The sequence below is a fragment of the Bacillus sp. CD3-5 genome, assembly GCF_006349665.1.
GTDB classification, from domain to species: Bacteria; Bacillota; Bacilli; order Bacillales; family Bacillaceae_G; genus Bacillus_A; species Bacillus_A paranthracis.
Genome location: NZ_VEPX01000011.1, coordinates 1 through 204,983 on the forward strand (window position 1 = coordinate 1; position 204,983 = coordinate 204,983).

At 35.2% G+C, this 204,983-nt stretch carries 174 protein-coding genes, 9 tRNA genes and 3 pseudogenes; 54 read left to right on the top strand and 132 right to left on the bottom strand.

Annotated elements, in window-relative coordinates:
* Window positions 1–717: 717 nt before the first annotated feature.
* Window positions 718–3,762: an efflux RND transporter permease subunit gene (locus tag FH036_RS19375; RefSeq protein ID WP_138322466.1), complete on the top strand. Its 3,045-nt coding sequence runs from the start codon at window positions 718–720 to the stop codon at window positions 3,760–3,762.
* A 43-nt stretch (window positions 3,763–3,805) separates the two neighbouring features.
* Here FH036_RS19375 and FH036_RS19380 read toward each other — a convergent pair whose 3' ends face one another.
* The 4 genes from FH036_RS19380 to FH036_RS19395 form a co-directional block, all read right to left on the bottom strand.
* Window positions 3,806–4,330, bottom strand: a complete 525-nt coding sequence (locus tag FH036_RS19380; RefSeq protein ID WP_044791303.1) for a P-loop nucleotide/nucleoside kinase family protein — start codon at window positions 4,328–4,330, stop codon at window positions 3,806–3,808.
* A gap of 123 nt (window positions 4,331–4,453) precedes the next feature.
* Window positions 4,454–5,374: a phosphate ABC transporter permease PstA gene (gene pstA / locus FH036_RS19385; protein WP_000994142.1), complete on the bottom strand. Its 921-nt coding sequence runs from the start codon at window positions 5,372–5,374 to the stop codon at window positions 4,454–4,456.
* Between the two features lie 2 nt (window positions 5,375–5,376).
* Complete coding sequence (pstC, locus tag FH036_RS19390) at window positions 5,377–6,267, bottom strand: phosphate ABC transporter permease subunit PstC (protein ID WP_000676680.1); 891 nt, start codon at window positions 6,265–6,267, stop codon at window positions 5,377–5,379.
* Window positions 6,268–6,337: 70 nt separating this feature from the next.
* The gene (locus FH036_RS19395) at window positions 6,338–7,237 is read right to left on the bottom strand and encodes a phosphate ABC transporter substrate-binding protein PstS (RefSeq protein ID WP_000245119.1); all 900 of its coding nucleotides are present in this window, start codon (window positions 7,235–7,237) and stop codon (window positions 6,338–6,340) included.
* Between the two features lie 512 nt (window positions 7,238–7,749).
* Here FH036_RS19395 and FH036_RS19400 point away from each other — a divergent pair.
* Genes FH036_RS19400 through FH036_RS19410 form a run of 3 tightly spaced genes read left to right on the top strand, consistent with a single transcriptional unit; the run spans window position 7,750 to window position 10,104 of the window.
* Entirely contained in the window at window positions 7,750–8,007 is a 258-nt protein-coding gene (locus FH036_RS19400; protein WP_000252984.1) for a FeoA family protein, read from the top strand.
* Window positions 8,004–8,726, top strand: a complete 723-nt coding sequence (locus FH036_RS19405) for a FeoB small GTPase domain-containing protein (RefSeq protein WP_000033860.1) — start codon at window positions 8,004–8,006, stop codon at window positions 8,724–8,726. Before FH036_RS19400 ends, FH036_RS19405 begins: the two co-directional genes overlap by 4 nt.
* Window positions 8,704–10,104, top strand: coding sequence for a nucleoside recognition domain-containing protein (locus FH036_RS19410; RefSeq protein WP_000443586.1), 1,401 nt, complete (start codon window positions 8,704–8,706; stop codon window positions 10,102–10,104). Before FH036_RS19405 ends, FH036_RS19410 begins: the two co-directional genes overlap by 23 nt.
* Window positions 10,105–10,166: 62 nt before the next feature.
* On the opposite strand, the gene FH036_RS27190 is transcribed toward FH036_RS19410, so the two are convergent.
* From FH036_RS27190 to FH036_RS19445, 8 genes are all read right to left on the bottom strand, one after another.
* Window positions 10,167–10,304, bottom strand: coding sequence for a hypothetical protein (locus FH036_RS27190; protein WP_000493993.1), 138 nt, complete (start codon window positions 10,302–10,304; stop codon window positions 10,167–10,169).
* Window positions 10,305–10,315: 11 nt separating this feature from the next.
* Window positions 10,316–11,482, bottom strand: coding sequence for a spore germination protein GerLC (gene gerLC / locus FH036_RS19415; protein WP_000681625.1), 1,167 nt, complete (start codon window positions 11,480–11,482; stop codon window positions 10,316–10,318).
* Window positions 11,466–12,590 (bottom strand): spore germination protein GerLB, encoded by a 1,125-nt coding sequence (gerLB, locus tag FH036_RS19420; RefSeq protein WP_000802002.1) that lies wholly within the window; start codon window positions 12,588–12,590, stop codon window positions 11,466–11,468. Before gerLB ends, gerLC begins: the two co-directional genes overlap by 17 nt.
* Complete coding sequence (gene gerLA / locus FH036_RS19425; RefSeq protein ID WP_130983617.1) at window positions 12,591–14,069, bottom strand: spore germination protein GerLA; 1,479 nt, start codon at window positions 14,067–14,069, stop codon at window positions 12,591–12,593.
* A gap of 102 nt (window positions 14,070–14,171) precedes the next feature.
* Window positions 14,172–15,644, bottom strand: coding sequence for a sodium:solute symporter family protein (locus FH036_RS19430; RefSeq protein ID WP_000125916.1), 1,473 nt, complete (start codon window positions 15,642–15,644; stop codon window positions 14,172–14,174).
* Window positions 15,641–15,838, bottom strand: a complete 198-nt coding sequence (locus FH036_RS19435) for a DUF3311 domain-containing protein (RefSeq protein ID WP_000719856.1) — start codon at window positions 15,836–15,838, stop codon at window positions 15,641–15,643. The genes FH036_RS19430 and FH036_RS19435 overlap by 4 nt, the downstream gene beginning before the upstream one ends.
* A gap of 1 nt (window position 15,839) precedes the next feature.
* Entirely contained in the window at window positions 15,840–17,015 is a 1,176-nt protein-coding gene (locus FH036_RS19440; RefSeq protein WP_000382098.1) for an amidohydrolase, read from the bottom strand.
* Window positions 17,016–17,148: 133 nt separating this feature from the next.
* Window positions 17,149–17,859, bottom strand: a complete 711-nt coding sequence (locus tag FH036_RS19445; RefSeq protein WP_000734469.1) for a C39 family peptidase — start codon at window positions 17,857–17,859, stop codon at window positions 17,149–17,151.
* A gap of 379 nt (window positions 17,860–18,238) precedes the next feature.
* On the opposite strand from FH036_RS19445, the gene FH036_RS19450 reads away from it, so the two are divergent.
* From FH036_RS19450 to FH036_RS19485, 8 genes are all read left to right on the top strand, one after another.
* The gene (locus FH036_RS19450; RefSeq protein WP_001076071.1) at window positions 18,239–19,654 is read left to right on the top strand and encodes an amino acid permease; all 1,416 of its coding nucleotides are present in this window, start codon (window positions 18,239–18,241) and stop codon (window positions 19,652–19,654) included.
* A 282-nt stretch (window positions 19,655–19,936) separates the two neighbouring features.
* A complete protein-coding gene (locus FH036_RS19455; protein WP_001176167.1) occupies window positions 19,937–20,812 on the top strand; it encodes a cytochrome aa3 quinol oxidase subunit II in 876 nt (291 codons plus the stop codon).
* Between the two features lie 33 nt (window positions 20,813–20,845).
* Window positions 20,846–22,780 (top strand): cytochrome aa3 quinol oxidase subunit I, encoded by a 1,935-nt coding sequence (gene qoxB / locus FH036_RS19460; RefSeq protein ID WP_000762372.1) that lies wholly within the window; start codon window positions 20,846–20,848, stop codon window positions 22,778–22,780.
* Window positions 22,781–22,793: 13 nt separating this feature from the next.
* Entirely contained in the window at window positions 22,794–23,396 is a 603-nt protein-coding gene (gene qoxC / locus FH036_RS19465) for a cytochrome aa3 quinol oxidase subunit III (RefSeq protein WP_000729317.1), read from the top strand.
* On the top strand, window positions 23,397–23,708 hold the full coding sequence (gene qoxD, locus FH036_RS19470) for a cytochrome aa3 quinol oxidase subunit IV (RefSeq protein ID WP_000531380.1): 312 nt from the start codon (window positions 23,397–23,399) through the stop codon (window positions 23,706–23,708).
* Between the two features lie 220 nt (window positions 23,709–23,928).
* The gene (locus tag FH036_RS19475; RefSeq protein WP_029437498.1) at window positions 23,929–25,758 is read left to right on the top strand and encodes a monovalent cation:proton antiporter family protein; all 1,830 of its coding nucleotides are present in this window, start codon (window positions 23,929–23,931) and stop codon (window positions 25,756–25,758) included.
* A 53-nt stretch (window positions 25,759–25,811) separates the two neighbouring features.
* Entirely contained in the window at window positions 25,812–26,069 is a 258-nt protein-coding gene (locus tag FH036_RS19480) for a DUF4022 family protein (RefSeq protein ID WP_011040011.1), read from the top strand.
* Window positions 26,070–26,083: 14 nt separating this feature from the next.
* The gene (locus FH036_RS19485) at window positions 26,084–26,521 is read left to right on the top strand and encodes a GNAT family N-acetyltransferase (protein WP_000958641.1); all 438 of its coding nucleotides are present in this window, start codon (window positions 26,084–26,086) and stop codon (window positions 26,519–26,521) included.
* Window positions 26,522–26,560: 39 nt separating this feature from the next.
* Here the strand turns inward: FH036_RS19485 and FH036_RS19490 are convergent, their stop codons facing one another.
* From FH036_RS19490 to FH036_RS19500, 3 genes are all read right to left on the bottom strand, one after another.
* Complete coding sequence (locus tag FH036_RS19490; RefSeq protein WP_070805245.1) at window positions 26,561–26,989, bottom strand: hypothetical protein; 429 nt, start codon at window positions 26,987–26,989, stop codon at window positions 26,561–26,563.
* A gap of 4 nt (window positions 26,990–26,993) precedes the next feature.
* Window positions 26,994–27,194 (bottom strand): helix-turn-helix transcriptional regulator, encoded by a 201-nt coding sequence (locus FH036_RS19495; RefSeq protein ID WP_000301181.1) that lies wholly within the window; start codon window positions 27,192–27,194, stop codon window positions 26,994–26,996.
* Between the two features lie 281 nt (window positions 27,195–27,475).
* Window positions 27,476–28,768: an NCS2 family permease gene (locus tag FH036_RS19500; protein WP_000487209.1), complete on the bottom strand. Its 1,293-nt coding sequence runs from the start codon at window positions 28,766–28,768 to the stop codon at window positions 27,476–27,478.
* Window positions 28,769–29,048: 280 nt separating this feature from the next.
* Here FH036_RS19500 and FH036_RS19505 point away from each other — a divergent pair, with 280 nt between their 5' ends.
* Window positions 29,049–30,440, top strand: a complete 1,392-nt coding sequence (locus tag FH036_RS19505; protein WP_139896136.1) for an amino acid permease — start codon at window positions 29,049–29,051, stop codon at window positions 30,438–30,440.
* Window positions 30,441–30,621: 181 nt separating this feature from the next.
* Window positions 30,622–32,169 carry a DNA-binding protein gene (locus FH036_RS19510; RefSeq protein ID WP_000791496.1) on the top strand — a complete coding sequence of 516 codons (1,548 nt, stop codon included), beginning with the start codon at window positions 30,622–30,624 and terminating at the stop codon, window positions 32,167–32,169.
* 35 nt (window positions 32,170–32,204) lie between these two features.
* Here the strand turns inward: FH036_RS19510 and FH036_RS19515 are convergent, their stop codons facing one another.
* Together FH036_RS19515 and brnQ1 are read right to left on the bottom strand one after the other, a co-directional pair.
* Complete coding sequence (locus FH036_RS19515; RefSeq protein WP_139896137.1) at window positions 32,205–33,926, bottom strand: DUF2339 domain-containing protein; 1,722 nt, start codon at window positions 33,924–33,926, stop codon at window positions 32,205–32,207.
* Between the two features lie 133 nt (window positions 33,927–34,059).
* Entirely contained in the window at window positions 34,060–35,361 is a 1,302-nt protein-coding gene (gene brnQ1 / locus FH036_RS19520) for a branched-chain amino acid transport system II carrier protein BrnQ1 (RefSeq protein WP_139896138.1), read from the bottom strand.
* Between the two features lie 252 nt (window positions 35,362–35,613).
* On the opposite strand from brnQ1, the gene FH036_RS19525 reads away from it, so the two are divergent.
* On the top strand, window positions 35,614–36,999 hold the full coding sequence (locus tag FH036_RS19525; protein ID WP_000443149.1) for a peptide MFS transporter: 1,386 nt from the start codon (window positions 35,614–35,616) through the stop codon (window positions 36,997–36,999).
* A 29-nt stretch (window positions 37,000–37,028) separates the two neighbouring features.
* Here FH036_RS19525 and FH036_RS19530 read toward each other — a convergent pair whose 3' ends face one another.
* The 4 genes from FH036_RS19530 to FH036_RS19545 form a co-directional block, all read right to left on the bottom strand.
* Window positions 37,029–37,661 (bottom strand): class A sortase, encoded by a 633-nt coding sequence (locus FH036_RS19530; RefSeq protein WP_044791446.1) that lies wholly within the window; start codon window positions 37,659–37,661, stop codon window positions 37,029–37,031.
* A gap of 116 nt (window positions 37,662–37,777) precedes the next feature.
* On the bottom strand, window positions 37,778–38,251 hold the full coding sequence (locus FH036_RS19535; RefSeq protein WP_138322472.1) for a DUF2178 domain-containing protein: 474 nt from the start codon (window positions 38,249–38,251) through the stop codon (window positions 37,778–37,780).
* Window positions 38,244–38,462 (bottom strand): helix-turn-helix transcriptional regulator, encoded by a 219-nt coding sequence (locus tag FH036_RS19540; protein ID WP_000154009.1) that lies wholly within the window; start codon window positions 38,460–38,462, stop codon window positions 38,244–38,246. Before FH036_RS19540 ends, FH036_RS19535 begins: the two co-directional genes overlap by 8 nt.
* A 112-nt stretch (window positions 38,463–38,574) precedes the next feature.
* On the bottom strand, window positions 38,575–39,858 hold the full coding sequence (locus tag FH036_RS19545; protein ID WP_044791328.1) for a 3D domain-containing protein: 1,284 nt from the start codon (window positions 39,856–39,858) through the stop codon (window positions 38,575–38,577).
* A 484-nt stretch (window positions 39,859–40,342) separates the two neighbouring features.
* Between FH036_RS19545 and FH036_RS19550 the strand changes: the two genes are divergently transcribed.
* Together FH036_RS19550 and FH036_RS19555 are read left to right on the top strand one after the other, a co-directional pair.
* On the top strand, window positions 40,343–41,023 hold the full coding sequence (locus tag FH036_RS19550) for a methyl-accepting chemotaxis protein (RefSeq protein WP_372465543.1): 681 nt from the start codon (window positions 40,343–40,345) through the stop codon (window positions 41,021–41,023).
* Between the two features lie 132 nt (window positions 41,024–41,155).
* The gene (locus FH036_RS19555; RefSeq protein WP_044791332.1) at window positions 41,156–41,968 is read left to right on the top strand and encodes an undecaprenyl-diphosphate phosphatase; all 813 of its coding nucleotides are present in this window, start codon (window positions 41,156–41,158) and stop codon (window positions 41,966–41,968) included.
* 58 nt (window positions 41,969–42,026) lie between these two features.
* Here the strand turns inward: FH036_RS19555 and FH036_RS19560 are convergent, their stop codons facing one another.
* Window positions 42,027–42,230: a hypothetical protein gene (locus tag FH036_RS19560; RefSeq protein ID WP_001268330.1), complete on the bottom strand. Its 204-nt coding sequence runs from the start codon at window positions 42,228–42,230 to the stop codon at window positions 42,027–42,029.
* A gap of 172 nt (window positions 42,231–42,402) precedes the next feature.
* On the opposite strand from FH036_RS19560, the gene FH036_RS19565 reads away from it, so the two are divergent.
* Window positions 42,403–43,554, top strand: coding sequence for a VanZ family protein (locus FH036_RS19565; protein ID WP_000127969.1), 1,152 nt, complete (start codon window positions 42,403–42,405; stop codon window positions 43,552–43,554).
* A gap of 7 nt (window positions 43,555–43,561) precedes the next feature.
* Here FH036_RS19565 and FH036_RS19570 read toward each other — a convergent pair.
* The 6 genes and pseudogenes from FH036_RS19570 to bdhA form a co-directional block, all read right to left on the bottom strand.
* Window positions 43,562–44,874 (bottom strand): annotated as a pseudogene (locus FH036_RS19570) (D-arabinono-1,4-lactone oxidase).
* Window positions 44,862–46,034, bottom strand: a complete 1,173-nt coding sequence (locus FH036_RS19575; protein ID WP_139896139.1) for an amino acid deaminase/aldolase — start codon at window positions 46,032–46,034, stop codon at window positions 44,862–44,864. Before FH036_RS19575 ends, FH036_RS19570 begins: the two are co-directional and overlap by 13 nt.
* A 108-nt stretch (window positions 46,035–46,142) precedes the next feature.
* Window positions 46,143–47,159, bottom strand: a complete 1,017-nt coding sequence (gene sph, locus FH036_RS19580; RefSeq protein WP_154982574.1) for a sphingomyelinase C — start codon at window positions 47,157–47,159, stop codon at window positions 46,143–46,145.
* Between the two features lie 58 nt (window positions 47,160–47,217).
* Window positions 47,218–48,069 carry a phospholipase CerA gene (gene cerA, locus FH036_RS19585; RefSeq protein ID WP_000731007.1) on the bottom strand — a complete coding sequence of 284 codons (852 nt, stop codon included), beginning with the start codon at window positions 48,067–48,069 and terminating at the stop codon, window positions 47,218–47,220.
* 253 nt (window positions 48,070–48,322) lie between these two features.
* The gene (locus tag FH036_RS19590; RefSeq protein WP_000948232.1) at window positions 48,323–48,667 is read right to left on the bottom strand and encodes a potassium channel family protein; all 345 of its coding nucleotides are present in this window, start codon (window positions 48,665–48,667) and stop codon (window positions 48,323–48,325) included.
* A gap of 117 nt (window positions 48,668–48,784) precedes the next feature.
* The gene (gene bdhA / locus FH036_RS19595) at window positions 48,785–49,837 is read right to left on the bottom strand and encodes a (R,R)-butanediol dehydrogenase (RefSeq protein WP_000645822.1); all 1,053 of its coding nucleotides are present in this window, start codon (window positions 49,835–49,837) and stop codon (window positions 48,785–48,787) included.
* A gap of 225 nt (window positions 49,838–50,062) precedes the next feature.
* On the opposite strand from bdhA, the gene FH036_RS19600 reads away from it, so the two are divergent.
* Window positions 50,063–51,235, top strand: coding sequence for an MFS transporter (locus tag FH036_RS19600; RefSeq protein WP_000873232.1), 1,173 nt, complete (start codon window positions 50,063–50,065; stop codon window positions 51,233–51,235).
* A gap of 289 nt (window positions 51,236–51,524) precedes the next feature.
* Here FH036_RS19600 and inhA2 read toward each other — a convergent pair whose 3' ends face one another.
* From inhA2 to FH036_RS19650, 10 genes are all read right to left on the bottom strand, one after another.
* Entirely contained in the window at window positions 51,525–53,924 is a 2,400-nt protein-coding gene (inhA2, locus tag FH036_RS19605) for a M6 family metalloprotease immune inhibitor InhA2 (protein ID WP_138322478.1), read from the bottom strand.
* Between the two features lie 469 nt (window positions 53,925–54,393).
* Window positions 54,394–55,041: a fructose-6-phosphate aldolase gene (gene fsa / locus FH036_RS19610; protein ID WP_000667661.1), complete on the bottom strand. Its 648-nt coding sequence runs from the start codon at window positions 55,039–55,041 to the stop codon at window positions 54,394–54,396.
* A gap of 34 nt (window positions 55,042–55,075) precedes the next feature.
* A complete protein-coding gene (rbsB, locus tag FH036_RS19615) occupies window positions 55,076–56,002 on the bottom strand; it encodes a ribose ABC transporter substrate-binding protein RbsB (RefSeq protein ID WP_000758975.1) in 927 nt (308 codons plus the stop codon).
* Between the two features lie 14 nt (window positions 56,003–56,016).
* A complete protein-coding gene (locus FH036_RS19620) occupies window positions 56,017–56,952 on the bottom strand; it encodes an ABC transporter permease subunit (protein ID WP_001074633.1) in 936 nt (311 codons plus the stop codon).
* 2 nt (window positions 56,953–56,954) lie between these two features.
* Window positions 56,955–58,439 (bottom strand): ribose ABC transporter ATP-binding protein RbsA, encoded by a 1,485-nt coding sequence (rbsA, locus tag FH036_RS19625; protein WP_139896140.1) that lies wholly within the window; start codon window positions 58,437–58,439, stop codon window positions 56,955–56,957.
* 18 nt (window positions 58,440–58,457) lie between these two features.
* Window positions 58,458–58,853 (bottom strand): D-ribose pyranase, encoded by a 396-nt coding sequence (rbsD, locus tag FH036_RS19630; protein WP_139896141.1) that lies wholly within the window; start codon window positions 58,851–58,853, stop codon window positions 58,458–58,460.
* Window positions 58,850–59,746 (bottom strand): ribokinase, encoded by an 897-nt coding sequence (gene rbsK / locus FH036_RS19635; protein ID WP_001132853.1) that lies wholly within the window; start codon window positions 59,744–59,746, stop codon window positions 58,850–58,852. The genes rbsD and rbsK overlap by 4 nt, the downstream gene beginning before the upstream one ends.
* Window positions 59,747–59,759: 13 nt before the next feature.
* Window positions 59,760–60,731 (bottom strand): ribose operon transcriptional repressor RbsR, encoded by a 972-nt coding sequence (gene rbsR / locus FH036_RS19640; protein WP_139896142.1) that lies wholly within the window; start codon window positions 60,729–60,731, stop codon window positions 59,760–59,762.
* A gap of 137 nt (window positions 60,732–60,868) precedes the next feature.
* The gene (locus FH036_RS19645; RefSeq protein WP_000437635.1) at window positions 60,869–62,482 is read right to left on the bottom strand and encodes an MDR family MFS transporter; all 1,614 of its coding nucleotides are present in this window, start codon (window positions 62,480–62,482) and stop codon (window positions 60,869–60,871) included.
* Window positions 62,483–62,501: 19 nt separating this feature from the next.
* Window positions 62,502–62,960, bottom strand: coding sequence for a MarR family winged helix-turn-helix transcriptional regulator (locus tag FH036_RS19650; RefSeq protein WP_001132364.1), 459 nt, complete (start codon window positions 62,958–62,960; stop codon window positions 62,502–62,504).
* Window positions 62,961–63,232: 272 nt separating this feature from the next.
* Here FH036_RS19650 and glpT point away from each other — a divergent pair, with 272 nt between their 5' ends.
* From glpT to opp4A, 6 genes are all read left to right on the top strand, one after another.
* Entirely contained in the window at window positions 63,233–64,582 is a 1,350-nt protein-coding gene (gene glpT, locus FH036_RS19655; protein ID WP_000466369.1) for a glycerol-3-phosphate transporter, read from the top strand.
* A gap of 283 nt (window positions 64,583–64,865) precedes the next feature.
* Window positions 64,866–65,885 carry an ABC transporter ATP-binding protein gene (locus FH036_RS19660; RefSeq protein ID WP_000795370.1) on the top strand — a complete coding sequence of 340 codons (1,020 nt, stop codon included), beginning with the start codon at window positions 64,866–64,868 and terminating at the stop codon, window positions 65,883–65,885.
* On the top strand, window positions 65,872–66,798 hold the full coding sequence (locus FH036_RS19665) for an ABC transporter ATP-binding protein (RefSeq protein WP_139896143.1): 927 nt from the start codon (window positions 65,872–65,874) through the stop codon (window positions 66,796–66,798). Before FH036_RS19660 ends, FH036_RS19665 begins: the two co-directional genes overlap by 14 nt.
* Before the next feature lie 14 nt (window positions 66,799–66,812).
* Window positions 66,813–67,781, top strand: a complete 969-nt coding sequence (gene opp4B, locus FH036_RS19670; RefSeq protein WP_000265441.1) for an oligopeptide ABC transporter permease — start codon at window positions 66,813–66,815, stop codon at window positions 67,779–67,781.
* An 18-nt stretch (window positions 67,782–67,799) separates the two neighbouring features.
* Window positions 67,800–68,705 carry an ABC transporter permease gene (locus FH036_RS19675; protein ID WP_000880731.1) on the top strand — a complete coding sequence of 302 codons (906 nt, stop codon included), beginning with the start codon at window positions 67,800–67,802 and terminating at the stop codon, window positions 68,703–68,705.
* Window positions 68,706–68,719: 14 nt separating this feature from the next.
* The gene (gene opp4A / locus FH036_RS19680; protein ID WP_000743075.1) at window positions 68,720–70,501 is read left to right on the top strand and encodes an oligopeptide ABC transporter substrate-binding protein; all 1,782 of its coding nucleotides are present in this window, start codon (window positions 68,720–68,722) and stop codon (window positions 70,499–70,501) included.
* A gap of 103 nt (window positions 70,502–70,604) precedes the next feature.
* Here opp4A and FH036_RS19685 read toward each other — a convergent pair whose 3' ends face one another.
* The 4 genes from FH036_RS19685 to FH036_RS19700 form a co-directional block, all read right to left on the bottom strand.
* Window positions 70,605–70,730 carry a DUF4027 family protein gene (locus FH036_RS19685; RefSeq protein WP_000738295.1) on the bottom strand — a complete coding sequence of 42 codons (126 nt, stop codon included), beginning with the start codon at window positions 70,728–70,730 and terminating at the stop codon, window positions 70,605–70,607.
* 208 nt (window positions 70,731–70,938) lie between these two features.
* Window positions 70,939–71,361 carry a universal stress protein gene (locus tag FH036_RS19690; RefSeq protein ID WP_000277994.1) on the bottom strand — a complete coding sequence of 141 codons (423 nt, stop codon included), beginning with the start codon at window positions 71,359–71,361 and terminating at the stop codon, window positions 70,939–70,941.
* Window positions 71,362–71,426: 65 nt separating this feature from the next.
* The gene (locus tag FH036_RS19695) at window positions 71,427–72,878 is read right to left on the bottom strand and encodes a SulP family inorganic anion transporter (protein ID WP_044791352.1); all 1,452 of its coding nucleotides are present in this window, start codon (window positions 72,876–72,878) and stop codon (window positions 71,427–71,429) included.
* 153 nt (window positions 72,879–73,031) lie between these two features.
* A complete protein-coding gene (locus FH036_RS19700) occupies window positions 73,032–74,279 on the bottom strand; it encodes a cell wall-binding repeat-containing protein (RefSeq protein WP_044791353.1) in 1,248 nt (415 codons plus the stop codon).
* Window positions 74,280–74,452: 173 nt separating this feature from the next.
* Here FH036_RS19700 and FH036_RS19705 point away from each other — a divergent pair, with 173 nt between their 5' ends.
* Both FH036_RS19705 and FH036_RS19710 read left to right on the top strand, forming a co-directional pair.
* Window positions 74,453–75,130, top strand: a complete 678-nt coding sequence (locus FH036_RS19705) for a response regulator transcription factor (protein ID WP_139896144.1) — start codon at window positions 74,453–74,455, stop codon at window positions 75,128–75,130.
* An 11-nt stretch (window positions 75,131–75,141) separates the two neighbouring features.
* Window positions 75,142–76,533 (top strand): sensor histidine kinase, encoded by a 1,392-nt coding sequence (locus FH036_RS19710; RefSeq protein ID WP_139896145.1) that lies wholly within the window; start codon window positions 75,142–75,144, stop codon window positions 76,531–76,533.
* Between the two features lie 13 nt (window positions 76,534–76,546).
* On the opposite strand, the gene FH036_RS19715 is transcribed toward FH036_RS19710, so the two are convergent.
* The gene (locus tag FH036_RS19715; protein WP_139896146.1) at window positions 76,547–77,068 is read right to left on the bottom strand and encodes a dihydrofolate reductase family protein; all 522 of its coding nucleotides are present in this window, start codon (window positions 77,066–77,068) and stop codon (window positions 76,547–76,549) included.
* A gap of 97 nt (window positions 77,069–77,165) precedes the next feature.
* Here FH036_RS19715 and FH036_RS19720 point away from each other — a divergent pair, with 97 nt between their 5' ends.
* Window positions 77,166–78,128, top strand: a complete 963-nt coding sequence (locus FH036_RS19720; protein ID WP_139896147.1) for a helix-turn-helix transcriptional regulator — start codon at window positions 77,166–77,168, stop codon at window positions 78,126–78,128.
* 29 nt (window positions 78,129–78,157) lie between these two features.
* Here FH036_RS19720 and FH036_RS19725 read toward each other — a convergent pair whose 3' ends face one another.
* The 12 genes from FH036_RS19725 to FH036_RS19780 all read right to left on the bottom strand — a co-directional run bounded on the left by FH036_RS19725 (window position 78,158) and on the right by FH036_RS19780 (window position 89,126).
* Window positions 78,158–79,588 (bottom strand): anti-sigma factor, encoded by a 1,431-nt coding sequence (locus FH036_RS19725; protein ID WP_139896148.1) that lies wholly within the window; start codon window positions 79,586–79,588, stop codon window positions 78,158–78,160.
* Complete coding sequence (locus tag FH036_RS19730; RefSeq protein ID WP_139896149.1) at window positions 79,554–80,111, bottom strand: RNA polymerase sigma factor; 558 nt, start codon at window positions 80,109–80,111, stop codon at window positions 79,554–79,556. The genes FH036_RS19725 and FH036_RS19730 overlap by 35 nt, the downstream gene beginning before the upstream one ends.
* 159 nt (window positions 80,112–80,270) lie before the next feature.
* Window positions 80,271–80,705, bottom strand: coding sequence for an HIT family protein (locus tag FH036_RS19735; protein ID WP_139896150.1), 435 nt, complete (start codon window positions 80,703–80,705; stop codon window positions 80,271–80,273).
* A 62-nt stretch (window positions 80,706–80,767) separates the two neighbouring features.
* Window positions 80,768–81,145, bottom strand: a complete 378-nt coding sequence (locus FH036_RS19740) for an OsmC family protein (RefSeq protein WP_000778859.1) — start codon at window positions 81,143–81,145, stop codon at window positions 80,768–80,770.
* Complete coding sequence (locus FH036_RS19745) at window positions 81,120–82,541, bottom strand: amino acid permease (protein WP_001187116.1); 1,422 nt, start codon at window positions 82,539–82,541, stop codon at window positions 81,120–81,122. Before FH036_RS19745 ends, FH036_RS19740 begins: the two co-directional genes overlap by 26 nt.
* 205 nt (window positions 82,542–82,746) lie before the next feature.
* Window positions 82,747–83,391, bottom strand: a complete 645-nt coding sequence (locus FH036_RS19750; protein ID WP_000345953.1) for an amino acid ABC transporter permease — start codon at window positions 83,389–83,391, stop codon at window positions 82,747–82,749.
* Window positions 83,392–84,048 (bottom strand): amino acid ABC transporter permease, encoded by a 657-nt coding sequence (locus FH036_RS19755; protein ID WP_001112662.1) that lies wholly within the window; start codon window positions 84,046–84,048, stop codon window positions 83,392–83,394. It abuts the gene before it with no gap.
* Window positions 84,049–84,118: 70 nt separating this feature from the next.
* A complete protein-coding gene (glnH, locus tag FH036_RS19760; protein WP_000916475.1) occupies window positions 84,119–84,949 on the bottom strand; it encodes a glutamine ABC transporter substrate-binding protein GlnH in 831 nt (276 codons plus the stop codon).
* A gap of 12 nt (window positions 84,950–84,961) precedes the next feature.
* Window positions 84,962–85,690 carry an amino acid ABC transporter ATP-binding protein gene (locus FH036_RS19765; protein WP_014481570.1) on the bottom strand — a complete coding sequence of 243 codons (729 nt, stop codon included), beginning with the start codon at window positions 85,688–85,690 and terminating at the stop codon, window positions 84,962–84,964.
* 136 nt (window positions 85,691–85,826) lie between these two features.
* On the bottom strand, window positions 85,827–87,287 hold the full coding sequence (locus FH036_RS19770) for an alanine/glycine:cation symporter family protein (RefSeq protein WP_138322486.1): 1,461 nt from the start codon (window positions 87,285–87,287) through the stop codon (window positions 85,827–85,829).
* A 157-nt stretch (window positions 87,288–87,444) separates the two neighbouring features.
* Window positions 87,445–88,416 carry a phosphotransferase enzyme family protein gene (locus tag FH036_RS19775; RefSeq protein WP_139896151.1) on the bottom strand — a complete coding sequence of 324 codons (972 nt, stop codon included), beginning with the start codon at window positions 88,414–88,416 and terminating at the stop codon, window positions 87,445–87,447.
* A 23-nt stretch (window positions 88,417–88,439) separates the two neighbouring features.
* The gene (locus FH036_RS19780) at window positions 88,440–89,126 is read right to left on the bottom strand and encodes a CPBP family intramembrane glutamic endopeptidase (RefSeq protein WP_139896152.1); all 687 of its coding nucleotides are present in this window, start codon (window positions 89,124–89,126) and stop codon (window positions 88,440–88,442) included.
* A gap of 151 nt (window positions 89,127–89,277) precedes the next feature.
* Between FH036_RS19780 and gerKA the strand changes: the two genes are divergently transcribed.
* Genes gerKA through gerKC form a run of 3 tightly spaced genes read left to right on the top strand, consistent with a single transcriptional unit; the run spans window position 89,278 to window position 92,972 of the window.
* On the top strand, window positions 89,278–90,780 hold the full coding sequence (gene gerKA / locus FH036_RS19785; protein WP_139896153.1) for a spore germination protein GerKA: 1,503 nt from the start codon (window positions 89,278–89,280) through the stop codon (window positions 90,778–90,780).
* Window positions 90,761–91,867: a GerAB/ArcD/ProY family transporter gene (locus tag FH036_RS19790; protein ID WP_044791377.1), complete on the top strand. Its 1,107-nt coding sequence runs from the start codon at window positions 90,761–90,763 to the stop codon at window positions 91,865–91,867. The genes gerKA and FH036_RS19790 overlap by 20 nt, the downstream gene beginning before the upstream one ends.
* Entirely contained in the window at window positions 91,848–92,972 is a 1,125-nt protein-coding gene (gene gerKC / locus FH036_RS19795; protein ID WP_139896154.1) for a spore germination protein GerKC, read from the top strand. The genes FH036_RS19790 and gerKC overlap by 20 nt, the downstream gene beginning before the upstream one ends.
* A gap of 33 nt (window positions 92,973–93,005) precedes the next feature.
* Here gerKC and treC read toward each other — a convergent pair whose 3' ends face one another.
* The 3 genes from treC to treR form a co-directional block, all read right to left on the bottom strand.
* The gene (gene treC / locus FH036_RS19800) at window positions 93,006–94,667 is read right to left on the bottom strand and encodes an alpha,alpha-phosphotrehalase (RefSeq protein WP_138322488.1); all 1,662 of its coding nucleotides are present in this window, start codon (window positions 94,665–94,667) and stop codon (window positions 93,006–93,008) included.
* 13 nt (window positions 94,668–94,680) lie between these two features.
* Window positions 94,681–96,108 (bottom strand): PTS system trehalose-specific EIIBC component, encoded by a 1,428-nt coding sequence (gene treP, locus FH036_RS19805; protein WP_139896155.1) that lies wholly within the window; start codon window positions 96,106–96,108, stop codon window positions 94,681–94,683.
* A gap of 140 nt (window positions 96,109–96,248) precedes the next feature.
* Window positions 96,249–96,959 carry a trehalose operon repressor gene (treR, locus tag FH036_RS19810; protein WP_000987250.1) on the bottom strand — a complete coding sequence of 237 codons (711 nt, stop codon included), beginning with the start codon at window positions 96,957–96,959 and terminating at the stop codon, window positions 96,249–96,251.
* A 448-nt stretch (window positions 96,960–97,407) separates the two neighbouring features.
* On the opposite strand from treR, the gene FH036_RS19815 reads away from it, so the two are divergent.
* Window positions 97,408–98,805, top strand: coding sequence for an amino acid permease (locus FH036_RS19815; RefSeq protein ID WP_000448457.1), 1,398 nt, complete (start codon window positions 97,408–97,410; stop codon window positions 98,803–98,805).
* A gap of 25 nt (window positions 98,806–98,830) precedes the next feature.
* Here FH036_RS19815 and FH036_RS19820 read toward each other — a convergent pair whose 3' ends face one another.
* Both FH036_RS19820 and FH036_RS19825 read right to left on the bottom strand, forming a co-directional pair.
* Window positions 98,831–100,537 (bottom strand): putative bifunctional diguanylate cyclase/phosphodiesterase, encoded by a 1,707-nt coding sequence (locus FH036_RS19820; protein WP_000893366.1) that lies wholly within the window; start codon window positions 100,535–100,537, stop codon window positions 98,831–98,833.
* Window positions 100,538–100,893: 356 nt separating this feature from the next.
* On the bottom strand, window positions 100,894–101,262 hold the full coding sequence (locus tag FH036_RS19825) for a cobalt transporter (RefSeq protein WP_139896156.1): 369 nt from the start codon (window positions 101,260–101,262) through the stop codon (window positions 100,894–100,896).
* 337 nt (window positions 101,263–101,599) lie between these two features.
* On the opposite strand from FH036_RS19825, the gene FH036_RS19830 reads away from it, so the two are divergent.
* The 3 genes from FH036_RS19830 to FH036_RS19840 all read left to right on the top strand — a co-directional run bounded on the left by FH036_RS19830 (window position 101,600) and on the right by FH036_RS19840 (window position 106,037).
* Complete coding sequence (locus tag FH036_RS19830) at window positions 101,600–103,129, top strand: cardiolipin synthase (protein WP_044791388.1); 1,530 nt, start codon at window positions 101,600–101,602, stop codon at window positions 103,127–103,129.
* A 127-nt stretch (window positions 103,130–103,256) separates the two neighbouring features.
* Complete coding sequence (locus tag FH036_RS19835; protein WP_000892968.1) at window positions 103,257–104,150, top strand: ATP-binding protein; 894 nt, start codon at window positions 103,257–103,259, stop codon at window positions 104,148–104,150.
* A 3-nt stretch (window positions 104,151–104,153) separates the two neighbouring features.
* On the top strand, window positions 104,154–106,037 hold the full coding sequence (locus tag FH036_RS19840) for a vWA domain-containing protein (protein WP_001248871.1): 1,884 nt from the start codon (window positions 104,154–104,156) through the stop codon (window positions 106,035–106,037).
* 37 nt (window positions 106,038–106,074) lie between these two features.
* Here FH036_RS19840 and FH036_RS19845 read toward each other — a convergent pair whose 3' ends face one another.
* The 4 genes from FH036_RS19845 to FH036_RS19860 all read right to left on the bottom strand — a co-directional run bounded on the left by FH036_RS19845 (window position 106,075) and on the right by FH036_RS19860 (window position 109,338).
* Window positions 106,075–106,497, bottom strand: a complete 423-nt coding sequence (locus FH036_RS19845) for an NUDIX hydrolase (protein ID WP_001255107.1) — start codon at window positions 106,495–106,497, stop codon at window positions 106,075–106,077.
* Window positions 106,484–107,026, bottom strand: coding sequence for an orotate phosphoribosyltransferase (pyrE, locus tag FH036_RS19850; protein WP_000417035.1), 543 nt, complete (start codon window positions 107,024–107,026; stop codon window positions 106,484–106,486). The genes FH036_RS19845 and pyrE overlap by 14 nt, the downstream gene beginning before the upstream one ends.
* Window positions 107,027–107,137: 111 nt before the next feature.
* A complete protein-coding gene (locus FH036_RS19855) occupies window positions 107,138–108,103 on the bottom strand; it encodes an L-threonine 3-dehydrogenase (RefSeq protein WP_000723148.1) in 966 nt (321 codons plus the stop codon).
* Between the two features lie 44 nt (window positions 108,104–108,147).
* A complete protein-coding gene (locus tag FH036_RS19860) occupies window positions 108,148–109,338 on the bottom strand; it encodes a glycine C-acetyltransferase (RefSeq protein ID WP_139896157.1) in 1,191 nt (396 codons plus the stop codon).
* Window positions 109,339–109,550: 212 nt separating this feature from the next.
* Between FH036_RS19860 and FH036_RS19865 the strand changes: the two genes are divergently transcribed.
* On the top strand, window positions 109,551–110,282 hold the full coding sequence (locus FH036_RS19865; protein ID WP_139896158.1) for a class I SAM-dependent methyltransferase: 732 nt from the start codon (window positions 109,551–109,553) through the stop codon (window positions 110,280–110,282).
* A 31-nt stretch (window positions 110,283–110,313) separates the two neighbouring features.
* Here FH036_RS19865 and FH036_RS19870 read toward each other — a convergent pair whose 3' ends face one another.
* The 3 genes from FH036_RS19870 to FH036_RS19880 are packed head-to-tail and all read right to left on the bottom strand — an operon-like array spanning window position 110,314 to window position 113,207.
* Window positions 110,314–111,135 carry an ABC transporter ATP-binding protein gene (locus FH036_RS19870; RefSeq protein WP_001167959.1) on the bottom strand — a complete coding sequence of 274 codons (822 nt, stop codon included), beginning with the start codon at window positions 111,133–111,135 and terminating at the stop codon, window positions 110,314–110,316.
* A 12-nt stretch (window positions 111,136–111,147) separates the two neighbouring features.
* Window positions 111,148–112,206, bottom strand: a complete 1,059-nt coding sequence (locus FH036_RS19875; protein WP_139896159.1) for a FecCD family ABC transporter permease — start codon at window positions 112,204–112,206, stop codon at window positions 111,148–111,150.
* Entirely contained in the window at window positions 112,203–113,207 is a 1,005-nt protein-coding gene (locus FH036_RS19880) for a FecCD family ABC transporter permease (protein ID WP_000925216.1), read from the bottom strand. The genes FH036_RS19875 and FH036_RS19880 overlap by 4 nt, the downstream gene beginning before the upstream one ends.
* 172 nt (window positions 113,208–113,379) lie before the next feature.
* Between FH036_RS19880 and FH036_RS19885 the strand changes: the two genes are divergently transcribed.
* Window positions 113,380–114,345, top strand: coding sequence for an ABC transporter substrate-binding protein (locus FH036_RS19885; RefSeq protein ID WP_138322490.1), 966 nt, complete (start codon window positions 113,380–113,382; stop codon window positions 114,343–114,345).
* Window positions 114,346–114,726: 381 nt separating this feature from the next.
* On the top strand, window positions 114,727–116,076 hold the full coding sequence (locus tag FH036_RS19890; protein WP_000338308.1) for a peptide MFS transporter: 1,350 nt from the start codon (window positions 114,727–114,729) through the stop codon (window positions 116,074–116,076).
* Between the two features lie 43 nt (window positions 116,077–116,119).
* Here FH036_RS19890 and FH036_RS19895 read toward each other — a convergent pair whose 3' ends face one another.
* Together FH036_RS19895 and FH036_RS19900 are read right to left on the bottom strand one after the other, a co-directional pair.
* The gene (locus FH036_RS19895; protein ID WP_000382683.1) at window positions 116,120–116,299 is read right to left on the bottom strand and encodes an acid-soluble spore protein H; all 180 of its coding nucleotides are present in this window, start codon (window positions 116,297–116,299) and stop codon (window positions 116,120–116,122) included.
* Window positions 116,300–116,488: 189 nt separating this feature from the next.
* On the bottom strand, window positions 116,489–116,776 hold the full coding sequence (locus tag FH036_RS19900) for an ArsR/SmtB family transcription factor (RefSeq protein WP_000081429.1): 288 nt from the start codon (window positions 116,774–116,776) through the stop codon (window positions 116,489–116,491).
* 810 nt (window positions 116,777–117,586) lie between these two features.
* Between FH036_RS19900 and FH036_RS19905 the strand changes: the two genes are divergently transcribed.
* A complete protein-coding gene (locus FH036_RS19905; RefSeq protein ID WP_000109115.1) occupies window positions 117,587–119,206 on the top strand; it encodes an L-lactate permease in 1,620 nt (539 codons plus the stop codon).
* Window positions 119,207–119,243: 37 nt separating this feature from the next.
* Here the strand turns inward: FH036_RS19905 and aspA are convergent, their stop codons facing one another.
* From aspA to gloA2, 3 genes are all read right to left on the bottom strand, one after another.
* The gene (aspA, locus tag FH036_RS19910) at window positions 119,244–120,677 is read right to left on the bottom strand and encodes an aspartate ammonia-lyase (RefSeq protein ID WP_000562151.1); all 1,434 of its coding nucleotides are present in this window, start codon (window positions 120,675–120,677) and stop codon (window positions 119,244–119,246) included.
* A gap of 162 nt (window positions 120,678–120,839) precedes the next feature.
* Window positions 120,840–122,138 carry a hemolysin family protein gene (locus FH036_RS19915; protein WP_000353307.1) on the bottom strand — a complete coding sequence of 433 codons (1,299 nt, stop codon included), beginning with the start codon at window positions 122,136–122,138 and terminating at the stop codon, window positions 120,840–120,842.
* A gap of 107 nt (window positions 122,139–122,245) precedes the next feature.
* Window positions 122,246–122,632: an SMU1112c/YaeR family gloxylase I-like metalloprotein gene (gloA2, locus tag FH036_RS19920; RefSeq protein WP_001017665.1), complete on the bottom strand. Its 387-nt coding sequence runs from the start codon at window positions 122,630–122,632 to the stop codon at window positions 122,246–122,248.
* 91 nt (window positions 122,633–122,723) lie between these two features.
* Between gloA2 and FH036_RS19925 the strand changes: the two genes are divergently transcribed.
* The 3 genes from FH036_RS19925 (at window position 122,724) to FH036_RS19935 (ending at window position 126,603) form a co-directional block, all read left to right on the top strand.
* Window positions 122,724–123,902, top strand: a complete 1,179-nt coding sequence (locus FH036_RS19925; protein ID WP_138322492.1) for a NupC/NupG family nucleoside CNT transporter — start codon at window positions 122,724–122,726, stop codon at window positions 123,900–123,902.
* A 187-nt stretch (window positions 123,903–124,089) separates the two neighbouring features.
* Entirely contained in the window at window positions 124,090–125,106 is a 1,017-nt protein-coding gene (locus tag FH036_RS19930; protein ID WP_279633521.1) for an LCP family protein, read from the top strand.
* A gap of 234 nt (window positions 125,107–125,340) precedes the next feature.
* Window positions 125,341–126,603: a VanW family protein gene (locus tag FH036_RS19935; RefSeq protein ID WP_138322494.1), complete on the top strand. Its 1,263-nt coding sequence runs from the start codon at window positions 125,341–125,343 to the stop codon at window positions 126,601–126,603.
* 48 nt (window positions 126,604–126,651) lie between these two features.
* Here FH036_RS19935 and FH036_RS19940 read toward each other — a convergent pair whose 3' ends face one another.
* Both FH036_RS19940 and FH036_RS19945 read right to left on the bottom strand, forming a co-directional pair.
* Window positions 126,652–126,924: a hypothetical protein gene (locus tag FH036_RS19940; protein ID WP_044791406.1), complete on the bottom strand. Its 273-nt coding sequence runs from the start codon at window positions 126,922–126,924 to the stop codon at window positions 126,652–126,654.
* Between the two features lie 15 nt (window positions 126,925–126,939).
* Window positions 126,940–127,458 (bottom strand): RNase A-like domain-containing lipoprotein, encoded by a 519-nt coding sequence (locus FH036_RS19945; RefSeq protein ID WP_000822707.1) that lies wholly within the window; start codon window positions 127,456–127,458, stop codon window positions 126,940–126,942.
* Window positions 127,459–127,835: 377 nt separating this feature from the next.
* Between FH036_RS19945 and FH036_RS19950 the strand changes: the two genes are divergently transcribed.
* Window positions 127,836–128,384, top strand: a complete 549-nt coding sequence (locus FH036_RS19950; RefSeq protein WP_000852210.1) for a TVP38/TMEM64 family protein — start codon at window positions 127,836–127,838, stop codon at window positions 128,382–128,384.
* Window positions 128,385–128,447: 63 nt separating this feature from the next.
* Here the strand turns inward: FH036_RS19950 and FH036_RS19955 are convergent, their stop codons facing one another.
* From FH036_RS19955 to FH036_RS19965, 3 genes are all read right to left on the bottom strand, one after another.
* A complete protein-coding gene (locus tag FH036_RS19955; RefSeq protein WP_139896160.1) occupies window positions 128,448–130,148 on the bottom strand; it encodes a M4 family metallopeptidase in 1,701 nt (566 codons plus the stop codon).
* 167 nt (window positions 130,149–130,315) lie between these two features.
* Window positions 130,316–130,444 carry an NprX family peptide pheromone gene (locus FH036_RS19960; RefSeq protein ID WP_138322496.1) on the bottom strand — a complete coding sequence of 43 codons (129 nt, stop codon included), beginning with the start codon at window positions 130,442–130,444 and terminating at the stop codon, window positions 130,316–130,318.
* A 1-nt stretch (window position 130,445) separates the two neighbouring features.
* Window positions 130,446–131,717, bottom strand: coding sequence for a tetratricopeptide repeat protein (locus FH036_RS19965; protein ID WP_138322497.1), 1,272 nt, complete (start codon window positions 131,715–131,717; stop codon window positions 130,446–130,448).
* A gap of 200 nt (window positions 131,718–131,917) precedes the next feature.
* Here FH036_RS19965 and FH036_RS19970 point away from each other — a divergent pair, with 200 nt between their 5' ends.
* On the top strand, window positions 131,918–133,381 hold the full coding sequence (locus FH036_RS19970) for a nicotinate phosphoribosyltransferase (protein WP_044791408.1): 1,464 nt from the start codon (window positions 131,918–131,920) through the stop codon (window positions 133,379–133,381).
* Window positions 133,382–133,582: 201 nt separating this feature from the next.
* Here FH036_RS19970 and FH036_RS19975 read toward each other — a convergent pair whose 3' ends face one another.
* The 7 genes from FH036_RS19975 to fdhF all read right to left on the bottom strand — a co-directional run bounded on the left by FH036_RS19975 (window position 133,583) and on the right by fdhF (window position 145,097).
* The gene (locus FH036_RS19975; protein WP_139896161.1) at window positions 133,583–135,949 is read right to left on the bottom strand and encodes a heavy metal translocating P-type ATPase; all 2,367 of its coding nucleotides are present in this window, start codon (window positions 135,947–135,949) and stop codon (window positions 133,583–133,585) included.
* Between the two features lie 23 nt (window positions 135,950–135,972).
* Window positions 135,973–136,350, bottom strand: coding sequence for an ArsR/SmtB family transcription factor (locus tag FH036_RS19980; RefSeq protein ID WP_000918377.1), 378 nt, complete (start codon window positions 136,348–136,350; stop codon window positions 135,973–135,975).
* Window positions 136,351–136,616: 266 nt separating this feature from the next.
* A complete protein-coding gene (locus FH036_RS19985; RefSeq protein ID WP_001284877.1) occupies window positions 136,617–138,032 on the bottom strand; it encodes an amino acid permease in 1,416 nt (471 codons plus the stop codon).
* Between the two features lie 103 nt (window positions 138,033–138,135).
* A complete protein-coding gene (gene ald, locus FH036_RS19990) occupies window positions 138,136–139,269 on the bottom strand; it encodes an alanine dehydrogenase (protein ID WP_001219742.1) in 1,134 nt (377 codons plus the stop codon).
* Window positions 139,270–139,638: 369 nt separating this feature from the next.
* Window positions 139,639–141,510 (bottom strand): glycerophosphoryl diester phosphodiesterase membrane domain-containing protein, encoded by a 1,872-nt coding sequence (locus FH036_RS19995; RefSeq protein WP_044791412.1) that lies wholly within the window; start codon window positions 141,508–141,510, stop codon window positions 139,639–139,641.
* Window positions 141,511–141,665: 155 nt separating this feature from the next.
* Window positions 141,666–142,148 carry a helical membrane plugin domain-containing protein gene (locus tag FH036_RS20000; protein WP_044791413.1) on the bottom strand — a complete coding sequence of 161 codons (483 nt, stop codon included), beginning with the start codon at window positions 142,146–142,148 and terminating at the stop codon, window positions 141,666–141,668.
* A gap of 12 nt (window positions 142,149–142,160) precedes the next feature.
* Complete coding sequence (gene fdhF, locus FH036_RS20005; RefSeq protein WP_000840640.1) at window positions 142,161–145,097, bottom strand: formate dehydrogenase subunit alpha; 2,937 nt, start codon at window positions 145,095–145,097, stop codon at window positions 142,161–142,163.
* Window positions 145,098–145,397: 300 nt separating this feature from the next.
* Between fdhF and fdhD the strand changes: the two genes are divergently transcribed.
* Window positions 145,398–146,204 (top strand): formate dehydrogenase accessory sulfurtransferase FdhD, encoded by an 807-nt coding sequence (fdhD, locus tag FH036_RS20010; RefSeq protein WP_016716428.1) that lies wholly within the window; start codon window positions 145,398–145,400, stop codon window positions 146,202–146,204.
* A 231-nt stretch (window positions 146,205–146,435) separates the two neighbouring features.
* Complete coding sequence (locus tag FH036_RS20015) at window positions 146,436–146,942, top strand: GNAT family N-acetyltransferase (protein WP_000405883.1); 507 nt, start codon at window positions 146,436–146,438, stop codon at window positions 146,940–146,942.
* A gap of 357 nt (window positions 146,943–147,299) precedes the next feature.
* Here FH036_RS20015 and FH036_RS27475 read toward each other — a convergent pair whose 3' ends face one another.
* Window positions 147,300–147,422 carry a hypothetical protein gene (locus tag FH036_RS27475; RefSeq protein ID WP_001068392.1) on the bottom strand — a complete coding sequence of 41 codons (123 nt, stop codon included), beginning with the start codon at window positions 147,420–147,422 and terminating at the stop codon, window positions 147,300–147,302.
* 329 nt (window positions 147,423–147,751) lie between these two features.
* Here FH036_RS27475 and FH036_RS20020 point away from each other — a divergent pair, with 329 nt between their 5' ends.
* From FH036_RS20020 to FH036_RS20030, 3 genes are all read left to right on the top strand, one after another.
* Window positions 147,752–148,423 carry a response regulator transcription factor gene (locus FH036_RS20020; RefSeq protein WP_000238954.1) on the top strand — a complete coding sequence of 224 codons (672 nt, stop codon included), beginning with the start codon at window positions 147,752–147,754 and terminating at the stop codon, window positions 148,421–148,423.
* A gap of 74 nt (window positions 148,424–148,497) precedes the next feature.
* On the top strand, window positions 148,498–149,961 hold the full coding sequence (locus tag FH036_RS20025) for a HAMP domain-containing sensor histidine kinase (protein ID WP_044791416.1): 1,464 nt from the start codon (window positions 148,498–148,500) through the stop codon (window positions 149,959–149,961).
* A 291-nt stretch (window positions 149,962–150,252) separates the two neighbouring features.
* Complete coding sequence (locus FH036_RS20030) at window positions 150,253–150,765, top strand: GNAT family N-acetyltransferase (protein ID WP_000351212.1); 513 nt, start codon at window positions 150,253–150,255, stop codon at window positions 150,763–150,765.
* Window positions 150,766–150,799: 34 nt separating this feature from the next.
* Here the strand turns inward: FH036_RS20030 and pdxR are convergent, their stop codons facing one another.
* Window positions 150,800–152,200: a MocR-like pyridoxine biosynthesis transcription factor PdxR gene (gene pdxR, locus FH036_RS20035; RefSeq protein WP_139896163.1), complete on the bottom strand. Its 1,401-nt coding sequence runs from the start codon at window positions 152,198–152,200 to the stop codon at window positions 150,800–150,802.
* A gap of 120 nt (window positions 152,201–152,320) precedes the next feature.
* On the opposite strand from pdxR, the gene FH036_RS20040 reads away from it, so the two are divergent.
* Both FH036_RS20040 and FH036_RS20045 read left to right on the top strand, forming a co-directional pair.
* On the top strand, window positions 152,321–153,247 hold the full coding sequence (locus FH036_RS20040) for a DMT family transporter (protein WP_001066054.1): 927 nt from the start codon (window positions 152,321–152,323) through the stop codon (window positions 153,245–153,247).
* A gap of 115 nt (window positions 153,248–153,362) precedes the next feature.
* Window positions 153,363–153,887, top strand: a complete 525-nt coding sequence (locus tag FH036_RS20045; protein WP_139896164.1) for a DUF4871 domain-containing protein — start codon at window positions 153,363–153,365, stop codon at window positions 153,885–153,887.
* 296 nt (window positions 153,888–154,183) lie between these two features.
* Here FH036_RS20045 and FH036_RS20050 read toward each other — a convergent pair whose 3' ends face one another.
* From FH036_RS20050 to FH036_RS20135, 19 genes and pseudogenes are all read right to left on the bottom strand, one after another.
* Window positions 154,184–155,383, bottom strand: a complete 1,200-nt coding sequence (locus FH036_RS20050) for an NAD(P)-dependent malic enzyme (protein ID WP_139896165.1) — start codon at window positions 155,381–155,383, stop codon at window positions 154,184–154,186.
* A gap of 59 nt (window positions 155,384–155,442) precedes the next feature.
* Window positions 155,443–156,789 carry a 2-hydroxycarboxylate transporter family protein gene (locus FH036_RS20055; protein ID WP_000512725.1) on the bottom strand — a complete coding sequence of 449 codons (1,347 nt, stop codon included), beginning with the start codon at window positions 156,787–156,789 and terminating at the stop codon, window positions 155,443–155,445.
* Window positions 156,790–156,911: 122 nt separating this feature from the next.
* On the bottom strand, window positions 156,912–157,619 hold the full coding sequence (locus FH036_RS20060; RefSeq protein WP_000598678.1) for a response regulator: 708 nt from the start codon (window positions 157,617–157,619) through the stop codon (window positions 156,912–156,914).
* The gene (locus FH036_RS20065; protein WP_139896166.1) at window positions 157,616–159,220 is read right to left on the bottom strand and encodes a sensor histidine kinase; all 1,605 of its coding nucleotides are present in this window, start codon (window positions 159,218–159,220) and stop codon (window positions 157,616–157,618) included. Before FH036_RS20065 ends, FH036_RS20060 begins: the two co-directional genes overlap by 4 nt.
* A 78-nt stretch (window positions 159,221–159,298) precedes the next feature.
* Complete coding sequence (locus FH036_RS27745) at window positions 159,299–160,246, bottom strand: methyl-accepting chemotaxis protein (RefSeq protein WP_438881204.1); 948 nt, start codon at window positions 160,244–160,246, stop codon at window positions 159,299–159,301.
* Window positions 160,238–161,281 (bottom strand): annotated as a pseudogene (locus tag FH036_RS27750) (HAMP domain-containing protein); the annotation flags it as partial. The pseudogene FH036_RS27750 and the gene FH036_RS27745, both read right to left, overlap by 9 nt.
* A gap of 247 nt (window positions 161,282–161,528) precedes the next feature.
* Complete coding sequence (locus tag FH036_RS20075) at window positions 161,529–162,272, bottom strand: C39 family peptidase (protein ID WP_044791425.1); 744 nt, start codon at window positions 162,270–162,272, stop codon at window positions 161,529–161,531.
* A gap of 13 nt (window positions 162,273–162,285) precedes the next feature.
* Window positions 162,286–163,107, bottom strand: coding sequence for a transporter (locus tag FH036_RS20080; protein WP_139896168.1), 822 nt, complete (start codon window positions 163,105–163,107; stop codon window positions 162,286–162,288).
* 206 nt (window positions 163,108–163,313) lie between these two features.
* Complete coding sequence (locus tag FH036_RS20085; RefSeq protein WP_139896169.1) at window positions 163,314–164,564, bottom strand: sensor histidine kinase; 1,251 nt, start codon at window positions 164,562–164,564, stop codon at window positions 163,314–163,316.
* Window positions 164,561–165,232 (bottom strand): response regulator transcription factor, encoded by a 672-nt coding sequence (locus tag FH036_RS20090; RefSeq protein WP_001238608.1) that lies wholly within the window; start codon window positions 165,230–165,232, stop codon window positions 164,561–164,563. The genes FH036_RS20085 and FH036_RS20090 overlap by 4 nt, the downstream gene beginning before the upstream one ends.
* A gap of 150 nt (window positions 165,233–165,382) precedes the next feature.
* Window positions 165,383–166,087 (bottom strand): metallophosphoesterase family protein, encoded by a 705-nt coding sequence (locus FH036_RS20095; protein WP_138322502.1) that lies wholly within the window; start codon window positions 166,085–166,087, stop codon window positions 165,383–165,385.
* A gap of 415 nt (window positions 166,088–166,502) precedes the next feature.
* Complete coding sequence (locus FH036_RS20100; RefSeq protein WP_138322503.1) at window positions 166,503–167,879, bottom strand: ABC transporter substrate-binding protein; 1,377 nt, start codon at window positions 167,877–167,879, stop codon at window positions 166,503–166,505.
* Window positions 167,880–167,900: 21 nt separating this feature from the next.
* Window positions 167,901–168,722: a carbohydrate ABC transporter permease gene (locus FH036_RS20105; protein WP_138322504.1), complete on the bottom strand. Its 822-nt coding sequence runs from the start codon at window positions 168,720–168,722 to the stop codon at window positions 167,901–167,903.
* Window positions 168,719–169,651 carry a carbohydrate ABC transporter permease gene (locus tag FH036_RS20110; protein WP_138322505.1) on the bottom strand — a complete coding sequence of 311 codons (933 nt, stop codon included), beginning with the start codon at window positions 169,649–169,651 and terminating at the stop codon, window positions 168,719–168,721. Before FH036_RS20110 ends, FH036_RS20105 begins: the two co-directional genes overlap by 4 nt.
* Window positions 169,651–170,748 (bottom strand): ABC transporter ATP-binding protein, encoded by a 1,098-nt coding sequence (locus tag FH036_RS20115; protein WP_139896170.1) that lies wholly within the window; start codon window positions 170,746–170,748, stop codon window positions 169,651–169,653. Before FH036_RS20115 ends, FH036_RS20110 begins: the two co-directional genes overlap by 1 nt.
* Entirely contained in the window at window positions 170,745–171,311 is a 567-nt protein-coding gene (locus tag FH036_RS20120) for a glycerol-3-phosphate responsive antiterminator (protein ID WP_000461369.1), read from the bottom strand. Before FH036_RS20120 ends, FH036_RS20115 begins: the two co-directional genes overlap by 4 nt.
* A gap of 559 nt (window positions 171,312–171,870) precedes the next feature.
* Window positions 171,871–172,740: an ankyrin repeat domain-containing protein gene (locus tag FH036_RS20125; RefSeq protein WP_000287350.1), complete on the bottom strand. Its 870-nt coding sequence runs from the start codon at window positions 172,738–172,740 to the stop codon at window positions 171,871–171,873.
* A gap of 404 nt (window positions 172,741–173,144) precedes the next feature.
* Complete coding sequence (locus FH036_RS20130) at window positions 173,145–173,648, bottom strand: nitrous oxide reductase accessory protein NosL (RefSeq protein ID WP_001259403.1); 504 nt, start codon at window positions 173,646–173,648, stop codon at window positions 173,145–173,147.
* A gap of 134 nt (window positions 173,649–173,782) precedes the next feature.
* Window positions 173,783–174,037: a hypothetical protein gene (locus FH036_RS20135; protein ID WP_000857647.1), complete on the bottom strand. Its 255-nt coding sequence runs from the start codon at window positions 174,035–174,037 to the stop codon at window positions 173,783–173,785.
* A gap of 253 nt (window positions 174,038–174,290) precedes the next feature.
* Here FH036_RS20135 and FH036_RS20140 point away from each other — a divergent pair, with 253 nt between their 5' ends.
* The gene (locus tag FH036_RS20140) at window positions 174,291–175,595 is read left to right on the top strand and encodes a CitMHS family transporter (RefSeq protein ID WP_139896171.1); all 1,305 of its coding nucleotides are present in this window, start codon (window positions 174,291–174,293) and stop codon (window positions 175,593–175,595) included.
* 45 nt (window positions 175,596–175,640) lie between these two features.
* Here the strand turns inward: FH036_RS20140 and FH036_RS20145 are convergent, their stop codons facing one another.
* The 7 genes and pseudogenes from FH036_RS20145 to colA all read right to left on the bottom strand — a co-directional run bounded on the left by FH036_RS20145 (window position 175,641) and on the right by colA (window position 185,595).
* On the bottom strand, window positions 175,641–176,333 hold the full coding sequence (locus tag FH036_RS20145) for a response regulator (RefSeq protein ID WP_000503476.1): 693 nt from the start codon (window positions 176,331–176,333) through the stop codon (window positions 175,641–175,643).
* Window positions 176,333–177,943 carry an ATP-binding protein gene (locus tag FH036_RS20150; RefSeq protein ID WP_439099994.1) on the bottom strand — a complete coding sequence of 537 codons (1,611 nt, stop codon included), beginning with the start codon at window positions 177,941–177,943 and terminating at the stop codon, window positions 176,333–176,335. The genes FH036_RS20145 and FH036_RS20150 overlap by 1 nt, the downstream gene beginning before the upstream one ends.
* A 153-nt stretch (window positions 177,944–178,096) precedes the next feature.
* A complete protein-coding gene (locus FH036_RS27660) occupies window positions 178,097–179,044 on the bottom strand; it encodes a methyl-accepting chemotaxis protein (protein WP_373418828.1) in 948 nt (315 codons plus the stop codon).
* Window positions 179,036–180,073 (bottom strand): annotated as a pseudogene (locus FH036_RS27665) (HAMP domain-containing protein); the annotation flags it as partial. The gene FH036_RS27660 and the pseudogene FH036_RS27665, both read right to left, overlap by 9 nt.
* 236 nt (window positions 180,074–180,309) lie before the next feature.
* Window positions 180,310–181,890 (bottom strand): flotillin lipid rafts scaffold protein FloT, encoded by a 1,581-nt coding sequence (locus FH036_RS20160; protein WP_044791433.1) that lies wholly within the window; start codon window positions 181,888–181,890, stop codon window positions 180,310–180,312.
* 12 nt (window positions 181,891–181,902) lie between these two features.
* Window positions 181,903–182,451, bottom strand: coding sequence for an NfeD family protein (locus FH036_RS20165; RefSeq protein WP_044791435.1), 549 nt, complete (start codon window positions 182,449–182,451; stop codon window positions 181,903–181,905).
* A 246-nt stretch (window positions 182,452–182,697) separates the two neighbouring features.
* Complete coding sequence (colA, locus tag FH036_RS20170; protein WP_044791437.1) at window positions 182,698–185,595, bottom strand: collagenase ColA; 2,898 nt, start codon at window positions 185,593–185,595, stop codon at window positions 182,698–182,700.
* A 359-nt stretch (window positions 185,596–185,954) separates the two neighbouring features.
* Here colA and opuD point away from each other — a divergent pair, with 359 nt between their 5' ends.
* Together opuD and FH036_RS27480 are read left to right on the top strand one after the other, a co-directional pair.
* Entirely contained in the window at window positions 185,955–187,505 is a 1,551-nt protein-coding gene (gene opuD, locus FH036_RS20175) for a glycine betaine transporter OpuD (protein ID WP_000591598.1), read from the top strand.
* Between the two features lie 3 nt (window positions 187,506–187,508).
* A complete protein-coding gene (locus FH036_RS27480; protein ID WP_257469630.1) occupies window positions 187,509–187,757 on the top strand; it encodes a hypothetical protein in 249 nt (82 codons plus the stop codon).
* A 110-nt stretch (window positions 187,758–187,867) separates the two neighbouring features.
* Here the strand turns inward: FH036_RS27480 and FH036_RS20185 are convergent, their stop codons facing one another.
* From FH036_RS20185 to FH036_RS20280, 20 genes are all read right to left on the bottom strand, one after another.
* Window positions 187,868–191,164, bottom strand: a complete 3,297-nt coding sequence (locus FH036_RS20185; protein ID WP_139896173.1) for a leucine-rich repeat domain-containing protein — start codon at window positions 191,162–191,164, stop codon at window positions 187,868–187,870.
* Between the two features lie 128 nt (window positions 191,165–191,292).
* Complete coding sequence (gene yhbH, locus FH036_RS20190) at window positions 191,293–192,468, bottom strand: sporulation protein YhbH (RefSeq protein WP_000503505.1); 1,176 nt, start codon at window positions 192,466–192,468, stop codon at window positions 191,293–191,295.
* 447 nt (window positions 192,469–192,915) lie between these two features.
* Complete coding sequence (locus FH036_RS20195) at window positions 192,916–194,811, bottom strand: PrkA family serine protein kinase (RefSeq protein WP_000353279.1); 1,896 nt, start codon at window positions 194,809–194,811, stop codon at window positions 192,916–192,918.
* 393 nt (window positions 194,812–195,204) lie between these two features.
* Complete coding sequence (locus FH036_RS20200; protein ID WP_000664293.1) at window positions 195,205–197,274, bottom strand: sensor domain-containing protein; 2,070 nt, start codon at window positions 197,272–197,274, stop codon at window positions 195,205–195,207.
* A gap of 129 nt (window positions 197,275–197,403) precedes the next feature.
* Complete coding sequence (gene trmL, locus FH036_RS20205) at window positions 197,404–197,892, bottom strand: tRNA (uridine(34)/cytosine(34)/5-carboxymethylaminomethyluridine(34)-2'-O)-methyltransferase TrmL (protein WP_000538147.1); 489 nt, start codon at window positions 197,890–197,892, stop codon at window positions 197,404–197,406.
* Window positions 197,893–197,950: 58 nt separating this feature from the next.
* Complete coding sequence (locus FH036_RS20210) at window positions 197,951–198,838, bottom strand: amidase domain-containing protein (protein ID WP_000260539.1); 888 nt, start codon at window positions 198,836–198,838, stop codon at window positions 197,951–197,953.
* 44 nt (window positions 198,839–198,882) lie between these two features.
* Window positions 198,883–200,025, bottom strand: a complete 1,143-nt coding sequence (gene queG, locus FH036_RS20215) for a tRNA epoxyqueuosine(34) reductase QueG (protein ID WP_000345218.1) — start codon at window positions 200,023–200,025, stop codon at window positions 198,883–198,885.
* Between the two features lie 199 nt (window positions 200,026–200,224).
* Window positions 200,225–200,298: transfer RNA gene (locus tag FH036_RS20220), tRNA-Gly, on the bottom strand.
* A gap of 115 nt (window positions 200,299–200,413) precedes the next feature.
* Complete coding sequence (locus FH036_RS20225) at window positions 200,414–201,064, bottom strand: DsbA family protein (RefSeq protein ID WP_000841311.1); 651 nt, start codon at window positions 201,062–201,064, stop codon at window positions 200,414–200,416.
* Window positions 201,065–201,251: 187 nt separating this feature from the next.
* Window positions 201,252–202,028, bottom strand: coding sequence for a transglycosylase domain-containing protein (locus tag FH036_RS20230; RefSeq protein ID WP_000664704.1), 777 nt, complete (start codon window positions 202,026–202,028; stop codon window positions 201,252–201,254).
* Window positions 202,029–202,515: 487 nt separating this feature from the next.
* Complete coding sequence (locus tag FH036_RS20235; RefSeq protein WP_139896174.1) at window positions 202,516–202,977, bottom strand: NUDIX hydrolase; 462 nt, start codon at window positions 202,975–202,977, stop codon at window positions 202,516–202,518.
* A gap of 121 nt (window positions 202,978–203,098) precedes the next feature.
* Entirely contained in the window at window positions 203,099–203,818 is a 720-nt protein-coding gene (locus tag FH036_RS20240; protein WP_000532946.1) for a YebC/PmpR family DNA-binding transcriptional regulator, read from the bottom strand.
* A 332-nt stretch (window positions 203,819–204,150) separates the two neighbouring features.
* Window positions 204,151–204,232 (bottom strand) — tRNA-Leu (locus FH036_RS20245).
* 10 nt (window positions 204,233–204,242) lie between these two features.
* Window positions 204,243–204,313: transfer RNA gene (locus FH036_RS20250), tRNA-Cys, on the bottom strand.
* 14 nt (window positions 204,314–204,327) lie between these two features.
* Window positions 204,328–204,402: transfer RNA gene (locus FH036_RS20255), tRNA-Gly, on the bottom strand.
* A gap of 5 nt (window positions 204,403–204,407) precedes the next feature.
* Window positions 204,408–204,482 (bottom strand) — tRNA-Gln (locus FH036_RS20260).
* A 63-nt stretch (window positions 204,483–204,545) separates the two neighbouring features.
* Window positions 204,546–204,621: transfer RNA gene (locus FH036_RS20265), tRNA-His, on the bottom strand.
* A gap of 19 nt (window positions 204,622–204,640) precedes the next feature.
* Window positions 204,641–204,714: transfer RNA gene (locus FH036_RS20270), tRNA-Trp, on the bottom strand.
* A gap of 7 nt (window positions 204,715–204,721) precedes the next feature.
* Window positions 204,722–204,805 (bottom strand) — tRNA-Tyr (locus tag FH036_RS20275).
* A 10-nt stretch (window positions 204,806–204,815) separates the two neighbouring features.
* A tRNA-Thr gene (locus tag FH036_RS20280) sits at window positions 204,816–204,891 on the bottom strand.
* Window positions 204,892–204,983: the final 92 nt, after the last annotated feature.

Genomic DNA, 204,983 nt, shown 5'->3' on the forward strand with positions numbered 1-204,983 from the left:
AGGATCAAACTCTCCAATAAAGTTAGTTTGTCTAGCATCTAAAATAAAAATTGACGTTTCACGTTGTTTGTTTCGTTCAGTTTTCAAAGAACTTGTCCATCGCTTCAGAAGCGACTTCATCATATTAACATCTTCATTTTTCGATGTCAACTAAGTTTTAAAATTTCTTTTTTGTCGTTTTCTACGTTTCCGCATCAGCGACGTTTATTAATATACCATCATGGTTTTTAAATAACAAGTGTTTTTTATAAAAAATAAAAAAAATATCTATCCTACTTTCTTCTATAGTAAAACCTTTTATTCTCTCTACTGAAAATAAGTATTTTGATTGTATACCAATACACTCTAATTAACCAAACTGCCTTTCATAATCCCTATCACCTTTTCATTCTCTTCTACATTAAAGTCCACATTTAAAAAGAAAATAGCTTCGCCACTTCCTAATAATGCGCACATGTTGATTTTTTGTCCCTCCACACAAATCATTACTAATTGAAAGAACCGGTTGTTGGCAGATAGCTCTACCCCAACCGAATTCGAGGTGAGAATTTTATCGTCCGACCAACGGCGGGATAGATAACGAAATTCCAACGAAACATCAACTTAAGATTATTGTTAGAATTTTTTTACATTTAATTAATGAAAAATATCCATTTTTTGTTATATAGTAAGAAAGGACGTACTCAACTATAAATAACCCAATGGAGGAATTACTTTATGGATAAGTTAACAAAGTTTTCATTAAAAAACCGCGCCGCTGTTATCATCATGGTTTTTCTCATTTCCATACTCGGTGTTTATTCCGGCTCTAAATTACCTATGGAATTTTTACCTAGCATCGATAATCCCGCAGTCACCGTCACAACCTTATCTCCAGGACTCGACGCCGAAGCAATGACAAAAGAAGTAACCGACCCCCTTGAAAAACAATTTCGCAACTTAGAACACATTGACAACATCACCTCTTCTACTCACGAAGGATTATCACGCATCGATATCGCGTATACATCCAAAGCAAATATGAAAGATGCCACACGTGAAGTTGAAAAGGCCATTAATACAATTAAATTACCTAAAGATGCAACGAAACCGATAGTTAGCCAATTAAATACTTCTATGATTCCACTCGCTCAAATTGCAATCCAAAAACAAAACGGATTTTCAAAAGCAGATGAAAAACAAATCGAAAAGGAAATCGTACCACAACTCGAAAGCATTGATGGCGTTGCCAACGTTATGTTTTTTGGAAAATCAACTTCCGAATTATCTATTATACTAGACCCAAACCAATTAAAAGATAAAAACGTAACAACGGAACAAATATTAAAAGTTTTACAAGGAAAAGAAACTTCCACTCCAGCTGGAGCTGTTACCGTTAATAAAGAAGAATATAACCTTCGTGTCATCGGGGATATAAAAAATGTAGATGACATTAAAAACATCACTGTTGCACCTCAAGTTAAATTACAAGATGTTTCTCGAATTGAACTTAAACAACACTACGATACAATCTCACATATAAACGGCGAAGAAGGCACTGGATTAATCATCATGAAAGAGCCAAGTAAAAATGCAGTTGCAACCGGAAAAGAAATTGATAAAAAAATTAAAGATATAAGTAAACAATATAAAGATCAGTTTTCTATTAAACTTTTAGCATCAACTCATGAGCAAGTTGAAAATGCTGTTACTAGTATGGGAAAAGAAGTAATCCTTGGAGCACTTGCGGCAACTCTAATTATCTTAATCTTTTTACGTAACTTCCGAACGACACTCATTGCTGTTGTCAGTATTCCATTATCTATTTTATTAACACTCTTTTTACTACACCAATCTAACATCACACTTAACACTCTAACACTTGGTGGTTTAGCCGTTGCAGTTGGACGTCTCGTCGATGATAGCATCGTTGTCATTGAGAATATTTTCCGACGTTTACAAAAAGAATCTTTCTCTAAAGATATTATTCTCGATGCAACGAAAGAGGTCGCCGTCGCAATTACTTCTTCTACTTTAACAACGGTCGCTGTTTTTTTACCTATTGGCCTCGTATCAGGAGTAATCGGAAAATTAATGTTACCTATGGTATTAGCAGTCGTATATTCTATACTATCATCCTTAATCGTTGCACTAACAGTTGTTCCACTTATGGCTTTTTTACTACTCAAAAAAACAAAACACAAAAAGCCAAGTTCTTCACCACGATATGTGGCTACATTAAAGTGGGCTCTTTCGCATAAATTCATTATTCTACTTACTTCTTTTTTATTATTCGCAGGATCGATTGCTGCCTATGTATTACTACCGAAAGCGAATATAAAATCTGAAGACGACACAATGTTATCTATTAATATGACTTTTCCGGCTGATTACGCTCCTGAAACCCAAAAACAAAAAGCTTTTGATTTCGAAAAGAAACTACTTTCTAATTCAGATGTAACGGATGTTATTTTACGAATGGGATCTAGCGCAGAAGATGCACAATGGGGGCAAACGACGAAAAATAATCTCGCAAGTATATTGGTAGTCTTTAAAAAAGGTTCTGATATTGATCAGTATATTAAAGAGTTAAAGAAAGAACATAAAACTTTTGAACCCGCGGAACTTGATTATATAAAAATGAGTTATTCAAGCTCTGGCAGCGGCAATAATTTGCAATTCAACGTAACAGCCACTAACGAAACGAATTTAAAAGAGGCTGCTACTATCGTCGAAACAAAACTAAAAGATATGGATGATCTTTCTAAAGTAAAAACGAATTTAGAAGACTCTAAGAAAGAATGGCAAATCCATGTTGATCAAACAAAGGCCGAACAACTAGGATTAACACCAGAATTAGCAGCTCAACAAGTGGCATTCCTTATGAAGAAATCACCTATTGGTGAAGTTTCAATTAATAACGAAAAAACTACTATTATGATAGAACATAAAAAAGAAAGTATTACTAAACAAGAAGACATTTTAAACACAAACATACTATCACCTATTAATGGACCAATTCCTTTAAAAGACATTGCAACTATTTCAGAAAAGCAACTTCAAACAGAAGTTTTCCATAAAGATGGAAAAGAAACGATCCAAATTACCGCAGAAGCTTCAAATGAAGATTTAAGTAAGGTAAGCACAGAAGTGAACAAAGCGATAGCCGACTTAGATTTACCTAACGGAGCCAAAGTAAATATCGCAGGCGCCACTGAATCTATGCAAGAGAACTTCACAGATTTATTCAAGATTATGGGGATTGCAATCGGGATTGTATATTTAATTATGGTTATTACCTTTGGGCAGGCACGTGCTCCTTTTGCAATCTTGTTCTCCTTGCCATTAGCTGCTGTCGGCGGTATTTTAGGATTAATCATTTCAGGAACACCAGTTGATGTAAATTCCTTGATCGGCGCATTAATGTTAATCGGGATTGTCGTTACAAACGCTATCGTATTAATAGAAAGAGTACAACAAAACCGAGAACACGGTATGGAAACGAGAGAGGCCTTACTTGAAGCAGGTTCCACTAGATTACGCCCAATTATTATGACAGCTATTACAACAATCGTCGCTATGCTACCACTCCTATTTGGTCAATCACAAGCAGGAAGTATGGTATCGAAAAGTTTGGCAGTCGTTGTCATCGGCGGTTTAGCAGTCTCAACTGTCCTTACATTAGTAGTCGTTCCTGTAATGTATGAACTATTAGATAAAATCGGAAGAAAAAGACGCTCTCGTAGAAAAATAAATACTTCTACAGAAACACCTGATATTTAAACGAAAAAGCGTTATCTTCACGAATGAAGATAACGCTTTTTCTCTACCTACTCATATAATCCATCATTTTTTCCACATACCGCTCTAGCGGTTCACTAGAATCCACAATAAGATATTCACTATGTAAAGGTCTTTTACTACCATCTAACCACTTTTTAAAAGCTACTTCGGAATCCACTCGTCCAACCTGACTGACCATACGCTTACGTGTTTGTAGTCTCATATTAATCTCTTCCATATCATTCAGATAACACTCAATATATTTATATTTCACACCATGTTTATTAGACAGCTTAATTCCCTTTTCAACCATCCCTTCATATAGACATGGACTATCCAATATCACACTATGTCCTTGTTCTAAATACGAATCAATCAATGCCCATTCAACATCGTATGATACTCCTCCAACAACCGTCGATTCAATCCCTTTCATTTCTAATGATTGTAACAATGCCGATTTCAAAACGTCATGATCTACAATTACAGCACCTGTTAACTTCGCTATATACTTAGAAACTGTCGATTTTCCCGATCCAGGAAATCCTGACATTTGCAGAAAAAACAATTCCTCCACCCCTTCATTTGCACCTGTTCATCTATATAATTCAATTCCCGTTACTTCCATTCCTTCTATACTAAAACGCAAAAGGAACTCCCTACTTATAAATAGAGAGTTCCTCTTTATCATTTATGCTGCTTTTACCTTCTTCGTCGTTTTACTTTTTCTTTTCGCTCCTGTAAAACGTTTGTGCAATATAGATGCTACTAATCGTGAAATAACATTGAATAGTAATACCATAATAATTAATACAGCTGCAGATTTTGTCGCAATTAACTTCGCATCTGGGATAATCCCTTCAGAATTTAACTTCCAAATGTGAACCGCTAACGTTTCAGCTGGTCTAAATGGATTTAAAGGATGAGCAGGACTTGAGAAGTCCGCTGCTGAATTTAAAATTGGAGATGTTAAACCCGCTGTATAAATTAATGCCGCTGCTTCACCAAATATACGACCTGCCGCTAAAATAACACCTGTAATAATTTGCGGTAATGACGACGGGATAATAATACGAGTGATCGTTTGCCACTTTGTTGCACCTAATCCAAGACTCGCCTCTTTCACATTAGAAGGAACCTCTGAAATCGCATTTTCACAAACACGAGTTAAACCTGGCAAGTTTAAAATTGTTAAAGCAAGGGCACCACCCATTACTGTGTATCCCCATCCTGTCATTGTAACGAACACTAACAAACCGAATAAACCAACAACAATAGAAGGTAAAGATGCCATTGTCTCGATACATAAACGAACAAAGTTTAAAAAACGTCCTTGTTTTGCATACTCTGCTAAATATATTCCAGCGCCTAATCCAAGTGGAATAGATATAATAAGCGTTATAACAAGCATATAGAATGAATTGAATAACTGCGGACCAATCCCACCACCAGCTCTTGTATTGCTTGGTTCTCCAAACAAGAAATTAGGATCCCAAAAACCCCATCCCTTTTGTAAAATCTCAAACACTAAGAACACTAGTAAAGCTACAACTAAAGCCGCAACCGCATAAAAGATACCTGTCCAAACTTTATTTACCGTTCTTGCATTCATTATTATCGCTCACCTCTTTGCCCAATTGCTCGAATTACTAAAATAAACAGGAATGAAATAACAAGTAAAATCATTGCTAAAGTCCATAGCGCATTGTTCCAAGCAGTTCCGTTTAATGTATTTGTCATGTCCATTGTCAAAATACCAGTTAACGTTGCTGTCGGGCTATATATTCCTTCTGGTAATTTAACCGTATTCCCAATTACCATTTGAACCGCTAATGCTTCACCAAAAGCACGCGCTAAACCTAAAACAATACCTGTTAAAATCCCCTTTTTCGCAGCAGGAACAATCACTCGGCTAATCGCTTGCCATTTCGTTGATCCTAAACCATAAGAAGCTTCTAAATAATCAAATGGAACAGAGCGTATTGCATCAGAAGCGATACTAGCAATAGTAGGCAAAATCATTATACTTAATACAACAATACCTGCAATTAAACTAAAGCCCACTCCTCCAAACGAATCACGTAATAGCGGTACTAAAATTGTAACCCCTAATAATCCGTATACAACCGAAGGAATACCAACTAATAATTCTAAAACAGGCTTCAATACTTTATTTCCAAACTTCGGCGAAATTAAATTCATGAATATAGCAAGAGCTATAGCAATTGGTGCACTAATAATAACCGCACCTAACGAAACCACCGTTGAACCTACAATAAAAATTACAGCCCCAAAAGTTCCCTCATCAGCATTTGGACTCCATTTTGTCGATGTTAACATCTCAGTAAACGAGATACCACTTTGCGTAAAAGATTGAATTCCTTTACCGCAAATAAACGCAATAATAGCTAATGTAACTAAAACAATAAAAATACCACAAAACGTAACAAGTGATCTTCCTATATATTCACTTTTCACGTAATTAATTTGTTTTTTCCCCTTCATCACAGGACAGACCCCACTTCATAAATTGAAATGAACAGGACTGGCCTTGCAGCCAGCCCCATAAATTTTATTACTTATTTAATTTAGACATTGGAATATAACCCATATCTTCTACTTGCTTTTCAAAATCTTTACCTTTTACATAGTCAATGTAAGCTTTTGTTGCTTCTTTCGCTTCACCTTTCGTTACCATGTACTCGTAAGACCAGAATGGATATTTACCAGACGCAATGTTTTCAACTTTTGGTTCAGCACCATCAATTTTCACTGTTTGTAGCGCACCTTTTTTCTCGCCAACCATGTAAGACATTGCTAAATAACTTACTGAACCTGGAGTAGAATTAATCGCTTGCTCTACTGCACCGTTAGAATCTTGTGTAGTACCAGTTCCGTCATTAATTTTCGCATCTTTCATAATTGTTTTTTCAAATGTAGCACGTGTACCAGAAGAAGCTGGACGGTTAATTACGTTGATTTTCTCATCTTTCCCGCCTACCTCTTTCCAGTTTGTTACTTTTCCAGTGAAGATATCTTGTACTTGTTGTACTGTTAAATTATCAACTTTTACATCTTTATTTACGACAAGTGCGAATGCAATACCCGCTACCTTGTTATCTACTAATTCTTTCGCCTTATCAGCATCTTTTATTTTATCTGCAGATGGAACATCTGAGTTACCAATTTGGACCGCACCAGAAGCTACTTGGTTAATTCCAGTTCCACTACCGCCACCTTGCACTTGAATAGAAACGTTTGAATTTTTCTCCATAAATTTCTTTCCAGCTTCCTCTGCAAGAGGTTGAAGTGCTGTAGAGCCTGCAGCTGCTATCGTACCTGACAATTCTTGTTTTGCATTATCGCTTCCTTTAGCGTCTTTGCCTGATGTCTCTTCTGCTTTTCCACATCCCACTAATGAACCCGCTACCACTAAAGCTGCTAAAGAAAATTTAATACCCTTTTTCATGACCATGTCTTGTACCCCCATTTGGATTATCACTTTTCACATTTATCTACTTCTTTCGAACACAAATTCATTGTAGGACAATAATATTATGTGAGTGTTAAGCAATTTTTAATTTTAAGTAAATGACGATAATACCCCTTAAAAACTAGGAATCCCAACATTTATAGTTGAAGAACCCAACAAAATCCACACTAATTAGGCTGCAATGTAAATTTATTCTTAACAATGTAAATTCAATGTAAATATTTTTCACTCTTTTTTCCTTTTAGTTAAAGTTACATTTACAATTCCGTTGTATTTTGTTACTTTTACGCGCCTAATTTATGTACATTACACAGAATTTCAGTAATATTTTTTAGTACAACTAAATAAATTGGAACAATTCTAAAAATAAATGAATATTTTTAAAGTACCAATTGACAGCATCATCCAATGTAGTCTACTATATTACTAACAAAAAGTTTACCTAAGGAAACTTTTTAAACTTAAACTAACAATATAGAGATGAGGTAACTTTTATGGTATCGGCTAATATAAAACCACTTTCCGAATTTAAGACTGGAGAGTTTGTACAAATTGAGAAGATACAATTAGAAGGAACTATGAAACGACGCTTATTAGATTTAGGATTTATCCCAGGCGCAACAATTAAAGTATTACAACGCAGCCCACTTGGAGATCCGGTCGCTTATCAAGTAAGCAACACAACTATCGCACTACGCAAGGAAGAAAGTTCCCTTATTTTCGGGGTATTAATAGGAGATGATTTCAGATGAGCAAACATCGCATTGCTTTAGCTGGCAACCCAAATACCGGGAAAAGTACATTATTTAATACTTTAACAGGTTTAAAACAACATACTGGAAACTGGACGGGAAAAACTGTTTTAAAAGCTGAAGGAGAATATGAACATAACGGTAGTAAATATACATTAATAGATTTACCTGGGACTTACTCACTATATTCAAATTCTGCGGATGAAGAAGTAGCAAGGGATTATATTATATTTGAAAAACCAGAAGTAACTGTAGTTGTTGTAGATGCAACAGCAATGGAAAGAAATTTAAATTTAGCACTTCAAGTGATGGAAATGACGAGTAACGTAGTCATTTGTATTAACTTAATTGATGAAGCTGAGAAAAAAGGCATCGTTATCGATGAAAAAAAATTAGCAAAATCACTTGGTGTACCTGTAGTTAAGATTTCCGCTCGTAACCGAGTAGGCATCGGTCATTTACTAAATGTCATTGCTAAAGTAGCAAATAAAAAGCTAATTCCAGCACCAATTAAAGTTACTTATAGTGAAAAAATCGAAAATATGATTCGAGAATTAGAACCACAAATTTATAAAGTATTCGGTGATACGTATCCAGCACGTTGGATTGCATTACGTATATTAGATGGAGATAAAAATTTCTTAACTGCACTTGAAAAACATCATAACGAACCACTTGTAAGGGAGGTCGTAATCAATGGAATCTCACTCAGCCAGTAAAGCTCTTCCATTAGACTATATTATTCAACATGCACAAGCACTATCAAAAGAAGATATACGAGATGATATTGTCGGAGATATTTACCGTACATCTGCAAGCATCTGTAAAGAATCTGTTCAATATACAAATACGGATAAATTGTATCGTTCTGAAAAACTAGATAAAATTTTCACATCTCCAATATGGGGATTCCCAATTATGCTCGGTATTTTATCTATCATTTTTTATCTTACAATTGCAGGGGCTAACGTACCATCTGATATGATTGCTGAGTTTTTCGGATGGGCCGAAGGATATTTAACATCTTGGTTCCAAGCAGCACACGCACCTGAATGGTTACATGGCATTTTAATACTTGGTTTATTCCGTGGTATCGGTGCTGTTATTAGCGTTATGTTACCACCTATGGCCATCTTTTTCCCTATGTTTGCACTATTAGAAAACTACGGATACTTACCACGCGTTGCGTTTAATATGGACCGCTTATTCAAACGCTCTGGTGCACACGGTAAACAATCTTTAACAATGGCAATGGGCTTTGGTTGTAATGCAGCAGCCATTATGTCAACACGTATTATTGAATCACCACGTGAACGTATGCTTGCAATCTTAACAAACAACTTCGTTCCTTGTAACGGTCGCTGGCCTATGTTAATTTTAATGGCCTCATTATTTATGGCTGCTGGTTATACAGGTAGTATGCAAACACTTGTTACTGCCGGCGTTGTAGTTGGAATGGTTGTAATTGGTATCGTTATGACATTAACTGTTTCTTGGGTACTATCCAAAACAGCTTTAAAAGGCGTTCCAACCCACTACACACTTGAGTTACCGCCGTACCGTAAGCCAAAGGTTTGGAATACAATTGTGCGTGCAACACTCGATAAATCAGTTTATGTTTTAAAACGAGCTGTAGTTGTAGCTGCCCCTGCGGCTGCATTAACTTGGTTACTTGCTAATATTTTCATCGGTGACACAAGTCTACTTATGTATTTTGTAAACTTCCTAGATCCATTTGCTAAAATGTTAGGACTTGACGGCTTTATTCTAGCTGCTTTCATTCTTGGACTACCAGCGAACGAAATTGTTATCCCGATTTTATTAATGTCTTACTTATCAACCGGAGCTTTAACTGAAATAGATGATTTTAATCAAATTAAAAATCTATTCTTAGAAAATGGTTGGACTTGGTTAACGGCGTTAAACACAATGTTGTTCTCACTTCTTCATTTCCCATGCGGAACGACACTGGTTAACATATATAAAGAAACAAAAAGTGCAAAATGGACATTCTTATCGTTTGCAATCCCTACCGTTATCGCTATTGTTGTGACATTCCTCTCTACACAATTGGTACATTGGTTAGGGCTTGTATAAAAACAAAGCATACATAGAAGGTATCCCCCTTCACATATGCTTTGTGCGAAAGAAACCTGAAATTATTCAGGTTTCTTTTTTTGCACCTCATTATTCCAAGGCTGCGCTCCATACGTTGTAATTTTTTTATGAATGTAGTATATAGCTCCCGGAAGAACTGCCATTAATATTGTGCAACTAATCCCTAATCCAGTAAACACCTTCCATCACCTTACTTCACTTTCTTTGGTAACGCTGAACCTGAATGTTCAATTGTTGGATCAACGTGAACATTAATTTCAGCATTACTAAAATAATTCTGGCCTTGATCCCAATTCTTACTAACTTTCTTCCACTCTTTATAATTATGCCTCTTATATACCTCTCCTAATTCCAATACATCTACCTTATATTTTTTTTGAACAAGCTGTATAGACTTTTCAATACGCTTCTTCATTTCCTTTGAAATTTCTTTCTTTAAAAGCTTTTCATTCATCACTTGTTTCGGTTCATTAAAATGTAACTCAGCTAATATGCCTTCTGTGGACAAATGAATATCAAACTTCGGTTTTGTAGCATTTTCAGTAGACACTTGGATCTTTCGGCGCAACTTATGAATTTCATATGTAATGAGCTGATTCTTTTTACGAACAGTAAAGAAACCTCCAATTTTCTTACCTATTACATAGTTCATTCCTAATGTTTGTTCTCCACTCAAAGTTCCAACGCACTTATTATCCTTTCCACGGATCAATGCCGCTCCTTCCATTTGTACGCCTTGTTTAGTTAACCCTAAGAGAGGTAATGCAAAACTTCGATCTGCAATCATTTTCCCTTGTACTTCACCAATTCTCGCCGCCTCAATCATTTGAGCGTTTTTCGGAGGATGTTCAGCTAACATATCAATGTACTGCGCCGGTAAGTTTTCAGGTTTTGCACTCTGTTTTAAAATAGATTCTGCATTTTTCTTGGAAACGAACAAACGAATATTTCTTCTCATTTCATGGTCACGAAAATATACATCTAACGTATTTTGCAAAACATACGGATTTGCTAGTAATTCATCCGAAAAAATAATGACTTGTATATGCGGAAAAAATAATGTTCGACTAATTTTTTTAGCAATTATTCTTATTTGCTCAAAGACGCTATCTGCTTTCGCACTTACGTTAATATAATTTTCACTATCTCCATCGCCCTGTCCACTTTGTTGTGCTAACTTACTGGGAAGTACCATCTGATACGTCCCTTTCATAATCGGATTTGATTTCTTTTTCTTCACAATATCGTAAGCTGCGCCTACTACAAATCCTCTTTCTTCTATTTCTTCTAGTTCAGAGCACCCACTTATAGATCCAACTAAAACCATAAGCATTATAATTTTAAGAAGGTGTTTCATTTCTACCATTCCTTCTTTTTATTTTATATACAATAAAAACTAGCAAAGGAGCTAATACGACAAATCCCATATCTATCCACGCTAAATACGTTCCGTAACTTGATAACGTATTTAAATTACCAGGGAGCATATTCAGCATAAAAATCAGAGGCGCGCTTCCGAAAATAAAAATATGTTTCTTCACTTTCGGAAACATGGCACAAAATAATAAAGATGCGACGTCATAATACATTGCTGTAGTGTTATAAATAGTAATAATCCAAGTCGTAAAAAAAATTGCATCGAACCTTTCTAAAAATCCTCCACCAATTTCAATTTCTTTCCCTAATTCAATTGTCGGATATGTCAACCCACGTGTTGTCATATACGTAAAAACACTAATACAAGTTACATAAATTAAAATGTATGACAACACGTTTACCATCACAGCTTTTGCAACTGCCATCGGTGCTTTTTTCGCCGTCTTATCGTTTAACAAAACAGCATAAAACAAAGCTACTTCAAACCCAATAAACGTAAAAATAGAATTTTTAACTCCAACAGCATATTGACTCACTTTCGTTTGAAAAGCTGGTAGTAAATTATTTATTTCCATTAAATTTATATTCAATAAAGAAAGAAGTACTATCGCAATTAAAACAATAGGTAAAAATAGAACATTTAACCTTAATAAGGCCGCTCTTGAACCTGCAATTCCGTAAATAACAACTAGTAAGAAGAAAAAAGACAGCAGTTGTATCGGTGTCTCACTAAATAAATACGTTTGAGAAATAATTGAAATCATTCGCGATTCATATGCTGTCAAAGCAGCAAACGTTAATACTAAAATGCTACTAATCGTGTACGCAACAGGCTTTGTCAAATGCGCACTTGTATATTGAACAAAGTTTTGTTTCGGGAATAAAATAGCTACCCTCGTTACAAACCAACCTAAAACTGCACATATTAATCCACCCAAAAGCAAAATAATCCAACCATCTGAAAATAATGTTTGGTTTGCAATATCCCTTGGCATAGATAATGCGCCTATACCAATAATGGTCGATGATACCGCAAACCCAATTTCCCGAGATCCAATTTCTTCATCGCCATACTCAAATGGTTTCAATTATTCTCGCTCCTTTGGACGTACTGTAGAATCTTTTGTTTGTAAATATTCAGGTCTCTCTTTCAGCATTGATTTTGGCATGCGAATAAACTCTTCTTTCCAATCTTTATAAAATGCAGGAGCAATTGGAGTTGTATACGGTACACCAACACTTGTTAAATTTGTAATATGAACAGCAAGCGCAATAAGAGCTAGAATGATTCCATACAACCCAAAAGCCGTTGCTGCTAATACAAAGACGAAAAGTAAAATCCGAAACGTAATTGTAATGCTATACACTGGAAGTGAAAATGTAGCAATAGCTGTAACCGCAATAATGATAACTAAAAATGGATTTACAATTCCTGCATTCACCGCTGCCTCTCCAATTACAAGACCACCTACAATCCCAATTGTTTGTCCCATCGGTTTCGGCAACCTAATTCCTGCTTCTCGTATTAACTCCATCGTTAATGCCATCATTAACGTTTCAATATAGGCAGGAAACGGAACACCTTCTCTTGCTCCAGCAATCGAATAAGCCAATTTAGAAGGAATAAGTCCTTGGTGATATGAGACGAGCGCTACATACATCGCCGGCATTAAAATTGCAACTATACCAGAACCCATCCGCAAAATTCTTAATAAAGTTCCTATTACCCAACGCTCATAATGATCTTCCACAGATTGAAAAATATCGACAAATACTAGCGGAGCTATAAGCGCAAACGGGGATCCATCCACCAAAATAGCTGCCTTTCCTTTCGCTAATGAGGCCACAATATTATCAGGTCTTTCCGTATTCAAAAACTGCGGAAACGGCGACAAATTATTATCTTGAATTAATTGCTCAATTGTACCCGTCTCAAAAACGACATCTGTCACTATGGATTGAAGACGCCGATCTAGCTCTTTTACAATGTAAGGATTAATAATGTCTTCTATATATACTAAAGTCACTTCTTTTTGGGATCTCTTTCCCATAATATAAGATTGAAATCTCAGCTTTGGGTCACGTAAACTACGGCGAATTAACATTTTATTCACGTTAATATCTTCATTTAATCCTATCCTCGGTCCACGTATTAAATCTTCTGTTACTGGCGGTTCTAAACTTCTTTTTTCCCAAGCTCTACTATTAATCACGATAGCAGTTTGAATATTATCAATTAATATAACTGTATCTCCCGCTAAAATCGCATTTATAATATCCGGAAATGTTGTCTTCTTACCAACTTCTGCAATAGAAATAAAGCGATCTAATAATGTTTGAACAACAGCTTCGTCTTTTTGTATCTCTTCATATTGAAGCGTACGAACTACATATTTATAAACGTTATCCTTATCTGTTAACCCACATAAAAAGACAACAGCACAACGTGTAAAACTACCAGCAAGGGCAACTTCCCTAATTGTCAAATCATTAGGCGAACCTAACTCATCTCTAATTTCTTTCATAATTTCAAATAAGTTACCTTTTAGCTCTAACAAATCCCCCACCTAACTTCCTTTTCAACAAGTTTTTAGTTAGATTCCGCTAATAGAAGAAAATATATACAAAAAAAGAGCTATCTCTTTTCAAAGATAGCTCTAGCATACGAATTACTTTTCTACTATTATATTGTCTTTCTTTATAGATACATTTTTCGTGAATCCGCTAACGATAAACATCACAATCATATTCATTAACAGCGCGACTATACCTACATTTAAATCTTTTATATATTGAGGGAAACCCGGAAACATCGTAGCTATAGTTGAACCAGATAAAGTAATATACGCAACCACTAATAACCCAATCCCCATCCCGGCAATTGCTCCTTGCTTCGTAATAGTCTGACGTGGAAACAAACTACATACAAGTGCCGGGAAAAGTTGTGTCACTATACTATATCCCATTAAAAGAAGTGCTCCTATCGTTTCTCCACCTTTAAAAGTAAACAAAACAGCTACAAGTGTTACTACAGGAACAAATAATTTCGCTGTTTTTGCCACTTGTCGATCCGAAGCAGATGGGACCATTGTTCGGTAAATATTTTTCGCTAATAATGTAGAAGCAGCCATGACAAGCATAGAACCTGGAACTAATGCCGTTAAAACTCCTGCACTACCAATAATCCCAATAAACCAAGGATCAAAAGTTTGAAGAGCCAGACGGAATAACGAAAGGTCTACATCCCCTCCCTTTAATCCAGGAACTTGCAAAATAGCTGCAAACCCTGCAAAGAACACGAAAAGTAAAACTAAAGAATACAGTGGCATAATGGCCGCATTTTTACGAAATACTTTTTCATTTTTTGCAGAGAAAGCAGAGGCGAATGTATGGGGCCACATATAGAAACCGAGAGCTGTTAATACAATAGTAGAAACAAACCAAGAAATGCTCATTCCTTCATCAGGTAAAGATAAAAATCCTGGTTTTGCTGCTTCTACAGCTTCAAACATCGGCTGAAATCCTCCGTAATAATGGTACGGTAAATATATACCTAAAAACATAACGATAAACAGGATCATAATATCCTTCAAAGCGGCCGTCCAAGCAGAGCCGTGTATACCTGAAACCATTACATATATCGTTATAACAATTGCGCCAATCCACACTGCGATAACTGGTGATACCCTTCCGTAAGACGCTTCCGAAACGATAATTCCTAATCCTTTTAACTGTAAAACAAGGTATGGGATAATCGAAATAACCCCAATGATAGAAACGATAAGGCCCAGTGCCTGACTCTTATATTTCTTCACAAAAAAATCTGGCTGTGAAACTAGATTGTGCTCTTTTGCATACTTCCAAACTGGTGGTAATAAAAAATAAGATAAAATATAAGCTAATGCACCATAACCTAAAATATAAAAAGTAGGTGCTCCTTTACTATACGCCCAGCCACTTCCGCCTAAAAATGTGAATGTCGTATAAATTTCACCTGCCATAAGAAGAAAAACAAAAATAGTGCCAAATCCTCTTCCTCCAACTGACCATTGCTCTAAATTCATATCTTTTCCATGTTGTGCCCGAATTCCTAAAAATAGTGCGAGAAACAAAAATAAAATAATGATAAGTAATGCGGTCATTTTACATCCTCCTTATTAGCAGGATCAAATACGTATACAATCCCCATACAAAGAGATGTAATAAGCACTGATAATAATATCCAAAATAATAAAAATGGCATCCCTAATATGTAAGGAGTAACTGAATTAGCAAATACGGGGCCAACAACTAAACAAAAAACTGGAATAAGCGCTAATACGTGTATTTTCTTCATCTCATTCTCCTTTACTTATGAAATTCATAATTGATGATACAAAGACTTGCACGCCAATTGGTAATGCATCTTCATCAATCGTAAAACGAGGGTGATGGTGAGGATATATAATTCCTTTCTCTTTATTTCCTGCTCCGATAAAAAAGAATGTCCCTGGTGCTTTTTGTAAAAACGCTGAAAAATCTTCTCCAGCCATCGTCGGCTGTAAACGAGTAACTCGTTCTCTTCCATAAAGCTGTAATGCTGTTTGCTCAATAATCTCTGTAACTTTATAATCATTTACGACGGGACGATATCCATATTCATAAGAAAACGTATATTTCGCTCCGTAAGCTTCCGTCACATGCTTTACAATCTGTTCAATTCTTTTCTCTGTTTCTTCTCGCAACTCATGTCTTAAACTCCGCACTGTCCCTTCAATCTCCGCTTGCTCTGGAATCACATTATGAGTTGTCCCAGCGTGAAATTGCGTAACAGATACTACAAGAGAATCTAACGGATTCGTGAGGCGAGAGACAATTTGCTGAAGTTGCGAAACCACTTGTGTACCAATTGCAATACTATCAACTGTTTCATGAGGGATTCCAGCATGTCCACCTTTTCCTTCTATTATAATTTTAAAAACATCTGGAGCAGCCATTGCGGGACCATAAATTACACCTACTTTTCCAACCTCTAACGATGCCCAAAGGTGAGCACCAATAATATAATCGACCCCTTCCATTACACCCGCTGCAACCATTTCCTCTGCACCACCAGGAAAGTTTTCTTCAGCATGTTGGAATAGAAAACGAATCTCCCCTTTAATCTTCTCTCTTGCTTCTACTAACTTATGTACAACTCCAAGTAATATCGCTATATGTCCATCATGGCCACATGCATGCATTACACCCGGATATGTAGAAATAAAGTCAAACTCATTCTCTTCATGAATAGGTAGGGCATCCATGTCAGCTCGAACCGCAACTATTTTACCAGGCTGCTTTCCAATCAACCTTGCCATTACACTATATTTCGTAGGTCTTGACACCTCTAAACATGGGATTTTCCGAAGTATGTCGAATACAAACTGCGATGTTTTTTCTTCTTGAAAAGATAACTCTGGATACTTATGAAAATGCCTTCTCCACTCAACCAACTGATCCTTTGACAAAACAAGTTCTTTTGCAACATCCATTTCTCTTCTCCCCTTCTTCACCAAGTTAAATGTTATTATAACGTGAATTGTTAACTTTTAAAAGAATCTTCTGAATTTTCCGCTATAATTATTTAAAAATAAAAAGCCATCAAAAAAGATGGCTTTCTCATTATTATAAAATAGTAATTGCTTGTTTCCCCATTTGCTCCCACGCTTGCTCAAACTCTGCTCGCGGAACAGCAAAACGCGGATTATTTTTTAGAGGATCATTTACATATACAAAGTTTTGATCGTATCCAACTACTACTACACTATGCTCAAAATATGTAATTTTCACTTCACCAGAGCTTGTATTCCATGTTTCAAATCTACTTTCAGCTAGCGGCTTAAACGTTGTATTAATAATAACCCATACTGGAGAACCAGAACTAATTACCTTATATAGATCATTCACGTCTCTATCTGTTAGATTAATTACTTTTTCAGAAACATATTTTTCCGCTAAATTAAAGATTGGTTTATTGTACACACCATATCCTGGTTCAGCTTTTGTATAAATATTTCCAACAAATCCCTCATAAGGATTTCCACGCAAACCATCTTGTTCAAATGGAACTCGATGAATTTCACTAGCAAGTTGCATCTTATCTACTTGTACACCTTTATATTGTAGCAACATAGCTAAGCTTGTCACTTCACATCCACGAGGCAATTCTGGTAACTGCTTTATAAACGGAACATTTTCAATCATAGCCGCTTCTTTCATTTCAGATAGAAAATCTAAGCGTAGCACTTGTGCCTTTTGTATAATCTTATCTTTCCCTATAAAAAACGCTGCAGCAAATATAATTCCAAAAACAAAAAGATATTTTAACTTTTTCATTTTAAACAAAACTCCATTAATTATTATTTTACAGATATACCTGCTATCATTGTACCTTGCTTCTTACTAGTTTGCTAGAAAGATTCTGTGAATCATTGTTCACACTTTTTCTATAAAGAAAATTCTAATTATTTTTAATAAAAAGAAAAAACAATATACTTTTCTGAATATTTTTGCTAAAATCAAAATAATTAACATGGTGAAGATATCACCTTATTAACAAAAACATTCTTAGAGTATTTAGTCATAGTTCACATTTTTACATACTCCATTCATTTCATAATAAATAAACCGAGTATGTGTCACATCCCCCACTAATGATTAAAAACTCGGAATGAAAATCAGTTCATACATACAAAAATAACGGGGTGAGGGGCATATGAATCAACAAGTAGAACAAACAGATTTAAAACGAACAATGAAAAGTAGACACCTATTTATGATTGCACTTGGTGGAGTAATTGGAACGGGCCTATTTATGGGATCAGGTCAAATCGTCCATAACGCCGGCCCTGGTGGTGCTATTCTTGCATTTTTAGTCGGTGGATTTGTTATGTATTTAACGATGTTATGTCTTGGTGAATTATCTGTTGCTATGCCAGAAGCAGGTTCATTCCAAAGCTATGCAAGCAAATTTATTTCACCTGGTTTTGGTTTTGTTGTCGGTTGGATGTATTGGTTAAATTGGGCTGTTACAGTTGGAGTAGAGTTAACAACTGTAAGTATTTTAATGAAACGCTGGTTTCCAGATGTTTCTTCGTGGATTTGGTGTGTTACATTTGCGGCAGCACTCTTTCTTGTAAACGCTCTATCAGCAAAAGCATATGCAGAAGCAGAATTTTGGTTCGCTAGTGTAAAAGTCGCAACCATCGTTATTTTCATCGTACTCGGTGGTGCAGTTATGTTCGGTCTACTAGACTTTAACGGAAAACCAGCTCCAATGCTTCACAATTTCACTGAAAATGGCGGATTATTTCCAAACGGTGCACTGGCTGTTCTTCTTACGATGATTACAGTGAATTATTCTTTCCAAGGAACAGAATTAATCGGAATTGCTTCAGGAGAAAGTGAGAATCCTGAAAAAACAATTCCAAAAGCAATCAAAAATACCATTTGGCGAACGCTATTCTTCTTCGTCCTAGCAATATCAGTTGTTGTAGGTTTACTCCCGTGGCAAGAGGCTAATCTAGTCGAAAGTCCATTTGTACTTGTATTTGATGTAGCTGGTATTCCATATGCAGCAGACATTATGAACTTTGTTATTATTACAGCTGTATTATCCGTAGCCAATTCTGGTCTATACGCAAATTCACGTATGCTTTGGGCGATGGCAAAACAAGGAATGGCAAGTCCAGCATTTACGAAGTTAACGAAAAAAGGCGTACCACTAAACGCATTGATTTTCAGTCTAATCTTTGCAAGTCTATCCCTATTAACAAGTATATTTGCAGCAGATACTGTCTTTTTAGTTTTAACATCTATCGCAGCAATGGCTGCTGTTGTCGTTTGGATGTCAATTGCGGCTTCACAGTTTTTCTTCCGTAGAAACTTCGTGAAAAACGGTGGTGACATAAATGATTTAAAATATCGCACACCACTTTATCCGCTCGTTCCAATCGTAGCGTTCTCACTCAATTTCATTACATTTGTTAGTTTAGCTTTCATTCCAGATCAGAGAATTGCTCTTTATTGCGGTATTCCATTTATGGTCATTTGTTACATTTTGTATCAAGTGAAATATAAAAAAATTGTCACATTTGAACAACAACAGACTATTTCACAAGAAATAAACTAAATATACGAAATATTCAGCTATCTTCCTTATGATAAGATAGCTTTTTTCTATTTCTTGGGTATCCTGGTATAACTTTATTTATCTTAAAATTTTCACAATCGCATTTTTCTCTGGAAAATAGTTTACAATGTAATCAAGTTACAAATGATATTCACCTTAAAAAGTGTGCATTTGTGTCTATTTTTTAACAATATCTCAAAAACTATTGCCTTCTATAAATTAATAGGTTTATATTGTTTTATTGGCATAGTTTCAATCCAAGGAGAAAGGAGATTTTCAATCGTGCAACTAAAGAAAGCGTTTTGGAAGTTGGCTTCGCTTCTTCCGTTATCATTACTTCTGTTCCTCGGTGGCTGTGATAAAAAACTCGCAGTATTAAATCCGCAAGGACCTGTTGCAAAAGCACAGTATGATTTAATTGTTTGGTCATTCTTGCTTATGTCATTAATTATCGCAATTGTATTCATCTTGTTTACAGTCATCTTGATTCGTTATCGTGAAAAACCAGAGAATATGGACTATGAGCCACCTGAACAACACGGTAACACATTATTAGAAATCATTTGGACGCTTGTTCCTGTTATTATCGTTATCGCATTATCGATTCCAACAGTAAAAGCAACTTATGCTTCGGAAGAGGTTCCGAAAGAGTCCAAACATATTAAACCAGTGGAGATTTATGTTACATCTGCAAACTGGAAATGGTTATTCAGTTACCCAGAGGAAAAAATTGAAACCGTTAACTATTTAAACATCCCAGCTGGTGTACCAATTCAATTCAAACTGACTTCTGTCGGCCCAATGAATGCTTTCTGGGTACCAGAACTTGGTGGTATGAAGTACACAATGGATGGCATGATTATGGACCTTTATTTACAAGCTGATAAGCCAGGTTCTTACCTAGGTCGTAGCGCGAACTTCTCTGGTGAAGGATTTACTCACATGGAGTTCGAAGTTGAAGCGAAAACTAAAGAGAAATATGACAAGTGGGTTAAAGAAGTACAACAAACTGCTCCTAAACTAACAGAAGATAAGTACAACGAAATTGTTAAACCTGGTGTAGTTGGTCGTATGACATTCTCTAGCCATCACTTAAGTTATGTAGATCCAAAATCACTTGAATATTGTGATTACAACTACTACAAAAACAAAAAATAATAGCTATAATTCCAACAGATTGGAGTGAACACAGTGAAGCTTGATGAATTCTTTGTCACAGGTGACCCGATTATTTACGGTGCAGACGCTTCTATCGTTCTTGTGACATTAGCAATCATTTTCGTACTAACTAAGTATAAAAAATGGAAATGGCTTTGGGACGAATGGTTAACAACTGTTGACCATAAAAAGATTGGGGCCATGTATATTATCTCTGCGGTTATTATGTTATTCCGTGGTGGTATGGACGGTTTAATGATCCGTGCACAGTTAACATTCCCTGAAACAACTTATTTAAACGCTGAACACTATAACGGAATCTTCACAACACATGGTACAGTTATGATTCTTTTCATGGCGATGCCATTTGTTATGGGATTAATGAACCTTGTAGTACCATTACAAATTGGTGCTCGTGACGTTGCATATCCGTTCTTAAATGCTTTAAGTTTCTGGTTATTCTTTGTCGGAGCAATGTTATTCAACATCGCTTTCGTAATCGGTGGTTCTCCAGACGCTGGGTGGACTTCTTACTTCCCAATGGCAGGTACAGAGTTTACTTCTGGTGTAGGAAATAACTACTACGCAATTGCATTACAGATTTCAGGTCTCGGTACGTTAATGACAGGTATTAACTTCCTTGTTACTATCTTAAAAATGCGTACACCTGGTATGACTTTAATGAGAATGCCAATGTTTACTTGGTCAATCTTAATTACAACGATTATCATTATTTTCGCTTTCCCAGTATTAACAGTTGCTCTTGCATTAATGACATTTGACCGTCTATTCGATGCTCACTTCTTTACGATGGCGAGCGGCGGTATGCCAATGTTATGGGCCAACCTATTCTGGGTATGGGGTCACCCTGAAGTATATATCGTTATTTTACCGGCATTCGGTATTTTCTCTGAAATCATTAGTACATTCTCACGTAAACGTCTATTCGGTTACAGTGCGATGGTATACTCAATGGTTGCAATTTCTTTACTAAGTTTCGTCGTATGGCTTCACCACTTCTTCACGATGGGTGCAGGTCCAGCGGTTAACTCATTCTTCTCGATTTCGACAATGGCGATTTCGATTCCAACCGGGGTTAAGATCTTTAACTGGTTGTTTACACTGTATAAAGGACGTATTCGTTTTACAGTTCCAATGCTTTGGTCATTGGCATTTATTCCAAACTTCGTAGTCGGTGGGGTTACAGGGGTTATGCTTGGTATGGCAGCAGCTGATTATCAGTACCATAACAGCTACTTCCTAATCGCTCACTTCCACTACGTATTAATCGCAGGTACAGTATTCGCTATGCTTGCTGGATTCACATTCTGGTATCCAAAAATGACTGGTCATATGTTAAATGAACGCCTAGGTAAATGGACATTCTGGATCTTTATGAGCGGATTCAACATCTGTTTCTTCCCAATGTACTTCTTAGGTTTAGACGGTATGACTCGTCGTATGTACACTTACTCTGAAAGTCTTGGATGGGGATGGCTAAACCAAATCGCATCTGTTGGTGCGGTAATGATGGGTATCGGCTTCCTACTTCTTTGCTACAACGTAATTTGGAGTGCTCGTCACGGTGAACGTGACACAACTGGAGATCCATGGGACGGCCGTACACTTGAATGGGCAACTCAATCTCCTGTACAACATTACAACTTCGCGAAACTTCCTGAAATCAAAGAAGCTGATGCTTTCTGGTACATGAAAAAACGCGGAGAAACAGTTACACCAGCAGCAGAAGACATTAAACCAATTCACATGCCAAGTAACTCTGGTGTGCCTATTATTGCGTCTGGATTCTTCGGTCTTGCAGGTTTCGCATTAGTATTTAGCTGGTTCTGGCTTGCAGCAATCGGCGGCATTGGTATTTTAGCTTGCTTAATCTATCGTTCATTCGATTACGATGAAGGTTACTATATTAGTGTTGATGAAATTAAAAAATCAGAACATGTAGCATGAGAGGTGAAATGATATGGCGGCTTTAGATAAAAGCTTACCTTTGGAATATCAATCCGAACAAAGCAGATTGAATATCCTAGGATTCTGGATTTTTCTTGGGGCTGAAATTATGCTGTTCGCAACACTTTTCGCCTCTTATCTAGTACTTGCTGGTCGTACGGCAGATGGCCCAACACCAGCACAACTGTTTGAACTTAAAACGCTTTTAATTCAAACATTATTACTTTTAACAAGTAGTTTCACATGTGGTATCGTAATTCACGAAATGCGTAAGCACAACCAAAAAGCAATGCTTGGATGGTTCGTCCTTACATTACTTTTAGGTGCAGGCTTCCTATTCTTCGAGATTGAAGAGTTTATTATGTATATTGGTGAAGGCGCAACAATTCAAACAAGTGCTTTCCTATCTGGATTCTTCGTTCTTCTTGGAACACACGGAGCCCACGTAACAGGCGGTATCATTTGGGCAATTTGTGTTATTATCCAAATTTTAAAACGAGGTTTAACACCAGTTACAGCTCGTAAAGTATTCATTATCAGCTTATACTGGCATTTCCTTGATTTAGTTTGGGTCTTTATTTACACACTAGTTTACTTGAACGGGATGGTGGCGTAAATGGGTCAAAATAACAATCAAGCAAACGGGCATGCGCATAGCGGATTCCCTTGGTCACACGTTTTCGGATTTATTTTATCGCTTGCACTAACGTTTCTAGCGTTATACGTGGCACTTTATACAAACCTGCCACTATCAACGATCTTAACTACCATTATCATAATGGCTGTTGCGCAAGCGTTGTTACAATTAATTATGTTCATGCATTTAAAAGAAGGAGAAGGAAGAGTTCAAGTTCTTACTATGATTTACAGTTTCTTCGTTGCAACTGCAACAGTTGGTTTAACTGTATGGATCTTCTTCTCAATGTAATGTACATGAAAAAGACTGCTGAGATTCCTCAGCAGTCTTTTTTTATTCCCTCCCCTATTACATCCACATTACGGAATTAACAACAGAATCATGAAAAATATACTTATTATGACAAATGTTAAGAAAACTCTTTCTTTATGAAATCGAATCCATATGCGTTGCTTTTCTACCTATTATATGGCTAAATAAGTACTATATTTATTTGAAGGGAGAGAACGCAATGGAACATCACACTTCTGTTCTATCACTTATGGTTGTCGTTGCAATCGCGTTTTTCGTTCCCCTTTTGTTACAACGCTTTAAATTAAAAGCACTTCCTGTCGTTGTTGCAGAAATCATCGCAGGAATCTTTGTAGGTAAAAGTGGGTTTAATATTATTGAGCCAGATATGTGGCTTCAAGTCTTATCGACACTAGGATTTATCTTTCTTATGTTTTTAAGCGGTTTAGAAATTGATTTTTCTATCTTTAAACAAAAAGGGAAAAAGAACACGACAAACGAACCCAACACATTCCAAGCAGCAAGTATTATCTTCTTATTTATTTTCATCTTATCTTATGCCCTATCACTACTATTTGTATGGCTAGGATTTGTAGATAATGCAATGTTTATGACTTTAATCATTTCAACAATCTCTTTAGGTGTTGTCGTACCAACATTAAAAGAGAATAACTTAGGAAAAACAGCAATTGGGCAAATCATTTTATTAGTCGCTGTTATTGCGGATTTAGTTACAATGATTTTACTCGCTGTATTCGTCGGATTAAATTCCGAAAGCGGCCAAAGCATGTGGCTTCTTCTTCTTCTATTCGGCGCTGGTATTGTTATTTACTTCGTTGCAAAACGTTTTAAAAACATTCCATACTTGGATAGCTTAAAAGCTGGGAGTGTACAAATTGATACACGAGCTGTTTTTGCACTCATCTTAATATTAGTTGGGTTATCTGAATCCGTTGGAGCTGAAAATATTTTAGGCGCCTTCTTAGCAGGTGTACTCGTATCATTATTATCACCAAATGAAGATATGGTTGAAAAACTGGATTCTATCGGATACGGTTTCTTCATTCCTATTTTCTTCGTAATGGTTGGTGTAAATTTAGAGGTTTGGTCTATTTTTAAAGAGCCTTCTAGTATGCTAATGATTCCAATTCTAATTGTAGGACTCTTTATCTCAAAACTGTTACCATCACTTGTTTTACGAAAATGGTATCCACGTAATATCGTACTGGGGAGTGCCATCTTATTAACATCGACACTTTCTTTAGTTATTGCAGCTGCACAAATTGGTGAAAAACTAGGAATCATTAGTCCAAGTTTATCTGCCTCCCTTATTTTAAGCGCAGTTATTACTTGTATTTTCGCACCTATATTATTTAAAAAGATGTTCCCAAAAGTGGAAACACCAAAACCAAAAGTTTCAATTATTGGTGCGAGCAGAATTACCCTTCCGTTATCACTTGATTTAAAACGAGAAGATTATGACGTAACACTATATATGATGCGTCAAAATAAAATAAATGATGAGGAAGCGAAATCGCACGACTTCCCTATTGTGAAATTAGATGACATCACAATTGCATCATTAACCGAACAAACAGCATTTCATGCAGACCGCGTTGTTGTTGCAACAAGTGATGATGAACAAAACTTACTATTAGCAGAACATGCAAAAGAACTAGGTGTTGAACATGTTATTGCAAGTGTAGAAGATCCGCTTCTACAAGAAAAAGCAACACAAGAACATATCGCCGTATTCTCAACCATTAACTCTACACGTATTCTATTACGTGCGCTAATTGATAAACCGAGTCTCGTTCGCTTAATTACAACAGCAAACGAAACAGTCCGTGAAGTTGAACTACGAAGCAATAAATATAATGGCGTTGCACTTCGTCGCCTTCCGTTTCTAGGTGATGTACTAGTCATTCAAATTTATCGTGGGAACAAAGCATTAATCCCGCATGGTGATACAAGACTACAACACGGTGACACATTACTTGTAACAGGCTCAAAAGAACATATCGATACACTAAAAAACATATTAGAATAAAAAAATGCCCCTCACATAATTGAGGGGCATTTTTTTCCATTTCATATGGTAAAATGTTACTATCACATATTATGAGGATGGATCACATTATGTCTATTGTAACTTTAGCTCTTTTATTATTAGCGGAAATATTAGGTGCCATTATTCTCATCGGTGTTAGTATTGAAATTTGTAGTTACGGATGGAAAAAATCAAATGGAATAAAATACTCTTGCCTCTTACTTTCACTCCTTCTCGGAACCGCTAGTATACTCGGACTTTTCGCCGCACCTGCCTATTTCTTTATACAATTAACAGAAAAAGCGTTATAAGAAAGGATGTTACTATGCTTACCGTGAAAAATATTGATGGATCTGAAACTTACGTATTACGTCAAAAAATTTTGCGCCCGAGTCAAACATTAGCAGATTGTAAATACCCTTCAGACTATGAAACAGATACCTTTCACTTAGGCGCATTTATAAACGATCAACTTATTAGTATCGCTTCTTTCTCAAAGGAAATGCATCCCGACTTACAAGCAGGTATGCATTATCGTCTACGAGGAATGGCCACATTGCCTGAGTTTCGAAACAACTACGCTGGAAGCTCCTTAATTCAGAAAGCAGAACAAATCTTACAAGAGCGTCGAGCAAATATGTTATGGTGTAATGGCCGAATTACTGTAGCTGACTATTACAAGCGCTTAGGCTTCCAAGAACATGGTGAAATCTTTGAAATTGAACCAATTGGCCTTCATAAAGTACTGTATAAAAGAATATAAGAAAAGCTTTCCGCAATACGGGAAAGCTTTTCTTATATTTCAATCTTCACTTTTTATCTTTTTCATATATATGTATATAAACAGACTAGGAACTAAAAAACAAGCAAACATAATAAGTCCTGTCATACTAATTTCCTTTATCGAAATATCTGGTGTGACAACGATACAAATAGCTACAATCCCAATAATAATACTTACCGGAATGAATAATAGTTTCATAAAATAGCTACGTGATACTCCGCCCGTATGCTCATACACTTGCACCGAGTTTTTTAAGTTTAAAAAGTTAATCCCTATTATCCCGCACATAAATATCATTAATAAATCCGAAACACTTTCATATCCTGCATCTTGCAAAACGTAGCGATAAAAAACAATACCTAGTATGACGATATTTTGTAAGATGAAAACGAGCCTAATATGCTTTAGCCCCTCAATCATTAAACGTTCATCTTTCACAATCCTCATCCCCTCACTCCTCTTCCTCCCAAAATAAATCATTTAATGTTTTGTCTACCGCATAACAAATTTTCAAACACAAATCTAACGATGGATTGTATTTCCCCTTCTCAATTAAACTAATCGTTTGCCTTGTAACACCTACTTTTTCTGCTAATTGTTGCTGTGTTAAATCTAACTGAACACGCGCGACTTTTATTTTACTTACAGCCATTCATGTTCCTCCTCCACCTTATTGTAACATATATATTCCATTAAGTAATTTATATTTTGCGTGATTGATTATAGTTTCACTTTACCCCGCATTAACGGGCAGTAAGACTCCCTCCTAATAATTAAGCTAATAACCAGATATCCAGAGAGAGTCAAACTGCCCATAAAAGCCCGATTGGTTCAACTAATAATCAGTGGGGGATGAACAGCCCCCCACTGATTATAGTTTCACTTTATTATACACAAAAAAGGAGCCTCTCATAAGAAGCCCCCTCTCCTATATTATAAGAATAAATGACATCCAAATAAAATTGTAAATAAGTATAGTAATGGATGTACTTCCATCCCTTTCCCTTTCACAATTTTTAAGACTGGATACACTAAAAATCCAATTGCAATTCCATTCGCAATACTAGACGTTAACGGGATACCAACGAAAATTAAAAATGCTGGTAATGCATCTTCAAATTCATTCCAATTAATATCACGAATACTTTGTGCCATTAAACTACCGACAATAATTAATGAAGGAGCTGTAATAGCGGCTACGCTTGATAAAGAAGCAATAACAGGGCTAAAGAATGCTGTTATAATCGTTAGGCCGACTACTACAATACCTGTTAATCCTGTTTTACCACCTGCAGCAATACCAGCTGACGATTCAATCGTCGCTGCTGTTGGGCTTGTCCCAAAGATAGAGCCTGTAGTACCGCCAATTGCATCCGCAATAAATGCTTTACCAAAACGTTTCTCTGTATTATCTGTAATTAAACCTGCTTGTTTAATTAAACCGAGTAATGCTCCTGTTGTATCAAATAACAGTACAAGTAAAAATGAAAATACAACGCCATATAATCCGTATTCAATTACATCTGAAAAGGCGTTGATTGGATTTGAAACGATAATCCCCTCTGGTAAATGAGGCATCGCAACAATTTTATCCGTAAACTTCAGCTGCCCTGTAAAGAAGGCGATAATTCCTGTCACAATCATACTAATAAATAATGCACCGCTCACACGCAATGTCATTAATACCGCCGCTAAAATCAAACCAATTAAAGTTAAAATAACGGCTGGAGAATGGAAATCACCAATCGTAACTAAGTTAGATGGATGATCAACGATAATTCCAGATAGACGTAATCCAATAAAAGCAATAAATAACCCAATTCCACCTGCAATTGCATGTTTTAAACTGTCAGGAATTGCGACAATTAGCTTTTGCCTAAATGAAGTGAAAGATAATAAAAGAAAAATGATACCTGTTACAAATACTGCTGAAAACGCAATGACATATGTAATCCCCTCTGCCTGTTGAACAACAGAATAAGCAAAATACGCATTCATTCCCATAGCTGGAGCAATAACAATTGGATAGTTAGCTAAAAACGCCATACATAACGTCCCTACAACAGTCGCAATAATAGTTGCCGTAAAAGCTTGATCAAATGGTACACCTGCATCAGATAATATTTTCGGATTGATGACAAGAATATACGCAAATGTAAAAAAAGTTGTGATGCCAGCTAAAAGCTCTTGCTTCACAGAAGTGTTATATTTTTGTAATTGAAACATGGTTATGTACCCTTCCTACATCTGAATTATTATCACACATTCTTTTCTTACTAGTATGTGAGAAAATATAATACTTAATCTTAACAATCAATAAAAAGAAGAGTCAATATATTCGCTAATAGTTCGAATTTTAAGTTTAAGTCTGACAAGCACAGATGTAGTACAGTTAATATTGATTATTTTTGTAGCATAACAGATGGAAATGTTTTATAATTTGAAATAGTTAAATATTTAGTAAACGCATTCAAATATCGTTCACTCTACAAGGGGGATTCTTCTTATGCAGCACACAAACAAATCTGGAACTTTAAACCGAGGCTTAAAAGAACGACATATTACTTTAATGTCACTCGGTTCAGCTATTGGCGTTGGACTATTTTTAGGATCTGCTTCTGCTATTAAACTAGCTGGTCCTTCTATTTTACTAGGCTATATGATTGCTGGACTCGTTATTTTTTTCATTATGCGAGCACTCGGAGAAATGGCAATTGAACAACCTGTTGCTGGCTCTTTTAGTAAATATGCATATGATTATCTTGGACCACTAGCTGGCTATATTACCGGTTGGAACTACTGGTTCTTATGGGTTGTTACTTGCATGGCTGAAATTACGGCTGCTGGCATTTACATGCAGTACTGGTTCCCAGATATTCCGCGCTGGACTTGGGCTTTACTCGCTCTATTATTAATGAGTGCTTTCAACTTTTTATCTGTAAAAGTATTTGGAGAACTTGAATTTTGGTTTGCTCTCATTAAAATTGTCACAATTATCTGTATGATAGTAGTTGGGGCTGGTATTATTTTATTTGGCTTCGGAAACGGTGGTATCGCTACTGGCATTTCAAACCTTTGGTCACATGGTGGCTGGTTCCCAAATGGTTTTTCTGGGTTACTCCTCTCCATGCAAATGGTATTATTCGCTTATTTAGGCGTTGAATTAATCGGCGTTACAGCGGGTGAAGCGCAAAACCCGAAAAAAACACTCGCAAAAGCAATCGATAACGTATTTTGGAGAATATTACTGTTCTACGTTGGGGCTCTATTCGTTATGATGGCAATTTATCCATGGAACGAACTTGGTGAGAAAGGAAGTCCATTTGTATTAACATTCCAGCAAATCGGTATCGCAAAAGCAGCAGGAATTATTAACTTTGTCGTATTAACAGCAGCTCTTTCTTCTTGTAATGGTGGTTTATTTAGTACAGGCCGTATGCTGTATACATTAGCTCAGCAGAAAAAAGCTCCGGAAAGATTCGGTCGTTTAAATAAAAATGGCATTCCAAGCCACGGAATTGTAGTAACAGCAATCGTTTTACTCGTTGGTGTTATATTAAACTATCTTGTGCCCGCAAAAGTATTTACATGGCTCACTAGTATTTCAACTTTCGGGGCAATTTGGACTTGGGGTATTATATTAGTCGCTCAAATTAAGTTCCGTAAAAGTTTACCTGCGCAAAACAAACAAAAGTTATCGTATAAAATGCCTTTATACCCAATAAGTTCATACTTCTCACTCGCTTTCCTTGCACTAGTCTTATGTATAATGGCGTATTCAGAAGATACAAGAATTGCATTGATTGTTGGCCCAATTTGGCTTATTGGTTTAGCTATCGTGTATTACATGAAAGGTTTTCATAAAATTGATGAAACACCTAATTCAAAAATTAGTTAAACAAAACATCCCTTCCTTATTACTTGGAAGGGATGTTTTTATATCTATATAAATATTTCTCAACAAAATTCACGGTATTTTTACAAATTTTTAATATTTTTTATGTTTTCCGTCTTTATTTTTACAGAAAAATAAATTACATTATTAAAGCACATATATTTATTATTAGGGGGATTCTTCTATGAAGAATAAAAAATGGATTACATTTTCTTTAGCAACAGCAATTACACTAAGTATAGGGGCTTCGTTCATACCATCTACTTATGCCGAAAGCTCTGTAGACCCAGCTCCTGAAATTGCTGCAAAAGTTGTAAATCAAAACAATGGGAAAAAAGTATTATTCGATAATACACACGGTCAAACTGCCGGGACTGCTGACTGGGTTATCGATGGTGGCTTTTCTGATTTCGGAAACGGCATTGCCCAAAACGGCTATCATGTAAAAGAACTTCGTAAATCAACACCGATTACATACGAAGACTTAAAAGACTACAATGTGTTTATCGTTCCAGAAGCAAATATTCCTTACAAAAAATCTGAACAAGATGCTATGTTACAATACGTGAAAAATGGCGGTAGTATCTTCTTCATTGCCGATCATTATAATGCAGATCGTAATAAAAATCGTTGGGACTCTTCTGAAGTATTTAACGGATATAGACGCGGTGCTTGGGATAATCCAGCAAAAGGAATGTCTAACGAAGAAGCTAATTCACAAGCTATGCAAGGAGTAGAAAGCTCTGATTGGCTATCTGACAACTTCGGTATTCGCTTCCGCTATAACGCAATCGGCGATGTTTCCGCTAAAAATATTGTATCACCTGAACAATCATTCGGAATTACAGAAGGGGTTTCATCTGTAGCAATGCATGCTGGTTCTACTTTAGCAATTACAAATCCAAAACTAGCAAAAGGACTTGTTTATCTTCCAGAAAACCCAGCAAAATGGAATAACGCTGTTGATAGCGGTGTGTATAACGGCGGTGGTGTTGCAGAGGGTCCTTATGCTGCTATCGCAAAAGTAGGACTTGGAAAAGCTGCCTTTATTGGAGACTCTTCTCCTGTTGAAGATGCTACGCCAAAATACGTTCGTGAAGACTCTGGCCAAACAAAGAAAACTTACGATGGATATAAAGAAGAAAACGATGCGATTTTACTAGAAAATATCGTAAATTGGCTATCGAATAAAGAAACATTTACAAGTTTAGACCAAGTAAATGGTTTACAACTTGATTTACCTACCACTTTACAAACATTTGAACAACCAAGCTTATCAACTGAGCCACAACCTGAACCTTGGAGTGCGCCAAATGCAGGTTATCAATGGTTTAATACAAATACTTTTAAACCTGGTTCATATGGCTATAACGGTGCAGTAACAGCAAATGACTACGTAGTTACACACCCTAGCACTCTACCAAACAATGAAGTGTTCCAAATGAAAATTCAAGTAAATAACTTATTACCAAACACAACATACAATAATTACTCTTTAGGTATATTCACTACTGGCGGTACACAAGTAGCAAAAGTTCAAAATACAAACGGCACTTGGCCATCTACTTTCGGATATAGTAGTGCATTTTCTTTCACAACAAACAGCTTAGGTTCTGCTGAAAAAATTGTGAACGTACAAATCGATCCAAATACGACTGGACAAGCAACACTTCGTCTACGTCAAAATACAACAGCGAAATATAGTGAGACTGTAACGATTAATAAGAAATAATGAAAAAGGCAATCCGGATATGGATTGCCTTCTTCTCATTTCTCTTCTTTTGAGAAAAACATTCTTGAAATAACGATGCCTATACTTCCTACGATTAAGAATAACACTGCCCTAATCATCATTGAAACTTCTGGTAAGTCTAGAAGGAATAGCTTTCCTATCGTTACGACTAACACGACTAAGCCGGCATATAATATTTCATTCATATTTTTATTCCGGCCAAGCCAAACTGCAAATAATGCATATACCATCCATAATAAGGATACAGATACGCTTATTATACTTCCATCTGTAGAAAGCACTTCACCGACTCTAGTAATTGCAATAAATATGATAACCATAAACCAATAGAGTGCTATAGAATAAACGTATTTTCCAAAACTCTTTAACACATCTTTCGCTTGTTTCATGCAGTAATAAAATGTACCTATTAAAATAATATGAGCAACAAACCCAGCTGAAAAGAAATGATCAAATGGACTAAAAATAGTCTGTATCATTCCAATCGCATAAATCGTCGCACTAACATACAATTTTATTTGTTGTTTTACTTTAATAGCAGTCACCATACCGAGGAAACCTTGTAATAATAATACAATCGCTGCATTCACTAAACTATACTCATATAAAATAGCTAAACTAAATGCTCCCATTGCGAAACCAAATAAAAGATTGGTAAATGTAGAATATCGATTCTTCCTATATTCAAACACGAACATAATAGCATGCACAAGCGCACTAATCATTAATCCCCATGTTGTAAATTCATGTATTTTTGAAATGGCTAATATAAAGAAAACTGCATTCGCACTAAATATCGCCAAGCGTGGCTCTACTATAAAACTTCTCTCCGTAAACATATGCCAAAATAATAGTAAGTGAATTAAACCATAAACAACCGTTAACTGTACTTGCAAATCCTTTACTAACATTGACATAATAGCAAAGAAGACAAAAAGGACAATAGCAGCAACAGCATAAGAAATCATATATAAATACTGATAACGATTTTTCAGGGCATACCATAATAAGCTAAGTGTTAGTATCGTCTCATATCCAAAGAAAATATACGGATTAGGAGTCGTACTATTTAATAAGAATGGCACGAAGAAAGCTCCTACCGCTACGAAGATAGTAAGATATTCCGATTGATACCTCTTCGCTATATAAATACCTAAAATGACCCATGCGATATTACATAGAAACGCGACACTCGCTGGAATAAATCCATATAAATAATGTGCCGCAAATGTCGTTAAAACTATACCCGTAATACTTCCTCCTGCTAATACTAATCCTAACGCTTGCCGCTCTCGTTTAATTTGAATATCCCCTATATAATAAAAACCGATTGATAGGACAATACCAAACACAATTCGTATTGCTGGTGTTAATAATCCAGCATCTACCCCTGCTTTAAATAACCAGATTACTCCAAGCAACATAATACCGACAAATATGCGTGGTAACCACGTTTGGCAAAACTTAATAATATTAAATGGTTCTGGTTTAAAAGCAGATATATCTACTTGTTTTACCTCACGTTCTTGCACGGGCTCTTTTATTATAACTACTTCTTCTTTAGATTTTTCTTCCGTTACCGTTTCAATATGTTCTTTCTTTTCCTTACTAACATGTTGCTGAGCATTTTCTACTTCTATTTCTTTTTGTTTTGCTTTCAATTCAAAAAGTGCTTCTTGAATTGTTTCAATTGCCATTTCGAGCGCTTCTATTTTCTTATTAAAATCTTCCTTCATACGCTCCCCCCTCACCATTCATTCGAAACCTATATATTACCAATTATCTTTATCATACTCTTAGTCTATTCATTTTCAATACCATTTTTCCAAAAAAGAAAGGTGTTTTCCGAAATAGGAAAACACCTTTTACTTATTGATTCTTATTTATAACAATACTCACGATAACACCAATACAAGCACCCATAATAGCTGGAACAATCCATCCTACACCTTCTGTATAAAACGGAATGTACTTTAATACTGATGTCCATTGATTCAACATTACATTTTTATTGAAAATATCAACTGCACTAAACACCGCTACAATTCCAACAGTTACTGTATATACGTATGCATACTTCTCAATATACTTATGGAATAGCCCTAAAATAATAAGCGTTAATGCAACTGGATAAATAAATCCAAGAATCGGTACTGATACTTTTAAAATTTGTGTTAATCCTAAATTAGCTAAAATCATACTAACCAAACTTAATATAAATGCCCAAACTTTATACGCTACTTTTGGAAATGCACTTGTGAAAAATTGACTACAAGATGTAACAAGTCCGATTGACACACATAAACACGCGATCGTAAAAATAAGACCTAATAAAACGACCCCTCCTTGTCCAAATAATGTAGTCATCACTTGCGCTAACACTTGTGCACCATTATCAAATTTCCCCAATGAGCCACTTATTGAACCGACATATCCAAGTATGACGTAAATAATAGATAATAATAGTCCCGCTCCAATTCCAGCAATACTCATATATTTCGCTAAACCTTTATCATCTTCAATACCTTTTGCACGAAGAGCATTTGCAATCACAATCCCAAAAATTAAAGCTGCTAATGCATCCATCGTTAAATATCCATCTAAAAATCCTTGGAACATAGGTGCTTGTCCATAGTTTCCAGCAGCCTCTTTCACACTACCTACTGATGTAAACATGCTCTTTATAAAGATAAGAGCAATCATACCTAATAATAACGGTGTTAAAACCTTTCCGAACAACCCCATTAATTTAGACGGTGATAAACTTAACCAGTACACGATACTAAAGAAAATAACCGTGTAACATAATAAAATTATGCTTCCCGCTTCTGGGAAAAACTGACCTGGCCCCATTTCAAAAGCTAAACTTCCTGCACGTGGTATACCAAGTCCTGGTCCAATAAATACATACACGATACACGGGAAAATAATAGCGAATGAAGAATGAACCCTACCCGCTAGTGCTTGAAAACTTCCTGCTTTCGCAATCGCAATAACTCCCAATATAGGAAGACCTGTTGCTGATATAATAAACCCTACTAACGAAATCCACACATGTTCCCCTGCTTCATACCCAAGGAAAGGTGGGAATATAAGATTCCCCGCGCCAAAGAACATCGAGAATAACATAAGACTAATAAGTAAAATTTCTTTTTTCTGTAACAATTTCATTTCTTTCTCCTTCTTTAATTTCATCTTTTATGAAATCAATTTCACATATAAAAAATTGCAGTAAACCGCTTCATCACAAAGAAAACATAGTCCATAGTCTAACATAAAAGAAACACCCATTCTATAGCTATATCTCTTTTCCAATTTCTTCTGAAAAATCAACCTTTATTGACTTATAATAGTTAATAAGGTAAAATATTAAATGTACAAAATTATTAACTTTGTTTTTGTTTGTGTCAGGAGGAAAATAACATGGAATCAGCGATACAACTAGAAAGAGAACAACAAAGAAAAAAGAAACATCCTCCAGGTTTATACTTACTCTTCTTTACAGAAATGTGGGAAAGATTTAGTTACTATGGATTACGAGGATTATTAACATTATATTTAACGACAGCTTTAGTAAGCGGTGGTCTTGGGTTTAGTCCTGCATGGGCACTCTCCATTTACGGATTTTACACTGGAGCCTGTTATTTCACACCAATGATTGGTGGATACTTAACAGACCGGTTCCTAGGTAGACGAAAAGCAATCACAATTGGTGGTATAACAATGGCAATCGGTAACCTTACACTATTTGCCATGCAAAACCAAATCGGCCTATACCTCGGATTAGCGCTTATTATTATCGGTAATGGATTCTTCAAACCGAATATCTCTACACTTGTTGGAGAATTATACGAAGAGAACGATCCAAAACGTGACAGTGCATTTACTATTTTCTATATGGGTATTAACGTCGGGTCATTTTTAGCTCCACTCGTTTGTGGATTTTTATCAGAAAATTTATTCAAAACAACGGTTGATGGCGTTGTACATTACGGATTCCGTTACGGATTCTTAGCCGCTTCAATCGGAATGATCATTGGACAAATTTTATTTACAACACTATCAAATCGCTTCCTTGGCGATATCGGTAAAAAACCAACTCGCGATTTACAAACAACAGATGGACAACCATCAGTAGGAGATACACCGTTAACAAAAAAAGAAAAGCAGCGTACTGCAGTTATCGTCATTTTAACATGCTTCGTTGTCTTCTTCTGGGCTGGCTTTGAACAAGCTGGTAGCTCATTAACACTATATACAAACAAATTTGTAGACCGCTCTGTGTTCGGATGGGAAGTTCCAACATCTTGGTTCCAATCGGTCAATCCATTATTTATTATTTTACTTGCTCCAGTCATTTCAGCATTATGGGCAAAACTTGCAACTCGCAAGCGCGGGGATTTAAAAATCCCAACTAAAATGGGACTTGGTATGATTTTGCTCGGTATCGGTTATATCATTCTCGTTATCGCTACATTAAAAACTGGTAGTGATGAACATAACATTACAGAAAAAGCAAACTTACTATTTATCGTCTTTACGTATCTTTTCCATACGTTAGGTGAGCTATTCTTATCACCTGTTGGACTATCAATGGTTAGTGCACTTGCCCCAGTAAAACTTGCTTCTTTATTAATGGGAGTATGGTTAGCAAGCTCAGGTATTGCTAACATTTTAGGTGGACAACTTGCAAGCTTCACAACTTCACTTGGATATGCTGAAGTATTTACAGTAATTGGCGCTGTAGCAATCGTTTTAGGTTGTGTTTTATTATTAATTTCTAAGAAGTTAGTAAAATGGATGGATTAAAAAAGATGAGGGATTTCCCCTCATCTTTTTTATTTCTTCGCCTTCGTTCCTACTAAATCACCAGCAACAACATAACGTTTAGAATTATCTTTCACAGATACACATGTAATTAGTGTTATTTCATCTTTCCCGTGATCCTCAACAACTTCCCATTTATCAGGAGTTACTTCAGATACACCAGTAACCACATATTCATATTCATTTTCATTATCATACAAATAAATTTTATCGCCTTTTTTTAGAGACGCTATATCACTAAATAAAACACCTTTTTTAGACATGTTATGTCCTGCTAATGCATAATTCCCTTTTCCCATTACTTGATTTTCTTTTACTGTTGCTGCACCTGATAATAGGTTTTTCTCAGTAGAAGACTTTAAAACAGGAAGTTCTAATGAAACACTTGGAATCGAAATACGACCAATTACTTGTTTCTTATCTAAAGATGCGTTCGCTACTTCTGCCAAGTCTGGTTGATTAATTTTCGAAGCATCTACAAATTCCGTCTCATGTTTTTCATAATCCATATTTTGGACAGCCTGTACATTTTCAGTCTGTTTCTTTTCAGCTTGATATCCATCATAAAATGGCTTGCCGATTAATACACCACCTACAACAAATAGGAGGATTGCTACTATACTATAAATTCTTTGCTTATTCATATACAATTCCTTTCCCTTACAAAATCTTACTCTATATAAAATGATAAGATAATATTGCTATATGTACAAGTGTAAGCTGAAAAGAAACCTTCTTGCTGATGCAAGAAGGTTTCTTTTTAAGCGATTTTATTTCGATATAAAGATACGTGGAAAATTGTCATTTGAATAAAGAAAATACTAAATGCAATATATATTGGATATGCAGGAACATATAGATTAGCAATGGGAGAAAGCGTTAAAAAACCAACCGCACAAGGCAACACGTACCATAGTGACATAAATGTAGTACGACAAGCCTTTTCTGTAATTGCCTTTTCCCGCTCATCTTCTTGAGGAAATAATAGTGGAAACATCCAATATGATAGCTCTTTATATTTTTTCTTTTGAATTTTATAAAGAATAGTCGATACAATACCAAATATTAGAAGCAATCCTATTGGCATTAAACTCACCGAAACTTCAAATGGTACCCTCTTCGTTTGAATAAAATTCGCAACTTCGATAGTAAAATAATACAACTCAATAAATGCCCAACCTGCTAATACCATTAAGAGTACATTCAACATATAGGAAAATACAAGTCTATTCATCCTCTTCCCCCTCCTTATTTAAAACAAACACATCTTCCATCTTGAGCTCGAACACATCGCAAATCGTAAGCGCTAATAACAATGAAGGAACATAATCCCCTTTTTCAATTGCCGCGATTGTTTGTCTCGTCACTCCAACCTTTTCTGCTAATACACTTTGCGAAAAATTAAATCGAGCTCTTAATTCCTTCACTCTATTTAAAATGGTCAAATTTACCACCTCTCACCATCATTGTATGCTATCCTTAACAAAATGTAAACTCAACTTAACATTGTTTTTATAAAAAAATCCAACTCTACGTATTGTAAAGTTGGATTACGTGTTAGTTTAAAATTGTAACTTTAACGATTTTTCTTCCCCATTGACTAGAAGACCCTTTATCAGGCATTAACACATCAATTCTGTTACCTTTAATCGCTCCACCAGTATCTGCTGCAATTGCGACTCCATAACCTTCAACATTTACAGTTTTACCTAATGGAATAACTTTTGGATCTACAGCAATTAATTTCATTCCTGGATTTGCAGTTAAATTATAGTGTCCCCATGCAGAAAATACTTGTTGACCTGGCGCATAACCATTTTCCGCTGGATCAGCTGTATAAGCTGTAGCTTCTACATAAATTTCTTTCCCACCAGCAGTTGGCTTAGGAGATGGTTCAGGTTGTGGAGGTTCTACCTTCGAATTATTATTAGTAACTGGTTCAGCTGGTTTATCAGCTGGTTTACTAGCTTTTGCTTGCTTTTGCTTTTCAGCAATTTCCGCTTGCGCTTTCGCTAAAGCTTCTTGCTCAGCTTTTGCAGCTGCTTCTGCTTTCGCACGCTCTTCCGCTGCAATTCTTGCTGCTTCTTGCTCACGAGCAATTGTTTCTTGTACTGCTTTCATGTTTGATTCGATTTTAGCCTTTTCTTCTGCAGCTAAATTAAGTTGGCTTGCCACCTGATTATATTTAGCTTGAACTGTTTGTAAGTTAGCTTGACGCTTTTTCAAGTTATCTTGCAGTTCAGCTTGTGCTTTTGCTAATTTTTGTTTGTCTACTACTAAAGATGCTTCTTTCTCGTCAATTGTTTTCTTATCTTCTTCAATTTGACGAAGATCTTGTTCTTGTAGACGTAAAATTTCTTTATCAGCTTCTAAAATAGTAGAAACTGCATTCATACGTTGTAGGAAATCAGCAAAGTTTTTTGACTCTACTACAACTTCTACTACTAAACTTGTATTTGAACTGTTTTGAACAGAAACCATACGTTTTCTCATAATATCCTTACGAGCAAGGACTTTATCCTCTAAAACGACAATCTCTTTCTTTTTTTGTTCAATCTGCTTATGTGTTTCATCGATTTTACGTTGAATAGCAGCTTGATCCTCTTTATTTTTTGCAATTGTATTATTTAAATTATGTAGTTCGTTTTCGATACCTTGAATCTCTTTACTAACAGCTTGCTTCTCTTGCTCTTTCTTTTGCATTTCTGCATCGTTTTGCTGCAATTGCTGTTGCATGTTGTTAAGTTTCTCGTCGTTTGACTCTGCTTTAACAGCGACTGTACTAGAAAGACCTATAATGCCTGCTAATACTAGACTACTGATTCGCTTAAAATAGTTCATAATCCGACTCCCTTCTTATACAGTTATACATGATTTATTTTACAGTTTGTTTACAATACCATTAAATACAGTTTATTTTTCATGACGAAAAAAAGGGAATTATGCATAAAATGTAATAGATTCTTAAATATTTAACAATTCCTATATTTAAAAATTATAAAAGATGCTAAAATCCAAATATAGAGAAAATATAACTTCTAAAGGCGGTTGAAATAAATATATGTTTACTCAAAAGAAATCACTCCAACATAAAATTGATCAATTAGAAAGTCGTATACAAGAACTAGAAGCAGAATTAAAACAAAAGGATATCGAACAACAAGAGACTATTTCTTCTATCCACGATCGTGTACAAAGCGTTGTTCAAGAGCATCAACTTGTAAATAACCAGCACAATACACTTCAAAATTTAGTTCAACAATTAAGCTCATGTTTTGAAAATGTTTCAACACGTACTACACATTCCAATGAATTGAATAACGAAATGCTACAAAAAGAACAAAGTTTAATTCAATCTATTGAAGAAATTATTGATTGTTCTAACGAAGGAAAAGAATCTGTTCATCGTTTACTTATTGTAATTAATAAATTAGGTGAACAATCCCAGCGCACGTCTAATAGTATGAATCATTTAAGTGAACGCTCAAAAGAAATTGAGCAAATTGTAGAAGTCATCCAAAACATTGCAGCACAAACAAATTTACTTGCTTTAAATGCAAGCATTGAAGCTGCTCGTGCTGGAGAACACGGTAAAGGGTTCGCTGTCGTTGCCAATGAAGTAAGAAAACTAGCAGAAAGTACCGCTGAAAGTACAAAAAACATCGGCAACTTAACGAAAAAAATTCAAGAAGAAATTGAAAAAGCATACGATAATACAAAAGATAATTTGCATTTAGTCGATGAAGGTGTAGAAATGAGTGCCGATACAAACGCTAGAATCGAAAATATTTTAATTATGATTCAAACGTTACAAAACGGTGCTACTAATGTTATTAAAGCTATTGAAAACCAAAAAACTTGTAATGATGATATATTACGAGAATTCGCTAATACACAACAAATGTTCCAAAAGTTAAATACTACTATTATGAATCACATTCATGATGCTGAGAAAGTCGATGTTCAATTAACGAAAAGTCTTGAAGAAACAGTAGTTTCTCATTAATAATAAAAATCCCTTATACTGCTATAAGGGATTTTTATTATATTTCGAATATTTATTTCTTCTCAATATTCATCTGTATCTTTGTTATAATGGACAAGTTGTTTCTTTCGACTATTAAACAGGGAGGTTATTATGGAACAATTTCACTACATTTTAAAATATTTAATTCTTGGTCTGTTCCAAGGACTTACAGAACCAATTCCGATTTCTTCAAGCGGTCACCTCGTTTTAGCACAGCATTTGCTAGGACTAAAAATAGAAGGGTTTAGCTTCGAACTACTTGTTAATTCAGCTTCATTATTAGCTGTATTACTTATTTATAGAAATGATTTAATTCGTCTAACGAAGAATGGTCTATCTTATATATTTACAAGAGCAGAAGATGCAAAATCAGATTTCTTCTTTATTATTTACCTTGTTATTGCGACCATTCCAGCAGGTGTTATTGGTGTTTTATTTAAAGATTACATCGATCAGTACTTAAAAGGTGTGAAAATGGTTGGGATTTCCCTTCTTATTACCGCTGTCGGACTTTGGATTATTAGAAACTTGCGTGGACGTAAAAATGATGGCGATCTTTCTATGAAAGACGCAATTATCGTCGGATTAGCACAAGCTTGCGCACTAATTCCTGGAATAAGCCGATCAGGTGCAACAATCGTAGCAGCGATGTTACTTGGTATGAAGCAAGAAACGGCTCTTCGTTTCTCATTCTTACTATATATCCCTGTTAGCTTAGGTGGTTTATTACTAAGTATTACAGACATTGCAAAAGATCCAAATCTAGATACACTATTCGTACCATATATCGTTGCATTTATCGCAACATTTATCATGACGTATATTTCATTAAAATGGTTTATGAACATTATGGCAAAAGGAAATTTAAAATATTTCTCTTTCTATTGCATTATCGTAGGTGTACTTACTCTTATTTTCTTATAAGGTGAAACTTACAAATCAAAAAGCGAGTCATTCTATTACACTAGAACGACTCGTTTTTTTATGCATATACTTTCTTTTCTTGACAATACAAACGAATAACATGTTTATTTTGTTGAAATACATCATGCGTTAGGCGGATAATAATAAAATTTCGTTTTATTTGATCATCATGAACAAAAATCTGTTCTCCCTCTTGAAAACGCCATGCACTTTCAAAAGTTGTAATATGATCCCCACTTACAGAAAAAAGCTCATATCGCATATTTTGTACCCTCTCTCAACTTATAATAATCATAATATCATTATATTAAATTTAGTATAACTTAATTCCGTTGAAATTTGTAATTTTTTCTATTTCGAAATATTTTAATTTTGTTTTACGCTTCTTTTAACGTTATAATGATAAACGAATTTTCATTGAAAGGAGCTTCATTTTGACTGCATATATATTTCCAATAAAAACAGCATTTATTTTATTTCCTATTTTAGCAATGTTCCTCTTAATACCTTTTTTAATATTTAACTACCGAAAGTACGGTTATTTAAATAAATGGCGTTCATTTATTTTGTACTCATTATTACTTTACTTATTAAATGCCTATTTTCTTGTGATTTTGCCGTTACCACAAACATATGATACTTGTAGCCTACAACCGGCTAATACACAACACATGCAACTATCACCATTTTATTTCATACAAGAAATTAGTAATCATACTTCGGCAATTTTAACGAAACCAGCTACTTATTTCTACCTATTAAAAGAATCTGCGTTTTTACAAGTAGCATTTAACGTTCTATTAACCGTTCCATTCGGTATTTACTTACGGTATTATTTCCGACGTAGTTTCTTACAAACAATTTGTATTTCTTTTTGTCTTTCACTCTTTTTCGAGCTAACACAAGTGACTGGACTATACGGTATATACAATTGTGCGTACCGCTTATTTGATATAGATGATCTGTTTTTAAATACATTAGGCGGCGTAATCGGCTTTATCATTGCACCAATTTTTACGTACTTCCTTCCGAAAGCAAGCGAATTAGATAGTCATATTGATTTGGAAACGAAACCAGTCGGATTCGTTCGTCGCTTTATCGCGATGCAAATTGATTGGATTTTCTTATCCATCGTTGTACCTGTCATTAAAAACAAAGGAAATTCTTTCTTTGTTTCTAATATTCAATCTTACACGAACATATACGAACTCATTTTCATAACGTGTTCGATCTTTATTTACTTTATTATCATTCCATACTTTACGAATGGAAAGACAATCGGTAAAGCATTGCTTCGTATTTACGTGAAAGGACAATCAGATCGTATTACGTTGAAGGAACTATTCATCCGTTATGGTATATTCTATTTCATTTTAGGCGGAATCAATTATATTCTTTCGAGTAGCTCTATCTTAAATGTTAAAGAACCTTTAGTATTAATAGTTATAGTATTATTCCAACTCGTAATTAACGGTCTATTTATTATTCATGTTTTATTACATGTATTTAGTCGTGATAAGTTACTATTTTACGAGCGCATTAGTCAAACAAGAAATGCGATCATACTAAAAAAAGCTGACAAGTAATACTTTGTCAGCTTTTTTTCATAATCGTAAACAACTTTTCTGTGTAAGGGTTTGAAAACATTTCTGCTTCATCTAATAATTTCCTCACCTTTAGAAACGAATGCAATTCTGGATATATATTTTGTAATTTTTCGTACGTTAACGTATGCATTTTCCCCAATGCGGGCGTCCTTCATACTTTAGAAAAATTTTCTCCACCTCACCAAAATAAGCAGCATACTTCATACCTTTATACATATGAACAGCAATGTACGCTGAATCCCTTCCGTATGCTGGACTGAGCCATATGTCATCCCTTTTCACATAACGGCATTCAATTGGGAAGTGTACTTTATACTTTTTCTTTTCAATAAGGTTTGAAATTTCTTCTACAACGGCCTGCATATACTTTGAAGGAACACTATACTCCATTTCATAAAATGGAACCGCACGCGATGTAGCAAATACTTCATAACTCGGACCAATTATTTTTGTATTCGGTACAGCTTTAGCCGATAATCGACTTACTCCTTTACTTATAGAAGGAAACCATTTACATCCTTTAGATAACAAAGAAAACATCTTATTTTCTAGTAACTCTACCTTTAGTTTATGCCATTTCAAATCACTTTTTTTACCCGTTGTTTCGTTTGTAATTTTTACTTGCACTTCATCTGAATAAGGAAAAACAAAAAATTCAAAGTGGCGATTCTTCTTATATTCTTCTAGCTTGTTCATTACAGTAGATAATGACTGTTTTTCACTTTTATAAACGAGTGAATAGGCTGGAATAACCTTCAGTTTTATTTTTACAATGATACCTAACATTCCAAGCGACAACTGAAAAGCTCTCCAATATTGTACATTCTCCGTTTCCGAACAAACCATACTCTCACCTGTAGATAAAACTGCGGTAATCTCTATAACTTGTGTTGATAAACTTCCAAAGGTAATACCCGTTCCATGCGTCCCCGTACTAATTGCTCCTGCGATAGATTGCGAATCAATATCCCCTAAATTTTCTTGCGCATAACCTTTTTCCTCAAGTAACTTCCCTAGCTCATGTAACTTTGTTCCTGCCCATACTTCGGCAACCATTTCTTCCGTATCAATATTCACAATTCCCTTCAATTCATCTAAAGAAACTAAAATTTCTTCCGTTTGCACAAGAGGTGTAAACGAGTGTCCTGAACCGACAACACGAATTTTCTTCCCTTTCTTTCGCGCAAGCTCTATAACTTCTACTACATCTTGTATACTTTCTGGATACATCGTATAATGCGGTGTTCCTTCTACATTCCCTGTCCAATTTCTCCATTTTTGTCCCTTTATAGAAAGCATTGACCATCCCCCCGATATGTTGAATACTTCCCAATAATCTCTCCTTCTTTCACACGATATAAAAACGGAAACCGCTCACATAACTCTCCAGCTTTACTATGGCGAAACAAGATACAATCTCCTATTTCTACTCGTTCCTCACCGTTATAAAAAATCGGTGTTTGCACTTCACCAGCGCCTTCTAAAGCTAATAGTTTGGCGCCATTTGGCCTCCAAATCTCAGGTTCTTTATCTTTCCCAATTGCGCCTGAGGCAATATATCCGCCACCTAGACAAGTGTAAATTGTTGGGGCTGGTTTACGCACAACTGGTAAAGCAAATCCGACAGCTGGATGAAATTGCACCTCTTTATAATAATCAAACAGCTTTGGGGCATAAAAAGCCGAACCTATTGTAATCTCTGAAACTGAATGATCTTGCTCAGTTGTTTTTATACTTCCTGTGCCTCCCCCATTTACGAATCTTAGTTCAATACCTAGATTTTGTATTTCTTTTACGATATGTCCTCTTCTTTCTTTAACTTCTAACACTGATTTCTTCTTTAAATATGAAATCACTTTACTTTTCACTCGTTGATTCGGTATGTGATCTCCTACCCCAGCAATTTGGGCTTCATATCCCATTACACCATCTAGTATTAAAAATGATGATTCGTTCAACCTTTTTACTATTTTCAAAGCACCTTGCACATCTTTTACCGGTGATCTTTTGACCCCAAAAGGGAACTTAAAAAAACGACTACTCATATCAATATCTAAGCAAATACGAAAGCATCCTTTAGACTTCTCGGCAATTTTTTCTAAATAAATAATATGATCTTCACAATCCACCATACAAGTTATAATGAGCCCTTGCTTTGTTAGCAAACTTATTTCATGTAACGCTCTTTCATCATAAGCAGGATATCCGAGCAATAAATCATTGAATCCTTGTTCAATTAAAAATAAAGCTTCCCTAGGTGAAAAACACATAATACCTTGAAATCGATCACTTGCAGCCAAAATTCTTTGCATAACCGGAACAGAACGTAACGATTTACTCGCTATACGAATCTTCTTATTTCCACTTAATTCTATAATCGATTGAATATTTCTATCTAAAGCTACTTCATCCAAAAATGCACACGGTAATGGAACTTCTTTAAAAATTCCTCGATCCACATTTTTTCGCTCCTCTTTTCAATATGTCTTATACATATTGGAAAGAAAGTTGAAATTTCCTCTACAAAATAAAAAAGTTTCTTCCTATTAAGAAGAAACTTTTTAAGACTACTTCATAGAAATAGTCGCCTCTACTGGATAATGATCAGAGTAATCATTATATGTATATTTTTTGAGCCATGATGTAACAGTCCACTGTGGAGATTTCGGTTGTAATACTTTATTCTCTATAAATGATGGATTCGCATGATCCTTACTTGCAATAATATAATCTAAATACTCGGCAGGGCTATCAGGGAAATTATATTTTGCAATACTGTTTGTCGTCGCATCCCAAGTTGCTGTATGTCCTGTATAAGATGGAATAGAAGCATGTAATGTTTTGAACATTGATGCGTACTCTGAGTCACTATTGTTCTCAGCATTTATTTTATTCACATTCATATCACCACCAAATAAGACGTACTCGTCATTTGGTATATTTTTATTTTTAATAAAATCTTGAATTTCTTTTAACTGGTTTGTACGTACAGATGCAGGTGAAGTTTTTCCGCACATACTATCTTCAGCCTGCAAATGCGTCCCAATTACATGAACGAAACGATCATTTTTCTTAATTTTCGTGTATACAAATCCTTTATTCGATAAATTATCTGGTCCGCATCCATTTGCAAATACATATTGAACCTTTTCAACGATCGGCCATTTGCTCACGATTGCAACGCCCCCATCTTCAGGAGTTGCAGATGAATAGCTACCTAACGTTTTATCCCATTCATTTCCGTTACTACGACCTAATACAGCTGTTTGATTTGGGTATTCTTTCTTCAAATTTCCTAAAAGGCGATCTGAAGCACTATTATCAAACACTTCATTTAATATAACAACGTCTTGATTCTTCATATAATCTGCCGCCCCAATTAAATCAGCACGCTCACTTTGTCCCCAATTCGGATATAAGTTAGTTGATAGCATGTACACATTATGCGTCATCACTTTCAAAGTGTTGTTTTGATCTGTAGACGTATCTGCTTGAGCTGAAGATCCTCCGTATAAAACTCCTAAACCAATCCCAAAGCTAAGTACACCTTTTAACAATTTACCTTTCACGTTCCATACCTCCATGTGTAGAGTAATAAAAAGGTCAAATGCTCTATTGTGAGATTTGACCTTTTTTAAATACTTAACGATCTCCGTACGTATCAAACCAAAGCTGAATGTATCCAGCGGTAACACGTTGTGCATCCATTAATCGCTTACCTGTCATCGGTGTAACTTCAGCACGCCATTTATCTGCATATTCTTGTGACACAGCTGCTTTTACGAACCAATCTTTCGTATTATCATTTACAATTCCAGAGTAATCTTGTTTCGCCACTACTGCCGCTCCATGGATCCAATCTTCTGGATTTGTACCTTTCCAATTCCAATATCCATTTCCATCCGTTACTTTATAATTATCTTTTATCGTATCTACAAAGTTTTCATATTTAGAATGGAATCCTTGTGGATACGAAAGATTTGTAAAGTTTGCCGCATGCATCGGTTGATTTACATCTCCTAAATAATGAAGAGATAATCCTAAATAGAAGAATGCTTGTTTCATATCTTTATTTTTGTATGATTCACCAGCTAATTTAAAATATTTAGCTCCGGTTTCTTTTGCCTGCTTTGCAAATGGAATATATGTTTTTCCATTGTCTGGATCATAGAAATGTGAAGCAAATGTGCTATTATCATAATAAGGATTTTCATAGTCAGCAGCATAAATACCGTTCTCTAACTCCGTACGCCATTCATTTAATTGTGCAACTCGATCTTGTTTTACAAGTGTTGTATTGCGAGACATAATATCAATCGCACGGTTTACAATCCATAAATGAGAATTTACGCCTTCTTTATGTTTATCTTCAGCAGACCAGCGGTGAACTATTTTTATTTTACTTCCCCCATCGTTTTCATGAGCAAATGCAACGCTTTGTAAAGGAGCTACTAATGTAATAGCTGCTGCTAAAGCAAGTACTTTCTTTTTCATCTGAAATCCTCCATTTTATAATCGAATTATTGTAAACTTTTTGTTAGGATCCTATGATGTCATCCGGTTAACCTATGACTAGAATATCCCACCTTTCACGAAATTTCTATCAATAAATTAAAATATGCAGATTTTCATATCATTATAACTTTATACACAGTGAATATAATGAATGAATACACTTTCATTTTAATAAACTATTATTAAGGCTTGTCTAAACTAATGTAAAAAAAGAGTAAAGCATCCACATGCTTTACTCTTTTTTTCTATTCGATAATATACTAGGCAGTTGTACATTAACTGCCAACTTATGAATAAATCCAAATACTAATCCAATCCCAATAAATATGTATAAGATTGTAAATATCTTCCCAAAATCAGTTTGTGGGCTAAAATTCGCATCACCGACAGTCGTCAGCGTCACAACGCTAAAATACAAAGCGTCAAGAGGACGTAATTCTTCAACTGTACTATAAAAAATCGTACCAGATGTTAATGTTAAAAATGTTAATACGAATAATACTTGAAATTCTTTATCTTTCCACGCTCGTAAACAAGCTTTTAGCATTCGTTTCAATGTCAACATAAATGAAAGCATGAGACTTCCCCTTCCAAACAAAATACTGTAGTTACAGGAAAGTCTATCACCTTTCTGTACAGAAAAAAAGTAGCCCTTTTCTATTTCTAGAAAAGAGCTAATTTTTACTATTCTATATTATTTAGGTGAAACAAGAATTTTCACTTGTGTTTTATCTTTTACAAGTGCTTCAAATCCTTCTTCAACAACTTGATCTACTGTGATTTTTTTCGTAATTAATTTCTCTGCTTGAATTTGACCAGAGCTAATTAATTTAATAACAGCTGGGAAGATATGACGGTATCCTAAAATACCAACCACTTCTTTTTCTTTTAGCACAAGATTATTTGGAGTAATTGTTGCGTCTTTTTCCCATACACTAACAATTACAGTTTGTCCTTCAAAGCTTGTGCTTTCAATTGCTTGACGAAGTACTACTTCAACACCTGTTACTTCAAAGCTTACATTTACACCTAAACCATTTGTTAAGTTGCGAATTTCAGCTAATACATCTTGAGTCGCTGGATTTAATACGTAATCCGCGCCTGCTAATTTTGCTAACTCTTGACGTTCTTTAGAAAGTTCAACTGCAATAACAGGAGTTGCTCCTGCTGCTTTAGCTGCTTGGATAACAAGAAGTCCAATTGGACCACAACCAAATACTGCTACAGCTTCCCCTTCTTTTAATTTACTTTGACGTACTGCATGAACCGCTACTGCTGCTGGTTCTACAAGAGCACCTTGTTCATACGTCATTTCATCTGGAATATGGTGAACCATATCTTCTGGTACTACTGTATATTCAGAGAAACCGCCGCCTTCTCCGCCAAGACCGTGGAAAACAAGTTGTTCACAAACATTGTAATGTCCATGTTTACAAGCTTCACATTTACCACAAGAATAAATTGGTTCTACAACGACGCGATCTCCCACTTTATGAGATGTAACGCCTTCACCGATTTCAACTACCTCACCGCTAAACTCATGACCTAAAATAACCGGTGCTTTTACATGTGTTAATGGATGCTCTTCTGTCGGAATAAAAATAGGTCCTGCTAAATATTCATGCAAGTCTGTCCCGCAGATACCACACCATTTCACTTTAATCTTAACTGCTCCTGGTTTTACAGTTGGTTCTGGTACTTCTTCTACTCTTACATCACGTTGATTATGCCAAAGTAATGCTTTCATTTTATACATCCCTCTCTATGTATATACTTAACCTGGTGAAGTTTACAAATCTATTATAATACTTCTATCCATATATTTCAAAAAAACAATCTCATTTCCACTAAATTTTAACAAATAACGTTCAATATTTTGTCACTTTGTACTTTTTTCCACATCTGTTAATTCAATTTCATTGCGGTTGAAATTAGCATTATGCCATAATAGCATAGGAGAGGTGAATATCGCTTGAAATATTTTATTTACTTTATTGTTATCGTAGCGTTTCTAGATACATTTTCACAATTACCTATTATGAGTACGTTCGCTCAAAGTCTTGGAGGATCCCCTCTTATTATTGGGCTAGTTGTCGGCATGTACTCATTCGCTAATATGATCGGTAATATTATTGCTGGCGCTGCTGTCGATAAATTTGGTGCAAAAAAAATACTTTATATAAGCATGGGACTTACGAGTTTCATAGTCTTGTTATACACTGTTGCTCAAAGTGGTGAACAACTATTAGTTGTGCGCTTTATGCATGGCTTTAGTGACGGATTTTTAATTCCTGCTGCCTTTACGTTTTTATCAAAACAAACAAATGCAGCAAGACAAGGTAAGGCAATGGCTCTATCTGGTGCTGCTGTTGGAACAGCGGCAATTGTAGGACCTGCTTTTAGCGGTATTATGAAAGCAACTGCTGGTATAGAGTGGGTGTTCATTACCATTTCTATTTTAATGGTTCTTGGTACAATCGTATCTCTCTTCTTCTTACCAAATAACGTATCAAGAAAAGATACTTCAAGAACACAAATGATGAACAAAGAAGATATGTTTGAACTATTGAAATCAGAACCGTTATTACAGGCGTATATTGGTGCTTTCACACTCATGTTTTCACAAGGAATTGTCACGTATATGTTACCAGTGAAAGTTGAGGCATTGGCACTTAAAGCATCTACAACAGGCATGATGTTAAGTGTATTCGGCATTACCGCTATCCTCTTCTTCTTACTACCGACAAATCGTATTTATGATCGATTTAATCGTTCAAAACTAATGCTAATCGGTATTGCAGTAATGGCATTAGCATTATCTTTACTTGGATTATTCGCAACAAAAGGCATGCTCTTTATCGTTATGATGATTTATGGCATTGGATTCGCTATCCTTTTCCCATCGATAAATGCATTACTTGTTGAAAATACGACAGATGATAAACGTGGAAAAGCATTCGGATTGTTTTATGCTTTCTTCTCATTAGGAGTTGTTGCTGGATCCTTTACAGTTGGAGCAATCGGGGCATCCCCTAGCGTCAGCTTCGTTATTGGAACTGCATTCTTATTAACATTTGCCGGAATGATTTACGTAAGAAGCAAAGTAAAAGGTAGAGACAAAGTAAAAAAGACAATGATAGGATAATTCCATCATTGTCTTTTTTTAATGATAAACTCCTATTCAACTTTTAACTTTCAACAAGCCGTATTTAATAAACAATATGGCATTATATTTTTCATAGAGATAATACAATGGATAACAAAATAAGAAGAAAATAAGTACAGTTCGACAATTTCCTCGGAAATATTTCCTTTCCCTACATAATTTGATACACTACATATGAACAGACACTTGTATTACATAAGCTAAAATAATAACTTACTGTACAATTTAAAAAGCACACTCTTCATATGAAGAATGTGCTTTTCTGTTATTAACGCTTAATCCAAACAGCGCCTGCTGATTTATCCTCTGCCTGTCCAACAACTTGGAATTTAAGTCCAAGGTTTGGAACTTTTCTTCCTGCGTCTGCAATTTGTTTATTACTATATACTTTTGAATCATCAAAAGTTGTAGCACCTTGTAATCCAGAATAGTTAAACTGTCCACGTGTTAATGAATTTACACTCCATGCTGGTGTTTGATCAAATGAAAATGCTGCGTCTGCAATTTGCATACCTGTATTACCGTAAGTTGGTTTTCCGTTTAAATTGCCAACAAGTGCCTCTGGATGTGAATCTACAACACCAAGGAAGCCTTCACCTGGATGCTCCCCAACCCAGTTATCTTTAAAGCTATCATCTGCGTACCAAACGACAAGACCTGTATTATACACTGGACCTTTTCCTGCTTTTAATCCATTATCTGACCCTGCATAGTTTCTCCACTCTAAGTAGTAATAATGAGCTTTTTTCTCTGTTCCATCAGAAACAACGAATCCATTTAACTGCATGTTAGATGTTCCTTCTGCATCATCAGAAAATACTACTTGTCCATCAACAGTTACATTTACATGATCCATCGCGAAACCTTTATATGTTACAGCTGGATCTGTAATATAATCGAATTGCAGTTTCACTTTTTTTCCTTTAAATTGACTTAAATCATATGATTTATCAATCCATTTTCCATCTGTTGTATCTTTATCTCCTTGGACTACTTTTTCTCCAAGTCTATCAATTAATGTTTTCGTTCCATCTTCTGTTACTGCATGAACTTCAACAAAATCGCACTCTGCTTCTAACTCATAATTTGCTTTATAATCAAACTTTGCATTTGTTCCTTTTGTTAAATCAAAGAATGGTGTCTCTAACGTTGTATGCATATCATCCCCTCTTGTACTATAATATGCATGCTTTCCAAACTCCGGTTTAATCGTTTCAACGCTTTTGCCTGGTAAGTTAACACGTACAACGCCTGGACGATTTGATTTCGTAACACTTTGATCAATATATGTAGGAACTCCTACACCACTCTTAATTTTATCGTAATCTACTTCTAAAATTTTTGCCCAGTTGCCACCCATATTCTTTTGTAAGAAATCTTTATTTTGTGGTGAGAAACTAGTTGGCTCTGTTCCTGCAATTTTCCCTGTCCAACTTCCCCCACTCATTAATGACCAAGCTTCGACAGGTGAACCGGTTCCAGTATATTTCGTATCATATTCATCTGGTAAGCCAAGGTCATGTCCAAATTCATGCGCAAATACACCTACTGCTCCATCTTCTGGTTCAATTGTGTAATCATGTGCTGCTACTTTGCCACCAAAGTAATCTACCTTTGATTTTGTTCCTTCAATTGCTACTGGATCTACTGCTAATTTTGAACGATGTGACCAAATGGCATCATCGCCTAATTTACCTCCACCAGCTTCTTGACCAACACCAGCATGGATTACCATTAAATGATCAATTACACCGTCAGGCTCATTTTGATTCCCGTCACCATTTGTATCATATCTATCAAACTGATCAAATTGAGATAAATCTAATCCTTTCTCAGCAGCTGCATGTAAAGCTTCTTTCACTAAATCACGTGCGCCTTTTGGACCTTTGTTATCATGACCACTGCTACCATCAGCACCGTAGTCAGATGCTTTTCCTGGAACAGTTAACCATTCTGTTACATATCCATCAGTCGTATAACTACCGCCAGACTGCTCTTCATAATATTGTTTAAACGTTTTTACTTTTGAACCATCAAATAACGTGTACGGCTCATTACCAAATAACATCTTTTGATAATGCTCTCTACTAAAGTCATTCGAATACATATACCCTGGTGTTTGATCAATATTATTATGTTTATAATCACTAAATTCAACGAGTAACACTAATACCTTATCCGTTCGAACAGATCCCTTATACGGCGCTTGCTTTGCTTTAGATGTTGGAACTTGCCCATTTAATTGCTTTTTATTTGGTTCTGGCTTTTGCTCAGGGCTAACATTTTTTTCAGGTTTCTTTACTTTCTCCTTTTCCTCCATTTTTTTCTCTTTTACTTTTTTCACGAAATCAGATGCCTCTTTAGCAGTATCAGCTGGAAGAATTTCTTTATTTGCCTGATCTCCTTGTTTTTTTTCAATATATTTCTCTACAGCCTTTTTCGTCTCTTCTTTAGAAGATGCTGGATTAATTTCTCCTCTTTCTTTCAGAGCTTCCGCTAGACGATCTTCTTGAATTAAATTGTAATCAATTGGTGTTGTAGATACATTTTCTTTCTCTTTTGCTGGCGTTTCTGCGTACGCTAATGGAGCACTCATTACAGATGTGCATCCGATAATTGCCGCGATTGCTAATGACGATAACACTTTAAATGGCGCTTTTCTTCTCATTTCATTTCTCTCCTTTTATAAAACTTAAAATTCAGATAAAGTGAAACTTTAATCAGTGGGGGTTTTCTTCATCCCCCACTGATTATTAGTTGAACCAATCGGACTTTTATGGACAGTTGATCCCCAACCTAAATTCTTTGCTTTCGCTGAATTTTGAGGTGGGGGTCTTACTGCCCATTAAAGTGGGATAAATAAGTGCATTTAAATCAAAAGCTCTACTTTCTGCCCTCCCTATATAAAAAGGCATAATTCTATAAACATTAAGCTTTCTGTTATAGAATCATGCCCTCCAGTTTTCTGGTCAGACTCTCTATCTGTCTATATCAAAATATGAAAAATAAAGAGTGATTTGTATATATTAAATAGTTTATATAAAAAATTTAAAAGACAATATGCAAAATTGCATGAAAATTCTTTTAAATACAAAAAAAGAATCCTAGTCACTTAAACTAGGATTCTTGATTTTCTATTATTTCTCTTGTGTTTTTTCCCAATCAGCTAAGAATTTCTCAATTCCTTGATCTGTTAGTGGATGCTTCACTAATGAAGCAATTACGTTTGCTGGGATTGTTGCAATATGTGCACCATTTAATGCTGCGTCAGTTACGTGAACACTGTGACGTACAGATGCTGCGATGATTTCTGTTTCGATGCCGTGAATTGCAAAGATTTCTGCGATTTGGCGAATTAAGTCCATACCGTTATGACCGATATCATCTAAGCGACCTAAGAATGGTGAAACGTATGTTGCACCAGCACGAGCTGCAAGTAATGCTTGAACTGCTGAGAACACTAATGTAACGTTTGTACGAATTCCTAAGTCAGAGAACGCTTTTACTGCTTTTAAACCTTCTGTTGTCATTGGAACTTTTACAACAACGTTTGGAGCAATTTTCGCTAACTCTTTTCCTTCTTCAATCATTTTATCTGCTTCTAAGCTAATTACTTCTGCACTTACAGGTCCTTCTACAACGTTGCAAATTTCACGAATGCGCTCGTGGAAGTCTACGCCTTCTTTTGCTACAAGTGATGGATTTGTCGTTACTCCAGCTAATACGCCTAATGCATTTGCCTCTTTAATTTCGTTAATGTTTGCTGTATCAATAAAGAATTTCATTTGTTATTCTTCCTTCCTAATTTTCATTTTATATTTATTTGTTTTTCTTAATAAGCTCTAATTCAATCGGAATAGATTTGTCCACTTTTTTACCTTGCGTGATCTCTTTTGCTGTTTGCATCGCCTTCTCTCCGATTAATTCCGGTTTTTGAGCAACTGTTGCAGCCATACGCCCATCGTTAACCGCTTTCACAGCATCTTCTGTTGCATCAAATCCAACAACGACTACATCCGTTTTTCCAGCAGACTTCAATGCTTCAAGTGCCCCTAATGCCATTTCGTCGTTATGGGCAAACACGGCTTTAATATCACCATTTGCTTGCAAAATGTTTTCCATAACAGATAATCCTTTTGCTCTATCAAAATCAGCCGCTTGTTTAGCAACTACTTTTAAAGATTTATCCGCTACGTTATGGAATCCTTTCCCACGCTCGCGAGCAGCAGAAGAACCAGGGATTCCTTCTAACTCAGCAACGTTTGCTCCTTCGCCGACTAATTCACGAATGTAATCACTAGCCATTTGACCACCTTCAATGTTATTAGAGGCAATGTGAGAAACAACTTTACCTGAATTTGCAACGCGGTCTACTGTAATAACAGGAACATTCGCTGCATTTGCTGCACTTACTGCTGAAGCAACAGCATCTGAATCAGTTGGATTAATAACAACTACATCGACACCTTTTTGAATTAAATCTTCAACATCATTTGTTTGCTTTGCTGCATCATTTTGTGCATCAACAGCAATCAATTCGATGCCACTATCTTTCGCTTTCTTTTCTGCACCCTTTTTCAAAGTTACAAAGAAGGGATTATTTAAAGTTGAAACAGAGAATCCAACTTTAATAGTTTTATTTCGACCTTTATCGCTAGAATCCTTTGCCCATTCTGGTGGTTCCATTGAACAACCAGCAGTAATGACCATAATACATGCAACGAGTATAAGTAACCATTTCTTCATGAACTGTCCCTCCATTACGCTTCTTTTCTGCGATCAATTAATACAGCTAGTAAGATTACAAGTCCTTTTACAACTTGTTGGAAGAAAGAAGATACACCTAATAAATTTAAACCGTTATTTAGTACACCGATAATAAGTACACCGATGAATGTACCAACAATCCATCCTCTTCCCCCAGAAAGACTAGTTCCACCTAATACAACTGCTGCAATTGCATCTAATTCGTAAGAAGTACCTGCAGTCGGCTGTGCAGAATCTAATCGTGATGTTAAGACAATACCTGCAAGCGCTGCCAAAATTCCGGAAAGACCGTAAATCATTACTTTAATTCTCGTAACATTAATACCTGATAATGCTGCTGCTTCTTCATTTCCACCAATTGCAAATGTACGGCGACCAAATGTCGTTTTCTTCAAAATGAAGTACAGCACTGCGAAAGCGATCATCATTGTAACAGCTGGTACTGGAATACCAAGAAAATAACCGCGGCCAAACATTTGGAACATTAAATGATCACCAAGACCAGTGATCGGACGTCCGTCCATATAAACAAGCGTCAACCCGCGAAAAATAGTCATTGTTGCTAAAGTCGCAATAAATGGAGCTACTTTTCCCTTCGCTATGATGATACCGTTTACAATTCCCATTACAAGACCAGCTAATAATCCAACTGCCATCGCAAGGAACGGGTCCATGCCACTTGCCATCATTCCAGCAACAAGTGCACTTGATAATGCTAAAATAGAACCTACCGATAAGTCAATACCCCCTGTTAAAATTACAAAGGTCATTCCGAATGCAATAAGCGCATTAATCGATACTTGACGCAGTATATTAAATAAATTTGGGATTTCAATAAACGCTGGATTTAAAGCCGTAATTACTACAATAATTAGCGCTAGTCCAATTAAAGACCCAAGTTGTTGTAATACATTCCCCTTCTTAGCCATCCTTACTCTCCCCCTGTAGCTAGTGCCATAATAGACTCTTGTGATGCCTCATCTTTCTCTAAAATGCCGCCGACTTTTCCTTCATGAATAACAAGAACGCGATCACTCATCCCTAAAACTTCTGGAAGCTCAGATGATACCATAATAACGGCATCTCCTTCTTCGGTAAGCTTATTCATAATAGAGTAAATTTCTTTTTTCGCTCCAACATCAACACCCCTTGTTGGCTCATCTAAAATGAGTAACTGCGGGTGGATACCTAACCATTTTGCAATAACAACCTTTTGCTGATTTCCACCAGAAAGAGATTTCACAGCTTGCTCTCCACTAGATGCTTTCACATTAAGAAGTTTCATCATGTCCGCTGTAAACTGTTGTTCTAGTTCGTTACTTAAGACGCTTCCCTTTGAAAGACTTTCTAAATTCGGTAAAGCTAAATTTTCTCGAATTGAGAAATCTAGCACTAATCCTTCAGATTTTCTATCCTCTGTAATGAAAGCTATTCTTTGTCTAATCGCATCTATCGGACTATCAATCTTTACTTCTTGTCCATTTATAAAAATTTGGCCAGAATCTAAAGGTTCGTATCCAAATATCGCTTTCATAATATCTGTACGGCCAGCTCCCATCAAACCAGCAACACCAAGGATTTCACCTTTTCTCACCTGAAACGATACATTTTCAAACTTCCCTTTTTTCGTTCCATTACGCATCTCAAAAATCACATCGCCAATTTGACTATTTCGTTCTGGGTAACGTTCACCAATGCTGCGTCCCACCATCATACTCACTACTTCATCAAACGATGTTTCCGGAATGGATCTCTTTCCGACGTATTCCCCATCACGTAAAATCGTAATGGTATCACATATTGAAAAAATTTCTTCCATTCGATGTGAGATATAAACGAACGAAACGCCTTCTTTACGTAATTTATTAATGACAGTAAACAACGTTTCAATTTCACGATCTGTTAATGCAGCTGTAGGCTCATCCATAATAATAACGCTTGCATTTGTCATTAGTGCTTTCGCAATTTCGATAATTTGCTGTTGTCCAACCGATAACTCTCCTGCCAACATAGCGCCTTTTACATGTAATCCTAACTCTGCTAGTTGCTGCTGCGCAATAGCGTTCATTTGACGCGTACGTAAAATACCTGTCTTCCCATACATTAACTCTTTACCGAGAAACATATTTTCAGCTACTGTTAAATTCGGTAATATGTTCAATTCTTGATGTATAAATGCAATACCGTACTCTTCAGCTTCTTTCGCATTTTTAAAAGTTCGTTCTTGTCCATCAATCGTGATCGCTCCACCATCTCTTTTGTATACACCTGTTAAAATCTTCATGAGCGTTGATTTACCCGCTCCATTTTCCCCCATCAATGCATGGACTTCTCCTGTTTCAATCATAAACTGTGCATTCTTCAAAACAGGATTGCCATTGAACGCCTTTGAAATATTTTTCATTTCAATACGCATTCCCATCACTTCCCTTTATTAAAAAATCACGCCTGCATGTAAAATTACATTGGCATAAGGCGTAGCCTCACCTGTACGAATAATAGCTTTCGCTTTCTTTGTATGCTCTTTAAATCTTTCATGAGATACATACTCAAACGCTGGCTCTACTAATTTCAGCTCAATCTCTTTATTTATTTCCGCATTATTGTTAATAACCTCTTCTGCTAACGTCACTTTTTCAATTGCCATATCATCAGCTACCACTTGCAATACATCTAAAAAGCTAGGTTTTCCTATTTCAACAGCTAAATCAATTCTTTTTACTCCATCAGGAATTGGTAAACCACAATCAGCGATTACAATCGTATCCGTATGCCCAAGTGAAGCAAGGATTGATGCAATCTCACTATTTAATACGCCGTGCTTCTTCATCCGACAATCACCTGCACTTCACGTACTTTATCTCTCGTTGGCATACCGCCTTGCGCCCCAAGTTTCGTTACAGAAAGACCACCAGCAATATTCGCAAAACGAATTGCTTTTTGAAGTGTTTCTCCTTCAGAAAGCGCAACTGCTAATGCACCATTAAATGTATCACCAGCTCCAGTCGTATCTACTACATCAACAGCAATGCTAGGAACATGTACAATCTCCGTACCATTATGGAAACGTACACCGTTAGAACCTTCTGTCATCAATAGTTTGTTTGGATATTTAGCCAGTAACTCTTCAATTGGTGATGTGAAATCATCTAATACGATGCGACACTCATGTTCATTTGGCGTAATATAAGTTGCCTTTTCTAAAATATCTTCTGATAACACTTGTGCTGGCGCTGGGTTTAACATAACCGGGATTTTGTGTTCCTCACAAATAGCTAATACATATTTTACTGTTTCAAGCGGAATCTCTAGTTGAAGCACAACCATATCAGCTTTTATAAGAAGATCTTTTGAACGATTTACAACCGACTCATTGACAAGAGCATTCGCTCCTTGCACGACAACAATACTGTTATCCTCTTCTGCTAAAACGATATGAGCAATTCCTGTCGCCGCATCTGTAACCGGTACCACATAGTCGATAAAAACGCGTTCGTTCTCTAAATTTTTTCTAACTACAGTTCCATAATTATCGTCTCCTACCGCTCCAACCATCGCTACATTTGCGCCTAATCTAGCCGCAGCAACCGCCTGGTTAGCTCCTTTTCCTCCTGGAATTGTATGAAATGCTTCACCAATTACTGTTTCCCCTGCTTTCGGACGTTTTTTGGAAACAGCCACTAAGTCCATTGAAATGCTACCTACTACTGCAATATTTGGCATCTATTTCATCTCCTTATTTCGTTGTATTTCGTTCTATAATTTCAATCGGTAAACGATAATGTTTCTCTTCTAATACGTTTCCTTCCATCTGCTCTAACAACAGTTCTGTTGCAACTTTCCCCATTTCATAAATTGGCTGTGCAACAGTTGTAATAGATGGATACATCATCTCTGTTAAAGAAATTCCATCGAATCCGATAATTTGTAAATCATCCGGAATAGAAATCCCCTTTTGAAGCGCAGCCTTTACGATACCTATTGCAATTAAATCATTCCCAGCAACAATTCCATCAATATGCGGGTATTGTTCTAATAGTTCCACCGCTACACGCTCACTATTAGCTGGATCAAATGTACTCTCTGCAATCATATAAGAAAGATTATTTTGCGTAATAACGTCTACAAAGCCTTCAAAACGTTCATTAGCTGTACTTACGTCACGCGGTCCACGAATATGCGCAATATGTTTACAGCCTTTATCTATTAATAACTTTGTCGCTGCCTGACTTCCCGCATAGTTATCTGCATACACAGCAGGTATACGCTCATTAAACATACGGTCAATTGCAACGACTGGTACTGACAAGTTCATGTAATTCACACTATTTTGTGGATTTGTCGCTACAATAAATCCATCTACATTATTTTGCCTAAGTACATCAATATATTGCTTTTCTTTCTTTAAACTTTCATCAGAGTTACAAAGTACAACTGTATACCCTTGCTTATGCGCTACATCTTCTACGGCACGTGCAACTTCTGGAAAGAATGGATTCACGATATTTGGAACAACTAAGCCAATTAAACGAGATTTTTTATTATACAGTGAACGCGCTACTGTACTAGGCTTATAGTCTAGCATCTCAATCGCTCGTTCTACTTTCTTTAACGTATCTTCATGAACATATCCATTTTTATTTAACACTCTGGAAACGGTCGCAACAGATACTCCCGCTAATTTTGCAACGTCTTTAATCGTACTCATTTTCTTCCCTCTCCATTTCATGTAACCGTTTACAGAAAATAATATAACGTATTTCTAGAAATACGTCAATCATTTCTCACGAAAAAGCTTTTAAGGTTATACTCAAAAAAGCACCGCCATAAGGCGATGCTTTTTCATTACGAATAGGATACAGTTTGTTCTTTTTCCTCTGTAGCTGGCTCTTCAGCATCCTTTTTACGATCTGACAGTTTAATCTTCTGTAAGAAAATCGTAAAGATAGCGCCTACTACGATAAATACTAATCCTGTTAAGAATACAGTATGAAGTGAGTCTACTAAAGAGTTTTTCAAAATTGGTACAATGCTATTAGCGAATGCTTCTGGCATTTGTTTTAATGCCTCTGGACTAAATAACATTGAATATAAGCCTTGCGGATCTGTATGAATCATATCTTTAAATTTCGTTACCATTTGTCCCGCTTCTTTTGGGAATGTATCTAATACAGGTACTAAATTTTTTGTTAACGTTGTACCTGAAGTGTTATTCATGATTGATCCTAAAATTGTAATACCAAATGTTCCGCCGATTTGACGGAAGAACTGACTTGATGATGTTACGACACCAAGATCTTTTTTCGGGAAGCTTTCTTGTAACGCTAATGTTAATGTCGGCATTACAAGACCCATTCCTAAACCGATAACCATCATATAAGAAGTAGCAGTCAATTTAGTTGTGTGCATATCCATCGTTGTTAATAACCAGAATCCTCCAGCCATTATAAGCATTCCTGTAATAATTTGTGGTTTTACACCAACTTTTAATACAAGTTGCCCGCCAATAATACTCATCACAATCATTGTAATCATCATTGGCGTCATAATTGTACCTGATTCAGCAGCACTTACTCCTACAATTCCTTGCATAAAGAATGGGACGAACATAATCGCACCGAACATTCCAATACTCATAAAGAATCCAATCGCATTTAGTAATGTAAATGTACGATTTTTAAAGAAATGCATCGGTAAAATGGGTTCTTCTGCTTTCGTTTCAACGATAACAAAGCTAACTATACCAATTAGAGCTAATGCAAATAACCCGATAATTTGCCAAGAATCCCATGCGTAATCTTTTCCACCAAACGTTAATGCAAGTAATAAACTTACAACACCGAGAATCATCGTAAAGATCCCAGCGATATCAATTTTAATTGGTCCTGTTTGTTTATGTGATTTTAATCCCATTGCAATAAAGATTGTTGCTAAAATACCAACTGGCAAGTTAATGTAGAATACCCATCTCCAGTTCACTGCATCTACAATCCAACCACCCACTTGTGGTCCAATTACAGAAGCAAGACCGTATAACGCACCAAAAATACCTTGCCATTTCGCACGTTCTTTCCCCGTGAACATATCTCCAATAATAATCATAGCCATCGGCATCATAATACCGCCGCCAAGACCTTGAATACCACGGAAAATAATTAATTCTGTCATACCATTTGCCATACCACATAATGCTGAGCCAACCATAAAGATAACTAGCCCTGTTATATATACGTTACGACGGCCAAGTAAATCCGCTAATTTACCTGCGATTGGTACAACTGTCGTTGATGTTAACATATAAGCTGTTGTTAACCACGTCATTAAGCTTAATCCACCTAGTTCACCAACGATACGTGGCATTGCTGTACCAACGATTGTTCCATCTAAGGCAGCAAATAGCATCGCAATGATTAAACCGATTAACAACAACTTTCTATTTATATTTTCTTGTTGCTCCATGTAATCTCCTCAATTCCTCTTAGTTATTCTCTTTTTTCTCTTGTGTCCCGCAAATAATTGTTTCTAACTTCTCAAAGAGGCGTAACAAATCTTCTCTTTCTTGTAATTCTAAATGTGAGAAATATTTTGCAATGTGCTCATTACGAGCGGTCATTGCCTCTTCTACTCTAGCTTTCCCCTTTTTGGTTAACTCAATGACGACAACACGACGGTCCTCTTTGTCGTGATAACGCTCTACAAGCTCTTGGTCAATTAAGCGATCGATCATCACTGTAATTGCACTAGGCTTTACATACATCTTTTTTGCTAATTTTGTCGCTCTTGAAGCTCCATAATGATCTAAAATCTTTAAAATATAAAACTGCGGTGGTGTAAGTCCTGTTGCTTGCATTTGTTCTAATAACTCTGTCTGCATTTTCTTTCCAATCGAAAAGGCAAGAGCTTGAATTTTATCGATATGCGTCATATCATTTGGCATGTTATCCACCTCTTATTTAAACAATAAAATATTTAACGTATTTAAATATTAATCCGACGAACAAAATCCGTCAATACTTTTTATCCGTAAAAACGTTTACATTTTTGTCACAAAGTTGTATAATTTTCGACGAAGTTAATATTGACAGTCACGGAGAATCGGAGTACACGGCTATGAATCATAAAAAAGGAAACTTTTTTATATTTCATGGCCTTTTTATATTCTCTCTGACTTACGACACTTCGAATTAATTTGGGGAGGATTTTCATTTTATGTTTTTCACACAATTCTTTAAACCTGCGCCCCACGCGGAACGCTTACCAGCTGATCGCGTTGATAGTGAATACCGTAAATTACGTTTACAAGTATTTTTAGGTATCTTCATCGGCTATGCAGGTTACTACTTTGTTCGAAAAAACTTTTCACTAGCAATGCCATACTTAATTGAACAAGGCTTTAGTAAAGGGGAGCTTGGGGTTATCCTTTCAGCAGTTTCTATAGCTTACGGATTAAGTAAATTTCTTATGGGTATCGTATCCGATCGTTGTAATCCTCGCTACTTTTTAGCAGCTGGACTATTTTTATCAGGTATCATTAATATTATTTTCGGCTCATTTTCTTTCATTACAACGAGCATTATACTTATGTTTGTACTTCAGTTTTTAAATGGATGGGTACAAGGGATGGGATGGCCTCCTTGTGGTCGTACAATGGTTCACTGGTTCTCTATTAGTGAACGCGGTACAAAAATGTCTATTTGGAACGTCGCTCATAATGTCGGTGGCGCACTTATGCCTTCCCTTGTAACATTAGGGTTATATTTCTTTGCAAATGACTGGAAAAGTATTTTTTACTTCCCAGGTATTCTTTCAATTTTAGTTGGTATTTATGTATTAATTACGATGAGAGATACACCTCAATCTTGCGGATTACCTTCTATTGAAGAACATACTGGAGAATATCCACCAGATGAAAAAGTACAAGATCGCGAACGCGAACTTTCGGTAAAAGAAATTTTATTTAAATACGTATTAAACAATAAATTTTTATGGTACATCGCTATTGCAAACGTTTTTGTTTATTTCGTACGTTACGGTGTTGTAGACTGGGCTCCTACTTATTTAGTAGAAGAAAAAAGCTTTACTCATAGTAGTTCACGTACAGCCTATGCTCTATATGAATGGGCTGGTATTCCAGGTACACTTCTTTGTGGCTGGATGAGTGATAAACTATTTAAAGGACGCCGCGCACCTGCTGGTATTTTATTTATGGTTGGTGTATTTATCGCCGTTCTTGTGTACTGGCTAAACCCTCCTGGTAATCCAATGGTTGATAGTATCGCACTTGTTGCAATTGGATTTTTAATTTACGGACCTGTTATGTTAATTGGTCTACACGCTCTTGACTTAGCACCAAAGAAAGCGGCTGGAACTGCAGCGGGCTTAACTGGCTTCTTCGGTTACTTAGGCGGAGCAGCTTTCGCTAGTGCCGCTATGGGCTTTATCGTCGATGCATTTGGATGGGATGGCGGATTCATCTTATTACTTGCATCTTGTGTACTTGCAATGTTCTTCCTTGCTCTTACTTTAAAGACAGGATCTGTAAAACAAAAACAAGCTTAAGTACTAATATTATTCTTATCAAAAAAAGAGAGACTGTTCTTTCCAGAACACCTCTCTTTTTTCTACATATAATACTCTTTTCTTACAAAAGATTTATTTCCCTCTCACATATATGTTAGCGTTTCCAAAACACTTCAACCACTACTACAACTGTATTCAATTTTTATATAAAAAGATTTTTGAATATTTTCTCAACTTTCTCTTGTCAAACATTGTCAATTTATATTAAAATAACAACAACATACAAAATATTTAGTCTTTTCAGAAAGATGGAGGGATAGCCATGAAGAATCCACTTCTTCGCATTGAAAACTTACAGACTTCCTTTCGCATACAAGATCAATATCATGCCGCAGTTGATGATGTTTCGTTAACTGTCCATGAAAATGAAATTGTCGCGATAGTTGGTGAATCAGGTTGCGGAAAAAGTGCACTTGCCCTTTCCATTATGCGACTGCATAATGAAGCAAATACAAAATTACAAGGGCAGCTTAACTATAGAGATAAGGACTTACTAACGATGTCAGCCGCAGAAATAAATAAAGTACGCGGATCAAACATCGGTATGATTTTCCAAGAACCTCTTACAGCACTCGATCCTCTTATGACAGTTGGAAAACAAATAGAAGAAAACTTAGACTACCACACAAATCTTTCGAAATTAGAAAAGAAAGAACGCACCTTAGAACTACTTCATCAAGTTGGTATTCCAAAACCAGAACTTACATATAAACAATACCCACACGAATTATCTGGCGGAATGAGACAAAGAATTGTTATCGCAATTGCAATTGCTTGTAACCCAGCACTTATTATTGCAGATGAGCCAACAACGGCTCTTGACGTAACCATCCAAGCACAAATTTTAGACTTACTAAAATCTATTCAAGAACAAACGAAAATGGGCATTATTTTAATTACTCACGATTTAAGTGTTGTCGCAGAGACAGCCGATCGTATCGTCGTTATGTACGCTGGACAAGTTGTAGAAACAGGAAAAGTTGAAGAAATTTTTAATAACCCTCTTCACCCATATACTCGTTCTCTATTAAACTCCATTCCATCTGCGTATGCTGAAAAAGAAAAATTGCATGTAATTCAAGGAGTGGTTCCTTCGTTAGCGAAGATGCCTCGCACAGGTTGCCGCTTCCAAGCTCGAATTCCATGGATTAGGCCTGATCAACACGAGGAAAATCCAATTTTGCATGAAGTAAAACCAGACCACTGGGTGCGTTGTACTTGCTACAAACATTTTAACTTCCAAGATAAGAAAGGAGATGACGTAACTCATGGCACTGCTTAAAGTAGAAGATTTAAAAGTACACTTTCCAATTAAAGGTGGTGTTTTCGGTCGTACATTAGATTACGTTCGTGCTGTTGATGGCGTAAGCTTCGAACTACAACCTGGCGAAACGTACGGAATCGTTGGGGAATCTGGGAGCGGCAAATCAACAACTGGAAAAGCAATTATGCACTTAACAAAAGCAACAGGCGGTAGCATTCATTTTAATAATAGAGATTTAACAAAATTAAGTCGCTCAGAACTAAGAGAACAACGAAAAGATATTCAGATGATTTTTCAAGATCCTTATTCATCCTTAAACCCGAAGAAACGTGTTATGGATATTATCGCTGAACCACTTCGGAATTTTGAGAAACTCTCACCTGATGAAGAGCGTAGAGCTGTTCAAGATTATCTTGATAAAGTTGGCTTAAATCCAGAGTCTATTTATAAATACCCACATGAATTTTCCGGTGGACAAAGACAGCGGATTGGTATTGCACGCGCACTTACACTAAAACCGAAGCTTATTATCGCAGATGAACCTGTATCTGCACTTGACGTGTCAGTACAAGCGCAAGTTTTAAACTTCTTACAAGATTTACAATCTGAACTCGGACTAACATACTTATTTATTAGTCATGATTTAGGTGTAATTCGCCATATGTGTGACCGTATTGGTGTTATGTATCGCGGACGCATTGTGGAAGAAGCAACTAGTGATGAAATTTATAACAATCCACAGCACATCTATACGAAGCGCCTAATATCAGCTATTCCTGATATTCGTCCAGAAAACCGTGAACAACAGCGTAAATTGCGTCGTGAAGTAAGCGCTGAGTACGAAAAATCATATGAAAATTATTTCAATGAAAATGGACGTGCTTACGATTTAAAACCAATCTCGCCAACTCACCGGGTGGCATTACCATAAGGGAGTGATAAAACATGTGGAAATTTATATTACGCCGGATTTTAGTTATGATACCACAATTATTCATATTAAGCGTACTCGTCTTTACACTTGCTAAAGCAATGCCAGGTGATGCATTAAGTGGCGCTGAACTAGCAAATCCAAAAGCAGATCCAAAAGTAATTGAAGAACAACGTGAGAAACTTGGGTTAAATGATCCTATTCCCACACAATATGTAAGGTGGATTTCAAATGCCGTACAAGGGGATTTCGGCATTTCTTACGCACATAAAATACAAGTAACAGATATTATTGGGGAACGCCTTGGTAATACAGTGCTGTTAGCTCTTCTAATTCTTATTCTTACTTATTTAATCGCCATTCCACTTGGCGTTATAAGTGGGCGTTGGAATGATACGTGGGCTGATCGACTCATTACACTCTATAACTTTTTAGGATTTGGTACACCCCTATTTATTTTCGGATTAGTAATGTTATTCTTATTCGGCTTTTTATACCCGATCTTCCCTACAAGTGGTAGCGTTGATCCACAAGTGGCAGCCGGATCATTTGATTACTATTTAAGTAAATTAAATCATATGATTTTACCAGCTTTATCTGGGGCATTAATTGGCACTGTAGGAACTGTACAATATTTACGAAGTGAAATTATTGATACGAAACATAAAGATTTTGTACGCACAGTAAAAGCAAAAGGTGTACCAGAATCTAAAGTATATTCCAGACATATTTTACGAAATTCATTTTTACCAATTGCAGCATTTTTAGGATATGAAATTACAGGTTTAGTTGGTGGCTCTATTATTCTAGAAAATATTTTCGGCTACCCAGGAATTGGACAACTATTTTTCCAATCTATCACTCAACGTGATTTCAGTGTCGTAACTGCTCTTGTATTATTTACTGGATTCGCAACGCTACTCGGGACTCTTCTTTCCGATATTATTCTAAGCATCGTTGATCCACGTATTCGTATTGATTAATGGAGGTGAAGAAACGTTATGTTAGCAAATCCTGAAAAACAAACTGAAGTCATTCATTACGAAAAGAGCCCTTCTGGTTTCTCCATTATGTGGCGCGAATTTCGTAAAGATAAACTAGCAATGTTTTCCCTATTCTTTTTAGCTTTAATATTAATAGCCGTTTACGCAACTTCATTTATTATGAAACAAGAAGATATCGTTCGAGTTGATCTGTTCGCCATTTATGATCCTCCTTCCGCTGAACATTGGCTAGGAACTGATTATGGAGGCCGTGATATTTTCGGACAATTAATTATTGGTACACGTAATTCCTTTACAGTTGGTTTAGCCATTACTCTTTTATCAACTCTTATCGGTCTTACGATGGGACTAATTGCTGGCTATTTTGGAGGAGTTGTCGATAACATCATCATGCGTTTTATCGATTTTATGATGATTTTACCATTCTTAATGATTGTTATCGTATTTATCTCACTCGTTCCAACTTTCAATATTACTACATTTATTCTCATAATGACTGCTTTCTTATGGGTCGGAAAAGCAAGGCTTATACGCTCTAAAGTATTAACGGAGAAAGAACTTGATTACGTATCTGCATCAAAAACGTTAGGAACACCAAATTGGAAGATTATCTTCCAGCAAATATTACCTAATTTGAGCTCTATTATTATCGTAAATATTACATTAAATCTTGCTGGTAACATCGGCATTGAATCTAGTTTGACTTACTTAGGCTTCGGTCTACCAGAAAGCACACCGAGTCTTGGTACACTTGTAAGTTACGCAACAAACCCAGATGTATTGCAAGAAAAATGGTGGATTTGGTTACCCGCATCAATCATGATTTTAGTGTTGATGCTGTGTATAAATTTTATTGGTCAAGCGTTAAAACGTGCGGCTGATGCGAGACAAAGAAAAGGATAAGGGGTGGAGAAGTTATGAAAAAACCAAAACTATACAAAGTATTAAGTACACTTGCTGCTTCAACATTATTACTATCTGCATGTGGGGGTGCTGATAGCGGTAGCAAAAAAACAAATACGAAAAAAGTAGAAACAAATAAATTTAGTGCTGCTGTAAAAAATGATGGTAAAGAAATTAAAGACGGATCATTAACTTATGGACTCGTTTCAAATTCACCTTTCGCTGGTGTTTTAAGTAGAGTATTGTATGAGGTTGCTCCAGATTCAGAAATTATGGATTTCTTTGATGAAGGTTTATTAGCTTCAGATAAAAACTGGGAAATCACAAATGACGGTGCTGCAACGTATACAATTTCTGAAGATAAAAAAACAATTACTATTAAGATTAAAGATAATGTAAAATGGCACGATGGTAACCCTGTAACCGCTGAGGATTTAGAATATTCTTACTTAATCATTGGTAATAGTAAATATACAGGTATCCGTTACGATACACAAATGCAAATGATTGAAGGTATGGAAGAATATCACGCTGGAAAAGCTGACAAAATCTCTGGTATTAAAGTAGTCGACCCAAAAACAATTTCGATTACTTATAAAGAAGTAAACCCTTCATTGAAAACAGGTATTTGGACATATCCTACACCTAAAAAATATTTAGGTGATGTACCAATTGAAAAACTGGCTGAATCTGATAAGATCCGTCAAAATCCAATTGGATTCGGACCATTTAAAGTGAAGAAAATTGTTCCTGGTGAATCAGTTGAGTATGAGCGCTTCGATGATTACTGGGCTGGCAAACCTAAACTAAAAAATGTAACATTAAAAGTTGTAAATCCATCTATTGTTAGTGCATCTCTGAAAAAAGGTGATATTGATATTGCATCAATTACTGCTGATCAATATCCAAACGTAAGTAAATTAAAAAATACACAACTAGTAGGAAAAACTGCGCTTGCTTACACTTATATCGGATTTAAATTTGGACATATGGACAAAGCAAAGAATGAAGCTGTAATGGATAACGATAAGTTCAAAGATGTTCGTTTACGTCAAGCAATGGCTTATGCAATTGATAGAGAAAAATTAGGAGAAAAAGTATATCACGGACTTCGTGTTCCAGCTAACTCTCCAATTCCACCATCTATGCCAAAGTACCATAATAACAATGCTGGCGCATATAACTTAGATGTAGATAAAGCGAAAAAACTATTAGATGAAGCTGGCTATAAAGATAAAAATGGTGACGGATTCCGTGAAGATCCAAAAGGTAATGAATTTAAAATTAACTTCTTAGCTAGTAACGGTAGTGAAACAAGTGAACCACTGGCTAAATTCTATATTCAATCTTGGAAAGATATCGGCTTAAAAGTAGAACTTGTTGATGGACGCTTACATGAATTTAATGCTATGCGTGAAATGATTAAAAAAGATGATCCAAAGGTTGATATTTTCTCTGGTGCTTGGAACACTGGTTCTGATCCTGACCTTTCTGGTCTATGGGGTAAAAATGCTGGTTTTAACTATCAGCGCTGGGTAAATGATGAAAATACGAAGTTATTAGATGCTGGATTATCAGAAAAAGCTACTGATGAAAAATATCGTAAAGAAGTATACGATAAATGGCAAAAATTAATTCATGACGAAGCACCGATGATTCCAATTCATTACACATTTGATTTAACAGGTGTTAATAAGCGCGTAAAAGATTTTGATGTCAATGCTGAAGTGAATCAAATAACTTCACATTGGAAAGACGTTACTGTAACAAGTGAGAAGCCAGAAGTAGAAAAATAATCATAATAATAGCTCTTAGCATTTACTTACTGCTAAGAGCTATTTTTTATTTACAATCCTTTTCTGACTATTTATAACAACCAATTCCTTCCCCACTCTAAAATCAAAAGATTTGATGAATCATCTTTATTACAACAGCTAACGTAACAGATGCAGCAAATCCCCCTAAACAAATAAGACCGACACCTTGACTATATGATAAATTTTGAAATGCTTTCATCTTTTTCATCCTCCCTCTCTCCCCTTCGATACTTTTATTTTACCAACGGAATAATTGTCATAACATCGATTTTCCTAACAACAAACTTACAAATTTGTAAGTTAATATTTTCTAAAACTTATGTATCTATTATGTCCACACTCTCCCCTTTTATACGTCAAAAAAGACCTTGAATTATATCAAGGCCCTGCTTACACTACAGAATATCTCACTTAATTTATTTAATAATCATTACCGGACATTTCACACGCTTTGCTATTTTATGACTGACACTACCAAGCACCATCTCTTGCAGTGTATTTAGCCCTCTACTCCCAGCAATAACAAGATCTATATCTCCTGTATTTACGTATTGAACAATTGTATCCCCTGGATCGCCATGTAATATCGTAATTTTATAAGAAATGTTCTCTTTCTTTAATAAACCTTCAATCTCTTTTAATTTATCTTTTCGACTAGCCGTTATTGTTTCTAAATCTGTTTGACCTTGTATAATATCTGATTTTGCTGTTCTATTATCTACTACGTACACAACTTCAACATTTGCTTCTTCGCTACATTTCGCAATATATGTTGCATGTTCCGCTGCTCGAAGTGCATGTTCAGAACCGTCACATGCTAATATAATTTGTTTATACATATGCTGAATCCCCTTTTCGTTATCCTACTCGTATTATATAATAAAGCCCCCTAAAAAGGAGGCTTCTAACTAGCAATTCTTTTATTATAAGTAGCTAAATTAGTAACAAGTTTTGCACTACGTTCATTTAATCCCGTTATACTTACTTTCACGCCACTTTGTTCATACTTCATAATAACTTTATCAATTGATGCCACTGCTGAATCATCCCATATGTGTGCGTGAGAAAAATTCAACTCAATTTCTTTTACATCTTCCTCAAATGAAAAATTATTGATAAGATCTGCCGTAGATGCGAAGAAAAGTTGGCCATGAATTTCGTATATTTTCTTATTTTCAATATATAAATGTTTCACGTGAATCTTTGCCATATTGAAAGCAAATAAAACTGCACTAATTACTGTTCCGATAATTACACCTAATGCTAAATTATGTGTAATTAAGACCACCACAACTGTTACGATCATAACAAATGCATTCCCTTTCGGTACTTTATGAATCGTTGTTACAGAGTTCCAATCAAATGTTCCGATTGAAACCATAATCATAACTGCAACTAATGCTGCCATCGGAATATGAACGACATAGTCACCTAAAACAAATAGTAATACGATTAAAAATCCGCCCGCTACAAATGTTGATAAACGACCGCGTCCACCTGATTTAATATTAATAACAGATTGTCCAATCATTGCACATCCTGCCATTCCTCCGAAGAAACCAGCAACAATGTTTGCAATACCTTGCCCACGTGCTTCTTTATGTTTATTACTTTCCGTATGCGTCATATCATCTAAAACCGAAGCTGTTAATAACGACTCTAGTAAACCGATAATTGCAAGCATAACTGCGTACGGTAAAATAATCCCCAATGTCTCAAGTGTAAAAGGCACATCAGGCATGCTAAAGAACGGTAATTCTTTCGGCAAGCTTCCCATATCCCCTACTGTTTTTAACTGTAATCCGCTCATAATTGCAATACTTGTCACAATAATAATGGAAATAAGTGTCGATGGGACAGCTGTCGTAATACGTGGAAATACATATATAATGACAAGTCCTAATGCGACAAGTGCATACATTTGCCAAGTTGCATTTTTAAAATGCGGCAATTGCGCTGTAAAAACTAAAATCCCAAGTGAATTTAAAAAACCACTCATAACAGATTTCGGAACAAACTTCATGAATGAGCTCAGTTTGAACACGCCAAAAATAATTTGGACAATACCTGTTAATATTGTGGTAGCAAATAAATATTGCAAACCATGATCTTTAACGAGCGTTACCATTAATAATGCCATTGCACCTGTTGCAGCTGAAATCATCCCAGTTCTTCCACCAACAAATGAAATGGTAACTGCAATACAAAAGGCTGCGTATAAGCCTACGGTCGGATCCACGCCTGCAATAACAGAGAAAGCAATTGCTTCAGGGATTAACGCTAAAGCAACAACTATTCCTGATAGCACATCCCCTTTCACATTGGAGAACCAATCATTTTTTATCGTTTGAAACAAAATACCACTCCTCTACTCTTTTCTCATTTGATTTTCCCCATAAGAAAATCTAGCCGACTGCACGAAGGCTATTATATAACGAGTAGAGGATTTTTCGCTATGTAAAAGTTTCCTAAAAAAGACGCTACCTTCATAGCGTCTTCTCTCATTTCATTAATGTCCACCGTGCCCTTGACCATTTTCTTGTACAATCTCTAGCCTCTCATCCAATATACCTTGCGTTTCAAATGAAATATTTTCAGTATTTCCTAATAAGAATCCATGATTGTACGGGCCAAGTGTTGGGTCATCTTTAAACTTCGGTTGAATAGTAGCAAGGAAATTATACACTGGTTGTGAAGCTTTTCCTTCCTCTAATAAGATAACAGGTGCATGTTTACCCATATGTGAAAATGGTGCTCCTGCAACTGCCAAGTCTGGTGTTTTGTTTGAAACAAATGATACACCATGGCCTGGTTTTGTGAACCCCCATCCAAATTTTGTTCTTTCATCTTTAAATTTCGCAAATGCAATAGAATTTTCTACTGGAGTCTCTCCACTAATACGCGTTACTTTCCCGTATTTACTTAACTCTTTTTCTACTGCTTTTGAAATGATTTTTTCTGGTCCTAATACATATATATTCGCTTTATCTTTTCTCATCTTTAATGCCTCTATCGTCGCTTCTGGCACTTTATTCTTTTCTGTATAGAGTAGTGGTTCTGGCATATGAGAAATCCAGTTTACAGCTGGTGTTGTATATAAACGTCCTTCTTCTTCAGACGAACCGATAATAACACTATTTGGGTAGCTTCCTGTTATATCGGCATATTCTTTATCCACATCTTTTGCAAATGTAGCTGGATCTGTTTCTTTTATTTGCTTTACTTTATATTCTTTTAATTGCTCAAGGATAGATGAACCTACATCCCCCATCACCATAATTTGTGTTCCATCTTTCGTTCCGAGCGGATTTAATCGTTTTATTTCTTTTAACGTCATTTCGGGTACCTTTTCTTTTTCTATAAATAAAATTGGCCCGTTATTCGGATGATGAATAAGATCCGCACTCGCAGTACCTAATTGCCACTCGTTTACTGGTACTAAAATAATAGCGCCTGGCTGATTCTCTTTATGCGTTGCTGGCCATATCGTTTGTGAAGTTAATACTGCCATTTGCAAAGGATCGTTTGTGTTTAATCTCGTTACATTTTTTAAACTTGTCGTTAATAAATCATTCGATGCACTTTCGTTCATTTCTTTCGGTGCAGTTACCTCCTGATTCATTTTCATTTCCTTTTGCTCTGTTTTCTTCTCTTCTTTAGATTCATGATTTTTATGATCTGTATTTGTTTGTCCACATGCCGCAAGACCAACTGCTGTAATTATTGTTATCCCAAAAACTCGGGTCATTTTTTTCACTATACCGCCTCCGTATAAATCATTTTCGAGCCAATATCATTACCTAAAATGGAATTTCATTTTTACAATAACAAGCAATTCTGAAGAAATTATGCAGACGCATTACAATCTGCACCATTTCTTCATGATTTTGCATTACAATTTAAGTAAAGATTATATATGGAGGGCTCTCTATGATTGATATACTGCTCGTAGACGATGAACCGAGAATGCTTGAATTATTAACGCTTTATCTTACTCCAATTGGATATAACTGCATATGTGCACGATCCGGAGAAGAAGCGATTTCACATATAGAAAATCAAAACTTTAAATTTATTTTACTGGATATTATGATGCCAAAGATGGACGGATGGGAAACGTGTAAAAAAATCCGCTCATTTAGTAACGTTCCTATCATTATGGTAACAGCTCGTGATCAAACGGTAGATGTCGTCCAAGGATTAAAAATCGGAGCAGATGATTACGTAACGAAACCTTTCCATGAAGAAGAGCTTTTCGCGAGAATTGAAGCTGTTTTAAGGCGAACGAATCAACGGACGCAAATCCAATATCACGGCATTTTATGGGATGAGGCAAAGCATTTCGTTTCTGTCTATAACGAAGAACTTCTTCTTACACCAATTGAATTCTCTTTACTCGGATTATTTTTACGTCATGTGAACTACGTATTAAGCCGTGATCAGCTCATTGAACGAATTTGGGGATTAAATACAAATACAGAAGATCGAACAGTCGATTCACATATTCGTAATTTGCGTGATAAATTACGAAAAGTAAATTTCCCTATTGATCACCACTTAAAAACAGTTTACGGAGTCGGGTATCGATGGGTTGATACTCTAGAGTAAGGAGCAAAACGATGAAGCGAATTTCTATTCAACTCGGATTTTATTTTTTAATTGTTACACTTTTAATTGAAAGTGTTCTATTTGTCTTGCTTTATTATAGCCTTGTCAACAATAGAGTAAATGAAGAAATGACAGCTTTATTAAAGCGCGGAAATAGTCATCGGGATGTCCTTGAAAAGTATTTTGATAAGCAAACAATCTCCCATGTTGCACTAATGGAATCCGAAGCCGAAACGACTGTCGTTATTACAAATGCAAATAAGGATGTACTAGCTAAATCCAACGAAATAAATACTACTATAAAAAAGCATATTAAAAAGATGCAAACACGGACAGATCATGAAGGCGCAATTATAGAGAATCATTGGAAAACATCTAATTATATATGTACAGTTAGCCCCATTGTAGTAGATGGAAAACATGAAGGCTATGTGTACATGTTTCTTGGGACAGAATCTATTGAAAAGATGGTGAATGGGCTAACAAGACAATTCATTATTGCTGGGATCATTACTTTTCTATTAACAGCCATCACCATCTTTCTATTATCACGTTTGTTAACAAAACCATTGTTACACATGAAACATGCTACTGAAAAAATGAGTAAAGGTGATTTATCAGTTTCGTTAACGACTACTCGAAATGATGAAATTGGTGAACTAGCATCGTCTATTCAAACGCTTGCTAATGATTTACATTATATGAAAACAGAGCGAAGTGAATTTCTAGCAAGTGTTGCTCACGAATTACGAACGCCGTTAACATACGTAAGAGGTTATGCTGACATTGCTTTAAAAGAAACCACATCTCCTGAGCAACGTTTGCGATATTTATCGATTATAAAAGACGAATCTGATTACATTACAAACTTAGTTCAAGATTTATTTTCACTTGCACAAATGGAACAACATAACTTTTCTATTCAAGTAAAGGAAGTACATTTACACACCTTCCTTACTCGCATATCTGAAAAAGTAAACGCCATGTATAAAGAAAGATACATTACAGTTTCTTTCTCTTGTCCTCCTACACTGCTAGTAAATTTAGATGAACAACGATTCGAACAAGTTGTGGTGAACATTTTAAATAACGCTTATAGACATTCAAAAGAACATTCTCATATCCGCATTTCTGTTATAGAAGAAAATAAGCGTATCACCATTACAATAGAAGATGAAGGCGAAGGTATTCCTCCTGAAGACCTCCCTCACATTTTCGAACGCTTTTATCGAGTGGATAAAGCAAGATCACGAGCTACCGGTGGAACTGGTTTAGGACTATCTATTGTGAAAGAAATTGTAGAACTACACGGCGGAACTATTACTGTAACGAGCGAAGTCGATCACGGATCTTGCTTTATTATTTCATTGCCATCTATACAAAAACACGACTACCATCAGTAGTCGTGTTTCTTTATCATTTTACTTTATAATATAAATTCACAAATTGCCCAAAACGTTTCGTATCTGTTAAAGTTAAATGAATTTCCGGGTTCTTATTTTGGAATAACGGAACCCCAGAACCTAATATATGCGGTGTAATCGTAACAACATATTCATCAATTAGATTATTCTTAAAGAACTCTCTTAAGAGACTCCCTCCACCGACCATCCATATTTTAGATCCTTCTTGTGCTTTTAACCTTTTTGTAAACTCCACTACATCTTCATTTACAAACTCCACGTGTTCGTTTGAACCTTTTTGTGAGTTAGAAAAAACATAACATTTTTTATCTACATACGGGAATGTTTCCATATGCTCTACTACATAATCGTACGTTCTTTTTCCCATAATTATCGTATCAATTGTTTCATACATTTCTGTATAACCGTTATCTCCCTCTCCTTCCGTTTCCATTAACCACTCTAAATCATCATTTTCTTTCGCAATATATCCATCTAAGCTCGCCGCAATAAATAAAACAATTTCACGTGACATCTCTTTTCCTCCTTGTGTTTCATCTTGATAACATTATGATGTAAACAATATACTAACAATAAAACATGACACTTTATGTCATGTTAAATAGAAAAAGGTGATACATTTGTCAAAAGCTAAACGCTTATTAGATATTCTTATATTTGCTTCTGCCAAAAAGACATTTACAGCTCAAGAAATAGCTGACGAATTTAATATTTCTGTTCGTACTGTCCATAGATATATTGTAGATTTAAGTGATATGGGATTACCTATTTATGCTGAACAAGGTCGTAATGGAGGCTATAAAGTATTAACAAATAGAGTCATTCCCCCTATATTATTTACGGAAGAAGAAGCAGTCTCCATCTTTTTTGCTTTTCAATCTTTAAGTTACTATCGAGACTTGCCTTTTAAAACAGAAATCAATTCCGTTACATATAAACTGTATAGCTCCCTACAACATGATGCGAAAGCGAAAGTTGATAAAATACGCTCTTATATTGCTTTCTGGAATCCGAAGAGAACGATTAATACACCTCTTTTAAACGAAGTACTAACTGCGGCTATTGAAAATAAAAATTTACACTTTCAATACGAATCTAAATCGGGGATAAAAACAAAACATGTTCATCCTATCGGTGTATATGCGCATGACGGGCTATGGTACTTACCATCCTATGACTTCAGTAGAAAAAAAGTATTACTGTATCGCGTTGATCGTATTCTTTCTATATTATCAATGGAAGAAAATGAAGATACATTCATGAATTTAGAAGAGTGGTTTGCCTCTAACTCTAACGTAATACATAGTCCTACTCAGTTACATGTTTTACTAACAACAGAAGGTGTACGCCAATGTAAAAGCGTTCCTTACCTTGAAGAATTCGTAGTAGTAAACGAAGACGGGACAGGATATATACATTCAACAATTGATAAAGGTGAAATAAACTTTATTATCCCCTTATTTTATAGACTTGGGAAAGATGCAAAAGTGTTAGAACCGAAAGAATTAATAGATGGTTTACGTATGCGTGCGAAAGAAATTTTACATATGTATGAAGACGAAAAAAGCTGCTAGATGTAAGCAGCTTTTTAGTCTCTTTGTTACTATTGACGAATATCAATCCACCAACGATATTCCGCATTCATATTTTCAGTGTCGCCAGTCCCTCTGTAATTGAAAGCATCCAAAAAGATTGAATCTAGTTTATCTTCATCTACAAAATAACCTAAGTTAACCTTTATCGTTTCCCCTGGTATGATACTGCCAATATTGTAAAAGCTTTTCCCATCTCCGTGAGGTTCTAAATAATCAACTTCGCCCGTCATAATACTTTTTTCGGCAATCCCATCTTTTCCAGCATAGTTCCATGCATTATTTTTAGATGTAAGCATTTGTATGCGTGGATGCATATAGATTTCTTTTGTCGCCTGTTTATCAATGTTTTTCACTGTTGTTGTCAGGTAGACAAATTTGAGATTAACGGACTTTGACTCTACTAATTCGTCAATTGAATCTTTACCATTTCCAACTTTATATACATCTCGTTTGTACGGTAGCAATTTTTTCGTCTGATCTAAAGCCTTATTCTCGCTTAGTATTTCTAGTCCCAATTCATTAAAGTTCTCTTGTTTAAAATCTTTGATTGAATCAAAGACTTCCACTTTTTCGATAACATATTCAATTTTGCTGTTCCTCCCCATGTTATCTATGGTTACTGGAACCGTTTGACCTACGCTAAATAGTTGTTTGCTATTTTTTTTCAAAGGAATAACGCTCGGTTTTGTTGATTCTTTCGCTTTGCTAAAACGATCTTCATCATAATTTGATATAGATGATGCCTTTTCCTTTGATGTGGGCTCAAGTGAAATGTTCGCTAAGACATCCATCATTTGTTCTTCATTTACATCGGCTCCAATAAAGCTTTCTAACATAATCCCCTCTTTCTCAAAAAGCAGAAAGACCTGTCTGTTAAACGGTAATTCTTTGCCTCCGGTGTCTCTATGGACAATCACTGCTTTCTTGCCATTTATTTCTTTCTCTTCGTAGCTTTTTGAGTACAGCGTTTTAAAATTCGAATCTTTTCCTACTCTCCAAAGAATGAATGAAAATCCACCCTTTGCGTAGTTATCTTTAAAGGAGTATTTCATAGCACTGTCATCAATTGCTTCCATATTTTCTGGCAATTTACCAACCTTCAACTTATACCACTGATCACTCTTTTTCGAACCCTTATTTGTTAAGGAAACATTTACTTCGTAATTTTGTTTTTGAACAATCATATTATAGACTTTCACTGCACCAAAAACAGTTGTCGGCATGCCGATCAATAAGCAAACAGCAGCGATTAACATACGATGTCTTTTACGCTTTTTCTGCGGTTGTCCATCTTTTAGCTTCATTTCCTCCATAAACAATTTCTTTTTGCGCGTATATGTATGTGAAAATTCATGTTGTTCTTCGAGGTTATCAAAATCATCTAAAGCAATTTTTTCAGCAAGTTCATATATTTCTTTGTAGTTCTTTGAATTCGTCATGTTGTATACCTCCTATCATAGTTTGGACTCGTTTTCGAGCGCGTTCAAACTGCTTGCGGACATTGACTTCCGTTATCCCCATAACACTTGAAATTTCTTGATACGTTAAGTTATAAAAGACTTTGTACTTAAACACCTGTCTGTTAGATTCATTTAACTCTTTTAGCAATGCATCAATTTGAACCTCAGACATTTTACGTTTTTCCCACTCTTCAATATTTTCATCTACTGCTTCTATCGATTCTCTTTCATATTCTTCTAAAAATGTTTCATGTCGTTTATTTTTCCGGTAACTATCAATCGCCTTGTTTTTCGCAATCCTCAAAATGTAACGTTTAAGCTCTTGAGTAGCCAAACTATGAAGCTTTTCCAAGTTCTTATAAAGAGTAATAAACGTCTCTTGAACTGCATCTTCTGCCTGCTGAATATTATTTAAAATAGAATAAGCTACATAATAAATTTTTTGTTCGTACAACTCGTATAGCTCTTCCATCTTTTCATAATCGTTGTTTGTAACTTTCATATAATTCCTCCTCTCACTCTATATAACGAATGAACCATATACTTTGTGACACTACAAAATCTATTTATAAATAAAATTTAATAATAAAATAAACAAAAGCCCAATTTCTCTATTTTAACTGAGAAACTGGGCTTTTTAATATTAGAATTTTCCTGACTGCTACGCCTTTTCAGTAAGCAGCATATGCTCTATCGCTTCTGTTAACAAATTCTGTGTCTCTTCCAATTTATGATTCTGCTTTTCTCCCGGTTGTACCATATAAAATTCAGCAAACGAGCGCTCTTTATATCTTGGTACGACATGCATATGGTAATGTGTTAACTCGTTAAATACTCCACCATTTTGACAAACTGTAACTCCATCTGGTTTATATAATGTCTTAATCGCTTTTGCAATAAGCTTAGAAGCATCCATAATGGATTTTGCTACAACATCATCTAATTCATCTACTTCTACAACATGCTGTTTTGGCACAATTAAAGTATGTCCTGGATAGAAAGGTGCATGATCTAAAAAGCATGTTACATAGTCATCTTCATATACTTTATATATTTTTTCCTCTCCGCCTGCTAATTTACACCCTAAACATTCCATCATATTTCCCCCTTTATTAAAAACATAAAAACGTGAGAGCTATATTCTCACGCTTTTATATTTCACTTTATTAGTTCAATTGTTTCCGTAACTTGTATACTATCTTTTACCGATTGAACTATCGTGCAATTTTTCACTGCAAGCTGTAGCGCCTTGTCCAACTGCTCTTCTGTAATGTTTTGTGCTTTAATTTTATAGTGCAAATGAACACTTTCAACTGGTTTTGATAATGCTTCACTTCTACCAATTTCCGTTTCAATTGTAAACGTATCGTATGGAATACGTTTCTTTTCTAAAATTGTTCGAAAGACAATTGCACTACATCCTGCGATTGAAGAAATGAGTAATTGTAATGGTGAATACCCGTTTTCTTTTCCAATCGCTAATTGACCATACGATAAATCTGCCTCAATATCATCTTGTTTGATGGTTAGTTTCATTTGTTGTCTCCACCTTCATCGGTTTCTGCCGTTTCTTATTTATATAATAATATATGTAGCAGAAAATGATAAATGGAATACCACAATATAACGCCATTCTTTGTTCTGGAATAAACGCTAAACTAATAACGACGATACTATTTGTAATTAAAGCTAAAATAGGAACAATTGGATATAACGGTGTTCTATATTTTAAGTCCTCTAACTTTCCTCCGCCTTTTATATACTGACTTCTAAAGCGAAGTTGTGACAGGGCAATAATGATCCAACTTGAAACAGCTGATAAACCAGCTATAGATAATAAGTACATGTATACTGTATCTTCTGCAAGGAAGCTTGTTAATAAAGATAATGCAGCTACAGCAATTGTTACAACTAACGCTGTAATTGGAATACCACGTTTATTTACTTTCTGGAAAGACTTTGGTGCCATTCCTTCATTTGCAAGTGACCATAGTATACGAGTTGCCGCATATAACCCTGAATTCGCTACAGATAGTAACGCTGTAATAATAACGAAGTTCATAATATCAGCTGCATATGGAATACCGATTTTATCAAATACAACTACGAACGGACTTTCAATTACGCCAGCTTCTTTCCAAGAAATTAATCCTACTAAAATCGTCATTGTTAAAATGAAGAATAACATAATGCGCCATACTGTATTACGAATTGCGCGTGGAATTGTTTTTTCTGGATTTTCACTTTCTCCCGCTGCAATCCCGATTAACTCTGTTCCTTGGAACGAGAAGTTAACTGTAATCATCGTAAGTAATACGGCAGCTAGTCCATTCGGGAATAATCCACCTTCACTTACAAAGTTAGAGAAAAGAGGTGCTGCTTCTTTTCCGTCATATGATATAAACCCTAGTAACGCACTACCACCAAGAACAACAAAGGCAAGAATGGTAACTACTTTAATACTAGAGAACCAAAATTCTAATTCAGCATAACTTTTCGCCGAAATTGCGTTTGAAGCATATAAAATAACGCCGAATACAAGACACCATACCCAAACATCAACATTCGGAAACCATCTTTTCATCATTAAACCGATTGACGTTAATTCTAATCCTACTGTTACTGCCCAGCCAAGCCAATATAGCCAGCCGATCATAAAGCCCGTTCCTGGTCCAATAAACTTCGTCGCATACTTTTGGAAAGAACCTGAAACTGGCATCGCTACCGTTAACTCTCCAAGACAAAGCATTGTTAAATACATAATAAATCCGCCTACTAAATATGAAAGGATGGCTCCCCCTGGTCCAGCCTGATTAATGGTGTAACCTGAACCTAAGAAAAAACCAGTTCCGATTACACCACCTAGTGCGATCATAAATAAATGTCTACTCTTCATCGTACGATGTAATTTCTCATTCGTTGGTTGCTGCATCTAAATCCTCCCCCTACCAATACCCCTATATCTTGTTAAAATTTTCTGATAATAAAAATATACACGAAAGCGATTACATTTTCTATATAAAATTAAAACTTTTCTGATAAAATAATATAAAAAATTGAATTATTGCAAGATTTAGATTCTATTTAGAGGAAAATAAGGAGAAACAAGGAAAAAACCCTTACATATATTGTAAGAGTCAACGAAGTTCTAATCTTCTCGATAAAATTGATAAACTATAATTTACGATAAAGTACATACAAGCTACTACCATAAACGTTGGAATCATATAATTTACATTTTGTCCGCTAATAATTTGAGCATTATGCATAAGCTCTGGCAGTGATATAACAACTGCTAATGATGTATCTTTTAACAATGAAATAAACTGACTAACAAGCGGCGGAACCATTCTTCTTAACGCTTGCGGTAAAATAATGTGCCAAAGCGCTTGCACATACGTTAACCCTGAAGACCTTGCAGCCTCAATCTGTCCTTTCTCAATAGATAATAGGCCACTTCGAACAATTTCAGATATCATTGCTGCTTCAAATATTGTTAATGCAACAATTGCAGCTGTTATAATTTCTAATTTCAAGCCTGCTTCTGGAAGTGCAAAATACGTGAAAAATATAATTAATAGTAGTGGTAAGTTTCGAATTACTTCAACGATAATTCCTAATATTTGTGAGACAATAGGGATTTTCATGTAGCGCAATATCCCTATTACACTACCAATAATAAAACTAAGTACAATTGCTATGAGTGCTACCTCTAGCGTTATAAGTAATCCTTTTAATAAAAATAGAATATGATCACCTGTTATTGCTCCCTTAAAATCCATTTACACCGCCTCCTTTGCTAAGCGTTTTTCTAAATAACGCACTAGCATACTGAGCGGAATTGTTAATATTAAATAAAACATCCCGACAAATATATACACATCGAACGTAACAAATGTCTTCGTTGAAATTAAGTCTCCTTGATACATTAAATCAGCTCCAGCAATAATTCCGAGTATGGAAGAGTTTTTTACTAAATTGAGAAATTGGTTTCCTAGAGGAGGGATTACAATTTTCATCGCTTGGGGTAAAACGACATGGTACATTGCTTGCGTATAAGTCAATCCTGAAGAACGTGCTGCTTCCATCTGACCTTTCGCGACTGATAAAATACCAGCGCGAATAACTTCCGCAATAAACGCTGCAGTATATACGGTAAGCGTAACCGTTCCTGCTACAAAACCATTTAAAGTAATTCCTACTACAGGTAAAGCGAAATAGAATATAAATGCAATTAATACGAGTGGAATATTTCTTACAAATTCTACAAAAGTTGCTCCCAACCAATTTAAAATGCGAATCGGTGCAATACGCATTACCGCTAATATTATGCCTAAAATAAAACTGCCTATTAATGCGATGACACTAGACATCACTGTATATTTAAATCCTTCTAAATACATATCAATGTTATTCGTTAATATAGAAAAATCAGGCACATATTCTCCCCTCTTTCTTTAGAAGAAGAGGATGAGTACTCTCATCCTCTCACTTTTACTATTTATCACTTTACTTCTCTGGTTTTTGCCCAATCCATTTCTCATATAATTTGTCATACTCTCCGCTTGCTTTCATGTCTTTAATTAAGCTATTAATCTCTTTCGTTAAATCATCTGCACCTTTTTGAACTGCAATTCCGTACGGCTCATCCGTGAAAATTTTCCCTACAACTTCATAATTCGAATCTTGTTTTGCCATGCCGTAAAGAATTGCATTATCTGTCGTTAACACATCACCTTTCCCTGCTTTTAACGCCGTAAATGCCTCACTGTAATTTTCAAATTCTAATACAGTCGCTTCCGGTGATTTTTGGCGAATGTTATTTGTAGACGTTGAACCTTTGACAGCTAACACTTTCACGCCCTTTTTCACATCATCAATACTCTTAATATCGCTCCCTTTTTTCACAAGTAACGATTGTCCTGCTTTAAAATATACATCTGAAAAATCCACTTCTTTTTTACGTTCTTCTGTAATTGTCATCGTTGCGATAATTGCATCAATATCGCCGTTTTTCAATAGTGGAATACGTGTTTTTGACGTTACTTCCTTCAGCTCCAATTTCTTTTCATCACCAAGAATTTTTTTCGCAAGCGCCTTTGCAACATCAACATCGAATCCTTCTACTTGCCCTGTTGAAGGGTTTTTCAATCCAAATAAGTTCGTATCATTCTTCACCCCAACTATTAATTTCCCGCGCTTCTTAATTTGCTCAACAGCCCCGCCTTGCTTCGTATTCGTTTCTTTTGCCTCATCTTTTTTACTACCGCACCCGGCAACGACAAGTACGAATAAACATGAAAATACAATTAAGGTAAACAACTTTTTCATTTTAAGCATAAAATTCCTCCTTTAATGATTTAACACTCGACTTAAAAATAGACGCGCTCTTTCTTGTTCAGGACTCGCAAAAAATTGCGCCGGTGTTGTATCCTCAATGATTTTGCCATCATCCATAAATAAAATCCGATCAGCTACCTCTCGCGCGAATCCCATTTCATGCGTGACAACGACCATCGTCATCCCTTCTTTAGCTAGCGTTTTCATAACGTCAAGTACTTCTCCAATCATCTCTGGATCAAGAGCAGACGTAGGCTCATCAAATAGCATAATTTCCGGCTGCATTGCGAGCCCTCTAGCAATTGCTACCCTTTGTTGTTGTCCTCCGGATAATTGATGTGGGTATACGTTAGCCTTCTCCGGAATTCCTACTTTCTCTAAATAAAATATCGCTGTTTTCTCAGCTTCCTCTTTTGAAATTTTATTTACTTTAATAGGTGCTAGTGTAATATTTTGAAGAACCGTTTTATGTGGATATAAATAAAAATGTTGAAAGACCATTCCGATATTTCGGCGTAATTCATTCATATCTGTTTTGGCATTGTGTACCTCCGTATTTTGTACAATTAACTCTCCATCTGTAATTGTCTCTAGCTGATTTATGCAACGAAGCAACGTGCTTTTTCCCGATCCTGAAGGCCCAACAACTACTACCACTTCACCTTTCTTCACTTGCACATTAATATCTTTTAAAACTTGAAAATTGCCATAATATTTATTTACGTTACGAAACTCTATCAACATACTCCCCCCTTCCTCTAACAAAGCATGTACATTCTTTTTATATTCAAAAATAAGCAAAAAAATAACTTACAGCCTCATTTTGTCCATAAAAAAAGCAAAGGGATTTTCCCTTTGCTTTTTCATTTCTATTTTATTAAGATACTTCTTCTTTCTTATCTTTTCTGTATTCATGCTCCCAGAAATCAGCATTTTTAATGCCTAATGGCCCTGGATCGAATACTGGATCTTTTCCTTCCTTTTTCTGCTTTTCATAATCCTTTAATGCGACTAATGCAGGTTTTTGTAATAGTAAAATCGCAATGATATTTACCCATGCCATAATTCCTACACCGATATCACCTAAAGCCCAAGCTGTTGCTGCTGTTTTTATACAGCCATAGAATACAGCTCCTAAAAATACAAATTTTAGTACCAGAGACAGCCAAGGACGATCTTTCTCACGATTTAAGTACGCGATATTCGTTTCTGCAATGTAGTAATACGCCATAATTGTTGTAAAGGCAAAGAATAATAACGAGATTGCAACGAAACCATTTCCAAATCCAGGGAAAACAGATTCTACTGCTGCCTGTGTATATCCCGGTCCTGGTTGAGCACCATTTAATTTATTTACGATAAAGTTTTTTCCGCTTGCATCAAATACGTTATACATGCCTGTAATGATCATCATAAATGCTGTTGCTGAACAAACAAATAATGTATCAATGTAAACGGAAAATGCTTGCACTAAGCCTTGCTTAGCTGGATGCGATACTTCAGCTGCTGCTGCTGCATGTGGTCCAGTTCCTTGCCCTGCTTCATTAGAATAAATACCACGTTTTACTCCCCAAGAAATTGCTAAACCGATAATACCACCAAATGCTGCTTCTAATGCAAATGCACTTCTTATAATTAACATAAATGCTTCTGGCAATTTTTCAATATTCATAGCGACAATAACACAAGCTACTAAAATATAACCAACTGCCATAAACGGTACGACAACTTGTGCAACGTTAACAATTCGCTTTACTCCACCGAAGATGATAAGAGCTAATACAACAACTAATAAAGCCCCTGATAATGTAGTGTTAATTCCAAAAGCTGTCTCTAAACTTACGGCAATACTATTTGCTTGCACACCTGGTAGTAAAAGCCCCGTTGCAAGAATTGTCGCTGCAACGAATACTAATGCATACCATTTAACACCTAAACCTTTTTCAATGTAATAAGCAGGTCCACCGCGAAACTGTCCTTGATGCTTTGTCTTATAGATTTGCGCGAGTGTTGATTCTACATAAGCTGATCCTGCTCCTAAAAAGGCTACTGCCCACATCCAAAATACAGCCCCTGGTCCACCGAAGGCAACCGCTGTAGCTACCCCAGCGATATTCCCTGTCCCAACGCGCCCTGATAATGAAAGTGCTAACGCTTGGAATGAAGAAACACCAGCCTCTGATTTTTCTCCTTTAAATGTCAGCTTCACCATTTCTCCTACATGCCTTACTTGTAAAAACCTCGTTCGAATAGAAAAATATAAACCTGCTCCTAAACATAAATAAACAAGTGCTGGACTCCAAACAATATTATTTAACCAATTTACGAAAGCTTCCAATATTCCCCCTCCTTTTTATCAAGAATATTCAGAATATATAAAAATTATAAGTGTATACCTAATCTATGACAATATTATTTTAATAAAACAAACATATTTTTGTATAAAAAAACAAAGTATATATTTGTTTTATATACTTTGTTTTGAACTAAATGTATTATATATTCACAATTGCTTCTCTTTTTATAATTCTTTCGTATAGCTCTTCTGATAACTTTCGGAAATTATCTGGCATATCTTTCCCTTTAAACTTCTTTTGGATCGTGCCATATAAACCTATATCGCGTAAACGTAAAAATAACGGTAACGATTCATACCAACTATCCGCTAGCTTATGTTCATATTCGTATCCTTTTCTTAACACTTGTAATTGTTTACGAGCAAAATCGGTCTTCTCTTCCGCTGTCCACGGTGTAAATAGAACAGAGTAATAAAGAACCATCGCTAAATCGTGTATAAAGTAATTATAAGCCGCATCATCAAAATCAAAGATTGTTAGCTCTTTACCATCATAATGAAAATTTCCTGGATGAATATCCCCATGCATAAGGCCGAACGTTTCTTTTTCAATGGGAAGAGCCTTTATCTCATCCATTAATACAATAGCAATCTTTTTCACTTGATCATCTTCTAATTCATTAACAATCCCACTCTCATCTTCTTCCCATGTATCACGATGATTTGTTTTAGGATAGTTCATTGTTAAACGATGCAGTTGACCAATCGCTTTTCCCCATGCTTCAAAATAAATATCGCCCCAATAGGGTGATTCTTCACCTTTTACTTGCTCACCTTTTGCATATGTAAATAAAGAAGCAAAAAAGAAAGTCCCATCCTCTGCTGCGATTTCTTCTACGAGATTTTGAGACGTTGAATAAAGAGGTCCTGCTACCTTTGCCCCATTCTCCGCAACATATCGTAAAAAATCTAGTTCAGCTTCGACTTCTTTTTTAGAACGATGAGAAGAGTGGGTTAAACGCAATACGTAATCTTCGCCACGATCACCCTTTGCCTTAAAAATATAATTTTCAAAATCTCCAAGTGGCTTTTCTTCCACTGTTACATGAAATGTCTTTGCTGCTCTTACTAAAATTTCTTTTGTAAAAACTCGTTCTACTGCTATTTCCATATGTATCCCTCCTATATATCTTCTTAATTCGACATAAATGTTAAAAGTACTGCTATGAAATTGAATAATGCGTGGGCAATCATAGCTGATAAAATAGAATTTGTCTTCTCATATAACCAAGCAAATACTACTCCACTAAAAAAATTCACTGGTAATGTGTTATATGTTGGAATATGAACAACGGTAAATATTATAGAACTTATAAGCACTCCACCCCATATACCATATCTATCACAAAAAAATGTATAAAAAACACCTCGATATAAAATCTCTTCATAAATTGGTGATATAACTGCTGCTCCAATTACCGCGATACAGAACGAATATATTGATTTATCATTTTGTATCGTCTCCGTTTTACTATTTTCAAAAGAAATACCCATTTTCTCCATTATTATTAATACAGCAACACTAACTACAATTAAGGTAATCAACACTATAACTGTCCATAAAAAATCTTTCCATGAAAGCTTTCGAATTCCAATATCTTTCCAAGATAGTTCATAGCTTTTTATACAAAAAAGATAAACTACAGTAGTAAATATCAATGCCATCATAAATCCCATTAATACTCCAGCATATAATGAGTTCCCTATTATTTTTAAAGCATATTCATAAAAAAGAGATTCAACTGTTACTGGGACAATAAGAAATACGAAAACTAATAAATATAAAATTTCTTTCCACCCCCACATACTTTTCAAAATCATATACTCCATCCCTCCACTCCGTGTTTCTTTAAGTATAGAAGGTGACGTAACGTAACTTTCAAGTTTATTTTTTTCAAATAACCCAAGCATAAATTTCTCACAAAAAGCAAAAATTAACAGGAGTAACTTTATTCTAATAGAGGTGGAAATTATGACTGAACAGGAAAATTCAAAACAAGATAATAGTAAAAAGTATATGTTTCCATCACTTTCAGAAAACATTAATTATATTGAAAATAAGCTCTGTCATTCAGACGATATAAAAAAATTAGATCTTCCTTTCCAAAACGGCAAAGGAACAATCTTATATATCGAATCTTTAGCAGACCCCAATTTAATTCACCAATTAGCTCTTGAGCCTTTATTAACGCGGTCGGATTTGTCTTTAGATAAAGCTTTTGCCACATTAAGTATGAAGAAAGAAACAAATTTAAATTACGGTGTGCAACTTTTATTACAAGGCAAATCATTATATTTTCATGAACAAGTCGACAGTTTTTGTATTTTCGAAACAGGTTTATCTTTAAAGAGAGATATAGCAGAGCCTGATAATGAAGGCATTGTACGCGGTCCACATACTGGTTTTGTAGAAGATTTAGCAACTAATTTAGCTTCGATTCGTAAGCTCATAAAAAGCCCAAATATCGTCGTTAAATATTTCACACTTGGTGAAGAGATGCACACGAAAGTGGCAATTGCTTATATGCAAAACATAGCGAATGACGATTTAGTTACAGAAGTAAAAAGAAGATTAGAAACGATTAAGACAGATGCACTTATGCCTCCAGGATATATACAAGAATTTATAGAGGATACGTCTTTCTCACCATTTCCACAGCAATTAAATACAGAGCGCCCTGATAGAGTCGCAGCAAATTTAATGGAAGGACGAGTTGCTATTTTTTCTGATGGAGATCCAACAGCTCTTATCGTTCCTGTTACGTTATTTGCTTTCTATCAATCACCAGATGATTACAATAACCGCTGGATTGTCGGTTCTTTCGTCCGAATGATTCGCTTAGTGAGTTTCTTAATTGCTTTTCTCTTACCAGCTATATATATCGCAACCGTAGCCTTTCATCCTGATGTATTGCCACTTGAACTTGTGTATACAATTAAAGCTTCATTAGAGAAAGTACCTCTTCCTCCTATTTTCGAAGCCCTCTTAATGGAACTGATTTTCGAGTTATTACGAGAAGCTGGTATTCGTCTGCCAAGCCGCGTTGGACAAACAATCGGTATTGTAGGTGGTTTAGTAATTGGTGATGCAATTGTAAAAGCTGGACTTGTTTCTTATACGATGATCATCGTTGTAGCTTTAACTGCTATCTCATCTTTTCTCGTTCCATCAAACGATATGAGCTCAGCAGTTCGAATTCTTCGTTTTCCATTAATGATTCTTGCTGCCATATTCGGATATGTAGGAATATCATTCGGTCTCATTATAACTTTTGTTCACTTATGTCAGCTTCATTCTTTTCATACGCCATATCTTTCTCCTGTTGCACCAATGCGGATTAAAGATATGAAAGATTCTTTCGTAAGACTACCAATTTGGTCATTTTGGGAACGACCACATGATCCAAAACCGAAAAAAATGCAGCGCCAACATGTAACGAGAGAGGATGAGGACGGTGACAAACACGCAAAGTAAAATTTCGCTAGTTCAATTTACCTTTTTCGTTATTCAATGCCAAATTGGAGTGGGCATACTTTCTCTCCCAAACCGTCTTCACCCAATAGCAAAAGGTGGTGGATGGATTTCTGCTCTCATCGCTGGGCTTGCAATTCAGCTTATTATTTTACTTATGTGGCTTTTCTTAAAAAGATTTCCTGATGCTGATATGTATGAAAGTGTTTGTATGCTATTTGGTAATAAATTTGGAAAATTATTAGGTTTTCTTTATGTTTTTTATTTCACTCTTATCGGTATGACAGTTATGTTAAGCGCTTGTAATGTCATTAAAGTTTGGATATTACAAGCTACTCCTTGGTCTGCCATTCTCATGCTATTTACAATGGCTTGTTGTTATGTAGCTTATAACACGTTTAAAGTCATCGTACGATTTTATGTCATGGCCTCTATTCTTATTTTACCTATGGCGCTTTTAATTGGACTTGGACTCTCACGGGCTGACTTTTCTTATATTTTTCCAATTACAGAAGCTGGATGGTGGAATATTATTCAAGCATCAAAAGAAACCATTACAGCTATGTATGGTTTTGAAATTTTTCTTATCGCTTTCCCCAAAGTAAATGGGAGTTCTGTAGCAAAACTGAAGGCAATTTCTATCGCGAATGGATTTGTAACTCTTTTTTATACTTTTACTGTTTGGATTTGTTTTATCGTATTTAGTCCAAAACAAATTGAGCTTATTCCAGAACCAGTTGCTTACTTATTACGATCCTTGCATATCGGGATTATAGACCGAACTGATTTACTATTCATACCAATTTGGATGATAACAGTTGTAGCTTCTATCGCTAGTTATTACTGTGCTGCTTCTATAGGGATTGGACATATATTCAATCTTGGTAATCATAAAAAGGCTGTCCCAATCGTTGGTATTATTGCCTTTAGTGTAGCTTTATTTATCGATACACCTGAAGAATTAAAAGTAATTGCAACTTTCACTGATAAGTTCACGTATATTTTCATCGTTGTCCTCCCTCTTTTATTTCTACTTTATTCAGTAATAAGAAATAAGAAAGGAGAACAGTATGTTCAAAAAAAGAGTTAAATTACTTTTTGTATTATGTACTAGTGCATTCCTTTCTGGCTGCTGGGATCAAGAACCATTAAGGGAAGCAAGGTTAGCTTATAGTATTGGATCTGATATTACAGAAGAGAATAAACTCCAGCAAACAATCGAGCTCGTAAAAAGTTCAAGTGGAGAACAATCTTCATTCGAGAATGAAATACATTCAGCAACTGGACATAACATAAGGGATACGAGCGATGCACTGAAAAAAAATGTAACCGGGAACATTCGTTATTTCAAATATGGTGTTCAATTACTAGGAACCAAAATTCTAAAAAAAGGTGTACTACCTTATTTAGATGTCAGCTTTCGGGACCCAACAAACCCAACTGCTTTAGTAAAGCTTATTGCAGTAGATGGTGAAACGTCCGAGGTACTCGAAAAAAAGAAAGTAGGAAATTTATTAATTGGAGATTTTTTAAAGAAAAAAGTGAAAAGCTTAGAAGATATGAGTGTATTTCCAAAAGAAACTTTAGAAACAGCTGCTACAAAAATGTTAGATCCCGGTAAAGACTTTACCCTCCCTTCTATAAAAATAAAAGGAAAAGAAGTAGTTACAAACGGGTTAGCTTTATTTAACAATGATAAATTAACTGGGCATTTACCTTTGAAACAATCTGTTTTATTCGTGTTATTAACCGGAAAAATGGGAACAAGTGCCCGTATAACCCAAAAACTTACTAGCGATGAATCAGAGAAGACATCTGATTATTTAACAATGGAAATTAGCAATCGAAAGTTAAAACGAGACTTAAAAATAACAACAGATAAAAATGGAAATGTTTATGCTCACATTAAGCTTCAATTAAAAGTTATAGCACTTGAAGCTCCGAGAGATAATCTTTACAAAATGGATGAAAGAAAAAAACTAAATAAAGAACTGTCTAAACAGCTTACGAAAGAAGCTAAAAAAATAACGAAAAATTTACAAAAGGCAAATTGTGATGCTTTCGGAATCGGAAGACATCTTATCGCTTATCATCCTGACTTATGGAAGAAAAAAAATTGGAATAAAGATTATGCAAAAGTAAAGTTTAAACCAGAAGTAGACGTAAATATTTTGTATAGTGGTGTCTTAAAGTAAAAAGGTTGTATGCCACGCAGGCATACAACCTTTTTATTTCGTATATCGATATACAATTGATTCATATGGTCTTAAGTTAAGTTTTGCAATATCCTTGCTGGAATCCTTATAATTCGAAAGTAGTACTTCTTGTTTCATTCCATTTAATTGAACGTGCGCTGGTACTGAATACGTTATTTCTTCTCCATAGAAGTTATTAATAACAAGCAGCACTTCACTCTCTGTAATGCGAGTATATGCCCAAATGTTAGGATGGTTTTCATCTAAAATAGCATATTCTCCTTCTGTAATTACATCATACGTTTTTCTAAGTTGGATTAGTTTTTTATAATGATAAAATACAGACTCTTTATCTTCTAGTGCCTTCTCTACATTTATTTCTTTAAAGTTTTCAGCCACTGAAATCCAAGGTGTACTTGTTGTAAAGCCACTATTCATCTCTTCATTCCACTGCATTGGAGTTCGGGAGTTGTCACGAGATTTTTGTTTTAAAATCCCAATAATCTCTTCTTTTGATAATCCTTCTTCCAGCTTTATATCGTATATATTTAACGATTCTACATCGCGATATTGCTCAATAGACTCGAATTTAGGATTCGTCATACCGATTTCTTCACCTTGATAAATGTAAGGTGTCCCCTGCAACATATGCATAGCTGTCGCTAACATTTTCGCAGATTCATTTCGGTACTCTTTATCATCACCAAAGCGTGACACAATACGAGGCTGGTCATGATTACACCAGAATAACGCATTCCATCCCCCACCCTTTTGCATTTCAATTTGCCAATTAGACATAATCTCTTTTAATTTAATAAAATCAAAATCAGCCTTCGTCCACTTATCACCATTCGGATAATCAACTTTTAAATGATGGAAACTAAACGTCATACTTAATTCATTACGCTCAGGGTTTGAATATTTAATACAATTATCAATTGTCGTAGATGACATTTCTCCAACTGTAATTACATCTTTCCCTTCAAAAACATTTCGGTTCATTTCTTGTAAATATTCATGAACACGCGGGCCATCTGTATAATATTTACGTCCATCTCTTGTCGCTGTACTTCCGTCATCATTTAAGAATTGTTGATCTTTTGAAATTAAATTAATAACATCTAATCGGAATCCAGTTACCCCTTTATCAAGCCAAAAGCGCATCATATCATATACTTCTTCACGAAGTTTTTCATTTTCCCAGTTTAAATCCGCTTGTGTCTCATCAAATAGATGTAAATAATATTGCTCTGTCTTTTCATCATATTTCCAAGCAGACCCACCAAACTTAGATTCCCAATTATTTTTTTCATCACGCCAAATATAGTAATTACGATATGGACTATTTTTATCTTCCTTCGCTTCTTTAAACCACTTATGCTCCGTCGAACTATGATTTACAACGATATCAAGCATAATTTCAATGTTACGTGCTTTTGCTTCTTCTAAAAGCTCTTCAAACTCTTTCATCGTTCCGTAAGATGGATCAATACGGTAGTAATCACTTACATCGTATCCATTATCATTTTGTGGCGATTGGTATATCGGTGTTAACCAAATATAATCTACTCCGAGTTCTTTTAAATAATCTAGTTTTTCTGTAACCCCTTTTATATCACCGGTTTCTTTATTGTAATAGCTATTAAAGCTCTTCGGATAAATTTGATAAACTACACTTTTATGCCAATCCTTCATGTTTAACTTCCTCCTACTTCTGTTTTACTCGTTTTGCAAATAACCACGTTAACGTAAATGGGATTACAACTGCGATAATCATTCCGACAATAAACATGGGAATCGATTTCGGAATGATAGAAATAAATGCTGGTAATCCGCCAATTCCGATAGCCGGTGCTAATACACCATTTAACGTAATAAATATTGCTGCCACAGCCGATCCTATAATTGCTGCATAGAACGGGAATTTATTTCGTAAGTTTACACCAAACATAGCTGGCTCTGTAATACCGAAATATGCCGAGATTGCTGATGTAGATGCCATACTTTTATCATTTTGATTTTTAGAAATCCAGAACATCGCAAGTGCCGCACTACCTTGCGCAATGTTAGAGAGAGCAATCATTGGCCAAATGAATGTACCACCGTGTTGTGCAATTAATTGTAAATCGATAGCAATAAACATATGATGCATACCTGTAATTACAAGTGGTGCATACAATGCTCCAAATAATACTGCTCCAACTACTGGTACTGTTTCATATACACCTACTAATCCTACTGTTAATAAATCTCCAATATGACGTGTAACTGGACCAATAATTCCTAATGCTAATACACCTGTCACAACGATTGTTGTAATTGGTACAACTAATAATTGAATTGCATTTGGTACATGTTTCTTTAAAAGGATTTCTACTTTACTTAATACAAATGCTGCTACTAAAACCGGCAAGATTTGACCTTGATACCCTACTTTTTCAATTTGAAATAATCCTAAAATATCGAAGTACTCAATCTTTTGTCCATCTAAACCAGTTGCTGCTTTTCCGTAATCCCACGCGTTTAATAATGCTGGATGCACAAGCATTAATCCCATAACAATTCCTAATATCGGACTACCACCAAAACGCTTCGTTGCTGACCACCCGACAAGTGCTGGTAAGAATACGAATGCTGTATTGGCCATCATATTAATTAAATCCCAAAGCCCGCCTAAGTTTGGATACACATCTAATAAATTTTTACCTTCAAAAAATAAGTCCTTCGCCCCTAATAGGTTGTTAATTCCCATTAGTAAACCAGCTGTTACGATTGCTGGTAATATCGGCATAAATACATCTGAAAATACTTTTACAAACTTTTGAGCTGGATTTAACTTTTGGTTTCCAGAATCTTTTACGTCAGCTACTGTCGCTTCCTTCATACCTGCAAGCGTTATCAATTCAGCATATACTCGATCAACATCTCCTGGACCGATTACAATTTGAAATACCCCAGCGTTATGAAACGCTCCCTTCACTAATGAAACAGACTGCAAGTTATCGTTATCTATTTTACTTTCATCCTTTAAAGCGATACGGAGTCTCGTTACACAGTGCGCAGCTTGTTCAATATTGTCTTTCCCGCCAATATACTGCAACACTTCCTCTGCTGTTTTACGATAGTCTTTCCCCATATTCCCGTCCCTCTTTTCTTTTTTTGATACCGTTTACAATTACATATTAACTCGTATATATAAGTTAGTCAACACTCGTATATACGAGTTTGTCGTTTTTTTATAAAAAAAGAGATGAAACGTTATTACGTTCCATCTCCTTATTTTCTCCGCGCCACATCCGAAAAATGAAAAATATCTAAGCGGTGGCGGGATTCTGTATATTCGAACTGACTTCCATCATACAAATGCGTAAAGTTTTTCACGACAACAACATAATCTGTTCCATTTAAATCTAAATACTTTCTATCGTCCTCTGTACATGGTTGCACTTCAATTACTCTCTGTGAGTAACTAATATGAAGACCTAGTTCTTTCTCAATATATTTATAAATGGACCCCGCTGCAATTTCACTCGTTAATCCAGGAATATATTCCGATACAAAATGATTAATATCCAAAATTACTTTTTCTCCATCAATATTTCGTACGCGTTTAATATGGTCTATGTCTGTTTTCTCTTTCACATTTAATAGCTTTGCAACCTCTTTTGTCGCTTTTACTTTCTCCATTTCCACGACTTCTGTAATACAATGGCGTCCTAAACGTTCATTTTCTTCTTGGAAACTTACAATACCACCAAAGTTGAATTCAATGTTTTTTCGCTTTAAAACAAAAACACCTTTTCCGTGTATTTTTTGAACATATCCACGTTCTTGTAATAAATCTACAGCTTTTCTTACAGTACCGCGGCTCGCTTCATATTGCTTCATTAATTCAGTTTCTGATGGGATTTTGCATCCCTCTTTTAATTGCCTATTATCAATAGAATTACTGATTTCTGTATAAATTTGTTCATACTTACTCATCATCTACAATAGCCCCTTGTCACCTTCTAGTTCTATATGTATTATACCATGCTACACTCTTCTGCCAATCTCTCACTTATTTTCCAGTATAGAAAAATAAAGGTAAATATTTAATCTCTAAAACGTATTTTTATAAAAATTTTTATATTTTTCTTTTCATTCAAAAAAACATGTAGTATACTAACTTCAAAATCAGAGGAGAAAGGGAGCAAAGAACTATGCTTACTTATACAACAATTGTAGTTACATTTGCACAAAAACATCATCATCATACGTAACCCTTGAAACCTAGCGGAAAAATTACGCGTAGGTACAAGGGTTATTCCCGTTGTACCTACGTTAGGCGAAAGAGCCATGTAGGTATTTTTTATCTACATGGCTCTTTTTTATTGCCAAAAAGCTAGTAAAAAATGATGTTTAAGCAAATCTTACTACAAAGGAGTTAACAAAAATGGAAACGAAAAAATGGGGATTATGGGTTTTAACAGCTTTTGTTATCGGGAATATGGTTGGCGGTGGCGTATTTATGCTCCCAGCGAATTTAGCACAAGTATCAGGTCCAATGGGTTCTACACTTGCATGGAGTATTACAGGACTTGGCGTATTTATGATTGCACTCGTATTTGGAAATTTAGCAATCCGAAAACCAGAATTAAAAGCGGGGCCACAAAGCTATGCTCAAGCGATGTTCCCTTCAAAAAAAGCGGGTAAAGTTGCAGGCTATAGTATGGCATGGGGATATTGGGCTGCGAACTGGGCTGCAACAGCATCTGTTATTATTTCCTTTGCTGGATATTTATCAACATTCTTTCCAGTTTTACAAAGTAAGCAAATTCTCTTTTCAACGAACGGATTTTCACTAGAACTTGGAAAAGGATTAACGTTCCTCGTATGTAGCCTTATGTTATGGGGAATTCAATATATTCTTTCTCAAAATATTGATCGTGCTGGAAATATGAATCTTCTTGCTACTATTGCAAAAATTATTGGATTTACAATGTTTATTGTAATCACATTATTCATTTTCAATGCCTCTAATTTCGGAGACGGGCAAACATTTATGAATGAAGCAGGACAATCCATTTCTTTAGGTGGACAAATCAATTCAGCTGCTATTGCAACACTTTGGGCGTTCATCGGTATTGAATCGGCTGTCATGCTTTCTAATCGTGCAAAATCTCAGCGCGATGTAAAAAAAGCTACCATTTTTGGATTAATTATCGCTCTTCTTATTTACATGTCAATTACTCTACTTACAATGGGCGCTCTCCCGCAAGATGCTTTAAAAGAGTCTCAAAAACCATTAGTAGACGCATTAAATTTAGCAATTGGCAATAAAGGTGCCTATATAATGGCTTTACTTGCACTTGTATCTTTATTTGGATCTACAGTGGGCTGGATTGTTGTTAGTTCAGAAGTACCTTACCAGGCTGCAAAGAACGGACTTTTCCCTAAGCTGTTCGCAAAAACAAATAAAAAAGGGAGTCCTTCAAAATCATTATTGATTACAAATGTAATGACGCAAATTTTCTTATTCTCAACGATTTCTGGCACCGTATCAGAAGCTTATAATTTCGCTATCGTTGTAGCAACATTAGCTTATTTAATTCCATACCTTGTTTCTACGCTGTACCAATTCAAATTAGTTATTACAGGAGAAACGTATGATATAATGCCTGGCTCTCGAATAAAGGACGGCATCATTACTACATTAGCATTCATATATTCTATTTGGGTTATCAAAACGGGAACTGCTGATTTAAAAACGTTCTTCTTAGGAATCGGATTGTTCGTATTAGGTCTTATTCTCTATCCAATACTAATGAAAAACTCACAAAAAATGAATTAAAAAAGAGAAGCTACGCTTCTCTTTTTTATATAAAATCTGTAGTTAACTTTTCTTTTAACTCTCCTACAGATAAAGGTTTCGCATAATAAAATCCTTGCACATAATCACAACCCATAGATTGTAATAAACTTTCTTGCTCTACTGTCTCTACCCCTTCAGCAACTACTGCTAAATGTAAGCTATGGGCAATTTCAATAACAGATTTTACAATCGTTCGCTCTGGCTGTGCATGATCATAATGAAATTCACGAATAAAATTACGATCAATTTTTACTATATCCAGCGGTAATTGTTTTAAATAATATAAGGAAGAATAACCCGTTCCGAAATCATCTAAAGCAATTAAAATACCCATATTTCTTAATTCTTGTAATGTAGCAATAATATAATCAAAATGACGAACAGCAATGCTTTCCGTTATTTCTAAAATTAAACGATTCGGTGGAAATCCAGTTCTCCTTAAAATGCTACGTACAGATAAAATAAAACGCTTTTGCATTAATTGTTGTATGGATAAATTCACAGATAACTTTAGTCCTTCTTCGTACTCTGGCAATGTTTTAAACAAGCGACATGACTTTTCTAATACCCAGTCTCCTAATTTTATAATAAGTCCAGATTCTTCAGCTACTGGGATAAATTCGCCTGGTGAAATAGGTCCTTCTTCTGTCGAACAACGCGCTAAAGCTTCAATACCAGTATATTTCTTCGTTTTCAAATCAATAATAGGCTGCAGTGCCACATCTAACTCTTCATCACGAATTGCCTTTTGCAAAGCAAATTCAATTTTCATTCTACGATTTATTTTCGCACGTAACTCATCTGTAAAGAAACACGCTGCATTTCTTCCCTGTTCTTTCGCACTATACATAGCTAAATCTGAATTCTTCAATAGAGTTTCTACATCTTGTCCATCTTGCGGATATGAGCACAGTCCTAGACTAGCTGAAATGTATACTTCATGACCTTCAAGTATAAATGGCGCCTGAAAGCATGACAACACAGATGTCGCTAGCTGCCTCATCTCATCTTGTGTATGATTTTTTGTTAACAACACAAATTCGTCGCCACCCAGCCTAGCCAGAACATCTTTCTCTCCTAGCACATAATGCAACCGTGAAGCAACTTCGCTTAAAAGTAAATCTCCTATCATATGACCTAGCGTATCGTTTACTAATTTAAAACGATCCAAATCAAAATAAATCATACCAAACTCTCTTTTATCTGCAATTAATTCGTTAACAGTCGTTATTAATTGTAAACGGTTCGGTAAACTCGTTAAAGCATCATGATACGCAAGCTCCCTATAACGACTTTCGCTTAACCGTAACCTCTGTTCTGCTTCTTTCCTACTACTAATATCATTTCGAATCGCAATAAATTGATATGGCTCTCCTTTTTCATTTAAAAATGGAACAATTGTTGTTTTAACCCAATAATATGTACCATCTTTTGCTTGATTTCGAATCTCACCTCTCCATACTTTTCCGCTCAAAATACGCTTCCATAGCATTTGAAAAAATGTTTTCGGATGATGTCCTGAATTTAAAATACGATGATCTTTCCCTATTAACTCTTCTCGTGTATATTTGGAGATTTCACAAAACTTATCATTTACATATGTAATAAGACCCTTTCGGTCTGTAATCGCAACAATTGAAGACTCATCTAATGCTAACTTTAAATCTCGCAATGAAGATTCATATAATGCATGACCTCTTTGTTCTAGCATGCGCATCTCTCCTTGCTTCCTATCTGACTAAAACACAACTTGTTTCTTTTCATAGAAATAGAGATATTTCATTTCCTAATAATCGTCCTTTACATAAATCATATTTTGAAATATGTCGATTAAAATAACATAATATTATTTGTAATAAAAAGCAATATAATACCGTTTCAATTATAAATAGTAGTTTCTTATCGCTATAATTAGCTAACTCTATTCAAAAACATATGTAAATTTTAATTATTATATATGTTTTTGAATTACAATAACAAAATATTAACATATTTTCACCTTAATTTTGGAAGTATTTTATAAATAAATACCGTATTAAACAAAAAAAGAGGATAGCCTCTTTTTTTTTAATACGGATACGGTGTTTGTTGATACCCCGGATATGGTGTTGGATATGGAACTGGATATGGCGCTGGATAAGTTACTGGGTACGGTGCTGGATAAGTTACTGGGTACGGTGCTGGATAGTATCCTCCACCTGCTGCACCCGTTAATGCGCCAGCTGTAAGCCCACCTAACACACCTCCAGCAAAACTTCCTGGGAAAAAGCCACCGCCCCATGAGCCTCCACCCCAGCCCCATCCACCTCCGTGATGATAATGGTGATCATGGTGATTGTGTCCTCCATGGTGGTGATGTCCGCCATTATGGTTGTGTCCCCCATGATGATGATAATGATTGCGATAATACAATCCGTTATTTTCTATATAATTCATGTTTCCCCGCTCCTTTTCCATTTTCTCATCTTAATAGATATTGTATGAATAGTACGGCCCTTGTTGGTAACCTATATAATAGGAAGAATCCATGTAATATGGTTATCCCCTTTCCTATATAAGGGGCAAGGATTTTGTCCCTCCTACACTGTTTATTAACCAGCAAATAGCGAGCTAATAACGTAACAATATACTGTATGTAGGACAAATGCGGAAAGCATGGGGAAAATGTCTATATTTTGTAAAAAAAACAAAACACTTTATAATAAGAATGTCGGATTGTACCTTCTTATATGAGAAGTCTATATTTAAGAAAGATTAGAGGAATTTTATAGCAATGAAGAAGCCTATCGTTCAATTATTATTGATATTTATAATTGTATCTATCGTACTCTTACTTTTAGATACGTCTATCCTCTCACTATATACCTTTTTCGGTGTATTATGGTCTCTTACAATCATAGGAATATCTTTCGTTATTTTTATCGAAAATAGATCTCCTCAAAGTACCTTAGCCTGGTTTTTAGTATTAGCACTTCTTCCCGTTATAGGTGTGCTTTTATACTCTATTTTCGGGCGTAGCCGTTGGAGAAGAAAAAAGCATCTCCATCGTTCAGAAGAGCAAAGAAAGTTATTCCGTGAAATATTAGAAGGAAGACGACTAGAGTTATCACTTAAAGTCCCATTAAGTGAACGCTCTGTCCATTTAACAGAAGTCGTACAAAAATTTGGAGGCGGGCCTGCAGCAGATAGAACGACTACCAAACTTTTAACAAACGGAGATCAAACATTTTCAGAAATTTTGCAAGCTATTGAGCAAGCAAAACATCACATACATATTCAATACTATATTTATAAATCTGATGAGATTGGTACAAAAGTTCGGGATGCTTTAATAAACAAAGCAAAAGCTGGTGTTATTGTACGCTTCCTTTATGATGGATTAGGAAGTAATACGTTAAGAAGACGCTTTTTAAAACCTATGAAAGAAGCTGGGATTGAAATTGTTGAATTTGATCCTATTTTTTCAGCTTGGTTACTTGAAACCGTCAATTATCGTAACCACCGTAAAATCGTCATTGTAGATGGAGAAATCGGTTTTACTGGAGGACTTAACGTCGGTGATGAATATCTTGGCCGTTCAAAAAAGTTTCCCGTTTGGCGTGATAGTCATTTAAAAATCGAAGGAAAAGCGTTATATAAATTACAAGCAATTTTTCTAGAGGACTGGCTCTATGCATCTAGTGGTTTGAAAACCTATTCTTGGGATCAATTTATGAATAGACAATACTTCCCAGGTAAAGAAATTTCAAGTGCAGAAGGTGCGGTGCAAATTGTAGCGAGCGGACCAAGCTCAGATGATAAAAGCATTCGTAATACGTTATTAGCTATTATGGGCTCTGCAAAAAAATCTATTTGGATTGCTACACCATATTTTATTCCAGATCAAGAAACTTTAACATTATTACGTTTAAGTGCAATATCTGGCATAGATGTACGCATTTTATATCCTGGTAAAAGTGATAGTATTATTAGTGATCAAGCATCCCAGTCCTACTTCACTCCACTTTTAAAAGCCGGTGCCTCCATCTATAGTTATAAAGATGGCTTTATGCATGCAAAAATTGTACTTGTTGATGATAAAATTGCAACAATTGGAACAGCAAATATGGATGTACGCAGCTTTGAATTGAATTACGAAATTATTAGCGTACTGTATGAATCAGAAACTGTTCATGATATTAAACGTGATTTTGAAGATGACTTTAAGCATTCTACTGAAATTAAATGGAACGCCTTCCAAAAGAGAAGTATCAAAAAACGAATATTAGAATCTTTTATGAGGCTCATTTCTCCTTTACTATAAGCAATCAATGTATTATTGATTGCTTTTTCTTTTATATTTGTCCCCTCTCCTTTTCTTTGCATACCATATTAAAACAAGTTATCATAAGATGTATTACTTTATGAAAATAATGTTAGGTGGGACATACATGTTAGAACAATTTCATATACATGCTGATTTAAAACAGCAACTTTCTACAATTCACGAAAAGAATAAACAAGAAGCTGGTGAAAATGCACATTTGATCGGTACAAAAATATATAAAGCATCTGATAATAGCATTATCGAAGATGCCATTACAGCACTTCTTCTTGGCAAAAACATTCTATTAAAAGGGCCGACTGGTAGTGGTAAAACAGTACTAGCTGAAACACTTTCTTCTTTATTCCAAAAACCAATGCATAGCATTAACTGTTCTGTCGATTTAGATGTAGAAGGTATTTTAGGATACAACACACTACAAACGAAAGATGGCGCATCTGAAGTTGCATTCGTTAACGGTCCTCTTATGAAAGCAATGAAGAACGGCCATTTCCTATATATTGATGAAATCAATATGGCAAAACCTGAAACGTTACCACTTCTTCACGGTGCATTAGATTACCGTAAAATGATTACAAATCCATTTACACAAGAAGTTGTATACGGTGATGATGAGTATCGTGTAATCGCAGCAATTAATGAAGGCTACGTTGGAACAAGTGAACTAAACGAAGCGTTAAAAAACCGTTTCGTTATTATTGAAGTTCCTTACATCCAAGGTGATACATTAAAAGAACTATTATTAGCAGAATCAAAACTAAAAGATGTTGCAACAATTGAAAAGTTTGTTGCATTTGCAAGCGATCTTATGCCTTTAGCTCGTGATGGCCGCGTAAGTGAAGAAGCAGCAAGTATTCGTGGCATTATCGATGCATGTGATTTAGGTGTATATATTCCCGTTATGCGTGCAATTGAACGTAGTATTATCGCAAAATTAAACGATGAAACAGAACAAATGACTGTCCGTGAATTAGCAGAAAGTTATTTCTTTGAGGGATAATTCATGAGACAAATTTTTAGTGACAAAAAAATTGATGCGTCGCTGTTTCTACAAATGGAAAACTTAATGTATGCCCTTCTCAAAGAAGATGATGCCTACCTTGAGTATGGCTATAAAGCATACTACGACGAAATTGAAAAAAAGGTTGTCATTAGTCACTTTTGGGATGATCGAAAAGAAGAGGATACAGTAATCGGATTAAAAAGCGAAGTGTTTTTAAAAGCACTTGGTAATAAACATTACTCGGACATGACTTTAATTCGTTCTTATGCAATTGAATTGCAAGAATCACCCTTAAAAAAGTTTTTAACACAATTATTTGTTCTATTAGAAGATTTACGTGTTGAGGAAATCGTAAAAAACTTACGCCCTGGCACAAAGCATGTTTTTAAAAGAAGAAAAGAAATGTATCGCAATTACTTTAGCTCACAAAATGAAATCAATCGCGTTCGTAACTATCACGGTGATCGTCTATTTTGTCTCTGCTATCTTTCATTAACGAGCGATAAATATGAAATGTTTAATAATGAATATTTCGAGCAAATTGAAGCTATTTTGCATGAAACATTCCAAGCTCGTAATACGGAAGATATTATGTATATCGTTGAGAAAATTCGCTATCGCTTAGAGGAGCTTCTTGAAAGTGATATGCTGAACAACTATTTCGGGCATGCACCGCTTTATTTATCTGTCATTGCAGATGAAAAAAACTGTCGCGTCGAAGATTTAGCAAACGATGATACGCAGCTCATAGATGACGATGAAAATAAAAACAAAATGGATGAAAGCTTCTCAACATGGCACCGTGAAAATAAAAACAATGAAAACGAGAACTTTTTACGCTTTGAATTAGAAAGCGGAACAAAAACAAATATGATGGGTGACACTGCTCGCGAATCAGAAGATGGCGACCAAGCACTTGGCTCTGTACAAGGTACTTCTCAAAAAAGTACACAATCTAACTTTGATGGTGCTGACACAAAAGAAGCAAGAGCTTCTCACGCTTCTAGTCAAAATGATGGTGCATATGGTAAATATAACACTGGCGCTTCTCATACATTTAAAGAAGCACGTAAACCAAATCCTGATGAGAAAAAGGATTACCAAGCTATCAAATCAGTCGTTAATAAAGATGTAAAAGAATTAAAGAAAATTATCGAAAAAACGATTGAAAATAAAACGAATGCAAATAGTGATAAATATTACGGAAGACTTCGTAAGAAATTCCTTCGTATTTATACTGAAAAGCAGCCTCGCATGTTTTATAAAAAAGGGCAAGAATCGCAAGAGCTCGACGTTGCATTCCAACTATTAGTAGACTGCTCTGGTTCTATGTATAACAAAATGGAAGAAACGAAAAAGAGTGTGGTCCTATTCCATGAAGCGTTGAAATCTTTAAAAATCCCGCACGCTATTAGCGGATTTTGGGAAGATGCTTCTAGTGCTAAACCTGAAGATAAGCCGAACGTTATCCATGAAGTTGTAACGTATAAAAACTCAACGTTACCAAACGTTGGTCCAGAAATTATGCAGCTTCGCGAAGAAGAAGATAACCGCGACGGATATATTATTCGTATCGTTTCTGAAAAGCTTGCAAAAAGACCAGAAAAACATAAATTCTTACTTGTCTTCACAGACGGTGAACCTTCTGCGCTAGACTACCAACAAGACGGTATTTTAGATACGCATGAAGCTGTCAAACTTGCTCGTAAAAGTGGTATGGAAGTAATCGGAATTTTCATCGAAGAAGGCGAAGCGAAAGAAGCAACTTATCAATTAATGAAGAACATTTATAACCATCACTTCTTAGTTGCAAATCACGCTGAAGATTTACGTCTGAAGATTAAACCACTATTGAAAAAGTTATTACTGAAGACGATTGAATAGAAAAACAGGAGCCTTGCGCTCCTGTTTTTTCTTTCAATCATCTTGTTTCTGGCTGAAACTTGTATGGAATGGCTACTTCTAATAATGCCTCGAATCCACCATCGTAGAATGGGAATCGTTCATTTGCAATTGCTCGGTCCACCCACTCTATTGCAGAAATTTCTCCTTCATCTTCTGCAATAAGTTCACCTGCTACTACATTTGCTCGGAATGTAAAAAGTAGCGCATGATTTCCTGACTCTTCAAAGAATTTTTCATTGATCGCAACAAGTCCACTAAGCGCGGCAGTTAAACCTGTCTCTTCTTTTACTTCCCTTACTAGAGCTTCCCCTAACGTTTCACCCTTTTCAACAGCCCCGCCTGGCAATGACCAAACGTTTTGTTCTACATTATGTACCATTAATATTTTATCCGTTTCCTCATCATGTATTAGTGCATATACGACGTCAACTCTTCGCATGTTGCTTGTCGCCTTCAATTAACTCATCCATTGTAAATAAAGAATGTAGCTGTAAGCCATCTTCTAATAAGTTTTCTCTTCCCTCTTTCGTTCGTTCAATGACGCCTAAAACATGGTGTACTTTCGCACCAAGTTCCCTTAAATCTTTCGTACTTAATAATATTTGCCCACCTGTCGTAATAACATCTTCAACAACACAAACATTTTTCCCAACAATATTAACACCTTCTGCTAACTTACATGTACCGTACTTCTTCGCTTCTTTCCTTACAAATACAACTGGTATACCCGTTTGTAAAGATAATGCTGTTGCTACTGGAATTCCTCCCATTTCTAAACCTGCGAGTACTTCTGTATCAGGAGGAATGAGCTCTTTCAACTGTTTAGCAATTTCTAATAACAGTACTGGATTAGATTCAAATAAGTACTTATCAAAGTATTGAGTTGATACTTGTCCTGATCGAAGTTTAAATGTTCCCGTTAAACGTGACGTATTGTAAATTTCCTTTGCTAACTCCCATTTCTCCATTGTATCTCTCCCCTTTATGCACAAATTAACTCATTTTATCACACTTGTAATTATTTGTATATTCCTAAAATACAAATAAAAGGGTCGATTCCTAAGAATCGACCCTTCCTATTAATTCATCACTAACTCAGCTGTGAGCTTTTTTTTTAACTTAGCCAACATGTCCGTTGTCATTTTGTCTAAATCATATTCTGCTTTAAAGCCCCACTCTTTCATTGCCGCTGTTGCATCAATAGAGTTTGGCCAGCTATCAGCAATTGTTTGACGAGCTGGATCTACAGCGTAATCCATTGTAAACGTCGGGATGTGTTTACGAATTGACGCTGCGATTTGCTCTGGCTCAAAGCTCATTGCTGTAATATTAAATGCATTTCTATGCACTAACTTACTTGGATCAGCTTCCATTAATGAAATAATCGCTTGTAAAGCGTCTGGCATGTACATCATATCCATGTATGTTCCTTCTGCAATGTATGAGGTGTATGTGCCTTTTTTAATCGCCTCATAGTAAATTTCAACTGCATAGTCAGTTGTTCCGCCTCCTGGAGGAGCTACGTAAGAAATTAAACCTGGGAAACGTACACCGCGCGTATCAACGCTAAATTTTTGATGATAATAATCACATAGTAATTCCCCTGCTACTTTGTTTACCCCATACATCGTAGTAGGACGTTGAATTGTATCTTGTGGTGTATTATCTTTCGGTGTTGATGGACCGAATGCACCGATAGAACTTGGCGTAAAAAACTTACAGTTTAATTCACGAGCTGCTTCTAATGCATTTACAAGTCCGCCCATATTTAAATTCCATGCAAATAACGGATTTTTTTCTGCTGTTGCTGAAAGTAAAGCTGCTAAATGAATAATTGTATCTACTTCATTGCGCTTTGCGATATCATGTAGTTTTTGTCCATCTGTTACATCTAACGTTTCAAATGGACCAGACGTTACTACTTCACTATCTGTTTCACGAATATCTGTTGCAATAACATTTGATGCGCCGTATACATCACGAAGTTTCATTACTAGTTCAGAACCAATTTGCCCTAAAGAACCGGTTACTAGAATTTTTTTCATTTTCCCCACTCCTCATTTGCAAGCTATTCAAAAGATGTCGTTACTTAAATGATGCCCATTTCTTTCCCTACTTTTTCATACTTACGAATTGCTTCATCTAACATTTCTTTCGTATGAGCTGCTGTTGGCATATTACGAACACGTCCTGTTCCTTTAGCTACAGTTGGGAACACGATAGATTTTGCATATACGCCTTCTTCATTTAGACGTTTACTAAATTCTTGTGTTAATACTTCGTCACCAATAATACAAGGTGTAATTGGCGTTTCACTTTCTCCGATGTTAAAGCCAAGTTCTTTTAACCCTTGTTTTAAATAGCGACCATTTTCCCATAAACGATCGTGCAACTCTGTGCTTTCCATTAAGATTTCAATTGATCTCATGCAAGCTGCAGCATCAGCTGGTGTTAATGCTGTAGAGAATAAGAATGGACGTGAACGAACTTTTAACCAGTCAATTAAGTTTTGTTTCCCTGCTACATATCCACCAATTACCCCAATTGCTTTTGATAATGTACCAATTTGGAAATCAACTTTATCAGACAGACCGAAGTGCTTTACAGTTCCTGCCCCTTTACCAAGTACACCTGAACCGTGTGCATCGTCTACGTATGTCATTAAATCTAATTCTTCCGCAATCTCAACAATTTCTGGTAGTTTTGCAACATCTCCATCCATTGAAAAGACACCGTCTGTAATTACCATTAATTTATTGTAAAGTCCTGATCCTTTCGCTGCGATTGCTTTTTGGCGTAAATCTTCCATATCAGAATGTTTATAAACAATAATTTTTGCTTTTGATAGACGACTACCATCAATAATAGAAGCATGGTTTAACTCGTCTGAAAGAATCGCATCATTTTTATCCATAACAGCTGAAATCGCTGCCATATTACAATTAAATCCTGATTGATAAGCAATCGCTGCTTCTGTATGTTTAAACTTTGCAATTGTTTCTTCTAATTTAATATGCAAATCTAAAGTACCGTTAATTGTACGAACCGCTCCTGCTCCAACGCCGTACTTATGAATTGCACCAATTGCAGCTTCTTGCAAACGGCTATCTGTTGCTAATCCAAGATAGTTGTTTGAAGATAAGTTAATATATTCTTTTCCGCCAATTGTAATGATCGGTCCATTTGAACTTTCGAGCGGATCAATTACGTTATAAAGCCCCTTTGATTTTAAATCCTCTAAATTTTCTTCTAAAAATTTCGCAAGTGTTTTACTAGACATCGTGAAGCCTCCCATCGTTCATGTAAGCGAATTATTGTCTTAATAGTTCTAATAATCCCTCTACTAGCTTAACACGTTTTCAGAATTTATTATAGAAAAATAGTTTAAAGTAACCGCTTACAATTCTAGATTATATACGATTCATTATAAGAAATCTATCATTTACTTTTCATATTTGGTAGAATAAAAAAATATGTAAGGGGGCTTCAATCATGGCATTTACTGAATCTGATGTGTATAATAACGAAGCATTTTTTGAACAATATATGAAACGAAGATACCGAGAAAATAGCCCAAATGAATCACTTGAAAAGCCAACCTTTTTTCAACTCATTGGTGATGTGAAAGGAAAGCGAATTCTCGATTTAGGCTGCGGTGACGCAAAATTTGGCAAGGAATTATTAGAAAAAGACTGCCACTCTTACACTGGTATTGAAGGCTCCGAACTTATGTATAAAAAAGCTAAAAAACAACTAGAAGATAAAAATGGGATCGTCCATTTTTTAAACCTCAAAGACTACACATACCCTCCTGCTACTTTTGATTTAGTAACATCTAGACTCGCCTTACATTATATTGAACATCTTCCTATCATTTTTCAAAATGTGTACGAAACTTTAAAAACAAATGGAACCTTTACTTTTAGCGTTCAACATCCTATTATTACCTCTTCATTTGAAAGCTTACAAACGAGCGAGAAAAGAACGAACTGGCTCGTCGATGATTATTTTAAACTGGGTAAACGCGTTGAACCTTGGATTAATCAAGAAGTTATTAAATATCATCGTACAATGGAAGAATATTTCTCATTATTACAACAAACTGGATTTACGATTACAAACATAAAAGAAGCTACACCAAACCAAACTTATTTTCAAAATACGGAAGAATATGAACGACGTTTACGTATTCCCCTCTTCCTCTTATTCTCTTGCCGAAAATAAAAAGACGATGAACCTCTCATCGTCTTTTTCATTATCTCATTGCATGAGCAACTTCTTTACGTACACGTCTTCCTTTTCCATGCGGGATACAAAGTGGCGTCCCAAATAACGGATCCGTACTAATTTGACATTCCATTCGGAATACATCACGTACTAGTTTCTCATCCACTACTTCTTCTGGCTTACCTTGTGCATATATTTGTTTATCTTGAATGGCTACAATATTATCTGCATAACGGCATGCTAAATTTAAATCGTGTAGTACCATAACAATTGTTCTTTGTTCTGTTTCATTTAATTCGAATAATAAATCTAGCACTTCAATTTGGTGAGTCATATCTAAATAGGTAGTAGGCTCATCCAGTAAAATAATATCTGTATCTTGTGCAAGCGTCATTGCAATCCAAGCACGTTGACGTTGTCCACCTGAAAGAGCATGCACATCACGCTCAGCAAATTCTGTCATACCTGTTGCAGCAAGTGCTTTTTGTACCATTTCCTCATCTTTTTCTGACCATTGTTTCAACCAAGTTTGATATGGATAACGTCCTTGCTTTACAAGTTGCAATACTGTAAGCCCTTCTGGCGCTTGCGGTCCTTGCGGTAAAATTGCCATTTGGCGAGCAATTTGCTTCGTTTGCATACTTTGAATGGCTTGATTATCTAACAAAATGTCACCAGTTGTTGGTTTTAATAATCTAGCTAGCGAACGTAATAAAGTTGATTTCCCGCAGCCGTTAGAACCGATAAAGATTGTAATTTCGCCTTTTGGAATTTCTAAATTCAACTCATCAATAATAATTGTTTCACCATAAGACAACGTCAAACGTTTCGTCTCCAATGCTTTTTGCATATTCATCTCCCTTTATGAATTCCGACTTTTATAAAGTAAATAAATAAAATAAGGTGCACCAATTGCTGATGTAAATACCCCTGCTGGAATTTCAAGTGGCGTGAAAACTGTACGCCCAATTAAATCTGCAGCAAGTACTAAAATTGCACCAACGATCGCCGCAACTGGGAGTAATGCACCGTATAAAGAACCAACTAGTCTTCGTGAAATATGAGGTGCCATTAAACCGACAAATCCAATTCCTCCGGCAAAGGCAACTGCTCCACCAATTAAAGCTGTACTAAGTAATAACATGAATACGCGTGATTTCGTTAAAGGAACACCAAGTCCTACCGCAATATCATCCCCTAGCTCTTGCGCATTTAAATGTCTAGCAGCTATAAATGATATTACCGTTAAAATGAGAACCCACGGCGCAAGTACCATAACGTTTTGCCATGAAGAACCGTAAACAGTACCTGTAATCCATACATTCGCTTGGCTCGCTTGATAAATTGGCGCAAGCAACATAAACAAAGTCGTTGCTGCTTTCGTTAATGCCCAAAAACCAACACCAATTAAAACAAGACTAATCGGTGATAACCCATCATTTCTCCATGCAAATAAATATACAAAAAGCGCTACAATCGTTGCCCCAGCAAAGGCTGCTAACGGCATATAATGAATGCTTACAGTTAGCGCGTTATTTTTATCGCTAAATAGAGCTAAAAATAATACAACTGCAACACTTGCACCACCTGTAATCCCGATGATATCAGGTGAAGCCAGTGGATTTCGAACGAGGCCTTGTAAAATACATCCTGCTACAGCAAGTGCGATTCCTACAAGGATAGCAATTAAAATACGAGGCATACGAAACTTATTTACAACCATATTGGACATCGCATCGCCATTTCCAGTAATCGCTTGCCATACATCATAAGGAGCAATTTTCATGTCTCCCATACCTGCACTCGCAAAAAACACTCCTATTAAAACAACTAGTAAACTGAATAAGACGAGACAAGCTCGTTTGTACATTAAAAACGAGAGCCCGCCTTTTCCTATACGAAACGGAATATACTTCTTCATTTGCTAAGCCCTCTCTTACGTGCAATATAAATAAAGAATGGGGCCCCAATAAATGCTGTCATAACCCCTACTGGTACTTCTTGTGGCATAATGACATATCTTGCTGCTATATCAGCTAAAATCAATAGTATTGCACCTAACAAACCACTATACGGTACTCTCCATCTGTGATCGACCCCAACAAGAAATCTGGCAAAATGTGGAGTAACAATACCAATAAACCCAATCGGACCAGCGACCGCAACTGAACCACCGGATAACAGGACAATAATAAGTAGTACGAATGATTTCATTAAAATCGTTCTTTGACCAAGTCCTTTTGCAACGTCTTCCCCCATCATCAATGTATTTACTTTCCCTGCCATCATAATAGATGCAATCCAGCCTATTAATAAATACGGGAATACTGATTGTAAAATTTCTAACTTTCTTCCTTGCACAGATCCGGCAAGCCAAAATAATACTTCTTCAAGCGCCTTTTCATTTAAAACAAGTAATCCTTGTGTTAATGATGAAAATAACGCACTAATTGCCACTCCTGCTAACGTTAATTTAAGAGGCGTTGTCCCCTCTTTTCCTAAAGAGCTAGAAGCAAATACAAGTACAGCTGCAATTGCTGCACCTAAGAAGGCAATCCACGTGAAAGCTGATAATGATGTCACGGAAAAAATAACAATTGCTACAACTATGAAGAAAGCAGCACCTGAATTTAATCCAATAAAATCTGGAGAAGCAAGTGGATTTTTCGTTAAAGTTTGCATAAGACAACCTGCAATGGCTAAACTAGCACCAACACTCGCTGCAATTAATGCCCTTGGTAGACGCACATTTTGAATAATAATATGTTCATTGGACCCATTAAAATGGAAAAAAGCATCTAACGCTAATTTCCAACTCGTATTTGTATATCCGAAAATAATACTTCCCCAAATACAAGTAATGACTGCAATGATCCCAACAAATAATCCAATCCATTTTGCTCGATTTGTTTTTAATAACATGCAGCGTTTCCCCTTCAATGTATAATGATACGTTGTAAGTGTATTTCAACTTAATTCGCATTGTCAACGGAAATGAGAATTATTTTCAACCATATGTATTGACAATCAGAAGATAAAGGCTTAATATCATGCTTGCTATTGAAAAAACTTCTCAATATGTAGGGGGTACATAATGAAATTCATGCGAAAGAAATCGTTTACAGTATTTGTATTTTTATTAGCATTTTCACTACTTTTAAGTGCTTGTGGAAAATCAAATACGAAAGAAGAAACAAAAGAAGATACGAAAAAAGAAATGATTCCTGTGGAACATGCAATGGGTAAAACAGAAGTTCCTGCTAATCCAAAACGTGTAGTCATTTTAACAAATGAAGGTACTGAAGCTTTACTTGAATTAGGTATTAAACCAGTTGGGGCTGTAAAATCTTGGACTGGTGATCCGTGGTATCCACATATTAAAGATAAAATGAAAGATGTAAAAGTTGTTGGTGATGAAGGACAAGTGAACGTAGAAACTATCGCTTCTTTAAAACCAGACTTAATTATCGGTAACAAAATGCGTCACGAAAAAGTGTACGAGCAACTAAAAGCAATTGCACCTACTGTGTTTTCTGAAACATTACGCGGTGAATGGAAAGATAACTTCAAGTTTTATGCGAAAGCATTAAATAAAGAAAAAGAAGGCCAAAAGGTTTTAGCTGATTACGATAAACGTATGAAAGATTTAAAAGCCAAACTAGGTGATAAAGTAAATCAAGAAATTTCTATGGTTCGCTTCATGCCTGGTGATGTTCGTATTTATCATGGTGATACATTCTCTGGTGTTATTTTAAAAGAACTTGGATTTAAACGTCCTGGCGATCAAAATAAAGATGACTTCGCAGAGCGTAACGTATCTAAAGAACGTATTTCTGCAATGGATGGCGATGTATTGTTCTACTTCACATTCGATAAAGGAAATGAGAAAAAAGGCTCTGAATTAGAAAAAGAATATATCAATGATCCACTATTTAAAAATTTAAATGCAGTGAAAAATAATAAAGCATACAAAGTTGACGATGTGATTTGGAATACTGCTGGCGGTGTAATGGCTGCTAACCTACTATTAGATGATATCGAAAAACGCTTTGTTAAATAGTATTTCCCTAACCAGCTCCCCTTCTATGGAGCTGGTTATTTTTCAATTCACTTAAATGTCACATTATTTCATTTTGTATTTTTATTCCCAATATGTTATATTATAAAAGTAAATAGAATATATTTTCTCTATATCAGAATAAATGTTTTAATCTAAATTTTCTGATTAATCACTATTTTATTTTCTTTTAGAATTCAATTATTACATTTGAAAACGCTTATCATCTTGTTTTCAGGGCAAAATACAGTAACGGTCGAAGTAAAATAGAACTTTTTTAGAAATTTTCTTTCTATTTCCATATAATTCTATTGACTTCTAAATATTTTGTAAATTAAAATGATTACATAAATATCCGTTATACAGGATTAGGGGGAAACAAAAATGGATGCAGCTTTAAAATTAGACAAAGCTGGAGAGCAACAATCACCAAAAAAACATCCACCAGGGTTATACTTGTTGTTCTTTACAGAAGCATGGGAAAGATTTAGTTATTACGGAATGCGTGGCTTATTAGTTCTTTATTTAACAACGAGCTTAGTAAGCGGCGGTTTAGGATTTGATAAAGCAGTTGCAGTTCAAATTTACGGTATTTTCACAATGTTAGTATACTTCACACCGATTATCGGTGGTTGGTTAACTGACCATTTCATTACGAAGCGCCATGCCATTACTATTGGTGGTATTATCATGGCAATTGGTAACTTTGTACTATTCTCAATGAACACAAAAACTGGACTATTTTTAGGATTAGGATTATTAGTTATTGGTAACGGATTCTTCAAACCAAATATTTCGACTTTATTAGGTCAATTATATAGCGAAAACGATTCTCGTCGTGATAGTGCCTTTACTATCTTCTACATGGGAATTAACTTAGGTGCTCTTATCGCTCCTTTCATTTGCGGTTACTTCGCAGATTATAGATACGGTTTCTTAACAGCTTGTATCGGTATGATTATTGGACAACTTGCCTTTAATTTCTTAGCACCTCGTTACTTAGGGTCTATCGGAACAACTGTTGTAGGGAAAAAATCTAAAGAAAAAAACGCAAAAGCAATCGAGAAAAAACCTTTAACAACACAAGAGAAAAAACGTACTGCTGCAATTTTAATTTTAACTTGTTTCGTAGTATTCTTCTGGGCAGGATTTGAGCAAGCTGGTAGTTCTTTAACACTTTACACAGATAAATTTGTGGATCGTACAATTGGTGGATTTACAATTCCAACACCTTGGTTCCAATCTGTAAACCCACTATTCATTATCTTACTAGCATTACCTGTTTCTGCATTATGGATTAAACTTTCGAAAACAAAAAATGGTGATTTAAAAATCCCAACAAAAATGGCATTTGGTATGATTTTACTAGGGATTGGATATTTAGTTCTAACTTTAGCTGTATTAAAAACTGGTAGCGACGAAGGTAACATTACAATGAAAGCAAACTTACTATTCATTGTATTCACTTACATGTTCCATACAATTGGTGAATTATTCTTATCACCAATCGGATTATCTATGGTAAGTGCAATCGCTCCTGTTAAATTAGCATCATTATTAATGGGTGTATGGTTAGCTGGTACTGGCTTTGCAAACTTACTAGCAGGACAATTAGCTGCTTTCACTCAATCTTTAGGATATTTAGAAGTATTCGCAAGTATCGGTATTATCGTAATCGTACTCGGATTAGTACTTCTTATGTTCTCTAAGAAAATTGCACATATGATGGAATAAGAAATAAAAAGACGCTTCTAAACATTTAGAAGCGTCTTTTCTATTACTTCTCCTCTAAAGCCGTCACGTTCACGTGGACGCTTTCTCCAGGATTAGATACATCATACACTTGAGCAACCCCACTCTGCTCGTCACAGCTCTCAATCCATACTGGTACACCTTCATATGTAACGTCGATTCTACTTGAAGAAGATAAAATTTGTTTCACACGTTTTACATCCATTCTACTATCCCTCCTTTTACTTATTACACTCCTTTCTATCTTTTCTTTTCCTTTTAGAATATATTCCATATAGCAACATTTTAATGGTTAGCCTTTTTTCCTTACGTATTAACATTCTTTCTCATATCACCTTCTAACAAATAAAAAAAGACGTAGGTCCCACACGTCTTTTTCCATAATATTCAAATTTTAAGAAAATAATGTTTTTACTACTTCACTTACTTTATCATTATGAATTTGATAATACACTTCTAGTCCTCGTCGTTCAAAGCGTACTACTTTATTTTGTTTTAATTTCGTTAAATGTTGCGAAACTGTTGATTGCGGAATTTCTAACACTTCCTGTAATTGTGTTACATTACATGTTCCACGTTGCATTAGTTCCATTACTAGGCGTAGACGCAACGGATGCGCTAACGCTCTTAACATTTGTACATCTTCTTCTGAAATACGACATTCGAATTGATTTTGGCTCATAAAGTTCCCCTCATTTTCGTTTTATTTTCTTTTTATTTATTTATATATCTGTTCTTATATTTCCTGTTACGACATAACTTTATCAACCTATAAAGCTGAAAATTTTTTCCACCTTAACCAGCAAAGGACTCAGGAAAAATTCCTTGCTGATTTTGAATATTATACTATACGATATAACGAAAAAGCAAAACAACGGGCTGCAAATACTTTGCTTGCAAACGTTGTTTTATCAGGCTTTTTGTTATATTTTTACCTCATTGCAATGTGCAGTAATGATATTGTAAAATACCGTCTATAATTGATAACCTATCGTAACGTATTTGGGTTATATTTAACCTCTTTGTTACGCTAAAAGGAATTTTCAGTAAAAAAAGCTGCCGTAACATTAAATATTAACTTATTACTTTTTAATTCATATTCACTAGCTTGAACTATGATGGAATACTTCCTATTAAATACATTTCCTGTCCCACTCCTAATTTGATCAAATAGGGCAAGCGCTACATTCTGCAACTCTATATTTAATACAAAGACGGTCTCTATTATAGAGCTGTAGGATCAATAATGTATAAACAACTCTAAGAAAAGAATATGCAAATCATTTATCTCACCCACTCAAATAGATTTGAGTGGGCTTTTTGTCTACTTTATGAACAAAGCATTTCTTTTAACACTATTATGGAATAATTATACTTTTTTACGTTGACAATAGTGTTGAAGGAGAATATACTAAGCATGTAAGTTGATTGTGAATAGTTTCACAAATAATGTGAATTTCTTCACATAAAATAGATAGGAGTTGTCATTATTATGAGTACTTGGACACAAATTTATGACCCATTAAACAATATTTGGTTATCTGCTCTAATCGCAGCACTTCCAATTTTTTGCTTCATCATTTGTTTAATGGGACTGAAAATGAAAAGTTATATCGCTGGGCTTTACAGTGTGATTGTCGCTATTATTCTTGCTATATTCGTTTATAAAATGCCAGCAACAGTAGCAGTAGCATCTGCCGGATTCGGTATTTTATCCGGATTTTACCCAATTTGTACTATCGTTATCGCAGCAATTTTCCTTTACAAATTAACTGTTAAAACAGAGCAATTCAACATCATTCGTGATAGTATTTCAAGTATTACAAATGATCAACGTTTACAAGTATTATTAATCGCTTATTCTTTCGGTGCTTTCTTAGAAGGCGCAGCTGGTCTAGGTGTTCCAGTTGCTATTACAGCTGCACTACTTGTAGGTATGGGCTTTAACCCATTAAAAGCAGCAGGTATTTGTTTAGTAGCAAACATCGCTGGTGGTGCTATGGGTGCTATGGGTATCCCAGTTACAGTACCAGCACAATTAACTGAATTAGATGCATTAACTATCGGTCGTCAAACTGTTCTTATTCTACCATTCATTAGTATTGTATTACCTTTCTTACTTGTTTCAATGGTCGATGGAATGAAAGGTATTAAAGAAACTTGGCAAGGTATTCTTGTAAGTGGTATTTCTTTCGCAATTACTCAGTTCGTTGTAACTTACTTCTTAGGTGCAGAACTTACTAATATTTTCGCAGCCGTTGTAAGTATGATCTCTCTTGCATTATTCTTACGTGTTTGGCAGCCAAAATCTTCTGCTAAAGAAGAAAAACAAGAAGAAAAAGTATCACATACATTCAATCAAATTTTATATGCTTGGTCTCCATTCGTATTCTTAACTGCATTCGTAACAATCTTTAATTTAAAACCAATTAAAGCCTTATTTGCTCCGGATGGCGCACTAGCAAACTTAGTATTTAACATTCAATTCCCTGGTCTTCATAACGCTGTTATGAAAACTACACCAATTACAAAAGCTGATACACCTTTCGCAGCTGTTTTCAAATTTGATGTATTCTCATCTACAACTACTGCAATCGTATTAGCGATTATCGTTTCACTTATCGTGTACCGCGTAAAAGGTAAAATGGTTAAAGAATTAACGGTTGAAACAATAAAAGAACTAAAAGCTCCAGTGTATACAATCTGTAGTGTTATCGCTTTAGCTTACGTGGAAAACTACTCTGGTATGTCATCTACACTTGGACTTGCATTCTCTTCTACTGGTAATGCATTCCCAGTTCTTTCTCCAATCTTAGGATGGATTGGCGTATTCATTACAGGTTCAGTAGTATCAAGTGGTTCATTATTCGCACCGCTTCAAGCAGTAACTGCAGATCAATTAAACATCGTTCCTTCTACTCTTGTTGCATTAAACGTAGTAGGTGGTACAATGGCAAAAATGGTTTCACCACAATCTGTAGCAGTTGCTTGTGCAGCAGTTGGACTAGTTGGTAAAGAATCTGCCCTATTTAAAACAGCAATGAAATACAGTCTAATCTTCTTAGCTATCATTAGCTTACTTCAATTAAACGCTGTATTTAATATCTTTTAAAAAAAAAACCGATCCAAATGGATCGGTTTTTTTTACATTACATCTTCTTATTCTTTAGTAAAGAAGCTCCAGCAATTTCAGGATGCGTCATTTCGAATGGATCTAAAATAATATCCAATTCTTCTTCTGTTAGCACACCATGTTCTAAACATAACTCCCTAACAGATTTTCCTGTTTCAATTGCTTCACGTGCAATGCGAGATGCTGCTTCATAACCAATATGAGGGTTAACTGCCGTAATAATTCCAACACTTTTCTCAACATATTGCTTCAGCAATTCTTCATTTGCTGTAATTCCTTTAATACAATATTCACGGAATACACGGAATCCGTTATTCATAATGCTAATAGATTGAATTAAATTAAATACGAGCACCGGCTCCATTACGTTGAGCTCCAGTTGTCCTGCTTCTGACGCTAAGCAAATTGTATGATCATTACCAATTACTTGGAAAGCGACTTGATTAATTACTTCTGCCATAACAGGATTTACTTTACCCGGCATAATAGATGAACCTGGTTGACGAGCTGGTAATTGAATTTCCGCCAATCCAACACGTGGACCAGATGCCATAATACGAAGGTCGTTCGCAATTTTAGACATATTCATCATACATACTTTTAACGCTGCAGATACTTCTGTGTATGCATCTGTATTTTGCGTTGCATCAACTAAATGCTCTGCACCAACAAGTGGGAATCCGCTAAATGTTCGTAAGTGTTTAACCACTTGTTCAATGTAGGTAGGGTTTGCATTTAATCCCGTACCAACAGCTGTCGCCCCCATATTCACTTCATATAAATGTTGGCGAGATTGTTTAATTCTTTTTATATCACGCGCAAGCACTCTGCTATACGCTTCAAATTCTTGTCCAAGACGAATCGGAACAGCATCTTGTAAATGCGTACGTCCCATTTTAATGACATGATCGAACTCGTTTGCTTTTGCACGGAAAGCAGCATGAAGTTCTTCCATTGTAATAAGAAGTTCTTCTAACATCATAAGAGTTGCAATATGAATTCCCGTTGGGAACGCATCATTCGTTGACTGAGCCATGTTTACATGCGTATTTGGGCTAATTTTTGCATACTCGCCTTTTTCATATCCCATACGTTCTAACGCTCGATTAGCAATTACTTCATTCGTATTCATATTAATAGAAGTTCCAGCACCGCCCTGAATTGGATCTACGATAAATTGATCATGAAATTTCCCATCAACAATTTCTTGCGCTGCCTCTGCAATTTCGTGCCCAATGTCTTTCGCTAAGTAACCAGTATCGATATTTGCAAGTGCCGCCGCTTTTTTCACAATTGCCATTGCCGTAATGAGTGACGGATGGATGCGATATCCTGTAATCGGGAAGTTTTCTACCGCACGTAATGTTTGTACACCATAATAAGCTCTACTTGGTACTTCCTTTTCACCTAAAAAATCTTTTTCTATACGTATATCCTTCGTTGCTATCATTTTCATCACCTATACTTTTCATTCTAAATCCCTATTTAAAAAATTCGCCCTCTAAAAATACGAGTATCATTCAGAAGAATTTTTCAGTGTCCACCTTCACTATATAGTACCTTTTTTGAAAGCGCAAACATTTAATTTTCTATATATACCTTTTATAGAAAATCATTCTTCTCCCTTCTTTATTTCCACTCGTTTAATTTGATGCATATCTTTTTCCAGAACTTTAAAAGAAAAGCCGTGTTTTTCAATAATATCTCCTTCAGCAACGATTTGCTTTTGTACCATAATCCATCCACCAATTGTATCTACATCATGAGCGTTTAAGTGTATGCCAAATAAATCATTTACTTCACTAATAAGCACTTTCCCCTCTACGATTTTACACCCTTCACTTATATGCTCTATAGGCGGGTGTTCATCTTCATCGTATTCATCTCGAATTTCCCCAACAATTTCTTCTAAAATATCTTCTAATGTAACAATCCCAGCTGTACCACCATATTCATCATACAACACAGCTAATGGAATGTGTTTTCTTTGCATTTGTAATAGTAAATCATGAATTGGAATATTTTCTAGCACTTCAATGACCGGCCTTGTATATGGCATAATTGAGCACTCCTCGTCCCGATTACCATCCATATAACGAATAAATAAATCCTTTACATTAACCATTCCAATGATTTCATCTTTATCTTCACCAAATACAGGATACCTCGTATATTTTTCTTGTGCGATTATTTTAATATGTGTTTCAAATGGTTCGTCCTCATATAAACCTACAACTTCCGTACGAGGCACCATAATTTCCTTTGCCACTCTATTATCAAATTCAAAAATATTATTTACATATTTAAATTCCCTTTGATTAATCTCTCCGCTCTCATAACTCTCAGATAAGATTAATCGTAATTCTTCTTCCGAATGAGCAACTTCATGTTCAGAAGCCGGATGTAATCCGAATAACCCTGTTACAAGCCTTGCTGAACCATTTAAAGCCCAAATAAACGGATACATTACTCGGTAAAAATAAATAAGTGGTTTCGATAATAATAAGCTAACTTGCTCTGCTCTTTGTATGGCGAACGTCTTAGGAGCAAGTTCACCAATAACAACATGTAAAAACGTAATAACTGCAAAAGCAATAATAAATGAAACGGTACTTGCAATTGCAGAAGATAGGTGTAGTTTTAAAAACAACGGCTCTAGTAAATGTTTTATAGTCGGCTCGCCTAACCACCCAAGCCCTAAAGCGGTAATGGTAATACCTAACTGACATGCTGATAAATATTCATCTAAATTTGAAGTTACTTTTTTTGCTGCCAATGCTCCTCGTCGTTTCTCACTAACGAGTTGGTCAATACGACTGCTACGCACCTTAATAATTGCAAACTCAACAGCTACAAAAAAACCTGTTAATGCAATAAGAATGACTACCATCAGTAATTTTAAAATATCCACATATATCCTTTAGCTTTCTTAGCTAAAGTGACACCTCCTTTAAAAAAGAAGTTTCACTTTAGTTTCTTCATTTACTCAAAAGCAACCCTATATAAAATTCACCAATTTCAAACCTCATACAATTCTAAAGGTAAACCATCCGGATCTTGGAAAAAAACAAATTTTTTTCCGGTTATTTCATCAATACGTATCGACTCAGTTTCAACACCACATTCGTTTAAATGTTTTACAGCCTCTTCTATATTTGTAACAGCAAATGCTAAATGTCTAAGTCCAGACGCTTCTGGAAAACTCGGGCGCTCAGGCGGACTTGGGAATGAAAATAATTCAATTTGATACTCTCCCCCTACACATAAATCTAACTTATAAGAATCTCGTTCCTTTCTATATACCTCATTTACCTCTTCAAAACCTAATATCCTAGTATAAAAATCTTTTGACACATCATAATTTGAACAAATAATTGCAACGTGGTGTACTCTACATATATTCATACTCTCTCTATTCCTTTCTTTACCAAAGATGCATATTCTCCCTTGAAATGAAAAACATATATAGCAGAATATCTCTATTAGGGGGCTTACTATGAAATTTATTACTTTTTTCGTAGGACTTATCGTTGTTTTCTTCCTTGCTTATATTGCTAGTAACAATAAAAAACATATTAAATTGAAACCTATTTTCATCATGCTTATTATACAGTTAATTTTAACCTATTTATTATTAAATACAGAATTTGGCCTCATACTTATTCGGGTCATTTCTAGTCTGTTTACAAAGCTACTCGAGTATGCTGCTGATGGTATAAACTTCGTATTTGGCGGCCTTGCCAATAAAGGTGAAATGCCATTTTTCCTTACTGTCTTATTACCAATTGTCTTCATTTCCGTCTTAATTGGTATATTGCAACATTTCAAAATACTACCATTTCTCATTCGTTGGATTGGTTACTTCCTTAGCAAAATAAATGGTCTTGGGAAATTAGAGTCTTACAATGCTATCGCATCTGCCATTGTCGGCCAATCAGAAGTTTTTATTACGGTCAAAAAACAATTAGCTCAAATTCCAAAACACCGTCTTTATACACTTTGTGCATCTGCCATGTCAACTGTATCTATGTCTATCGTAGGTGCCTATATGACAATGATCGAACCTAAATATGTAGTAACCGCACTCGTTCTCAATTTATTTAGCGGCTTTATTATCGTACTTATCATTAACCCTTACGACGTGAGGGATGACGAAGATATTTTAGAAATAAAAGGCGAAAAGCAAAGCTTTTTTGAAATGCTTGGAGAGTACATTCTAGATGGCTTTCGAGTAGCTATCGTTGTCGGTGCTATGCTTATCGGATTCGTCGCATTAATTAGCTGCATTAATGATCTATTCCTCATTATATTCGGCATTACTTTCCAGCAATTAATCGGCTACGTCTTTGCACCAATTGCGTTTCTTATCGGTGTACCAAGTTCTGAAATTGTCACAGCTGGTAGCATTATGGCAACGAAGCTTGTAACGAATGAATTTGTAGCCATGATGGATCTTAGTAAAATTTCTAATAGCCTTTCTCCTCGTACAGTTGGTATTATTTCTGTCTTCCTCGTCTCTTTTGCCAACTTTTCTTCTATCGGCATTATTTCAGGTGCGGTAAAAGGATTAAACGAAGAACAAGGAAACGTCGTTGCCAGATTTGGCCTTAAATTACTATACGGAGCAACTCTCGTTAGCATTTTATCTGCAATTATCGTAAGCATTATGTTGTAATTAGGTAAAATTTTATCATTTTCTTCTCCCTATCTTTTGTATACAATAACGAATAGATGTCTTTATAAATAATCAAGACATCTATTTTTTATACATGTACAATCGCTTTTATTTAGCGTACAATATTTTTTATGTGTTTAAATGCGCTTCTAGATGTATATACTTTGATAGTTTTAAAGGAGAAAAAATGATGAAATCCGATATGAATAAAGATACTCGAGCCAAAAAAGGACGCTCAAAGAAAAAACGCCTACTTTGGTTCCTGCTTATTCCATTACTGGTTGTAGCACTTGGAGTCGGAGGCTATTCCTTCCATATATACAGTAAAGCAAAGTCTGTGTTAAGTAATGCCTATTCTGAACTGGGCCGTGGGGATAAATCCAGCAAACGTGAAAAAGCCGTTAAACCTATGACTGATAACATTTCTGTACTCATTATGGGAGTTGATGAAAGTGAAATCAGGGACAAAAATTACGGAAAAGCAACTCGTACAGATGCACTATTACTTGCCACAATTAATAAAAACGATAAATCTGTTAAGCTTGTCAGTATTCCACGTGATTCACGTGTATACATTAAATCACGTGATAAATACGATAAAATTACACATGCGCACGTATTCGGTGGTGTAGATAGCACGATTGATACGGTAGAGAACTTTTTAGATGTTCCAGTTGACTACTATGTAAAATTCAACTTTAAATCCTTTATCAAAATTGTCGATTCCCTTGGTGGAATTACTGTAGATGTTCCAGTGGAGTTCACAGAACAAAATAGTAAAGATGAAGCAGATGCTGTTCACCTTAAAAAGGGACGTCAACATTTAAATGGAGAGGAAGCACTGGCACTAGCAAGAACTCGTCATATCGATAGTGATTATATGCGCGGTCAACGACAACAACTTGTTTTAGAAGCTATCGCTCAAAAAGCACTATCACTTAATTCCATTAATAAGATCGGTGGTCTATTAGACGCTGTCGATAAAGACTTAAAAACAAATTTAACTTTTGATGATATGATGACAATTGCAAAAAATTCAATGGGTTCAAACCTAAAAATGGACAAATTGCAAGTAGAAGGTACTGATAAATATATAGGTGGTATTTATTATTACGTTCCAAATGAAAAAAGCGTCAATAATATATCGACAACACTACAAGAACATCTCGGTGTTACGAATAAAAATGAACATAAAAAATTATAATAAAAAGGCTGCTAGAATTTTCTAGACAGCCTTTTTATTATAATTTTCAACATATTTTTCATGCATATTGTGACAAAAAGAGACAATTATTACAACAGTGTAACATTTTTTATAAAAACATTACACACATAGTGAAAATAATAGTATACTAGTACGTACATAATGTTATTTTCATCATTTTTATACAAAAAATGTAATACATATATTTATACAAAAATTTCTGGGGGGAAATAAATGAAGCTAAGTAAAATACTGATCGGTTCTGCAATTGCTGGAGGCATATTACTTTGTGTAGGCGGTGTTAGTGGATATCAATATGTATCCAAACTAAATAATCAATTAGATACTACTGCATTACCAAATACTACATTTGAAGGTATTTCTCTCGACGGAAAAAATAAAAAAGATATTCAAGCCATTATTAATCAAAAAATAACTGAACTAGATCAAAAATCACTTACGTACATATTCCAAAATGATAAACAAACTTACACATGGAAAGATTTAGGGATAAATTATAAAGAAAAAGATATTATCGACAAAATCTTTAAAGAACAAGAAGGCAACGCAATAAATCGTTACAAAATGCGGAAGCAGGCTGAAAACGGTGAATTAAAACGTAACTATAAATTAACACCTCAATTAAATACAACTGCTTATAAAAGCTTTATGAAGGATAAATATAATGAAACGTTAAAAAATCCCGTTAATGCTGAATTAAGTATTGAAGGCACTACAGTAAATATTAGCCAGAGCCAAAATGGAGAAAAAATCGATAAAGAAAAGTTAACTGATTTAACGCGGCAAGCCATTACTTCTGGCACATCTGACGTTACATTACCCGTTACACTATTAAAGCCTGAACGTTCTACAGAAGATATACAGAAAATGGGGATTAAAGAAGTAATTGCTGAATATTCAACTCCAATGGCTGGCCGTAATGGGAATCAATCCTTTAACGTAAATAAGTCAGCTAATACTTTAAGTGGAGTGATTGTCGCACCTGATGAAACGTTTAGTTTTAATGGCCGCGTTGGCGTAACGGATGCTGCTCATGGTTATAAATCCGCAGCTGTATATTCACAAGGGAAAGTTATACAAAGTGCAGGCGGAGGCGTTTGCCAAGTGAGTAGTACTTTATATAGCGCAGCTTTAAGAGCAGATTTAGGAATTGTTTCTCGAAGCAATCATTCTATGCCCGTAAATTATTTACCACTTGGGCAAGATGCAGCAGTAGCAGATTATGGTCCAGATTTAAAATTTAAAAACAATACAGGCAATCATATTTATATTCAAGCATTTTCAAATGGAGGTAGTATTACTACACGTATTTTCGGCACAAATACTGGTAAAAATGTTGAAGTTTCTTCTCAAGTAATTAGTAGGACTAATGATAAAATAACAGCAGTTACGTATAAAAAAGTAACACAAAACGGTGAAGTAATATCTAATGGCCAAATTTCAAGAAGCGTATATAAAAGTGCTCCAAAACAATAAGACCCCATTAAAAGAACACATTTCAAAAACAAAAAAGGCGTGAGTAAATCACGCCTTTTTCTTTTGCAATAATACTAAAAAGGTTGTAAGATGATCTTTCGTTTCTTCTAAAGACCACATACGATTTCCTTGCCTAGCAGCTAATACGCACGCCTCTTCCCAAGCATCCTTTTTCTTCATATATAATAATTCATCACGTAATTTCAAAACAATTTCTTCGTCTTCTTGCTCTATAAACTCTTCCATCACGCCTACTATTTCATCTTCATGGATACTTAACGTACAATACGATTTGAAAAAATATTGTAATGTCGTATACATATTTACTCCCCCTTCTTATTTATCAGATGGATAAGAAGTAATGATCTTATATCCTAAATCTCCTGACTTATCTCTCGCTAAAACAGTAACAGTTTTTACTAACTTGTCTTTTACATTCATATTTTTCTTTATTACCGTTTTTCCAACCGGGAATGAATGTGTTGTATTTAATACGAGACGAGCCTCTTTAGAATTTTTTAACCAATCTTGAATTTCCTTATCATGCTGCTTCAAACTATCTTTTACAGCTTTCGTCGCTGTTTCCTTGTCATAGTATGTACTTGCTGCTGATACTTTATCTGTCTTCAAGCGATTCTTCAAATCCTCTTCTGATTTACCGACATGTCTTTCAATCGTGTGACCATTTTTAGGTGGCCCTTCCATTTCGTCTAAAATATTATCACTAATTTTTTCTACTGATGTCGATTGATTCCCTGTTTGTTTCTCTGTTTTTTGTTCTTTTCCTGCACATCCACTTAAGATCAGTATTAATGCCAATAAACTACTCAAGAAAAGACTACTTATTCGTTTCATCATATCACCTCTTTCATGATTATTATCGTAACTTCACTAAAAGTCAATTTCACACCGAAAAAACATATACATTTTTCAAATTCCTCATCTACTTTTCATAAAACCGCTATTTTTGACCTTTTATAAATATACCCCTATATTTTCATAATTATTTCCCGAGTTTAAACACCTATAAAAACACCAAATAAATCCTTTAAATAAAGGGTTTATTTGGTGTTTTTTAAGTCACTGAAATATACCCCTTATCACATATACCCAATACCTATATAAGGTATATTAATGGTGTTTTATCAACGTTTTCTACATTATGTAAATTTGCACTTGCCTATACAATGGAAATATGGTGTAATGCAAAAAAAGATAAAGGATTTTAAACAATGGCTGAAACAATTCAAAACTTCTTAACAGACTATTATTCAATCGCAATTCCACTTAGTATCTTAATCAACATAGTCATTAGCCTTTTAGGTGTTATCCCTAGTATTTTTTTGACCGCTATTAACATACAGCTCTTTGGTGTAACAAATGGAACCCTTATTTCGATCGCAGGTGAGGCATTAGGGGCTATTATTTCGTTTTATATTTATCGTATAGGCCTTCAGAAATTCACTCACAGCAAAGTAAATAAGTACCCAAAGGTAGAACGCCTACTTTATGTAGAAGGTAGAGAGGCCTTTCTACTCGTTCTATCGTTTCGATTCATACCTTTCATCCCATCAAGTATCGTGACTTTATTTGCCGCTCTAGGCAAAATGTCATTACTATCCTTCAGTATTGCCAGTACGATAGGGAAAATACCGGCTTTGTTAATCGAAGTATATTCGGCCTATCATGTTATGAACGGAACAAATGAAGCGAAGTGGATTGTGACAATCGCAGGTTGTATCGGATTATATTATTTGTGGAAAAAATGGAGAAAAAAATAAAGAAGGAGCATAGGCTCCTTCTTTATTTTTGAGGTATTTTCTTAATAGCTACCCTTTAAATCCTTAGTTAATACCAACTGCACTAAATGATTGCTTAACCGCATTTACTTCAGCAGAATTCGCACCATATAAATCAGCTGCAGCTTGTACTGCGCCAGCACGCGCTTGACTAAATGTAGTAGATTGCGTGAAATATTGTGTGTTTGCACGGTAATAGATTGCACCTAGCTTATCTTTACCAATACCAGTTACAGTTACACCGTAATGCGTACCGCCATTTGCTAATAAATAAGCTTGTTTGTTAATGATACCACTGTTTGTATGAACCCCACCGTTATCACTAGTACCAGTGTAACGCTTAGAATAATGATCTGGATCACCATATTTCGTTGGATCACTCATAGAGCGAAGTGCATCTCCTGCTTTACCAGGCGTATAAATATCTTCACCAATTTCCCAATCTGGGTTACGGTTATCATAGAATTCTACTAAAGTACCAAAAACATCTGAAATAGCTTCATTTAATGCTCCTGATTCATTTTGATAAATTAAATCTGAGCTATACTCTGTAACAGCATGCGTTAATTCATGTCCGATTACATCAATTCCACCAGACAATGAAGTGAATGTTACACCATCACCATCTCCGTATACCATTTGTGATCCGTTCCAGAATGCATTGTTATACTTACTTCCGTAATGAACTGTTGATTTTAATGGTGCTCCTGCATCATTAATAGAATTTCTATTAAAAGTAGCTTTATAGTAATCATATGTTTTACCTGCATAGTAATGAGCATCTACCGCTGCTGCATCATACGCTGCATTGAAAACATTATCTGCATCTACCCATAAAGTTCCTGGCAATGTAGTACGATTTTTCGCATCATATGTGAAAATCGTTGCTCCGCGCGTATTATCTTGTAAGTAGTAAGATGAGCTAGATAACGTTGTATTAAGCGACTTCGTATCTCCTAATACACCTTTACCAGTACCCACTGCATTTGTTCCTGTTACAGGCTTTACAGCTGGTTTCACTTCCTGTTTAGGTGCCTCTTGCTTAACTGGTGACTTATCTTCATTTGCTACATGATCAAGTTTATTATATTTATTTAACACTTTACCGCTGTCTGCTTCAATGAAATAGTAGTAGTTTCCTGGACTTGGGTCTAAGAAGTTTAAATTTACAACGTATGCATATGTTGTTTCCTCACCGTTTTGATATACATATAAGTCCGCTTTTGGTTCTACCTCATATTTAGGTGTAATCCCTAAATCTTTTTGCGCAATTTCAATTGCTTTTGCGCCTTCGATCTTATTTTTATTTTTCAATTTTTCTTTTTTGTCTAAATCAGGCGCAACTGTTCCAGACAATACTTTTAAAGAACCATCTTTACTTACGTGAGCTACTTGCGTAGAACCCCATACAGGTACTCCTTCGTATACTTGTTGCAAACGTAATACTGTTGAATCAGTTACAGCATCTTTCTTCACTTGTTTCACTTTGAAAGAATCTTGTGCACTCTTTTCCCCTAACTTATAATCACCTTTTGCCGCGTTTAAGTAATCAAACACAACAGATTCTGCTTGCTTACCAGTTGCTCCAGTTAGATTCCCAGAAATAAACTCCGGTGACTGTACTGTCTCATTGTACTTCTTCGTAGAGAGCACATTTTTAGAATCTGCAAATGCAGAGCCTGTCCCTCCAAACGTTGTAACTGCCATTCCTGTCGCTAACACTAACGCTAAACTTTTCTTTTTCATGAACCTTCCCCCTAATAAATTATTTTTTGAAAAAGAGTAGTTTCATATTAGCATTATGTTTTCACTATTAATATACTAAAAATTCAAATAATTTATTTCTCAAGTTTTGTAGAATTTTGGGGAACAAATATTGAAAAACCCCTTTCCGGTTGGAAAGGGGTTTTTTATTAAGAATTTACCAATTCAACTACTTTTTCTCCTTGACCATAGATATCCGATGTCCAAGCATATTGTGGTTCCAATACTACCAATACAGCTATCAAAGCCAAAGCACCAATAATTATTTTCTTTTTCATACTATTTTCCTCCCTTTTCTTCTAATAAATTAATTGCTAGTTTATAGTAATTATTACTTTCCCTATACTCTAATAATTCTTCATGGTATCCCGCTAGTTCTAAATACACCATTTTTAATTCTTTTTTATTCTCTTCACTTCTAAAGAACGGGATTGCCTCAACCTCTAAAAACTTTTTATAAACATCTTTAGTTTCAAAATATTTATGCTTAAGTATTAAAAGTATATATAGCATACTTTTATACTTTTCATCCCTCTTCGCGACATCTATCCCTTTATCAATCCAATCTTTTGCTTCTTTAAATTCTTTTAATTCAATGCACTGCAAAGCGATCTCATATACTGCATCAATATAATTTAAATCCTCTTCCTTTTTGTACTTTAGACATTGCAAATAATAGTCTTTAGCTTTCGCATAATCTTTTAAGTTATAGTACAAGAAGCCTAAATTATTTAAAGCAATAGCTATTATACTTTCTTTATCGGCAAAAGAATTTGCTTCTCTCAAAATATTATTATAAATAGCTAGTGCTTCATTATATTGTTTTTTTTGTATATAACTCAATGCAATAAGTAACTGGCAATTTATCACATAACGGAATTTATATTCATTCTTAAATCCTTCCATTGCTACATTAGCAAAATGTAAAGTCATATGTTCAACTTCCAATTCATTATAAACAAGAGCTAAGTTGAAATATATTCCATTTTCATGATAACCTTGTTCCTTTGCCATTACTTCTGTTCGAGTCAAATACTCCAATGCCCTCTTATATCTATGTTGTAAAAAATAATACAAGCCTTTGCTATACGTATATAATAATTTTTGGAATGGTGAATACTTTTTGTACATCTTCTTTAAGCTCTCTAATTCTTCTTTGACAGCAGGAAAATCTCTCTTCATAATTAAATACCGCGTATAAAGTAACTTATAATAATTTATAATTTCAAAATCCAAAACATGCTTCATTTCACCTTGTAATTCTTCATATATGCGCTCTACTTGTGGCTTGTCCAAATGAACTAATGCATTTAACCATTCATCCAGCTTCCCCTTCACATCTTCTTCTACATCCCTCAAATCCGTCACGGCAATTTCTAATCTTGCGCAGAGCAATTGTAGAATCTCTTCTGATGCTTCGATCTTTCCATTTTCGATTTTACTTAAGTATGAGACAGAACAAATGCCCTGACATAATTCTTCTTGTGTCATTTTTTGCTGTAGCCGTTTATAAAAGACTTGTTTGCCTATTTTTTCTAATGTTTGTTGCATTGTCCTCCTCCATTCTCATTTACCCCCATTACTCTAATAATACATAAAATCTTGAGAAATATAAATTGATAAATGTTAATTTTCTAAAAAATATGCATTATTTCATTTTTTTCCCTCTTGACTACACCTTCATATCCATTCTTTGCTACAAGCGGTGAAAAATTGGTATACTATAACCAAATTATGGAGGTGTTTTCGCGATGACTTATTATAAAGACGATAGCTATGCCTTACATACAGATTTATATCAAATTAATATGGCTTATACATATTGGAAAGATGGTATTCACAATCGCCGCTCGGTGTTTGATTTATACTTTCGAAAGCTTCCATTCGAGAACGGTTATGCTGTTTTTGCTGGCCTTGAAAAAATCGTAGAGTACATAGAAAACTTCAGCTTTACCGAAAGTGATATCGCTTATTTAGCAGAATTACAATTCGAAGAAGAATTCCTTCGTTATTTACAAAATATGAAATTCACTGGGACGGTTCGAAGTATGCAAGAAGGTGAAGTTGTCTTTAATAACGAGCCTTTATTACGTGTTGATGCACCGCTTGGCGAAGCACAAATTATTGAAACTGCCCTGTTAAACATTGTGAATTACCAAACATTAATTGCAACAAAAGCAGCTCGTATGAAGCACGCTGCAAATAACGATGAACTTTTAGAGTTCGGCACAAGACGTGCCCACGAGTTCGATGCAGCCCTTTGGGGCACACGAGCTGCCTTTATTGGTGGTTTCTCATCTACAAGCAACGTTCGTGCTGGGAAACGCTTTGGGATTCCTGTAGCTGGCACACACGCTCACTCTTTCGTTCAAGCATATCGCGATGAATACGTCGCGTTTAAAAAATACGCTGAAACTCATAAAAAGTGCGTCTTTCTCGTTGATACATATGACACATTAAAATCTGGTGTTCCAAATGCAATTCGCGTGGCAAAAGAGTTCGGGGATCGCATCGATTTTTACGGAATTCGCCTCGATAGTGGTGATATGGCTTATTTATCTAAAAAGGCAAGAAAACTACTAGATGAAGCCGGGTTTACAAATACAAAAATTATTGCTTCTAGCGATTTAGATGAATACACCATTATGCATTTAAAATCTCAAGGAGCAAAAATTGATGTATGGGGCGTTGGAACAAAATTGATTACCTCCTTTGAGCAACCAGCTTTAGGAGCTGTTTATAAACTCGTTGCGATTGAAGATACTGATGGAAAGTTAAATGATACAATTAAAATTTCATCTAATCCGGAAAAAATTACGACTCCAGGACTGAAACGAATTTATCGCATTATCAATCGAGTTAATGATCATGCAGAAGGCGATTATATTGCATTAGATTATGAAGAACCAGGAAAAGAAGAACGCTTAAAAATGTTTCACCCTGTTCACACTTATATAAGTAAATTTGTAACAAACTTTGAAGCGCGTGAACTGCATAAAGACATTTTCGTTAACGGTGAAAGAACATATGAACTACCAGGCATACTAGATATTCAAAAATATAATGAACAAAGTCTCGCACTATTTTGGGAAGAATATATGCGAACTTTAAATCCTGAAGAATACCCTGTCGATTTAAGTCAAGAATGCTGGGATCATAAAATGAATTACATTCAAACTGTTCGAGAACAAGTTGAAAAAAATATACAAAAATAAAACAGAGAAGCTGCTCCTTCTCTGTTTTCTTCAATGCTATATATCTTTGTAAAAAATATATTAAAATAACAAGACAAATATTTTATATTTGTAAATTTTAATATTTGGTTATTTATTCATAAAATAATATTTGTTATTATTTTATTGAGTCAATTTCAACAGAATAACCTAAAAAAGAGGACGCAGATTGCGTCCTCTTTTTTATAAATCTTTCACTCGTAGTACACGCATTGCATTTAACACTGCAAGTAGTGTCACACCCACATCTGAGAAGACAGCTTCCCACATTGTTGCAATACCGAAAGCACCAAGTAGTAAAACTAATCCTTTTACCCCTAATGCAAAGATAATATTTTGCCACACAATGCGTCGTGTACGTTTTGCAATGTTTACAGCTGTTGCAATTTTTGATGGCTCATCAGTCATAATAACGATATCTGCCGCTTCAATTGCTGCATCTGATCCTAAACCACCCATCGCAATACCAACATCGGCTCTCGCTAATACCGGTGTATCATTAATACCATCACCAACGAAAGCAACTTTTTCTTTTCCATGCTTCGCTGCATCAATTTTTTCAATCTCTTCTACTTTTTGTTGCGGTAATAGTTCTGCGTGAACTTCATCTAAACCTAATTCTTTACCAACAGCTTCACCAACTGGTTTTGCATCACCAGTTAACATGACTGTCTTCTTAATACCTAGTTCTTTTAACTTTTGAATTGCTTGTTTTGAATCTTCTTTTACCTCATCAGAGATAACAATATAACCTGCATATTTTCCATCTACAGCAACGTGAACTAATGTACCTACTGTTTCTGGTTGCTTAAATGTAATGTTCTCTTTTCTCATTAATTTAGCATTACCTGCAAAAATTTCTTTTCCTTGTACTTTTACGACTGTACCGTGACCAGAAATTTCGTTATAATCATCGATCATTTTTTCATCAACTGATTTTCCATATGCATTTCGAATCGATTGTGCAATTGGATGGTTAGAATACACTTCAGCAAATGCTGCATACTCTAATAATTCTTCATTTGTAATACCTTTGCTCGGTTCCATTTTTGTAACTTTGAAGACACCTTTTGTTAATGTGCCTGTTTTATCAAAAACAATATATTTCACATCATTTAAAGCTTCTAAATAGTTACTCCCTTTTACTAACACACCACTTTTAGATGCACCACCGATACCTCCAAAGAATCCAAGAGGAATAGATACAACTAACGCACACGGACAAGAAATTACTAAGAACACTAAAGCTCTATAAATCCAATCCGAGAATGTAGCTCCTTCTAAAATAAGTGGTGGAATAAACGCCATGATCGCTGCTGTAATTACTACAACTGGAGTGTAGTAACGCGCGAACTTCGTAATAAAGTTTTCTGTTGGCGCTTTTTTACTGCTTGCATTTTGAACTAAATCTAAAATTTTTGATACAGTTGATTCACCAAATTCTTTTGTAACTTCAATTGTTAATACACCATTTTGGTTCACAAAACCACTTAATACATCATTTCCAATTTCAACTTCACGTGGTACAGATTCACCAGTCAATGCTGAAGTATCTACCATTGATGTTCCTTCAACTACTTTTCCGTCTAACGGTACTTTCTCACCAGGTTTCACGATAATATAATCGCCGATTTGTACATCTTCTGGTGATACTTGTTTCGTTTCATTTCCAATCTTTACATTTGCGTAATCAGGACGAATATCCATTAATGAAGTAATTGATTTTCGAGAACGGTTTACCGCAATACTTTGGAATAGTTCTCCTACTTGATAGAATAACATTACTGCAACCGCTTCTGGGTATTGTTGAATTGCGAAAGCTCCTAGTGTTGCAATTGCCATTAAGAAGTTCTCATCAAACACTTGGCCACGAGTTATGTTTCTTACTGCTCTCCAAACGATATCTCCACCAATTAATACATACGCAAGGACGAATAACGGAATTGTGATCATTTGTGGTAAGCCAGCTAATGCAGCAATTGCTGTCAAAATTCCGCCAACCACTAATCGTCCTACCATCTTTTTCACATTTGCTTCTCCATGATCGTGACTATGTCCATGGTCATGACCACCCTTTTCTTCACGAACAACTTTCACATCTGGTTCTAACTTTTGAACGACATTTGTTATATTCGCTACAGTCGTTTCTAATTCTCTTTTATTCGCTACTTCAACTCGTAATTTCTTTGATACAAAATCAACAGTTGCTGCTGAAACCGTCGGCATTTCCTTAACTTTATTTTCAATCTTCATCGCACAATTTGCGCAATCTAAACCTTCTAATATAAACACTTCTTTTGCCATTTTTGTGTTTTTTTCTTCTTGCACTTTAATGTGCGGTTCTAATTTTGTAACAAGTTGTTTTGCTTCTGTAACAACTTCGCTTGCTTTATTTTGCGCTGTTTCTAAAACCATTGTTTTTGTCGCGAAATTTACAGAGCAAGAATTTACTCCTTCTATATTCCCAACGCCTTTTTCAATTTTCATTGCACAGTTTGCACAATCTAAACCTTCTAACATCAGTTTCTTTTTCACTAATGCTTCAGCCATCGTTCTCCCTCCTCGCGTTCTATTTATTCTTCCTCGTTTACGTGTTCAAACGCTTGCTCGAAGATATGAATTACGTGTTGGTCAGCTAACGAATAATAAACAACCTTTCCTTCTTTACGATTCTTTACAAGTTTCGCTTGCTTTAACACACGAAGCTGATGTGAAATAGATGATTGTGTCATTCCTAATAAATACGCTAAATCACAAACACACATTTCAGCTTCAAATAACGCATGTAATATTCTTGTACGTGTACGATCGCCTAATACTTTAAATAATTCTGCTACTTTACTTAAACTTTCATCCGTTGGAATTGTTTGTTTTACTTGATCAACAACTTCTTCATGAATTATCGTTTGAGAACATGTCTCTTGTGGTGTTTCTACTTTATTTCCAGCCATTATAGCCCACCTCTTTATTTGAACATATGAACAATCATTCATATATCTTATACCTTTATTATATGAGCGCCCATTCATATGTGTCAATGAAATCTCATACATTTTTTTGAACATTTCGTTCACATTTTAAAAAGATCTACACATATTTTCCGCATCCATTACATTCTCATACAAAAAAGAATATACACTTTACACAAAAGAAAAAGCCTTGCGCGTTCCCTAGACGCACAAGGCTTACTATACTTATATCCCTTTTAACTAAGCTTTTAATTAGCTTGTTCTAAATTATCCTGCGAACTTCCATCGTCTTTTAAATGACTATGTTTTTTCGAATAAACAAAGTATACAACTACTCCAATTGCTAACCAAATACCGAAGTAGATCCATGTTGTTAATGGTAGGTTAAACATTAAGAATAGACAACATGCGATTGAAATAAGCGGTAGCGTTGGTACAAGTGGTACCATAAAGCCACGTTTTAAGTTCGGATGTGTTTTACGAAGAATAATAACTGACACACCTACCATCGCAAATGTTAACAATGCTCCAATATTCGCTAAATTCGACAATTCTTTTAAATCGATAAATCCAGCAATTAAAGCACTGCCAATACCTGTTAACCAAGTTGAGAATACTGGTGCTTCTGTCTTTTTATTAATTTTCGCAAATGATTTTGGTAATAAACCATCACGGCTCATCGCGAAGAATACACGTGTCGTTGCATAAATGTAAGCAAAGATTACAGCCATAATACCAATTACAGCTCCAACTGCGATTACACCCGCTACTTTATCTTGTCCTACAACTTCTAACACATATGCCATAGCTTCTGGTACATCTAATTCTTTATAAGAAACCATACCTGTCATAACGAGACATACTACAACATAAATAATTGTACAAATAACTAACGAAGCAATAATACCAATCGGTAAATCACGTTGTGGATTTTTTACTTCTTCAGCAGAAGTTGCTAATGCATCAAATCCTAAGAAAGCAAAGAATACTGCTGCTCCGCCGGCAAAGATTCCGCTAATACCGTATGGTGCAAATGGTGTCCAGTTTTCTGGTTGTACGTAGAACGCACCAACTGCAATGAATAAAATAACAATACCAATTTTAATTAATACCATTATGTTATTCACACGCTTACTTTCTTTCGTACCTCTTGATAGTAACCAAGTTAAAACTAATGTAATGACTACTGCTGGTAAATTCACGATCCCACCTTGTGATGGAATCTTTAACAACTCTGTTGGAATTTCTAATCCGAATCCACTCACTAAGTTATTAAAATAACCTGTCCATCCACCTGCTACTGCGGCAGTTGTTACGACATATACAGATAGTAATGTCCATCCCATTAGATGGGCAATAAACTCACCAATCGTCGCATATGAATATGTGTACACACTACCTGAAACCGGAAGTGTAGATGCAACTTCTGCATAACACAACGCTGCAAATCCACAAACAATCGCTGCAATCATGAATGAAAAGATAACTGCTGGACCAGCATCTCTTGCTGCTACTAATCCTGTTAATACTAGTACTCCTGTACCAATTATCGCACCAATCCCTAGCATTGTTAGGTCAAATGCCCCTAGCGTTTTCGTTAAAGTTTTACTTTTACTTTCCCCTAACAATTGCGTAACGGATTTCTTTTTAAATAGGTTGGCCACGATGTATGCCCCCTTTTGCCAAGAAGAGCTAAGAGATATTCACTCTTAGCTCTTATCATGTTGGTTTATATATTGTTCGATTTTGTTTTGTATAATGCTTGTATTAGCAAGATACTGTTTCTGCTTCTAATAATTCTTTAGCACCTTTGTACTCTACACCGTGAGCTTCTGCAACTGCTTCGAATGTTACATAGCCATCTAATGTGTTAATACCTTTTAGTAATGCAGAGTTGCCTAGGCAAGCTTCTTTGTAGCCTTTGTTAGCAATTTGTACTGCGTATGGTACTGTTACGTTTGTTAATGCAAGAGTTGATGTACGTGGAACCGCACCTGGCATGTTTGCAACTGCATAATGAACAACGCCGTGTTTTTCGTAAGTTGGGTTATCATGAGTTGTAATACGGTCAGTTGTTTCGAAAATACCACCTTGGTCAATCGCGATATCTACAACAACAGAACCTGGTTCCATTGATTTAATCATTTCTTCTGTTACAAGTTTTGGCGCTTTTGCACCTGGGATTAATACTGCACCGATTACAAGATCAGACTCTTTTACAGCTTCTGCAATATTGTACGGATTAGACATTAAAGTTTTTACTTGGTTTCCGAAAATGTCATCTAATTGACGAAGACGTTCTGCACTTAAGTCGATGATTGTTACATCCGCACCTAGTCCAACTGCAATTTTAGCAGCATTTGTACCAGCTTGTCCACCACCGATGATTGTTACTTTACCACGTTTAACCCCTGGAACACCTGCAAGTAAAATTCCTTTACCGCCTTTGTTCTTCTCAAGGAATTGTGCACCAATTTGTGCAGCCATACGACCAGCTACTTCACTCATAGGTGCAAGTAATGGTAGAGAACGGTTTTCTAATTGTACTGTTTCATATGCAATAGAAACAACTTTCTTTTCGATTAATGCTTTTGTTAATTCTGGTTCTGGAGCTAAGTGTAAGTATGTGAATAAAATTAAACCTTCGCTGAAGTGTTTGTATTCGCTTTCAATTGGTTCCTTAACTTTCATAACCATTTCCATGTTCCAAGCTTCTTCAGCTGTATCAACAATTTTCGCTCCTGCTTCAACATACTGAGCATCTGTGAAACCAGATCCTAAACCTGCACCCTTTTGAATGAATACTTCGTGATTGTTACGAATTAAATGTACAACACCTGCTGGTGTCATTGCCACACGGTTTTCGTTGTTTTTAATTTCTGCTGGTACCCCAATACGCATAATGAAATGCCCCCTTATAATTAACAGAAAAAAGAAAGTCTTTTTTCTTTTTGTAATAATTAATAACTTATGTCCTTATTCTAGCATAACTTAAAAGTTATGAAAACGCTAACATACTACATTTTTAAAGTTTATATATTTAGAATAGTGTAAATATATAAAACATTGATTCTATTAGCCTCTTTGTTCCATCTCATTATCTATCACTCTATTTTTATTATACTCCTTTAAAATAAGCAGCAATCATTTATTATTCGACAATAATGTAACAATGTAAGAAATACCAATGATGCCGTATACATATACAGTTATTAATTTACACAATACTTTAGAGATATATTCTTTTTGTAAAAAAACAGCTGCAGGCATTTAGCCAGCAGCTGGGTAACTTATAAATAACTTGGAAAATAAATCATCTGTTGTTTCCGTAATTTTATCAAACAGATCACTTTCTTCCTCTTCTTGCTCTTTTAACATCTTAATTGTTTCACGTGCCGATTCAGGGTAATCGGTAATGATACCATCTACGTTTAACTTATAATATCCCTTTAAACTTTCCATATCATTTACTGTCCATACGTAAATTGGCTTGTTTAACTTCCTTGCTTCTCTTACTAACTTCTTATTTAACATATATTCTTCCGCTACATAAAAATCAGCTTTCACATTCTTTAAGTTAGCTCTACTTGCATATAGTATATATCCGACTTTTATATCTGAATTTGCACGCTTAAACTCTTTAATAAGCGGGTAATGTAACGTTTGAATAACACATTGCTTCTCAAATTCATTATCTTTAATCGTTTTTAATACTTTGTTTACAAAGTCTTTTTCGCCCCCATGAAGCTTCACTTCAATATTGAGTTTGATTTTTCCCTTTGCCAACTTAATGATTTCATCCAGCGTACTGATTTGTCCTGAAAAACCATCTTGACTAAGGGTAAGCTGCCTTAACTCTTCCATCGTTAAATCCGAAACATGAACATTAGCATTGGCAAGACGTTTCAACTTCAAATCATGTATAACTGCTAGTTCACCGTCTTTCGTTTGTAGTACATCAATTTCAGCGTAGTCTGCTTTCGCATCAATAGCTCCCTGCACAGCTTCTTTCGTATTTTCTACACCTTTTGAAATATAACCGCGATGAGCCATAATAATCGGTTCTTTATATGTGTTTGTAATAAAGGTCACAATGAAAGCAACAACCATTCCAGCCGTAATAATTCCTACAATATATACACCAATAAATTTCCAACGATGTTTTTGGAAGAAACATTTATCTGCCTTCGTCTTTGAATAATCTAATCCTTCTTCTAATAAAACATCTTCGACTGGAACCTTTTGTAAATACAATCTTGTTAACGCCATAATATAGAACGGCGTCATAATAAAGCTAAATAGATACAATGTACTTGTTAGGAAAACTGAAATAGTTGACTCTGCTAGTAGTGCAAATGTCCCTTCTGGGTTTGTAAATTCATATACTCCCCACAGACAAAGTAAATAAACTCCTACACATAAAAGAAAAACAATTCCTACAGATATGAAAAAACCTACTAAAAAGAACAAAACTTTAAAGAAGCTTTCTTTTACTAAGTTTGCGCTTTTGCGTGCTGCCGTACGGAACGGCTTCTCCTCTAAAACAATAATAGGTAAAACAAAAATCCAACGAAGGTTCAAATAGGCAACTACAGCAAAGAAAGTATAATATCCAACTTGCCCCATTGTTGTCTTAAATAGTTCACCTGTAATAAAATTAGGAATTTGAATTTCAGGAATCAATGCAGATTTATATCCCATACTTAATAGTGGTAATAGTACAACTGCATACAAAACAAAGCCAGGTAAGCAATATGTAAACAGAGAAGGTAAATACGTTACTGTTTTATATAAAATTGGACGTAATCTCACCTTTTGCCTTTTATGAGCGAAGTACGAAATGATAATAAGTACTGCAAACTCTGTAAAGATCAGGAACAATGCCAATATAGATAAAATTACAATCGCCAAAATTCCGTATGGTGTTTTCAAAAATGCTAATAACTCGTCATTTGTTGCGTTTGCATACCCACCAAAGTACAACAACTTATTGAAAATAATACCAAAGAGCGGGATAAACACAATCGCTGCTAACAATTTATAAGCAAGTTGGAATGTTAACACATTCCAAAAGGCAAATCTAACAGTTTGAAAGGAATGTCTCATTACTCCTGGTATAGATAGTTTTTTACGGTGTTGCATATATTCCTCCACATTCTAAAACGATATTTGAGATGGATTCCACATTTCCAGTTCTAATCCATCCCTTTAATAATAATATATTCCGCTTAACATGAACACTCTTATACATATAATGAAAAAAGTGATGGCTATTTCCCATCACTTTTTCACTTACTCTATTTTTTCTCTAACCCTTGTCCAAATGCTTTCAAAAAGCTAAAACCGAATGTAATGGCTCTATTGATATCTGGATCTTTTAACACTTTAAAGAAATCCATCACTTTTGTTTTTTTACCACTCTTTAATTCATCTGTTGCAAATTGCAATCCAGTGACTAAACTCGATGTGATTTGCTTTGTTACTTCTGGGTCAACTGAGGACAGTGCTTCCCCCGCCCCCATCATGTTGTTAAGTGCATTTTTAACTGGTTCACGATTTAATTGCTCCACAGCGATTTTTGAAACATCTTCCTTCGCAGCAAGTAAACTAATCGCCGCATCTAATATTCCAGCCTTCTGTAACTGCGCTAACAGCTGCATCGTTTCTTCTACTGCTTCACGATTATTAGATAGCTCATTTAGAAGTTCATTTGCTACTTGCTGTTTCTGTTCTTCCTCTGTTACAACTTTCTTTTTAATTAAAGTAATTTCTTTCGCCACTATCTCCGCCCCCTAGTCCACGAGTGATACGTATTGTTTTCTTTGCCATTTTTGCTCGATTTCAACACCATTTTGCGGATTACGCTTTTTATCTCGCGGGTTTGAAGATGGTAACGGACGATTTCCTTTTTCACGTAATACACGCATTTTCACCATCGTTTGTTTGTACGCCGGTGTACACGTATAAAGGTCTGTTGCCGTCCCAGTTAAAATATTGATCGCTTCTTCATTTATCGTTGCATGCATCGGTAAGTATAGCTCTTTCCCCGTTACACGCTCAGTAATAAGCGCTTGTACTTTAATTTTGCCAAATGGTGATGCTAATTCTACAAGACCACCATCTTTCACATTGCGCTCTATAGCAAGTTCAGGTGAAATTTCAACGAACACTTCAGATACTTTAGATAAAATACCAGCCGACTTATTCGTCATATTCCCTTCATGGAAATGTTCTAGCATACGTCCATTATTTAAAAGTAAATCATATTCATCTGGCGCTACAACTGGTGGTACCCATTCATCTAGTGATAAACGAGCTAGTTTATCTGGGAAGTTAAATCCGTCTACATATAATAGCGGTGTATCACTACCATCATGACTACCCCAACATAAACTATTCCATCCTTCTAGACGATCGTACGTTGCTTGAGAGTATAACGGTGCAAGCGATGCGATTTCGTCCATAATTTCACTTGGACTTTCGTAATTCCAATCCCCGCCGAGTGCACGAGCAACTTTTTGTAAAATCCACCAATCTGGTTTTGAATCACCTAGTGGTTTTAATACTTCATATAATCTTTGAATACGTCGCTCTGTATTCGTAAACGTTCCTTCTTTTTCTAAGCTTGGTGCCGCTGGTAAAATAACATCAGCAAAACGAGCTGTTTTTGATAAGAACATATCTTGAACAACTAGGAAGTCTAAATTCGCTAAAATATGTTGCACATGGTTCGCATTGGAATCGACTAAAGCCATTTCTTCCCCCATGACATACATACCACGTAGTTTTCCTTCTTCTGCCGCAAGTAACATTGCGATATTATTTAATCCTGGTTCTTTCGGAATCGTTGTGCCGTATGCTTTTTCAAACTTAGCACGAAGCGTATCATCCGATACTGCTTGATAACCTGGAAGCCAGTTTGGTAATGTCGCCATATCACAAGCACCTTGTACGTTATTATGACCTCGTAATGGATATGCGCCTGCACCAGGACGACGATAGTTCCCCGTAACAAGCAGTAAATTGGAAATGGCAGCAGATGTTGTACTTCCCCCTGTATTTTGCGTTACACCCATTCCCCAAAGTATACAAGTTCCATCTGCTTCATATACCATACGAGCCATTTCTTTCAGGTTTTCTTTCGAAATTCCCGTAATTTCTTCTGTATAATCAAGCGTATACTTTTCTAACATTGTGCTATATTCATCAAAGTTCTTCACATTTTCAGCTATGAACTTTTTATCATGCCAATCTTGATCAATAATATATTTCGTAATACCAGCAAGCCATACGTAATCTGTACCTTGGCGCGGATGAATAAATAAATCCGCACGCTCTGCCATTTCATGTTTACGAAGATCTGCTACAATCAGTTTTTGCTCGTGTAATTTATGAGCACGTTTTACACGCGTCGCGAGTACAGGATGTCCTTCTGTTGGATTCGCACCAACGATAATGACAAGGCCTGCTTCAGCTATATCTTTCACTGTTCCAGCATCCCCGCCCATACCGACAGTTTTAAATAAACCATCTGTCGCTGGAGATTGGCAATAACGGGAGCAGTTATCCACATTATTTGTTCCATATATTTGACGAGCTAGTTTTTGCATAAGGTAATTTTCTTCATTCGTTACTTTCGAAGAAGAAATGAACCCAAATGCATCGCTGCCGTATTCTGATTTAATATGTTGCATGTTAGAAGCCACAACTTCAAGAGCTTCTTCCCATGAAGCTTCAACAAACATATCTCCTTGGCGAATTAATGGCTTCGTAATGCGATCTTCACTGTTTACAAAGTCCCATCCAAATTTACCTTTTACACATGTGGAAATGCCATTAACCGGTGCATCAGAAACAGGTTGCACTTTTAATATATGGCGATCTTTCGTCCATACTTCGAATGAACAACCGACACCACAAAATGTACAAACAGTTTTTGTTTTATTCACTTTCGTCTTACGCATCGCAGCCTCTACTTCTGAAACTGCTAAAATACTACTATATCCAGGCTCTACATCCTTTACAAAATCAATCATCGGATCTAACACATCTGATTTTAATCCTGTCATGAATCCAGCTTCACCTAACATTGATTTTTCCATTAACGCATTACATGGACATACTGTTACACACTGCCCACAACTTACACAAGATGAGTCATTTATACTTACACCATGATCCCATATAACACGCGGACGATCTAAGCTCCAGTCTATCGATATCGTTTCATTAACCTGTAGGTTTTGACATACTTCTACACACTGTCCACAAGCAATACATTGATTTGGATCATACCGATAAAACGGATGTGACATATCCACTTCACAAGCACTTACTTTCGGCTCATACGGATATTTCTGTTCTTCAATTCCCATCATGTGTACTGTATTATGAACCTTACAATTACCGTTATTGTTATCACATACGGTACAATACAATAAATGATTCTCTAATATTCGATCCATCGCCTCAGTCTGCGCCTCTTTCGCACGCTGTGACTGTCTTTCAATATGCATACCGTTCTCTAATTTCGTTGAACAAGCACGCATTAACTTCCCATCTACTTCTACAATACACGTATCACAAGTTTGAATTGGATCTACTTCTGGTACATGACAAATTTGAGGATGTTCCAAATTACTCTCGTTAAATAATTGTAGTATCGTCTTTTCACCTGATGCTGAAAATTCTTTACCATCTACGGTTACACGGACTGTCTGTTCTGCCATAGTTTCCCCTCTCCTTACAACCAACTGTACAACACATTTGTGAATCCGTTTTCATAAATGAATTACTGTACATATTTTTGAAACGCCCTGCCCAAATACTTTTCTTATGAAGTCGATTCTAGATGTTTATAAGGCATCACTACGAAAGCTTGAAAATTTCACTATTCTACATTTCTATTATATCGTATATATACAATAATAACCAAAATAATCTGATACCTCCCTTCTAACAGCTGTTTTTATTTTTTCAATGTTTTATGATGAATGTGGGAGAAAATACATATAAAAGGGGAATTTAATATGGAGCCTACGCAAGAAACGTATACAATTGTACGTTATCAATCTGGTACATTTTCAAAACAACTTGATGAGATTGTTACAGAATCTCCTATTACAATTAAATTGAATGGTGAAGAATATGTAACAGTCGTATGTACACCAAATTATATTGAAGATATGGTCATTGGTTTTTTAATTTCTGAGGGGATTATTTCTTCTTATAAAGATGTTGAAGAACTATGGGTGCAAAAAGATAACGGAATTGTCCATGTAACATCATCAAAAATAAATCCGCTCTATCAAAATTTATATAATAAACGATACATCACTTCCTGCTGCGGAAAAGGTAGACAAGGTTTTATTTTCGTTAACGATGCAGCAAAAGCAAAAGATTTACATGATATACATGTAAAAATTACTCCTGAAGAATGCTTTTACTTAATGAATACTTTACAACAATCTTCCACTACCTTTCGCCAAACTGGCGGTGTTCACAATACCGCGCTATGTGATCGAAACAATATCCTCCTATCAAGAATGGATATCGGAAGACATAATGCATTAGATAAAATATACGGCCATTGTTTGCGTAACGATATATCTGTCAAAGGAAAAATCATTGCATTTAGCGGGCGTATTTCATCCGAAATTTTACTCAAAGTTTCAAAAATCGGATGTGAAATTGTTCTATCTAAGTCCGCTCCAACAAAACTAGCATTGCAACTCGCCCATGATTTAGGCATTACAGTCGTAGGATTTATTAGAAATGAATCCTGCAATATTTACACACATCCACATCGAATTGATGGTTATCGATCGAATAACTAAAATAACTCCTCAATCGAGGAGTTATTTTAGTTATGAAAATGTAATATATTAAACACTTGAATAGTTAATAAAGTTAATATATAATTTCATTACATAATTAAAAACAAAATATTGTAGCATATATCTTTTCATTCTTTTACACATTAAAAGAGACTGCTAACAAAACGCATACACATTCTTATATATGTAATGGATTTATTTGATTTAAAATCGACCAAGGAGGTTACAACGATGGAAATTCGCTTATTAACGACAGAGGACGCAGAAATATATTTAAAAGTTTGTATGGAAGGTTTAACGAAGAACCCGGAAGCTTTTAGCTCTTCTTATGAAGATGTTCTTAAACATGAAAATCCTGTGGCTGCTATGGCTAAACGATTAAGCAATCCGGATAAGTATACTCTAGGTGTCTTCAAAGATAACGATTTAATCGGCATTGCTACTTTAGAAACAAAGCCTTTCATTAAACAAGAACATAAAGCAAAAATCGGTTCCGTTTTTGTTTCCCCTAAAGCACGTGGCCTTGGAGCAGGACGAGCTCTTATTAAAGCAATTATTGAAAATGCCGATAAATTACATGTAGAACAACTTATGCTCGATGTTGTAGTTGGTAACGATGCAGCAAAAAAATTATATGAGTCATTAGGTTTCCAAACTTACGGCGTACAAGAGCGTTCATTAAAACATAACGGTCAATACTGGGACGAAGAACATATGGTTCTATTCTTAAATGATTAATACTTCAATCTAGTTTTCCAAAAGCATCTTTTTATTAAGAAAGATGCTTTTTTCATTACAACAATGTAATCTTCATGTCACCTTTATCGATCGTACCAAACCTTTCCATTCATTATACTAAAAATATAAAGTGAAACTTTACTCAGTGGGGAACTACATCCCACGCTGATCGCATGTACTTGATATGTAGAGGAGAATGTGACATGAAACAAAACAAACGAGCTATGCTTTTAATATTTACTACAGCAATTGTAACTTCTGGATTAGCAATTTTACCTTGGTTTATTATATAAAAATACTCCCCCTAACAACGAAAAAAGCTTATTGCTTCTTAAGAAGCAATAAGCTTTTTTTATATTATAAAATCCCCAAAATTTTATTTACACAACTTATAATAATAACCATAGATACGGCAACGCACATGACAACCGTATTACGATCTTGCTTTTCTTTTTTTGAAATTTCTTCTTTTGGATTCATGTGTATGATCTCCTTTTAAAAAAAGTGTGAGATAGGAAATTTTTCTTATCCGATGCGAGGTGAATACGAAAACCCTCTCTATCTCACATACACAATAGAATGGAATTGTCATTTTATAAATAAAATGACATGACGTTATGTCGCAACATAGGGTATTTTGTGTCGCTACGTTTTCTATTATAAAAAATAGTTGTGCAAAACTAGTGCATTTTTTATGTCAATTACTCTGAGCGAGAAATCACTCTTCCACTCAATCACATAAAAAGAGTTTTTTATCATTTTCATGTAAACTATACAAGTAGAATGAACAGTTTGGGGTGCACAAGATTATGGTGAAAATTTTATTAGTAGACGATGAAGAACGTATGTTACGATTATTAGATTTGTTCTTAAGTCCTCGTGGCTATTTTTGTATGAAAGCTACCTCTGGCCTTGAAGCACTAAAGTTAATAGAACAAAAAGACTTTGATATTGTTTTGTTAGATGTAATGATGCCGAATATGGATGGATGGGATACTTGCTATCAAATCCGTCAAATTTCCAACGTTCCAATCATTATGCTAACAGCTCGTAATCAAAATTACGATATGGTAAAAGGCCTTACGATCGGCGCAGATGACTATATTACAAAACCATTTGATGAACATGTATTAGTTGCACGAATTGAGGCTATATTACGCCGTACAAAGAAAGATGGGTTTGTTAGCTTCAATGGTATTGAGTGGGATAAAACGAAACATACTGTCACAGTGTATGACGAAAAAATCTCACTGACTCCTATCGAATTTTCGTTACTTGGACTATTTTTACAAAATACAAACCGTGCTTATAGCCGAGATGATTTAATCGAAAAAATTTGGGGTTATGAAACAGACATTGAATATAGAACAATCGATTCACATATTCGCAATATCCGTGATAAATTACGTAAAAAAGGATTTCCAGTTGAAAATTACTTAGAAACTGTTTATAAGGTCGGATATAAATGGAAAAGTGAATAATTACTTCGGTCAGTGGAAAATACCATACCACTGATTAAAGTTTCACTTTATATGAAATAAGGTATGGTGAGAAAATGAGTAAACTTTCACTTAAAATTGGGACATACTTTTTAATACTAGCTTTATGTATTGAAACAATTGCTTTCGTATCTTTTTACAAAAGTATTTCAACAATGCGGATTGAGGAAGAAACACTAGCTCTTTTAGAAAAAGGTAATCGCTATAGTAACAAAATTACACAACGCGCAAAGTGGAGTGCATTTGCTAAAGAAAAGAAACACGGCGAACGCGCTGAATACAATAAAAATCCTAAGCGTCCTATATACCCAGAGTTCGATATCGCTGATGAGGCTGAACACTTAGTTGAATCAGAATCAATTGCTAACTCTGATATAGCTATCATTATAACGGACAATAATGGAAAAATCATTTCCACTTCAGAACCTGTAACAAAGGCGATGCAAAAACAACTTACTTGTAAAACAGAACATATTCCAGCCAACGGATTAGTTGTCGAAAAGAACTGGAAAAAATCAAAATTCATCACAACGGTAAGCCCACTTAATACAGCAGAGTTTCAAGGAAAGTTATATATGTTATTAAAAACATCTTTTTTAGAAAATATGTTACTTAAACTCATGAACCAATTTCTTATCATTAGTGTTTTGACTGTTATTCTAACGACTATTTCTGTCTTTGTTTTTTCTCGTGTTATTACAGAACCGCTTATAAAAATGAAGAGGGCAACAGAAAAAATGTCAAAATTAAATAAGCCAATTCAATTAGGTATTAAACGGAATGATGAACTTGGAAGCTTAGCAAAAACGATTGAAGATTTGTCCAGTGAACTAACTTATATGAAAAAAGAACGCAATGAATTTCTTGCTAGTGTCGCCCATGAACTATTAACTCCATTGACCTATATGAAAGGTTATGCGAAAGTAGCAAAGAGAGACACTTTAACGAAAGAAGAGCGAGAAGAATACTTACAAATCATTGAGGATGAAACAGATAGTGTAACTGATCTCGTTCAAGATTTATTTATGCTTGTACAATTAGAACAACACCAATTTGTTATAAAAAAACAAAAAGTGCTTCTTAGGCCTTTTTTAGAGCGAATGGTTGAAAAAACAAAAACAACATTAACGAATAAGCAAATGCAACTCCATGTATATTGTAAAGATGATTTAGAAGTTTGCATAGACGAAAGACGTATGGAACAAGTTATGTTAAATTTATTACACAATGCTTATCAACATTCGCTAGAAAACACCACTATTACAATACGCGTACTCACAGAAACAAATTCTTTTACAATAAGTGTACAAGATGAAGGTGAAGGTATTCCTGAGGAAGATATTCCGCATATTTTCGATCGTTTTTATCGTGTTGATAAATCTAGAACGAGAGCTACTGGAGGAAAAGGTATCGGGCTAGCTGTTGCGAAAGAAATTGTGGAATTGCATAACGGTGCCATTCTAGCAACAAGCAAATTAGGGGTAGGAACAACCTTTATAATTGAGCTACCTTTTGAATAATATGTGTGTGAAAACACCAGTAGTAGTAAACACTACTGGTGTTATTTTGTTCATAAAATCAGCTCATTTAGGCTAAGCTTTTGAAATTATTCTTATTTCAATATAAAATAAAGTGAAACTTTAATCCATGGAATGGTTCACCCCATGGATTATTGGTTGAACCAATCGGGCATTTACGGGCAGTTATCTCCAATCTAGCTTCCGCGCATTCGCTGGATTTTAAAGTTGGAGTCTACTGCCCGTTAATGCGGGGTAAAGATACATTTGTCAAAGATTTGGAGGGTGATATAATTGGATATCCATGTATTAACAAAAGACGAAGCGGAAATTTACTTAGAACTTCGTGTAGAAGGATTAAAGCAAAACCCTGAAGCTTTTAGCTCTTCTTATGAAGATATTATTAATAAAGAGTGTGCGATTGAATATAAAGCACAAAAATTAGCACAAGATGAAAACTATACGCTAGGCGCATTCAAAGATGGAAAATTAATCGGGGTTGCAACACTGGAAACGAAACCATATGTAAAACAAGAACATAAAGCCAAAATCGGTTCTGTATATGTATCTCCAAAAGCACGCGGACTTGGAGCAGGAAAAGCACTTATTAAAGAATGTCTTGAGCTTGCTAAATCTTTAGAGGTGGAACAAGTTATGCTTGATGTTGTTGTTGGCAACGATGGAGCAAAAAAACTTTATGAATCATTAGGATTTAAAACATTCGGTGTGCAAGAACGTTCATTAAAATATAACGGACAATATTGGGACGAAGAGCATATGGTCTTATTCTTAGATGAAAATAAATAATAAAAAAACATCCTCATGCTTGGAGGATGTTTTTTTATTTTCTTGTATACCATGCCTTATGCAATAATTGAATCGCTTTCGCAATTTCTTCTTCTGATAAAATCGCGAACCCAAGTAAAACTACATTTTCAGGTGCAGTACCATCTTTATAGTACGTAGAAACAGGATATATTTTAATACTATATTTCGCAGCTTCTTGAATGAGTTCCTCTTCTCGCATTCCATTATGCACTTTTAATAAAATGTGTAATCCCGAATCTTCCCCTATCACCTCAACACAATTAGAGAAATATTTCTCTATTTCAAAGACGAGCCGATCCCTCTTTTTCCGGTAGACGACACGCATTTTATGAATATGTTTTTCCCAATAGCCTTCATTTAAAAACTTTCTAATCACTTCTTGGTCCATTCTTGAAACACTTTGTGTATAAAATAAATATTGCTGTTGATACTTTTTAATTAATTTCTTCGGCAACACCATATAGCTCATCCGTAGCGATGGCAATAATGCTTTAGATAGCGTCCCCATATAAATAACTTTCCCCTCTGTATCTAACCCTTGCAGCGCCGGTATAGGCTTTCCAGAATAGCGAAATTCACTATCATAATCATCTTCAATAATATACCTGTCTTTCGCTTTCTTCGCCCATTGTAAAAGCTGCGTCCTTCTCGTAATAGGCATAATCATTCCATACGGAAACTGATGGGAAGGTGTAACAAATACAACATTCGCATTGCTATTTTCTAAATCTGCCATACAAATGCCGTCCCTATCTAAAGACAACATTTGAACCTTCTCTTTTCCCTGTTCAAAAACGACCATTTTCCTATGATACCCTGGGTTTTCCACTGCATAATTGCTTCCCTTTAACAATTGAAACAATAGTTTCACTAATATTTGTGTTCCCGCTCCTAATACAATTTGACTAGCTGAGCAACGTACACCTCTAGATTCATACAAATAGTTCGCAATTTCCTCCCTTAAGCTCAATTCCCCTTGAGGGTGTCCAAGAAAAAGCAACTCATTATTATGTGGCTGCCATACATCATTAATAAGCTTGCGGTACGTAGTGAACGGAAAAGTATTCGTATCAACCCCTGTTTGTGTGAAATCAAATGTATAGTTCTCCTCCCGAAACGATACTTCTTCTACTTTCGCTTCGCTTCCTTCTACATCAATCATTTGTTCAACTTTACATACAAAATAACCTTTTCTCGATGCCGACTCAATATAACCTTCTGCAAGTAATTGCTCGTAAGCCGCTTCTACTGTATTCTTACTCACTTGTAAATAGATCGCCAGTTTTCTTTTTGCAGGTAATTTTGTAAAAGCCGGAATCGTTCCATCTTTAATTTCTTTTTTTATATACTCATACAATTGCACGTATAACGCTATTTTACTTTGCGTATTTAAATTAGGCGTTAATTCTAACATAACATCTGACCCCTTAATAAAACTGAAATCTGATACTTTTTACAGTGCCAGATTATATATATAATTCCTTTTATCATGTCACACATAAAAAATCAAATACTCGAGAGGAGATGCATGATTATGAACAATAGTAGACGGATTGGACTCATTATGATTATTACAGGAGCTACCTTATGGGGGTTATCTGGCCCGATGATTCAGTGGCTATTTCAACATACTAACGTATCATCAATTGATTTTTTAACAATTCGATTGCTGCTTGCAGGAATATTTATTTTATCTTTTTTACGGATAAAGAAACAAAACATTTTTCAAATTTGGAAACACACTAGACATTCTATACAGCTTATTATTTTCTCTATTCTCGGCATGCTCGGTGCACAATACGCCTTTATCGAAACAGTTCATATTAGTAATGCGGTCACAGCGACATTATTTCAATTTCTAGGTCCTGTTCTCATTACCATTTATGTCGCATTTGAACAACGAAAATTCCCTGCTTCTATGCAACTACTCGCAATTATAACTGCACTAACGGGAACGTACTTTATTATTACAAACGGTTCAATTGAAAATATTGTTTTATCGAAAGAAGCCATTATTTTTGGCCTATTAACAGCAATTGGATTTGCATTTTATACCCTCCATCCAGCTTCTCTTATTAAAGAATGCGGAACAACCATAGTAATTGGCTGGGGGATGTTAATTGGAGGAATTGCACTGCTTATTTGTAATCGTTCGTTTGAATGGGATCAGCTTTCACAAACTTTTACACTAAAAACTTTTTCTATGCTTATTCTTATCATCATAAGTGGCACCCTTTCTTTCCTCCTTTATATCGGTAGTCTGAAATATTTAGCAGCAACAGAAACGAGCATTTTATCTAGCATTGAACCACTTGTAGCAGCTATCGTTTCAATCGCTTGGCTAAATGAATCATTTGGAGCGTATCAATTACTAGGCGGCGTATGTATCGTTCTTTCTGTTATTTTCTTAACGATGCCTCAAAAAGAACGAGAACCAACCTTTTCAACTGAACAAATATAAAAAATGTCAAAAGAGGTCGTACAAAACTTACGACCTCTTTTTATACTTTAAAGGAATTGTCCCTCTTTCTGGCAAATACAATTACACTAACAGTAAAAATTAGGAGTGTGACACCATGAAAAAAATCGGAACTATGCTACTTTTCTCCTTTCTCATCACTGGATGCTCGCAATTGCAGCCTGATTCAGAAGCACCTAAAAAAGAAGCTATCGCCACGTCATCCACCCAAGTTAATGCACCTTCCTTCTTTCATCTTAGCGTTTTAAAAGATGTAAATTGGGAAGAAACACCCTCCTTCATACAAGAAAAAACACCTTTAAAAGGTATCGAAGAAAAAATCGCAATGGCTGATAGCCCTATTATCGCAAATGAAAAAAATGAAATGATGTGGTACTTTTTAGATCCTGAAATGCCAACTGGAAAACTATCTATTATTGCACTAAAACAAGGATCAGTAACCCCAACACCCGTACTCTTTCAACAAGAAACTTCTAGACCAACTTGGACTACTTCAAATACAATTGATTCTACTACAACCGAACTCCCACTCACTATGTCACTACCTTCATCTGGATTATGGGTATTAAATATATACGTGAATAAAAAATATTATGATCAGTTTGTAATTACTGCTGAGTAAAGTGACAAAGCTAAAACACTTCCTTACAACAATGTAATTTCTACGTCATGTACTTCGATAGTTGAAGTAACTCTCTTCTCTTATACTTAAAATAAGAAATGACACGAGGAGAGATGAGAGATGAAAAAAATGATAGAAGTGATCGTAGCAGTAACTGAGGTTTTAGTAAATGGTAAACAAGTTGCAATGGAATTAAATAAATAGTGAAGAAACATAAATAAATGATTTTACACTTCTTCATTATTTTGATTTCTTATCTCAAAAAAGCAGTGCCTTTTAGGCACTGCTTTTAGCTATTAATAACTTGGTATTTTCGTAATTTGCGCCACACCTGAATCAATGGCTGCTTTCGCTACAGCTTCAGCAACACTTGGAACAACTCTTTTATCTAATGGATTCGGGATTACATAATTCGCATTACGTTCTTCGTCCGTAATGATGTTAGCGATCCCATACGCTGCCGCTAATTTCATTTCTTCTGTAATATCAGTCGCGCGCACATCTAACGCACCGCGGAATATTCCTGGGAACGCCAATACATTATTTACTTGATTCGCATAATCTGAGCGCCCGGTTCCTACTACAGCTGCCCCAGCCTTTAATGCATCCTCTGGGAAGATTTCTGGAATTGGATTCGCCATAGCGAACACAATTGCTTTCTCATTCATCATCTGTACAAGTTCTTTCGTTAATACGTTAGGGGCAGATACACCGATAAAAATATCAGCTTGATAAATCGCTTCTTTTAACGTTCCACGCACATGTTCTCGATTTGTCTTTTTTGAAACTTCAATTTGCGCTTCGTTCATCCATGCTTCACCTTCACAAACAATACCTTCTAAGCTAACTAACGTAATGTGCTTTGCACCAGCCTTTAATAATAATTTTCCAATTGCAATTCCTGCCGAACCAGCACCGTTAATAACAATTTTCACATGATCCATTTGTTTGCTAACAACTTTTAATGCATTAATAACAGCTGCTAAGACGACGATAGCTGTTCCATGTTGATCATCATGGAATACAGGAATATTCGTTTCTTCTTTTAATCGTTTTTCAATTTCAAAACAACGCGGTGCTGCAATATCTTCTAAATTGATCCCTGCAAATGTAGGCTCTAAATTTTTCACAAGGGTAACGATTTCATCCACATCAGTCGTACCTAAACATAACGGGAAAGCATCTACATTCGCAAATTTTTTAAATAATATACTTTTTCCTTCCATAACAGGCATAGCCGCTTTTGGTCCAATGTTTCCTAAACCAAGTACCGCTGTTCCGTCTGAGACAACTGCCACCATATTTCCACGTGCTGTATAGTCATACACTGTTTCTTCATCTGCTGCGATTGCTTTGCAAGACTCCGCTACACCTGGTGTATATGTCAGACTTAAATCATCCGCTGAATTTACTTCTACTTTACTTGTAATCTCAATTTTTCCTACTAATTCTTTATGCAATAACAATGATCTCTCATTAATTTGATTTTCTAACATACTTATAATCTCCCCTTAATTTGACAAGCTAGCTATATTTATATAGCTAGCTTGTTTGATCATGAAAACATTTTTAATAAAATTGTCGCTGTTACAACCATTGCTGCCCCGCCTAAACGAGTCGAAATTTGCGCGAACGGCATTAATTCCATTCGATTTGAAGCTGATAAAATAGCAACATCTCCAGTTCCGCCTAAACCGCTATGACATCCAGTTACAATTGCTGATTCAACTGGATACATTTTCATCACTTTCCCTACAAGAAAACCTGACGCTACCATTGTAAGAACAACCGATGCACATACGACAACATATCCTACTGAAAGAACTGCTGCTACGTCTTTTAGCGGAATATATAGCAATCCTAGTCCAACCATTAACGGCCAAGTTAAATTCTTCGAAATAAATTTATATAAATGGAATGCTCCTTGCTCCATTTTTGCGGGCATTAATTTAAAGTATTTCACAAGTGCTGCTGAGAAAATCATAATGATTGCCCCAGGGATACCGATGAACTTAGAAGCAAATCCTCCGAAGATGAAGAACGTACACGCGATTAATAAACCTGCTCCCATTAATGAGAAGTCAATTGGCTTCTCTGTATTTTGTTCTTTTAATAACTCGGCTTGATTATCTGTTTTTACTAATACACCGTTACCACTAAGCTCCGGTTTCTTCTCACCTAAACGCTTCATATACCCTGCACTCACAATAGCGAACATATTTCCAATAATAGCCGCTGGAATAAGCTGTGATACAAATGTTGCTGATGATTCGTTTAAAATATCACTATAAGCTAGCGATAATGGTAAAATCCCTTCCCCGATACCACCACTCACAATTGGTACGATGATAAAGAAGAATGTCTGCTTCATTTCAAATCCAAATAATGAACCGACCAATAATCCTACCGCTACAGAAGCTAACGTTCCTACCACTAAAGGAATAAACATGCGAACGAAACCTTGTACTAACACTTTACGGTTCATTCCTAAAATACTTCCGACTACTAAACAAGAAATATATAAATATAAAAAGTTCGATTTTTTCATTAACATAGTCGCAGCTTCCATTGAAGCTGGATTCATCCAGTTAAAAAATACAAGTAATGATGGAATAAATAACGAAAGTATTGCTGGACCACCGATATTTTTTAAAATTGGAATTCTCATCCCAATGTCACCTAAGAAAATACCCATGATCATAATAACCGCAAATCCACCAATCATATCTGCTGGTAATTTATTATATACAGATGCCCCATAAATAATAGCAGCCAATACTACATATAACGGTAAAGGTATAACACCGATTTTTACATTCATAATTTTAGAAGCGAAAGATTCTCTTTGTACTTCATTTCCTTCAGAAAATGATACCGCTTCCACATTCTTTTGAATTCCCATATGGCACCCCCTTATTTTCTTAATAACAATATTAAAACGCTTTCAATAGTAAAAATAGTTTTTGTAAGTTTTGTAATTGATTTTGTAATTAAAAAAAGTATAAGCGACTTATAATAAGTCGCTTATACGTAAAACTCTATTTTCTTTTGATCAACACATCTTAGTTTACTTACAGGTCTCCCCACATGTTGGTACATCATTTCGTTTTCTAACACTCCAATGTCAGTTAAAAACATTACATATTTCCGAATAGAAACTCTTGAAATCCCAACTAATTGTGACATCTCATCTGTTGTAAACGCTCGTCCATTCAGCGACTCGATCTTCTGCCAAATTAATTGCAACGTTTGCTTCGTTAATCCTTTCGGAAGCTCTTTAGTAACAGTAGGCTCTCTTTTTTCCTTTTGCAAAATTAACGAATCTAATTCCGATTGACTAATTTTTTGTTGTTCTTTCATGAAAGTAAGTTTTTCTCGATATATAGTTAATGCTTCTTTGAATCGTTCAAATGTAAATGGTTTAATTAAATAATCTACTACGCCATATTGTAATGCTTTTTTAATACTCCCCATATCATGTACAGCTGAAATCATCATAATATCGATTTCTTTTTCTTGATTCCGAATATACATTAAAAGCTCAAATCCAGTCTCTTCAGGCATAAAAATATCAAGTAATACTAAATCTACTCTTGATTCCTCTAATACTTCTATCGCCGATTTTACCGAATTAACTGCTTGAACAAGTTCAAACCCTCCTACTTGCTCTAAATAATGCGTATTTAACATTGCTACCATCGGGTCATCTTCTACAATTAAAACTTTAATCATATTTGCCTCTCATCCCTACCTTTAGGTATTTCAATTGTTATCTTTGTTCCCTTTCCTACTAATGAATACATATGAATTTCCCCATTTATTCGCTGTATACTTTCTTTTACAAGATACAAACCATAACCACGGTTATCTCCCTTTGTGGAATAACCTTTCGTAAATAATGCCTCTATTTCTTTTTCTTGTATACCTTTTCCCGTATCTTGCACTGTAATAATTAATGTATTCCCATATCGTATCTCAACTTCAACTTGCTTCTTTTCACAATTCGTCACTGCCTCTAATGCATTATCAATTAAATTTCCGACAATCGTAATTAGTTCATGAGTAATACTTTCATCATCTATTTCTGGCATGTAAGAATCTTCACTTATAATTAATTTTATATTTTTCTCTCTAGCATAGCTCAGTTTTCCGAGTAAAAAACCAGCAAATACTGGACTTTTTATTCTTTTCATAATCCCACCAATTTCATATTGATGCTCTGATACCATACCACTTATATACTTTTGTAATTCTTCATACTGTTTCATATGTGTAAGCCCTAATACGACATGCATTTTATTCATAAATTCATGCGATTGTGCCCGTAATGCTTCTGCATATAACCTAATACCAGTTAATTCTTCTGCTAATTTTCTAATCTCTGTTTTATCACGAAATGTTGCAATCGCGCCAACTATTTCTCCTTTTACATATAAAGGAACACGATTCGTTACAATCGTAATTCCATAAATATTTTGTTCTTCGTTTAATTGTACCTCTCCAGTTTGTAATACTTCCTTTATACGCGAATTAGGCATATACAACTCAACGTCTTTACCGATAAAATCTTCTTCAAGTCCACTTTTCTTAAACAATCGTTTTGCCTCATTATTTATTAAAGTTACATTGGCCTCTTTATCTACAGCAATAATACCTTCCTTTACAGATTGTAGCATCGTATTTCTTTCTTCAAGAATTTTCGCTATCCTGTGAGGTTCAAGACCAAATAAACTTTTCTTTATATGTCTAGCTAGCAATATTGCTCCTATCATTCCGACTAGTACCCCAACTCCAACTCCAATATAAATGATATGTCTACTTTCCTTAACTCTCTCTTTTACATTATCTGCTGAAATACCAACGGCCACCGCTCCAAGTTGTTCACCTGTTTCAGAAAATATAGGTACAAACACTCGCATTGAAATACCCAAAGTTCCTTCTGCCAGCGATACATGTTCCTTTCCTTTCAATGCAGGCCCTTCATCTCCCCCAATAAAATGATGACCTATTTTTTGAGGATTTGGATGTGACTTTCTTATTCCATTCATGTCCATAACTACAATAAATTGAACACCTGTGTTTTTTAATATTCTATTTGTATACGTTTGGATTGCAGCAGTATCTGTTTTCCCAATTAAACCATCAATTACAATTGAATCATTCGCCACAATGTGTGCAATTGTTTTTGCTTTCTCTGCTTGGCTATCCTCCGTTGTCCGTTCTACATTGTGACTAATTAATATATCTGTCACAAGTAAAGAAAAAATTACAACTGTACAAACTAACAATGTAATCGTTTTCCATAAATTCCATAGTCTTTTTCTTTTTTTCATCCCGTTAATGACTCCCCTAATTGCTGAATAGAAAAATAAGTAAGGTGATATTATTCTCACCTTACTTATCTGCTGTTATTATACTTTAAATTTACTAGTCATCGCTTGTAGTTCTTCGGCCATCTCAGCTAAGTTTTGTGAAGCTGAACTAATTTCTTCCATTGAATTCACTTGTTCTTCTGTTGAAGCAGCAACACTTTGCATACTAGCTGTATTTTCTTCTGCAGCCGCTGCAATTTCATCAATAGCATTTGTCACTTCATTTGCATCTCCAGCAATTCTCTTCGTTGTTTCTACCATTTCATTCACTTGAGAAACAATATGTGTAGTAGAACTTAAAATTTCCGTAAAACTTACTTTCGTTTTTGTTACAACATCAAGACCTTGTTGAACTTCCTCATTCACATTATCCATCGCTTTAACAGTATGTTCAATATCAGCCTTAATTTCTGCAATTAAATTCGCAATCTCTCCAGATGATTCTCCTGATTGCTCCGCTAATTTTCTAACCTCATCTGCTACAATAGCAAACCCTCGGCCCTGTTCACCTGCTCTTGCTGCTTCAATAGCCGCATTTAAAGCTAAAAGGTTCGTTTGAGTAGCGATATTTTGAATTGCTTCAGAAATAGCTCCTACCTGCTTTGATTTCTCATCAAGAAGTTTAATAATGGCATCTGACTCGGATACCGACCTAGAAATAGACTGCATTTGTTTTGCTGTTTGTTCAACCAATTCCTCCCCTTCTTCAGCTCTTTCTCTCGCATGCAATGAGGAGATAGAAATTGATTCTGCACTTCCAGTTACATCTTGAATTGCTGTATTTACTTGTTGTAATGTAGCCGCACCTTCTTCAACACCTTGACTTTGTGATTCAGCCCCACCTGATACTTGTTCCATTGCAATTGTAATTTGATCTGTCGCATCATTTGCTTGCTGTACGCTCGCTGTTAACTCTTCAGCCGATGCCGCCACATGTTCTGCTGAAAAACTAATTTGAGTAATCACATCTTGTAAAGAGGCAGACATTTCATTAAAGGAATTCCCTAATTTCCCTATGTCATCCTTGGAATAGATTGTAATTTTCTCTGTTAAATCTCCCTTACTAATTTTATGTGCCGAGTCAGCTATTTTTCTTAATGGTCTTGTAATAGACTTTGTAATGAAATAAATTAATACACTACCAAATACAATAGCGATAGCAATAACAATAAAAGTCTTATAAAATACTGGATTCGCAGCTTGGGTAATTTCTTCATCAAACATAACTCCAACTACTTTCCAGCCCGTTTTCTCATTTGTTGCAAAGATTAAATTCTTTTTATCATCTTGTTCTGTATAAGAGACATTTCCTTGTTTTTCTTCATAAATCGGTTTAATCCAAGGGTCAGTAACTTTTGCACCTGGTTTTCTAGATGGATGACTAACAATTTGCTTATTTTGATCTAAAATAACTGCATAACCTTTTTCACCAATGTTAATCATTTTGGAAATTTTCAAGATGTTATCTAAATTCAAGTTAATTCCTATAACACCTTTACCATCTTTTACTTCTTTTGCAATTGTCACTACCATATTTTTTGTAGATGCTGATTGATATGGTGCAGTAACAATTACTTTCCCTTTATTTTCATGTGCTTCTTTATACCAAGATCTATCTTTTGGATTATACCCATCATCCATTTTGATAAATGGTTCTCTTATAAACTTTCCTGTCTGCGTTCCAATATAAATACCTTCTACTTCTGGATGAAGTTTTATATATTGCGCTAACTTTGTTCTTACTATTTCTTCTTGTCCGTTTGGATATGTATCCTCTGTTAAGATGTCTGCAAAGTATGCTGCATCAACAAATTTCTCTTCTATATTTTGAGAAATAACAGTATTTAAAATCGAAATATTTTCCTTTGCTTTACCTGTGATTTGTTGTTCAAAATTTGTTTTGGCAGTTTGATATGAAACACCACCGATAATAAGTCCTGGTATAGTTAAAATTAGAAAAAATGAAATGATTAATTTTTTCTTGATACTCATACATTTAACCCAGTTAAATATTTTTTGCATAATAAGCCTCCTTTATGGAATGTGAATACTTTTGTAATTTTATACAAGTAACATATATAAAACAATATATAATGATAACATGTAATTTTTTTGTCAATTATGCATTTTTACATATTCACTACTTCTAAAGATGTAATCATAAAAAATAAGAGAACTTCAGCTTATTATATAAGCTGAAGTTCTCTTATTTCGTAACAAAAAGCCCCCACAAAAACTCCTCTTACAATTCCTTACATCCCTTTCCTTACTAATTGCTTTTCACATAACTAATCGCCTGACTCCCCATTTGCACCCATGCCTGTTCAAAGTTTTCTCTCGGTACTTTTACATCTAAACTATCACTTAGAGGATCTCGAATGTATACAAATTCCTTATCATATCCAATAAGTACTACACAATGTTCATTATACGTAATAGAAACATCTCCAGTATTTGTTTCCCATGTAGTAAATTCATCTTCATCTAATGGCGCAAATGTTGCATTTGTAATCATAACTACCGGTTGTCCTGATTTTACACTCTTATAAAGTTCTCCTATACTCTTCCCCGTTAAGTCCACAGCTTTATTAGGTAAATACTGTTTCGCTAATTGAAATAGCGGTCCATGATATACACCATATCCAGATTCAGAAAAGGTATAAATATTCCCTACAAATCCTTCATTTGGATTCCCACGTATACCATCGTTCATAAAATCAACTTTCTTTATTTCGTTTGCTAATTTCATCTTATCCACTGTAATACCTGCGTATTGTAACATCATCGCTAAGCTCGTCACTTCACAGCCTCTATCTAACTCTGGTAACTGCTGAATGAAAGGTACATTTGATAAGATGACCTTTTCATCACGATCAAACTCCACTTGTTTTCCGCTTCGTATATGGAAGAATGTTAACTTCTCCACATACTTTGTAATTCCATTTGTATATACGTTCCATACTGCTATAGCTAGTAATGCTATGCATATATACCACTTAAACCTTCGTATCACTCTCACGCCCTTCTTAGTTCGTTAAATAAGAATAAAACGCGTCAGCATCCGTGCGAATTACCGGTACAAAATTTAGTTCTTTTCCTTTTTCAGGCTGATCTTTTTTTATTTTTTCTGCTAGTTCTTGAGTGTTCATATTCGTTTTATCCATATTAAGCTCATCTGCCATTTGTAACACCTTTTGTTCATTAATTTCGCTTAATACTTGATATATATCTTTACCATACAAATCGATATGATATTCTTTTGCTTCTTCCTGTACTTTTTGTTCATACACTTCTTGTGCTAACATTTCTATTTCTTTTCCTTTTTGGGAAATCCCTAACTTCCTTGCTTCCTCTCTTACTTTCGTTCCATAGATTTCTTCCTCAATGTCCTCTATTTCTTTTCCATTTGTCGAAATACCTAATTTATCCGCTTCATCGTTAATTTTAATCGTATTAATTTGATTAATTAAATTTACAATCGTTGTATTCTCTATAGATATGCCTAACTTTAACGCTTCTTGCTTTATTTTTGTTTCATAGATTTCTTCTGAAAGAGTTCCAACGTCTTTTCCTTCAATCAAAATTCCTAACTGTTCTGCTTCTCTTCCTACTTCCGTCTCATGGATTTCTTTTTCTAGCGTAATTTGTTCTTTCCCTGCCGTTTCAATCCCTAAATTCTCCGCCTTTTCTTCTGTATGTACAACATGTATCTTTCCATTGTTTAATTGTTCTTTGCTGCGCTGCTTGTAATCTGTCTTTCCTTTTGATGTTTCAGAAGGAGAGGCACCCCCTAATATACTTAAACTCATTACTCCAATAGTGAATACCATCATCATTTTCTTTTTCAAAATTAATTCCTCCCTCTTACACTTTCTTTTCCATCATTCCCTATTCATAATCGAAATAACATTATGATCGATGTAATCTACTCAAATACCTTTTTATAATCGCTTCTTTATAGGGCGAACTTTCCGTATACAATACATGTTAAAAATAGTTTCTTAACTTTCCCTTAAAAAAAGACGACCTTGTAAAAACAAGATCGTCTTCTTACTTATATTTTTTGGTTTTTAGGGAAAATCACTTCAAAACAAGTAGCATCTCCCCATTTGCTCTCTACTGATATTTTTCCGTAATGTTTTTCTACAATCCAATTTGCGATTGAAAGACCTAATCCAGCTCCTTCTGACGTACTTCTCGCTTTATCCCCTTGATAAAAACGATTAAATAGTTTGGGGATATCCTCATCTTTCACTCCTATCCCATCATCTTTCACTCGTATACGAATTGAACTGTTCATTTGCGTACAATCGATTTGAATATGACCACCTTCATTCGTATACTTCATCGCATTATCTAACAGTATGACCATCATTTGATGAATCCGCTCTCTATCACCCATAAAAGATACGCCACGTTCTACTTTTAATATCATTTCTTTTTTTTGATAAGAAGCAATCTCCTTATATGGAGCTACTATTTCTTCTAACAATTTATCGAGTTCAAATGTTTTCTTATCCATCTCAATTTGATTAGAATCAGAACGCGCTAGCAATAATAAATTACTAACGAGTTTTGATAACCGCCTACATTCTTTTGAAATTGTAGAAATATCCATCGCTTTTTCTTCTATCCTAGCGGATGGTGACTGGAATAAAACATCTGTTTTTGATTGAATAACTGCAAGCGGTGTCCTTAGTTCATGTGATGCATCAGAAACGAATTGCTGCTGTTTTTCCCATGAATTTTGAATGGGTACGAGTGCCCTGCCAGCTAAGAAAAAGCCAATTCCTATTGCACATAAACTTCCTACGCTACAACCTATCACAAGAATTAAAAATAAAGTATGTAACATTTCTTTTTCAGCTGTTATATCCCTTGCAATTTGAACTATTTTTGCATCTTTCTGAAATGCAAATATTCTAAAATATTGTCCTTGTACTTCTATATCTTGTAAAGTTCCTAATTTCTTTGGAGAAAATTTTTCCAAATTATCTTCAAAGATAAAACGACGTTTGCCGTTTTCAATATCTATCTCCACCGTGTTTCCCAGCCAAGTTAACTCCATTATCCTTGGATCCCCAATTGGAGGATATCCCCTAATTTTTTTAGGTAGTTTTTTATCATCTGCATTCTTTCTATGTTGAACGGCTTTTTCTATCGATTCATTTACTCCACTATAAATACGCTTATATGTGTAAGAATAAATGATACTACCTAATACACCTATCAAAATGATAAATACTAATGAATTCAATATAGTCAATCGAATACGCGTCTTCTGAAACATACTTCCCTTTTTCATTGTTCTTTTAATATATATCCAATACCTCGAACGGTTTGAATATCTTTCTGATAACCGAATGGCTCTAATTTTTTACGTAAATGATGTACATACACTTCTACAATTGCCACTGTCGTATCTGAATCAAATCCCCAAACACGATCAAAAATTTGTTCCCTCATTAAAATCTTTCCGCTATTTTGAACGAGGTACTCTAGAAGCTCATATTGTTTTAATGTTAACTTCATACTTTGTCCATCTACTTGAACATCTTTATCTTTTCCAAACAGTTCAATCCCTTTATAGCGAATAGTCTGCTTTGTTGTTAAACTACCGCTTCGTCGTAATAAAGCACGAATTCTCGCTTTTAACTCTGGAGCCTGAAATGGCTTAACGATATAGTCATCCCCGCCAAAATCCAATCCCTTCACCCGATCTTCTAAAGAATCTCTCGCTGTTAAAAACAGGACTGGTGTTTCAATCTTTTCATCACGTATTTTTTGAATTACTTCAAAACCGTCCATTTCTGGCATCATCACATCAAGCAAAATTGCGTCATATATATTTTGTAATGCTAGAAATAATCCCTCTTCTCCATTCAATGCTGTATCTACTTCAAATTCGTCGTGTAATATTTCGACAATAGATTCTAATAAAGAAGCATTATCTTCTACTACGAGTAAGCGCATATTCTCACCTTCCACCATATTGTTCAATTCTATTTATAATTACATTTTAACGTTTTTCTCGACATAAAATTTGGAAGACTTATTATACAAGCTCTTCCTTAAATTTAGCTTAATAAAAAATTGAAAGAAATAAGATTCTTCTTATCTCTTTCAATTTTTTACTACGTATACCTTTTTACTCGGCAATTCTAAACAATTTAGCTGGCCGCCATATACAGCACCGCCATCAATTCCTATAATACGATTGCTCCCAAAATATACGCCACAATTCTCACTACCATGAAGCGTTTTTGTTTCCGTATGACCAAATATAACAACCTTTTCACCACTATACCCACTATGAAACTCATTACGAATCCACATTAACGTATATGGTTCACATTCCGAAACATGCTTCAATGGCTCAACACCAGCATGTACAAATATATATTCTTCTGTTTCAACGTAATGATCTAATTCTTGAATAAACTTTACATGTTCATCTAATACACGAGATTGTAAAATCGGTTTTTGGAAATTCCCCTCATTAACCACAATATCTTCTTCTACAAATCCATAGCTGTATAACGTCTTATCTCCACCATTCCTTTTTACCCAATGGTTCCATGAACGTTCCTCATCTGTCGTTAACGCCTTAATCATCATCTCTTCATGATTGCCCTTTAGAACGAAGGCTCCATCTTCTTTTAACTCTTTTACTTTTTCAATTACTGCACGCGCATTTGGACCACGATCCACATAATCTCCTAGTAAAATTAATTGATCCTGCCTTACATCGTATTGAGCCTCTACCAATAACTGTTCGAACTTTTCTATTTCTCCATGAATATCACTAATAACAAGAATTCTTTTCATATTATCCCCTTCTTTCTCAACCACTCTCTTTCTAATTATATTTCAAAACAACAGAATCCTTTGAACTTATATTCAAAATCACATTTATTACAAATACAACGATTATCCTTACAACAATGTAAGTCTCTTGTCATCCAATTCGATAGTTGCAATTGCTATATTTCCTTATACTAAAAGTAAGAAATGAAACAAAAAACAAGGAGAGATGAGAAATGAAAAAAGTGATGGAAGTTATGGTAGCAGTGGCAGAGGTTTTCGTAAATGGCAAACAAGTTGCAATGGAGTTAAACAAATAATGAAAAGGACAAGATTCATTCTAGACCCTTTACTCATATAAAAGAGATAAGACTTCTTCATTTTTTTGATCCCTTATCTCCTAAAGAAAGCCGTATCCTTTTTCGGATACGGCTTTCTCTTATTTTTGACTCGTACGAGCTGAAATACTAATTGCTCTATCTGTCGCTTTGGCAGCTTCATCTAACGCTTCTTTACTATTCTTTCCGTCATACATTGCTTCTAATGCTTTTACAACTGCATCTCGTGATTCTGGGAATACGCTAATTAAAGCACCTTGTGTTGCTGGAGATTGTTTCGTCGCTTGCAATTGATCTACTGTTACTTTTAACTGTGGATATTTTTCATATTGCTCTTTTACTAATGGTTCATTATATGCATCTGGATTAATAGAGAAATAACCTGTTGCAGTATGCCATTTTGCTTGTACGTCTGGCTTCGTTAAATATTTCATAAAGTCCCAAGCACCTTGTTGTGTTTCTTCTGAAACCATATTCGTCATCCATAATGATGCTCCACCAATAACAACACCATTTTGTTTCGAATCCTCTGGATATGGAATATATGACACGCCTACATTAAACTTAGATGCATCAATTAAGTCGCGAACACCAGCTGAAGAATCTAAATACATAGCAACTTGTCCAGACTGGAACGCGGCACGAATATCATCCCAACTTGCTCCATACTTTCCTAGTGCACCAGCTTTATTTAACTCATCTAGCATCCCAAATACTTTCTGTCCTTCTTTACCGTTAAATACAGCTTTCTTTGCAGCATCTTTACGACCATTTTCATTATCTACATATAAAGCGCCTTGTGTCGCTAACAATTCTTCAAAGAACCAACCATAATTCAGCATTGAAAATCCATATTGTTTTACATTTCCGCCTTCTTTAATCGTTAACTTTTTCGCTGCTTGTTGCAATTCCGCATATGTTTTTGGAGCTTTCTCTGGATCTAAGCCCGCCTTTGCGAAAGCATCTTTATTATAAATTAATACTGGTGTAGATGAATTAAATGGCATAGAATACATTTTTCCATCAACTGAATAATAATTTGTAATTGCTTTTTCTAGCTTTGAAGTATCGTACTTATCTTTTTTTATCCAACTATCAATTGGCGTAATCTTTTTACTATCAATCATATATTTTGTTGTAATTTCACTCGACTGAACAAGAGCTGGCGCTTCTTTCGTAGCAGACATCGTTTTAAATTTCGTTAAAGACTCTTCATATGTCCCTTGGAACTCTGCCTTTATCTCATATTTATTTTGTGACTTATTATAGTCTGCAACAAGCCCATCTAGTACACCTTGTGTTTTTCCACCCATCGCATGCCAAAAACGAATTACAGTTTTATCACCATTTTTTTCAACTGGTGCTACTTTTGCCTGTGCTTCAGGTTTTCCCTCTGTTTTACTATTTGAACAAGCAGCACTAGATAATGCCATTGTTGCTACCATTAATAGAGCAGCACCTTTTTTAACTAGACTCATTTTAATCTCACCTTCTCTTAGTTATTTAATTGCACCTTTTGTTAATCCTTGTTGTAATTGCTTTTGTCCTAAAAATAATAGAATCAATGTTGGTATAACGATAACCGTAACGCCAGCCATTACGCTTCCCCAATCAGTTGCAACTTCTTGAGATTGAAGCTGCTTCACACCAATTTGAACTGTTCTTACCTTTTCATCAGTGGTCACTAAAAGTGGCCATAAGTACATATTCCATGTTGTTAAAAAACTATATACGCCAAGCGTAATAAAACTCGTTTTACAATACGGAATTACAACGCTGAACAAAAATCTTACATTTCCAATCCCTTCAATAAAAGCAGCTTCTTTCAGTTCATTCGGAAGTGTCATAAAATGTTGGCGTAACAAGAAAATACCGAAAGCTGTTGCAAAAAACGGCACTGTCATCCCAGCGAAACTATTGATCCAGCCAAAGTTTTGAATCGTTAAAAAGTTAGGTACCATCGTCGCTTCCCACGGAATAAGCATCGTTGAAATAAACAGGAAAAAAATAAGATTTCTTCCCTTAAACTGAAGAAAGACAAAAGCATACGCTGCTAGGCTTGACACGATAAGTTGTCCAATCATAACAACTATCGATACAACTAAGCTGTTATATAAATATGTAAAAAGTGGTACTTTCTGAAAAATATTAATGAAATTATCAAAAGTAAATTGAGTTGGAAATATCCTTCTCATTTGAATATCGTCTGGTGTCATAAAGCTTATTAAAAACGCATACAGCACAGGAAAAAATACCATTACTGCACTAATTATGAGCAGCATGTATAGCAGGAAATTTTGTTTCCACTGTTTAACGATCATTTATAATGCACCTTTCTCTCAGCAAACTTAAATTGAAGTAATGTAGCAATGAAAATGAAAACAAATAGTACCATCGCTTGTGCACTTGCTGTCCCAAATTGATGATTCACAAATGCCTCTTTATAAATCGAATATACAATTAAATTTGTTGCATCATTCGGTCCACCGTGCGTTAAAATATCAATCTGTCCAAAGCTTTGGAACGCACTAATTAACGTTACTGTCACGATAAAGAATAAAGTTGGTGATAGCATCGGTAATGTAACACGACGAAGCTTATATAAATAGCTAGCACCATCTATAGATGCACTCTCATATAAAGACGTATCAATATTTTGTAAACCACCTAATATAACTAAAAATGCAAATCCTGTATTCACCCAAACCGTTGTAACTGATACAGAGAATAGTGCCCAGTCCGGACTCGTTAACCATGCAATTGCAGGAAGATTCATAGAAGCTAATATATTATTGAATAACCCGACACTTGGATGAAATAAAAATAACCAAATCACTGCACTAGCAGCTACTGATATTCCCATTGTCGAAGAAAACAGAACTCGAAATAACCCAATACCTCTTACCTTTCCGTTTGCAATCAATGCAAGAAATAAAGCGAGTATAATACTCGTAGGCACTGTATATACAACAAATAATAAAGTTGACTTTATGCTTTTGTAGAAAGCAGGATCAGAAAATAAGTATTGATAATTTTCTAAGCCAACGAAAAGATTAGCTTCTCCGTGTATATCTGTTAAATAAAAGCTATAGTAAATCGTCCTAAATAATGGATAAAAAAGAAAAATCGAGAACAATAAAATAGATGGCGCTAAAAATAATAATCCTATTCTTAAATCTTTCGTTCTACTCCATAAATTCTTGTTTTTTGCCACCTTTGCTTGGGCTGGTAACTTGCCTACTTCAATCATTATTTCGCCACCACTTTCAACTCTTCTTCAGCTACCACTTTTAATCGTTCATTCGTATTTTGATGAAAGAAGCATAACTTATCTTGTGAGAATAATAATTTTACTTTGTCACCTTTGTTCAGGATTAGCTGTCCAATGACTTTTGCACTCCAAGTTGTTCCATTTATTGCGAAGTTTAATATAGATTCGTTGCCTAATACTTCTACAGATTGTAGCGTAACTTCTTGTCCTTCCTCAGACAGGGCAATATGATCAGGACGCATGCCTATGCGAATTATTCCTTCTGGTAATTGCTTTAACTGTCCAATAGATAACGGAATTTGCAATTGCCCTATATGTAATACACCTTTTTCTTTGTTTACTTCTCCATCATTTATATTCATCGAAGGAGACCCTATAAAACTTGCAACAAATTCATTTGCTGGTTCGTTATAGATGTCAAGCGGTGTTCCGACTTGCTGTATGCTTCCTTTATTTAAAACCATGATGCGATCTCCCATAGTCATCGCCTCTATTTGATCATGAGTAACGTAAATCATTGTAATTCCTAAACGCTGCTGAATTTCTCTAATTTCAATTCTCATTTGCGCACGTAATTTCGCGTCTAAATTCGAAAGTGGTTCATCCATTAAACAAATCGGTGCTTGGCTCACAATCGCTCTAGCAAGCGCAACACGCTGTCTTTGTCCACCTGATAATTGACCTGGTTTCATTTTCACATACTCTTTCAGCCCTACCATTTCAATAGCTTCCATTAATCTCTTTTGCCGCTCTTCTTTTTGTACTTTCCTTACCTTAAGTCCAAATAAAATATTTTCTTCTACAGATAAGTGTGGGTATAGTGCATAATTTTGAAATACCATTGATAGATTACGACCTTTCGGCTCTAAATCATTTGCAACACGTTCATTAATAATTAAATCCCCCGAAGAAATTTCTTCTAGGCCAGCGATCATTCGTAATAATGTGCTTTTCCCACATCCTGAAGGCCCAACTAAAACAAAAAACTCACCCTTTTTAATATGAACCGATACACCCTTAACCGCTGTCTCTTCTGCATTTTTATATACCTTTGAAACATTTTTCAATTCAATCACAAAGTTGCACTCCTTTTTTCTTCTTGTATCCATACTTCATAATGACTCGTTGAAATTGCACTTGCGCCTGCACGAATAGCAATTTCCGCATCTTCTCGTGTTTGAATCAGTCCGCCTGCAATGATAGGAAATTCTATTTCCTCTGCTAACTGCTTAATAATGGAAGGCATAATACCAGGCATAATCTCTACTGCATTCGGTTTAGTCGTTTTACAATTTTCAATTGATTTTGTAAGAGATAAAGTATCGACAATAAAAATACGTTGGATCGTTTTTAATCCAATTTTATTGGCATTTCGAATTGTCGATCCTTTTGTTGAAATAATGCCTTGTGCTCCGATAACGTCTTGAATATACAAAAGCGCTTCCTCTGTATTCGTATTTAAACCTTGTATAAAATCACAATGAAGAAAGACATCATGTCCATGTTTCTGTAATTCATATACACGCTCTGGTAACTCCAGCATTGAACCCGTCATAAGAAAAACTGTTTTCGGTAATTTTTTGTATGTGTTGTATCCTGTCCAATCTTTTATCATCGCAATATAAGGTTCTTCAAACATTCATTCCACCTAGCTTTTCTGTTTTTATCCAAACTAAAAACACCTACTTACATAGAACACCTTTCTCCTTATTTGAACTCTAGGGAATAGAGCACACCTAAGAAAGTGGCACGTTATATGTAAGCGGGTGTTCTCAAATGTTCTCTACCCTAGTTATTTTGTTACCTTTACTATAGTATGCATTTATTAAGTCAGTTTTGATAGATTGTTAATTAGCTGTTAATCGAATGTTAATATTCACCTATTCCTTTTTACACTAATCATTACATAGGAATAGTACAAACAAACTCCCAACTACCTTTCATATTCTATAATTAAGGTTGTTTAATTTTCTTATCACTTTTTGAATTAAAGTTATTTTCAGAAGTATGTTTCTTTTCTTATTAATATTGTCCATAATGCAACAATACCTGCACTATTACCTTAAAACTCCTTATCTATCCCTCTCTTCAAATGATTTTTCCCAAAACAAAAATCCCATTCAAATACACATTACTGAATCCATCATGCTAACTGATTTCTTCATTTTGTCTATCTAAATGGGATTATTTTTCGTTTTTTATTCTACTGGTTGTTGTGGCTGTACTACTTCATTCGCTCCAGCTGCCCTCAACATATTTGCAATATCTTTAAAACCTCTTTTTTCAGCATATTGCAGTGGCGTAATATTTTCCTTATTGGCCATATTTACATCTGCCCCGTGGTCAATAAGCATTTGAATTACTTTCTTATGGTTTTCACTACCATTTCCTAATACGATTGCTTCTACTAAAGCTGTTCCACCACGAGCATTTTTATAATTCACATCAATATCTGTATGCTCTAACAATTCTTTTACGACCTCTACATGGCCACGCTCAGATGCAGAAATGAGTGCTGTTCCACCTGATTTAGTCGTTTCTTTCGTATTAACTCCTGCATTAATTAGTAGCTTTACAATGTCTGTATATCCTTCTCTACTTGCATAAAGAAATGGATTACTTTGTTTCTCATCTTTACTTTCAATATTAGCACCTGCACCAATTAATGCTTTCACTGTCTCTACATGATTTTGATACGTTGCTGCAAGGATAGGTGTTTCTCCATTGTCACCTTCTACGTTTATATTAGCCCCATCTTGAATCAGCTTCATAGCTGTTTCTGTGTCTCCAAGGGTCGCAGAAAGTAGTAACTGTTTGTCCATTAAATTTATACTTTTTTCTTCTTTAGATTCTTCCTGTTCTTTATGCTGTTCTTTTTTCTTTTCGTTTTTCACATGAACCGGTTTCGATTCTGGCTCCTCTTGCTTATCGCAAGCCACTACCGTCATTAAAAGTCCTAATAACATACATAATAAAATTTTTTGTTTTCTCACAACTACAGCTCCTATGAAAGATAATGTTTTCTTAACCATTCCTCCATCACATACAATAACTCTTCTTGAGTACATTTATCCATAAGCCCTTTATATTCCTTCTTTAATCGGATTATCTAAACTTATACCTAAGTTTCTCAACTTATATTAGCGAAGCAATTAGTTTAGCACGATTTTACCGCATTTGTATACATTTCTAAAAAGTACATAAAGTGAAACTTTAATCAGTGGGAGGGTTCACCCCACTGATTATTAGTTGAACCAATCGGGTATTTACGGGCTGTTGATCTCCCACCTAACTTCTTTGCTCCTGCCTAATTCTGAGGTGGGAGTTTTACTGCCCGTTAATACGGGGTAAATGATTGCTTTAGGTTACTATATTCCATTGTAACCGTTCTTCTAAAAATTTTACACCTTTTCTATATTTGCACCTGAATAATACTAGAAAAAGACAACTATGCAGTTGTCTTTTTCTAGTATTAATGATGCCCACCGTGATTTCCCTTTTTCGGGTTCCCCATCATTTCTTTATTCATTTCCCATTTATGCTCTGCTAGCTCTTTATACGAGAGAACTTTCCCCTTATAGTTAGATACAAAGCTCTCTGCATCTTTTTTGTTTTTAAATGAAATGACATTATAAGCCATTGGTGTTGTAATTGTTTTATCATATACATAAGTAGCGTCTTCTAACGAAACCCAATCTTTCGAATCATAATCTCGAACAAATTTTTCTTTCGTCTTTTCACCTGGATTAATCTCCATCCATTTATACATACAACCGATATCATCAAACTTTAATGCTTTTCCATTTTCTAAAATGATTTCTGTTGCAAATTGATTATCCATTACCCCAATTTGGCAAATATCACACTTATCATGCTTCTCATCAATTGCCACAGCCTCTGCTTGTTTCTTACCACATCCTACAATTGTAAAGACAAAGAATAAGCATATAGCAAGCATTACATACTTTGTTCTCATTGTATTATTTCCCCCCTAACCCTATCTTCTACAAGAAGCATATCAAAAACTTGTGTGCGATTTGTGAAAAAATGATGTGTCTTTTGTAATATATGGAACAAAAAAGATGTGTAGTCCTCTCTACACACCTCTCATCATTCACAACCTGTAATTAATAAATCATCTTCCAACCTAACTAATAATGTACCTGTATAAATTTGCTGCCCAACAACTACATTTACTAATCTTATATTTCCACTAATGCCGACTGCAACCTTTTCAAGCTCACCGTTAGTTTTTCGGATCATCATTAATTTTTCCCACTCATATACGTAAGAAGATTCATTAACAAAAATCTCTTCTACTTTTCCTTCATAAGAACTACAAATCTCTTCCATTCTTGTTTTCATATAAAACCTACTCCCTATTTCACACTTCAATATTTTCATCTTATTCTACCATTCTTACGGAGAGCAGCTTACTTTTTAAAAATTCAAATTAACTACCGTGAACAAAATGACCAAAATAAAAATTATGCTTCTAATGATGTTATTTTTCAAATTATTTACCATTTGGATGGATACTTTTATGATAAACAAAAAATCTTTTTCTGAATTTTCATTCCATTTTGAAAGCGCAATCATTTTTTGAGGGGGAGATTACATGTTAGCACTACTTGGATTTGCGATGGTATTTGTCTTTATGTTTTTAATTATGACGAAACGTATGTCTGCACTAGTCGCATTAATATTAATTCCAATTACTTTCGCATTAATTGGTGGTTTTTATGCAAATATGGGACCTATGATGTTAGAAGGAATTCAAAAACTAGCACCTACTGGTATTATGCTTATGTTCGCTATTTTGTATTTTGGAATTATGATTGATAGCGGTTTATTTGATCCTGTCATTAGTCGGATTTTGAAATTTGTAAAAGGAGACCCTTTAAAAATTGTTGTTGGTACAGCAATTCTTACGATTATCGTTTCATTAGATGGAGATGGAACAACAACGTATATGATTACTGTTTCCGCAATGTACCCACTATATAAACGCCTTGGAATGAATCCACTTATATTAGCTGGGGTTGTTATGTTAGGTGCAGGGGTGACAAATCTTACACCGTGGGGTGGACCGACAGCTCGTGTTATGAGTGCACTTGGACTAGACGCATCAGAGCTCTTTACACCACTTATACCAGGAATGATTGCTGGTACACTTTGGGTCGTTTTCGTTGCTTACTATCTTGGAAAAAAAGAAAGAAAGCGTTTAGGAATTATGGATATACAATATTTAAAACAAATGCAAACAACAGATGAGCAAGCTGCAACAGTAGAAGCTGCTGTTCATAAGCGCCCTAAACTTCTATGGATTAACTTTTTATTAACTGCTACTTTACTTGTCTGTCTCATACTAGAAGTTATGCCGTTACCTGTTTTATTTACAATCGCTTTCGCTATTGCTGTTATGATTAACTATCCGAACTTAGAGCAACAGAAAGAACGTATTGCTTCTCACGCAGGAAACGTATTAGCGGTTGTTTCTCTCGTATTTGCCGCTGGGATTTTCACTGGGATTTTATCAGGAACAAAAATGGTAGATGCAATGGCTAAAAGTGTAGTAACTCTTATACCAGACGCTCTTGGACCACAACTACCAATTATTACAGCTCTTCTTAGTATGCCATTCACATTTTTCATGTCCAACGATGCTTTTTATTTCGGCGTATTACCTATTTTAACGAAAGCTGCCGCTGCTTACGGAATTAGTGCAGCCGAAATGGGACGCGCTTCATTACTCGGGCAACCTGTTCACTTATTAAGCCCTCTTGTCGCATCCACTTATTTATTAGTCGGAATGGCCAAAGTTGATTTTGGTGAACATCAACGCTTCACTTTATTGTGGGCAGTTGGAACGACAATGGTGATGTTGATTACTGGGATAGTAATTGGGATTATTCCAATATAAGACAAAAAGAGAGTAGAGGACATATATCCTCTACTCTCTTTTTTATTATGAAGAAACAAGAAAATACCGTCTCTCCGGTCTCCCTACACTCCCATATGTAAGTTCCGCATGTACTTTCTTTCCTGATATTAAATACTCTAAATAACGCCTCGCTGTCGACCTACTTACTCCTACCATCGCACTTAACATTTCTGCTGTAATTCCTTCTTCATTCACTGTTAACATATGCTTTTTTATTTTTGCTAAAGTTAAAGGGTCTATACCTTTCGGCGCATATTCTATTTCATTTCCCTTTACGCCTCTTTGAGACCATAGATGTTCTATTTGTTCGATAGATAATTGGTTATTTTTCTTTAACTGCACAAGCTTTTTTTGGTAATTTTCCAAACTTGCTTTAAATCGATCAAACATAAGTGGCTTTACGATATAATCTGTTACTCCGCCCCGCAGGGCGTGCCTCACTACATCTGTTTCCGATGCAGCTGTAATCATAATAATATCTGTATCATGTAAATGATGCCTAATATATGTGACAAGTTCCGTTCCTTGCATATCAGGTAAGTACACGTCTAATAAAACGAGCTGTGGTTTCACAAGATCTAACCATTCTTTCGCTTGTTCCCCAGTCGTTGCTGTTCCAATTACTTTAAACCCCTCAACCTTTTCAGTAAAACGACGATGAATGTCCGCAATTCGAATATCATCCTCTACAATCAATACTTCAATCTCCTCACCCATTACAATTCGCCTCTCTCTTTTGGTAATGCGATAATAAATAATGCGCCACCTAAATCCCCTTTTTCGATTGCAATACTTCCATTTAAATCTTCTACTAACTCTTTCACTTTTGCTAACCCATATCCTCGCTTCCCGCCCTCTTTCGTCGAGAAGCCTTTATAGAATATGCTAGTAATGACTTCATCATGAATCCCTTCTCCTGAATCTTCCACTTCAATTACTATTTCTTCTCCGATATCAGTTACAAACATTCTTACTTTCTTATCATTCTCTTCATTTCCTTCAATTGCTTCAAATGCATTCGTAATTAAATTTCCTAAAATAGAAACGACATAATTACTCTCAATATGCGGGCTTAATTTTTCTAAGCTACTTTCACGATCTAGCATAAAATCAATCTTCAACTCTCTTGCTCTATTATAGAATCCAATTAAAATTCCACCTAACCATGGATTTTGAATTCGCTTCATAATGAATTGGACAAAATCTTGATATATCGCTGTTTCCTTATGAATTAGCTCTAAAGCATCTTCATATGATTCTAACTGAATAAGTCCTGAAAGCGTATACAATAAGTTGTTATATTCATGTGTTTGCGCTCGTAATGCCTCTGTATATTGCTTCGTCTGAGATAACTCTGCTGTTAACTGATCCATTTCAGATTTCAAACGTAAGCTCGATACAACACCCGTTACTCTATTCTTTACTTTAATCGGTAAACGATTCGCAATAACAGCCTGCCCGTTTATATTTAATTGACGATCAAACTGTTCTTCACCAGTTTGAAGTATATCTAATATCGTTGAATTAGGAATTATATTTAAAATGAATTCTCCAATAATATTTCGTTGTTCATCTAGCGAAAGAATATCGTAAGCTGCTTGATTGACTAAACTAATCATTCCATTTTGATCAATAACAATAATCCCTTCCCGTACAGATTGAATCACTGTACTATGCTCTTCATATAAAGATGAAATTTCTTCTGGCTCCATCCCAAACATCATTCTTTTTATACTTCCCGCTAAATATATAGAACCAATTACCCCGATTAAAAGACCTATTATTGTAATCCAAAATACACGCTTTCCATATACTTCTACTGCTCCATGAATATCATCCATTGAAAATCCAACAGACACTACACCTATAATTTCATTTTCCTGATTACGGATTGGAACTTTCCCGCGTAATGAAGGGCCTAATGATCCAGTTGCTCTCGAAACATAAGATTTCCCTTCTAATAGAACCCCTTCATTATCTCCACCAGTCATTGCTTCTCCTATTTTATCTCGCTCTGGATGCGCATATCGAATCCCCTCTTTGTTTCCAACTACAATAAAATCAGCATCTGTATCAATTCGAATTTTCTCTGCTATTGGCTGAATGATAGAAGCTGGGTTTTCTTTTTGAAAAGCTTCTTTTATTTCAGGTATAGCAGCAACGGTTTTCGCAACATGCAAAGCACGTTTCCCAATTTGCTCTTCTACCGTTTCAGACAATATGTAATAGAATAAATAGCTTGTTAACAGAAGTACAACTAAAATAAGTGTACTAATTGTTAAAGTAATTCTCGGTTGTAGTTTTAATTTTTTCAATTTCAAAACCATTCCCCTAACATGATTAAAAGTATAATTTAAAGAATATACAGTCTTTTTTAATTATACTTAAATCATAACACGGTTACTCTATATTTCTTTCTTTTTCTCTTCGTAAAAAAAGAAACGAAGTAAAATTATTACCTCGTTTCTTAACATTTATTATTACACTTTAAACTTACCAATCATCTCTTGTAATTCCTCTGCCATTTGTGATAAGTGAACTGCTGCTGCATTTATTTCGTCTACTGAAGCTAATTGTTCTTCAGAGGAACCAGCAATATTTTGAACGCTTGCTGCATTTTCTTCAATCGTAGCTGCAATTTCATTAATGGATGCACTTACTTGTCTTGCATCTACTGTCATTTGCTTTGCTACATCTACCATGTTATCAATTTGTACAACTGTATCATCCGTAGATTTCAGTATTTCAGCAAAGCTTTGCTTCGTTTCATTTGCAACTACAAGCCCTGATTGTACTTCTGTCCCAACTTGCTTCATAGAACTTACCGTTTCCTTTATATCAAATTGGATCTCTTTCACTAGTTTTCCAATTTCCGTAGAAGACTGTCCTGATTGCTCAGCTAATTTTCGTACTTCATCTGCTACAATTGCAAATCCTCTTCCTTGCTCTCCAGCTCTTGCAGCCTCAATTGCCGCATTTAACGCTAATAAATTGGTCTGCTCTGCAATGTGTTGAATCACCTCAAGAATTGCTCCAATTTGTTTTGATTTATCATCTAACAAAACAATAACTTTATCTGATTGTGAAACAGACTCATGGATTAATTGCATTTGATTCACAGTTTGTTCAACTAACTTCCCACCATCTTCAGCCTTTTTCTTCGTATACATAGATGCTGTGGATACTAATGAAGAACTATCTGCAACACGCTGAATTCCTTCTGTAACTTCTTCTAATAATGTTGCGCCTTCTTCAACTTCTTTCGTTTGTATTTCAGCCCCACTCGACACTTGCTCTATTGCTTGTGTAATTTGTTCCGTCGCTTCACTTGTCTGCTTCATACTAGCTGTTAATTCTTCTGAAGATGCCGCCACGTGACTTGCTGAAGTATTTATATTGGAAATGACCTGATGTAATGATGCCGCCATCTCATTAAAACTTTCTCCTAGCTGTCCAATTTCATCTTTAGAATGAACTGTAATTGTTTCTGTTAAATCGCCTTCACTAATCTTTTTCGATGATATAACAAGTTGTTTTAACGGACTAATGATAGAAGCAATTATGAAGTAAATTAAAATCCCACCAATTATTAATGAAATACCAATAACAGTTAGCGTTTTATAGAAAATAGGATTAGCTGCTTCAATAATTTCTTTTGAAGGCATAATTCCTGCTATTTTCCATCCAGTCTGCTTATTTGTTATAAAGGTAACATTACGATCATCACCATCGAGTTTGAATTTAAAATCGCCTGTTTCCTGTTTGTACAATTCCTTCTCAAGTTTTTCTTCTATTTTGTCACCCGGTTTCATCGTCGGATGTGCTATTACATGTTTAGATTGGTCGAAGATTGCTACATATCCTTTTTTACCGATATTGACCATTTTTGAAGTATTTACAATATCATTAATAATTAAATCAATACCGAGAACACCGCTTTTATCCTCATTCTGTTTTGCTATTGTAATAACAATATTCCCTGTTGTACTTGACTTATATGGAGCTGTGATAACCACTTCTCCGCTTTTTTTCGCTGCTTCTTTATACCAATCTCTTTCGGTAGGATTATACCCATCCGGCATTTGAATAGACGGTGATTGAATAAATTGTCCCGTACTAGATCCTGTATAAATTGCTTCTATTTCTGGATGTAATTTATTATATTCTTCTAATCTATTTTGCACATTTTGAAGCTGATCAGTTCCGTAACTTACTCCATTAAATAACTTTGTAAAATATACTGCGTCTACCTTTTTACTGTCTATCTCTTTGTTAATAACATTATTTAAAATCTTTACGTTATCTTCCGCTGATTGTAAAATTGTTTCATTAAAATTTGTCTTCGCTTGTTGATAAGACGTCCAACCAATTACAATACTTGGAAGAATTAAAACAATAACAAATGATACAAGTAACTTTGCTTTTAAACTACTTCTCCTTAATTTCCCTTGAAGCATATTTCTACCCCTCCATACCGTTTTAAATGTAATTACCTTACATTTAATTTCTTTATATAAATTATACGATTAAAATGTATCAACTCTTTATCTCTTTTTCTATTAAAGAATTAATACATACCCTTTTCATTCTATATAAATTAAATAATTAAAACAATATATTAAAATGTACATTATTCGAATAATTCACAGAAGAACCTCTAGTATCTCACTTACTAGAGGTTCTTCCCACTATACTATTCTTTATCTTTATCTTTTTCTACTTCTTTTTTCTCATCTTCTACTACAGATACAATAGGTTTATCGTTTGATAATTGTTGAACCGCTCCTTTTCCAGCAAATCCTTCTAATAACTCTTTTAAATCAATGCCAGAAGAAGCTTTTAATGTTTCTTGCATCGTTGCCATTAAATCAGTCGCATAACCTGCAACTTTTCCGGCGCCGCTATTTTTACCACCGCCGCCTGTATCGACAACTGTAATTTTATCAATGTTGCTAAGTGGGCTAGCAACTTCCTTCGCATAACTTGGAAGCATTTTAAGTACCATATCCATAATTGCCGCTTGGCCATATAACTCAAATGCCTCTGCAATTTTTTGCTTCGCTTCTGCTTCTGCTAAACCTTTTAACCTAATAACATCGGCTTCCGCCGTACCTTGTGCTTTTTGTACTTCCGCTTTAGCTTGACCTTGTGCTTTTTCAATTTCTGCCTTCGCTAAACCTTCCACACGTACTTCTTCCGCACGTGCTCTCGCTTCAGCTTCAATCTTATATTGATCCGCATCTGCCTTTTTAATTTGTTTTACTTTTTCTGCTTCCGCTGATTGCTCAACAGCATAGCGATCGGCATCTGCTTTTTTCTTTACTTCTGCATCGTATTGCTTTTCACGACGCGCAATCTCTTTTTCTTCTAATTCAATTTGTTTCTCACGCTCAATGATTTTAACGCGCATTTGCTCTTCTGTAACACCTTGTTGCGCTTTCGCTTGTTGTAATTCGTAAGAAAGATCGGCGTCTGCACGAGCTTGTTCTTGCTCTCTCTTATAAGATTGTACTTTTAATTCTTTATGTTTTTCAGCTTCAGCGATTTGCGCATCACGTTGGTATTCAGCTTCTTTCGCTTCTTTCTCAGCACGAGCTTTTTCAATACGAGCTTCCTTTTCACGCTCTGCATTTGCAATTGTTGCATCACGCTTAACCGTCGCAATTTGTGGCTGACCAAGTGCATCTAAGTAACCGTTCTTATCCATGATTTCTTTAATGGTAAAGGAAACGATGCGAAGCCCCATTTTCTTTAAATCTGTAGAAGCTACTTCATGCACTTTTTGAGCAAATTGCTCTCTATTGCTATACGCATCTTCTACTGTCATAGAGGATAAAATCGCACGTAAATGACCTTCTAAAACCTCTTTTGCTTCTACCTTTAACTCTTCTGTTTCTTTTCCTAAATATTGCTCAGCTGCTGTAGATACTTCTTCAATTGTAGAACCTACTTTAATAATAGAAACACCATTTACTGTAACTGGAACACCTTGCTTCGTATACGTATCGCGTGTACCCACTTCTAACTTATAATTTAGTAGGCTTAAAGGTTCTGCTCTTTGCATAATTGGAACTACGAATGTACCGCCACCACGAATAATCTTAATCTTCTTTCCATCATCAGTGGTAACTACATTTTTCCCACCACCAAGCCAGTTCCCTGTAACAATTAACGCTTCATCTGGTCCAACTGTTCGATACTTCGTAATGAATACTAAAATGAGTAGAATTAAAATTGCGAGTAAAACTCCACCAATAATTAATGGAATCGTCATGTAAATTCCCCCTTACAATTTTGGTTTTTTTAAAGAATAAGCGATGTTTTGTACAAGCAAAACACCATCTTGGACTCCCTCGATAATAACTTCAGTTCCTTGTGAAATATCTTTTTTTCCAATTGTTTTAGCTGGAATTGCATTACTTCCAAATTGGGAGGATATTAATACTTCACCAAATCCTTCTGTAGGAATTGTCGTAATGACTTCTCCCTTGCAACCAATGAATTCATCCATACGTTGCACAGTATTTTGTTCAGCCTCTGCAATCGGCTTTAAAATTAATATTTTCATTATGAATACACCAATAAAGGATATAGCAAATGCAGCCACGAAAATAAGAATACTATTAAAGGAAAATAAATATTCTCCTATATAACAAAGTCCACATAACATAGCGAAAAAACTAAGTAATAAAGTAACAACGGATACCGATCCGCCTCCAAAACTAAATATGGATTCAAATATATCCCCAAAAAAGATATAAATCACAGTGAGTATAGTAGCAATAATAAATCCATATAAATAAATTGTCTCAAGTGGATAACCAAACAAAACCATTTCTTATCCCCCTCTCTTAAACAATCCCTTTTTTGTTATGTGTATGCCCCACCTCTTCCAAAGATTATTGTTCTTAATTTTCAGTTATTTGTCTTTTAAAGAAAAGCCTGCAATACAGGCCTCTAAAAAAGAACAGGAGAAACCCATTGTGACAGGCTCCTCCTAGAAAATAACCGATATATTATATATCTATATAATATACTATTTTCCACAAAAAGTAAAGTTAAACATACATTGGAAAAGCACTTATTTTACTGATAATTCGTATGTTCCATCGCCATTATCATATTTATATACATACAAGTAATACTTACCTGGTTTTGCATTCATTTTTGCATCTATATGATTTCCATTTGCTTGACCGTAAGCAGCATAATTTTGCATATCTGATTCATGGTGAAGTACCCATGTCATCCCGATTCCATACTCATTTAAAACGGAAATATCGATATCTTTCGCTGATGCTACATTAAATGTATAAACATCAGTGTGGTCCCCGCCAATAAGACTACCTTTTATCGTACTATTTAGCCCGATACGATTTGCTTCCTCTGGGCGATTATTTGGTTCTGATTCTGTTAAACTTCCACCTTTAATCGTAACAGTTGTTTCGCTTCTGCTCTCTTTGCCTTTATCATCTTTTACTATTAACGCTACTTTATAAGAACCTTCTCTTTCATATACATGTACTGGATTAACTTCTGCACTTGTGCTTCCATCTCCAAAGTCCCATAAATAAGAAACGATTTTTCCATCTTCATCTTTTGAGCCATCACTTTTAAATTGAATACCTTCTTTTACAAGTCCATTATAAGGGCCATTTATATTAATCGTTGGAGCTTTATTTTCTCCGTCATCTTTTGCGATACCGTGGAAGACTACATCATATTCAAATTGATTTGAGCTATTCACACGATAATTGACGAAGTATGCTGTAACAGTTTTGTAGCCACTCCATTCTTTTTGCGCAAGTTGTTCCAAAGCTTCATTTACTTTCTTACTCATTGCGTTCCAATCTTCTGACTCACCTTTTGTTACACTACCTGTATACGTACCTTCTAATGTAAATGTATTAAAGAATTGGGAGCTATGTTTTGTCATTTTTGCATCTTTCATCGGCAACATTTCAGTCATTTCTTTCTCTACTGCTGTTAATGATTTTGGGGCATGTTCAGCTAAATAATCATCTGCTACTGCCGGTACATTATATTTATCTTGATTATCGATTAGCTGCTGCATATACTCTTGATACTCTTTATTTAACTTAGGATCTTTACTTAGATTTTCACGATATGCATCATAATTTTTTACGTCATTCGCACGAATCAAATCTTGAATTTTATCAAATGTTTCAAACTGATGCGTATATAAGTAAGACTGCAATGCGAACGAGTAATTATAGAAATCCCAAGAACCGTATTTAGCAAATAATGTACGCTCTGCTGTATAACGACTTGCAGGATCAGATGATAATCCACTAATGATGCTCTTTCTCGGTACTACATTATTTGTTCGAGTAGACCCTGCGAAAAACTCTGCATTTCCTTCTTGGAACCAAGTTAACCTTTCATTTTGATACATATCTCCTCTTCCGAATAAACCTGGCACTTCATATCTCCCTTGAAGATAATGGGTAAACTCATGGCGGAATAATTCTTCTAAACTATAAATACTTTGTTCTGGCGTGCGTTCATATGTAAAGAATGTTCCTGTTTCTTCAATATAAATTCCACCGTTGTTCGTTTCATATCCATACAGTTGTCTATTTAATTGGTACTCTTCTGGACTGTTATAAATTACGATCGTTAATATATCATCTGCATTGCCCGGCTCTAACGCTTTATCATTCCCAATTACACGATGATACTGCGCTTTTACTTCCTTTGCAGCCCAGTATAGTCTCTTAATTTTTTCTTCCGATACTTTATCTCCTGTTTTAAATACGATAGATCCATCATCAAATGTATACGTTTTTGGTAAGTACTGCTCTTTTCCTTCTTTACGTATTTTCTCTAAATCTACTGTATTCCCGCTATAATCTTTTCCGTTATAATTTGTTGTAATTTGTTCTACTGCGACAAAATACGGTTCACTTAAACGTGGATACATATGCATTGCCTGTGTCACAACTTCTAATCCTTTATTTGGATTGCTATGAAACTTCCCTAAACGACTAGCAAAGTAAATTCCATTATTAACGAGCCACTTATTTTCTGGTGTTACTTCATTTAGAAGAGCAATACGATTTATTTCATTAATAAACCCATCTACTTTTCCATACCACATCGTTTCATTCGCTTCTTTACGAGCCTCAATTAAGTAAGACTGTATATCATAGTCAATCCCTTGCATAATATCGTATACAGCTTGTCCTTTCATACGATCGTCTACATACGTATGAAGATTATCATTATATTGTTTTAAAATATTAGCTGCGTATTGAACCGTTTCAACATCACTTGAAGCGTTACTAATCAATTTTCCGTATGCAGATACGACTGTATCTTGCTCATCTGTACCTAGCTTAAAGTTTGGGTTATTCGCAATTGCTTTTAAAGCAGGTAAACATTTGTCCTGGAAGCTTCTTTCATTTAATTCACTTAATTCATTATTATAAAATGCCAAATAAAAAGCTGAACGTAACACTTCCGTAAACGTTTGAATTCCTTTTGAATCATCTTTCGTAAATGTACTACCTCGATGAGCTAATTCATCTATAACGACTTGCATTTTCCCCTTATCTTTATAAAAAGCTTTTGCATCTTCATTAAACTGGAATAAATCTGTAATTTGGTGCCACTTAATACTGCCTAACGTTTCAACTAATTCTTGATCATTCATTTTGTTTAAATCAGCCATTGAATAACTTTCCTTAACTTGCTTTACTGCCGCTTTGTTCGGAATAGATGCTGGTCGCTGTGAAAAGTCTCCTACTTTTAAACGTTCTTGAAACGATAATGTTTCCTCCGCTTTAGAAACGTGCCCAATCTCATCTACCGACTTTTCAATTCCAACCGGTTTCGTTTTCAACACGTTATACGGTACTTTTTCTTCCGCTACTACATGAGTTTGAAGTGCACCTAACGATAAAGCCATTGTACTAATGCTAAGCATCACTTTATTGATCTTTGATTTCTTGTTCATATCCTTGCCCCCTATTTTAATATTCCATCCAAGAATTTAACATAAAATCTAGATACAACAATATAAAATGCAATATTTCATATTATTTCTTCTTACATTTTGTACATATCGTGAACAATCTTACTTTTATCCCGCATTAACGGGCAGTAAGACCCCCACCTCAAAATTCATGGGAAGCAAAGAAGTTAGGTGGGGGTCGGGCTGCCCGTAAAAGCCCGATTGGTTCAACTAATAGTTATGAATCTATAGCAATTAAACTGGCTTTTTACACATGTTAAAAATCGAATTTTTTGACAATTAAACCTTCAATTGTTATGATTAATATAATTGTTAACTTTATTAAACAAGGGTGGGATTCTATGATAAAAAAAGAAAACAGTGTATTTTATATCTCCATCTTGCTAACAACATTATTCATCATATGGGGAATTACCCCGGCAAGTTGGATACAAGGCTATGATTTACAAAGTGTTACCTCTTCCTTAAATTCATTTATCCTCAATAAATTTGGATGGTTTTATTCTCTACTTATGACCGCAATGATTATTTTAGCCACTTATTTAGCATTTTCTAAGTACGGTTCTATTCGTCTCGGTAAAGATGGAGAAAAACCAAAGTATAGTTATCCATCTTGGCTATCCATGTTGTTTGGGGCAGGAATGGGAATTGGTCTCCTCTTTTATGGAATCGCTGAACCGATTTCACATTTTACAGATCCACTCACAGGAAAAGCAGGTACAGAGGAAAGTGCCAAGCTCGCTATGCAATATTCATTTTTCCACTGGGGTCTCTTTCCATGGTCACTATACGCAATGGTTGCTTTAACAATTGCATATTTCACATTCCGCAAACAAAAAGGTAGCACAATTGGGGCTACAGTTACTCCATTATTTAATCGATCGAAAAATTCTCCTATCGGAAAAACAGTTGATATTTTAGCTGTTTTAGCCACTGTATTCGGTATTGTGCCATCTGTTGGGATTGGTGCTCAACAAATCGCCGGAGGATTAAGCTATTTATTCCCTTCTATTCATAACACTTTACTTACACAGCTCATACTTATCGCCATCTTCGCTGTTTTATATTTAACAAGTGCACAAACAGGCTTAGATCGTGGGATTAAATATTTGAGTAACTTAAATTTCTCTCTTGCAGGTATATTACTCGTCTCCTTTTTACTTTTAGGACCAACTGTATTTATTATGAAATATTTCACATCTACACTCGGTTCTTATATTGGAGCTTTACCTAGTATGGGATTAAATTTAGGAGCATTTAATGAAAAATCTTCTTCTTGGATAGAAAACTGGACTATTTTCTATTGGGGATGGTGGATCTCTTGGTCTCCATTCGTCGGTACATTCATCGCCCGTATTTCTAAAGGACGCACAATAAAAGAATTTATTTTTGGAGTTGTATTAGTCCCAACTCTCATCTGCACATTTTGGTTTGCAGTATTTGGCGGTACCGCTATCCATATGGAAATGTTCCAATCGCTTGGTATAGCTGATGAAATCGCAAAAAATGGTACAGAGATTGGATTATTTGCTGTTATTTCACATCTACCGTTCTCTACATTTTTAACAATTATCGGGTTAATTTTAGTAGCCACATTTTTCGTTACTTCTGCTGACTCGGCAACATTTGTCGTTTCTATGCAAACGAGTAACGGAAGCTTATCACCAAAAAATAGTTTAAAACTTATATGGGGATTAACAATCGCGATCATTGCAGCTATTTTATTACAAGCTGGAGGATTAAATGCACTGCAAATTGCAGCGATCATCGCAGCACTACCATTTTCTATCGTAGTCGTCCTTATGATTACTTCACTCTTTAAAGAGCTACGAAAAGAAGACGTTAATTTGCAAACGAAAGAAGTTCCGAAAAAAATAAAAAAGGTTATGTAACGATTGGCACCTCTTCTTTTAGAAGAGGTGTTTTCTACATTCATTTCATTTATTTTCCTAAAACAAATAAAACCTACTTGTTTTATAGGGATTATATGTTATTATAAAGGAAATAATTGGGTAAATAAAGAGCTTGAAAAACTAGGAAAAGAAAACTTCCTACATACACTATATGACAAACATCTAAAAGAAGAATTCGGTCCTCAAATTAGTCCTGAATCCGTTATTACTGAGGGCGGCAAAGTAAATTAAATAAAACCCATTCGTATGAAATATACTCTTCATACGAATGGGTTTTTACTCTATTATATAGTGTTGTAAACATAAATAATCATATTACGTTATAATAAGATAAAACGTTTTTATTTCTTAAATAATCTCTTTCTAAATACAAACATACTCAGCGCTGAAAGAACTAACGCTACGCCTGAAAGTAATGTTGATGTATTCTCTTGTCCACCTGTTGCTCCTAATGATTTCTTGCTTTCTTCTTGTTTATTAACAGCTGGTTTACTTTCTTTCATTTTTTGATTCTCTACTACTTTTTCTTTCACAACTTGATTATTCACGTTTTGTTCTTGAACTACTGCTGATTGATTTACTGCGTCTTTTGAACCTTCAATTCCTGGTGTTGGCTCTTTTGACTCTTCTTTCGGACCTTCAACTTCTTTTCCTGGTTCTTTTACTTCTTCTTTTGGCTCTTCAACTTCTTTTGTTGGCTCTTTTACTTCTTCTTTTGGTTCTTCAACTTCTTTGGCTGGTTCTTTCACTTCTTCTTTCGGACCTTCAACTTCTTTGGCTGGTTCTTTTGACTCTTCTTTCGGATCTTCAACTTCTTTTGTTGGCTCTTTTACTTCTTCTTTTGGTTCTTCAACTTCTTTTCCTGGTTCTTTTACTTCTTCTTTTGATTCTTCAACTTCTTTTGTTGGTTCTTTTGGCTCTTCCTTTGATTCTTCAACTTCTTTTGTTGGTTCTTTTACTTCTTCTTTCGGTTCTTCAACTTCTTTTGTTGGTTCTTTTACCTCTTCTTTTGATTCTTCAACTTCTTTTGTTGGTTCTTTTGCCTCTTCTTTTGATTCTTCAACTTCTTTTGACGGTTCTTTCGGCTCTTCTTTCGCTACTATATTTTGCATAACTGTACCACTGTATAATAGAGTTAGACCGTGGTAATTTCCATTTAATGAGAATGTATAAACTTTTTCTCCTGGAGCTTTCCATACGACTGTTCCTCTATCAGTGACGATACCATCTGTACTCTTCAGTTCAATATCTTCAAAGATTTCTCCCTCTAAATCGTAGATAGGAATTTGGATTTCTTGATTCATTTGTCCATCTTCTAAAACAATTTTTTGGTTTTTAATATCAACTGTTATCCATTGAGCCAATTGAATAATCGGTCTTACATCACGGATCTCATTTCCAGCTAATTTCAAGCTAAGTAAATCGAGCATAGAAGATAAAGTAGAGATATCTTTAATCTTATTATCAGATAAATTTAACCACTGTAAGTTTTTCAAGTTCGCTAATGGAGAAATATCTCGTATTTTATTGCTCATTATTTCAAGCTTATTCAATTTACTAACTTTGCTAATCTCATCTAAATTATTGATTTCATTATTATTTACTAACAATGTATCTAGATTTTGCAATTGATGAATTCCAACAAGAGCAGCATGATCAAGTTTATTATTTGATAGATCCAGATTTTGCAATTTCTGAATCTTAAATAGTTCTGGAACATTTTTTATACTGTTATTGCTAACATTTAATTTTTCAAGATTCTCTAATGACTGAAGTGGTTTCATATCTTCAATTTGATTATTGGATAAATCCACTAACTTCAAACCTCTCAAATTTGAGATAAATTCCACATTTTTCATATTAACATTTTTTAATGTCAATTCCTCCATATTTGTCATGAGTTCTAATCCAGAAAAATCTGTTATGCCCTCTTTTTCCCCATCTGTAATTTTTAAAGTCTTAACTTTTAATAAATCTTCTTTCGTTATAGGGGTATTTACATTTTTACGTTCAAAATTATGTTTGTTCATGTATTGCCTTAATTTCATATCTTGAATTACGTTAGAACTCTCTTCTCGTTTTTCAACGATATTTTGTATTACCCTTCCTTGGAACCTTATCTTACTTTCACCAGCATCCATCTTAAATTCATACATTTTTTCTCCAAGACTATTCCACTTTATTAATCCATTTGTAATACTTCCGCCTTCACTCTTCCACTCAATATTTTGAAGTGCTGTCCCATTTACATCATATACAGGAATTTTCACTTCTTCATTTATATATGCTTCATCTAAAAAGATTTTTTGTCTTTGAACATCAATTTTAATTCGTTTTCCTAATTCTTGAATAGGTCTTATATCACGAATCTCATTTGTCGCAAGTTTTAATTCATATAAATTATTCAAATTACTAAGTGATGATACATCCGAAACATAGTTTTCCTCTAAATTAAGTGCTTGTAAACTAGTTAGGTTAGATAATGATGTAATATCTTTAATATCATTTTTTTGAAGATCAAGTTCCACGAGGCTACTCATCTCACTAATCGGTTCAATATTTACAAGCCCGTTACTTCCTATCCCTAATGTCCCTAATTTATTCAATTGCTCAATGCCTGTAAGATCAGTAATTTTATTATTGCTTACATATAACTTTCTTAAAGAAGAAACATTATATAAAGGCTTTATATCACTAATTTTATTACCTGATAAGTTAACGGTTCTAACCTTTTTAAGTTGACTTAGTGGATTAATATCAACAATTCTATTATTTTGTAACTCTAGTATATCCAGTCTTTCTAAGTTTACAAGCGGCTCAACATTTTCTATTTTATTAAAAGATAGATCAACTACTTTTAAACGTTTTAGTTGTGAAATAGGAGCTATATTTCTTACATCAGACCCTTGTATCGTTAGTCTTTCTAGATTTTCCATATACTCTAATCCTTTTAGACTCTCAATTCCTTGACCTGCATATATATTTAACTCTTTAATTTCTTTTAAATCTTCTTCAAATATAGGTTCATTTACATCTTTTCTATTTAATACGTTTTTGTTAATTACTTGCTGTAATCGTTTATCACGTATGATATTTTGTGTATCTTCAATTTGTTCTTCTTCCTCTTCTATATCGCTTTCTACAAATGTGCGCATATTCACTTCAAACTGAATTTTGAATTCCTTATCGTACCCTAAAGTGGGAATTAAAATATGCATTTGCATATTATATCTTTTTCCTAACTCACCTACTTCAAATTGTATAACTTTCGTTCCATGTTTTCTTTTATCTTCTGAAAGCACCTTTACATCATGGAATACACCTGGCTCTTTACTATCTTCGACTTTCAGATAGTCAAAGAAATCACTATCTTTTAATGTTGCTGTAATAATTCTTTTTCCATTTTCAATCGTCAGCTTTGGATCTTTTATATATACAGTTGCATATGACTCTTCATTTGAGTTATCTTTATACGCCTTAATTATCGCATCAAAAACATACTTCTTTGAACTTTGTGCAGTCATATTTTCTGTACCAGCAGTAGCTGCTACGGCAGGTGTAGCATAAACAGCAAATGGCAACGATAATGTCGCAGCCACTAACATCGCATTTATATGTTTTCTTTTATTTTTCTTCAACTTTACATCTCCTCCAAAGTATATAATTCAAAATGTAATCATTTCTCGAATAAATGATAATGATTTTCATTATCATTGTCAACTAAAAAAATAAAAAGTTTACAAAAAAATAACCCCTCAAAAAGGGGTTATGCCATTTTCTCTCCTGATTCTTCTCTAAAAAAGCTCTTCATCGCGTGAAATACATCTGCTTTTTGCTTTAAAATATAATATCTGAAATTCTCATCTTTAATATTTTTATAGGCTGACATAAGTGTACTGTGGCGGTTGTACTGGTTCACTTCCCCATACCCAAACATATTACACTTCTTCATTAACTCTTCAACAAGTTTTACACATCTAGCATTATCTGATGTTAAATTATCACCGTCTGAAAAATGGAATGGATAAATATTATAGCGGTCTGGTGAATATTTATTATCGATTAGCTCAAGTGCTTTTTTGTATACAGAAGAACAAATTGTTCCGCCACTTTCTCCTTTTGAGAAAAACTCTTCCTCTGGAACTACTTTTGCCTCCGTATGATGGGCAATAAATTCAATATCTACTGTTTCATACTTTGTGCGTAGAAATCTCGTCATCCAGAAAAAGAAGCTCCGTGCCATATATTTCTCCCATATTCCCATCGATCCACTCGTATCCATCATCGCTAATACAACAGCTTTTGAATCTGGCTTTAATACTTCATTCCAAGTGCGGAATTTTAAATCTTCTTGGTGAATCGGATGAAAAGATGCTTTACCACGCATCGCATTTCGTTTATATGCGGATATCATCGTTCTTTTCTTATCGATGTTGCCCCATAATCCCGTTTTTCTAATATCATTAAATTCAACATGTTCAATCTTGTTTTCATCCATTTCTTTTCTCTTTAAATTAGGTAATTCTAATTCTTTGAAAAATGCTTGCTCTAATTCCAAAATAGAGACTTCAGCTTCATAATAATCTTCTCCAGCCGCATCCCCTGCTCCTTGCCCTTTTCCTGGTCCTTTTTGCTTTTGACCACCTGATCCATCTCTCGCAACGACATCACCAACTTTGCTGTCACCATTTCCTTGCCCAACGTGTTTGTTTTTATCATAATTGTACCTAATCTTATATTCATCTAAAGAACGAATCGGTATTTTTACAACATCCTTACCATTAGACATAACAATGCTTTCTTCTGTTACAAGATCGGGTAAATTATTCTTAATTGCCTCTTGTACTTTCTCTTGATGGCGTTGTTGGTCGTCATATCCTTTGCGATGGAGGGACCAGTTTTCCTGTGAAATCGTATAATTTGGTTGGTTTTCTTCACCCATTTCTTTCCCTCCTTACTGTAATTGTCTTCCTATATGAACAGCAAGCTAGAAATTTTGTTTTATACTGTACCAGCTAGAATGAAAGGTCACTGCCCATCGAAAATCATCCCATAAACATATATAACGTTTTTCATATAATACTCCGAGCATCCTAAACAAAATTTTGCCACTCACATACTAGAAAAGAATCATTCAGCCTTTGATAAGAAAGAAACACAATGCATAGTTGCACACATTTACACTTTGCAACATATTGTATTGTGTTGGCTTTTTTCGTATGAATGGTTGGTTACTCTATCATATGCATATTGTAAAAATAATTGACAATAAATTCATAAAATTGCATCTTAATTTATTACATTTGGACAAGGTATGACACTTTACACATATGACTGGATAATAAAACGCTGTCCCGCAAAATACAAGAGACAGCGTTTTGTTATCAAACTATCGATTTAGCAGGCTACCTACATAGCGTAATAATTCATTTGCTGAAGAAGAATTATAGCCGTGCTCATCAATTAAACGTGCAACAACATCATTAATTTTCTTCAGCTGATTTTCGTCTGGTGTTTTCGTTGATGTTGTAATTTTCACTATATCTTTTAAATCAGCAAATAGCTTCTTCTGAATCGCTTCACGAAGACGTTCGTGCGAATTATAGTCGAAGCGTTTTCCTTTACGTGCATAAGCAGAGATGCGAATTAATATTTCTTCCCGGAATGCTTTTTTAGCATTTTCTGAAATTCCAATTTGCTCCTCAATCGAGCGCATTAACTTTTCATCTGGGCTCATTTCTTCACCTGTTAACGGATCACGTAATTTCGACTTATTGCAGTACGCCTCAACGTTGTCTAAGTAATTATCCATAAGTGTCTTAGCGGATTCTTCATACGAATAAACAAACGCTTTTTGTACTTCTTTTTTAGCAATTTCATCATATTCTTTTCTTGCTAATGAAATGAAGTTCATATAGCGCTCTCGGTCTTCATTACTAATCGATGGATGCTGATCCAATCCATCTTTTAAAGATCTAAGCACATCTAGAGCATTAATAGATGGTACTTCTTTTCGAATAATTGTAGAAGAAATGCGGTTAATAACGTAACGAGGATCAATACCTTTCATACCTTCATCTTGATATTCGCGTTGCAACTCCTCTACATCAATCGCATTATAACCTTCTACCGTTTCTCCATCATACAAACGCATCTTTTTAATTAAATCAATATCTGGACGCTTCGGATCTTTTAAACGAGTTAAAATCGTAAACATTGCTGCAACCCGAAGTGTATGCGGTGCAATGTGCACATCGGACACGTCACTTTCACGAATCATTTTTTCATAAATATGTTCTTCTTCACTCACTCGTAAATTATATGGAACTGGCATTACAATAATTCTTGAGTGCAATGCTTCATTTTTCTTATTTGCTATGAAAGAGCGATACTCTGTTTCATTCGTATGCGCTACAATTAATTCATCTGCTGAAATAAGTGCAAATCTTCCCGCTTTAAAATTCCCTTCTTGTGTAAGCGATAATAAATGCCATAAGAACTTCTCGTCGCATTTTAACATCTCTTGGAATTCCATCATCCCACGGTTTGCCTTATTCAATTCTCCATCGAAGCGATACGCTCGTGGATCTGATTCTGAACCATATTCTGCAATTGTAGAAAAGTCCAAGCTACCTGTTAAATCTGCAATATCTTGTGATTTAGGATCAGAAGGGCTAAATGTACCAATACCAGTTCGGCGATCTTCAGAGAAGAAAATACGCTCCACAACTACATCTTCAATTCTCCCACCATATTCTTGCTCTAGGCGCATAACGTTGAGTGGTGATAAATTCCCTTCAATTCTTACTCCATACTCATCAAAGAAATCATCTCGTAAATGATGCGGAATTAAATGAAGTGGATCTTCATGCATTGGGCACCCTTTAATTGCAAAAATTGCTCCTCGATCTGTTCTTGAATATGTTTCTAATCCTCGTTTCAACATCGTAACTAATGTTGATTTACCTCCACTAACAGGACCCATTAATAATAAAATACGTTTTCTAACATCTAATCGTTTTGCAGACGGATGAAAATATTCCTCTACAAGACGTTCTAAAGCATCCTCTAACCCAAATAGCTGATTACTAAAGAAGTTATACTTTCTTCTACCATCAACTTCTTCAATTCCAGCATCTTTTATCATATTGTAAATGCGAGAGTGTGCTGTTTGAGCCACCCATGGTCTTTCCTTCACAAGCTCCAAATACTCCGCAAACGTACCTTCCCATTGTAAGCGTTCTTCTGCTTCTCGATGCTGTTCAATTTTTTTTAGAATATCCATTATAGCTCCTCCCCCATCTCCTTGTTCAATCGGATTATTATAAAAGGTATGCTAGGATGTCCTTAAACATTCTTTAAATCAAAATGAAATATACAGTAGTGTTATAAAATTCTCTCCAAAATTCAAAGAAAATTCTGTATAATATAGGTATTAAAGTTTTTACACCTCTATTCACTTTAAATAAATTCTTTTCTTCCAAGAACATTACATACATTTCGATTCATATTTCAGATTCGTAAACTGAAAAAATAGGAGGGATATTAGTATGAAATTATTATTAATTTTAGGTGTATCACTCACATTTCTTACAGCTATTTTTACATCTGGTTACAATGATAAACCCGGTACACATAAAAAGTGATGTGCTTCTTAGCACATCACTTTTTTTATCAATTATTTATAATACACATTTTCCACATCATATTTTGATAAAGGGCGGCTATAATAATAACCTTGTACAAACTTCACATTCTTTTCCTTCAAAAATTGTATTTGTTCCGCTTTTTCTACTCCTTCTGCAATTACATTCAATTCCAACGTATGAGCTAGATGAATAATTGCAGCCGTAATATTCGTATCGCGTTCATCTACATGTATACCTTCCATAAAAGAACGATCAATTTTCAAAGTATCAATTGGATACGTTTTTAAATAACTCAAAGATGAATACCCTGTACCAAAATCATCTAAATGAATCTTTAAATTTTGTTCTTTTAATTGTAGCAATACTCTTTTCGATATATCTTTATGTATAAGGGCTCCTTCTGTAACCTCTATCGCTAATAAATGAGCTGGTACATTGTACTTATGTAAAGCTCGTGTAATCATCTCTATTAATGTAATAGAGCGAAAATGCCTGGCTGAAATATTAACTGCAATTGGGACAACTTCATATCCTTTATTTAACCATTCGCGTATTTGTCGACACACTTCATTTACTACCCATTCATCAAGCTTAATAATAAACCCTGTTCTTTCTGCTAGCGGAATAAATTGATTGGGAGAGACAAATCCTAATTCTTTATTCTCCCACCTTATTAAAGCCTCCATACTAGCTATTTTTTTCGTTTCAATATTCATTTGCGGCTGATAATATAAGAAGAATTCATTTTTTTCTATAGCACGATGTAATTGGTTTTCTATTATAAATCTTTGTTCACGCTCACAATCTAACCCACTGCAATAAAAATGATAATGTCCTTTTCCTTTTTCTTTTGCTTTTTCCAAAGCAGCATCAACTCTTTGGAATAATATCTTTTCATCTTCTCCATCTGTTGGAGCCATTACAATTCCGATTGAAGCACTTAAATACACGTCCTCTTCTTCGATTACAAAATGTTCACTAATCCTTTTCAGTATGTTTTTGGAAACTCCCTCTACACGTTCTTTCGTTATATTTTCTATTAACATAACAAATTGATCATCGTGTTCTCTAAATAAGTGCATACCAGCTATTTCAAAACTGCTTAAACATTCTGTAACTTTTTGTAATACTTTATCTCCTTCTTTATGGCCAAAAGTATCATTAATAAGATGAAATTCATCTAAATCTATAAAAACAAGCGCAAACTCTGTATTATCATTCAACAAAGTATTTAACTTATTTGCACATGAAATTCTATTCATTAATCCTGTTAACTGGTCATAGTAAGCTAAATATTCCGTTCTCATCTCATTTAATACTTGCCTTGTAACATCTCTCGTAACAATATATACTCCAACAATTTCACCATTTACAATAATCGGAATCGTCCTCAGAGAAATATATAGCTCGTACCCTTCTTTATGAACATACTTCTTTGAAACAATTTGCTTCGCTTTTCCTTGCATGGATCCTTTAAATATAATTTGAAAATCTTTTTCATATTCTTTATTAATAAATTCAAAGATAAATTTATTATTTAATTCTTCATATCGATATCCAAATATTTCATACGTTGCTGGATTCGCGTATGTAATTCTACCTATAGAATCTATAGATATAATGGAGTCATTATTATATTCTAGTAATGACTTAAATAACATTTGTTTTTCCTCTATTTCAATCTTCTCCTCAATTTGAGCTGTAATATCCCTCGTAATACAAATAATAAACTGGCATACCCCTTCTTCATCAAATACAGGATTAAGTGAAGATTCATAATGTAAATTACCAGTTGGTAAACTAACTACATCACAAAAGGTATGTGCTTTTGCTTCACTCGCTACTTTTGCATATTGCACTTGCAATATTTCCGCCGTATCTTTCGGCAATACTTCAGAAAACGTTTTTCCATAACATTCTTCGCTTAGCTTTGCATAATCCATACCTATCTTATTTACATAAATATATGTAAAGGTTTCATCATCCATAACTTTCACAATAAATACTAAATCTTGAATAGCATGTAATAATCCTCTTCTTATTAAATCCATATCTATCATACTTAAAAAGGTATTTTGATTACGATATTGTTCCTTCATATTTATCTCAACCCGTCTAATCTATTTTTATTCATATATCACCATTCTATATGACTATGTACCCTTTTTTAAATGTATGATTCCATATTTACTTTTATTTTTAGAAAAAAAGCCGCCATATGGCGACTTTTAATAAACAATTTCTAAATCTAATCCTGGATAATTTTGTTGACGGAACGCTTCATAAATTAAAATAGCTGCTGTATTTGATAAATTTAATGAACGCACTTTATCAGTCATTGGAATACGTAAACAATGATCGAAATTTTCTTCGATTACATTAGCTGGTAAACCGTTCGTTTCTCTTCCAAATACAAAGTAGTAATCCTTCTCACGTTTACTATAATCAAACGCTGTATGAGCTTTCTCGCCATACTTTGTTAAATAGAAGAACTCACCGTCTTTATTTTTCTCATAAAACTCTTCAATTGAATCATAATACGTAATTTTCACGTGCTGCCAATAATCTAATCCTGCACGCTTTAACATTTTATCATCCGTTGAAAATCCAAGCGGTCTAATCAAATGTAATTCTGTTCCAGTTGCTGCACAAGTACGAGCAATATTTCCTGTATTTGCTGGAATTTCTGGTTGATATAAAACAACATGTACTCCCACGCGATATTCACCTCTGTTTTTTGTCTACTACGTATTATACCACTTGAGCGAAAAATCTCTACCCATTAATAATATGAAAGAATTTATATTTCATTTGTGGTGTATATTTACTAGAATCTTCATAGTTCCAATAACGCCGACGGCTATTCGCTGAATGTGCATTTACAAGTGGCATACCATCTGCGTCTTTTGCTACTACAATCGTCGTATGATTCCACCTACCATCATCCTCGAAATCATAAGCGATGACATCACCAAGAATAAGGTCCTCTGGCCTTTCTACAGCTTCAGCTCGAAGTCCTGATGTAGCACCTGACAAATACCAATAAAAAGAGTGTGCAACAGCCCAGCTCCAACTCCACTGATTCTCCCTTTGCCACCATCCTTTGCGAATATTAGGATATCCATTCATTGGTACTTCTCCAGTATGAAGACATTGAGAAATAAAATTCGTACAATTATCAGGGAAATTACGATATGCAGGGTTTCGATCATCCCACCAACGCTCTGCATATTTAACTGCCTCTAAACGGTTGTACTGATAGGAACCGTACTTCTCTTTTGTAACTTCCCTTTCTAATGTCTCACTCATTCCAACTGCTTCTGGCACTTCAATAGCATAATCACCTATTATCCGGCTATTATTTAAACAAACTCTTCGTTTTAATTGTTCCTCTTCAATATAAAATAATTCTTTATGCTTAATTAAATATTTAAAATGTATTTGATAATCAATTTCTTGATGATTGCTATTATTTAATTGCCTCATAAAAGAAACATCCGCAGTTGCTTTTACTATCTCTGCATTACGCTTTTGAAATAATTGTTTCTTTCTCTTTGCTATTTGTAATAAATCTTCAGCAATACCATCTACATTTGTTCGTTTCTCTGTTATATATGCTAAAAAGTGTTGGACTTGCTTTTCAATATTTATTTTTACAACCATTTCGTCTCCCTCCCATATTACAATATGAAAAAGGGAGATATTATCTACTCTTTTTTCTGCGCTAACAGTTCAAGTCCGCGATTCATTTCATGAAGAACCTCTTCGTCTTTCTCACGTTGCATCGCTTTTTCAATAGCTTCGCCCACGCCGTCTCCACCAATTTTCCCAAGCGCCCACGCTGCCGTCCCGCGAAGCACTGGTCTTGGATCATCTTTCATAACACCTATTAAATCTGGAATTGCTGATGCTTCTTTAAAATGTGCAAGTGCCAAAATCGCATTTCGTTGCAACGGTTTTTTACCTCTCCATGAACCAGACATAATTCCATATTTCTCTTTAAAATCACGATTGCTAATTGTTAAAAGCGGTGTTAATAACGGTTTAACTAACTCAGGATCTGGTTCCATCTCAGGGTGATTATGAAAATCCATTCCTTTATTTTTCGGACAAACTGTCTGACACGTATCACATCCATAAATACGATTACCTATTTTGTCGCGATACTCTTCTGGTAAGAATCCTTTCGTCTGTGTTAAAAATGCTATACACTTCTTCGAATCTAACTGTCCTCCTTGTATTAAAGCACCTGTAGGACAAATATCAATACACTTTGTACAGCTCCCGCATTGATCTTCTATCGGCTGATCTGGTGGGAATGGAACGTTTGTAATCATTTCTCCTAAATACACATACGAACCAAATTCAGGTGTAATAATAGAGCAGTTCTTACCGCTCCATCCAATACCAGCACGCTCTGAAACAGCTCGATCACTTAATTCACCCGTATCAACCATTGACTTAACTTCTATATCGGGAAGTTTTTCGATTAAATATGCTTCTAATTTCTGCAAACGATCTCGTAAAACTAGATGATAATCTTGTCCCCAAGAAGCACGACAAAAAATCCCACGGCGTTCTCCACGCTTACTTAATGGTGCATTTTTTAATTTTGAAGGATACGCTAATGCAATCGCAATAATTGATTTTGCACCAGGTAATAGAAGCTGTGGGTTCGTTCTCTTTTCTATATCAGGCTCTTCAAATCCAGATTGATAATTTAATTGTTGCTGCTGGATTAACCGCTGCTTTAATTCTTCAAATGGTGAAGCACTAGCAAAGCCTATTTTATCTATACCAATCGTTTTACTATACGCAATAACATCTTGCTTTAATTGTTCAAAATCCATTCCTAATCGCCCTCCTCAGATGAATCCATCCTTTATGTAACGATCTATTAGTTAGCAATTCACTTTTGGAATACTATTCTTTACTTCTATTTTCGCATACAATGATGTTTTTAAAACATTAAAAAACGCAATGCCTCGTTTATCTCGGAAACGAAACACTGCGTTGATCACAATTTATAGAAAAACATTTAATAAAATTTGGAGCGGGTGAAGAGAATCGAACTCTCGACCAGAGCTTGGAAGGCTCTTGTTTTACCACTAAACTACACCCGCAAATATGAAATACATATAAGATATTAGAATAACTTATGTAAAGTAGTATAGCATGTACAAAAAGCGGAAGCAAGAATTTTATCGAAAAAAGTCGAAAAAGTGATGAGAGGACTCATCACTTTTTCAATTCTTTATCAATTGCCGCCTTCATACTATCAAAATCAGGATTTGCAAGATTTCCATTCACATATACCGAAGGAGCACCTTGAACTTTTAATTTTTGAGCACGATCTGAATCTTTACGTACTTTTTCTTTTATTTCTTTACTGTGTAAATCTTTCTTAAATTGCGCTACATCAACTTTCGGAAGCTTCTCTTTCACAATATTAAGAAGCAATTCTTCTGTAATCCATTCTTCCGTATCTTTCTTTTGACTTTGATAAATCTCATCATAGAAAGTCCAGAATGAATCTTTATCTTGTTTATAAATTGCTTCACCAGCTGCTGCACCTAAATCAGAGTCTTTTCCGATAAATGGGAAATTAATAAAGTATAACTGCACTTTTCCTTTATCGATATACTCTTCTTTTAATCGTGGTAATACTGTTACATCCCAAGTACGACAAGCAGGACATTTGAAGTCTCCAAATTCAACTACCTTAACTGGGGCATCATCTTTCCCTAAAGATTGTTGTGTGGAATAAGCAAACATCTCATTCCCTTTATCCTTTTTGTCATTTATGATGCTATACGCAATTGTTCCGATTACAATCAATACTGCAATAGAAAAAACTATACCAAGGGCCATGAGTTTATTTGATTTCATATACATTCCTCTTTAAATTCATATTCTGTATACAGCATTGTACACAATACACATAATATCAACACTTATATACATCACGCAATGAACACGCTCACATAAATTACAAAAACACAATAATTGTGACGATATTGTGTCACAATTTGTCACAATTTATTCAAAAAAAGAAGCTCCTATGTAGGAACTTCCTTTAGCTTACTGCTTTTTCACGAGCACTATTTAACATTGACTGCTCTGTTTTTATATCATGCCGAATTACTAACTTCTCACTAACTGCTTGCACATACTCATCATGATTGATATAGCCTTCTTTCTCCATCAATCTCAAAACGACATTTCGTCTCTCTACGGCCTTATCATAATTTTGTGCAGGTGAGTAATAAGCAGGTGCCTTTACTACAGCAGCCATCATTGCACTTTCAGCCAACGTTAATTGGCTTACCTTTTTACCGAAGTATAGGTTTGCTGCTTTTTCAATTCCCCATGCTCCTTCTCCGTAATAAATATTGCTTACATACAATTTTAAAATTTCATCCTTCGTAAATGTACGTTCAATTTTTTTCGTATAGAAAATCTCTTTCCACTTACGAGAAAATGTACGTTCATTCGTTAAAAAAGCATTTTTAGATAACTGTTGTGTAATTGTACTTCCACCTTGCACAACACCACCAGCTTTTATATTTTCAACAGACGCTCTGACAATCGCTATATAATCTAAACCGTTATGATGATAAAACCTTTTATCTTCTGTCGCAATAAATGCATGTGTCAATGATTCTGGTACCTCTAACTTAGCCGGTACATGTAATTTACTAATATCACTTTTCTCAATCATTACATTTCCAATGAATAATAACGTAAAACTTAACAATAATAATAAAATAATGGCTTTATAAAAAAACTTAGTCATTGGATTTAATGCAACTTTTTGATGATAGTTCACCCTAGATAATACTCGTTCTTTCATCTTAAACACCTCTTTTCCACACAGCGTATAACTCTTACTTTAAGAATACCTTGTTGTAAAAAAATATCCCATCGATTTCTCTTACACGTACCTTACATCATTGTAAGGTATAAATTGAAACTTTCATCAGACCCCCACCAATCTGGCTGCCCGGCAAATAGCGGGATAAAAAAGTATTGTATCACAGTCCTTTTTTATCTACTATTCATCTGAAATATTGAATATAGATTATGCTAAATCAATAGCAGATTAAATCTTAAGGCTATTATACTTTCTCTATTAAAGCACCCTATTTTCATTATATCATCTACCAATATATATACTTTTGAGTATCTAGTAATCTAAATGTACATAATATATCATATATTATACAGAACAAACGTTCTTTAAATCAATACTAACGCTATTATTATTTTGACCTTTTTCTTAAACAGTATACAAAAAAGAGTAGTGATTTGATTGTGTCTCAAATCGACTACTCTTTTCTTTACAATCTTCCTATTAAGTTATACGGCTGCACTTCCCACGTTTCATACGGAATAAAATGTGTTGCTCTCATCGCATCAAGCGTTCTGGATTTCATATGAGGACGCGTTATATACTCATTTATGTTCTCTTCGTTTAAAGCCACAAATTTAGCCTCTTGTATTTCTTCAGGTTGAATTTTTATTTCACCGCTCACATATGCCACTTTAAATACAATACTTAAAATGTGCATAGAAGCATTATAATAGACCCCTGTAATTCCGATAGGCTTCACAGTTAATCCCGTCTCCTCAAGCATTTCCCTACAAACTGCTTGATCGAGTGCTTCCCCTTCTTCCACCTGTCCTCCTGGTAACTCCCACGTATCAGCTCGCCAGTGTACCTTTGCTAATAACACTTCATCTTTTTCATTTGTTAAATAGCCTGCTACAGCAACGATATGTTTTGGTGTTTTTTGTTCCATGTTAAGCCTCCTAGCAATAATGAATATTTCATATATCCCTATAAGCATATTCCCTGTTTACAATAAAATACCTTTATTAAAAAAGCCCCTATTCGTTAAACGAACAGGGGCTTTTATCGTATTATTCTCCTAAGTCTACGTTGTGATAAACTTGTTGTACATCTTCTAAATCTTCTAATGCATCAACCATTTTTTCAAATTGTGCTTGTGCATCTTCAGGAAGTGTTACATCGTTTTGTGCAAGCATTGTTAATTCGGCAACTGTAAATTCTTCAACACCCGCATCTTTAAGAGCAGATTGTACTGCATGGAATTGATCTGGTTCAGCATACACGATAACAGCATCTTCTTCTTCAAGAATGTCACGTGCATCCACATCTGCTTCCATTAAAATCTCAAGAACTTCATCTGATGTTTTCCCTTCAAGGCCGATAACAGCTGTTGCATCAAACATGTAAGCTACAGAACCGTTTACACCCATGTTACCACCGTTTTTGCTAAATGCAGCTCGTACATCTGCTGCAGTACGGTTTACGTTGTTTGTAAGTGTATCTACAATTACCATAGCTCCATTTGGTCCGAACCCTTCATAACGAAGCTCGTCATAATTTTCTTCTGAACCACCTTTTGCTTTTTCAACTGCACGATCGATAATTGTTCTTGGAACATTGTATGTTTTCGCACGTTCTAATACAACTCTAAGCGCTTGGTTTGATTCCGGATCTGGCTCGCCTTGTTTTGCCGCTACATAAATTTCACGTCCAAATTTCGCGTATATACGGCTAGTATTTGCATCTTTTGATGCTTTTTTATCTTTAATATTATTCCATTTACGACCCATACTTTCCACTCTCTTTCCCGTTTTAAATCTACATAAAAATATTAATATGAAATATCATGTGTGTTCAACACATTTTTAAAAGAAATATAAAAAGTTCATTTTTGATTCATATTACAGACATAATATAAATCACTATCATTTTGTTCTTTCGACAAGTTATATTATACATGAATTCCTACGTTTATTACGAATTTTAGAAGCACATAACATAATTTAGCAAAAAAATTCTACCATTTCACCAACACACTATTTATGCTTATTTTGTAGTGTGATGAAAATATAAAAAGACTCTACACATTTGGTGTAGAGTCTTTTTATTACGCCGTTCGTGATACCGATGGTCGGGGTCGAACCGACACTCCCGAAGGAACACGATTTTGAGTCGTGCGCGTCTGCCAATTCCGCCACATCGGCACAAAAGAAAAGGCGGCAACCGGATTTGAACCGGTGATAAAGGTTTTGCAGACCTCTGCCTTACCACTTGGCTATGCCGCCATATAAAATTTTACTGGAGCGGAAGACGGGATTCGAACCCGCGACCCCAACCTTGGCAAGGTTGTATTCTACCACTGAACTACTTCCGCAAAAATGGCTGGGCTAGCTGGATTCGAACCAGCGCATGACGGAGTCAAAGTCCGTTGCCTTACCGCTTGGCTATAGCCCATCGAATTCTTACTTAATTATATGTAAGTATCCATTAGATTATTTATAATTTTTAAAATAAAAATGGGGCGACTGATGGGAATCGAACCCACGAATGCCGGAGCCACAATCCGGTGCGTTAACCACTTCGCCACAACCGCCATGTTGTGTAAATATATTTGGCAGGGGCAGTAGGAATCGAACCCACACTGGAGGTTTTGGAGACCTCAGTTCTACCTTTAAACTATGCCCCTATGTAAATGGTGGAGGGGGGCAGATTCGAACTGCCGAACCCGAAGGAGCGGATTTACAGTCCGCCGCGTTTAGCCACTTCGCTACCCCTCCGAAACTTACATGGTGCCGGCTAGAGGACTTGAACCCCCAACCTACTGATTACAAGTCAGTTGCTCTACCAATTGAGCTAAGCCGGCGTATTTTATTAAAGTAAATGGTGGCTCGGGACGGAATCGAACCGCCGACACGAGGATTTTCAGTCCTCTGCTCTACCGACTGAGCTACCGAG

Bases quoted from the DNA above. Each gene is read 5' to 3' on its own strand.
- FH036_RS19975 (WP_139896161.1), bottom strand. From the start codon at position 135,949: ATGGCTGAAGCATTAGTGAAAAAGAAACTGATGTTAGAAGGTTTAGAT.
- FH036_RS19930 (WP_279633521.1), top strand. From the start codon at position 124,090: ATGATGAAATCCGATATGAATAAAGATACTCGAGCCAAAAAAGGACGC.
- FH036_RS20105 (WP_138322504.1), bottom strand. From the start codon at position 168,722: ATGATCGTTAAACAGTGGAAACAAAATTTCCTGCTATACATGCTGCTC.
- FH036_RS19410 (WP_000443586.1), top strand. From the start codon at position 8,704: ATGGAATCTCACTCAGCCAGTAAAGCTCTTCCATTAGACTATATTATT.
- FH036_RS19445 (WP_000734469.1), bottom strand. From the start codon at position 17,859: ATGAAAAAGTTAAAATATCTTTTTGTTTTTGGAATTATATTTGCTGCA.
- FH036_RS19685 (WP_000738295.1), bottom strand. From the start codon at position 70,730: ATGAAAAAGATGAAAGCATTTCAAAATTTATCATATAGTCAAGGTGTC.
- FH036_RS20150 (WP_439099994.1), bottom strand. From the start codon at position 177,943: ATGGTTTTGAAATTGAAAAAATTAAAACTACAACCGAGAATTACTTTA.
- FH036_RS20040 (WP_001066054.1), top strand. From the start codon at position 152,321: ATGAACAATAGTAGACGGATTGGACTCATTATGATTATTACAGGAGCT.
- FH036_RS20110 (WP_138322505.1), bottom strand. From the start codon at position 169,651: ATGATTGAAGTAGGCAAGTTACCAGCCCAAGCAAAGGTGGCAAAAAAC.
- FH036_RS19730 (WP_139896149.1), bottom strand. From the start codon at position 80,111: ATGAAAGTTACAAACAACGATTATGAAAAGATGGAAGAGCTATACGAG.
- FH036_RS19515 (WP_139896137.1), bottom strand. From the start codon at position 33,926: ATGAAGGAAGATTTTAATAAGAAAATAGAAGCGCTCGAAATGGCAATT.
- FH036_RS20230 (WP_000664704.1), bottom strand. From the start codon at position 202,028: ATGAAAGAACGAGTATTATCTAGGGTGAACTATCATCAAAAAGTTGCA.
- cerA (WP_000731007.1), bottom strand. From the start codon at position 48,069: ATGAAAAAGAAAGTACTTGCTTTAGCAGCAGCTATTACATTAGTAGCT.
- FH036_RS19645 (WP_000437635.1), bottom strand. From the start codon at position 62,482: ATGGAGCAACAAGAAAATATAAATAGAAAGTTGTTGTTAATCGGTTTA.
- FH036_RS19905 (WP_000109115.1), top strand. From the start codon at position 117,587: ATGAGTACTTGGACACAAATTTATGACCCATTAAACAATATTTGGTTA.
- FH036_RS19620 (WP_001074633.1), bottom strand. From the start codon at position 56,952: ATGGCTAAGAAGGGGAATGTATTACAACAACTTGGGTCTTTAATTGGA.
- gerLC (WP_000681625.1), bottom strand. From the start codon at position 11,482: ATGAAACACCTTCTTAAAATTATAATGCTTATGGTTTTAGTTGGATCT.
- rbsK (WP_001132853.1), bottom strand. From the start codon at position 59,746: ATGCCAAATATTGCAGTAGTAGGTAGCATTTCAATGGACTTAGTGGCT.
- FH036_RS19980 (WP_000918377.1), bottom strand. From the start codon at position 136,350: ATGGCTGGAAATAAAGTAGAAACACCACAAGAGACATGTTCTCAAACG.
- glpT (WP_000466369.1), top strand. From the start codon at position 63,233: ATGTTTTTCACACAATTCTTTAAACCTGCGCCCCACGCGGAACGCTTA.
- FH036_RS19525 (WP_000443149.1), top strand. From the start codon at position 35,614: ATGGAATCAGCGATACAACTAGAAAGAGAACAACAAAGAAAAAAGAAA.
- FH036_RS19925 (WP_138322492.1), top strand. From the start codon at position 122,724: ATGAAATTTATTACTTTTTTCGTAGGACTTATCGTTGTTTTCTTCCTT.
- FH036_RS19555 (WP_044791332.1), top strand. From the start codon at position 41,156: ATGGAACAATTTCACTACATTTTAAAATATTTAATTCTTGGTCTGTTC.
- bdhA (WP_000645822.1), bottom strand. From the start codon at position 49,837: ATGAAAGCATTACTTTGGCATAATCAACGTGATGTAAGAGTAGAAGAA.
- FH036_RS19475 (WP_029437498.1), top strand. From the start codon at position 23,929: ATGGAACATCACACTTCTGTTCTATCACTTATGGTTGTCGTTGCAATC.
- FH036_RS20020 (WP_000238954.1), top strand. From the start codon at position 147,752: ATGGTGAAAATTTTATTAGTAGACGATGAAGAACGTATGTTACGATTA.
- FH036_RS19590 (WP_000948232.1), bottom strand. From the start codon at position 48,667: ATGCTTTCATTTATGTTGACATTGAAACGAATGCTAAAAGCTTGTTTA.
- rbsA (WP_139896140.1), bottom strand. From the start codon at position 58,439: ATGCGTATTGAAATGAAAAATATTTCAAAGGCGTTCAATGGCAATCCT.
- FH036_RS19880 (WP_000925216.1), bottom strand. From the start codon at position 113,207: ATGTTATTAAAAACAAATCGAGCAAAATGGATTGGATTATTTGTTGGG.
- FH036_RS19830 (WP_044791388.1), top strand. From the start codon at position 101,600: ATGAAGAAGCCTATCGTTCAATTATTATTGATATTTATAATTGTATCT.
- opp4B (WP_000265441.1), top strand. From the start codon at position 66,813: ATGTGGAAATTTATATTACGCCGGATTTTAGTTATGATACCACAATTA.
- FH036_RS19430 (WP_000125916.1), bottom strand. From the start codon at position 15,644: ATGACCGCATTACTTATCATTATTTTATTTTTGTTTCTCGCACTATTT.
- FH036_RS19745 (WP_001187116.1), bottom strand. From the start codon at position 82,541: ATGCAGCAACCAACGAATGAGAAATTACATCGTACGATGAAGAGTAGA.
- FH036_RS20060 (WP_000598678.1), bottom strand. From the start codon at position 157,619: ATGATTAAAGTTTTAATTGTAGAAGATGACCCGATGGTAGCAATGTTA.
- FH036_RS19955 (WP_139896160.1), bottom strand. From the start codon at position 130,148: ATGAAAAAGAAAAGTTTAGCGTTAGTGTTAGCGACAGGAATGGCAGTT.
- FH036_RS19970 (WP_044791408.1), top strand. From the start codon at position 131,918: ATGACTTATTATAAAGACGATAGCTATGCCTTACATACAGATTTATAT.
- FH036_RS19750 (WP_000345953.1), bottom strand. From the start codon at position 83,391: ATGGATTTTAAGGGAGCAATAACAGGTGATCATATTCTATTTTTATTA.
- pdxR (WP_139896163.1), bottom strand. From the start codon at position 152,200: ATGTTAGAATTAACGCCTAATTTAAATACGCAAAGTAAAATAGCGTTA.
- FH036_RS20095 (WP_138322502.1), bottom strand. From the start codon at position 166,087: ATGAAAAGAATTCTTGTTATTAGTGATATTCATGGAGAAATAGAAAAG.
- treP (WP_139896155.1), bottom strand. From the start codon at position 96,108: ATGGGGAAAGACTATCGTAAAACAGCAGAGGAAGTGTTGCAGTATATT.
- FH036_RS19935 (WP_138322494.1), top strand. From the start codon at position 125,341: ATGAAGCTAAGTAAAATACTGATCGGTTCTGCAATTGCTGGAGGCATA.
- FH036_RS19820 (WP_000893366.1), bottom strand. From the start codon at position 100,537: ATGCTAGAACAAAGAGGTCATGCATTATATGAATCTTCATTGCGAGAT.
- FH036_RS19855 (WP_000723148.1), bottom strand. From the start codon at position 108,103: ATGAAAAAAATTCTAGTAACCGGTTCTTTAGGGCAAATTGGTTCTGAA.
- qoxC (WP_000729317.1), top strand. From the start codon at position 22,794: ATGGCGGCTTTAGATAAAAGCTTACCTTTGGAATATCAATCCGAACAA.
- treR (WP_000987250.1), bottom strand. From the start codon at position 96,959: ATGATGAGTAAGTATGAACAAATTTATACAGAAATCAGTAATTCTATT.
- rbsB (WP_000758975.1), bottom strand. From the start codon at position 56,002: ATGAAGAAATGGTTACTTATACTCGTTGCATGTATTATGGTCATTACT.
- glnH (WP_000916475.1), bottom strand. From the start codon at position 84,949: ATGCTTAAAATGAAAAAGTTGTTTACCTTAATTGTATTTTCATGTTTA.
- FH036_RS19405 (WP_000033860.1), top strand. From the start codon at position 8,004: ATGAGCAAACATCGCATTGCTTTAGCTGGCAACCCAAATACCGGGAAA.
- FH036_RS19940 (WP_044791406.1), bottom strand. From the start codon at position 126,924: ATGTATACGACATTACAATATTTTTTCAAATCGTATTGTACGTTAAGT.
- FH036_RS19705 (WP_139896144.1), top strand. From the start codon at position 74,453: ATGATTGATATACTGCTCGTAGACGATGAACCGAGAATGCTTGAATTA.
- FH036_RS20145 (WP_000503476.1), bottom strand. From the start codon at position 176,333: ATGGGTGAGGAGATTGAAGTATTGATTGTAGAGGATGATATTCGAATT.
- colA (WP_044791437.1), bottom strand. From the start codon at position 185,595: ATGAACAAGAAATCAAAGATCAATAAAGTGATGCTTAGCATTAGTACA.
- FH036_RS19505 (WP_139896136.1), top strand. From the start codon at position 29,049: ATGCAGCACACAAACAAATCTGGAACTTTAAACCGAGGCTTAAAAGAA.
- FH036_RS19890 (WP_000338308.1), top strand. From the start codon at position 114,727: ATGGATGCAGCTTTAAAATTAGACAAAGCTGGAGAGCAACAATCACCA.
- opp4A (WP_000743075.1), top strand. From the start codon at position 68,720: ATGAAAAAACCAAAACTATACAAAGTATTAAGTACACTTGCTGCTTCA.
- FH036_RS27745 (WP_438881204.1), bottom strand. From the start codon at position 160,246: ATGTCTGCCTCTTTACAAGATGTGATTACTCAAATTAGTTTTTCAGCA.
- ald (WP_001219742.1), bottom strand. From the start codon at position 139,269: ATGCGTATTGGGGTACCAGCAGAAATTAAAAACAACGAAAACCGTGTG.
- FH036_RS20050 (WP_139896165.1), bottom strand. From the start codon at position 155,383: ATGTTAGAAAATCAAATTAATGAGAGATCATTGTTATTGCATAAAGAA.
- FH036_RS19710 (WP_139896145.1), top strand. From the start codon at position 75,142: ATGAAGCGAATTTCTATTCAACTCGGATTTTATTTTTTAATTGTTACA.
- FH036_RS19735 (WP_139896150.1), bottom strand. From the start codon at position 80,705: ATGGAATGTTTAGGGTGTAAATTAGCAGGCGGAGAGGAAAAAATATAT.
- FH036_RS19665 (WP_139896143.1), top strand. From the start codon at position 65,872: ATGGCACTGCTTAAAGTAGAAGATTTAAAAGTACACTTTCCAATTAAA.
- aspA (WP_000562151.1), bottom strand. From the start codon at position 120,677: ATGATAGCAACGAAGGATATACGTATAGAAAAAGATTTTTTAGGTGAA.
- FH036_RS20165 (WP_044791435.1), bottom strand. From the start codon at position 182,451: ATGGTTTTGTTTGGTTATCCACTTGAGACAATTTATTTATATGGATTT.
- fdhD (WP_016716428.1), top strand. From the start codon at position 145,398: ATGGAGCCTACGCAAGAAACGTATACAATTGTACGTTATCAATCTGGT.
- FH036_RS19485 (WP_000958641.1), top strand. From the start codon at position 26,084: ATGCTTACCGTGAAAAATATTGATGGATCTGAAACTTACGTATTACGT.
- FH036_RS19400 (WP_000252984.1), top strand. From the start codon at position 7,750: ATGGTATCGGCTAATATAAAACCACTTTCCGAATTTAAGACTGGAGAG.
- FH036_RS19960 (WP_138322496.1), bottom strand. From the start codon at position 130,444: ATGAAAAAGAAAATAATTATTGGTGCTTTGGCTTTGATAGCTGTATTG.
- FH036_RS19835 (WP_000892968.1), top strand. From the start codon at position 103,257: ATGTTAGAACAATTTCATATACATGCTGATTTAAAACAGCAACTTTCT.
- FH036_RS19450 (WP_001076071.1), top strand. From the start codon at position 18,239: ATGAATCAACAAGTAGAACAAACAGATTTAAAACGAACAATGAAAAGT.
- fsa (WP_000667661.1), bottom strand. From the start codon at position 55,041: ATGAAATTCTTTATTGATACAGCAAACATTAACGAAATTAAAGAGGCA.
- FH036_RS19495 (WP_000301181.1), bottom strand. From the start codon at position 27,194: ATGGCTGTAAGTAAAATAAAAGTCGCGCGTGTTCAGTTAGATTTAACA.
- FH036_RS19815 (WP_000448457.1), top strand. From the start codon at position 97,408: ATGGAAACGAAAAAATGGGGATTATGGGTTTTAACAGCTTTTGTTATC.
- FH036_RS20055 (WP_000512725.1), bottom strand. From the start codon at position 156,789: ATGGGAATTCAAAAGAATGTGGAAGCGGTATCATTTTCTGAAGGAAAT.
- FH036_RS19870 (WP_001167959.1), bottom strand. From the start codon at position 111,135: ATGCAAAAAGCATTGGAGACGAAACGTTTGACGTTGTCTTATGGTGAA.
- FH036_RS20120 (WP_000461369.1), bottom strand. From the start codon at position 171,311: ATGTTTGAAGAACCTTATATTGCGATGATAAAAGATTGGACAGGATAC.
- FH036_RS20195 (WP_000353279.1), bottom strand. From the start codon at position 194,811: ATGGATATTCTAAAAAAAATTGAACAGCATCGAGAAGCAGAAGAACGC.
- FH036_RS20240 (WP_000532946.1), bottom strand. From the start codon at position 203,818: ATGGGTCGTAAATGGAATAATATTAAAGATAAAAAAGCATCAAAAGAT.
- FH036_RS19845 (WP_001255107.1), bottom strand. From the start codon at position 106,497: ATGCGAAGAGTTGACGTCGTATATGCACTAATACATGATGAGGAAACG.
- FH036_RS19435 (WP_000719856.1), bottom strand. From the start codon at position 15,838: ATGAAGAAAATACACGTATTAGCGCTTATTCCAGTTTTTTGTTTAGTT.
- FH036_RS20135 (WP_000857647.1), bottom strand. From the start codon at position 174,037: ATGAAAACAAGAATGGAAGAGATTTGTAGTTCTTATGAAGGAAAAGTA.
- FH036_RS20160 (WP_044791433.1), bottom strand. From the start codon at position 181,890: ATGACGATTCCATTAATTATTGGTGGAGTTTTACTCGCAATTTTAATT.
- FH036_RS19395 (WP_000245119.1), bottom strand. From the start codon at position 7,237: ATGGTCATGAAAAAGGGTATTAAATTTTCTTTAGCAGCTTTAGTGGTA.
- FH036_RS20100 (WP_138322503.1), bottom strand. From the start codon at position 167,879: ATGAGTCTAGTTAAAAAAGGTGCTGCTCTATTAATGGTAGCAACAATG.
- FH036_RS19885 (WP_138322490.1), top strand. From the start codon at position 113,380: ATGAAATTCATGCGAAAGAAATCGTTTACAGTATTTGTATTTTTATTA.
- pstA (WP_000994142.1), bottom strand. From the start codon at position 5,374: ATGAATGCAAGAACGGTAAATAAAGTTTGGACAGGTATCTTTTATGCG.
- FH036_RS19490 (WP_070805245.1), bottom strand. From the start codon at position 26,989: ATGAGGATTGTGAAAGATGAACGTTTAATGATTGAGGGGCTAAAGCAT.
- FH036_RS19860 (WP_139896157.1), bottom strand. From the start codon at position 109,338: ATGTCTAGTAAAACACTTGCGAAATTTTTAGAAGAAAATTTAGAGGAT.
- FH036_RS20235 (WP_139896174.1), bottom strand. From the start codon at position 202,977: ATGGAACAAAAAACACCAAAACATATCGTTGCTGTAGCAGGCTATTTA.
- sph (WP_154982574.1), bottom strand. From the start codon at position 47,159: ATGGAGGTATGGAACGTGAAAGGTAAATTGTTAAAAGGTGTACTTAGC.
- FH036_RS20085 (WP_139896169.1), bottom strand. From the start codon at position 164,564: ATGAAAAAGGGAAGTATGTTTCAGAAGACGCGTATTCGATTGACTATA.
- opuD (WP_000591598.1), top strand. From the start codon at position 185,955: ATGATAAAAAAAGAAAACAGTGTATTTTATATCTCCATCTTGCTAACA.
- inhA2 (WP_138322478.1), bottom strand. From the start codon at position 53,924: ATGAGAAGAAAAGCGCCATTTAAAGTGTTATCGTCATTAGCAATCGCG.
- FH036_RS20210 (WP_000260539.1), bottom strand. From the start codon at position 198,838: ATGGTTGTAAAAATAAATATTGAAAAGCAAGTCCAACACTTTTTAGCA.
- pstC (WP_000676680.1), bottom strand. From the start codon at position 6,267: ATGAAGGGGAAAAAACAAATTAATTACGTGAAAAGTGAATATATAGGA.
- FH036_RS19675 (WP_000880731.1), top strand. From the start codon at position 67,800: ATGTTAGCAAATCCTGAAAAACAAACTGAAGTCATTCATTACGAAAAG.
- FH036_RS19875 (WP_139896159.1), bottom strand. From the start codon at position 112,206: ATGAAGAAGTATATTCCGTTTCGTATAGGAAAAGGCGGGCTCTCGTTT.
- treC (WP_138322488.1), bottom strand. From the start codon at position 94,667: ATGAAGGATTGGCATAAAAGTGTAGTTTATCAAATTTATCCGAAGAGC.
- rbsR (WP_139896142.1), bottom strand. From the start codon at position 60,731: ATGAGTACGATTAAAGACGTTGCAAAATTAGCGGGAGTATCTGTTGCG.
- FH036_RS27475 (WP_001068392.1), bottom strand. From the start codon at position 147,422: ATGAATCCAAAAGAAGAAATTTCAAAAAAAGAAAAGCAAGATCGTAAT.
- FH036_RS20225 (WP_000841311.1), bottom strand. From the start codon at position 201,064: ATGAAATCAAATAAACTCATGGCCCTTGGTATAGTTTTTTCTATTGCA.
- FH036_RS19840 (WP_001248871.1), top strand. From the start codon at position 104,154: ATGAGACAAATTTTTAGTGACAAAAAAATTGATGCGTCGCTGTTTCTA.
- FH036_RS19895 (WP_000382683.1), bottom strand. From the start codon at position 116,299: ATGGATGTAAAACGTGTGAAACAAATTTTATCTTCTTCAAGTAGAATC.
- FH036_RS19690 (WP_000277994.1), bottom strand. From the start codon at position 71,361: ATGTATAAACAAATTATATTAGCATGTGACGGTTCTGAACATGCACTT.
- FH036_RS20065 (WP_139896166.1), bottom strand. From the start codon at position 159,220: ATGAAAAAAAGAAAAAGACTATGGAATTTATGGAAAACGATTACATTG.
- FH036_RS20200 (WP_000664293.1), bottom strand. From the start codon at position 197,274: ATGAAGGAACAATATCGTAATCAAAATACCTTTTTAAGTATGATAGAT.
- fdhF (WP_000840640.1), bottom strand. From the start codon at position 145,097: ATGGCAGAACAGACAGTCCGTGTAACCGTAGATGGTAAAGAATTTTCA.
- FH036_RS19530 (WP_044791446.1), bottom strand. From the start codon at position 37,661: ATGAATAAGCAAAGAATTTATAGTATAGTAGCAATCCTCCTATTTGTT.
- qoxD (WP_000531380.1), top strand. From the start codon at position 23,397: ATGGGTCAAAATAACAATCAAGCAAACGGGCATGCGCATAGCGGATTC.
- FH036_RS19965 (WP_138322497.1), bottom strand. From the start codon at position 131,717: ATGCAACAAACATTAGAAAAAATAGGCAAACAAGTCTTTTATAAACGG.
- FH036_RS20025 (WP_044791416.1), top strand. From the start codon at position 148,498: ATGAGTAAACTTTCACTTAAAATTGGGACATACTTTTTAATACTAGCT.
- FH036_RS20090 (WP_001238608.1), bottom strand. From the start codon at position 165,232: ATGCGCTTACTCGTAGTAGAAGATAATGCTTCTTTATTAGAATCTATT.
- FH036_RS19740 (WP_000778859.1), bottom strand. From the start codon at position 81,145: ATGAAACTAACCATCAAACAAGATGATATTGAGGCAGATTTATCGTAT.
- FH036_RS19660 (WP_000795370.1), top strand. From the start codon at position 64,866: ATGAAGAATCCACTTCTTCGCATTGAAAACTTACAGACTTCCTTTCGC.
- FH036_RS19900 (WP_000081429.1), bottom strand. From the start codon at position 116,776: ATGAGCCAAAATCAATTCGAATGTCGTATTTCAGAAGAAGATGTACAA.
- FH036_RS19500 (WP_000487209.1), bottom strand. From the start codon at position 28,768: ATGTTTCAATTACAAAAATATAACACTTCTGTGAAGCAAGAGCTTTTA.
- FH036_RS20130 (WP_001259403.1), bottom strand. From the start codon at position 173,648: ATGAGAACAAAGTATGTAATGCTTGCTATATGCTTATTCTTTGTCTTT.
- FH036_RS19375 (WP_138322466.1), top strand. From the start codon at position 718: ATGGATAAGTTAACAAAGTTTTCATTAAAAAACCGCGCCGCTGTTATC.
- FH036_RS19550 (WP_372465543.1), top strand. From the start codon at position 40,343: ATGCTACAAAAAGAACAAAGTTTAATTCAATCTATTGAAGAAATTATT.
- FH036_RS19825 (WP_139896156.1), bottom strand. From the start codon at position 101,262: ATGAATTATATAGAAAATAACGGATTGTATTATCGCAATCATTATCAT.
- FH036_RS20125 (WP_000287350.1), bottom strand. From the start codon at position 172,740: ATGTACTCAAGAAGAGTTATTGTATGTGATGGAGGAATGGTTAAGAAA.
- FH036_RS19715 (WP_139896146.1), bottom strand. From the start codon at position 77,068: ATGTCACGTGAAATTGTTTTATTTATTGCGGCGAGCTTAGATGGATAT.
- pyrE (WP_000417035.1), bottom strand. From the start codon at position 107,026: ATGGAGAAATGGGAGTTAGCAAAGGAAATTTACAATACGTCACGTTTA.
- gerKA (WP_139896153.1), top strand. From the start codon at position 89,278: ATGACTGAACAGGAAAATTCAAAACAAGATAATAGTAAAAAGTATATG.
- FH036_RS19945 (WP_000822707.1), bottom strand. From the start codon at position 127,458: ATGAAACGAATAAGTAGTCTTTTCTTGAGTAGTTTATTGGCATTAATA.
- gloA2 (WP_001017665.1), bottom strand. From the start codon at position 122,632: ATGAATATATGTAGAGTACACCACGTTGCAATTATTTGTTCAAATTAT.
- brnQ1 (WP_139896138.1), bottom strand. From the start codon at position 35,361: ATGAAATTGTTACAGAAAAAAGAAATTTTACTTATTAGTCTTATGTTA.
- gerKC (WP_139896154.1), top strand. From the start codon at position 91,848: ATGTTCAAAAAAAGAGTTAAATTACTTTTTGTATTATGTACTAGTGCA.
- FH036_RS19865 (WP_139896158.1), top strand. From the start codon at position 109,551: ATGGCATTTACTGAATCTGATGTGTATAATAACGAAGCATTTTTTGAA.
- rbsD (WP_139896141.1), bottom strand. From the start codon at position 58,853: ATGAAGAAGCACGGCGTATTAAATAGTGAGATTGCATCAATCCTTGCT.
- FH036_RS20015 (WP_000405883.1), top strand. From the start codon at position 146,436: ATGGAAATTCGCTTATTAACGACAGAGGACGCAGAAATATATTTAAAA.
- FH036_RS19775 (WP_139896151.1), bottom strand. From the start codon at position 88,416: ATGGAAATAGCAGTAGAACGAGTTTTTACAAAAGAAATTTTAGTAAGA.
- FH036_RS19560 (WP_001268330.1), bottom strand. From the start codon at position 42,230: ATGCGATATGAGCTTTTTTCTGTAAGTGGGGATCATATTACAACTTTT.
- FH036_RS19440 (WP_000382098.1), bottom strand. From the start codon at position 17,015: ATGGATGTTGCAAAAGAACTTGTTTTGTCAAAGGATCAGTTGGTTGAG.
- queG (WP_000345218.1), bottom strand. From the start codon at position 200,025: ATGGATTTTGAACAATTAAAGCAAGATGTTATTGCGTATAGTAAAACG.
- FH036_RS19650 (WP_001132364.1), bottom strand. From the start codon at position 62,960: ATGCCAAATGATATGACGCATATCGATAAAATTCAAGCTCTTGCCTTT.
- FH036_RS19780 (WP_139896152.1), bottom strand. From the start codon at position 89,126: ATGATTTTGAAAAGTATGTGGGGGTGGAAAGAAATTTTATATTTATTA.
- FH036_RS19480 (WP_011040011.1), top strand. From the start codon at position 25,812: ATGTTACTATCACATATTATGAGGATGGATCACATTATGTCTATTGTA.
- FH036_RS20140 (WP_139896171.1), top strand. From the start codon at position 174,291: ATGTTAGCACTACTTGGATTTGCGATGGTATTTGTCTTTATGTTTTTA.
- FH036_RS27660 (WP_373418828.1), bottom strand. From the start codon at position 179,044: ATGGCGGCATCATTACATCAGGTCATTTCCAATATAAATACTTCAGCA.
- FH036_RS19510 (WP_000791496.1), top strand. From the start codon at position 30,622: ATGAAGAATAAAAAATGGATTACATTTTCTTTAGCAACAGCAATTACA.
- FH036_RS19535 (WP_138322472.1), bottom strand. From the start codon at position 38,251: ATGAATAGACTTGTATTTTCCTATATGTTGAATGTACTCTTAATGGTA.
- FH036_RS19545 (WP_044791328.1), bottom strand. From the start codon at position 39,858: ATGAACTATTTTAAGCGAATCAGTAGTCTAGTATTAGCAGGCATTATA.
- FH036_RS20045 (WP_139896164.1), top strand. From the start codon at position 153,363: ATGAAAAAAATCGGAACTATGCTACTTTTCTCCTTTCTCATCACTGGA.
- FH036_RS19725 (WP_139896148.1), bottom strand. From the start codon at position 79,588: ATGACGAATTCAAAGAACTACAAAGAAATATATGAACTTGCTGAAAAA.
- FH036_RS19995 (WP_044791412.1), bottom strand. From the start codon at position 141,510: ATGCAACACCGTAAAAAACTATCTATACCAGGAGTAATGAGACATTCC.
- yhbH (WP_000503505.1), bottom strand. From the start codon at position 192,468: ATGGGTGAAGAAAACCAACCAAATTATACGATTTCACAGGAAAACTGG.
- FH036_RS19950 (WP_000852210.1), top strand. From the start codon at position 127,836: ATGGCTGAAACAATTCAAAACTTCTTAACAGACTATTATTCAATCGCA.